The organism is Eremococcus coleocola ACS-139-V-Col8, assembly GCF_000183205.1.
Classification (GTDB): Bacteria; Bacillota; Bacilli; order Lactobacillales; family Aerococcaceae; genus Eremococcus; species Eremococcus coleocola.
Map to the genome: position 1 here is coordinate 1 of NZ_AENN01000001.1, position 230,686 is coordinate 230,686.

Here is a 230,686-nt window from a genome sequence, read left to right on the forward strand (position 1 = left end):
TACTGTAAAGAAGGGTGAATATTTATATTTGATTGCTAGAAAATATGGTTTAACTGTAAGCAAATTAAAAGCATTAAATAATTTATCCTCAAATGTACTCTTGACAGGTCAAGTGCTAAAAGTCACAGAAGGTGAAATTGATTCAACCATTACTAATCCGGAAACAAGTCCAATTAAGAGAAGTACTGATAACTTTCCTGATTTATCTCGTGCTAATGCTATTGAAGTTGATTATGATGTTAAATTAAATTCAAAAACTGAACCATTCAGAACTAGCATAAACCTAGCTTCTAAACCAATTAATGCAGTCAATAAATTTGGTCAACGCTTTACTGTAACTCGCGAATTCTATGAAAATGGTCAAAAATACTTGGAACTTAGTCAAAATGGAATGGTTAAAGGTTATGTTCCAGCAAGTGCCGCTGTAAAAGTACCAAAAAATTCAAAAGTTATTTATCTAGATGCAGGACATGGCGGAAGTGAAACAGGAGCCTATTCATTTGGTACGGCTGAAAAAAATCTTAACTTAAATATTACCCGTCGTTTGTCTAGTGACTTACGTAAACAAGGTTATACTGTTTATGAATCCAGAACAACAGATAAAGCTATCCCATTAAATCAAAGAACTATCGAACCTAATCGGATTATGCCAGATTTATATTTAAGTGTTCACCATAATGCTATGCCTAATCCAGGTTCTGCTAGAGGAATTGAAACCCTTTATCACAATTCAAGTATTGATGAAGAGGGTTATATGACCATGGCACACCATAAGTACACTAACTTACAAGCAGAAAGCAAACGGTTAGCTGACACAGTTCAAAGCTATCTTATTGCCGAAACCGGAGCAGTAAATCGGGGTGCTCGCCCACAAAACCTTCATGTCACAAGAACAAACGATGCACCAGCTATTTTAGTTGAACTTGGCTTCCAAGATAATTATAGTGAGTATAAGAATCTCACCTCACCAAGTTACCAAAATAAACTGATCAAAGGTTTATTAAAAGGTATCAATGCTTTCTTGAATTAAAGAAATAATTAGACTAGAAACTAGGCAACTAGTTTCTAGTTTTTTTAATTTCAACCATTGACAATTTTTGATTTATCTTAAGTTGCTATGCTATAATAAAAAAGAAACATAGAAAAAAGGAGTTTTAATATGGGATTTTTTGATTTTTTAAAAGGAAATAAGGAAAACACACAAAATCAAGTTCTAGAATTTAAAGTTTATAGTCCTTTAAAAGGTAAACATGTTGCATTGAGTGATGTGTCTGATGCTGCTTTTTCATCAGGAGCCTTAGGAAACGGACTGGCAATTATACCCGAAGAAGGTAAATTATTTGCACCAGTTGATGGTACTATCATGACTTTATTTCCAACCGGACATGCTGTGGGCATTAAATCCGCCGAAGGAGCAGAGATCCTAATCCATATTGGAATGGATACTGTAACCTTAGACGGTGACGGATTCAATATCTTGGCTGCTGCAGATCAAACTGTCAAAAAAGGCGATTTACTGATTGAATTTGATATTCAAAAGATTCAGGCAGCTGGTTTAGAAATTATTACTCCTGTAGTGATTACCAATTCTGGAGATTATGCAAGTGTCACGGATGTAGCCAGTGAGATAGTAACTCCTGGAGATGAGATTATCCAAGTCAATAAATAATTTCTATTTGCTAAATTGAAAGGAGCTTTCCATGACTAAAGTCTATACTAATTTTTGGCATAGTCGACGTGATAATGTTATCAAGCAGCATGGGAGTTATAAAACCGAAGATGAAGCATTAGAAGGAATCAAAGCTTGGTGGGAAATTCATAAAGAGAAGTTTGAAGATATGCAAACCCGCCGTACAAATTCTGGTGCTTTAGAAATAACATATCTACCTGATGATAATTATTATTATCGGATTGAAGCTAAAGAAATTGAGGGTGCTTTACCAAGTGCAAAACCCAAAAAACGCTCTAAAGGTGAAATTGAAAAACTAAGAAGTACCCATCAACTAAATGAAGAAGCATTTCTCTTTGAAGAATTACCTGAACCATACCAAGATCGTTTAATTATTTGTATGAATGATGGTAAAGCTTTACTGAACTTTACTTATGATCAACACGGACGGCCAATTAAGAGATTCGCTTAATATGCAAAATGAAGATTTCCTAGATTAGATTAATTATGGCTAGTCTAGGAATTTTTATTTAAAAATTATAATACATATTATGTAAACTCAAACTAGTTTGTTCCAATTGGTTAGTCCACGATTCGCTTCTTCTCTTCTACATCTTACGAGGTGGAACTTCCGAATTGGTATCTGGCTTCATTGGTAACTTTGTTCTAACTGTATCATCTTGAATAATGATTTGTTTAAAAGCAGCATTTTCATCACTGGTCTGATAAGTCCCTGTGGGAATGTCTTGAGCAGAAATAGCTGTCGCTAAGCAACTTGTAGCAAATAATATGGTCAATAAACGCCCTAATTTCTTCAATATGCACTCATTATAATATTTTACTATTGGACCCATCCCAACTTCTACATAAATATAAATAATTCTATGTTTATTTAATTTATACCAATTTTAAAACAATTTGATTTGATGAAACGACACTAAAAGTATACCTAGAAAAATAATTACATATTGTAATTTACTTAAATTATTAAGAAAGCGTTTTTATCTGTCAAGGCTACTAATCATTATGAATTAATTATAAGGAATCACCCTTTAACTAGGATTGTTTGAAGTTTCTCCTGACTTTGATATCAAAACATTTCGATAAGAGCTTACAATCAGCTTTTATCGAGGTTTATTTAATCTAGTATTTATCTATTCACTTATAATCTTAATAATAATATCGGGCTGAAAATATGTAAATCGACTCATTCTCAACTTGATAAATTAAACGGTGCTCATCAGTAATCCGAGGGGACTATTTACCAGATAATTCGTGTTTTGAAAGTTCAGTCCTGTCGATGCTGGTATATTCTTCCAGAATATCAATATTTAAATGAGCTAGATATTGGTCAGCTAAGGATGCGTAGTCTGACATATCAGCACGATCAGCACAATTTGGACACTGGGTACGGATTTTTTTCAAGATAGTCCCATATTTCTTACAAAGCTTAGATTATTTGGCGCAAACAAAACATAACCCACTGCTATTCCCTGGTCATACAAGAGTAAGAGCCTTTTTCCATGATCTAGATATTCCCGGCAATACATCAGTAGCGTAAAGCGGCACCGTTCTAGGTTGCTTTAATTTTTGGATTACCCGTTTGAATACAGCTTTGGTGAACCTGGGCTTAATAAGCAGCTTGATATGGGATAATTTGCATAAGCTCCCTCCTTCTTGGTTATAATTACAAATAAATAAGACCGACTCTCATGCTATTGTTGCACAGGAGTCGGTCTTTGTATTTATTGCTTAGAATGAATACCTAAGCTTATTTAATATTCCGTGATTCTAAGCCTTCACCTTCAAGATATTCTCTAAAAGGTACTAAATCTTGCGCTTCATATTTTTCTTTAAAGGCATTGATTTGATCGGTAGAGAAAAGTTTAGGATCGAGTTCTAAGACTTCAACTGGTAATGGACGATGGTGGGTAATTTTGGCATCAATAACCACCGTTTTACCGGCTTTATTGGCAGCTACGGCTTCGGCCATAACCTTGTCCATGTCTTCAATTCGTTCGACATGGAAGCCTACCGCACCTTGGGCATCCGCAATCTTTGCATAGTCAACATCCATAAAGTCTACCCCAAATAAGTGTTCATTGGTATCCTCATATTTATTTTTAATGAAGGCATACTCAGTATTTGAGAAGACAACATTGATAACTGGTAAATTATATTGAACGTTAGTAGCAACATCAGGATAAGACATATTAAAGGCGCCATCCCCCATAATATTCCATACTTGACGGTCTGGATTATCTTTTTTAGCTGCAATCCCACCAGGTAATGCAATCCCCATGGTTGCAAATAATGGCGAGGTCCGCCACATATTCTTAGAATTCATATGTAAGTGACGAATTGAAGTTTGGGTTGAATTGCCCACATCAATGGAAAAAATAGCATCTTGGTCAGCATATTTATTGATGGCGTTGTATACTTGATACAATTGTAATTCGCCTTCAGTCTTCCCTTCAAGCATCTTCATATAGTCGCGCCAGTTTTGGTTATTTTTGATATTAGCTCGCCACCAAGCTGAATCTTCGACAGGGTTTACCTTATCTAAGATAGCTTGAGCAGCTTGACCAGCATCACCTAGAATAGCTGCATCTAAAGCATGACGTTTACCTAATTTATGTGGGTCAATATCTACTTGAATAAATTTATCAACATTTTTAAAGGCTTCGTAGATTTCTGCAAATGGGAAGTTTGAACCCAAGAAAAGCACAGTATCGGCTTCAAAAACCACTTCGTTGGCAGGTTTCCAACCGACGCGATAAGCAGAACCAGTTAAACCTTCATAATCCCAATCAAAGGCATCAAAGTTCTTACCAGTAGTAATAATTGGAGCCTTGATTTTTTTAGATAATTCAGTAATAACGTCCCCTGCTTGATTACCACCAAAACCAGCATAAATCACTGGACGTTTAGCTTCATTTAAGATAGCTACAGCTTGATCAATATCTGCTTGATTTAATTCAGGTAACAAGAATTCTCTTTGATAAGATCCTGAACCATAATATGAATCTTCATCGATTTCTTCCCAACCATAATTGACTGGGATTTCAACGACCGCAGGACCTTTATAAGCAATGGCTGCACGAGCTGCTTCGTCAATAACCTTAGGTAATTGTTCTGCATAAGCCACCCGTTTATTGTAAACAGCGACCCCAGAATACATTGGGTTTTGGTTTAATTCTTGGAAAGCATCTAAATTTAATTCCTTTTCAGGACGTGAACCTAGGATAGCTAAGAAAGGAATATTGTCCATTTTAGCATCATAAATCCCATTTATTAAATGCGTGGCACCAGGACCGCCAGAACCCACCGCAACTCCCAAAGGTCCGCCAAATTTCTTTTGCATAACGGCTGCTAAAGCACCAGTTTCCTCATGACGAACTTGTAAAAATTGGATATCCTTATCTTCTGCTAAAGCATCCATCAATGACCCTAAAGTACCTGATGGAATACCATAGATAGTATCTACACCCCAGGTTTTTAAGACATTTAACATTGCTTTACTTGCGCTGATTTTTCCTTGAGTCAAGATGACTCCCCCTTTAGATTAATAGTTTATATTAATTAACAACATGTACTAAATTATCATATTACTAATAGGGTTTCCAAACAAATGCTCATAAGAAAACGTTTTATTAAAAATAAACTTCAGCCAGCTAATTTAACTTGATCAATCCTTATTAAATAGTATTCGATCTAAATACAATAATTATCAAAATATAGGCTGATAAGACTAAAAGAAACATCAGGATTATGCCCCATCCTGCCCCTAAAACAGCACCGAACTCTGGGTTTTGGCTTATACCTAAGCTTAGTAATTTTGAAACTAAGGCAGTTGAGATTGCCCCCATGTATTGCTGCCCTAAATTCATCAAGGTGTTTGCATCAGCTTCCAAATTATCTTCAATTTGTCCATAGCTGTGAGTCATAATATTCGATAAAGATAAGGCAATTCCTAACATCATCATGACATGAACGACTAATAAGCTCCAAATTGGTAGCTGATGATAATAAATAACAAAGATAAGTAAAGCAAATAAACTAAGCGTCAGTCCTGCTAATATCGGTTTTTTGGGGCCTAGAGAATCATAAAGACGACCAGCAAGGGGTAGAACTAAGGATAGGACAATAGGCCCTAAAAACATGAAATTTCCAGCTTGCGTCGTCGATAGTCCGCGACCAAGTTGTAAATAATTAGGAATAATAAAAGACATACCTAACAATAAGGCCTGATAAGTCAAGGCTCCCCATAAGAAAACCAAATAATGCCCTTTAGAAAATAAATTTAAATTAATCAATGGATTGTTTCTATTGGATTGATAAAAAGCAAAAGCGGCCAGAAAAGCAAGCATCCATTGATACCATAAATTTTGTTCGATAGCTAATAAACTTGTGACCAAGAAAGCTGCCAAACCTATAAAAGCGGGCCCATTAAATACTTCTCCACGCCCTACTGGTTCTTGTGGGATTGCCCAAAGACCACCGGCCAAAGACAGGACTAATAAAGGCAATAATAGCCAAAAAATTGCGTGCCAATCCAACATTTCAGTTAAGATTCCACCATAAGTTGGACCAATGGCTGGCGCAAATGAGGTAGTCATCGATCCAACCCCCATCATCAAGCCGCGTTTATCCTGATGAACTTTTGTAAGAATGATATGAAACATTAATGGTAATGCTAAACCGGTCGCAAATCCTTGTAAAATTCGACCCAATAGCAGGATTATAAAGGATTGAGCGAAACTATCAATCACTAGCCCACTCAGGAAAAGTAAATTAGCCGTGATAAAAAGATTTCTAATAGAAAAATTTCTGACTAAGTAAGCAAATGAAGGTACGACAATTGAAACTGCTAATAGATAGGCAGTAGTCACCCATTGGACCTGACTTGCTAATAAATTGAATTGAGACATTAGTAAAGGAAAGGTAACATTCATTGAGGTTTCAACTAGAATACCTCCAAAGCTCATTACAGCTGTCATTATAACCGCTGGAATGACCCGCCATTGTTTAGTTTCAGACATTAATATTTTACTCCTTGCATGATAAATTACATTAGCTCTTATTTTACCTAAATATTACTATCCTATCAAATTAAAGAGTATAAATGTAAAAAAATAAAAACAACCGAGCTCTTAGGCCCGGCCGTTTTTTAGAAGGCTAAATATTAGATTTTTTTACTTTGTAAGCTATCAATAACTTCGTTAGCTTCAGCAAACATTTCTTCAATAATTTGTTTAACTGGTTTTACTTCTTTAATAATACTTGCGATTTGACCATAAGTAACAATTTCGTTTTCAACATCACCAGTTGATGCAGCTTTAACTAATGAAGGGATAGTATAAGCTTCTAATTTTTGGAAAGTCATACCTTCTTCTTTATCCATAGCGATATGTTTTGGAGCAGCCGCATTCTTTTCAATACGCATTGGCGCACCAGAATTGCTACCTGATAATACAGTTGCTGTATCATTTGCTTTAACTACGGCTTGTTTGTAGTTATCATGAATTGGAGCTTCAACAGACGCTACGAAGGCAGTACCAACTTGAACCCCGTCAGCACCTAAAGCATAGGCTGCAGCCACACCATGACCATCTGCAATACCACCTGCACAAACAACTGGAATATGATCAACCGCTGCAACAGCTTGTTGGCAAAGTGTAAATGTAGTAGCCGTACCTACGTGTCCACCTGCTTCAGTACCTTCTACAACAACCCCATCAGCACCATTGTCTTCCATTTTCTTAGCCACACGGCCAGAAGGAACAACTGGGAAGATAATACCACCAGCATCATGAATTGGTTTGATATAAGGAACTGGGTTACCAGCGCCAGTGGTAAAGAATTTAACGCCTTCTTCTAAGAAAATAGGAATAATATCATCAGCGTTACCAGTAATAATTGCAACGTTGGCACCAAAAGGTTTATCAGTTAATTCTTTGATTTTACGGATATCTTCACGTACTGCTTCAGGTTTAGCACCAGCAGTTGCTAAAATACCCATACCACCTGCATTAGAAACTGCAGCAACTAATTCTGGACGAGAAACCCCACCCATAGCTCCACAAAAGATTGGATATTGAATACCTAACATTTCAGTTAAACGACCCATTATAACATCCTCCTAAAAATTTATTTAAATCCTAGAGTGACAACAACATTGAAACCTGAGGAGTAAATATATATGTTATTCACTTCACAATAAAATCATACCACCATTATGAAAGCGTGTCAATTTATTTTGTGAATTTTTCACTTATCTTTATTAATAGCATTTTAAGAAATTTTAATAGATAATTATTTTGTGTAATGATTTACAATTTGTTAACAATTCGGCTGGTTGGATAAGCCAAATCTACTTGATCATGACTGGCTATATATTCCAATACCTCTTCCTAAATATTATTTTCAATTTCTCGTCGAGTTCGAGGATCACAAAGAAAACGCATGGTTAAGTTTACACCAGACGGTTCTACTGTGGTATACACGATTGGTGTAAAATTATTATAATAGATCATATACTTTCGGGCAGCATTCTTAACTTCTTGTTCTGCATCCGCTGAAAAACGTAAAGCGTGATGATCAACAATTGCAGAAAAATCTGTCTTAGCTTGGCGCCAGTCTGATTCGAAAGTTAGCACTATCGATAATTCATTCCAAATATAAGCAAAGCCCTTGATATCATTAATTAAGGGGTATTGAAAGATAAAGCGGTTAGGGATATCAATGATAGAACCTGTACTCTGTCCCCCTTTATTTGAATCATACAACTGAACTAATGAAAACTGAAACAGTCGAATATCAATGACATCTCCTTTTTGACCATTGATTTCAATCCGGTCCCCCATCCAAAAAGGACGCCGAATAATAATAAAAAGCCACCCGACCATGTTAACAATAATGTCACGTAAGGCAACAGCTAGACCCGCAGAGAATAAACCTAAGAAGGTTGAAATAGAGCCTACCCTACGAAACCAGATAAAAATTAAGGCAAAAACAAAAATAATAGACCCAATATAATTGACCGTCTTACGGCTACGGTATAGTTGATTATTATCCAAATTAAAACTAGCCAGTTTGCGATTAATTAACCGAGTGATTAATAGAATAATGCCTAAAATGATAAAAGAAAGCAGGACCTGGCTTATCCAAAAGCGGTCCTGCAATAAATCATTGATAAAAGCCATATAAGCCCCCTATTCTTTACTGTCAACGCTTAAAGAAGAGAATTCAGAGAGTGGCCAAATAATGTGGGTCGCCTGCCCATGTAAAGCATCCATATCAACAAAACCGATAACCCGACTATCCGTTGAGTTTTGTCGGTTATCTCCCATAACAAAGACTTTACCCTCAGGCACGGTACTTTCACCTGTTAATTCCTCTAAGCTAAAATCTTCTGTAAACTTGCCGCCAGTATATTCAGATTTTTTGCTATCTAGGTAAGGTTCAGCTACCACTTGACCATTTAAAAATAATTGATCATCTTTAAATTCAATCGAATCTCCTGGCATACCAATCACGCGTTTAACAAATAATTTAGTCTTGTCAGGTGAATCAAGGACAACGACATCAAAACGGTTAATTTTAGCTAATTTCCATAGGAAAAGACGTTCGCCATCTTGAAGGGTGTTATCCATCGAGTGACCATCCACTTGAACTTGTTGAAAAACAAAGGTGGTTAAAAGAATTGCAACTGCAATCCCAATGACAATCGATACGATAAATTCAAAAGCTTCAGATAAAAAGTGTTTCATAAATTTCCTCAATTTCTATTTTTTGAAAAATCCAGTGATGCCGCGGGTAATCATTTTCCCTAATTCCCGTCCAACTGAAGACATCATATTCTTAGTAAACCGGTCCATTTCTGAATCAGTCCGACGACTAGATGTCTTATTCTTTTTAATTTGTTTAGCTAATTCAGCTTCTAGTTCTTTGATTCGGGCATTACTTTCAGAAGTATTTGCTTGGTCGAGCTTACTTTCAGCTTGAGTTTGAACATCTTTTAAATTATCCTCGGAAGCTGCGACAACTTTAGCCAATTGTTCATGGGCTGATTCACGGTTGACTGCTTCTTGATATTTCGCTAATAAAGAAGATTGGTTCATGATAGATAACTTAACTTGAGGGTCAATTAAGCCTACTTTACTCTTTGGCGGATAAATCATCACTGCTTGAGCATAAGACGGTGTGCCATCTTCTTGAAGCGTAGACACCACCGCTTGGCCTGTTTGTAATTCTTGGATGACTTTTTCTAAATCCATATCAGCAGCTTGTCGGAATCCCTGAGCCGCTGCCGCAACATTCTTTAACTCTTTAGGCGTATAGGCTCTTAAGCCATGTTGAATCCGATTACCAAGTTGATTAGCTACTTGGTCAGGAATATCAGTGGGATTTTGGGTAATAAAGAATACCCCTACCCCTTTAGAACGAATTAAACGAACCGTTAATTCGATTTGATCTAACAGGACCTTAGGTGTCCCATCAAACAAGACATGGGCTTCATCGAAGAAGAAGACTAACTTAGGTTTTTCTAGGTCCCCTACTTCTGGTAAATTTTCAAATAGATCAGAGAGAATAGCTAAAAGCACCGTAGCGTACATCAAAGGATACCGGTAAAGTTGCTCAGCCATTAAGACATTAATCATACCTCTACCATCTTGATCAAATCGCATAAAGTCTTCAATTTCTAGGCTAGGCTCACCAAAAAAATTACCTGCACCTTGTTCCTCTAATACTAATAAAGACCGGAGAATTACTCCAATTGAAGCAGAAGAGATATTGCCATAATGACCAGATAGATCTTTAGCGTGTTGACCTACGTAATTAATCATGGCTCGTAAATCAAGTAAATCAATCAGTAATAGACCTTCAGCATCCGCAACCGAAAATACAACATTTAAAATACCCGTTTGGGTATCATTTAAACCTAAGAGGCGGGCTAATAGAATTGGACCCATAGCAGAAACTGTCATTCTTAACGGAATACCTGTTTGACCGAGGATATCCCAAAGTTCAAGTGTAAATTTACTCGGATCATAATCTTCATAATGAGTTGCTTCTAATCGTTCTTGTAAATTATCTGAATTATTTGCTTCAGCAAGCGAAGCTAGGTCCCCTTTTATATCTGATAAAAAAACGGGTACCCCGGCTTGACTTAATTGTTCAGCAATTACCTTAAGCGTCACAGTTTTACCGGTTCCAGTAGCTCCAGCAATTAAACCATGACGATTTAACTTATCTAAACATAGATTAGCAGGCGTGGATCCATAACCAAAGGTAATTTCTTGGCTCATTCCTTCTCCTCCATTCACTGTCTACTGCCTTTATTTTATCACTTGTTTGGCTAATATTCTATTTTTAAAAGATGAAAAATATAAGAATAAAGCGATTAAATTCTATGATACAAAAAAAGAACTGAGTCAACACTCAGTTCTAGAAACAATCAATCAGTCAAATACCGGGTATAATCAGCTGTACGAAGCAGACGATTGGCATTTTCAACCCGTTCTGCTGTAGGGGGTTCCACCCCTTTTAAGCGATAAGGATAACCCAAGGCTTCATACTTGTAAACCCCCATCTTATGATAAGGTAATACTTCAAATTTATGAACATTTCCCAAAGTAGCCACATAATCGCCTAGGCGTTGTAAATACTCATCGTAATCAGTTCGTGTCGGTACAAGAACATGTCTCACCCAAATGGCTTTATCGATTGAGGCTAAATATTCAGCCATTTCCAAGATATTTTGATTACGAACTCCTGTTAATTTACGGTGTCCCACTGGATCAATATGTTTTATATCAAATAAAACTAAATCAGTGTACTTCATCAATTCATGGAACTTAGAAAAGAAAGGATCTTCTTTTGTAAATGGCCCACCACAGGTATCTAAAGTAGTATTTACACCATGCTCTTTGCAAATCTTGAAATATTCAATTAGAAAATCAATTTGGAGCATTGGTTCTCCACCTGACACGGTGACACCACCTTTTTCACCCCAAAAAGCCCGATATTTTATGGCTTCATCGAATAACTGTTGAGCAGTATATTCATGTCCGCCAAAGGTATTCCAAGTATCAGGATTGTGGCAAAATTCGCAGCGTAAACGACAACCTTGCATAAAGGTCACAAAACGAATGCCTGGGCCATCAACTGAGCCAAAACTTTCTGTTGAGTGAATATTACCAATGACAGGTGTTTTTACTTCGGTCATTGCCACAACCTCTTTCTACTTGGATTAAATATTACATTGAAGAATGCATTGTACGATTAATTACATCCATTTGTTGTTCACGGGTCAACTTAATAAAGTTAACAGCGTAACCAGATACCCGAATCGTTAATTGAGGGTAGTTTTCTGGGTGATCCATGGCATCTAATAAGGTGTCACGGTTGAAGACGTTGACGTTTAAATGGTGACCACCTTCAACAGAGTAACCATCTAGCATAGAAACTAAGTTAGTCTTTTGAACTTCTTCTTCTTTACCTAAAGCCTTAGGAATGATTGAGAAGGTATTAGAAATTCCATCAAGTGAGTAATCATAAGGTACTTTAGCCACAGATAATAGTGAAGCTAGCGCACCATGGGTATCACGGCCATGCATTGGGTTAGCGCCTGGTGCAAATGGAGCACCGGCACGACGACCATCAGGAGTATTACCTGTTTTTTTACCGTAAACCACATTAGAAGTAATCGTAAGGATTGAAGTGGTATGAATTGCGTTACGATAAGTTTTATGTTTCTTAACCATTGACATGAATTTCTTCAATAAGTCAACCCCAATTTGGTCAGCCCGATCATCGTTATTACCGTATTTAGGGAATTCGCCTTCAATTTCAAAGTCAACAACTAAACCATTTTCATCACGGATCGTTTTAACCTTAGCATACTTGATGGCTGATAATGAGTCGATAGCTACTGAGAAACCAGCAATACCAGTTGCCATAGTCCGTTTGATATTAGTATCCTGTAAAGCCATTTCAATAGATTCATATGAGTATTTATCATGTGAATAGTGGATAACATTTAAAGTATTGATGTATAGTCCAGCTAACCATTCTAGCATTTGATCGTATTTAGCTACGACTTCGTCATAATCTAAGTATTCTGAGTCAATACCTTGATATTGAGGTCCTACTTGAGTTTTAAGACGTTCGTCAACTCCACCATTGATAGCGTAAAGCAAAGCTTTGGCTAAGTTAGCACGGGCACCGAAGAATTGCATTTGTTTACCAATTTCCATGGCAGAAACACAACAAGCAATACCATAATCATCGCCCCAATGTGGACGCATAACTTCATCATTTTCATATTGGATAGCTGAAGTTTCGATTGAAATTTTAGCAGTATAACGTTTGAAGTTTTCAGTTAAACGTGGTGACCAAAGCACTGTTAAGTTTGGTTCTGGTGCAGGTCCTAAGTTAGTTAAAGTATGTAAGAAACGGAATGAATTCTTAGTAACTAACGGACGACCATCTAAGCCAACCCCAGCAATTGATTCAGTTACCCAAGTTGGGTCGCCAGAGAATAATTCATTATATTCTTGAGTACGAGCAAATTTAACTAAACGTAATTTCATTACGAAATGGTCAACAATTTCTTGAGCTTCTTGTTCAGTCAAAGTACCTTCTTCTAGGTCACGTTGAATATAAATATCCAAGAAAGTAGAAGTACGTCCAAGTGACATAGCCGCACCATTTTGTTGTTTAATAGCTGCTAAATAACCTAAGTATAACCATTGGAAGGCTTCTTTAGCATTATTAGCTGGTCTTGATAAATCGAAACCATAGATGTTACCTAATTCTTTTAATTCATCTAAAGCACGATATTGTTCAGAGACTTCTTCACGAAGACGCATCACATCTTCTGCCATATTTCCATCACCAATATTTGCGAAGTCTTTTGATTTTTCTTCTTTTAGACGGTCAACACCATATAAAGCCACCCGACGGTAGTCTCCGATAATACGACCACGGCCATAAGCATCTGGTAGACCAGTAATGATGGCAGCGTGACGTGCTTTACGCATTTCAGGGGTATAAATATCAAATACTGCTTGGTTATGAGTTTTACGGTAATCAGTAAAGATATGTTTTACTTCTTCATCAATTTCATAACCATAAGATTTAGCAGCATCTACAGACATCCGGATACCACCAAATGGTTGTAATGAACGTTTGAACGGTTTGTCAGTTTGTACCCCAACAATTTTTTCTTTATCTTTATCAAGATAACCTGCTTCATGAGAAGTAATTGTTGAAACAATCTTTGTATCTAAGTCTAAAACACCACCTGCATCACGTTCTTGTTTGGTCAAGTCCATCACTTGATCCCATAACTCAACTGTTTCTTGGGTTGGTGTTTCTAAGAAACTTTCGTCACCTTCATATAAAGTGTAGTTTTTTTGAATAAAGTCACGTACATTAATTTCTTCTCTCCAAGTTTTACCTTGGAATCCTCTCCATTGCTCCATACAATGCACCTCCAAAATTTTTCATAACTTGTGAACTACTTATCATGATTCTATTTTAAATGATACAGAATTAAATTTCAAGTGTTACAGTTAAAAAAGTTGCATATTTCATAAAAGGCTTAAAATTAATAATGAAAACGAAGTCACAATTTTCATAATAAAACTGTTATAGTATATTCTAGGCTTGTGAATTAAATAAATAATTATAAAATGTAAATAAAAAAGAAGCAAACAAGAAGCCGAAAATTTATAATTTCGGCTTTGTCTGCTCTTTCTAGTCACTAATTATTAAACAGTTTTGCTTTAAGCGTATACTTCATCCACATTATGTTTTTCATCAACCACAATAAATAACCGTTTATCTGCACTTACTTTAGCAGACATGAAGATATTTTCAGTACCGCCCTCTTCGTTGGTTGCGAATGGGAAATAAACTAATTCAGGATCACGATTATCCCAATCAAGGGTAATCCATTCAATATCACGATTCTTGACCACTGTTTCAAAAATTCCAACTTCTAACGAACCTTTATTGATATCATTTGTTTCGATGGTATCAGCTTCTGGTAAAATTTCAATTTTTAGTCCTTGAGCTGGGTGAATTTCGATAATATTTCCACCGTTAATGCGGCCAACACTGGTAGAAATACGACGGATCCATAAGTCGCCAATGTGTTTAACATCTACTTTCCAATCGCCACCATTATGAAAATGAAATTTTAAAGATTTTAAGTTTGCAGTCATGAAAATTCCTCTTTTCTATTTATTCGATATAATTAGTTTACCATGAATTTTATAATTTGTTAATGGCATCACATAATTTTCTGAAAATGTTTTCAATAAACTTAATCTGCTACACCTAAAGCAATTTTACCAAAACGACTAATTCGGTCCATCGTCCACATAGGTTGGAAAGTCAACTGAAAGTCTAAGGCTTCAATTTCATCAATTTCTGAAAGTACATAACGAATATCATTTTCTAGATAATCAACAAGTGGACAACCCGGTGTGGTTAAAGTCATAAGCATAGTGCATAAGCCTTTGTCGTCTAAACCAATTTCATAGACTAAACCTAGATTAACAATATCAATTCCCAATTCCGGGTCAATGACCCGATACAATTGATTAACAAAATCTTCCCGCAGGCTTACGGCACGGTCTTTCCAAACAATACCATATTCTTTTTCTTCCATTATGTCACCTCTTTTATCAAATATTATTTTAGCAAATTAAAATAAGACTCGCAAAATTTCTGAGAGTCTTGTTAACTTATCTAGATTCTTGACTATCTTCTAGTGGCCACCTCCGGGCATCATCCTCATCGAGGTCATATTTGATTCTAAGCTTGCGGTCAGTTCAAGACTTTCTTGTCCATTTGAACATGAATAAAGCCAAGCACTTGCCCACTAGCTTCATTCTGGTAAACATAAATAAAATGGTGGCCCCTATCCTGGCTTAATTTTTCAATTTGTCTACTAACTAAATCAAGACTAGCATCATAACCAAGGGCTATATCACAGATATGACGGATTGATGCGGCATCGCTTGTTCTTATCTCTCTAATCAATTTATATCACTCCAGCCTACTTCAATCTTTAATTATTGACTGATAATAATTTACTTTTCAAAATTAATATTTGCTGTATAAACACCAATTAGTATAATGATGGCCCCAAGAATCTGCAATATAGAAATGCTTTCACCTAAAATTAAGTTGCCAGCAAGAATTGAAACCACCGTCGAAATTCCAACAAAAGATGAGGTACGATTGACACCTATTTTGGAAATTGCATAATTTGACAAGAAAAAGGCGCCGATGGAACAAGCAAGCCCTTGATAAATAACCGCCAGTGAAAAAGTCTGATCCTTAAATGGAATCATTAGAAGACTGCTTAACTGACCTTGCCATAAAGCCTCGCCCAGGGCTAAAGAACTGAAACAAAGGGCTCCCATTAATAGCATGATATAAGTTATTTCTACATCTGAGTAGTCTACAGCTTTTTCAACAAAAACACTATACAAGGCATAGGCTAGGACTCCCATTAATAAAAAACTATATCCTATAATTGATAAACTAGAGGAAAGTCCCAAAGCTGCTATGATTAACAGCACCCCAAATAAAGTGGTTAAAATACCTATTATTTGAAATTTACTTGGTATCTCTTTCAAGATGAGCGAGGAACAAATTAGAGAAGCAATTGGGATACACGCTAATAAAATACCACTTTCAGAAGCAATGGTATGATTAATCCCCACCGTTTCCCCCAAAAAATAGAGACAAGGACTAAAGATTGAAACTGAAAGTAAGGGCTTTAACTTTTTACCTTTCAAATTTACTTTGATGAAGCCGAACATAACCATTAAGGTCATTATGAAGAAAGCTAACACAAAGCGCCAACCTAATAGTGCCAAGGCGGTGGCTGATCCTGTAGCGGATTTGGTAAACAGATAGGACAAGCCAAACAGACTTTCACAGCAAATAGCCGCCAAAGAACCGCGCCATAAATTTTTACTTGCTTCTAGTTCCATTAATATCCCCACCTATTTAGATTGATAACATTTTTATTATCCAAAAGAATGTTCTTGTATAACAGCATCTCCGCTTAAAATTATCTTTGTAAATATAATTTTATATAAAAAACACCTACTAAAGTAGGTGCTCAACTTCAAATCTCAATTACATTTGTTTGATATCCAATTGCTTCAATAAATTTGAATAAATCTGGTGTTGCTACAAAAATAGTTTTTTCATTGGTGTTAGGATGGAAACTCATCCGTTCCTCATCTACGATTTCTTTATCAAAAAAGACTTGGATATCATGGTCTTCATTATTTAATAAGCCAAATGGTGAAACGACTCCGGCTGGCAAAGCCATCTTTTCAAATAAACTATCTTCGGAAGCCATCTTCATTTTCTTCTCTTCAACGATTTCAGCAAAGCGATTCATATCGAGACGTTTACCATCATCCATAATTAAAAGATAGAAATTCTTCTTCTTTTTATTGGTTAAAAACATGGTCTTAGTTCTAACCCCTTCGATACCTTCAATAAATAAATCAGCCTGTTCAGTCGTCAGAGCAGGTTCATGTTCTACCAATTGGTATTGAATACCCAATTCTTTTAGTTTGTCGATAACTTTATCAAAAAGTTCCATAAGCTTTCCTCCTCTTTAGTCTATATTTGTATTATACCATAAAGCTAACAAACCATTCCTAAATACAGAGTAAAACTCATGTAGACATTTTTAACTATAGTTTTCCCCCATAAACTGGGAAGAAGCCAAACTCACCGTAATTTTCAATTAATCACTCCTTACGCATATTTTACGAAAGAAGACTACAGCTTCCCAATCTTCTGTTTTAACTTTTAACCTGTTGATGCGTCCAACTTTCTTTAGCAGCAAAAATCTTAGCTGTGATAAAAGCTATAATGCATCCTAAAACTATTCCTCCAAGGATATCCGTAGGATAGTGCACATAAAGATAAAGCCTAGAGTATGAAATCAGAATAGCTAATAGCATAGCTGGATACCTTAAAGGGGTCCTTAGCCGCCAGAGTGTAATAGCAACGGCCCATGAAGAAGCCGTGTGTCCTGAAGGAAAGGAATGGCCAATTGGCGGATAGATTAATAAGTCAACATCCACAATTTCAAAGGGACGGGGCCTTTGAATTATGAATTTTAAAACATTACTCAGAACAGCATAAATAGCTAAACTGGTAAAAACTTGTTTACTATGGTTACGAGTACTAGGAATCAGCCACAAGATTCCGCCTAAAATCAACCAAATCAATGTAAAATTTCCTATTTTTGATAAGAATATCATGTAGGAATCAAAATTAGGGTGAGCCAGATGGGCCTGGATATAATCTAAAATGGCTAAATCATACGTTCTTATAGACATGGTTAGTCCTTTCTAGGGATTAATACATTTAAAGCGTGTGGTACTATTTCTAGCCTTAGAGGAAGTCGTGGACCAGCATCCCCATCAATACGGACACGGTGGCGATGACCATGATCAGTTTGCCTAATTACTATGCTTTTACTATGAAAGTAATGATAATTAGGATTTTGACTTGCTTTCTCTTGCCTTAAGCTAGCAAATATACGGCTAATCTTGCTTTTAGAAGGTTCCGGAAGACACAAGACATGAAAGTAACCCGGATATATCTGTGCTTCTGGTACAAAGTCACGGATGCCCCCTAAAGAATCTGTTAAAGCAATTAATACAATTCGCATCCGCCCTTGAATCCGACCATGGTCATGAAGCAATTCCAATTTTGACGAACGAAAGGTCTTACATATACGAATCAAACTAAATACAAAGGCTAAAAAACCCCATTTACGTTTAGCTTGGCTGGTCACCCGGTTGGCACTTTGGGCTAGATAACCTAAGGTTAAACTTGATATCATATAATGATCGTTTACCCGTCCTAGATCAATTGCTCTCTTTTCTCCTGTCCCGATTAACCGCATGGCTTGGTCAGGATTAATAGGAATTTCTAACGACCGAGCTAAGTTATTTACCGTGCCTAAAGGGATAATGGCTAAGCTTGCTTCGTTGGAACTAGCGAGGATACCGGTGATGATTTGACCTAGGGTGCCATCACCACCCATAGCCACAATTAAATCACACCCTTGGGCACAGGCTGATTTAGCCGCATTGCGGCTATCTGCTCCTTTTTTTGTTTGACATAAGATTATATCTTTAGCTAGGTTTTCTTGTTCTAAATACGTTGCAATTTTCTGGGCATAGATTGGAGCCAACCCCTTGCCAGAATTAATATTATAAATGATTCCAATCTTTTGATAAGTCATCAGCCTATACCCCTTTCTATTCTATGAATAGTTTGTATTGTAACATAATTTAGGTTTGTCTAATATCAAAAGGTACTTATTATAAAAGCCCATGTTGATGATGCTTCAACAAGAGCTTATGATTACCTTCAATAATTATTAGACTATTAACTCAGTTATTAGATTAAGATCGAATCCGGTGTTTCATCCGGAAGGTCGCCCAAATTAAAGCAAATAGGCCTATAATGCAAGAAACCAATAAGACCCAAACTGGATCAAAGACTTCCCCAGTAATCGGTAATGATTTAGTGGCATAGACTGTTTGAATCATATCCATGACTTCCCTTGGAATTTTCTGACCAATAAGGTCAAAACTTGGCTTTAAGAGTAATTGTTTTAAATAAATGGTCATATGTGTAAACGGTAACCAGGCTGATATTTTTTGAATATAGTCAGGGAATTGAGATAAAGGCATATAAATACCACTAGTAAACCCGATTAAGGTACCAAACACACCTGATACGGCCCCAAAAGCATTCACTGATTTGATGAAAGTGGTCAATAAAATCATAAAGGCAGTCGAAATGAAAGTATATAGAATTACCAAACCTGTTGCTTTTATCGAAATATCACTAGGATACATAATCCCTGTAGTTAGATAAATTAGAGCCAAGGCTCCCACCCACATTAACAATGAAAAAGTTAAAGTAATCATAAAGGAAGAAGCGAAATAGGCTAAAATTAACTTATAGCGTTTTACTGGGGTTACGATAAAAGCATTGATGCGGTGACTTTCAAGGTCTTGAATCATGGATCCAAGATTTCCTAAAGACAAGGTAATGGTATTGATCACCATAATGCCACTCAAAATTAGTGAATCCACCATAAAGTCAATTTCTTTGGCATTCATTACCTGTTCAAGTACCTCATGTTTATAAGCATTCTTTAGGAATAACAAATAAAGACTAATCAAGATAATCACAGAGAGGAAGGAGAAAAAGACAGCAGATTTATCCCGCAAATATAACTTTATATTCCGTAAGGTTAATTTTCTAATGGATAACATGATGATCACCTACAATCGCTAAAAAGGCATCGTCTAAGGTCCCGTGTGTAACTTCTAACCAAGCAATATTATCCTTTAAATCTTGAATTAAATTAAGGGTCATCGCAATCGATTGGGTGGTAATATGAAATTGGTCGGCAAAGACTTGATAAGTGAGTTTAGCTTGTAGCAAATAATTTTCTAATTTATTTCTGTCTTTTGCGACTAATTTGACTAAATCACGGCTATATTTTTCCTTTAGTTCTGCTGGAGTGCCTTCTGCAACAATCTTCCCCTGGCTAATGATAACAACCTGGTCAGCATTTGCTGCTTCCTCCATATAATGGGTGGTCAGGAAAATTGTTACATCTTCATGCTCATGAATTTCTTTAATAATCTGCCAAACCATCCGACGAGTTTCTGGGTCTAAACCAGTTGTGGGTTCATCCATAATTAATAGCTGAGGTTGGGAGAAAAGGGCTCTCGCTAATTCTACCCTTCTTTTTTGCCCCCCTGAAAGTGTTCGGAATTTTTGATCTTCGATCTCTCGTATATGAAATTTGTCGATTAATAATTGATAACGTTCTTTGAGTAAAGCTTTATCTGTTATATATAAGCTCCCTCGCGTTAATAAATTTTCTTTGACAGTTAATAAATCATCTAATACATTTTCCTGGAAAACTAGACCAATGGATTTACGGATACTCTCAGGGTCCTGACTACCATTCACAAAAATAGTCCCACTATCTTTATCCAACAGAGTAGCAATACATTCAATGGTAGTAGACTTTCCCGCCCCATTTTGACCTAGAAAGGCGAAAAAAGAACCCCGTTTAACCTTAAAAGAAATATCATCCACTGCCTTTAAAGCGCCATACGAAACCATTAACTTATCTACTTCTAAAATATTCTCTGTCTGCATGATTTTCCCCTCATCCATTAAAAACTTCTTTTTTTATTGTCAGCAGTGATTTAAGTGACAAACAAATAAGACCAATACTCATAAAAAGAAATCCATCTTGCAAATCTAGTTGATTTAAGATTGAGAGAACCAAAACAGCCACACCTAAAGCAAGAGGCACCACAGTTAAAATTAAAGTAATAATTGGTTTTTCAGCTACTTTTTGTGGTTTTCCAGTTTTTTCTTTAACTTGCATCAGATCCACCAAAGAATAATCTAAGGTTTCAGCTAAGTTAGGTATTGATGATAAGTCTGGAAAGGACAAATCACGTTCCCATTTAGAAACCGCCTTGTCTGTCACCCCCATACGTCTAGCTAAGTCCAACTGAGTCATGCCTAATTCTTTTCGCCGGTTAGCAATTAACCGACCCAAACTATCATCTTTCATTCCATTCCCTCCTCTTCTTTTCAGGAAAAGCATACTCTCTTTCTCTGATAAACTCAAGCATCCCTTGGTTGACCCCACTCTACCGTTAGTCGAGTCCAAGTAGAGCTTGATATTATCATTTTTTTGATTAATGCGTGTTCTGAAAAAATAGTAAACTTATTGCTTACTTTACAAGTAGGTATACTGACTCATTAACCTTTTTCAAAAATTATACACCCGCCTTCGGTTGGATGATCTAAAATCAATTGCTTTGTCCTCGAACTTTTATAGCCAAGAATTTTAGCGACAATCATTAAATCTCCAACCGCTCCTGCTGTCATAACCGTTCCCAAAAGAGATATTAAGATAGAACCATGCATAAGGCCGATAATGATTGGAATGAGTCCTACAATAAATAAAGGCATTACCCCCCAATGATATAGGCCCGCTTAGTTAAGGGTGCTTTACAGCTACAGTATGGCGTCAAATACTTCCAGATAAACCCAAATTCAATATCAGACCAACCACGAGGGCTAAAAAGTGCCCAAGTGGACCCATGCACCAGTTCATGAAAAATGGTGAGAGCTAGGACCAGAATGATAAAGATTAAACTATCAAGAAAATTAAAAGTAATATCAAGTTCTCTAATGGGATATAACCACAGATAAAGACTAGCGACCACCACAATTAGAAGGATTGAAAACAAAGCGGCTAAAATGTTGGCCATTTTAACATCAATCAGTATGACTTTATCCTGATAGCCTTGACTTTGTAACTCTTTAGTTAATTTCTCATAGTGATGCCAACGCTTAGCTTCGGCTTGGCTTAACTTACGATTTGGTTTTTCAATCAATTATATCGCCTTCTTTCCTTTTCTTGTATTTTACAATCAGCGAACTATCTGACTAGTTTAAAGCTAATTTTAAAACCAAGCAAAAAAGCAAACTCAAGCTTAAAACTTGAGTCTGCTTAGAAATTCTTAAGAGTATGCCATTTTAATTAGCCTAACTTTTACTAGCTTTCAACAAGCCTTTATAAGTCAAATCCATCAAGATAGCCCCTAATGGTGCGGTAAATAGAATAGCTACCACTGCCACCGATAAAACGATAATGCCGGCATTAATAATAGCTGGGTTATTTAATTGATTCCCTAAGTCTAATAGCCCGCCACCAATAGCCGCTTGCACCGTTGCCTTAGGTAAATAAGCAATTGACATAAAGGTTCGCTCCTTTTGGTCTAATTGGGTCCCCATAATCGCCAATTGGACCCCGATATTTCTAAAAATCAAACCAATAATAATTGTAACTAGAGCAAGACCTAGTACTTCTAAAGCATAATTAATTTGAATTGACGCCCCCACCAAAGTAAAAAGGAAGATTTCACTGACTACCCATAGCCGATCACACTTGGCTTTCAAGCGGGTGGCGCGAACTTGGGTTTTAAAGAATAAGGTCATCCCCATGGCAATCACGGATAAAAGACTTGAATAAGCAATGAAATCTTGTAAATAGTTTTCTAAATAGACTAAGAAAAAGCTAGTTCCTAATAAAATAATTAATTTCATAGAATCTCTTAGATGAACATGGTCAAATAGATAGGCAAAAATTAATCCAACCACAATGCCTCCCAGGATTCCCGTGATAATTGAAACCGGAATCGTCATAAAACTAGATAATTTCATAGCACCCCCGCCCTCAATTGTGAGGAAGGATGTATAAAAGACAATCATAACAATATCATCCATCGAAGAAGCAGCCGTTATCATTTGGGGAATCCCTTGGTCAGTACCAATACCTTCATCCATTAAACGAGAGGTCCGTGGCACAACGACTGCTGGGGATACAGCCCCCAGTACTGCCCCTAACAAGAACCCTTCAACAAACGAAAGGCCCAGTAGAAAATGGCTAACAATCCCAATGGTGATCATTTCGATACAACAAGGCAGAAAAGACATTAATAAGGCAGGCCGCCCTACTTTCTTCAGGTCCTCCAAATCCAATGATAAACCTGCCTTTAGTAAAATGATAATCAAGGCGATCTTACGAAGCTCACCTGAAACTGCTAAGATTTGCGGATTCATCAAGCCCAAAGAGCCTAAGACAATACCCAACAACATATAAGCGAGCAATGCTGGTAAACGTAACTTGGTAAAAAGATAACCCGCGCCCCCACCAACGACTAAAACGATGGCTAAACATAAAAAGAAATCCATTTATTTTTTCCTTTCTAGCGCAGAAAAAGCTGATGTCTCTGCACACTAAATAAGTTGCAGAAGTCATCAGCTTAACAAGCGGTTTGGCTAATGCCAGGGAGAACTTCATTCCCTTTTTCTATGTTTCTTAGGTTAACAAATATAAGCAATGCTGTCAATGTGAAGTAGACAATTACCAAACCATCTGTGTCAACCAATCACTGACTAGTTTTTCTCGATTGCTTTAGTTAGCTTCTTGCCATTTGCCTAGAACTAATTGACCATGTAATTTTCCATCTAAAAGATATAAGATGCGGTCACAGCGTTGGGCGACCTTGCTATCATGAGTTACCGTGAGGATACTAGTTCCTTGAAAATTCTAGGACTGGTCTTTTTACTGTACTTGAGTTAGAGGCGGTCAATGGCCCGCACATAGATTTGTTGGTCTAAATCGTCAATGACTTGAAAGTAACGATCTGCATAGTCTAAGATTTCTGGAACAATGGTAGCATCTTCAAAGAAAGTGATATAACCTTCTAAGGATTTTGCTTTCATCCGTAAGGGTGCTGACCGTCGATTAATAAAAGTCCGACTCTTATAACGGGCATTCTTGGCTTCCTGAATTAAGTTCATAGCTGAGGCATTGCCATCAAAAGCCAAGATAATCGATTGACGTCGTTTGAAAATATCATAGGCAAAACTCTTATAAACACCCATCGGAGTTGGATCCAAAGCTATCCGAATCGGTAAATTCAAGCTTTCAATGGCAGTTTTTTCCTTAACTGTGACCGCAGCCGGAATCATGGCATAAATTTCAAAACGTCCTTGATTGGCTTCGAGTAGATAATGTTCATAAGCTTTATCTGCATGGCCAATGACGAAAAAAACACGACTAGGATCTGCTTGAGCTAATAAGCCATCTATTGTATCTTTCCCAGCTTGAGTCATTCGAGTTTGGTGACGTAAATTATTAAAACTACCTCCAAGTAAGACTAAAGGAATTTTATCTTGCGGCAAACCACTGATGTGGTCTGCAAAAATCTGATGACTATCATATTTTTCTTCCCCAGCCAAAATCTTACGATAAAGATGGCTGTTTCCCTCTATTCTATCTTGCAAAAATGTGGCTACACTGATTTTGCCTTTTTCCTGTTTAAATTTAATCGATTTCTCTGTGAAATCTTTGACTGCTGCTGCAATCAATCGATTTTCAACCTGACACATCGCATGCATTTGGTCATAATTTAAATCTAAAAGATATTGAAGAGCTAATTGTTCATCAAGAGAATCTGTACCATAGATTGCACCTCCATCCGTTCCTTGGACGCAGGCGATCCCATTTTCTAGGTAGGTTTTCAAAGGATGGTGTTTTAAATTATTTAAATTATTCAATCGTACATTGGAGGATAGTTGAAATTCTAAAACCACACCATTATCACGAATTTTATTCATTAAGTTTTGGCCTTTTTTGGAACTTAATTTAGCAGTATGTAAGCCATGACCAATCCGAACAGGAGGAAAATTCTCATCAAGTTCTAAACCTGCCTGCACCGCATCAATACTATGGCCCACATTATCCGGCAGGCTATCATTTTCACCAGCATGGATCCGAATAACAAAATTTGGATAGGTTTTACTAATCTTAACCAGTTCTTTAATGACAGGTTTTAATTCACGAATATCATTAATTTCTTCCCCGACAATATCACAGCCCGCTATATAGGGATCGTCTGCCACTGCCTTCAATACTTGGAGGTTTTCCGTGAAATAGTTTTCCTTAGGAATTTGGTCTTTAACAATGGTGAGCGCAATCCGCCGTAAAGCTGCTAAAAAACGTAGGCGGACACCTGTTTCAGCTAGAATAGCTGGCAGGCAATCATGGATTTCTTGGAGTCGTTGGGCTGCTTCAGCCTTCTTTACTAAAGTAGTATCAGCCATTTCGACATAAGTAATACCCTTTTCTTGGTAAGTCCGGCAAATCCATAATAAGCAGTCTTGAAAGAGAGTAAAGGATTGATAAGCCGGATTCGCCAAATCTGCTAACATCTGGGCTAAGGCTTCCACCATATCCGGGTCGGGAATTTCTTGCCAGTGATCTAAGGCAATCGGATTTTGGCTGGCTTGGCCTTTTGCAAAGACATAGCGGTATAAATAGACTTTTTCAAGATTGGTAAAGACCGCTTGCCCATCCTTTAATACAGCTAAGGATGCTCGGATTCTAGGAATATTATATTCGGCTTGATCTAAGTTATTTAAAATTAAATCAGCAAAATTAATAAAGGTGTTATCGTCAATTTTACGGGTCAGCTGTTTACTTTCCAGTGTAGAGTCTTTAAATTGTTGGGCGACTTGTGTCCGGGCTTCTTCAATTGCTTGAGCTTGGTGCGGGCTCAGCTTTAACTTTAATTTTTTCACATAATATAAAGGGTAACGTAATTGGTGCTTAATTCCCAGAGCCATTAAGACATCGGCGGAAAGATTCGCATTCATATGAGTATGCAAATCAGTCTTGAACTTAGTATCCTGTAAAACATAGGATTTTATGATGGTCTCATTAGCTGATAACTTATAGTCCTTGGTCTGAGACATCAAAGTCTTGGCAATCGCCAAAATACTGGCCTTTTGGTCAATACGCCCATCAGGGTATATATTTGCTATCTTGATATTTGCTAACCGTAAAATATAAACAAGTTCATTATGAGCATTGACATACGCTGGCACTTGACCTTCAATAATCTTCAAACCCTTGGCATCAAAGGATAATGGCAAGTGACAGAGTTCAGCCAGATTAGTAATTAAGTTACCTGTTTTATGATTAGGGGTCCGCAGCACATAGGTCATTTGATCATGGTCACGGTACAAGTCAATGATAATGTCCTTTTCAGAATCTAGATAAAAACGATTAAAAAATTCCATGGGCTGCCTCTTTTCATTATTAATAGTTTAATCTTTTTTTGCTTGTTCTTAGAATATCTAATACTTAAATTAAACTCAACTCTAAACGCTATTTTTTTAAAAGTCTGGTCTAACTATTAAGACCAGACTTTTGCAAAAACGAAATTATTATTTTTATACTACATAAATACTTTCACTATAATTTACCACTTAAAAATAAGGCCAACTGAGCAACTAATGCACTCCCAACATAAGTGCCTGTAAATACAAATATTGAGATGATAATAATTTTCCAAGTAGACTTTGATAAATCAACTAGCTGATTTGCTACTGATACTCCAGCAAAAGCCAAGATAGGTGTCGTAATTGACAGAAAATTTACAGCTAAAATAGATTCAACAACAAAAGGACTCAGTAAACAACAAATGATAGAAACTATCGATACCCATCCTAATACTGGAAAATTTCTTACAAAATTTATGTTTATTTTATTAGTCAAATCCTTAATTATCACTCCCAAAATACTAAATAATCCTAAAAACCCTAAACCTAGAAATGTAGAGCTGGTAATCGGTTGAGAACTTGGATCCTTCCACAACTTTACTTGTTGTGTAAATAAGATAAAAGCCAAGCTAAGTAAAATAACTAAAACAATTTGTAAATACGGGTGTAAACCTTTATTCGTTTTATTTTCCATGGTCATAATTATCCCCTTTTGTTAGTAAATTATACATAAAGCGTTGTAACGGAATAGCTAAGAAAACCATTGTATATGTACCTAAGAAACTGGTTAATAGTTGACTAGCCGATGCATATGCCAAAATTGTTTCTGCTGATTCTGGTTTCAAAGCAGCCACAGCCGATGAAGCAGCAGTCATCATTGAAGCTGACCCCATTCCAGAAGCCATCCCCAATGCACGCACATCAAAACCAAAATTTAATATAATTGGGGCAAAGATTGAAAAGAAAATTGAGCCAAATAAGGTGCCAATCAAATAAACGGAAAGAACTCCACGCCCTTCTGCTGATTCTAATGTATATTTTTCAGTGATATAAGCTAATTCACCTTCACGGCCCAGCCCCAAAGTTGCACCGATTGCTTCCCGTCGCAAACCAAGAAGGATTGCAACGGGTAAACCTATAAGAACAGTACCTAAATTACCTAATTCTTGAAATAAGAAAACCCAACCAACCGAAAGAATCTCACCAATCTTTGGTGCCACACTTGCACCATAGTATGCCATTAAAGGTAACATAATATACAATAGATTTTTGGCAGCAAATTCAACATTATTATCGGAATAAATTACTTTTAGTAATCCTTTACGCCATACTGGAATAGCAAAAACCATGGCGAAGAGTACGGAAAACACCAAGGGTAACACGGATACGTTAATGCTACCTAAGCTAATTTGTTGAAAACCAATTATTTCAGCGGCAAAAACAATAATCAAGGCGAATATAATTAATAATAATAGTTGGTAAAATTTATTCTTCATTTATGGTCTCCTTTTTAATTATCTCATCAATATATTTCGCGTAGTCAATGAAAGGTCGATGGTAGAGTTGATTTTTTTCAACTTTTTCATCCAATCTTTCAATCACTTTACTTAAAAATTCAGGAAAATCCTTTAAAACAAACTCAGGATTAACCATACGGAAGTTATCACCGTGAATATCACCTTGAAAACCACCATAGGATATCTGAATACAAGGCATAATATAGGACAAATCACCAATATCACCTGCAGCAGCAATTGCACCACGATCATTAATCATTTTTTTAATTGAAGTCTGTTCGTCAAACACTTGCTGAACAAACTGATTTAAATATCGATCTTGCACAAAAGGAAGATAACCCATCTGGGTTTTAGTTTTAAGTTGTCCACCCAAAGCTTGTGAACTACCTTCAGCAGCATCGTCTAATCGCGCTGCGATTTCTTTCATATAACCTACTTCAATCGTACGAACATCAGTTGATACAGTTACTTGATTAGGAATCACATTAATAGAAAAATTACCATTAGCAATCACGGGATTAATCCGCACAAATAAATCCTCCCGAATTTGCTGACGCATCATACCTAAAGCAACATTAAATAAAGATGACATACTATAAGCGTTGATACCTGAAAAAGGATCAAAGCCAGCATGAGCAGCTTTACCAATAAAGGTATAATATTTATGTAAAAAACCTGCTAAATCACAGTTAATTTCAACCGTATCACCTGGCTCATTACCGATTGAATGTGTCGCCATCATAAAGTCAATACCATCAAAGGCACCCAATTTCATCATCTCGGCTTTACCACCCGAATAAGTCACTTTGCCCGCATCAATTAAGCTTTGACGATAATCAAGGTCGATAAATTCCTCTGCTGGAACAAAAACAAAAGAAAAATTCATATTATAATTTTTAAAAGTATGTTCATTCGTTAAAAAACCGAACAAATCTAAAGCAATTGCTACTTGAGAGAAATGTCCACAAGCATGACAAGCTTTAGTCTCAGGATCTGCTTGAAAATGGGTTGGGTTAATTAATGCATCTAATTCAGCCAAAATTCCCATGGTACGGTCCGCTCCGTTGTCTAGGTCAACTCTTAATCCTGTGGTAGTATACTCTTGGATCTTTGCCTTTGGAAAAACTTGTCTAATATAATCAATTACTATTTGTTTAGTTCTAAATTCTTTATAGCCTAATTCAGGATGATTAAAAATATCATCCGCTATCGCTTTAATTGTGGCATAATTTTCATCAAAATAGGACATTGCTTCTCACCTTTCTACAGTAATTAAGATATTTATCTTAGCATCTGACCTTTAAAAAGCAAAGAAGTAATTAACATTAATTAGAATTTAAATTATTTTGTTCGTTTTTTTAGTTTTAGGAAAAACTCAGCAGATAGCATGTAGCTTTATTCCTTATTGTAATAAAGGTAAGACTAGGTTGGCTAAACTTAGAAAAACGAAAAATCCAAGGACATCGGTCGCAGTCGTAATAAAAATGGATGAAGCTAAAGCTGGGTCCAGCTTCATTTTTTTCAATACTAAAGGAACATAATAACCAAAGAAGGCCCCATTAAATAAATTAAAAATCATGGCTAAGACAACAATCAAGGATAAATATACATTGTGATAGGAAATATATAAAACCCCACCTGCCATAAGGCCAATAATCAAGCCATTAACAATTCCTATAGCCAACTCTTTTAAAATGTATTTTCGATCGGAGTGGATATCAATTTTATCTAAAGCAATTCCTTGAATCACTAGAGCTAAAGTTTGTGAGGCAGAATTACCACCCATCCCTGTGATAATCGTCATCGCAGCAGCTAGCGAAGCAACCTGGGAGATGGTTGACTCAAATAAGCCGACTACAAATGAAGCTAAAAAAGCTGTTAAGAGATTTATCGTTAACCAAGGCAGTCTTTTGCTTAATGAAGACCAAAATGAATCGTCTAAGTCTTCCTCCTCGTTAACCCCTGACATCCGTAACATATCTTCTTGATGTTCTTCATTCAAAACATCCAAGATATCATCCGCTGTCACAATACCTAAAAGGACATGCCGAGGATTTACCACTGGAATCACATTAATATCATACTTTAAAGATAACTTAGCAACTTCTTCCTGGTCGATCTGTGGTTCTACAGTAATGACTTGTCGATTCATAATATCCGCAAGGATTGTCTGGAGGTCGGCTCGAAATAAATCACGCATAGGTAAATATCCAACTAAGCGATTGTGATTTGAGGTGATAAATAGGGTATCAATGACTTCACTATTGGGAGAAATTTCTCGAATTTTATTGAAGGCTTTATCTACCGTCCAATAATCTTTAAGAGAAATAAAATCCGTCGTCATAATTCCACCGGCTGACTCAGGATCATAAGAAAGCAACTGCCGAATATCTGCTTGGTCACTCTGGGTCATTAATTTTACATAGTGTTTTCGGGTTCCCACAGGTAGATTACCTAGGATATCTACAATAATATCTGGCGACATTTCCATAAAAAGATGGGAGACGCGCTCGACAGAAAGTAACTTAATTAAGCGGGACTGACTATCTTCCTCGGCCAATTCGATCATTTCAATTAAATAATCGTCTGGTAAGATTGCCATCTTTTCAATCAATTGATTATCTTCCAAGTTTTCGAAGATATCTAGCACATCCGCTGGATGATAAACTTGACAGAAATGCTTGACCCGCGACACCGTTAATTCATTTAGTATAGTTTCACCTTGTAAGTCCATAGCTACGCCTCCTCTTCATTTAGTATTCTATGATACTAGTCTATCTTATCTAACCTTCAGAACCAAGATTAAAATAATTAATTACATATCTTTCAGAGAAACAAAATCCATAAATGCCTTGGCCGCATGAGAGAGGGGCATATTCTTCGTAATATAGAATCCTACCTGTCTTTGCGGCAACTTAATATCAGTCTCTAGGATAACTAAGTCTTCCACTAGTTCTCGTGCCAAAATGGCCATGCCCAAGCCCTGACGGGCAAATTCAGCTAATAATTCATAATTAGCTAATTCAATGTCCGGCTGTACCCGAATGCCTCGTTTCAATAAATGTGCATCAATTGCTTGACGCGTTTGACTCTTTCGATCAAGCATCATTAGCTTAGCTTGACTTATATTTTGGGCAGTAATCTTTTCTGGAAGAACTTGAGCATAGACTTTAGCCGCCACGAAAGACTCATGAAGTGTCATTAATGGATAAAAATCAACCATTGTTTGATTTTTTGGTTCAAAACCTAGCACCACATCCACCTGCCCCCAACTTAACATATCCTGTAATTGACCACTTGTGCCATTTTTAATTTGCATGCGAATGCCTGGATAAATTTTTGAAAAATTTTTCAATCGTTTGGGCAAGATATACCGCGAAATGGTATCCGAGCCTGCAATTCTTAAAGTACCGTGATTTAGATCCTTGAGTTCCTCCATATGATGTCGCGCTTGATATAAATTTTCAAGCCCAATCTTTACTAATTGATAAAAATCTCGACCTTCTTGAGTTAATTCGACCCCTCGATTTTGTCTAACAAACAAATGACAATCTAATTCACTTTCTAACTGGGAAATAATTTGAGAAACCGCTGGCTGACTCATGAATAATTTATGGGCTGCTTTAGAAAAATTTCCATACTCTGCTACCGTTACAAATACCTGATAATGATTTAAATTCAATTTGGTATCACCTCCACTTATACCTGACTTATTATAATCTTATTTCACTTATACCACAAGATAAGTTAAGATATTAGAGTATCATTCTTAAAAACAAAGGAGATTGTTATGGAAAAAATTGTAGGTACTGTTGTTAGAGGTTTACGCGCCCCAATTTTCAAAGAGGGCGATGACCTAGTTCAAATGATTCCTGACTTATTAGAAGACTTTTACCAAGAAGAAGATATTACCATCGGTAGTAAAGATGTTTTAGCGATAACTGAAAGTGTTGTGGCTCGTACCCAAGGTAATTATGTGACGATTGATCAAGTTGCTAAAGATTTAGACCGTGACTTTGCTGGTAAAGATTTAGGTGTCCTCTTCCCTATCTTGAGCCGTAATCGCTTTGCCATTATTCTCCGTGCCATTGCTTCGAGTCAAGCCAAGAAAATTATCTTACAATTATCCTTCCCTTCAGATGAAGTCGGCAACCATTTAATCTCACTTGATCAAATGGACCAAGCTGGTTTAGACCCTTGGAAAGATACTTTAACTGAAGCTGAATACCGTCATCATTTTGGTTATCAAACCCATGAATTTACTGGAGTCGACTATGTGGCTTACTTCAAAGAACTCGTGGAAGATTTAGGCAAAGAATGTGAAATTATTTTCTCTAATTCACCACTTACAATCCTAGACCATACCGAATATGTCATCAACTGTGATATCCATACTCGCCAACGGACTAAGAAAATCCTTCAAAAGCGCGGGGCTAAATGTGTTCGTTCACTTGACGATATTATGAATCAGCCGGTTGATGAATCCGGATATAACGAAACATACGGTATCCTAGGTTCAAACAAATCGACCGAAGATATGTTAAAACTCTTCCCTCGCGACTCTAAGACGCTAGTCGAAGCCATTCAAGCTGAATTGAAAAAACGGACCGGTAAGACCATTGAAGTCATGGTTTACGGCGATGGTGCTTTTAAAGATCCAGTCGGTAAAATTTGGGAATTGGCTGATCCAGTCGTCTCGCCTGGTTATACTTCTGGCTTAGAAGGCACTCCGAATGAATTGAAACTTAAATATTTAGCAGATAATGAATTCAAAGATTTAAAAGGTCAAGAACTAAAAGACGCTATTAAAGCTGCTATCAATGCCAAAGCTGATAACTTGGTTGGTCAAATGGCTACCCAAGGAACGACCCCACGTCAATTAACTGACTTACTAGGTTCACTTTGTGACCTAACCTCAGGTTCCGGTGATAAAGGTACCCCAATCATCTATATCCAAGGTTATTTCAATAACTACACCAATTAATTATTACTTAAAATATTAACTCAAAAAGTGTGTCTAGAATTATCCAGACACACTTTTTTAATACAATCTTAAAATGAAGAACATTTATCGCGTCAATCCTATAGCTGGTAAAAAAAGAAATTATGGTAAATACTTTCCTTCTAATTTCCTTTTATTTTTCATATGCTTTCATTTCATTTTTTAAAGTCAGGACCAAAAAAATTTCAAGCACACAAAGAACAGATGCCACAACAAAACCGTTAAAAATCATACCAAGTATTAGAGATATAATTGGAATAATTATTGCAAATATTTTGTAAGCATTTGACTTATACAACCAAGAGTATGGCAATAGATGTGCCCCAAAAACCATCGCATACACCATAATCATCTTTTCTGGGACGGCATTAAGGACCCACATTACAATGAGGAGATAAATTACCGATTTAAAGTAAATAAAAATCCCAACTGTCCTAATTCATTATCTTCTGCAAAAATATTAACCCCAAGCTTCTTACCAATTATCCAAGCTAATGGCATCAACGGGCATGAACAGATAAATACCATAATATTTTTAATATTAAAACTAATATTTAAACTTGCAACACAAGCAATTAAAAACCAAATAACTACAGAAGTCATAATAAAAGGTAAGCCTTTCTTTTGGCTCTGAATTATATCATCACGCAATTGATCTAAATCCATATCTTTCCTCCTCTTACAGGTCAAATTTATACTTTTATACCCATACTCTACCTTTTATTTCCAGTTTAATCATAATAAATATGTAAATTATTGATTAATTTACAATTAAAATTTCGAAATAGCTTAACATATATAGATACGCAAATTGTTAGCATACTTAATTATAAATATTATAAGTAATTAAGATATGCTTCCTATACTTTTTGACCTTGAGTATTAATCATATTTTTTTAAATTTCCGACATATTCTGGAGGTTTAAGTTCACAAAACAATATAAATCATGCTATACTCTAGCTAGAAATATCGAAAAAATTGCCTGTCATTTTTAGACCTTATTCTGTTTTGATTACGAAAGGAGTCCATCTATGAAACGTAAGTTAATCCTGCTTATTCCTCTCTTATTAATATTATCAGCGTGTACCTCCACCCCTATTGATGATTTAATCAATAGTTCGACTGGTAGAAATTCAACTCAAGTCTCTACAAGCGAATATGACAGTGCCTATCAAGATTCACAATCAGTTGCTTATGATGGTTCAGCTAGTCTAGAAAGTAAAAATTTCCATAAAGACGCCGAAGATATTATAAAATTAGTCACCGATCAAGATGGTATTATAGTGTCGCAAGATTATTCAGACTACCATAACTATAATGGTGACTATGTTGGAAATCTATTAACTTTAAATGCACAAATTCCTAAAGACAAGTTCCAAGATCTCTTCAATCAAATCAAAGAAAAGTATCAACTGGCTAATTTCAATTTAAATAGTCAAGATGTGAGTAATGAAATGATCAGCCAAGAAGAACAACTTGAAGAGCTTAACAATCGCTTAAAAGAAGTTGAAGAAGACCTCAAAGACGAGGATATTACTTTAGAGCAAAAACAGGCATTACGTGCCGAGAAAAATAGCCTAGAAGATCAAATAAAAGCTTTGGAGAACCAACAAGATTCTACTAACGAATCAGTTGCTTACTCAAACTTGTCAATAAGCCTTAAAGAAGTCAAATATTATTCGAGTGAAGGCTTACCGTTCTGGTTACCATTTGTCAATATCTTTAAAGGATTCTTCCAGTACGCAGCGATTGCCCTCTTTACTAGTTTAATGGGTGTTATCTTTGTTATTCCATTCCTCTTTATCCTAAGTTTAACTTATCTGCTTATTCGTCGTTCTCAGTTTATCATGTTTAGAAAACTTGAAAATAAAATTTCCCCAAATAGAGATAAGAAAAATTTGACTAAATCAGACAAAAAATCATTCTTAAAACCAAAGATAGAACCAAATAAAGACGACCAATAAAATATAACCACCTATCTCCTAGCTCCTCTGATTATAATTTATAAATCAGTAGAAATTTAGGATAGGTGGGTATTTATTTAATAAAGAATATTAGGTTTATTATGCCTATTTTTCTTTGTAGGAGCCTTTCAAGTTTATATCTCAATCATTCCCATTAATTGCAGTATGGGTATTAATAAGGAAGGTATTGTCATAATAAAATTTATCAGAAAATGACAAACAATGACTGGAAAAAGACGGTTAAATTTTAATACGAGAAGTGCAGAACCAAGACCCCAGACAAAAAACCAAAAAAATATACTAACATAGCATCCAAGCTAGGTGCAAAAAATAAATGTTGCACTGCAAATAAAAAAGATAAACTAACTAAGGCAATCCACTTACCTTTGGCTTGAATAAATAATCTTTGCACTGGTCCCCGGTAAACAAATTCTCAATTGGGGCATTTAGAGGAACGAAACTTACATTTACAATAAAGCCTAAAATAAGACTTAGTATGGGTTCAAATAAAAGACCATCATTGGGATTATAAAAAACTGTTTCAAAGGCGATAAACATATCTACACCATGGAGTAACCACATAGCAGCCATGATGGCTAAAACAAAAGGTAGATAAAGGACTAATAAGCACAAGAGACCATATAGGAATTCTTTGTAGAGTGGTTTTGTCGCTTGCTAAAAGATAAGATCTTTCAAAGATTGGGTGGCTACAAATCCATTCACTTTTAATTGATGAAAATTCAGTAAATTAACCACCAAAAGAACCAAACATGAAATTAAAGCAGTTGGTGGATGTGATACGGCTAAATTCAGACGTGACAATAAAAATACCGCAATTAACTGTAAAAAAACCATCATTAAAATACGGGTCATAATAATCAATAAAGTAGATTGAAGATCTTTATTAGTTTCCATAAATTTCCCCTATTAATAATCATAATGTACTCGCAACATCCGATAAATTTTAACATATCAAACTTTGCTTTGATTATATTATAAAGGTAGAATTATATCACTTCTTAATTAGACAGTAAAAAGCTAATTTTACAAAACAGTGGCTCATTACAAGAATAGTCTGGATTCCTTTAGCCAAATCGTCTTCGTCTTCTGCTAATAGTAAGCGCATAGGTTTCCTCCTTTTTAAATATTTATCAGATTAGTCGGTACATCACCGTTAGTCAACTCATATTAAATTTTACTTAATATGATCCTTAAATTAAAGATTCCGGGCTCAAATCAGCAAGCCAAATTACTGTAAAACCCCGGAATCTATTTGATATGATTAACTTAGTATTTATAAAGCTGTTTGGTAGATTAATCGACTGGTTGCTAAGTCTTGGACACCATTTTCGCCAATTTTTTGACCCTTATGTTTTTCTAATTGGGTAATTAAGAAATCGATGTCACTTTCATTAACCCCAACTTGGCTCAATTTGGTTGGCATATTAATGGATTCAAAAAATTCAGCAGTTTTTTGAATTGCTTTATCAATGACAAGTTCTTCATTTTCATCTTGAATATTCCAGATCCGACGACCATATTGAACTAATTTGTCATGTTTGCCATCCCGTCGCACATGCATGGTCGCTAATAAAATAGGAGTAAGCGTCCGGCCATGGTCAGTATTATTTAATACTGTTACTTCATGACCCAAAGCATGAGTAGCCCAATCGCCTACATTTCCCCGAGAGGCTACCCCATTTAGGGCCATGGTACAAGCCCACATAATATTCGCGGCAGCTTCATAATCAGCTTGATCTGGATCACAGTAGACAGGTGCATTATCAATAAAGGTTTTTAGGATTGCTTCAGAGAAACGATCCTGGACATCAGCATGTAAAGCTAGGGTTAGATAGTTTTCCATAGTATGGACAAAACCATCTGCTACCCCATTGGCTAATTGTCTAGCAGGTAAAGTGAAGGTCATTTCAGGTTCTAAAATAGAAAAAACAGGGAAAGTTAAGGAAGAACCAAATGAAATTTTGGCTTTCTTTTCATGGAAAGTCACAACTGAGCCAGAATTCATTTCAGAAGCTGTTGCAGGTAAGGTTAATACTGTTCCAAATGGAAGTGCTTGCTTTATTGGAAGTCCTTGACCTACCCCTTGACCAAAGATATCGATCGGATCCCCCTCAAATACAGAGGCTGCTGCGACAAACTTAGTTCCATCGATGACAGAGCCGCCACCCACAGCGAGAAGATAGTTGTATGACTCTGCTTTAACTTGGTCAACGGCTTTGAGTAACGTTTCAAAGACAGGGTTAGCTTCAATACCACCAAATTCTCCCCATTGGCGATTACCTAAAGCTTCAACCACGCGATCAAACGTGCCAAATTTCTTAACAGAACCGCCCCCATAAAGAATTAAAACTTTTGCATTTTTAGGGATAGACCGGTCAATTTGTTTAATTTGATCTTTACCGAAATAAATCCGAGTCGGGTTATAAAACATGAAATCTTTCATTGCCATATAAATTCCTCCTTAATCTTGCATAAATCTTCTTTTATTTTATTATAAATCTAACTAAATTAGCAAAGTTTAGCTATTAACTTAGTCCTATATCTGATCTAGAATTTCAACCAATTTATTAAACATAGCTGGTTCATAAGGAGAATGGGCTCCTTTTTCGATAATATGTAATTTAGCCTTAGGACAAGCCTGAGCCAATTGATAAGCTCCAACTAATCGACAGTCAACATCATACCGGCCATGAACGATATCTATGGGAATCTCGGCCAAAGCCTGGGCATGATTTAAAATATAATTATCATCCTCAGTAAACATGTGATTAGCAAAATAATGCGCTTCAAGCAGGGCAATTGATAAATCCCCACTGCTTACGTCCTGGCTTTGATTAAATTGGGGGACTAAAGTCACCAAACCAGACTCCCAGTCAGACCAAGCTTTAGCTAGGTTACGAAAACTTTCAATATTTGAATCAGTTTGTATCATTTGATGATAGTAATCATTCACTAGCTTATCGGCTTTATCTGCCCCTACTGCTGCCTGGAAAACCTCAAACTCTTGAGGATAAAATTGCCCCGCGCCACCATGATAAAGCCAATCAATGTCTTCTTGCCTTCCCAAGAAAATTCCTCTTAAAATTAGGTGTTTAACCCGCTTAGGATGAGCAATTGCATACCATAAGGCCAAGGTCGACCCATATGACCCACCAAAGACCATCCAAGATTCTAAATTAAAATGTTGGCGGATTAGTTCCATATCGGCCACACTGGCTTGCGGGGTATTATTTTTTAAAGATAAAAAGGGGGTACTTTGCCCACAGCCCCGTTGGTCAAACAATATAATAAAGTACTTTTCCGGATTAAAAAAATGCCGACTTTTGGCCGAAATTGAACCACCTGGTCCCCCATGTAAAAAAACAATTGCTTGTCCTTTTGGGTTGCCACAAGTTTCAATGTAAAGTTGGTGTCCCTCAGAACTTTCTAAATGAAAGTAATCAATGACTGGGGTTTCTGTATATGCCTTAACCATAATAAACACTCCCTCGTTTTAATAGCTTAATTATAACAACTTTTTCTTTTTTTCACATAAAAATCTAAGCAATCTCGTTGACTTTTATTCAAATTAAGCTTAGAATTTGGCTGTCATAAAAGGAGGGTCACATGAAAAAATTTCTTTTAATTATTACTCTATTTACCTTATTCCCCAGTACTTGGCTACCTGTTCAAGCACAAGAAAATAATCAAACAAATTCCAGTAACTTAGATTTAACCCCCCAGTCTTACGAACTTTATGCCTTAGACCCCGAGACTTTATCACAATTTTATCAAGACATGTTAGGGATGACCTTAGTGTCTAATGCTAAAAATAATCAGGGCATTAAACTGGGAACGGCTGATCAAACCGTACTCTTAACGATTTACCCAGCTAACCAAGAAAAAACACAAGCTACCACTGGCCTTTATCACACTGCTTACCTCTTTAAAGACCGCAAAGCCTTAGGTTCTATTTTAAAACACCTCTATGAAAGTAAGGCTACGCTTCAAGGCTATGCCGACCACAATGTGTCTGAAGCAATTTATTTAGCCGACCCTGAGGGAAATGGGATCGAACTTTATGCTGACCGTCCAAGAGACCAATGGAAATACGATGATCAAGGAAATGTCATTATGGGAAATGATATTCTTGACCTAAGAACACTCATCAAAGATGTTCCTGCATTTGAGGGGATGACTGCTGATACCAAAATTGGCCATGAACATTTAACCGTTAATAATATTGAAGATACTCAATACTTCTATTCCCAGTTACTGGGCTTTGATGTAACCAGTCAGGATGAAGGCGCCCTCTTTATGTCTTCCCAAGGCTATCACCACCATTTAGGTGCTAATATATGGCTAGGTCAAGACTTACCTAGCCCTCAAGTCGGCGACCAAGGACTTAAACAAGTTAATTGGCAAATCAAGAACGCCGATAGCTTTAAAGCAATTCAAGATCGCTTAACCCAGGCTGGTTGGACTTATGACTTAATCGATGACCAAACTCTAGCAGTGACCGATAACTCTGGTATTCCAATTACAATTAGCTTAGTCAGCTCAAATTAAAATATTATGTATAAGAGGGAGCCCCATCAACTTAGGGTCTCCCTTTTAGCTTATTCTCAATTGATTTGTGGCATATGGTTAATCTAGTCTAATTCACCTAATTTTGCTTGAACCATCGCAATTACTTGCGCTGCATCCTCTGGATTATGTACGACATCAAATTGATCTATATTAATTTTTAAGACTTGAGAAGCATGATAGGATTGGTCAATCCATTCATCATACCCAGACCATAACTTGTGATAATAATCAACCAAGGCAGGATCTTGTTCAAAATCACGTCCACGTGAAGCAATCCGTTCCATAATTTTCTCAAAAGAACCATGCAAGTATACCATCAGATCTGGTGCTTTTTGAGGTAATTCAGCGAGTTCTTCCATCATATTATCTAATAATTTTTCATAAATCTTAAACTCTGTTTCTGAAATATTCCCTATATCCCGGTTTACTTTACAGAAATACCAATCTTCATAAATTGATCGATCTAAAATATTTCGACGATTTCGAAAGGCTTTTTTTGATATCCTTATAACGACTGGATAAAAATTCTAATTGTAGGAGAAAAGGATAACGACGTGCTGCCTGCTCAGCTGGACTAGCGGTATAGAATAAAGGTAAGATTTCATTATCATCCACATTTTCATAAAATACCTCTGTTCCATATGCCTCACCTAATAAATTAGCAATGCTCGTTTTTCCAGCACCAATCATTCCACCAATAACAATAATTGCCATCTTCCCCTCTCCTATATTTCTATTATTTATTTATAAAAAATCTTTTACTCTACTTTTATTTGTTCTTGCCTTAGAAATTGACGTAATTTCATTTCAAATTGGTCCAAATTATAATTAACTTTAGTGTATATCCTCTTGCCTTTAGGCAACCGGCGCAGGACCTGGTGATGATGACGTTGATTTAATAGTATTTCTATGTTTTCAGGACTATAAAGCTGCCCTGTTTGGTGCATTACGTAACATATAGCCAATAAAAGAGACGCTAGACCGTAATCTTGCGTCACAACTAAATCTTCAGCTGATGAAGCTTTAAATATCGCAAAGTCAACTACGTCCGGACCAGGTGATAGATACTGGTAGCGGACATGTTTAGGCAGTGGTCGACTACTATAATGGTCAAAACTAGCGAAAACAATACAGGGTAACTTAAACTCATCAGTTAGTTTAATAATCTGGACTAAAACTGGGCAAGCATCACCATCAACGAGAATCCGCTTAATCATCAGTCTGTCCTACATGGTCTAAATAATTATTATTTAGATTCATTCTTGTTCCATGCTTATAGCCATCATAATAAGACTTATTTTTATAGGAATCTGGTTGATTAAAAGATAAAGAACCGGTGATTTCTTCTTTAAATTTATCTTTAATTTCTTGTGGTGTTTGAATCACCAGGGCAAATTTTTCGTTTTCTTTTATTAAATCAGCTTTTTGTTTTTCAAACTTATCCTTTAGCCCATCTAAAAAAACCTTGGTAATAGGTCTTTCTCAGGCGAGACTTTTGACTGGCTGTCTTAGGGCGTACTTGACCATTAATATACTGGCTGGCATAAAATTTCATGGCATCTTCAGCTAAATAGAACATTTCATAGGCCAAATCAACATCTTCAGGATAACCCATTAAGACTAATTTACGGCCCACATTTTTCTGATAGGGTAGCCGATGACTTTGAATATAAAACATCACTCTAAAGTTATCGGCAATAATCTTCACTAAGACCTTTTCCCACCAAAAAATGCGTTTGTACACTGATAAGGACCGGATAACAATCTCCTGTTTGCCCCTGCTTGATAAATCATTTTGTGAGATCTTATATTTCAGCATTAGCTTTTGGGCCATGAGTAAGGCGGTTTGACTTTCCTCATCATTATTCCCATCCTCAGCTAAAGTCAGTAAGTTCTTTATTTTATCAAGAATTTTATCATTTACTGACATAAGATCCTCCCCTTTCGTGTTCTTCTTATTTTACCACAAATTTAAGTCAAGACCTATGCAGGTGTTTGACTTTTCAAATGATTTTGTAAGTTAATGAAGGATGCGGGTAAAGGGGCGTGAAATTCAATTAACTCATGACTCCTAGGATGGATAAAATGAATGTGACCCGCATGGAGAAATTGTCCTTGGTCAGTTGGCCATAGATTTAAAGAATCTCTATTATAGACAGGATCACCAATGATTGGATGACCAATGTGTTCAAAATGGGCTCGAATTTGATGAGTCCGTCCAGTTTTCAATTCGGCCTGAATTAGACTAGCACTGGGATAGCTTTCTAAAACTTCAAAATCAGTCCAAGCTGGTTTACCTTGGGCATCCGCGTGATATTTCAAACGATTTTTAGGATCACGAGCTAGTGGGATTTCAATACTGCCTTGTTTTACTTCCATCTGGCCTTCTACCAGACAATAATAGATACGTCCTAGGGTATGATCCATAAGTTGTTGACTTAAATAACGGTGACTCTCATTATTCTTAGCCACAACGAGCAAACCCGAGGTATCCTTATCAATCCGATGAACTAAACCAGGACGGTAAGAATCAGACCCAGCTGCCAAGTGATTACCAAAATGATAAACCAAGGCATTTACAAGAGTGTCACGAGGGTGTCCTTTTGAGGGATGGACTACCATGCCTGCCTCTTTATTAATAACTAACAAGTCATCATCTTCATAGATTATATCCAGCGGGATTGCTTGAGCTTCAATTTCAAGTACTTCTTCTTCAGGAACTTGCATTTCAATTAGTTCTTGACCACTTAACTTGTAATTAGCTTTTTCTACTTGACCGTTAACAGTGACCAAGCCCTGCTTGATCAAGCTTTGAATTTGTGTACGACTAAGCTCAGATTCTTCAACCAATACCTTATCTAAGCGACCTGACTGGTCTTCAAGCTGAAAATAAATAATTTCTTTTATTTTTTTTCTGTCATAAAACATCTAACTCCTCTTTTGAAAACAACTGGATTATCAGCAATGAAATCACTGCCAGTGTCAAAGCCGCATCTGCAATATTGAAAATTGGAAACTCAATAAATAGGGTCCGAAACATGTCAACTACATACCCTAAACGAAGCCGGTCAATTAAATTTCCTATGGCCCCACCTAAAAGTAAACCATAAGAAATCCTTAAATACCAAGGACCTTTTCGATGTTTGTAGGTTAAATAAATAAAATAGATACAGACTAATAGAGTGGCAAACATAAAAAAGGTCATTTGCCCTTGGAACAAGGACCAACCTGCCCCCTTGTTTTGAACATAATAAAAATCCATAATACCAGGCAGAAAACTCATGGACTGGCCTAAACTTAAATGAGCCACAATCCATGCCTTAAAAATTTGATCAATTATAATAATAATGAATAGTGTAAAAAACGATATAATCATTATGTAACCTCACTGTATTAACCTTTAAAAATGTCAGATTTGAATTAACAATAATAATATTATATACTAGTTGAAGCAATTGTACTATTAATAAAAGAAGACTGACGAGGAGACACAATGAAGTTTTTACGCAGATCATTAATGCTTGTCTTATGCTTAGCCTTAGTTGCTTGTAGCCAATCAGTAGAACGCGGCCTGCGGACCACAGAGCTAGTCCAAGATAACATCAACTCTATTACTAACAATCTTAATGAAATTCAACGTTTGGAAAATGCGATTCAGACTGATTTTGAGACGACCTTAAGACAAGGGGATCAAGACCTGTCAGTATTTAATAAATCAGATAATCCCATTATGATTAATGTGGCGAATCGCAATAAACTATTGGACCAACTTCAAAAGGCTTCAGATACAATTGAAGAATTAAATGAAGAAATGGTGTCCCAACTAGAAAAGTCTGATATACCAAAGGATCAAACCAAAGAAATTGTAGAACTCGTAGCAGCAATGAAACAAGATTTAAATGTTTATACGAGCGATTATAAGAAAAATCTTGAATTAGAAAAACAGACTTATCAATCGATAGCAAATCCTGATACTAATTATGATAACTTTTTTGGTGTTTTCAATAATATTGATGTCATCATGACCAATAATCAAATGAATCTTGAAAAAGTTTTAGGTTACTTTGAAAAAATCAACGCTCATTTGATTGACTTCAAAGTCTACTTAACAAATCTCAAAGAAAGTCATTCATAAGCGAAATGAGGTGTGGTCATGTTAAATAAAAATAAATATAATTCTTACTTCAAAATTTTATTCTTACTACTAGTTTGTATATTTAGCTTAACAGCTTGTAAGTCTAAAACCCAAGAAGTAAGCAATCAAACTGTAAATTTACCTCAGGTTTCATATAAATACGACCAAGATCAAGTGGTTGACTTTAAGAATCGTTTAATCACCGAAGATACCGCACGTTACGAAGGTCTCATTCTTTCTGGCAAACCTTTTTTGGTTAAACCGGACACCTTACCAAGTAGTCTCTTTTATGATTCTGGCATCCATATTGACTATCCTGAAGATGGTGTCAGAGGTCTATATATTTCTGGTGAATTAATTGGGGATCCAAACTATGTTAATTACATTATTAATTATATTGACAATACGGATTTAAATACTGTCGTAGTTGATTTTAAAGATGACTACGGACAAATTATCCCAGCCAATGATTCTACTGACCCTCTTGTGCAAGCCTCTACTATTAGCAGTGTCGACTACAAATCCATTTTAAAACAATTTGAAGCTCATAAAATTTATCCAATTGCTCGGATTACCTCATTTAAAGATAATATGCTAGCCGAAAATCATCCAGAATTTTCGTTTGTTGATCCAAACACCAATGCGGTTTGGCAAGATGCCAACGGGGCTAGTTTTATTAATCCATTTATGCCTGAAGTACAAAACTATGTCATAAATGTGGCAAAAGAAGCAGCCAAAATGGGCTTCAAAGATATTCAGTTTGACTATGTTCGTTTCCCAGAAGGTTTCTTTGAAATCGCTGATACTCTTCAATACGAATTGGGCGATTATGCCAGTTTTGTATCGGATGATCCGGACAAATCTGGCAACGAACGGACTCGGGCCATTAATAACTTTCTTAACCTGGCATCTGAAAGCTTAGCCCCTTACGGGGTAAATATCTCTGCCGACGTCTTCGGGTATACAACGGTAGCAGGTGATACCTATGATGTCCGTGGGATTGGACAAAATATTGGTCAAATTGCTGAAAATGTCGATGTTGTTTCCGCAATGATTTACCCGTCGCACTGGGGCAATGGCTTCTTCGGCTTAGACTATCCGGACCTTTACCCTTATGAAGTAGTCGACAATTACATGTATTCTGAAAAAATGGTATTCCAAAATGTTCAAAATAAAGTCACCTCAAGACCTTGGCTCCAAGATTTTACTGATTACAGTAAACCAGAAGGTAGCTTCCAAGTATATGGTAGTGAGCAAGTCCAAGCTCAGATTAATGCTTTAGCCATGAACGATATTCGAGAATATTTATTATGGAATGCTTCCGGTGAATATTCAACCGGGGTAGATTATAAGGTTGAAAAAAATAAATTCGGCGAAGTCCATGTTGACCAAGTGCCAATACTTGATGCTTATGATGAGACTGTGACATACAGTGATAATAATTAAAAGAAAATACAAAAGCTGAGATACATCATATATCTCAGCTTTTTTTATGTATTTTATTTACAGCCTTCTTGTCTACCTTTTTTAAGCAAATTTATAACTAGATAATGCTTTTCATCTTATGCAAAAGAATAAAAATCATCCATTTTTACAATTTCTTTAAAGTCTAGCAGAACCATATAAGCCGCGGTCACCGGCTTATGCTTAGCAAGTTGCAAAGCATGTCTATAAATTGAAAATTGAAATTTATATCCATCCTTAAGCCGGTCAATTTGTTCTTGACGACTATAAGCAGCCAAGTCACGGAACCGGTTCGTTTTATAATCAATCAGAATAATTTGATCCGCTAATTCGATATATAAATCGACCACCCCATGGATCAATAATTGTTCTTGGTCCAAACTTTGAATATCTAACTGATCAAATTGGCCAGCAAACATTTTTTTAGCCGGTAGGAGTAAGGAGAAGGCTTGCTCTTTTTTTATCTGCTCTTGTCTCATCCGTAATTGCTGGGCTAAATCAGATTGGATAAACCACATGATGGATTCTATTTGTGAGTCAGGTAGTTTTCTTAGTTGGTAGTCCCCTTCCATTTGATCAATTACATACTTAAGTTGCATGGATGAGTCTGCAGACTCTACTTCAAGGGCTTGCCATGGTAGTAATTGTAAATACAGATGGGTCAAAGACCCTATTTCAGTCGCTGATATTGTGCTTTCACTCTCGATAAAACTAGGACTTTTAAAACTATCCTGGGTATAACGAATCCCTTGGATTTGGTCTTGGCCTGCTTTGGACGCTTGGGGCCGGCGGTCCCGGTAATAGGAGAGGCTCAAATTATCAGGTTCCTCATAGAGTCGTTTTAACTCAGAAACTGACTGATAAGATGAAGTACGACTAGCCAGCTGATGTGGATAATCAAAGTCTAGGGCTTGACTTTGATTTGTGGAAAGAATGCTTGGTTCTGACTCGATATTTGCTATTTGGCTATCTATCCAGCTTAAAGGATTAAAAGACTGATGGGCTGATTCTGCCATATTAAGTTCGTAACCAGTTTGAACTAGGTCTTCTTGATGTTTAAATTCAATCATTAACCGGTCTAAACTAAAATCATCACTATAATTCTCGTGCTGACTGTCAGCTACCGCCAAAGCAATCTGGATCCAGTCCAACCACGATTTTGCCCCCCTACGGTATGCAGAGGCAGCGACTAATTGGTCTGAAGGCGTCATCGTCCTAATCTCAGCTATTTTTTGCTGCCACTTACGTTCATTAGCAATCGAACCGACAATCACCAATTTTTGTTCGCACCGAGTTAAAGCCACGTATAGCTTCCGCATCTCTTCTGCTTTTAACCGCTCAATGGTTTCTAATTGAAAGGCTTTTTTTATCAAGGATGGAAATTGTTGCATTGAATTTAAATCATAATAATCACTTGCAATACCATACTGCTTAGATAATAGGACCCGACTTTTACCATCACTTAAATTAAATTGTTTGCCGGTATTTAGTAAGTACACGATTGGATATTCCAAACCTTTGGAGGCATGAACTGTCATAATCCGAACAAAATTTTCGTCTTGATCTAAGACTAAGGGTTCGGCTAAATCTTTCTCTTCTTTAATAATTTGTTGAATATAATACACGAAATTTGCTAAACCACTATAGCCAAGTTTATAAAAATCTTGAGCGCGGCTGGTTAGAGCACGTAAATTTGCCATTCTCTGTTTGCCATTAGTTAATAAGGCAACATAGTTTAGATATTGACTATCAAGATAAATGGTCCAAATCAAGTCCTCTAAGGGCAGTGTTTTTGATAAATGGACCCAATTTTTATAGTTTACTAAGAAAGATAAACCTTTATTTTTAATATGCTTAAGTGGCTCATCGTTAACCTGGTCATCATGCACTAATTGCAAAAAAGCTGCATAAAAAGAACCCTGCGGTTGATATATTCGTATTTGGGCTAAGTCTTCATCCGTTAGACCAACAAAATAGGATTTTAAAATTGCAGCAAAGGGTATATCTTGATATGGATTATCGATAACTTGTAGCAGAGCCAAGACTAATTGAATCTCAAACCGTTGGAAATAGTGTTCTACCTTTTGTGCCTTCAATGGGATTTCAGCTTCTTGAAATTGATTCACAGCCGCGGCAAATGGTCCCCGGGTAGCTGATAAAATCACAAAATCCTTGTAGGTCACTGGCCGCTTAGCATAAGTTATTTGACCGTTTGCTTTCTTAATTTCTTTACTTTTATCATATATTAACTCCCCTACTTGAACGCGCGCTTTGATATCGGCAATCACCAATGCAATTTCAGCCTCTACTGCTGCATCAAAAACTGGACCATCCATAACGCCTAATTCAAGGGTTTCATCCGCTTGGTCTACCTCTTCAGCTTCTTCTTCCTCGCTGTCTGTTTTTACATTTAGGAGTAGTTTCAATTGAATTTCTCCCTCATCTGCCTCAATAAAGGATGGGTTAGCTGTCACCAACCGTTCAGCCGTTTGATAATTCATTTGTCCAAAATTAAGGTCCATGATGCGTTCAAAGATAAAGTTGGTAAACTGGAGCAAATCATGACGGGATCGATAGTTTTTATTTAAAATAACGAGTTGTTCTGGGTTAGTGACCTCTTGATAACTTAAGTATTTATTTAAAAATAGTTGGGGTTCAGCCATCCGAAAGCCATAGATTGATTGCTTAACATCGCCAACCATAAACTGATTATGGGTTAAATCTGGGCGATAGTCATGCGCCAGCCAAGCTAAAATTTCAGCTTGAATTTCATTTATATCTTGGTACTCATCGACTAAAATTTCTTTAAAAGTAGCTTGATAAGTTAATGCGGCTAAGGAAGGCTTTCTTTCCTTAGTCTCAGGATCTATTGGAGCTAGAATATCCAAAGTTAAATGTTCTAAGTCATTATAGTCAATCAGATTCTGACTTTGTTTCAATTCGTTTAACTCTGTTATAAAATTCTGACATAAAATCATTAACTTGGAAAGTGGAGGTCGATTCATAACTTCCACTTTCATTTGGTCAGCCACTGGATAAGGGAAAAGCGTTTGAACCTGCTTTTTGATTAGATTCTTGGCTTGTTCTCTTAAGCTCTTAGCTTCATCAACCAAGTCTTTTTCTTCACTAACAGCCTTGACCACCCGAGGCCAAGTATCATACGTTAAAGTTTGAATTTGATTAATGAGACCCACAGCCGCTGTGTCGGCCAGTAACGCTTCTAAAAGCTGATTAACCTGATTTAATTCATTTTCTAACAATGGCTGATAACGTTCAATGAGTGGATGGCTCCCCCCTGCAATCAAATGAAGGGCTTCTTCTAAATACATTCGCCCTGCTTGTAAATTTTCTCTTAGTACAGGTAAAAAGTTCTGCTTAAATAAATCAGATTCCAGAAAATTATCTGACTGAGCTTGAGTTTGGTCAGCTTGGTCTAACCAACTTTGCGGATCCTTCTGCGCCATGGCAAAACGATAAATAGTCAAGACGCGGTCAAATAAGTTTTGGTCAGACCGGCTGTTGCCATGAATTTTAACTAACTTCAAATAGTCTTCTTGACTTAAATTAGGTAAGACAGATCCGTTTGGAACCATAATCTTCTCAATTAAATTTTGCCAAGCTTCTTGATAAAGTAACAAAAGCCGGGTTTCATCGGTCACCAATTGAAAATTAGCTTCAAAATCTGTCAAATAATAAAATGTTTCGACAACTCTTAAACAAAATGAATGCAAGGTACGAATATTAGCTTGGCTCAAGAGTTGATTTTGTTTGGTTAAGCCTTGTTGTTCAACCGGATCCAAGGTTTCATTTACCGCTGTTTTTAAACGGGCCGACATTCTTTCTTTCATTTCTCTAGCCGCTGCTTCCGTAAAAGTTACCACTAAAAAATCTTCGATCGAGTAGCCCTGGTAGATTAATTTCGTCATAATTCGTTCGATCAAAACCGCAGTTTTACCCGACCCGGCTGAAGCAGCAACCAGGATATTAGACCCATCTTGGTGAATCGCCTCCCATTGCTCATCATTAAAACGAGAATTTTCTGGTTTAATTGGAATCTTTGTCATGCTTTTCCTCCTTTAACATCGCCTCTAAATCAAGCTGGATTGCCCCTAAAGCTTCCTTATTTGATACATTCATATGTCGATACCTCGCATAATGCTCTGTTGCATCAAAGGCAGACAATAAGCGATAAGGATAGGTTAGAGAGGGAGTATGACTTAATTCTTTAAAAGGGCTTAGATGAATATTCCCTGCTAGAATCTTACGCCCTGCTTCCTGAATTAAAGCCTGGTTATAGGTTAAGACCAACTTCATAGTCTCCTCGTCAAAATATGACGAATTGGCGCTATAATTGCCATCTTTTTTCACCTGAACGGGATAGACTTGACTTGCCTGTCCCGGTTCTAGGCTAACTTCAATCTCCCTGAGCTTTTCGCTGTCTTGGCTGATAAAGCCTGAAAAACGATGTGATTCCAAGGGATTTTGTGCTTGGTTTGGATTATCAAGTAAGGAAAGATCTATTTTCTTGGATTCAAATTTTCTACCTAAACTTTGGTAAAAAGCCCCCAAGGCTTGAGAGTTTGGATAATTTGCTAAAGCAACTGAAAGATAGGTGACAATCTGAAGGTCCAAACCATAGTAAAGATTTTGTAATTTAAACTCTTTATTACCTGATTTGTAGTCAATCACGCTTAAATAATCCTGCCCTTTGCGTGAAAGTGTATCGATGCGATCAATTTTTCCGGTTAACCGAATTTCCTGATTGTGACCTAAAGGATAAGCTAAACCTTTAAAATCTTGACGACGGCCTGGCCCAAATATCAATTCCGTATGTAAAGGTTGATTGCCAGTTAAATGGGCCACGGCTAAGTGGTTTAGTAAGACCTGGCTAATGTCCGCTTGCATTAATTGTTGTAAAGCCCGGTTTACGGCAGAAGCTTGGAAAATTTGGTTAGCTTCTATTTCATTAAAGGCTTGAAGCTGATGGTCAAGTAAAATTTGAAGCTGGTCAGGACTCAGATCTTTCAAATGAATTTCTTCTTCAATTAATTGCGACAGAGTCCTATCTAAGATCTCATGATAGTAGTTTCCAGCAACCATAGGATCCATTAAGAACTGGTCGCGTTCTTTTAAGCGTAGTCCATATTGGAGAAAATGAGAATAAGGGTCTTGGAAATAACTTTCTAGACGGGATACCGAAGCAACAAGGGGATTGCCATAAAGTGCAACTGCAGTCTCCGCTTTAATCTGATCCGGTAAGGACTGATTTGTCTTAGCTCTAAGGACTAAATCTTTGATCGCACCCCAAATCAAACCATTCTGCCTATCCCAATTTAGTAATCTCCCTAAGCTTAGCCGTAAATCTTGAGCATGGGCCTGACCTTGCTGACTCTCTGTATCTAAGCGGGTTACGCCCTCTAAAAAATTCATTTTTTGAATAGCAGGACTTGAGTAGACTAATGCCCGACCAGAGTTAGAATCAAGTGGTGGCCACCCTTCTTTAAATTGATGTGTCTTCATTAATTGACTAATAAAAGGTGACCAAGTTTGATTCTCTTCATTGACGTCTTGATGGTAAGCAAAATAAAACCGATCACTTGCCCGAAAAAAGAGTTGATAAGCCAAGAAGAACTCCCGATGGTAAGCATCATCTTCTAATAAGCTCAAATGCTGATAGACCAACATTTTGTCATTCATCGCCTGACGTTGTTGGCGGTTTAAAAATGATTCCTGGACTTGTATTAAAGGAAGTTGGTCCTGATTTAAATCTAAGACAAAACAAATCTTGGCTTGGCGAATTTGAGGACTCTCAATATTAGTAAACCGCACCTGGTCTAAAGTTGGTGGAATTATGTTGAAACTTGACTTTTTTAAGCCTTGAATCAATAAATCTTTAAATAAATCAAAAGATATTTTTTTATTTTTAAAAATAGTGTAAAATTCTTCCAATAATGCCATCAAGGAATCCCAGACTTGCTCATAATGGCGGGAGGCTGCGAGTTGCCCCTCTTCTATGGCTTCATCTCGTAATTCTATAAGACTTTCTTTTATCTTTAATATCTCTAAAAACTGGTAAAACCAAGTGACTGCATCGCCACCTGTTAAAGTTTCTTGGGACCATCTTTTTAGTGGCTCAACCAATTGCCTGTTTATACTTTGCCGTCCAAGCTCAGCCAATTCACCTAAGCTTATGTCAGTGGCTACCCCATAAGGATCTACCATCTTTTGATCTTGATTGGTAAAATGCCATTGAAAAGATTCTTGACTCATGCGGTAAGAGAAGTAACCATTTGCAATCAAAATATTTTCTAGTTGATTCACCCCATTCTCATATTCCGCATCTGTCTTAATGCCTAGTGAGGTTAGATCAAGCTTAAAGTATTGTGATTTCAGTAAGTATAGTAAATCACGGTCTTTAAAATGATATGCCTTTAAGTTTAACAGGGATTCAAAAAAATCAACCAGTGAATGTTTAGCCATAGTCTCAGCATGGTCAAAAAACAAGGGAATCTCATTTAAACTAAAGTACAAAGGCGCTAAAGTCCTGTACTTATCTAAATTTCGCGCTAAAACTAAGATGTCCGAATAACGATATCCTTGTTTCATTACTAATTTACGAATTTCATTGGTCACCGCCATTAATTCAGCTTCCTGACTCGCAAATGCTTGAAAGAAATGATGGTCTTGAGACAGTTTCGGCTGATACCCATTTGTTTGCATTAATTGTATGTCTTTAAATGAAGCCCCTACCTGCATAATTGATGGCAAGGTATCAAGGTTAGTTTCATTGATATCCCAATCAGGTAAAACCTCAATGTTTAAGCTAAGGATTAAATCTTTGATTGAGCGATAGCTTGCTCGCGGTAAATTAATGACTGGATTGTATTGTTGTGATAAGGCTTCTTGATGACTTAAAGGCAGGGTTAACCAGACTTTCTGACAATAGCGGGCGAATTGGGCTAATAAATGACTCTCACGAGCGTTTAAATGATAATGTTGGTCCATAATCAGATAGGTATCTTTAAAGCCTTCAGCCCCCTTTTTTGTAAGGATTTCTTCCAATTGTTGATAAATGACATAGTCATCCAATTGTAAGCGGGAAATTTCTTCTAAAAAGGATTGATATAAATCACTTAATTCCTGAATTTCTCTTTCTTCCTGATTTTGAATTAAAGAATTATCATGGTCTAACCTGGCTAATAGCAAGTCAGTGGCAGTGACCTGAGCTTCATATAATTCTTTAAACTGTTGCAGCAGTTTATCCAGAAAACCCTGGCGATCAATTTGACGACGGAAAACCTGCAAATGGTCTGCTTGCTGTCTGACAACTTGTCGCAAAATCATCGTCAACCCTGTATCTGTAATTGATTTTTGTTGGTACTTTTTATCTTGGTCAAGATACCACAGTAAGCGTTTAAAACTTAAGACTTGGATATCAAGCATGGCAGCCTGCTCACTCTGATGATAGTCTTGCAGATAACTTAATACATATTCCTCGGCATCAAATTTAATATGCTCAGGTACAATATAATATAATTTTGCCTGTGCATCTTTTTGCTTGATTGACATAAAATTATCTAATAGACGTTTGGCTTTTTGACTAGCTAACTGACCGGTTACAATTTGAAAAGCCATAATTTCACCTCACCTTTTCCTAAGTTTAAGTATATCAAGACCAGTAATTTTCGTCTATTCAAGGTGTCTCTTATTTCTCTATACCCAACAATTTTGTCATCAATAATAAAAAATCCCAAAAATAAAGGAGCAGGCTTTTTTGGCCACCCCCAAATTTTTGGGATTGATTCATTGATACTGGACCACTTACTATTTAGCGTTTAATTCAATAATTTTAACAATAGTTTCGGTAGCTTTAATCATTGATTCAACTGCCACAAATTCAAAACGTCCATGCATATTTTCACCACCAGCAAAAATATTTGGCGTAGGGATTCCCATAAAGGAAATCTTAGACCCATCAGTACCACCACGAATACCATGTATTTGTGGTTCAATACCTAGTTCCTTCATAGCTTGTTCAGCAATGTCAACCGGAGTCATGTCTTTTTCAATCACTTCAGCCATATTATAGTATTGGTCAAATAAATTTAGACTAATTGGATCAGTTGGATAATCAGCATTGACCGTTGCAACAGCTTTTTCCACTAAAGCTTTCCGTTCTTCAAATTTTTCACGGTCAAAGTCCCGAATAATCATAGATAATTGGCCTTCTTCTTCCGTCGCATTCATATATTGAATATGGAAGAAGCCTTCTTTACCTTCGGTCATTTCAGGAACTTCATTTTCAGGGAATTGATTAATAAATTTATTCAAGACCTTAAGGGCATTGATCATTTTCCCTTTTGCGGTACCTGGGTGAACATTTTTACCTTTAACGGTTACTTTAGCCGCCGCTGCATTAAAGGATTCATATTCCAATTCCCCAACTGGACCACCATCCATGGTATAAGCATAATCAACCGCAAAACCTGGTGCATCAAAGTGATCAGCTCCGCGACCAATTTCTTCATCTGGCCCAAAGGCCACTCTGACTTTACCATGTTTAATCTCAGGGTTTTGAATTAAATATTCCATGGCTGATATTATTTCAGCAATACCTGACTTATCGTCAGCCCCTAGTAATGTCGTACCATCGGTCGTAATTAAGGTTTGTCCGACATAGCCATTCAAATTAGGGAAATCAGCTGGGTCTAATACAATATTCTCAGCTTCATTTAAAACAATGGCACCACCTTGGTAGTTTTCATGAACTTGAGGTTGAACATTGACAGAGTTAAAATCGGCTGTATCCACATGGGCAATAAAACCAATGGCAGGCACATCTTTATCCGTATTCGCAGGTAAAGTTGCAGTGACAAAGGCGTTTTCCGGATTTAATTCAACTTCTTCCATGCCAATTTCTTTTAATTCATCGACTAATAAATTCAATAAATCAAATTGAATGGCCGTTGAAGGGATTGTTTCACTACTTTCATCAGACCGTGTATTAATTTTGGCGTAGCGAATTAAACGTTCTTGGGTTGCTTTAAATAAATCCATAATATAACCTCTCTCTATTAATTAAAGTATTGGAATGGGTTGGTGTTGGCCTTTGAAGCTTGGATGGTCACAGCCCACTGCTTCTTTATTTTAGCCTTTTCTAAGATATCTGTCATCTTTTCTATGAAAATAGCTTCAATATAATGACTAGCATCCACGACTAGCATGCCTGTATCAAGCGCTTGGTGACCCACATGGTGACTAATATCACCTGTGACAAAGACATCCACTCCACTGGCTTTAATGTCTTCTAATTCAGAGCCACCTGCTCCACCGATAACGGCTAGGCTTTGATAAGCAGGTTTTTCTTGGCTTTCCATATAAGTCAGAGAATCCACTTTAAAAGCGGACTTAATTTTGGCCAAAACCTGGGTCCGGGTTAATGGTTGAGAAAAGTGGCCCATCCGAGCTAGGCCTGGATTGCCGCTGACTTCATCTGGAGTCACCGCTTGGATATCCTCTAAATCTAAGGCTTGGGCCAACCAATCATTCATTCCATTCGGGGCCACATCTAAGTTGGTATGCAAAGCAAAAACTTTAATATCATGCTTGATTAATTCAGCATACATTGCCACCTCTGGATCAGCATAGTCAAACCGATTAATACCATGAAAAATGGGTGGATGGTGCATGACAATTGTATCTATGCCTAAATCAATGGCTTCCTGAATAACTTGTGGTCTTAATTCCAAGGCCACTAATATCTTTTTAACAGAGTCACTGGCTTGACCAAAGTGGTTGCCCACCTTATCCCAAGATTCCGCCAAAGATTGGGGATACAATTCATTTAAGAAAGCTTGTAAATTACCATAAGAAATCTTATTGCGTGTCATTGGCTAACTCCTTTTCTATTAATGCTAGATGTGCTTCTAATTGAGCAATCCGAGTTTGATTTTGACTTACCCCTTGCTTCATTGAATCAATAATATAAGCAGTTTTCTGAGCTTGTCCTTGCCAATACCTTTTAAAGACTGGACTCGCCTCTTGTCTTAAATAGGGACCAAAATTAATGGCTTCTTCGCTTAAAGAACCGACTTGATAATTAGGATTATCATGAGCCACCATCACTTCGTAAATGTGTCCTGCTTCTTCGATGATAGCCTCAGCCAAAATCTCATATTGGTGGCGATCTAACCATCGTCTTAGTGTTGCTTGACCGACATTGGCCTGTAAAAATAAATAATGATTGGGCCTTAAACCTTGATAACCCCGTTCTAAAATCTTAGCGATTAAAGCTCCGCCCATGCCACAAATCGATACGGCATTAATCTTATCCTCGAGGGTTAACACCTCGAATCCATCCCCTAATCTAACATCAATCAATGAATTTAAGCCTTGCTTGGCTACTTCCTGTTGAGCTGAATGAAAGGGTCCTGGCACCACTTCTCCGGCTAAACCATAGTCTATATGACCGGCTAAGCCAAGATAAGTTAATAAATAGGCATGGTCACTCCCAATATCTAATAATCGTCTGGGCTTGGGACTATATTGAACAATATAGTCAGCTACTTGTTGCAGGCGCTTAGAAAGATGTTGCGAATTCATGGTCTCATCCTCTCAAAGTCTTTTTAAAATCAGAATCATTCATAATTTAATAATTTAACAAAGGCTGGGGCGAATTTGCCTCAGCCTAATTTCAGATTATTCTAAGAAATCTTTTAATTGTTTAGAACGACTTGGATGGCGAAGTTTCCGTAAAGCTTTGGCTTCAATTTGACGAATCCGTTCACGTGTTACCCCAAAGACTTTGCCTACTTGTTCAAGGGTTCGAATATTACCATCATCTAATCCAAACCGTAAGCGAAGAACATTTTCTTCTCGGTCAGTTAAGGTATCTAAGACATCTTCTAATTGCTCTCTTAAAAGCGAAGATGAAGTAAAGGATTCAGGACTCATGGCGCCTTCATCTTCAATAAAATCACCTAGATGAGAATCATCCTCTTCACCAATTGGGGTTTCTAAGGATACAGGTTCTTGGGAAATTTTAAGGATTTCACGAACTTTTTCAGTTGGTAAATCCATTTCCGCCCCAATTTCTTCTGGTGTCGGTTCCCGGCCTAAATCTTGTAATAGATTCCGTTGGACCCGGACTAATTTATTAATAGTTTCAACCATATGGACAGGGATCCGAATCGTCCGTGCTTGGTCAGCAATGGCCCGGGTAATGGCTTGACGAATCCACCAAGTAGCATAGGTAGAAAACTTAAATCCTTTAGTGTAGTCAAATTTTTCAACAGCTTTCATCAAGCCCATGTTACCTTCTTGAATTAAATCAAGGAATGACATACCCCGACCGACATAACGCTTGGCAATCGATACCACCAAACGTAAGTTAGCCTCAGCTAATTCTTGTTTGGCTAGTTCGTCCCCGTCTTCAATTCGTTTAGCTAAAGATATTTCTGCATCAGCTGATAGTAGATCAACCCGACCGATTTCTTTAAGATACATCCGCACGGGATCAGACACTTTTATTTTAGAAGCAGTCGCAGAATTACCTGTGGTTGAAGTATCAACTTTAACTTCTTGAGCTCGCACCATTTGTTGCTTGGTTGGCCCACCGTCATCGCCAACGACTGCGATACCAGCATCTTCGACTTTTTGAATTAACTTATCCATGGCTTCAGCATCTAATTTATAAGGACCAGCAATCTTGTCAGTTAGTTCATCATAATGAATTTGACCAATAAGCTTCTTCTCAGCAATCAATTGTTGGCGGGCTTGATCATAAGACAATGTTAATTCATTTTTTGTATTTTTATTTTCTTCAGCCATCTGGGTCCTCCTAATTTTTAAGTTGGCGCAGCAAATGATTCATCTGAATCATTAACTGATTGGCTTTATTTTTATCCATCTTTTTTTGTGCATCTAATAATTTTTCTTGTAATTCTTTTACTTCCAAGTATTTAAATTCTCGGTCAATCACTTTCAAGCAATCATCCATCAAGGCCAGCGAGAAGGGAATTATTTCACGGTCCCACAAAACTTGAGTGAAGAAGTGATTTAAATCACGGTCCTCAATTTGATCTATAATCCCAGTTAAAGGAAAAGATTGACCACCTTCATAATAATACGCTTCTAAGGCCATTAAAGCTCTTCTAGCAAAGTCATGAAAAAGCATCGGTGGACTAGCTAAGCGTTCAATATAGGGCCAAGCTTCTTCATAGTAAATCAATAGCATGCATAAAATTTTTTCACTTTCAAAAGCTGCCTGTGACCGAATTTTTAATGGCGAAGCATCAAAGATAAGTTCTTGTGTTAAAGATCCTGTATTACCAGCATCCGCTTGTTCTATCTGCTTCAAGTCTTGCTTAGTAGTTTCTTTTTTTCTTTGATAATCTAAGCGTTCAAATTGTTCTTTTAAAAGATTTTCCGATAAATCAAATTCCTGAGCTAACTCACGAAGTCGAAGTTCTTGTTCAATCTTCATGGGGATTTTTTGAATTTCTTTTAATAAAGCTTGAATATAAAGGGAAAGGTCGCCTTGCTGACTCAGGTCAAAACTTTTGGCTAAATACCTTTTTACAAAGTCATAAGCAGTTTGTGCCTGGTTTAATAAGTCTTGGAAAGCACCTTGACCCCGAGCTTGAATGAATTCATCTGGGTCTTGGCCACCTGGTAAAATAAGTGCTTTGACTTGAATCTCTGATAAATTCTGACTTAAATCGAAGGCGCGTTGGGTAGCTTTTTGCCCGGCTTCATCCCCATCAAAGATAAAGTAAATATGATTGGTCATTTTACCTAATTGAGTCAAATGGTCCTGGGTTAAGGATGTCCCCATGGATGCAACCACTTCATGAAAGCCAGCTTGATGAAGGGCAATGACATCCATATAACCTTCACACACTAAGACTTGGTTTTTTTGCCGAATCGAAGCCCTCGCCCCATCATGGTTAAAGAGTAATTTTGATTTGTTAAAAATAGCCGTCTCGGGTGAATTTAAATATTTTGCATTGGAATGATCGCCACTTTGATAAACTCGCCCAGAAAAGGCTACGACTTGTCCCCGCATATCTTTTAGGGGAATAATTAACCGACCGCGAAACCGGTCTAAAATCTGGCCAGAATCAGTCTGGTAAAAGATACCTGAAGCTAATAAGTCTTGTTCACTAAAGCCTTCTTTTTCTAGGTAGGCCCATAACAATTCTGATTTATCTGGCGCGGCACCTAATTGAAAGTAATCAATGGTCTCTTGTTTTACTTTCCGCTCCGTTAGGTAGTTAAATGCATCCTGACCTTTTTGACTTTGGGTTAAATAATAATGATAAAAACTAGCCGTTTTTTCATGAATTTGATATAAGCTTTGATACTTTGATTGTTTACTTTGATGGTGAGTAAAAAGGCTTTGATCTAATATGACCCCACCCATGTCCGCTACTTTTTGAACAGCTGCAACAAAATCTAAGCCTTCAATTTCTTGGATAAAACCAAAGACATTGCCCCCCCTACCACAGGAAAAGCATTTATAAATCTGCTTGCTTTCTGACACCGAAAAAGACGGATTTCGATCCTCATGAAAGGGACAAGAAGCCGTGTAATTCGACCCTTGTTTCTTTAGTTGGACATATTGATTTACTACATCAACAATATTAACTTCTTGTCGGACCCTAGTTATCAGCTCTTCTGGTAAATAAGCCAAGCAATCATCCCTATTCTTTACTCATTTTTTAACTGTAAGACGGATGAAATGACATCCCAAATTTCTTCCTTACCATAGCCTTTAGTCGCTGAATATGGAAATAAAGCATCAACTGAAGGTAGTTCTAAGGCTTTTTTATACATTGACAAATGTTTATTCCAGGAAGCAGGTTTAATTTTATCTGCCTTGGTTAAGACAATCGCATAGGGTAAGTCTAAGTTTTCTGCAAAGTCCTTCATTTCTCGATCTAAGCGAGTGGGTTCGTGACGCATATCCATTAATAAAAATAATAATTCCATATTTTCACGTTGACTTAGATATTTCTCAATCATTTTTGACCAAGCTAACCTGAAATCTTTTGAAACACGCGCATAACCATAACCCGGCACATCGACAAAACGAAAGGCTTGATTAATCGCATAAAAATTTAAAGTCTGGGTTTTCCCCGGTTGACTCGAAGTACGGGCTAAATTTTTTCGAGCAATTAAACTATTAATAAAAGAAGATTTGCCTACATTTGACCGACCTGCAAGGGCTACCTCAGGCAGCTGATCTTGAGGATATTGACTAGGATTGACTGCTGAAATGACTAATTCAGCATCATGTACATGCATAAGCCTATCTCCTTTTCAACTATGATATCTTTTTGTTTTCTTGATTATAATATGCTGGCTGGCTATTGGAAACCACATTATCTTTAGTAATGACAATTTTAGCAACATCATCGCGACTTGGGACATCAAACATGACATCAAGCATTACTGATTCAATAATTGACCTTAACCCACGGGCTCCTGTTCCTCGTTCAATAGCCAAGTGTGCAATGGCACGAAGGGCATCTTCTTTAAATTCCAATTTAACATGGTCAATATCGAAAAGTTTTTGGTATTGCTTAACCAAGGCATTTTTGGGCTTAGTTAAGATTTCTACCAAGTCATCTTCGGTCAACTTATCTAGGACTGCCATAATTGGAATCCGACCAATAAACTCTGGAATTAAACCAAATTTTAATAAGTCTTCTGGTGTTGCATGTTGAATTAAGGATTTTGACTCATCGAATTTGCCATTTGAAACGCCAAATCCAATGACTTTAGAACCAAGACGTTCTTTAATGATGGTTTCAATCCCATCAAAAGCTCCCCCAACAATAAACAAAATCTGAGAGGTATCCATTTGAATAAAGTCTTGGTTAGGGTGCTTGCGCCCACCTTTTGGCGGAATATTAGCTGTAGTTCCTTCTAAGATTTTTAGCAGGGCCTGTTGCACACCTTCACCTGACACGTCCCGGGTAATCGATACATTTTCACTTTTACGTGAAATTTTGTCAATCTCATCAATGTAAATAATTCCTTTTTCTGCTTTAGCCACATCATAATCCGCTGCTTGAACTAGTTTTAAAAGGACATTCTCTACATCCTCCCCAACGTAACCCGCTTCAGTTAGTGTGGTAGCATCAGCAATAGCAAACGGTACATTCAGAATACGGGCCAAGGTTTGCGCCAAATATGTTTTTCCTGAACCGGTTGGACCAATTAGAGCGATATTTGATTTTTGTAAATCAACCTCATCCTCTTCTTGTTTATCTTGGTTATGCATAATTCGTTTGTAATGATTATAAACTGCAACTGATAAATTTTTCTTAGCTTGTTTTTGTCCCACAACATATTGGTCTAAAATAGTCATAATTTCATTAGGCTTCAAAACTTGAATGTCACCTAAATCTAATTCCATGGCCATTTCTTCGTCAATAATTGATTGACATAGGGCCACACACTCATCACAGATATAAACATCTGGCCCAGCAATGATCTTATTGACCTCATCTTGAGACTTACCACAAAAAGAACAGTGGTAGGACTCCATATTATTAAATTGAACCATAGTAACTCCTTCTTTATTCTATATGCAAAAAAGGGAGCAAGGTCACCTACTGTTCATAGTTGTCCATGCTATCCCTCATTTAATATTGTTTACTATTCTAGTATCTTATTTTTCTTCTAAGGAGTCAACAATTAAGCTCATAGCTTTCTTCATTGTGATATCTGAAGCGAGCATTTGATCATTAACTAATGAGCGAACTTGATCAATTTCCATATTATATGAAGCAGCCAAATTCTTAACTTCTTCTTCTAATTCTTCTGGACTTGCTTCTAAACCTTCAGCTTTAACAATTGCTTCTAAAACTAAATTAGTTTTGGTTCTTAATTCAGCTTCTTCTTCAAATTGTTCATGTAGGTCATGTTCAGTCGTACCAGTAATATTGAAGTACATTTCAGGTGAAATACCCTGACGACTCAAATTGTTTAGGTAGAAGTCCATTTGACGGTGCACTTCTTCATGTACCATTTCCTGTGGAATACCATCAACAATTTCTGCATTTTCAACGGCTTGACGTAAAGCTAAATCTTCTACGACTTCCTTAGCATGAGCTTCTTTTTCTTCAGTCATTTGCACACGGACTTTGTTCTTGTATTCTTCGAACGTTTCAACTTCTTCATCCGCATCTTTAGCAAATTCATCATCTAATTCTGGAAGTTCTTTAGTTTTTACTTCGTGAACTTTCACTTTAAAGATAGCATCTTTACCTGCTAATTCTTCAGCGTGGTATTCTTCTGGGAAGGTTACTTTAACTTCAACATCGTCACCAGGTTTAGCACCAATTAGTTGATCTTCAAAGCCTGGAATGAATTGGTTAGAGCCTAATTCTAGTGAATGATTAGAAGCCGTTCCGCCTTCAAAAACTTCACCATCAACAGAGCCTTCATAATCGATTACGACAGTATCGCCGTTTTCAGCAGCTGATTCTTTAAGAACTAATTCAGCTAGGGATTGACGCGTTTCTTCAATCCGTTGATCAACATCTTCATCGGATACTTCACGGTCTTGTTTTTCAACCGTTAAATTCTTGTAATCACCTAACTTAACTTCTGGTTTTAAAGTAACATTTGCTTTCATCACCCATGGTTGACCTTTTTCAATTGACTCAATATCAAATTTAGGTTGTCCCACGATATCTAAACCAGATTCTTCAACGGCTTTACCATAAGCTTCTGGTAAAACTGCATTCAAAGCTTCATCGTATAAGGCGGTTTCACCATATACATTATTAAAGATTTTACGAGGTACTTTTCCTTTACGGAAACCAGGAACTGTTACGGTTTTTTTAACTTTGTTAAAGGCAAGATCTAAACCTTTTTTTACTTCTTCAGCTGGAATTTCAAATGTTAAAACACCTTCATTTGAATTCGTTTTTTCAAAATTTACTGTCATCTATTCATAACCTCCAAAAACAACTTTTATATCATACCCAATCATTTTATCGGATATCTAAGCATTTGTAAATATAATATACTTAACTTTCAAAGAATAATCAATTGAAACCCGTCAATTTAACGCTTATAATGGATAATGCTAAATAATTTCTAATTTATTCATAAATTCTTCGTAGAGATAGATTATGATTAAGGATGGAAATACTTAAAGGAGGTTAAGCATGATTCAATATCCTGCTGGTCAAGGCCCCCAATCTCATCAAAAACATGTAAAAACCAAAGCAAGCGCTATGAAACAATCAAAAACTATTTATGGTAGTCGCGGCATGACCTTAGAAGAGCGTCTAAATCAGAGCAATGAGTATTATTTAAGTCGAAATATAGCAGTTATCCATAAAAAGCCTACCCCAATTCAAGTTGTAAAAGTTGATTATCCTAAACGAGCAGCAGCTAGGATTACTGAGGCTTATTATCGTCATGCCTCAACCACTGATTATAATGGTATTTATCAAGGATATTACGTTGACTTTGAAGCAAAAGAAACCAAAAATAAGTCAGGGTTCCCCCTTTCCAACTTGCCCCAACATCAACAAGAGCATATGGCTGCATGTCTGGAAGCTGGCGGCTTAGTTTTTGTGATTATTTCTTTTACTGCTTATAATGAAATTTATTTGCTCCCCTATCAAATGATTAAAGCTTTCCAAGAAGATTCAAACAAACAGAGTGTTCCCTATAAATATATCAAAGAGCATGGTTATGTTTGTCCTTCCGCTTACCAACCAACTATTAATTATTTAAGTGCCTTGGACGAATTCATCAAGGACAACCATATTGAATTGAAAGGAGTCTGACAATGGCTACTGGTTCAAGAATTGAACGTAAAAAATATCAAAAAAAATCTTCTCGTAAATCTTCTAATAAAGGTAGACATATATTAAGAAACATTCTAATTGGAATTTTCGCCATATTCTTCATAATCTTACTAGGTGGCGGTGCTTTATTTGGTTATTATGTTATGCAAGCGCCTGATATTAACCAAGAGGATCTAGTAGGACAAGTTTCTTCAAAAATATATGACCGCGAAGGAAACCTCATTAAAGAATTAGGCGGCCAAAACCGTGACCTCATGACCGCTGACGATATTCCCGAAAATTTAAAGAATGCTGTTTTAGCTATTGAAGATGCTCGTTTCTATTCCCACAGTGGCGTTGATCCCATTCGGATTGTAGGGGCTGTCTTTGCAAATATCCGTGCTGGCGGAATTGCTCAGGGGGGATCTACCATTACCCAACAATTAGTCAAACTATCTGTCTTCTCAACAGACTTTCATGATCAAACTCTAGAACGGAAGGCACAAGAAGCTTGGCTAGCATTAGATGTTGAACGAAAATACAGTAAGGATGAAATTCTTTCACTTTATTTAAACAAACTTTTCTATTCTAATAATGTTTATGGAGCAAAAACTGCCGCTAAACAATTCTTTGGAAAAGATTTAGACCAGCTAAGCATAGCTGAAGCTGCCCTACTGGCGGGTATCCCCCAAGCGCCTTCTGATTATGATCCCTATAGTCATCCAAAAGAGGCAACTGAAAGACGCGATTTAGTATTAGATGTCATGTTAGACCGCAAGTTAATTAATCAAGCACAACACGATGAAGCAATTAATACGTCAGTTTTTGATTCTCTTGTAGCCTTGGATCATTCCAGCAGTCAGGAAAAAGACCTTATTATTGATGCATACTTGGCTATGGTGGCGGACGAAGTCAAAGAGAAAATGAACTTAGACATTTATACGGATGGTTTACAAGTCTATACCAACATGGATTATGGTGCCCAAGAACACCTTTACCAAACAGTTAATAATAATGAGGAAATCGGTTTTCCAAATGATTCCATGCAAACCGCCGCTTCGATTATTAACACTTCAAACGGAGAACTTGTAGCTGTCATTGGAGGCCGAAAACAAGAAAATACCATGGCCTTAAACCGTGCTACTGACTTAAAACGATCCATTGGTTCAACGATGAAACCTCTCGCTGATTATGGTCCTGCCTTTGAATACTTAAACTTTTCAACTGGAACTCTAGTTGTAGACGAACCTTATAAATACTCTTCTGGTGCAGAAATATACAATTATGACATGGATTATAAAGGTAAACAAACCCTAAGAGAGGCCTTAGCTGGCTCTAGAAATATTCCAGCCCTTAAGACATTACAAGCCGTTGGCTTAGATAACTCCTACGCCTTCTTACAGAAACTCGATATCAATATTGTAAATGATGATAAAAAAGAGCTCGTTGAAGCGAACGCTATTGGAGGCGAAGTGAGCCCGGTTAAATTATCCGCTGCCTATGCTGCTATTTCTAATTATGGTAAATACCATAAACCCATTACAGTAAACCGCGTTGTGACCGCAGCTGGTACAGAAGAGCGCTTTGAATCCAAAGAAATTCAAGCAATGAAAGACACTACAGCTTATATGTTAGTCGATATTCTAAAAGGAGTGCCAGGTAACTTTGCTTCACGCTCTGCAATTGAGGGCCTACATCAGGCAGGTAAAACTGGGACCACTAACTATACTAATGACCAACTAAACCAATTAGGCATTGACAGCTCAACCTATGCTGCACCCGACGGCTGGTATGCAGGCATAACCCCCCAATATGCGTTTGCAGGATGGGTTGGTTATGATAATCCTTTAGAGGCAGGAAATTATTTAAGTCTATCCGACACAAGTATCCCACAAGCTATCTATAAAGAAATGATTACCTACCTTATGAATGATGTTCCTAATACCGATTGGTTAAAACCAGATAATATCGTTGAGACTGAAATTGAAAAATACACAGATCCAATTCTTTTACCAGGGCCATTCACACCTGCCGAAGCTCGTTCAAAGGAACTTTTTATTAAAGGACAAGAACCTAAGAAACAATCACTCGCCTATGGTCGTTATATTGATGCACCAACTAATTTTAATGCACAATATAATCAAGATGATAAGACCATTACAGCAACTTGGGATCCGCTAACCACTTCAAGCGGTCAGTTTGTCTTAAATGTAAATGGGGTTGATGTTTATTCTGGTAGCGATACTAGTGTAACTATTCCGGCAGAAAGCGATGGTGAATATACTCTTCGCTTAACCATTGTCGACGGAAACTCTAGCTCGGACACATTAGTTATTACACTCAATATCTCTGGCAGTGAAGACTCTTCCCAAGAATCTGAATCAATTCCTGATGAGTCTTCAAGCGAGTCAACTAGCATTCCACCATTAGATTCATCTTATCCGCAGGATCCACCAATACCTGATGAGTTTTTTGAAAATGATGAAAATTAATTTTAATGAAGCAAAAAAGACTAAGACCAATAATAAGGTCCTAGTCTTTTTTACATATAATTTTGTTGATTAACTTATTGGTAAATAATCATACTATTCCTTTTACAGTAGAAAAAAATACAAATACCTTAAGCACTTATCTTTTTTTATCTATATCAATCTGACTCATATCCACGAATTGGGTCCAATCTTTTACATTTGCTTTAGCATAATACCGGCCAAATAATAATAATAAATGATGGGCTTCAACCCATTGATTTTCTGGTATTAAAGCCATTAAAGCTTTTTCTACTTGGAGCGGACTGGCTGCTTGATCTACCACACCCATTGCCTTAGCCACACGCTCGACATGGGTATCCACCGCAATCGCTGGTTGGCCAAAAGCCTGACCTAAGACCACATTAGCCGTCTTTCGACCAACACCTGGTAAAGACTCTAGATCTTTTCGATTATCAGGTACCTGACCCCCAAAATCTTCAACTAATCTTTTTCCCGTAGCAACTAAATATTTAGCCTTATTATGAAATAATCCTATGGATTTAATATATGGTTCCACTTGGCTGGGACTAGCTTGAGCTAGACTCTGGGCATCAGGAAAACGTTCAAATAAGGAAGGGGTTAATTTATTCACCTGTTTATCAGTCGTCTGGGCCGACAGTATAACTGCTACTAATAGCTGAAAGGGATTTTCAAAATTTAATTCAGACACCGGATCCTCGATCAATAACCGTAATTGATCTAATATTCTAGCCATCCGTTCTTGGGTCATTGTTCCTGCCACTATTATTCAACCTCTTTTTCGTCTATGAATTTAATTCATCCCAATCGTAGAGTGGAATTTCGTAAACTGATAAGTCCTTTTGATCCTGTTTTCGACTTAGATAATTATTATTAAACACTTGAATTTGAGCTTCTGCTTGGGCAACAGTATGAATATTCTGCTTTTCCCAATTTAGTAAAATTTTATCAATATAGGCAATATTTAAGGCTTGATGAATAGCTGCCTCCCTTAATGCAACTAGCACTAAAGCAGGGGAATACTTATCTTTACTTAGCCAAGCATTAATAGTTTCTAATTCATTTGAATTGACAGGTCGCCCGAATTCTTTTTGAATTTTTTGCACTAGATCCCTACTCTGTTTAACAATAGGCTGAGGCCCCTCATTTTTATTCTTATCATTAAAGTAAGTCTCATCCAAATGTTCAAATAAGGGACGTAAAGTATAATGGTCCGTTTGCTTACCTTGCTTATTCGTTCTTAATTCAATTGATAGGTATTGCTTGGTCAAAAGAGCATCTAATAATTGAAAGACTTTTTGGCTCTCCATACCTAAATGGTTCGAAATGACTTCAATCTCGTCAACTGCCTGGCTTTGAGCAATCTGTGACATTAAATACATAATAAGAATTAATTCATCACCTGATAAATTTAAATCTGCATAAGCTCGGATTAAACGATTCGGCACCAGGGTGAAGCCATCTTTCATCCAATCATAAATTGATGAATTCATTCAAATACTCCTTCATTCGCTTAAAAAAAGGAAATGGTAAAAATCTCATTTTGAGACTTAAAACCATTCCTTTTGAGCATCATTTTCCTATTTTATGGATAAATCCGATTTAAAAGACGTGGGAATGGGGCTGTTTCACGAATATGTTCTATACCAGATAACCATGCCACGGTCCGTTCTAGACCAATACCAAAGCCGGAATGAGGGACAGTACCATATTTACGTAAATCTAGGTACCAAGCATAAGTATCCAAGTCTAACCCAAATTTTTCAATGTTTTCTGCTAATGTCTCATAATCGACTTCCCGTTCAGAACCCCCAATTATTTCACCATACCCTTCTGGTGCGATTAAATCAGCACAGAGGACAGTTCTAGGGTCTTCTGGATTAATTTTCATATAGAATGGCTTGATACCTTTTGGATAGTTCAAAATAAAAACAGGCTTTTCATATTGGTTGGCAATAAAGGTTTCATGTGGTGAACCAAAATCATCGCCCCACTCAATATCTTCGAAACCATTCTTTTTCAAAAGACTAATCGCATCCGTGTAAGAAATTCGTGGATATGGTAATTGGGTGTATTTTTCTAATTGTTCAATATCACGTTCTAATGTCTTTAAGGCTAACTGACAATGTTCAATCACATTTCTCACTAAATAAGCCACATATTTTTCTTGTACTTGTAAACTTTCTTCATGTTCAACAAAAGCCATTTCGGGTTCCATCATCCAAAATTCAATCAAATGACGACGAGTTTTAGATTTTTCTGCACGGAAAGTTGGACCAAAGGAGAAAACTTTACCAAAGGCCATAGCTGCTGCTTCCATATATAACTGGCCACTCTGTGACAGGTAAGCATCTTCTTCAAAATATTTGGTGTGGAATAATTCTGTAGTGCCTTCAGGAGCTGAACCCGTTAAAATGGGTGGATCTACTTTAATAAACTCATTCTCCGCCATAAATTGATATGTTGCTCGAATAATTTCATTCCGGATTTGCATAATCGCATGTTGTCTTGAAGACCGTAACCATAAGTGACGATGGTCCATCAAGAAATCCGTTCCATGTTCTTTGGGCGTAATTGGATAATCTTCAGAATGACCAATAATTTCAAAATCAGAAACCAGTAACTCATACCCTAAAGCTGACCGATCTGAAGCTTGTACGGTTCCACGAAGTTTAAGTGAACTTTCTTGTCCAATATGTTTGACTTGTTCAAATAATTCAGGCGCGACTTGGTTTTTTAAAATAACTGCTTGAAAATAAGCAGAGCCATCACGTAATTGTAGAAAGGCTATTTTACCTGAGCTCCGTTTATTAGTTACCCAAGCATTTACTACCACTTCTTGGTCTAAAAATCTTGCCGCATGAATCATTGTAATTGTTTCCATTAATAACTTCCTTTCTTTGATAAAGTCCCTGCAAGGAACTAAAGATTTGAAATAACTTGAATGTTTTGACCATTCTTGGCATTTATATAGTAATAGGTCATCGTTGCTTCTTTAGTTTTAAAGGTGATTTCCCATACAGGTTGACCATCCAATAAACCTAAACGTGCAGCTACGATATCTTTTAAATTGTCTTCATTATTGGCCACTGTAATTGCCTTAGCATCTGCTTCAGAAATAATATCTTGTGGACTAAAATAATGAACATCGCCCCCATCCCGAGCGACGATGGCATAACTTTGCTTATTCTCTTCATTTTGATAGTCTAATGAAAAGTAAGTAGCTTCTGTTGTCGTTAACCAGTAAAATTTATTTACTTTTTTAACATCATGATCTACCTCAACCAACCGAACGGTTTCTTGTTTAGCTTGATTGATTGAGCGTTCACTTGCCATAAATATTCCTATAAAGGCTAGTAAAATCAAAACAATTATTAAGGTTAAGACATTAACGGTCCGACGACTCAAAGGCACTGCCTCCTCTATTTTTCAATGGTCTAATCATACCATACTTACTGAATCCAATCTATCTCTTTTCTTTTCTCATTCGACTCAAATCTAAGCTAAAAAACTTAATGACAAAATTTAATTTACTTGGAATTTACCTGCACTTATATGGGTCTAGGTTGACCCAGCATAAAGAATTAGGCAAAAGAATCAAAGTATTCAAAACTAAATTCAGGCCCTAAACTTTCATGAATGATACTTGAATAAGCTTGCGTGAACAGACGGTCATCATAGATAAACATTTCATTGTCATGCAAATTATTGGCCACAGCAACCAAAATTTCTTTTAAGGTTTGAATCATTTGAGGTAATAATTGATCTTTGAAAATATCAGTTTCTTGACCATAATAATCCTGAATTGCTCGCATACCTGCACTTTCTAGTGAAAGAAATGGTAATTTTAATAGGTGAACCTGAACACTGGGACTTATTTCTTGCCAATCATTCGCCATAAAATCACGCCAAGTAATTAATAAAATTGCCTTTTGGGCTTGCTTGAAGTGCCGACATACTTTACGTAAACTCCCTTTATATCCTTGGGCAAGAACTACATAATTATGACTAATTAAATCTTGATTTAGGACTTGAGGATAAGTAGCCTGAATTTGTTCTTGCGAACTAGCAATCACAATCATTTTATTAGCCAAGCTAGTCTGTGAATCTAGTAAAAAATTAACAAAATTCTGGACATATTTATCTCTTGGCCGCTGCTTCTCAAGCTCATCAGTATAAAGAACAGGTACCTGAATAGTATTTTGGATCGGTAGTTTTAATTCATAATTTTCATAGACAAAATTAGCTTGGTTTAACCAACTATCATTTCCAACTTTTTGATGGTAACGATAATTCCCTTTAGAAAATGCTAGACAAGCTTGATTAGATAAATAGTTTGAAAAGTCTAGAATCTGTAAGGAACGTTTTCGTAATACTAAGTGGTAGGCCTGGCTTTGAATAATATCGCCCTGCAGAACTAAAAATTCTTTGCCCCCTGTCTTCTGTATGTATAATTGAACAGTTTGACTACATCTTTCAAGTAAATTACTTAAATCAAAGGCCAATTTAGGGGCTAGGTCAGTCAAACTGGGTACAAGCTGCTTTTTTGCTTGTTGACTTTGTAAATAAAGCTGTTGCAATAAAATTTGAATATTCTTAGCTATTTTATCCTGGTTTGCAAAATAATAAGTACGCGGTAGGCTTCCTAGGGTATCCTGGTCTGCTTCTTTCAAAATGTAAGGCTCCAATAAATCAATTAACTGAAATACAGTCTTTTTTAAGCCAAGCAATAATATCTGTTCGGCATGCCCCACCTGATTTAAACTTTTTATTCTGTCCGAAAGATTTACAATTTGAGTAAAATAAGAAGACAATGGAATACTCGCTTGTTCCTGATGTCTAGCTACTTGAATCCAACTTTCAATATTCGAAATATAAAGTTGGCACTTATCTAGCCCCAAGTCCTGATAGATAGACTGAGTCACTAACTTCATCCAATCATAGTATCGCATGATAATCAAAGGATACCGACTAACCGTTTTAATCATATTCATAGCAAGCGATTTATTTTCCTGATAACTTGATTCTTCTCGTATTTGTCTTACAACGGGACTGGATGCAATCTCTGAATGTAAATCGGATAAGTCGCCACTTTCTTGATTCGATAACCAATAAATTAAAGCGGCCATCACGATTAATTCTTGTTGATTTAAGCGCTCAAGGTCTTGCCTGTTGACTAACCGATATAAATTAACTGCATAGAGAAAATTTTCTTGATTTTTATAAATTGCCCCGAAATCGCCCTCATTTATTGTTTTTAAAGCATGATAGAAATAATCTGCTTGCTCCAAATTTTCAACTAACAGGATAATTTGTTTTCTCTGATTTAAACCAGCCTTGACACTTGCTACAATTGCTTCATCCGGTATCGGAAGATGTTTATTTTCCATAATTAGGTAAGGCTCATTATGAAAACAAGCTTGTGCATATTCACCAAATGACATCATTACTCTTGATAAACTTTGACCTACTTCTTCGTTAGCTTGAAGACTTGTAGCTAGGGTGAGCCCTAACTTTTCTTTATTAAAAATTAAAAATTGTTTGGTTTGGTCTAAAATCATGACCTCATCATTCGGCAAATGTTCTAGGTAGGGGCGCAAGTAATCCAAGCTTTTAGCTTCGGCTTGAATTATTAACTGGGCTATCCAATCCAAGAGATAGGCGGTGATTTTGGCATCAGCTAAAGCTTGGTGGGCCTGATCAAAAAAAAGGTTCATTTCCTGACTTAAATCAGTTAAATTAAATCCAATCGCTTGAGGCATAAATATTTTAGCTAGCTTAACTGTATCTAAGGCAGGAGGATTAAAGTCTAAACCAAAATGATGAAAACATTGTTTCAAAAACCGTAAATCAAAATTTATATTGTGGGCAACAAAAATACAGTCTTTTAAGCGATAATGCCATAAATCAATCACTTGACTCAGATGGGGAGCTTTTTGAACCTGTTCGTTACTAATTCCTGTTAATTTGGAAATGTGACTGGGAATAGGCATATTGGGATTAATCAACATATCATATTCTTTTGTCACTTGCCCTTCTTCAATAATTAAGGCTGCAATTTGAATAATACGATCCCCTTGGTCCAAATTAGGTCCGGTCGTTTCAATGTCCACAATTGCTATCGGTGTGGTCATTATTCACCACCCCCTTGCCAATTTTCTTTAACAAAAGAGATAATAGCCTCTTGTTCATTACTTAATTCGCCATGCAGAATCTTTGCCTCGATTATTGCCAAGATTTGACCAATAAGTGGCCCCCCTTGTTTGAGCTCCAGAGCTGCCATAACATCCTTTCCATCCACCAGCATATCTTGTCGATCTTGCATAGGTAAGCTGGCTTTGATTTCTACAATATCTTTACTCGTCTTTTCCCCCCGAAATAATCGGTAAGCTTGTACTGGTTCTAATAAATTCAAATTATAGGCATAAGCCGTTTGACTAGACCAAAAAAGCTCCGTCTCAAAATGCATCAGAGTATCAAAAGCCAGGACTTGGTCTATAAATTTATTTGAAAAAGTCCATTTTCTCAGCAATTTTTTCATCTTTGCTTGATCTAAGCCTAGCTTTTGCAAAAAAAGCATCCAGACAAAGCTCTCTTCATTAGCAAAAAATTGATTTCTAGTTTCTTCTAACAAGTCACTTAATTCTGCTATTGCTGAATCTACCTTTCCTTGAGGAAGTAGCAAATACTCACTTAGGTTAGAATCTAGGAAATATGGTAAGGCAGTGTGAAGGTATGATCCTAATAAAAATTTAGAAAATTCAATCCGAATCCTTTCCATAGAAATATATTTCAAGGTTGGAGCTAACTTCTGAATCGCCCGTAAAGTCGTTTCCTCAATCGAGAAACCTAATTGACTGGCAAATCGGAGCGCACGCATCATCCTTAAACCATCCTCTTGGAAGCGGGCTTCAGCGTTCCCCACGGCCCGAATACGTTCAGCTTTTAAATCCTTTAAACCGTCATGGAAATCATAAACTTGACCTTGTCGATCAAGTGCCAGGGCATTTACCGTAAAATCACGCCGTAAGGTATCTTCTTGTAGATTCCGTACAAAAGCCACGGAGTCTGGCCGCCGATGGTCACTGTACTTCCCTTCAATCCGAAAAGTCGTCACTTCATATGGCACTTGGTCCCACATAACAATAATAGTTCCATGTTCTTTACCCACATCAATGGTATGCTTGAAAATTGCTTCAATCTCTTGTGGTTGAGCTGAAGAGGTAATATCAATATCGTGGATAGGTAAACCAAGTAGCGAATCCCGAACACAACCGCCAACAAAATAAGCCTCATATCCATGAGACTCAATTTGAGCCATGACAGGCATGGCCGCTTTAAATAATTGATTATCTAAACTAATCTTCATGAGACCATCCTTGATTTTCTCTATCTTTGCTTAAGTCTTCTATCTGTTTTAATAAATAGTCAACTTCTTCAAAATTGTTCGCTTCTAAGGCCCGATTAATGCCTGCTTGAAGCTCAGTCATTTTAGCTTGGAAACTCATCTCAAATAGATATTCATCTAAGCCAGCTTGATTATTTTCCTGAGGAGTAAAGGGATTCTCTTCAAAAACATCGAATTTCATTAACTCTTGATATAAATTAGGAATATTTAATTCAATATAATAAACAGGTTCGTCTAATCGGCCTGACATCCGCAAATCATGAAAGGCTTGTTCTGACAAGGTATATGATAATTGATCTTTGTAATATACAAAAGGTTGATCACTATTGCGATAATAAGAAATATAAAGACCCCGAGGTGCATATTTACAATTTTCAGAAAACTCAATTCGATTAAGCAAATTAGGTTGGGATGCGATATATTTTAATAGATAATTTACAGAAGGATTAGCATGTCGATAATGTTGCATTAACCATTCAATAAAAGCCCGTTTATTTTCATTCTGACTCATCTTCTTCACCTTGCTTTATATTCTCAATTTGTTTTTGTAAAAAATTCCGATAAGCTTTTACTTGCTCAGTGTAATAAAAACTCCGCTGATTCTTCTTAATCAAATCAAGTGCTGCTTGACCTTGTCCCCTATTATACATGAATTTAGCATAATCATACACTAATTTGGGTTGATTTTCATAGCTTGCCAAGGCTAATTCATACTGCTCAACCGCTTGAGTATCCATTCCTAAAGCTTGGAAGGTCTTGGCATAGTAATAATAATTATCTAAATTAAAGATGGGACTAATCATGTTAGTTTTCAAAAAGTGTAAGGCATACTTAGGGTCTTCTTCTAGATAATAATCCATGACCAAGCCTAAACTTTGATAAGCTTCTTCTGCTTCTTCAAGATAGGGTAAGTATTCAAGTAAATGCAAAATTAATTTTTTAGGTAAATATTTTATATCTTTGCCAATCTCAACCAATTGCATTATCTCTGGGTCATCATAAGCCATTTGATCTAATAACCAATCTATTTCAGCCTTTAATCCACTTTGACCATTCCCTAACTGATAATTAATTTGTAAAAGTAAATGCCGATTGGGCAAATAATCAGGATTAAAAGAATAAGCTAATTGGGCATAGTCAAGGGCCATTTGATAATCATGAATAGCAAAGTAAAAACGAGCAAACAGATAAGCTTCTTCTATACTCTTTATGGGTAAATTAGGATCAGTAATCATCTTGGTCACTTTTTCAGCCTGAATCAATTCTTGTTCTAGTTCTAAAGCAACCAAAGTCATTCGACTTGTCCTTTGCAAACTTTCACTGCGTTTAAAATAGGTCCAAAGACTTTCAAGGTAAGGTTTTGCTTCTGCAAACATATGAGCATCTATATAATAATCGGCTAAGTCTAAATAAGCAGCTGCATAAGTTGGAAAGTCTTTAATTAATTGACGATAAAGACTAATGCCTGCTTTTTCATGTCCCATGGCTAAGTATACTTGACCCAGAATACGTTTTGCTTTGCGTGATCGTTTCGAGTTATGAATACGATTTAACCAAGCATAGGCTCGTTCAAAATCTTGTAAGGAAAAATAAATTTCTCCTACAAGGAGGCATAAACGATAGTTAGGTTTAATTTGATAAAGGTGATTTAAAATCATTAAAGCATAATCATAATTAAAATGTGTTTGATAAAAAATAGCTAATTCAAGGAGACGTTTATAAACTGAAGAAGGATGATCTTCTTCACTATAATACTGGCTTAACCATTCTTGGGCTTGGCCTTGTTGAACTTGTAATTCAAATAAATCTGCTAAATTTGGCATGGTATCCTCCTAAAATCTACTTTTTATCAGGCAGACTATTATATTATTATACTACCATAATACTGTTACTGACTCTAGAGTAAGATTCTTCCGAAAGTTATTTTTCATTAAATACTATCAACTTATAACATTTTAAAATTTTTATAATAAAAATTTAAACAAAAAAATAAGGCCAGTATAATCCGGCCTTATTTTTTATTTAAGAAAATTATTTAACAGCGTCTTTTAAAGCTTTACCAGCTTTGAAGCCAGGAACTTTAGTTGCTGCGATTTCAATTTCTTCACCAGTTTGAGGGTTACGGCCCTTACGAGCAGCTCTTTCGCGTACTTCAAAAGTACCAAATCCGATGACTTGAACTTTTTCACCATTTGCTAAGGTTTCTTGAATTGTTTCGAATAACGCTTCTACAGTAGCTGTAACGTCTTTTTTAGTCAAGTTAGTTTTAGCTGCAACTTGTTCTACTAATTCTGCTTTATTTGCCATAAATAAAGTCCTCCTTTAATCTTTGCGTGTTATTCAACACATATAATTTCTGAGTGGCATTTCACTCGATATTACCTATATAGAATATCATACACATTCTTTATCTTCAATCATAAAGTCCCGATTTAAAGCACTTTCAGAAATTATTTTATAAAATTATTGGCGTTCTCTCGTAATTAAGTGGATTGGCGTTCCTTCAAAATAAAATACTTCACGTAATTGATTTTCTAAGAAACGTTTGTAAGAGAAATGCATCAATTCTGCATCATTTACAAAGACGACAAAAGTAGGCGGCCCAACGGCAACTTGCGTCATATAATAAATCTTCAAACGACGCCCTTTATCCGTCGGCGTAGGGTTGGTCGCCACTGCATCCATCACAACATCATTTAATAGGGACGATTGAACACGACGATTACGATTTTCATAAATTTGTTCAATCAAAGGACTTAACTGGTCTAAACGTTGACCGGTTTTGGCTGAGACAAATAAAATTGGTGCGAAATTGAGGTAACGAAATTCTGACCGAACTTTATCAGTAAAGTCCTTAAAACTATCATTATCTTTTTTTAGGGCATCCCATTTATTAACTACAATAATAATTCCTTTCCCCGCTTCATAGGCATAGCCTGCGACATGTTTATCCTGGTCGCGAATTCCTGTTTCAGCATCAAGTACAATACAGACTACATCTGAACGGTCAATAGCAGCTAAGGAACGCATCACTGAATATTTTTCAGTGTTTTCATAAACTTTTCCCTTTTTCCGAATTCCGGCAGTATCAATCACTGTCATTTCTTTACCAGTTTCTGAAATGAATTTACTATCAACTGCTTCGCGGGTTGTTCCCTCAATATTAGAAACAATTACACGTTCTTCTTTCAAAACAGCATTCACCAGTGAGGATTTTCCTACATTGGGGCGACCAATAAAAGAAAACTTAATAGATGTATCTTCATAGTGAGTCGCCAAATCTTTAGGAAAAGAAGCAACGATTTGGTCTAATAAATCCCCTAACCCTGTGCCATGAGCTCCTGATACCGGGTGGGGTTCGCCCAGTCCCAAAGCATAAAAATCAAAGATATCCATCCGTTGCTCAGGATTATCCGTCTTATTCACTGCCAGAATAATAGGTTTATCTGTTTTAAGTAACATGGAAGCAATGACTTCATCCTCACGCGTCAAGCCTTCTTGACCATTTGCCAACATAACAATCACATCTGCTTCATCTATCGCAATCTCAGCTTGGTAACGAATTTGTTTCATTAGGGGTTGATCATCAAGTTCAATACCACCTGTATCAATCAAGCGATAATCATTGCCTAACCATTTTCCTGTAGCATAAACCCGGTCACGAGTAACACCTGGGAAGTCCTCAACGATTGATACTCTATCTCCGACTAAACGGTTAAAAATAGTTGATTTTCCTACATTTGGACGGCCAACTAAGGCCACTACTGGAATTTCGACCATTAATCTGCTCCTTTCTTGCATTTAAAAAGAGTAGGTATGGACCTAGGCTGAACATTCTAGGCTTAGAGACAACAGGCTCTACCATACCCACTCATAAACTTCCATAAGATACTAAAAGCTGGGAACAAGCCCCAGCTTCTTTGTATTCTTGAATTAAATTAGTCTTGATCTGATAAATCAAGGCCACTCAATTGAGAACCTAATAAATCACCCATAGTAAATGAATTTTCAACATCATCTGAGCTAGCAGCTTGTTTATTGGAAGCTGGTTTAGCTGGACGATTGTTAGATTTATTTGCCTTTGGAGCGCGTGGCGCACGTGGGGCAGAATAATCTTCGTTTTCTTCAGCTTCTGAACGAGCTGGAGCTTCTTCTAAAGCTTTAATAGATAATGATAAACGATGTTCTTCTGGATCAACACTTAAAACTTTAACATCAATTTCTTGACCTTCTTCAAGCTTATCAGCTGGGGTAGCAATATGTTCATGAGAAATTTGAGAAATATGAACAAGTCCTTCTACTCCAGGGAATACTTCTACGAAGGCACCAAAATCTGTAAGGCGTTTAACGGTACCCTTAAGTACAGCACCTTGTCCAGCTTTTTCTTCAATATCATCCCATGGTCCAGGCAAAGTATCTTTAATAGATAATGAAACTCGACCTTCTTCTAAATCAACTGATAATACTTTAACTTTAACTGTTTCACCAGGAGTTAAGTAATCACTTGGTTTAGCCACATGTTCATGGGCAATACGTGAAATGTGAACAAGCCCATCCACGCCATCTAAATCAATAAAGGCACCAAAGTTAACTATACGAGCAACTGTTCCTTCAATGATTGATCCTTCTTCAAGGGTTTGTAAACGTTCTGCACGTTTAGCTTCTCGTTCAGCACGAGCAATATCTTTATGTGATAAAATTAAACGATTGTCATTTGGTTCGATTTCAACAATCTTGAATTTTAGTTCTTTACCAACATAAGTTGAGAAATCATCCACAAAATAATCTTCAACCATTGATGCAGGCACGAAACCACGAACGCCTAAATCAACCACAAGACCACCTTTAACTACGTTTTTAACTGGGGCTTCAATGACTTCATCATTTTTAGCTTTTTCTTCTAATTCAGCCCATACTTTCTTAGCATCAACGCGTTTTTTAGATAATAAGTAATTTCCATTTTCTTTATCTTTAATTGGTTTTACTACCACTAATTCAACTTCATCACCAATATTAACCACATCAGTTAATTCTTCAATTGGTATAGCTGATAATTCATTGCGAGGAATAACCCCTTCAAGTCCGCCACTCTCTTGGATAGAAACACGCACTTGATTATCATCAAAAGCTAATACGTCACCTACGACAGTATCACCTACTTTGATTTCTTTTACGCTATCTAAAGCATCTTCCATTGTTTCCATTGTAGTATTTTCTACTACTTCTTCATTTCCGTTTTCTACAAACTCTGACATCTACCAGTTCCTCCTAAGCCTTCGCTCATTTTCGTGATCCCTATATCCATAGAAAGTATGCATATAGCAGACCTCATAATATAAATAATAACAAAAGATTACAAAATAGTCTAGTATAAATAGGGACTTCGCCACTTTAATTCTATTATTTTGTAATAATTTTTTTTACGTAAGTCAGCATTTCTTCGATTGTTAAGTCGGATGCATCAATTTCAATTGCATCCTCTGCTTTTTTCAAGGGACTATGTTTTCTACTTGAGTCATATTTATCACGTGCAATGATACTCGCTAGAATTTCTTCATAAGATTCAGTAGCTAAGCCTCTTTCAACATTTTCTTTATACCGCCTTTGAGCGCGCACCTCAGGCCGAGCCGTAAAGAAAAATTTATAATCAGCTTGGGGTAAGACGACCGTACCAATATCTCTCCCCTCCATTACAACTGATTTTTCTTCTGCGATTTCTCGCTGACGAGCCACTAATACTTGCCGAACTATGGGTATGGCTGATACTTCCGAAACATTTTCAGTGACTTTTGAACTTCTAACCCGCCTTTCAACATCCTGTCCATTTAAAAATATATGCTGAATTTTTTGTCCCTCAACTGCTACGAATTTAAAATCTAATTGACACCGGTTCAAGGTTTCAATCACTTGGTTTAAATTAGTGAAATCAACCTTAGCATCCAAAAGAGCCAAGGTCACTGCACGATACATAGCTCCTGTATCCACAAAAATATAATTGAAATCTTGAGCTAATAACTTAGCTACTGTTGATTTTCCTGAAGAAGCGGGTCCATCAATAGCAATTTGCATAATCTATTCCTCCAAAATTGGTTATCATAAAAACAAGGTGGACTTTAAGTGAATATTAAACTTCACCTTCAGTCCACCCTCACTATTAAAATATTTACAAACTTTTATCAGTAAAATTAAGGAACAACTATCGTCATACCAGGATGAATTGGGGTAGAAGTTGTTGCACCATTCATTTCTAATAAGGTATACACATCAATACCATAATTACGCGCAACTCCATACCAAGTATCACCCTGTTGAATAGTATAAGAGCCTGACCCACTTGGAGTTGGTTCTGGTGTTTCTGGTTCAACTGCTGGTGTTTCTGGTTGAGTTACTTCTTCAGTCACTCCAGTACTCTCACTAGATGATTCATCATCATTTTCAACCGTGATAGCACGTGAAGAAATCGATTGACTTGCACTTGACTGACTTGAAGACGACTGGCTTGAAGCGGATGAAGACTCTTGACTTGTGGAGGTTCTAGAAATCATAACTTGCTCCGCTTTACGTCCAGGAATATCATCGTTATTTCTTTGGGCATCAACAATCATAAAGATTGCAAGCGGAATAATCAATAAGACCACAAAGACAGCTAATAAGACTTTTGATAAGGTAGTAGCTTCTTTATCAGGTTGATTACGTGCAGTCCGTGAAAATTGACGATTTTTTAAGTTTTCATCAGCCGAAAAACGTTGGCTCCAAGGACGACCTTTTTTAGAATCTTTTGCTTGACGATTATTGGGTGCTTGATAGCTTGCCCGTTTAGGTTCTTCAAATAAATCAGACTCGAAAGAATCTTGGTGAGATTCCCTAGTTTGATATTCATCTTCAAATTCATGATCTTTTGGCATAAAAAACCTCCTAAGTATCTAAATATTTGGTTAAATACCCTATTCATTGTTATAATTTTACCCTATTTTAGCATATTTTACAAATTTAACTATAATTTATGCTTTAAAGTTGTGCGAATAACATCATATTGAAATTATTTTGTAATATTTTGCTTATTTTTCTAAAAAGTAAGTTAAAAGTGGGGCAAGAACTTCTACTTAGAAAAATTCCTGTCCCACTTTTAAACAGTATTAATTTTACCTTATATAAGGAATATTTTGCTAATACTTTTGTAAAATGTAGTATAAACCTTGTGACTGGATGGTAAATTAAGGTTGTACCGCTAGTTTCTTGGCACTTCTTTTTTGAATATGTCCTTGGTAATCTCCGAAAAGTAAGTCACGTTTTTGAATAAAAGGCATCACAGTTCTAAAAGTAATAATTTGTAGGCCTGCTAAAATTAAACCTTTGATTAGATTAAAAGGCACAATTAGAGTCATGACATAAGCCAAGATATTATCAATTGGGAAATTCAATACTTTTATATAAAGGGGTAAAGCCACATAATAATTAATTAAAGCCATTGAGACAGTCAATAAAAGAATTAAACCAATAGACATAAAAGCATATTTAAACCACTTATGGCCTTGTTTCATATATTTTAGGGCAATATGAGCTGGTAAAAACATGGCTACAGTAGCAACAAAACTCATAATTGCGCCGATAGGAATCCCTACTTCGCCCCCTTTTAACACATAATTTAAACTATCACGAATCAGAGCCACAATCACTAAACCAACCGGTCCATGAACAATGAGTGCAATCAGTGCAGTTAAATCAGATAGATCTACCTTTAAAAATGGTGCTGCCGGTAGAATCGGAAAATCGAATTGTCGAAGCACAATGCCCCATGCTGCCAAAATTGCCAAAAATACCAATGAACGAATGTCTAACTTTTTCATTATCTTTTCCTCCTATTTGGATCTTTGGGAGCAAAAAAGGAATCCCTGAGGGGATTCCTTGATAAATGGTTGTTTTATAAGCAATGCTCATAAATAATCTCCTTTATCCAGACTTTACTGTCGGTACTGGAATTACACCAGTTCTACAAACTAAGCTAGTTTGTTCGTGGACTTTACCACCGGTCGGGAATTTCACCCTGCCCCTGAAGACGTTTTATTCTATATGTTTATAATATCACAAAGATATAAATCTGTCAAAGCTAGTTTATAGGTTTTTTAACTCTGTTACTTCGTTAGGTAAAAGTTCCCGGTATTCCCCAGGTTGCATTTTTCCTAAATTTAGCGGACCAAATTTTTCCCGCTTTAACTTGACTACATGTGCACCCACTGCTTCGAACATTTTTTTAACCTGATGGTTCCAACCTTCATGAATGGTTAACTGCACAACAGACATTTTCTTTTCTAAGTTAGTATCTAATACTTTTGCTCTTGCTTTTGACGTTTTCTTACCATCAATAATAATTCCGCGTTCTAGCTTACGTAAAGCTTCCTTATCCAAAATTTTATCCAATTTAGCTACATAAACCTTATCCACTTGGTAACGTGGATGCATCAATTGATTGGCGAACTCACCATCATTAGTTAAAAGTAATAAACCGGTCGTATCAAAATCTAGACGACCAATTGGATAAATTCTTTGGTCAATGTGCTTAAAATAGTCCAGTACAACAGGACGTCCCTTGTCATCTGATACCGCCGAAATAACATTTCGGGGTTTATAAAACAGAAAGTAACGTGGTTCCTCTAGGTAAATTGGGACCTGGTCGACTTCAATCTTATCACTTTGCTTCACCTTAAAGCCCAATTCTGTCACAGTCTGACCATTAACAGTAACCCGACCTTGGCTAATAATTTCTTCACATTTACGGCGACTAGCAATTCCAGCATGAGCCATTACTTTTTGGAGTCGTTCCATGTTTCTGTCTCCTCTTTTTCTTTATCCTGATCAAACAATTCTATTTGCCATTCCTTTGTTCTAAACAGTTCTTCTGAAGCTAATTCAGCGTTTAATGCCAAGGGCTCTATGCTTGGAAGTTCTGCCATACTTTCCAAACCAAAATAATCTAAAAAATAATCCGAAACTCCGTATAAGATAGGTCTTCCTGGCCCTTTTACCCGCCCCACTTCTTTAACTAAATCACGTAATAATAGCTTTTGAATCATATTCTGAGAGGCCACCCCCCGTATTTCTTCAATAGCCAGTCGTGTAATTGGTTGGCGATAAGCAATAATTGCTAAGGTTTCAATCGCAGCTTGGGAGAGTTCTTGATTATAGGGATCTTGTGCAAAATCTTTTACATCCTCAAAAAGTTCCTTTTTTGTCACTAACTTATAAACTTGATTATACTTAGCCAACTCAACAGGAGAATTTTCGCTTTGGGCGAGTAAAAGCTGAATTGAATGAATGACCTCTTTTAGGGTATGATCATCAAGATTTAATTTGTTTTTCAAGTAAGAAGGCGCAAGACCATCATTTCCGGCAATAAATAAAAGTCCTAAAATTCGTTTAATCATTGACATTGACTTGCATACCCTCTTTTCGACTAATTTTTATGGGACCTTTTAAAAAATCTTGACTTAGAATGAGTTCTTGCTTACGTACCATTTCCAACATGGCCATGAAAGTAGCAATTAGCTCAGAGGGATTTGCCTGAGTGACACAGTCAATAAAATCTATCTCTTGCCCAACCTTAAGCTGTTTAAAAAGCTGGCGTATATAAGAGACCTTTTCTTCCACCGTCACACTTTCGGTATGAATCTGTCTTAATTTAGGCTGACGGTCTTCAAACTTAGCCAAGGCTAACTGCATTGCTTCAGCGAGTCCTTCTATACTAATTTGACCTAATTCAAGTGGAACTTTTGTCTGATATTGGCTTAAATCATGAGCCTCTTTGGTTAAAAGAAGCTGTCTTTGCTCTTGATACTCATTTAGTTGACCCGCAACAGTTTGAAATTGTTGATATAAGAGCAGTTGTTGGACTAAGTCCTGCCGTGGGTCTTGTCCTTCATAATCATCTTCTAAGTTAGGATTGGGTTCTATCGGCAATAGTAGGCGACTCTTTATTTCTAATAAGCTAGCCGCCATTACCAAATAATCGCCTACGATATCAAGTTGCAGTTCTTGCATTTGGTGAATATAAGCTAAATACTGAGAGGTTATTTCTCGCATCGGTATATCATTGATATCAACTTCTAGCTCTTTAATAAGATGTAAAAGTAAGTCAAAAGGGCCCTGAAAAGCCTCAAGTTCTAAATTTAAGCCTATTTCTGACACCTCGCCACTTCTTTCTTTTTATACTGCTTAAAAAGCCCCAGATTGTTCTAAACGATATTTATGTGTCCAAGCCGTTACGGTTTCCATTGTTTGATTAGATCCCATTACGGCTGCATTAGGATAAAGGGTCCTGATTTCTTTATACATTTGATAACCCCAGCCTTCATTACGATAGGATGGGCTGATAGCTACCCTATCAATAATAATGGTTGTAGAAGACTGACTTTCATTTCCATCTTGAATTTGTTGATCCAGAAGTAAGATAGCTAGTCCAAGAAAATTATCAGAGCTTTCATTTTTATAAAGGTAAATTTGACATGCTTCATCTTGACGATAAGCTTCTAAAACTTTTTCTTGTTCCTCTAAGCTAGGTGTTTCCTCATCATAAGTATAGGACAGAAAGCCTAATACAATTTTCTCATGACGTTTTTTTGAACTAACTAACATAATTGGTCCTTTCTGGTGCACTCAAGTCAATATTAAACTTACATCCGCGCAACTAATTCTTTAACTAAATGATTAAAACGTGGTTTTTGATGTTTAGTAACTTCAATCACTTCTTTATGGTCCAGGGAAGCTTGCATACCAGCAGCTAAGTTAGTAATACAAGAAATCCCAGTTACTTCCATGCCGCAGTGTTTAGCCACAATCACTTCAGGAACAGTGGACATGCCAACGGCATCTCCACCAATAGTACGTGCATAACGAATTTCAGCTGGGGTTTCATAAGTAGGACCAGCAAACCAAGTATAGACACCACTTTGAAGTTGGTAACCTTCTTCTGCTGCAATCTGATTTAAAATTCCGTGTGTTCTTGAACTATATGCATGTGACATATCCACAAAACGAGGTCCATGTTGATCTAAATTAGGTCCAATTAAAGGGTTGACACCAGCTAAATTGATATGGTCACTGATGACCATTAAATCGCCAATATTAAAGCTTTCATTAACGCCCCCACATGCATTAGTTACCACTAATTGTTTAATCCCTAACTCATGAAAAACACGGATAGGGTAGGTAACTGTTTGAATATCATAGCCTTCATAATAATGGAAACGACCTTGGAGCGCAACTACTTTACGACCTGAAAGTTTACCATAGACAAAGGCCCCTTCATGACCTTTTACTGTTGAAACAGGAAAATTTGGGATATTTTCATATGGTATTTTGATTGAATCCTCAAATTCATCCACCATATCTCCCAGACCAGAACCTAATACTAGAGCTATTTCTGGCGAGTCAACCCCTTGAGATATTAAATAATCAATTGTCTTTGCGAACATTTTTAGATCCTCCTAAATCAATTGGTCTAAGAAAGATTTACCATTTTCCGTTGCTTTTACTTTAAAATTATCAGAAATAGTGGCTGCAATATCTGCATAATTTTTTGCTTTTAGTTTTTTAGGCTCTTTTAAGGATGGTCCCCAAACTAAAATAGGAACATATTCACGGGTATGATCTGTTCCCTTATAGGTAGGATCATTACCATGGTCGGCCGTAATCATCAGTAAATCATCTTCTTGCATGGCTGCTTGTAATTCAGGAATCCGAGCATCGAAATCTTCCAAGGCTTGAGCATAGCCCTCAGGGTCACGACGGTGACCATAAAGAGCATCGAAGTCTACCAAATTAGTAAAGGATAAGCCTTTAAAATCCTTTTTCATCACTTCTAATAGGGTATCCACCCCATGCATGTTGGATTTTGTCCGATTACTTTCGGTAATTCCTTGATTATTAAAGATATCTGCAATTTTACCTACAGAAATGACATCTAACCCAGCATCTTTTAAGAAATCTAAGGTCGTTTGGCCGAAAGGACTTAAAGCGTAGTCATGCCGGTTGGCTGTACGAGTAAAGTTCCCAGGCTCTCCAATATATGGACGGGCAATAATCCGACCCAACATATAAGGTTCATCTAAGCTAATTTCGCGTGCATATTGACAAATCTTATATAATTCTTCCACTGGAATCACATCTTCATGGGCTGCGATTTGTAGAACAGAGTCAGCAGAGGTATAGACAATCAAATCGCCTGTATCTAATTGATGTTGGCCATATTCTTCGATAATTTCAGTCCCTGAAGCAGGTTTGTTGGCCACTACCTTTCGTCCGGAGAAATCTTCTAATTTCTTAATTAACTCATCAGGAAAACCATCGGGGAAAACCCGGAAAGGTTTTTCAATTTTGAGTCCCATTATTTCCCAATGACCGGTCATAGTATCTTTTCCAGCTGAGACTTCTTCTAGCTTGGTCCAATAGGCTTGACTTTTGTCCACAGGGCTAAGACCTGGAATGGGTGCTATATTAGCCAAACCCATATCTACTAGGTGAGGAACTTTTAAGCCTGCTGTACTGGCAATGTGACCTAGAGTATTTACATCAAAATCATCAAATTCAGCTGCATCTGGCGCTTGACCAATCCCGACTGAGTCCATTACTAATAAATGTATGCGTTTGAAAGTCATACTATCCTCTTCTTTCTATTGCTTAAGCCCCTGGAAAGGACTTACGATATACTTCTTGTAAACGATAATGTGAAATATGTGTATATATTTGAGTCGTTGAAATATTTTCATGACCCAATAACTCTTGAACAAGACGGAGATCTGCGCCATTTTCTAGAATATGGGTAGCAAAGGAATGACGCAAGACATGGGGGGAAACTTTTTTTTGAATACCAGCCAAGCTGACATATTTATTTAGCGTTTTCCAAATTCCCTGACGAGTAAAAGCTTTACCTCTTTGGGTTAAAAACAAATAATCACTACCAGCTTTGGGTAACCAACCATCACGCACTTGGTCTAAATACTTCTCAATCCAAAAAACTGCTTCTTCTCCTAACGGAACCATACGTTCTTTGTTTCCTTTACCTAAAGTCTGGATAAATCTTAAATCTAAATGTAGATCACCTAAACTTAGATTTGCTAGTTCTGACACCCTCAATCCAGTGGCGTATAGGGTCTCAAACATAGCACGGTCACGAATTCCAAACTTAGTATCAGTATTTGGTGCTGCTAGAATTGCTTCAACTTCAGCCATAGACAAGGAATGAGGTAAGGTCCTAGCCTTTTTTGGACTTTCAATTAAGGCCATAGGATTTTTACTTACAACCCCCTCTACCATTAAAAAGTGAAAAAAAGCTCTTAAAGAAGATAAGATTCTTGCTGCCGTGGAAGCGGCATAGCCTGCTTTATTTAAGCTAGCAATAAATAGTCGCACCAAATCTGTATCAATTTGACTTAATAAATCCATATTTTGTATCTGACAAAATCTAAAGAATTTCTTTAAATCAAGTTCATAATTAGCAATTGTATTTTGACTAAGACCTTTATCTATGGCTAGAAATCGCAAGAAATCAGACAAATAATCATCAATGCGACTGGCTTGATTCATCATTAAGATAAATACCTTCTCCTTTAACTTGCTTAACGAGTCTTTCTTTAAGCAGGCCGCCTAAAGCACGTTTAAATTGTTTTTTACTAATTCCCAATTGATTAACAATATCTGTTGGGTGTGATTTATCGTGTAAGGCTAAAAAGTGTGATGGAATCCGTTTTAGCATGTTTAGAATCATTTGACCATCTTGATCAATCATTTCGTAGGCTCGCGGTTTACTGGACCCATTGAGACGACCATCGGCATGGACATCGACGATTCTTACTTGTAAAACTTGACCTAAATGCACATCATCTGCTAACTCACTTTCATGGATAAAAACCTTATAACCTTCTGTAGATATTGTTTGAACCCCCATGGATAATAGCTGATAAACAGTCACTTGTAAATCTTGATTTTTTAAACGCTCACTAGCACGACGGAAATTACCACTAAGCTTTCTTTCATCTCCTAGTTTTGCCCATAAACGATTTTTTTTATCACGGGTCAGCGTCACAAATAAACGACTGTCACGTTTTGGCCAAAAAGCATGGTCATCCGGTAAATCATCTAAAGAGACCGCAATATCTTTATTAGCTAATCCAATATTAACAAAAACCCCCAATTCATGGTGTACGTCTACAACTGACGCCCAATCATAACTATCAAATCGGACCATCGGTAAATCCTCTTGAAAACACCAATCTCCATACTTATCTTGGTAAACTATTCCTTCGAGGACTTGACCTAGTTTATATTCTTGCTTGGCTTGATCCATTACTTTTAAAGTTTGACCCTGATTCTGTACAAAAATTTGGTCATCATTTATTTGACTAACTTTAGCTTCAATAATATTCCCATTTTCAAGCATCTTCTTCCACCTCCCTTACTAACTTAAGTGAAGAAAATCTAGTTTAACAAAGTAACTTCGCCAAACTAGATTCTATCTTATATTTAGATTAATAGCCTAAATACTTACAGTTGCACCATTAAAAACCCGGCCCCGGCGTGCATCTAAAGTAATCAATTGATTATCTATCACCTTATCAAAAACACCATCAGCACCAACAATGACTGGAATACCCAGCTCAACCCCCATGATTGCCGCATGAGAAGTCATACCAGCTTTAGCCACAATAATCCCCGCAGCTTGTTGCATGGCTGGCAGATAGTCTTTATCGGTATTTTCAACAACTAGAATTGCTCCATTATGCATTTTTTCATTGGCTTCTGCAGCAGACCGAGCTAAAACGGCTTTCCCAATCGCATTAGAACGGCCAACTCCGACTGCTTTAAGTATTTCTTCGCCGATCAGCTGAACCTTCATAATATTTGTGGTACCTGATTCTCCAACTGGTACACCTGCGGTAATGATAATTAAATCCCCTTCATGGGCAAAATCTTTAGCAACTGCTAATTTAGTGGCAGAATCTAACATATCATCCGTTGATTCTGGCACATCAATTACAAAAGCTTGGACACCCCAAGTTAATGCTAACTTATACTTAGTAATTTCAGAGAAAGTAGCGGCCAAGATATTAGCTTGTGGTCGATATTTGGCAATCATTTGAGCAGTATGACCAGATGATGTAGCAGCTACAATCGTTTCAATCCCCAAATTGCGTGCTGTGTGTCCTACTGCCTGACCAATTGATTCAGTTAAATCGGAGTTATCAAATTGTTTCAAGGCTGCGGTGTCTTGCCCTTCGAAAGCTTGTTCCGTTCTAAGGCAAATATCCGCCATCGTCTTAACCGCTTCAAGTGGATAATCTCCAGCAGCTGTTTCTCCAGATAACATTACTGCATCCGTACCATCAAAAATTGCATTAGCTACATCGTTAGCTTCAGCCCGAGTTGGACGCGGATTGTGTTGCATGGAGTCCAACATTTGTGTGGCAGTAATAACCACCTTACCCGCTTGATTACACTTTTTAATAATCGATTTTTGCAAAATTGGCACTTCATAAGTTGGGATTTCTACCCCCAAGTCACCTCGGGCTACCATGATTCCATCAGAAACTTCGATGATTTCATCAATATTATCGACACCTTCTTGATTTTCAATCTTAGACAGAATTTGCACATGGTTCATGCCTGTTTCTTCTAAGATTTCACGAATCTCAAGAACGTCAGCCGCACGGCGAACAAAAGAGGCAGCAATAAAGTTAATATCATTTTCTAGACCAAAACGAATATCAGCCGCATCCTTTTCAGTGATACCCGGTAATTTTAAAGATACATTGGGAACATTGACCCCTTTTTTAGATTTTAAAACACCTGTGTTTTGAATCTCAGTATGAATTTCACCGGCCTGGTGGTCAATATCAGTGATTAATAAATCAATTAAACCATCGTCAAGTAAAATATGGCCTCCCACATGAACATCATTAATTAACTCACTGTAGGTCACAGAAAATTTTTCAGATGTTCCTTGAACTTCATTCATAGAAATAATTACTTTATTTCCTTTAATCAAGTCTACGGTTTTTTCCTTCATATTATGAGTTCTAATTTCAGGTCCTTTAGTATCCAAAAGAATCCCAATATTTAAACCTGTTTTTTCCCGTAAGCTTTTTAGTGATTGAATCCGCGCTAAATGTTCTTCATGGTCACCGTGTGAAAAATTTAAACGAGCAACATTCATCCCAGCATATGCCAAAGATTCAAGCATTTCAGGCTTTTCGGAAGCAGGTCCAATAGTACATACAATTTTTGTGCGTTTCATAAAAACTCCTTTTCTTTAAAACAAGCTTAACGTTGGGTCAAATCACGGTTTAAAATAAATAAGTCTTGACGAAGTTTGTGTTTGGCTTTGGATAAGGTATCAATAATATCAAATTCAGCCAGTTGTTCTCCTTGGATTCCCAAGTAAATACCAGCTTTGCCTTCTCTTAAACAGTCAACCGCACGCGCACCCATTAAGGTTGCATAAACACGGTCACGTGATGTTGGCATACCGCCCCGTTGAATATGTGAAAGACTTACCCCACGAACTTCTTGTTCTGCGGCTAAGGCTTGATATTTTTCGACAAAATCATCTACATTACTAACACCTTCTGCTAAAACGATTAAAGAATAATCTTTTCCACGTTCACGTCCTTGACGAACACGATGAACAATATCTTCCATCTCATAGGCATTTTCAGGAATTACGATAGCATCAGCACCTGCTGCAACACCTGCCCATACGGCAATATCTCCTGCATGGCGTCCCATCACCTCAATAACAAAAGTCCGATTATGAGAGGCAGCAGTATCAGAAATACGGTCAATTGCTTCTAAAGCTGAAGAAACAGCTGTATCAAAGCCAATCGTATACTCAGTTCCTGGAATATCATTATCAATGGTACCAGGGATTCCAATGGCTGGAAAACCTAATTTAGTTAAAGCGAGTGCTCCTTGGAAGGAGCCATCACCACCAATTACAACTAGGGCATCAATGTCAGCTTTTTTAAGTTGATCAAAAGCTTGTTTTTGAATATCTGCTTGAGCAAACTCAGGAAAGCGTGCTGAATATAGCATGGTGCCCCCTAATTTTAAGGCATGTTGGGTATCCTTACTTTCTAATTTACGGAAATCTCCTTCAACTAGCCCTTTATAACCATAATAAACTCCATAGACTTCGATACCATGATGAGCACCTTGTTCTACAACAGCGCGCACGGCTGCATTCATCCCTGGTGCATCGCCACCAGAAGTTAAGACTGCAATACGTTTCATCTCTACACCTACTTTTAATTTTTTTCATATCTATCTTAACATTCTTAGACCACCCTGTCATTTAATTTCTATGAAAATTCCTAAGATTACACTTCCAAATAGAGAATTAACGATATACAACATTGGCCGCTCCAAATCGATTCCGTAAATATGTTTGAACACGTTGGCTATAAGAAATATTATAGGTGTCGTTTAAAGCAAATGGTTTATCTTGGCCGACCACAAGGATAACTTGACAAGGACCAGGATTTGAAATTGATAACTTTTTTAACCATTCAATATTATTATTGATTAAATTATTCTTAGCTAATTTGATGAAACAAATTTTATAATTATTCTGACTACCCTTATCCGAGATTAATTTATCCGGCAGCTCTAAGCGGTTAATAATAATCTGGGCTTGGCCTCGTTTGGATTGACCGTAACTACCAGTCACTAGTAGGATACCCTCTTCTTTTAATAATGAATGGTAGCGCTCAAAGACTTTAGGAAAAAGTACCTGATCAAGTTTGCCACTCTCATCCTCTATTTGGGCGAAAGCCATAGTCTGTCCTTGACGGGTTTGAGTTAATTTGATTCTTGAAATAATTCCCAAAAGGCGAAATGGACTCTTGGGCTCCTCCTTTTTTATCTGACTAATATTCATCAAATTTATTTCAGCATTTAAATTATCTCGATAAAAGTCCAAGGGATGACCCGATAAATAAAAGCCTAAATGCTCTTTCTCTTGGTGGATCAACTGTAGCGGATTTAATTCGGCCACCGTTTCAATCTTAGGAGCCATCTCTTCAAAAAGATCCATATTTAAACCTGAGAAACGAACACTTTCAATCACTTTCTCAAGATTAGTTAATAAGGTTGCGCGATTATAGCCTAAGCTATCAAAAGCTCCGACTTTAATCAGAATTTCTAAAGGAGTCACTTGTAAATATTTATCTGGCAAACGACGTAAAAAATCAAAGAAATCTTGATAGGGTCCCATCAATTGACGATTGTCAATAATTTCTCGCATCAAATCTGGTCGGATTCCCTTGACCATTTGAAATCCCAGACGTAGATCATTGCCATTTGCACTGACGCCCATTTGACTTTTATTAACATCTAAAGTGAGGATTTTTATTCCGGCCGCTTTAATTTCCTCTAAATACGCTTGCATTTGCGTCGGATCAAATTTAAGTTGTCCCAAGAAGAAAGCTTGGGAGTAATGAACTTTTAAATAAGCCAATTGGAAGGCGAGTTTGGAATAGACGACTGCGTGAGACCGGTTAAAGCCATAATTCGCAAATTCTGCAATCGCATCATAGACCTGACTGGCTGTTTTCTCTTCGTAGCCTTTTTCGAGCGCCCCGGTCAAAAAATTTACTTTTTGTGCTTGCATGACCTCATGGTCTTTTTTTGACATAGCCCTTCTGAGCAAATCTGCTTGTCCCATGGTGAAGCCAGCCATAGATACCAAAATCTGCATCACTTGTTCTTGATAAATAATAATTCCATAAGTATCCTTAAGGATGCCTTCTAATTCAGGTACGGGGTAAGTAGCTTGGTATTGACCATGTTTCCGTTTAATATAGGTCTGAATTTGCCCCATTGGACCTGGACGAAAGAGGGCATTCACAGCAACAATATCCTCAAAGCTAGTCGGTTGTAACTGACTTAAAACATTGCGGATACCAGGGGACTCAAACTGAAAGACCCCTCTAGTTTGTGCCCTGCGAAAAAGCTGCAAGGTCTCGTGATCATTCAAATCAATATCTTCAATTTCAAAAGCTTGGTCCTTTACTTTAACTTCTTGCAAAATTTGATCTAAGAGGGTTAAATTCTTGAGTGCTAAAAGATCAATTTTTAACAGACCTAGGTTTTCAACCCCATCCTTATCAAACTGTGTAATTAGGCTTTGTCCTTCTTCTAAGACGGGAATCATCGAATCAATCGGAAAGTCGGTAATGACCAGACCTCCCGCATGAATAGAATGTTCTGAAATTAATCCTTCCAAGGCTTGTCCCGCTTGGAAAATTGCTTGATTAGTTGGTGACGCGTCGACTAAATGACGAAATGATTTATTTTCTTGATAAGCTTGACCCAGATCAATCTTTCGATTTGGATCGGTGGGAATTAGCTTTGACCAAGTTTTTAATTGACTATCTTGTCCAACTTGTCGCAAGACTTCTTGAATGGCTGACTTGGCTCCAAATCGATTAAAAGTTGCTATCTGTGCAACTTGCTCATAACCATATTTTTGCCGCACATAAGCAATGACTTGGTCACGATGACTATTGGGTATGTCCAAATCAATATCCGGCATGGTTTGCCGTTCAGGATTTAAGAAACGTTCAAAAATTAAATCATATTTCAAGGGGTCAATGGTTGAAACACCTAATAAATAAGTAACTAAAGACCCAGGAGCTGAGCCCCGCCCAGCTCCTAATTGAATATGATGTTGACGGCAGTAGCTGACAATATCAGCAACTATTAAAAAATAATCGTCATAACCCATTTGATGAATTACAGAAAGTTCATAGGCTAATCTTTCTTGATAAGTATTCTTAGCCGCTAACCCGAACTGATTCAAGGCCTGGGTCACTAATTGTTTTAAATATTCTTGACTAGTTAGGAGACTACCAGAATCAAAGACTGGCAATAAATCCTTTCCTTCCTGAAGTTTAAACTCCAGCCGGGTCATTAATTGATCACTGTTTGAAATAATTTCCACTAAACCGTAATGCTGATAAAGATCTTCTAAGTCTTTTCTACTTAAGAGCACTTTTTCCGAACGCTGACCAAAGTTTGTTAAATCTAAGGGTTCATAAGCGGCCCGATCCACTCGCCGCTTTAAAATGGTTAGCGCCATCACATCCTCTTGCTGCAATAGCCTGACAGGTTGGGTACTGACCTGTTTCAAATCCATACTTTTAGCAAAGTCACTTAGATGACGGGTCACAATTTGGTTAAAGGGGAGAATTTGATGACCTAAATATACTTTATCTTCCCCGAAAATTTCTCTGAGTTGTTTAAGTAAGTCTTGTGCTTCTTTTATTTGATCGTGCAAAACCAAACTATCAAGTTCAGAATCATGACCACGACTGATATACACCAAATGGCCTTTGTAATCAGATAAACAGTTTAGATAGAGTTGATTAGAATATTCTTTTTGATGACTCATCAATCTTGACAATTTAATAAGCCCTTGATAACCCTTTTGATCTATTGCATAGATTAAGGCAGGCCATGCTTTTTGGTCATCAATTAATCCTGGCAAGCTTACCGTTAAGCCAAGTACAGCCTTGATACCGAACACCTGACTAGCTTGATAGAATTCATATGCCGCAAAAAGATTCCCTTGATCAGCCAATCCCACAGCCTGATACCCCATAGCCTTAGCTTGCTGGACATAATCCTTTACTAAGATAGTCGCTTGATTAAATGAATAGGTTGATTTGACATTAAACAAAGCGGTACCCTCCTCTTTCTCTACCTATAAGTATACCTTATTTTAGCAGTTATTTTTTTAATTGTAATGATTCTCTTAGCAATAACTCTAAAGAAATAAAAAACTACCAGCTTCAAATAAATCAAAGAAGCTGATAGGTTAGAAAAAGCAAAATTATAAGAGTAACATGGCATCGCCAAATGAGAAAAAGCGATATTTTTCTTTCACAGCATGGTCATAGGCCGCTAAGATTTTTTCACGGTCATAGAAGGCTGATACTAACATGACTAATGTCGATTGAGGCAAATGGAAATTAGTAATCAAATGATCAACCACTTGATAGTCAAAACCAGGGGTTATGAAAATAGAGGTCCAACCAGAATCCGCCACAAGCTTCCCCTCAAATTTATGTGAGATGGTTTCCAGAGTCCGGACCGATGTGGTTCCGACCGCCGTAATCTTGCCACCCGCCGCCTTAATCCGGTTAATGGCTTGGGCTGATTGGTCAGATAATTGATAAAATTCTGCATGCATGTCATGGTCTTCAATATTATCCACGGATACGGGTCTAAAAGTACCTAAACCTACATGAAGCACTAGCGGAATGATTTCAATTCCTTTAGCTTTGGCCGCCTCAAGTAATTCCGGGGTAAAGTGCAAGCCAGCAGTAGGCGCCGCAGCTGAACCATTTTCTTTAGCATAAACAGTTTGATAACGATCGGGATCATTCAATTTTTCTTTGATATAAGGTGGCAGCGGCATTTGCCCTAATTCCTCTAAAATTTCCAAGAAAACTCCTTGATAGTCAAATTCGATAATCCGCCCCCCATGATCCAATTCTTCTTTCACGATGGCCGTTAATTGTCCCTGACCAAAGGATATTTTGGTTCCGACTTTAGCCCGACGGGCAGGCTTAACTAAAGTTTCCCATTCATTGCCTTCCCGGTTATGGAGAAGGAGTACTTCTAAATGGCCACCTGTTTCCGGTTTAGTTCCAATAATCCGTGCAGGAATGACCCGAGTCTCATTCACCACGAGTCCATCCCCGGCTTGTAAATAGTCCAAAATATGCTTAAAATCAGTATCCATTAATTGGTCTGTATGACGGTCAATAACTAATAAACGCGATGAAGACCGGTCTTTCAAGGGGGTTTGTGCAATTAATTCTTCAGGTAATTCATAGTCAAAATCTTTAGTAGACAGGGTCAATTCAGTCATCCTCTTCTTTCTCAAATTCTATCTTTAAATGGTCATAAGCTTGTCGAGTCACAACCCGACCACGGGGCGTTCTTTGTAAAAAACCTATTTGCAATAAATAAGGTTCATACATATCTTCGACGGTTCCGATATCTTCTGATATATTCACCGCAATCGTATTCAGCCCCACCGGTCCGCCTTGGTAAAGATCAATCATAGCTTTTAATAATTTACGGTCTGTTTGGTCTAGGCCCTTGTCATCAATTTCAAGTAATTTGAGGGCTTCTTGGGTCACAGCTTGAGTAATCACCCCATCATGCTTGACTTGGGCAAAATCACGGACCCGCCGCAAAATTCGGTTGGCCACCCGGGGAGTTCCCCGCGACCGCCGGGAAATTTCTAAAGCCCCTTGGCTTTCAATCCCAACATCAAAAATATTTGCCGACCGTTCCACAATCAACTGCAAATCAGCCTGACTATAATATTCCATATGCATTACAATGCCAAACCGCTCCCGTAAGGGCTGGGTTAACATTCCGGCCCGCGTAGTTGCCCCAATCAATGTAAAAGGAGGTAATTGAAAATGGATGGGTTGACTGGTGGACCCTTGCCCCACCACAATATCCACAAAGTAATCTTCCATGGCCGAATAGAGGACTTCTTCCACCACCCTCGGTAAGCGGTGGATTTCATCAATAAAGAGAATATCACCAGGATTTAACTCATTTAAGAGGGCAATTAAATCACCGGGCCGCTCGATAGCAGGGCCAGAAGTCGTTTGGATTCCTACCTCTAATTCGTTAGCAATGACCATCGCCAAGGTCGTTTTCCCAAGTCCTGGCGGTCCATATAAAAGGACATGGTCTAAGGCTTCCTGACGTTGCCGGGCTGCTTGAATGTAAATGGCCAAAGCTTCCTTGACCTTATTTTGGCCAATATACTCTCTCAAGAATTTGGGCCGCAAACTAAAATGCTGACTGGAATTATCAGCTTCTAAGTCAATATCTTCGGGTAAAGATTGACCAGAAATAATACGTTCATCCATTCGAACCCTCCTTTCATTCTTAAACTCAGTCCAAGTTGAATATCTTAACAAAATTAATTTTTTCACATAACTCAATGGGGTTAAGCAAATGTTTAAGACACTAATAATTTAAAGGCAAAAGACAAGGCTTCTTGGGTTGAAGCAAAACTTTGTAAAGCCATCGGCTTAGCAATGGCTTTGATTTCTCGTTGCGAATAACCCAAACCTGCCAAAGCTTCGGCCACCTCATCAAATTGGGCTTGGTTACTTGAGGATGCTTGTTGACTAGGCGCTAGCTCTGCCCCATCATTGGCCACAAAATCACCTAATTTACCTTGCAAGTCTAAAATCATCTGCTGAGCTGTTTTCTTACCCACACCAGGGAATTTGGTTAAATAAGTGACATTCTGACTTTCAATCGCTTGAACTAAGCCAGTATGGTCATTTAAAGCCAGGATAGACAAGGCTGATTTGGGTCCAATATTAGAGACCCGGTTCAAAAGATTAAATAACTCCTTCTCTTGCATATCTTTAAAACCATAAAGGGTTAGGGAATCTTCACGGACCACTAATTCTAGATAAACTTGAACTTCTTCATTTAAATGACGATTCCATGCATAAGCATTGGGGGAATAGATTTTATAGGCCAAACCACTCGCCGTAACAACAAGATAAGTTGGGTGGATTTGGCTTAAAATTCCTTGAATATATTCGTACATAATTAGTCCACAAATTCCTTATATTGACCATACCCTGCTTGGTCCATTTCTTCTAGCGGAATAAAACGTAAAGCCGCAGAATTAATACAATACCGTAAACCGCCCAATTGGCTAGGTCCGTCATCAAAAACATGACCCAAGTGGGAATCAGCTTGCGGACTACGAACTTCGGTCCGTTCCCGTAGTAAGGTCTTATCAGATTTTTCAACTAAGGACGAACCAGGAATTGGCTTAGAAAATGAAGGCCAACCACAACCAGCGTCATACTTATCGGCAGATGAAAACAGGGCTTCTCCTGAAACGACGTCCACATATATTCCTTTTTGATAAAAGTCATCATACTGACCACTAAATGGGCGTTCAGTTCCCGCATTTTGTGTCACCTCATACTGTAGGGCATCTAACTGGTCAATCTGGGCTTGATATTTTTCTTTACTCATCGAACTAGTCCTCCTTCGTGTGAATCTTGAATACGTTTAAATATTTTTTCTAATGATTTCTGATCAAATTCTACAAAAACTGGGCGTCCATGCGGGCAATGGTAAGGGTCTTCTAAGTGAGCCATATCTTTAATTAGGGCTTCTGCTTCCTTAGGAGCCAAATAATGGTTAGCTTTAATGGCCCCCCGGCAAGAAGACATAATAATCGAAGCTTCTTTTAATTGAGCCACGGTTAAATCAGGCTCTTTAAGAAGGCGGTCTACCAAACCATAAATTAAATCGTCCAAATCCTCGTCTAGAATCCAGTTAGGATAGGACGGCAACTGGTAGGAATTGGGTCCAAGATTTTCCAGGAAAATCCCCAATTTTTCTAAAGATGGTTTTATTATTTCAATCGTCGTCATTTGCTCTAAAGAAAACTCAAAGACATGAGGCAGGAGCAAATCTTGTTGCAAGGTCACATCCGGATCATAGGTCATAAAATGTTCATAACGTAGGCGTTCCTGGGCAGCATGCTGGTCAATCAGATAAAAACCTGATTCTGACTCAGCAATTAAATAAGTACCATGAATTTGTCCCACATAACGCAAGGCTGCAAAATCTATGCCCTGCTTTTCAGTCTCTCTCTCGTAAACTTCTGAAGACTGTTGAATTTCCGAATCTAAGACAGCTTTGAAATTTGAGTCAGGTAACGCTCTAGTTGGGTGCCTTTGGTCGTTACCCTGAGAACATGAGTTTTCTCTATCTATGCCTAAAGCTTGCTCTAAGGCTTGGTAATGAGACATCGGTGGCTTAGAACAATTTTCTTGTCTTACTAGCTTATTCTCAACTTCTTGGTCTACTTGGTCTGGGTCTTGTTGATGTTGGAAATTACTATCTACCTTCCCAATCGAGCCATTTAGATCTAAAGGGATTGTACGTTCGGACAGACGGTAATTATCTTGCGCAACCAAGGTCTGGCCTAAATTAGGGACAGGATTCACTTCGCCTAAACAGGCTTTAACCCCGTCTTGAATTAGTTTAGCTAATTCAGACTCTTTACTCAAGCGAACTGTTTGCTTGGTTGGATGAACATTCGCATCGACTAGACGGGGGTCTAAGTCAATGACCAAAATTGAAATGGGATAACGGCCAATCATTAGTTGGCGCCCGTAAGCCTTAATCAGGACTTGATTCAATTGGTTAGAATAAACGGCCCGACCATTCACAAACCAATGAATATAGTTGCGAGAGGTCCGGGTCAAGGTTGGCGGTGAAATAAAACCAGATACCTTGAAGTCATCATCGGCTACATTTAATGCGATGAGCTGACGGGCTAAATTGGCTTGATAAATTTGGGCGATACTTTCTTGCAACCGTCCCCGTCCTGAGGTTTGAAAAAGTTTTTGCTGATTATTAAAGAGGGAAAATTGGATTTGAGGATAAGCCAAGGCCATATTCTGCACAAAACGAATAATATGTTTTAATTCAGTTTGCAGTGTTTTTAGGTGCTTAAGCCGAGCGGGTGTATTATAAAATAATGATTTAACCTCGATCTTGGTTCCTTGGTTCCCGGCACATTGGCCTTGGTTCATTAATTTTGAGCCTGCGATTTCGACAAAATTTGCCTGGTCTTGGCCAGCTTGACAGGACTCGACCCGGACCTTAGCTACAGATCCAATTGAAGCTAGCGCCTCTCCCCGAAAGCCTAACGAATGAACATTAAACAAATCATTTAACCGATAAATTTTACTGGTTGCATGGGGTAAAAAGGCGAGCTGCAGGTCCTCTGCATCCATTCCTTCCCCATTATCTTGAACCATAATTTGACTGATACCAGCCTCTTCTAAATAAACACTTATGATTGATGCTCCCGCATCAATTGAATTTTCAACTAATTCTTTGACGACTGAGGCTGGTCTTTCAACGACTTCCCCTGCTGCTATTTGATTAGACAAGGCAGCTGGCATTTGTTTAATTTTACTCACGACAGGGCCTCTTTTCTAAGTTAATCTAATAATTCTTGGGCTTGGTTTTGGAGTTTGGCTAAGTAAACCATGGTGTCCAATGGCGTCATTTGATTTAAATTAGCTTTAGCTAAATCTTCTAACAAAGGACTGACAGGATTTTTTTGTTTAACATCAAATCCATTTGAATCGAGACTTTCTTGGTCAAATAAGGATAGTTGTTGGTCCTCATTTTGATCCATCTTCTTAGCCTTTGCCTCTAATCTAAATAGAATTGCTTGACTATTTTGAATCAAACTTTCAGGTAAGCCTGCTAGACGCGCAACATGAATCCCATAAGACTTATCAGCGGGCCCATCAAAAATTTTATGAAGAAAGATAAGCTCCCCATTTTTCTCACTCGCGCCCACATGGATATTACGAATATTGGATGATTCAGTGGCTAAGTTGGTTAATTCATGATAATGCGTTGAAAAAATAGTCAAAGCACGGACTTTATCGGCAATATATTCGATAATACCTTGGGCTAGGGCCATCCCATCATAGGTTGCGGTCCCCCGGCCAATCTCATCAAAGAGTAATAAAGACCTACTGCTTGCCTCTTGTAAGGCTTCATTCGTTTCCATCATTTCAACCATAAAAGTGGATTGTCCCCGGGAAATATCATCCGCTGAACCAATCCGGGTGAAAATTTTATCCACAATCGGCAGTTTGGCTAACTTAGCAGGCACAAAGGAACCAATTTGATTCAAAATAACTGCATAAGCAACCTGACGCATAAAGGTAGACTTACCTGACATATTCGGTCCAGTTAAAAGTAAAAGATATTTATCTGGACTTACTTTTAGATTATTAGCCACAAAATTGGCCGGTCCTATCATTTGTTCGATCACTGGATGACGACTCTCTTCCAGTTCAAGTTGCCCTGGTTGATCAATGATTTGGGGTCGACAAAAATTCTCTTCTTCAGCCAAACTCGCAAAAGCACATAGAATATCTAATTCAGCGACTTGTTTAGCTAAACTTTGTAAAGTTGGGATATGCCGACTTAAATCTTGACGAATCGCAACAAAAAGCTCGTATTCCAATAGTTTTGCCTTATCTTGAGCTTCTAGAATAGTGGTTTCAATGTCTTTTAATTCCTCAGTGATAAATCGTTCATTGTTGGCTAGGGTTTGTTTCCGCTGATAACGCGGATCCTCTAATTGGGCCGCTTGTAACCGAGAAATCTCAATATAATAGCCAAAGACCTTGTTATAACCTACTTTTAAGGTTTTTAGACCGGTTTTTTCGCGTTCACGTTGTTGTAACTCTACTAGCCATTGTTGTCCATGATTCAAGGCATCCCGGTACTTGTCTAATTGTTGATGATACCCATCTCTGATAATATTACCTTCAGTGACGGATAAGGGTGGGTCTGGTTCTAAACTCTCTTCTAAAAGCTTAACTAAAGTATCGAAGGAAGCCAAAGGATTAAAAGAGTCTTGACCATCTGCTCTTAGGGCTGCGATCACCTTATTTAAATAAGGAATTTGTTGGAGTGATTGTTTTAATTGAATCATATCCCGGGCATTGGCATGACCTAAAGAAATCTTAGTTACCAGACGTTCTAAGTCATAAATCTTATCCAAGGCTGATTCTAAATCTAAGCGATGGAAATAGTTCTCGATTAAAGATTGTACTTTATCATGTCTTTGCAATAAAGGCTCTTTTACTTGCAGGGGTTTATCTAACCATTGATGGAGGAGTCGACCACCCATAGCAGTTTTAGTGCGGTCTAAATACCATAATAACGACCCCTTCTTGCGTTGTGACCGCAAGGACCGGCTTAATTCAAGTTGACTCTTGGTATAAGGCGTCATTTGTAAATAATCAATGATTTGATAGAAATTAACTGCTTGGAAATGATCTAAATCCTGCATTTGGACTGATTCTACATAAGCAAGTAATAGGTTTAAGCAAGCCAAACCCGCTTCAGCTTGGTCACTTGTCAGGGATTTACTTAATTTAGTCATCAGACTAGGACTGGCTTGGGCTTGGTCATCAATCACAGAGAAATGCGTCTTAAGATTAGCTTTTAGAAATTCTAAGAGACTAGGATTAATCGAATCTGGATAGACAAGTTCACTGACTTGTATGCCTTCTAATTCATTGATTAATTGATTCATCTCTTGACCTTGAGTCAAAAAGACTTCACCCGTAGAAACATCACAATAAGACAAGTAGAAGAACTCACCTATTTCTTTCAGGCAAGCGATATAATTATTTTCTTTTTGATTTAATGCCTTTTCTTGCATAATGGTTCCTGGGGTAATAACCTTTATTACGCCCCGTTTAACCATTCCCTTAGTTAGTTTAGGGTCTTCCAACTGTTCACAGATGGCTACCTTATGGCCCGCTTGAACTAAGGTTTTAATATAATCATCAGCAGAATGATAAGGCACACCGCACATTGGAATAGGATTATCGACATTTTTGTTACGCGAAGTTAGGGTAATCTCTAGAATCTTACTAGCTTGGAGGGCGTCTTCATTAAACATTTCATAGAAGTCGCCTAAGCGAAAAAATATAAAACAATCGGGATAGCGTTCTTTGACGGCATCATACTGTTCCATCATGGGGGTTTTTTTAACTTTTCCCATATTATCCCTCACTTTCTTAACTTTTATAATCTTTTTAATTTTACCATAAATTTAGCCAAACTGCTTCTCGAATACATAACTACTAAACTAGCAATGGATAAAGGGTAAATAGGATAATTTGTTAAAAATTCAGGTAAGAAAAAAGGTTGGGCAAGCCCAACCTTTAGAAACTATTTGGCATAATCAACTGCTCTTGTTTCACGAATTACAGTTACTTTAATATTACCAGGATAAGTCATTTCATTTTCAATGCGTTGTTTAATATCATGTGCAACTTTAACGGCGCGAACATCATCAATTTTATCAGGTTTAACCATAACTCGGATTTCTCGTCCCGCTTGAATAGCATAAGAATGTGAAACCCCATCAAAACTATTAGAAATTTCTTCCAATTGTTGTAAGCGTCGAATATAATTTTCCAAGGACTCACTCCGAGCACCTGGTCTTGCCGCAGAAAAGGCATCCGCTGCAGCCACAATGACCGCAATCGCAGAACTTGGTTGTACATCACCATGATGGGCGGCAATAGCATTAACCACCACTTCTGGTTCACGGTAACGTTTAGCAATTTCAGTCCCGATTTCCACATGGGTCCCTTCAACTTCATGGTCTAAGGCTTTCCCTAAATCATGAAGGAGACCAGCACGTTTCGCCATATTTACATCTTCGCCTAATTCATTAGCCATAAATCCAGCTAATTTGGCTACTTCGATCGAATGCTTCAAAACATTTTGGCCGTATGACGTACGGTAAGCTAACCGTCCTACCATCTTAATGACATCTGGATGCAAATTATGTAAGCCTAATTCAAAGACAGCTTCTTCACCCACTTCACGGATTTTTTCATCCATTTCCTTACGAGCTCGTTCAACAATATCTTCGATCCGAGCCGGATGAATCCGTCCATCTTGAATAAGTTTTTCAAGGGCAATCTTAGCAATCTGACGACGAATTGGATCAAAACCAGATAAGACCACTGTTTCAGGGGTATCATCAATAATCAAATCCATCCCAGTCAAACTCTCAAACGTGCGAATATTTCGACCTTCACGACCAATAATGCGACCTTTCATCTCATCATTTGGTAACTGCACGACTGAAACGGTATTATCCGTCACCAAATCGGTTGAAGTTCTTTGAATGGCCGACATAATAATATTCTTAGCATTACGATCTGCTTGATTTTTAGCTTCTTGTTCAGCATCTCTGACCATAATCGCCATTTCTTGCTGTAGACCTTGTTCTGTCTGAGCCAATATTTGTTGCCGGGCATCATCACGGGATAGTGCTGCAATCCGTTCTAATTCAGCCTCTTGTTGCCCCACTAATTTTTCAACTGCTTTTTCACGAGTTTCTAATTGTTCCACCCGTGTTTGATAAGCCTCTTCACGTTTTTCTAAATGAAGTTCTCTTTGATCAAGATTATTTGATTTTTGATCCAAGCTTTCTTCTTTTTGAATTAAACGATTCTCAGAGCGACTCACTTCAAAACGACGTTCTTTTAATTCCGTTTCGATATCATTACGGTACTTTAAATTTTCTTCCTTCGCTTCGAATAAAGCTTCACGCTTTAGAATCTGAGCTTGTTTAATGGCATCATCAACGATATTTTCAGCATTTTCTTTAGCATTTTCAATATTTTTTTTGTGTCTTGCTGCTGCAAGTCCAAAACCAATGACTAATCCAATTACTAAAGCAAGTATCGCGAAGGCGATTGACATAAAGTCCATAGTGTCACCTCCGTATCTAATTTTAATAATGGAAATTAAAAATATGTTCAGCATGTATTTCTACACAAGTATAATAATAAGTTTTTTTGACTAATTAGTCAATCATACTTTAATTATGGACTCATAAAAATAATAAAGATAAATCTTCTACTATTTATAACAATATTTTAGCTGGATAAATCCCTCTATTTTTATTGGAGGGTCTACGAATACTTAAGTAAACAAAAAAGCCTAGTATATCTTTAAGTGTAAATCCTCCAAAGTTAGCTTATCAGCAAAATTTTAAAGGAAATAAAAGTAACATACTAGGCTTTTTTGTTTTATTATCATCAGGTGATTCTTCTTATACTTTTACTAAATTAGTCTTAATTATAAGTCTAATTCAGTCGATTCACTTTCAGCAGCTTCTGAATTTTTAGGTCCAATATTATAATGAGCCCTAACTTTACTATTTATTTCCTCACGAACTGCTGGATTATCAATTAAAAACTGTTTTGCATTCTCACGACCTTGGCCGATCCGTTCGTCACCATATGAATACCAAGACCCTGCTTTATTGATAATATCTAAATCAGCAGCCATATCAACAAGCTCTCCCTCTTGAGAGATACCTTGACCATACATAATATCAACCATGGCCTCTTTAAAAGGAGGAGCAACTTTATTTTTTACTACTTTAATCCGGGTCCGGTTACCTATCATCTCCCCACTATTTTTGATGGTTTCAGCACGTCTAACTTCTAACCGAATGGTGGAGTAGAATTTAAGGGCACGACCACCTGGGGTCGTTTCAGGATTACCAAACATAATCCCTACTTTTTCACGGATTTGGTTAATAAAGAAACAAATTGTTTTGGTTTTATTCACAGAGCCGGATAATTTACGTAAGGCTTGTGACATTAGCCGAGCTTGTAAGCCAACATGGGCATCCCCCATATCTCCTTCAATTTCAGCTCGAGGTACTAAAGCGGCCACTGAATCAACCACAATAATATCAACCGCACCAGAAGCTACTAAGGCATCCGCAATTTCTAAACCTTGTTCTCCTGTATCTGGTTGTGATAGCAATAACTCATCCACATCAACACCTAAGTTGGCAGCATAATCAGGATCTAAAGCATGCTCAGCATCAATAAAGGCAGCGGTACCCCCTTGTTTTTGTACTTCTGCAATAGCATGTAAGGCCACAGTTGTCTTACCAGATGATTCTGGTCCATAACATTCGATAATCCGGCCCCGCGGATATCCGCCGACACCTAAAGCCACGTCAAGGGCTAAGGAGCCAGTTGGAATCGTTGAAATCTTTGTATCAGTTTTTTCGCCTAATTTCATAATAGCCCCTTTACCGAAGTTTTTCTCGATATTTTTAAGGGCTAAGTCTAAAGCTTTTTGTCGTTCTGTATTAACCATTTAAGTCCTCCATTCACTCTTACATTAATATAATATACAATCATTGAAAGAATAGCAAGGGAAAAGCGAACGTTTGTTCTATTTAGTGTAATATTCCCTGACTAAATTTAAGGCCTCCAAACATGTGATTTCTCTAACTGTTTGACGAGGCTTATGATCAATATGAATACACTTAGATTCTAAATAGCCTTTGCCATCAGCAATTGCTAAATATACGGTCCCCGCTTCAACTCCTTGATCTGGTCCCGGGCCAGCCACTCCTGATACGGCAATTGCTAGGTCACTTACACATTTTTGCAAAGATTTAAGTGCCATATCTTTGACTAATTCATGGCTGTAAACTGTATATTGAGTAATGGTTTCGGCGTCAATACCTAGAATATTTTCTTTGGCTTCGACTTGATAAACCACAAAGGCTCCTTTAATGACTTGGCTCGCTCCAGGAATTTGAGTTAAAGTTTCAGCAATTAAACCACCCGTCAATGATTCTGCTACTGCTAGGCTTTGCTTATGTTTTTTTAATTGATCCACCACATTTTGAGCTAAACTGTAGTCTTGTCCTTGGCCAATAAAATAAGGGTTTAAGCGATCTAAAATCTGGTCTTGAACTTTTTGATTCAAAGCTTGAGCCTCTTCAAGCGTTTCTGCCGCAGCCGTTAGTCTAACAGTGACCAATTTAGGTTTTGAATACATGGCAATGGTTGGATTACTTTGATCCATGACGATATCATCTATTGCATCAGCTAAGGATGCTTCGCCGATCCCAAAAAAATTCAAATAATCTGAATCAAAGACCTGCCCGTGATTTTCAGCGTGCTTAGCTTGAAGTAATGGAATTAAGTATTGTGTCACCATGGCTTTCATTTCAAAGGGAGGTCCTGGTAATAAAACAAAAATTTGATTATTCTCCGTTTCATAGAATGAACCTAAGGCTAACCCAACATCATTAGGTAAAGCTTGACCTCCTTCAATATACCAAGCTTGTTGGTAATCATGTTTTGAAACTTTTCGATGTCCCCGTTCAAAATAATCTTCAATTCGACTTAATTGATTTGCATCAACTTTTAGCTCTGTTTGTAAGAAATCAGCCATAACTTCTTTACTAATATCATCACGGGTAGGTCCTAGGCCTCCCATCATGATAATTAAGTCGGACCGACTTGAAGCTAAACTTAAAGTATCCTTCATCCTTTGTGCATTATCACCCACTGTCTCTTGATAATACGTAGCAATCCCAATATCCATCAGGACTTGCGCCAACCAAGCTCCATTAGTATTGACAACATAACCCGTTAATAATTCTGTTCCTACTGCAATAATCTCAGCCTTCATGGCTTTGGACCTCCCTATACAAATACACCATTTAAGGTAATTTCCTTGAAAAATAAAAAAAGTTGGTCTTTGTCTCGCAGACTCCAACCAACAAGAAAAATGACTACATGGCAGCTCCAAAAATATGGCGAGCATGATAAAAATAATCAATACCTGAATAAACAGTAAAAAATAAACAAATATACAGCAAGAGGGTCGCGATAGGGATAGATACCAAGACAAACCCAGCATCTTCTAACAAGAAGAACAAGATCGCAAACATCTGAGAAAAAGTTTTTATTTTGCCAGGTAAGGCAGCAGCCATCACTGACCCTTGATATTTAGCTAAGAGTACCCGTAAGCCGGTGACCAAAAGCTCCCGCGAGATAATAATAATAGCTACCCAAGCTGGTACTTTGCCCATAGCCACTAATAAAATGAAAGCAGATAAAACTAATAATTTATCCGCCATCGGATCAAAGAATTCACCGAATACCGTCACCAAATTGTGTTTGCGTGCTAGAAACCCATCTAAAAAAATCTGTAAATGAAGCTACCGCAAAAACAATTGCAGCGAGTAATTGGTTAGTCGGTATCGAAGCACCTAACACTTCAACTGAATGCATACTAGTAGGCCAATATAATAATCCTATAAACACAGGTATCATACATATCCGAAATAAGGTTAATTTATTAGCAATGTTCATTTTATTCCTCCGTTTGAGTATCAGGAGTTAGTGATTCATCTTGACCCTCACTTGCTAAAGGACTCTCACTGGTTTGTTCTGGGCTAGCACTGGCATCTTTAGTCACGAAAGTAATTGTATCATTGTAAGAATCTTCTGGTAGATCTATTTGAGTACCATTAACCTCAATCGTAGCTCCTTCAGGATAGCCTAAGTTAATCACTGCCTGTTTAACATTCTCTGGCATTGAGTAATCTAAGCTTTCGTCTGTACTTAAAGTTTGGTCAACCACAATTCCACCGTCTTCAAAAACGCCAACCCATACAAAATTAAGGGCTTTTACTGTGATTTTATAATCCTTACTTGACCCATCAAACTCATAAACTGGATTTGATCCCGGTTCAGATACCAAGCTTAAGACTTGATTTCCAACTTTAATTTGATTCTCTGCAAGTTCAATGTTGGCTTCTTCCGACTCCTGACTTGATTGCTCTGAAACTTGAGCGGCTGATTCGGGTTCAACCGGACTAACAATTTCAGATTGTGAAACTGAAGCCAATGATTCATCAACAGAATCAGGTTTAGTTACCTTATTTATTGCGATAAGCAAGGTCACCATAATAAAAAGAATTAATAGAACTAAAATTGCTAAGGGTAAATACGACAAGGCTTTTTCAAAACTTGATTTCTCTTCATGGTGGTGCAAGCTACTCCTACTAGGAATAGTTTCTTCTTTCCGACTACGAAAAGCTAAATCAAGCTCATCCTCATCGAACTCATGACCTTGCGCTTCAAATTCTTCAATTAAATCATCCCCATTTAGTCCGATTACATCAGCATATTGCTTGATGAAGGCTCGAACATAAAATGCACCCGGCAGTTGATCATAATTTTCTTCTTCAATTGCTTGCAAATACTTTTTTTGGATTTTGGTTAATTGTTGCAAGGTATTAAGGGTATAACCCTTTTCAATACGGGCATCTCTAAGCTTTGACCCTAAGTTATTCATGTATAGTCATCCTCTTCTACAGACATATTCAGCCACTATTATAACACAAGTGCCAAGACCATAGCATCATTGAGCTTGAAATTTATTTTAAAATCCTATGAAATATGGAACTTAATAACTTAAACGATAACTTACCTAAAAAAACTAATGGGACTGAGCAAAGTGCTCAATTCCATTAGTCTTTCGATTACATATATTATATATTGATTATTTAGTTTTAATATACGTTGTTCCGTTGGCAGCAGGTCCCGCAGACTGACGAACAAAACTCACTAGCACAATAATTGTTACAACATAAGGAGCAATTTGAAGATAAACTGAAGGAATCCCCGCTATCAATGGAATCTGAGAACCAATAACAGATAAGGACTGTGCAAAACCAAAGAACAAGGCTGCTCCCATGGCTCCGATTGGATTCCATTTACCAAATATCATGGCAGCCATCGCCATAAACCCTTGTCCAGCAATGGTTGAGGCAGAGAAGTTTAAAGAAATAGATTGGGCTAAAACGCCGCCTCCAATTCCACCTAAGAAACCGGATATAAGGATACCAATAAAGCGTAGCCGGTAAACGTTAATTCCTAACGTATCTGCTGCCTGAGGGTGTTCGCCGACTGAACGAAGCCGTAAACCAAACCGAGTTTTAAACAGAATAAAATAACAAATAATCGCTAAGACAATTGCTAAATAAGCTGGTACAGAAGTCGAAGTAAAGAAAATTTCACCAATCACAGGAATCTTAGATAGAACTGGGAAATTATAGTAACCAAAACTATGTGAAACAAAATCTGTTTGTCCCTTCCCTTCGAAAAGTTCCCGAGTTATAAAGACAGCTAAAGATGGGGCGATTAAGTTCAAGACTGTCCCAGAAATAACATGATCGGCCCGAAGATAAACAGTAGCTAAGGCATGGATAGATGCAAAAGCGACCCCAACTAAACCTGCTATGATAAGGCCCAACCAGTGGCCATAAGGATGACCAGCAGCTGAATAAAAAAGATTGAAAACAATGGATGAGAAGGCTCCCATGACCATGATTCCTTCCAGACCCACATTAACCGTACCAGATCGTTCAGAGAAAACCCCGCCGAGGGCAGTGAAAATCAAAGGAGCGGAATAAACTAAGGTCGATGAAACTAATAAAGAAATAGTTGAAATCATTTATTTTCCCCTCCTTGTTCGACGATGGTTTGATTACCCACAACTGGAGCTTTTTTACGTTTATCCAAGAAATAAGTAATGACATAAGATGAACCAACAAAGAAGATAATACTTGCAATAACAATATCTACAACCTCTGATGGCACTCCGCTTTGTAATGGCATGGACGTTCCACCTGTCTTTAAAGCCCCAAATAAGAAGGCCGCAAAAATTGTTCCTAGTGGGTTTAAAGCCCCTAATAAGGCTACCGCCATTCCATCAAAACCAATTGAAGGTGATACCCCATTGGTTAGGAAAATATAACCATATTCGCCAAGTCCATTCATTACTCCACCTAATCCAGCTAGGCCACCTGATAAGACCATAGCCATAATAATATTCCGTTTAGCATTCATCCCCGCATAGTTAGAAGCATGTTTATTAAGACCAACAGCTTTTAATTCAAAACCAAGCGTGGTTTTATTCATAACAATATAAACAATGATACCGAAAATTAAAGCGAGGAATATTCCTGTATGGATGGTTGAAAACTGAGTTAAGTCCGTCATCCATTGTGCTTTTAAGCTGGCATTTTCAGCCAAGGCTGGCGTCCGGTCAGCTCGATCAGTTAATACATTACGAATAATATAATCAACTGAATAGACAGAAATGTAGTTTAACATAATGGTTACAATAACCTCTGAAGTATTGAAGAAAGCCTTTAAAACTCCAGCAATGGCAGCCCATAAAGCCCCTGCTAAGGCCCCACCGATAATTGCAAGTGGTAAAACAATCAATTTAGGTGCTTCTGGCATCAATAAACCAATCCAAACTGAAATCATCCAACCCCATAAAGCTTGTCCAGAAAGACCAATATTAAAGAAACCAGCAGTATAGGCTACCGCAAATCCTAAACCAGTAAAAATTAAAGGTGTCGCGGCCCGAATGGTTTGTCCAATATAAAACGGTGTCCCTAAAGCTCCTTTCACTAGGGCAGTATAACCCTCAAGAGGATTATATTTAAAAATTATCATAATCAGGGCTCCAAAAAGTAACCCAATTACAACCGAAAGAATCGGAACTAAAAATGATACTTTTTTATTTTCCATTTTCTACTCCGCTCCCTTCACGTTGGGCTAGCACTTGTTCATAAGAGGTTCCAGCCATCATTAAGCCTAATTCTTGTTCATTGGTTTCACCCGCAGGAATATCTGCTACTATTTTACCATCATACATTACTAAGATTCGATCCGATAAATTGAGAATTTCATCTAATTCAAAACTCATCAATAAAATACCTTTATCTTTATCACGTTCATCAATTAAAGATTTATGAATATACTCTATTGCCCCCACATCAAGCCCCCGGGTCGGATTGGCTGCAAATATAAAGACTGGATTTGCTGCTACTTCCCGTGCAATAATTGCTTTTTGTTGGTTTCCCCCTGATAAAGACCGTGCTGAAGCTTGTGGTGAACTTGTCCGTACATCAAAACGATCAATTAATTGAACCGCATTATCATAAATCACCTTATCATTCATAAAACCAACCTTTGAATAAGGTGATTTATAATATTGTTTTAAGGAGAAATTTTGGTCCAAAGGAAAATCTAAAATAAGGCCATACTTATGCCGATCTTCCGGAATATGTGAAATACCTGCTTCGTAAAGCTTTCGTGGTGAAAAACCGGTAATATCTTCACCTTTATAAGTCACCGTACCCGAATCAGCCTGCATTAAACCGTTCAAGGTTAGAATTAACTCTGTCTGACCATTGCCATCTATCCCAGCAATCCCAACAATTTCACCTGTTCTTACTTCAAAAGAAAGGTGTTTCACTTTTTCAATACCACGCTCATCTTTTACAACCAAATCGTTAATACTTAGGATAGTATCTTTAGGTTGCGCCGGTGCTTTTTCTGTCTTGAAGGATACAGAACGACCGACCATCATATCCGCTAAATCACTCGCAGTCGTGGTTGCAACATCAACTGTATCAATTGATTCCCCCCGACGAATGACCGTACACCGATCTGCTACCGCCTTAATTTCATCTAATTTATGGGTAATAATGATAATGGACTTACCTTCTTTAGCCAGAGCCCTCAAGGTCACCACTAAATCTTCAATCTCTTGGGGTGTTAAGGATGCCGTCGGTTCATCAAAAATTAAAATATCAGCTTCCCGATATAATACTTTTAAGATTTCGACCCGTTGTTGCATCCCAACTGAGATAGATTCCACTCGGGATTTAGGTTCAATTCGCAAACCATATTGGTCTGATAACTCATTAATTTTTTCCAAAGCCTCATTTTGATTCAAAGTAAGACCAGAGATTGGTTCATCCCCTAAAATAATATTTTCTAAAACAGTAAAGGCATCAATTAACATAAAATGTTGATGAACCATCCCGATTCCTAATTTTTCTGCTTTACTAGGAGAGTCAATCGTCACAGCTTTCCCGTTAATCAGTATTTCACCTTCGCTCGGTTCTAATAAGCCGGATAATATATTCATTAAGGTCGATTTTCCTGCCCCATTTTCACCTAACAAGGCATGAATTTCACCCTTGCGCAATTCCAAGTTAATATTTTTGTTGGCGTAAAAATCTCCAAATCGCTTAGAGATATTGCGCATTTCAATAACTGGTGTTTGCGTTTCCATTTAGCTATCACATCCTGTTTCTTAATTTGTGTTCCGTTTTCATTATACCAATTTATCTCAAAAAAAATAGAGGGAATATTTAAAAATAGTTCCCTCTATATATTTTTAAGTGATAATATTACGGCTTAGTTGGGACTTCGATTTTACCATCAATAATTTGATTTTTTAAATCATTGACTTGTTTTAAAATATCTTCTGAAAGTTGACCATCTGTGATACCCACAGAGTCAGTATCTAAACCATATTCAACTAAACCAGATTTAAAATTGCCATTCATTACTTCATTGGTAAAAGTATGCATAGTTTCCCCAACCTTTTTCAAGGTTGAAGTTAAAGTTAAAGTACGTTCTTTTCCGTCTACTGTAACCGTTCCTTCTTCAGTTTGGTCGCGGTCAGCACCAATCACCCATAAATTACGGCTTGAGTCAGCAGCAACTAAATCTTTAGCTTCTGAGAAAACACCATTACCAGATTCACCTGCAGCTTGGTAAATCACATCAATATCATTGGCATACATAGCAGAAGCAATTTGTTTAGCCTTAGGTGCATCAGCAAATGACCCAACATATTCTACCGTTACTTCAATATCGTCTTTTACAGCTTTGGCACCGGCAACAAAACCCGCTTCGAAAGCATCAATCACTTCAGATTCTGCTCCACCGACAAAGCCAATATGGCCTGTTTCAGATGATAAAGCAGCAGCTGCACCAGCTAAGTAAGCTGCTTCATTGGCGCGGAAATTAATTGAGGCAACGTTTGGAGCATCAACAAAAGAATCCACTACAGCAAATTTTTGGTCTGGTTGTTGACCGGCAATTTGTTCAATGGCGGGTTGTAATTTGAAGCCTACTCCGTAAATAATATCAAAACCTGCTTGGACTGCCGTGTTAATATTGGTGACATATTGAGAGTCTTCATCAGATTCTAGATAATCAAAGCCTTTTGCGCCCTTTTCTTTACCATTTTCTTTACCCCAGGCTTGAAGCCCTTCCCAGGCAGATTGGTTAAAGGACTTATCATCAATTCCACCCTGGTCAGTAATCATAATGGCAGAGAAATCTTCTTGAGCTTGGACCATAGAAATCATTCCTGGACTAAGTAAAGATAGAGTTAATGCTGCAATTCCAAATTTTTTCATAAAAAACATCCTTTTCTTTTAGTATGATTTTTTAGCTAAGTGTTCAATTCCTTGGAAGAAAGTGTCATGGTCAACATCATAAACAAGGTTAACAGGGCGTCCCTGAGGATCAACTTGCGTTCGTCCTTGACTCGGTCCTTGATCATGGACCGTAGAATATACCACTTTCTTTTGAATCATTGAATCATTGACAAGAGTTAAGGTAGTCAAAACATCCCATAGATAATAGGTTGAATTCGTCGCAAAATGAACCAAAGGGGGCACCATGGCATAACATTGTCCTAAGAAATCCATACCAATATAAGAGCGTTGCTTTGCCCACCCTTCCCGAATATCAATAGTCAGAGGGACTTTATTGGTACTTTCCAAAGCAACAAGATCAATTTCAATACTTGAGTTCCAGACCCGTTTTGTGGCTTGAGGATCCCAGTAAGCATTCCATTCAGCACTACCATCATGGTCTGATTCATGAACATTCCCATCTGCTAGGAAAGTTCCTCCCATCCAGATTAATTTGTTAATCTTCGTTTCAATCTCAGGTGCTTGATCTAAAGCCCGAGCTAAATCGGTTAAAGGACCTACAAAAACCAAATCAACCTTTTGGTCACTCTCCTTTAATGCACGAATTAAGTCTTGGTGAGCTGGTAAATTAGATAGGCCAACTTTTAGAGGTAAATCTTCATTCAAAACTGGTAAGGCATCGACATAATAAGCATGCATCCGCCACTCAGTTGGAAATGGATTGAGACCTCTCGAATTTGAAGCTGCTACCTTTAAATCTAACCTCTTAGAGAACCGTTGAATAATTTTTTGACTAGCAGATACTGCAGGTAATAAATAACAATCGGCTGGTATTACCCCTACCCCGATTAATTCTACCTGGTCCATCTGCAATAATAAGTAGAGCGAAACTAAATCATCCACTCCACCATCATGGTTTAAATATACTTTTCGCATAAAACCACCTTTCACACAGAATTGAAAAACAAGAACTAGTTTAGTGTTTTTCACCTATTAATTCAATGAAATACAATGTTTTATCATTTTTTTAAATATAATGTTCGTGTTTTTATTTTTTCATAAAAAAAAAGCATTTACAGAATTAATAATAACTCCGTAAATGCCCCATAATTGCCCCTTAGGGTTGAAAATAATTATTGAAAACTTAACCTAATAGTCTTTTTAATAGTCTATTCTGGTTTTTCAGGAACTTCAATGTCGCCATTGATAATTTGGTCTTTATATTCAGCAACTTTTTCTTTAATTTCATCGCTTAATTGACCATCAGTCAAGCCAACGCCGTCTTCTTTCAAACCAAGCACGTTGTTACCAGCTTTGAACTCACCTTTAGCAGCTTGTTCAGTTGCTAATTTAACTGCTTCACCAACACCCTTTAGGGTAGAGGTTAAGGTTAAGTGACGTTCTTCACCATCAATTTCAATAACACCTTCTGCATCTTGGTCACGATCAACCCCAATTACCCAAATTTCTTGAGAAGGATCATTTTTAACTAAGTCTTTTGCTTCTGAGAAGACACCGTTACCAGTATCACCTGAAGCATGGAAGATTACATCCGCACCATTTTTGAACATTGCTGCTGCAATTTGTTTACCTTTTGGTGCATCTGCAAATGAACCAGCATATTCTACTGAGACTTCAATATCAGGATTAACTGCTTTAACCCCTGCTACGAAACCAGCTTCAAAGCGGTCAATAATAACCCCTTCAACCCCTCCAACAAAACCAACTTTGTTAGTCTTAGTTGTCATGGCTGCCGCAACCCCTGCTAAGAAGGAAGCTTCATGGTCTTTGAAGTTATATGACGCTACGTTTGGTTGATCTACGAAAGAATCCACAATAGCAAAATGAGAATCAGGATTTTGTTGCGCGATTTGGTTAATAGCTTCCTCTAATTTGAAACCAATCCCAAAGGTTAAATCAAAACCAGATTGAATGGCTGTATTTAAGTTAGTAATATAATCAGAGTCGCTATCAGATTGAATATAATCATATCCTTTAGCGCCTTTTTCTTTACCTGCTTCTTCACCCCACGCTTGAAGGCCTTCCCAAGCTGATTGGTTGAAGGATTTATCATCTACCCCACCGACGTCAGTAACAATTACTGCAGAGAAATCATCGCTTTCTTGCGCTACTACCATAGCTGCTGGTGCTAAAACAGAACCTAAAGTTAAGGCCACAGAGGCCGCTTTAAAAAATTTTGACACTTACATCACTCCTTCTAATTGTATGCAAGTATTATATCTTGAAAACGCCACCATTTCAAGTTGGTTTTGATTAAATTTATTTATAACTATTGTTAAAATCACTTATAATTACTGATTTATCAAGACCTGTCTTGGTTTAGATCCATCCGCTGCTGAAATATATCCCATGGCTTCTAGATCATCAATCAACCTTGCGGCTCGATTATAACCAATCCGAAAACGACGTTGTAATTGAGAAATAGAGATTGTTTCTTGTTCTTGAATCAGTTCCACTGCATCTTCAAAATATTCATCTTCAGACGCTTGTTCCATGGCCATATTTTCATCCGTTACGACCATATTTTCATCATAATCAGGCTCAGTTTGATCTTTAATCATATCTGTAATTCGTTCTACCTCTTCATCCGAAATAAAGGCTCCTTGAACCCGGACTGGTTTGTTTTTGCCCATAGGTTGGAAGAGCATATCCCCCTTACCTAGGAGTTTTTCTGCCCCATTTGAGTCAAGGATGGTTCGTGAATCTGTCCCTGAAGACACCGCGAAGGCTAGGCGTGATGGTACGTTGGCTTTAATAATCCCGGTAATAACATCCACTGACGGTCTTTGGGTCGCTATAATCATATGAATACCTGCAGCTCGAGCCATTTGAGCCAAACGAATAATCGCAGCTTCAACTTCATTAGAAGCCACCATCATTAAATCAGCTAACTCATCAATGAAGACCACGATTTTCGGTAATATTTCATAGCCGGTCCCCTCACTTTTATTAAGGTTATCTACATGTTCATTATAAGAATCTAAATTGCGGACCCCCGTTTCAGCAAAAAGCTCATACCGACGTTCCATTTCTTGAACGACATTATTCAAAGCTTTGGCTGCCTTACGAGGATTAGTCACCACTGGCGCTAACAAATGGGGTAAATCGTTATACATGGTTAACTCCACTTTTTTAGGGTCAACCATCAAGAACTTAACTTGATCAGGTCTAGCTTTCATTAATAAGGACACAATTATTACATTCATCCCTACAGATTTACCGGATCCGGTTGCCCCTGCCATTAACAAATGGGGCATCTTGGTTAAATCAGCTAGGCACACTTGACCGGATACATCCCGACCTAAAGGAACTTCTAACAAATTAGGGCTCTTCAAGGCCGCATCAATGATTTCCCAGAAGGATACTGGACTCACCTGGGTATTAGGAACTTCTATTCCAATCAAAGATTTGCCAGGAATAGGTGCTTCCATCCGAACATCTCGAGCCGCAAGCGCTAGAGCAATATCATCAGATAGGGAAACAATTTTAGAAACCTTCACCCCTACCGCTGGTTCAATTTCATATTTAGTAACTGCTGGACCTAGGTTAGCCTTAACCACACGGGCATCCACGCCAAAACTTTCAAAGGTGCGTTCTAATTTCTCAATGTTATGTTTGATGCGGTCATATTCCTCTGACTGGTCAACTGGAGGAATTTTATTTAATAAACTCTTCCCAGGCAATTTATAGGTTTGGTGTTTTGCCTTCTTCTTAGCTGGCTTAGGGCTTGGAGTCGGTTTTTGTCCCGCTTGTAAGGAAGCTTCCAAGTCATCTGCGGTTAAATTTTGGGCTTGGTGAGCTTGATCTTGCCAACGTTGAGCCGCTAATTGAGTTGTAGAACTTGATTCAGAATTGGAAACCTTCTCTTCTAGTGAGCTTGCTTGAACCGGGTCAGCCTGACTAGCTATCTTAGCTTGGTCATTAATTGACTCTGCTGAAGTAAGTTCCGTTTCTTCGTTTGAATCAACCATATTGTTAGCACGATTTACCTCGGTCTCCTCAAGCAATTCTGCTTGATTAGGTTCAGTTGGAAATTCATAGTTTTCTGGGGTAAAAGAACCACCCCGTTCAATCGGCACTTCCTGCTTAACCGATTTAGTTTGGTCTTGACCTGTAGCGAATTGATCTGGGTGATCATGGTCTAAGGCGTCAAAATAATCCATATCCAAAACAGGCGCTTGAACTTGACGACTTCTTTGCGCTTGACTAGCTTGCGGGATTCCTGCTTGATAAGGTTCAAAGTCTCGATGGCGGTCAACTTTTGCCGGAAGATCATAATCTACTGTCCGATCAAAGACCTCGCGTTGACTACTAGACCCATCGCTAAAAATACCAGAGACTAAATGACCGAAACGACCCTTCAGCGAGTTGGTTTTATGTGGATTTACTTCATGATTATCGCTGTGACTTTGATATTCATTCAAGTCCATATCCTCTAGCTCAGCTTCATCCTGATTAGAATTAAAGACTGCTTGGTCTTTTACCTGCCTTTTTTGCGCTTGGACGGCCCTTTGTTCTTCTAAGAGGTCTCTTGCTTGATCGATGGACTCATAGACAGATTCATTTACACCAGCAAATAGGCCAAAGAAAGCTTGACTCGCTGCTTTTAAATCAGAGAGTCGAATATCAACTAACATAAATAAGCCACAAAAAAAGAGCACTAATATCAATAAATAAGATCCCCAGGAGCCTAAGAGATAAGCAAAAGATTGATACAAGCTTACTCCTAGTAAACCTCCCCCCATATCTTGGGATACTTGATTTAAGGCCAGTTCATTTTTAAACAGACTATATACTTGGCTAGTTAATGAATCCGCCCCCGCGGCCTGCGGGAAACAGGCTTTAAAATGCAAAGCCAAACTAATCGCTACTAATACTAGGATCGCACCTAAGAATTTTTTCCACGAAATGGTCATTAATTTACCCTTCACCATCAAATATAGGGCAAAAAATAAGATAAGGATAAAAATTAAATCATAAGCTTGCCCTACCAAGAGCCGCATACAATTCACCATGAAATTACCCAAAAAACCCCATTGGCACAGGGCTAATAATGAAAGGAATGAGAGAACCAAGCCTAAAATCAAATAATACACTTGATAAGTGCCTTTTGCTTTACTTGGTCTGCTTTTTGCTTTTTTACTTACTTTTTTTTCAGTCAAAATGAATCCTCCTGAATTAACATTTACATTTATAGCAGCTATCATTATAACATGTTAAAATACATTTATCGAATTTAGAAAGGATGATTCGAATGACCTTCCAGTTAATTGTTTCAGGTCGTGTTCAAGGGGTGGGTTATCGTTACTATGTTCAAAGCTTAGCTGATAAATATAAGATCAAAGGCACTGTTCGCAACCAAAGTAATGGAAATGTTATGATTATTGCCCAAACTGATTACGAGACCTTAGGTCAATTTATCAGTCATCTAAAAATCCCCCAACATCGCTGGATGAGAATTGATAATGTCAACATTGAAGAAATTAAACTAGATAAAAATTATTCAGACTTTCGCACGATTTATTAGGATTTACCCAAATTTAATTGAAATTCCTTTGTTAGTTTAATATAGTATTACTTATGACAGAGAATCGGAGTGATACACTAAATGCAAAAAAAATATGATAAATATTACAAAATTGCCTTTTTATTAATGTTAGGCTTAGTCTTAACTGGTTGTGTGCGTACTGATGCACAAGGAAATCCTAGTGGTTTTTTCTATGAATACATTGGGATACCTACCTCACATTTCTTAGACTGGCTAGCTCACATTTTTGGCGGTTCATACGGGATTGCTATTATTATTGTCACCCTAATTACCCGAATTTTTATGATTCCATCTACGCTTAAGATGACTAAGGGATCGATGACTTCTGCCGCTAAGATGAAGGTGGCTCAACCTGAAATTAATGAAATCCAAGCAGAAATTGAAGCTGCTACCAGTGACCAGGAAAAAATGCAGTTGCAACAAGAATTAATGACAGTTTATAAGAAATATGATATCAATATGTTAGGTGGCGTCTCAGGCTGTCTTCCTCTACTGATTCAAATGCCAATCATCTCTGCCGTCTATGCGGCAATTCGTTCATCTGAGGCCATTAAGAATTCTCATTTCTTAGGTATTAACTTGGGAGAACGCAGCCTTGGCATTGTAATTGCTGTTGTAATCATTGGTTTTATCCAAGGATGGTTATCTACCAAGGCTATGCCTGCTTCCGACAATCCTCAAGCCCAACAAACCTCCAAATCAATGATGTTAATCAACCCATTGATGATAGGTTATATTACTTATATTTCAGCAGCTGGTTTAGGAATTTACTTCTTAGTTGGATCAATCTTTTCTATTTTCCAACAACTTTATATGAATCATGTAGTTAAACCTAAAGTCCAAGCGGAAATTGATGCCCATGCGGAACGCTTCAAGAATGCTCCCCGACGCAAACGTAAACCAGTAATCCAAACAGTCAATCCAGAAGATCAAAAGGAACGGTTGGTGCCAATCAAAGGAAACCAAGCTAAACGTCGCAACGAAGGCAAACAAAAACGGAAATAAGTAAGCTAGTAATAAGTAAAAAGAATCCATGTTCTTATCCTGGCTGGGATAAGAACATGGATTCTTTTATTTTTACTATTTTTTTAGCTTTAGTCCACTCAGGTATTATCCTGTTTCTGCATTTTATTCACTAGTAAAGGTGAATCAGCCTCTAGTAGCGGTAAGCTAATATAGAAAATTGAACCATTACCTAAAACAGAATCAACCCTGATTTGACCACGATAGGACTTAATTAATTGATAGGCAATCGATAGGCCTAGACCAGTTCCACCCTTTTCACGTGACCGAGCTTTATCAACCCGGTAGAAACGACCAAAGACTTTTTCTTGGTCTTCCTGGTTCATGCCTTCACCAAAGTCCTGAACCGCGATTTCAACCGTATTCACAGAACGTGAAATAGATAAATGAATTTCCTTCCGGTCCAAACTATATTTCACTGCATTGTCCATCAAGATAATTAATATCTGCTCAAAATGATTTCTAAACATTTGCACATACTGACTTTCACCCTCACGGTCATCTGAGTCTAAGAAAAACTTAAAATCAGGATGAATTAACTTCATATTATTATAAACTTGCTTAGCCGTCGTATAGATTTCAGTTACTTCATTTTTGTAATCAACATCAACATGGTCTGCACGCGAAAGATCCAACATTTCTTGGACTAAGACTTTCATTCTCGTTATTTCCTGTAAAGAAGCAGAAATAGATTCAGCTAATATTTCAGGATCATCCTTACCCCAACGATTTAATAATTTTAAATGCCCTTCGACAATCGAAACGGGCGTTCTTAATTCATGGGAAACATCCTCAACAAATCGTTTTTGATTTGACACATAAGAGTCAATCTTATCTAAGAGACGATTGATATGGACTAACAAGTCAGACCACTCATCATCCGTTTCAGGTTTACGAACCCGAATATCCGACAAAGAATCTTCCTCAACACGGTCTAAGGAATTATTCAAATAAGTTAAAGGTCTTAAGAAATAAATCGCTAGAGCAATTGAAGCAAGTGCTGCCACTAGAACTGATAATAACAATAATAGCATAAACAATTTCCGTTGATGGTCAATAAAGGATTGGAACCGTGTAGGATTATAAATCACTTCTAAATTACCAATTATTTGACCAGAAGTCTTAGAAACTAAATCCGCCCGCTTGGCCATATAGGCTTTATTCTGATAGTTTAATAACTGGACTGACTTTGAAATTTCTGTTTGAGGAATTTCAACCGTTTCGGTTTGATAAACTAACTCATTATTCACAGAGTATAAACGAATCAAATAATTACCTTGGTCCAAGAAATTAATGTACTGAAACAATTCCTTTTGTTTATTGTATCGTTGAATTCCTTCCGGTGTAATCGTTAACTGCCGATCCATTTCATCAATTCCAGAAGATCTATCTTCTAAATTAGTTTTAATTTGCATAAAATCTGTCGCAACTTCGTCTTCAATCGTCTTATAAAAATAAGTATAAGAAGCATTTTGATAGAAAAATAAAACTACACTGGCAATCAGTGACATAACAATAAATAAGAAAACAGCCCACTTCCATTTTAATGAAAGGGGTTGTTTCATCCGGGTCAATAATTCATTCATGGCTAGGTTCTCATTACATAACCGGTACCACGCACTGTTTGAATGTATGATTCTTGTCCCGGCACATCAATCTTATTCCGTAAATAACGAATATAAACATCCACCACATTGGTTTCAACTTCAGATTTATAACCCCATACTTTATCTAATAAAGTATCGCGCGACATAACCATATTTATATTTTCCATCAAGAATAAGAGTAATTCATATTCTCGCTTGGTCAAATCAATAACTGTATCCCCGCGTTTAACAATACGATTAGCTTTTTCAACGACTAAATCACGGTATTCAACCGTTGGTTGATGGGTTACTCTCAATTCTTCCTCATGATCAATCCGTCGGAAAAGTGCCCGTAAACGAGCTAATAATTCTTCAATCGCAAACGGCTTAACAATATAATCGTCCGCCCCTTGGTCTAAACCAGACACTCGGTCAATGACAGAATCACGGGCCGTCATGATGATAATCGGTGTATCTTTAATAGGACGAATCCGCCGACAAACTTCTAATCCGTTTAGCTCTGGTAACATTAAATCTAAGAGAATGACATCCCATTCCTCGTCCAAAGCAGCTTCCAACCCACTGCGGCCATCGTGACGAATATCTGTCTCATACCCTTCATGTTGTAACTCTAAATCAACAAAACGGGCTAGGTTCTTTTCATCTTCAATAATTAATACTCTTTGTTTACGTTCACTCATAAGATGTCCTCCTTACTTTTTCCTATTTATTGTAACCTAAAAATGAGAAATTTGCCACAAATATTGCACAAGGACAGCTTTTAAGGCTCATAATTCTTTAATTAAATTAATAATATATTATCGTTTTTTCCTTGAAAGCTAGCTGTAAATTCGGTAAACTTACTCTAAGTTTTAGCAAAGGAGCGACGATAAATGGCTAAATCAAAGAAGAAACCATCTAAGATGGAACGAACTGTCAAAATTGTAGCAATCATTACTCTATTAGTAATGGTCGGTTCCGTATTATACAGCTTAATTCCAATGTTCAGTTTTATGAATAATTAAAAGTAAATTTTTATAATGAAATAAGCGCCTAGAACAAATTTTAGTTCTAGGCGCTTATTTTATCTGATAAAATCTATAAATCTGATTTAATTTTACCATCCCAGGCAGAAAAGCCACCTTTTAGAATATAAATCTGAGAATGACCATTCTTTTTTAACGCACGAGCAGCCCGTGAAACCTCAGCCATATTATCATCATAAAGATAGACTGCTTGGTCTTTACGAATTTCATTCAGTCTTAATTTCATCTCAGATGAAGGAATATTGCGAGCACCTAAAATATGTTTTGCCTTAAATTCAGCCGGCTGACGTACATCGACCACTTGACTATGACGCATATTTTCTCTCACAGTTAAACTATCCACCATTTCGGCCGACTGTTTACGCAAGAACCATAAATAGGCATAGTACAGTCCAAAAGCAATTAAGATGAGTAAGGCACCCACCGTAATAAACATTAATAAATCCACAATTTTTGCTCCATTCTAATTACTTAATTTCGGTATTAATTAAATTTACTGCTCCAATTACACCGGCATCATTACCCAATTGGGCTAAAACAATCTGAGTCGTCTCACGTATTTGTTGGTAAGTAAATTCACGGTAATAAGCATCGACTTTTTCTCGTAAAAATTCCCCTGCTCCAGCCATACCGCCACCTAAAACAATGGCTGATGGATTTAAAATATTGGCAATATGAGAAACTCCTAGACCAATATAATAAGCAACCTTGTCGACCACTTGACTCGCAAATCCATCGATCGCCTTGGCTGCTTCAAAAATATCAAAAGAGGTAAAGGTCTGATCTTGAACTACTTTTTCATAAAATTCAGAATGGTCAATATTCCCCTCATCTTGGTCTACCATTTCTTTGGCGAGTCGGACAATACCATTTGCAGAAGCTAAGGCTTCAAAACAGCCTTTTTTACCACAAGTACAATGTATATCGGTATGGTCTTCAATAGTCATATGACCAATTTCGCCTGCAGCTCCACTACCTCGGTATAGTTGACCATTAATTACAACACCGCCGCCAATCCCAGTTCCCAGGGTCACCATCACAACATTTTCAGCACCATTCCCCGCGCCTAACCATTGTTCACCGAGGGCCGCCACGTTGGCATCATTATCTACAAAAAACGGAATATCGAAGGCCTGACCAAATTGTTGGCCTAAATCTTGTGTTGTCTTCCAATTTAAATTATAAGCACCTATAACGGTTTTGGCTTTAACATCTACCGCACCAGGAGTTCCCATACCAATCCCGATAATATCTTGGTCGGTCAAATCATGTTCTGCTAAACTCCGTTTAATTGATTGAATAATTGCAGGCACAATTAATTGTCCCTCTTGATGAATTTCGGTACCAATGGTCCATTTATATTTTAATTGACCATCCGGACTCGCGATTGCCATTTTGGCACTGGTCCCCCCTAAATCGATACCCACTATATACTTACCCATGTTCGTCACCTCTCAAAATAATGTAAAAATTCCTGATACGCATAGTATACCAAAAACACCGCAATAATACCGCTTAAAACAGCAACCAATCCTCGTTGCCAAAGCTTGGCTTTTGATTTACCTTTAGAGCCAATCACATAGGTTGCCAAAGCCCCAAATAAGAGTCCCCCTAAATGGCCCCAATTATCGATTCCTGGTGAAAGAAAGCCATTCACCAAATTTAAACCCACTAAAATAATGAATGAACGAGATCTTTGCCATAAATAATGAGAATCTGGATGGATTATTGCTAAGACTATAAAGGCGGCAAACATACCGAATAGAGCAGTCGATGCTCCCGCTGATACCCCTGTATTAAAGGCAAGTGAGGTTAAATTCCCCCCAATCCCTGCAATTAAGTAAATCAATAAAAATTTGATATGACCCAGAATTTCTTCCAATTCGGGCCCCATAAAATATAGGGTCATCATATTAAAAAGTAAATGGCTCATGCCAATGTGAACAAAGGTAGCGGATAGTATCCGCCAATATTCATGATTTTGGAAAACATATGGCATGAAGTTTGCTCCAGTATCTAGCAAAACTCTACTGTCTGTCGTTGTTCCATATACTAGATAGGTAAAGGCGAACCAGCCAATATTAATGACTAGAAAAGCATAGGTTAACCAAGGTTTAAAATCTCTCTTTGATCCCACGCTTAGTATTCTCCCTTCTTTTTCTTAAGTATCTCTGCAACTATAATTCGATCAATTTTTTGGTCATAATTTTCCATGACTGGACTTAAGTCAGGAAGAACTTGTTCAGGATACACTATGGACAAGGTCTTACCCGGAAAATTAAGGAGATAACGGTCATAATAGCCACCGCCATACCCTATCCGATAGCCTGAAAGATCAAATGCAAGACCAGGAACAATCATCAAATCTATTTGGTTGGCTTGCCATTGAGGGCTATCAGCTAAGGGTTGTTTCAGCCCTTTGTAGGCTGTTTCCAAAACATCTCCGCGATGATAAGGATGAAAGCTTAATTGATAATTCGCTTGGATCCGTGGTAATAAGATTTGAAACTGGTCCATAAGCCGTTCTATCATTAAAGGGGTCCGTAATTCTCCCCCAAAACCATAGAAAAAGGCAATACTCTTGATGGGATTTGCAGACAGATAAGCTTGTAGATCTTGCCAGAGACTCGCTTCATATGCCTGACGATCCTCAAGGCTAATGGCCAACATAGCTTGGCGTACTTCTTCCCGAATTTCTTTTTTGGTCATAGGACACCTCCTAAGTAATTGGAAAATTAAAAAAAGAGGGAGCGGGCAAGAAGTAGAAAATCTGTGATTTTCGCTTCATTTGCCCGCCCCCGCCCGGTTGGCTAGGATGGAACAAGTCGCATTACGACGTCGTTTCTATCCAGTCAACTACTGCGCTAAAACATCTTGTATTTAGTTAAATAAAGAAGACTGAGCTTTTTTTGCCCAGCCCCCTACAATTTTTACTATTTTTTAACTTCACGATGAAGTGTTACTTTGCGTAATCTTGGGCAATATTTTTTCACTTCAATTCGATCTGGATTATTACGTTTGTTTTTGCTTGTTAAATAATTGCGATCGCCACATTCGGTACATTCTAAGGTAATGTTTACACGCATGAGAATCCCTCCAGACTTTTTAAAATTCAGTTCATTTGAACAGTACCGAATTATTATATCATGATGCACTCAAGAATGCTAGGTCTATTTTTAAGAATTTTTACTTTAAGCGTCTGTTAACACAAAATCACTAATCTGTAATGTGGAATTGATTGATATTTAGCCAATATTTGATAAAATTAAAATTAATCAAACCATAATGAAAGAGGTGTCCTAGATGAATCTATGGATATTAATAATCGTACTTCTAGTGATTTCAATTATTTTATTTGCCATCTCACTATTTAGTGGCAATGACGCTGATGCACTAGAAGATAAAGTTGACGATTATACAGAACAGTTTTCTAAAGAATTATTTGCTATCAAGTCTCGATTAACCGAACTTGAAAAACAAGAAGTGGTCCGTGATGATAGCCCTGCTTTCTATCAATCAGAAGATGTCACTTATCTTTCTGACACTCCAGAAAACGGGGTACCTACTGATGTACCAGTAAATGATCTTGCTGAAGCAGATCAAACGGTTGATGCCATTGATATTTCCACTTTAAGTGAAGATGAAATGGATTCAATTATTAAACTATATTCGCAAGGTTATACGATGCAAGAAATATCAGATGCTGTAAATATTGGCATTCCAATTGTCCAAGCGGTCGTTGATGATTACATCGAAAACCGCTAAGAAAGGAGCCATCCATGAAAAAAAACACCCTACGTTCTCTCAGCTCTGGTTTTCTCCTCTCAACTTTAATTCTGGCTTCCTATGCAGTCTTTGTTCAAGGACAAGTTCCTGGACGTGACCTCAATTTATCAGATTTATTATCACCCACGGTTCAAGAAACCAGTGAAGAGACCAAAAAAGAGGTTTCGTCCCTTATAGAGGTTAATGAATCCCTCCAGGATGAAAACAAAAAGATGCAGGAAAGTCTAACTAAACTAGCATCAAGCCAAAAGAAAAATTCTGAAAGCAAAAGCTCAGATGAATCCAACCAAAATGAATCTCAAGATGAAAGTGAAAATGATTCGAGTCAAAGCACTTCAGAATCTAGTGTGTCTACCTCAAATCAAGGAGACCAAACAAACGAACCTGCAGTTGAAGGTACTTTTACAATTTCTGAAGGAGAAAGTGCCTCTGAAATTACTCAACGCCTTGAAAGTGAAGGTTATATCGAATCTGCCGCTGACCTAGAAGCTTTAATTGATCAATGGGATTTAAGCTCAGTCATTGTCGCTGATTCTTACCAATTAAATTCAGATATGTCCATCCATGATATTGCTTCCCTTATTACTGGCGGAGCCTATTATTACTACTAAGCTAATTAAAAGAAACTTTCAAAGTTAGCATTGAAGCATAAATATAGATTTAATTCATTAGAAGGCATACTTATGGTGTGCCTTTTTTATTTAGATAATTTTAGCCTTGACTTTTCTTTATAAAAACTATAGATAAGTATTTTCAAAAACAAAAAATCTGGGAGTTCCTCCCAGATTTTTTGTTAAATCAACCTAATTTACGCCATTCGCCTCATAATCAAGAATCGTTTTACGCGTTTCTGACTGCATTTCAAAGTATGCATTCATCACCTCATGGGCAATAATTGTAGATTCCCGTGCTCTAGATTCTTCTTGTAAATAAGGTACCACAACGGTAATCGCAATTTCAGGATTATCCCATGGGGCGTATCCAATATAAGTAGCATTGGTCACAGGATCATTTTGAGCATATTTAATCGGTCCTGCATAAAAAGCTTCGGTTGTCCCTGTCTTAGAACCAACTGTAATTGGATAGTTCAAGAATAGGTAACGAGCTGTCCCTTGATCTGTATGAGATACTTGCCGCATCCCTTCATGGATCCGATCAAACACAGCTTGGTCTAAATGGACTACATTCATAATTTTAGGCGCAATCGACGTTTTAACCCCTCCGAGATTGCCATCCGTGTCGGTACCGCGAATTTCTTTTACTAGACGTGGTGAATAACGGATCCCATTATTAGCAATCGTAGAGACATATTGTGCCATCTGTAACGGTGTGTACAAGTCGAACTGACCATAGGCCAAGTCTAACGCATTTACTAATTGGGTAGACTCAGGTGCATATCCTTTTGACTCATTTGGTAGGTCAATGCCTGTATAGGCGCCCAAACCAAACTCAGCCATATGTCCCCGAATATTATTGATAGTATTTGGTGAAATCGTTAAATTCCCATCGTTTTCAAACTCGAATTGTCCCCCAATTGCCATGGCCAACTTAACCATATAAATATTGGATGAAACTTGCAAGGCTTGAATATCTGTGACAGGCACTTTACCAGTTCGGTTAAATACCGAAGATTTTTCTTGAGAAGCCGCAAATTTCATAGGCTCATCCACAATGGTATTATCATCCACGGATATAATTTTTTCTAGATAACCCGTTGCGACCATGGCCGGTTTTACTGAAGACCCCATACCATAGGAGGTATTAATTGCACCCAAAGCATCATCAACAATTTTATCTTTATTGTATGAATCCGTCTTTTCATCATATTCATACCGCTTGCCCGTAATTCCAAGAATATCCCCATTTTTAGGATTCATCGCTACGATATACACCCGGTCATTTAAGCCTTGAAATTCGCCCATATTTTGTAAGGCTTTGGTAGCAATATCATCTAATTTCTTTTGGAACTCTTGGTTAATGGTAAGAATAAGATTGTCCCCTTTTTTTCCCGGATAGATTTGCTTAGTTTCAGAGGTATTGGAAGCCGTATCTGTCACTACTTGATACTTAGACTTAGTACCTCGCAGGACATCCTCATATTCTTGCTCAAGGTAAGAAATTCCTACCCGATCATTCATAGCATAACCACGTCCCAATAATTCAGCTACCCGGTCTGAAGGAATCCCGTGTTGTTCCGTCGAAACATTACCTAAAAGTGATCGGAGCATGCCTTCTTGTGGATAAGTTCTTTGCCAATCCGTTCCAATTGAAATTCCTGGCAGACTACCTAGTTGCTCAGAAACCCGAGCAATCTCCCGTTCAGTCACATTAGTATTCTTCACCGTTACTGTAGACAATGCATAGGCAGCATTCATCTTAGTAAAGAGGGCAATAATTTTTAGTTCAGGCTCAGAGAAATTAATATCCTCTTTCGTAACCTTAGAAAGCTGTACTTCATAAAGCTCAGATGAAGCTAGTTGCTTTTCTTCCTTACTTAACCGTGAATTGACTAAATCCGTATTTTTAACGATAAAATAATCTTTACGGTCACGTTCTGTCACGTTATTAGTTGGTACATCAATTAATGAAGCTAATTGCGTCGCTACTTGAATAATGTCAGAAGGCCCTACGTTGGAATCTTTATCTCGGGTATAAAGAATGGCTTGTTCTGGATTATTTCCAACCAAGATATTTCCTTGGCTATCATAAATCATTCCTCGAGGAACTGAACCCGTTGAAACAGTAGACTCAGTCCGATGAACCATATCAACAAATGATTGGCCTTTATACAACTGTAAATAGCCCAACCGCACAAATAAGGCAATAAACACCATAAAAGTCACTATGAAAATTAAATTTAGCCGTTTGGGAATAAAATCCTTTTTATTATTCTCTTTTATTTTATACTTAACCATTTACTCACTCGTTTCTTTGCTTGTAATCACACGCACTTTCAATTATAGCAAATTTATGTCTTAAAAAATAGCGCTCTGGTAATTTTCAAAGAATCTTCAATTTTATTAAAATAATTCATTCTTTATCAGGTGAAGGTCAGGCCACTTTTTGTTATCATAGACCTAATGAAATAAAGGAGCAAACTATGAAAAAACATATATTTTCCTACCTAATATATTCACTTCTGTTCAGTCTTATTGCTATCATTGTAGCAATTTTAATGGGCTTTGCCCCTTTCGGCAAGGAAACCATGCTGACTGTGGATTTGGGACAACAATATATTGACTTCTTTTCTCTCTTTAAAGAAGCTTTAACTAAAGATCCAGGTTTAATAATTTATTCTTTCCAGAAATCAATTGGTGGTGAGATGATTGGATTATGGGCTTATTACCTCCTATCCCCTTTTAATCTTATCCTACTCTTCTTTAATGAATCTAACTTTGACAGTGCTGTTACCTTAATTTCCTACCTTAAACTATTAAGTGCCGGTTTAACCATGATGTATTTTATCGATCATAAATACAAGTTAAATCAACCGATGCTCATCGTTTTCAGTTTGTCATATAGTCTCATGTCCTATTCAATTGTCTTCCTATTAAACATTATGTGGTTAGATGCTTTAATTATGTTACCCTTAATTGCCCTAGGATTAGACTATTTACTGCGCGGACGGAGCCCCTTAATTTATACAATCAGTTTAGGTTTAATGTTAATCTTTAACTATTATGTGGCTTATATGATTTGTATTTTCTTGAGCTTTTATAGCTTTTTTAATTATTTAGAAATTCATCAAAAATTTGATTTGAAATCACTGCTCAAGAGTTATGGTCGTTTTTTGATTTACTCCATCTTAGGCGTTCTCTTAGCTGGCATAACCCTATTTCCTACTTTTGCCTCCCTTTTATCCTCTAAAGCGACTCATACCTTATCTGAGTTAGATTGGGACCTAGTATATACCTTAGGACAATCTACATCAAAATTATTTATCGGCTCCTTTAATTTTGATGAGTTATCCTCAGGCTCACCTAACTTTTATGTTGGCTTAGTCGCCTTAATATTAATTATATTTTATTTCTTTAATCGCCGTATTCACTGGCAAGAGAAAATCGTAGCTGGCTTGATTTTCGGTGTATACTTAATCAGCTTCCGCTATGATTTGTTAAATATTATTTGGCACGGTGGCCAATTCCCAATTTGGTATGAGTATCGCTTCTCATTTACCTTGAGTTTTTTTATTCTAATTCTAGCCATTCGAGCCATTCAATATCGGCCTAAGACATATCCAACTAGCTTTTATTTTGCAACTTTCTTATTAATTTTAGCTGCATTTATATACTATTATGGCCAATTGGATAATTACCCTTTCTTATCTATGACAAAACTATTGGTTTCACTTGCTTTTATCCTAGCTTACTTAATCATCTTCAAATTATTCGATTTAAATATTAAATACAGTCAATGGTTATTGCTAGCAATCGTAGCAGTCGAATTATTAACCAATACAAGCTTGATACTTAATGAATTCTCATATGTTGACCAAAGTAAGTTCCGAGACTATACCAGCTTATTAAGCCAGGCAACCCAGCCCCTCCAAAGTTCCAACCAAGACTTCTACCGTATCCATAAAAACTATATGCGGACTAAAAATGAAGCCATGTATAGTCATTACACAGGTTTGGATCATTTCGGATCAACCATTGATGCTAATTTGCCGGAATTATTTGGCTACTTAGGCCAACCTGATGGCAATGGTTTTGTTGCTTATACTAATGGGACCCTTTTTACAGATGACTTCTTTGCAATCCGTTATCTGCTTGGTGTTCAAGACGATCCAAGTCCTAAGCTAAAAGAGAGTCAATATAATTTATATCCTGAAGCCCTCGATTTAGACCAAACTTATTATCCAATGGTTCAAAGTAATGAACGGTATACTGTCCGTGAAAACAAAACTGCTTTTGGTTTGGGCATGGAAGTTACTAATCAAGTCTTAGAGGCTGAATTTCTAAAAAATAATCCAATTTATAACCAAAATCTACTACTCAATCTCCTTGACTTAAATCAAAGCTATCCTGATTTCTTTGTTGAGAAAGAATTTACTGATATCTCTTATCATAACGTCACTGTAAGTGACCGTGGCGATGGCGATTACTTTACTTATCAAAATGATAATAAAAAAGATAATTATATCCAATATGACTTCCAACCTGATTCAGATAACCCTTATTATTTTACCCTACCTTCACAGTACACCCATGATAAGGTTGACTTAGAGCTAAATGGTGACCGGTACCGTTTCTATACCCCATATCGTCGGCGACAAATTACCAATGCCGCCTACCTAGCTCAAAATCAGCCCCAATCATTTACAATTTCTTTAAAAGAAAATTCAATGAAGGCCAACCTACCAGCCCTCTACGAATTTAATTTAGATGACTATCAAGACCTTAAAGAAAATCACCAAACTAATAATTTAGTGGTCACACACCATAGTTCAACCACAATCGCGGGTAGAATCAAGATAGAATCTGATAGTAATTATATGTTAGTTAGCCTACCTTACGACAAAAATTGGCAGGCTACTGTTGACGGTCAAACCAGTGAGGTTATACCTGTCTTAAACCATACCCTGATGGCCATTAAGGTCCCACAAGGTGACCATCAAATTGAACTCAAGTATCGACCTAAATCTATTTTAATTGGTCTAGGACTTAGCCTGACTGGTTTAATAGGTGTATTATTAGGTCAATTCATAACAAATAAACATAGCAAGAAACTTGTCAATTAAGTTGATAATCGGTAAGATAAGACAATAAATAAGTTAAACAGGTGAAACGATTGAAAAAAATTTTTAAACTAGTTCGAAAAGGCTTGGTGAACCCGCGCAATATTATTGCCGCCTATGCCTATCCTTTACAACGCATTATCCCCCTTATACTCTTATCCATTCTATTCTTAGCCGCTGGGGAAGTTTCTGTTAGCCAAGAATTAATTGGGGGCTTGTCCAATAACATGTCCACTGCGAGTAAACACCTACCTGAATTTAATTATATACTCGGCAACTTAAAGCTGGCTGACCAAGCTAAACCGCTTTATTACCAGTCTAAAAGCTTTCAACTAGTCATTGATGACACCATCCAAGCGACAAAGGATCAAAATGATGTTGGTCTAACCCCAGACCAAAAAGCTCAAATTGATGATGATACTTTCTTAAGTTTGTTTTTCTTTAAAGATAAATCTTATGCTCAACTAGGTCGTAACCTCTATGCGATACCTCAAGCTTTGACCATGTTCCGCAGTCCTAACAACCTCACTATGACCTTAAATTATATGAAAAACCATCAGTTCCAAGTTTTGCTCTACTTTTTATTGGCTTTTTCAATGGTTCATGGTCTAATGTATGTTATTTATATGGCTATTACCGCCATGCTGCTAGGTTTTTATAATATGCGTTTATCAGTACCCCTGTCATTTTTGGCCCGCTTTAAACTAGCTAGTGTGGCTGGTTTTTACCCTAGCTTTGTTTTGGGGATTACCAATTTAATTTTACCGCTTTTTCCCTACCCTTATCCTTATATATTAGGCTTTGTCTTAATTTATATTTATATCATGTTACGGGAACATACCAAACATGTTCATAAGATTTATCATAAGTTAACTGGACAAGAAATGACTCCTGAGGATGTTGAAAAAATGCTAAAAGAGAGTCAAAATAATGAAACGCAAGTAGATACAGACTCCCCCTCAAGATCTCAGAAAAATTTAAACGATTCTGAGACGAATCCTTCTCCAATTAACACACAAATAGATCAGCCCGAACAAAAATCAACTGACTCAAAGCAAGACGAAGATAAGAATTAAACAAAAATACAAAAAATACCCGCATTTCAACAAGTTACTTACAGAGAAATTCTCTAGTTCTTGACTGAAGCGGGTATTTTATATGCTATTGATTATTTTTTCTTCGGGCGGCTTTTTGCGACCGCTTTTCGGCTTGGCGGTCCTGTTTAGCCTTAGCTTGCCGATGTTCTTTGATTTTCCAATTTAATTTTCGTTTATAACCAGGTTTGACCTTCTTTTTCTTATTTTGGTTAATCATTGCCCGGACTTTAGGGTCTTCTTTGACATTGGCCGTGTCTTGTCTCCGTTTCCGGGAGTCACGGTGTTTAACTTCAACTAGTTGTCCTTGACGCAATTCAACCGGCTCAAACTCAACTCCCATGGCTTCTAAATCTGATACAGCTTGATCATCATCTGGAGTGACAAAAGTAAAGGCCCTGCCTTCTAAGCCATTCCGACCTGTCCGCCCCACCCGGTGGACAAAATACTCCAATTCCATCGGCAGTTCTGTATTAATCACTAAAGAAGTACCGGGAATATCTATTCCACGCGCGGCCAAGTCAGTTGCAACGACATATTGAAAATCTAAATTTTGGATTTGCTTCATGACCCGTTTACGTTCACGCGAAGAAATGTCGCCATGAATCGTTGCAACCTTAAGCCCCTTTTCTTTTAGGAAAAGACTCATTTGGTCGGCATAAGCCTTGGTATTACAAAAGACAAGTGCCAAATAAGGTTGACCCATAGTTAATAATTGATAGGTCAATTCTTCGCGACTCTTACCCTTGGTATTAATCAAATAATTTTCAATCGTTTCCGAAATAACTTGCTTGGGTTTAATGGTTACCACTTTGGGAGCCACCATGTACTTATTTAGGAAGACCCGTAATTCTTGTGGCACTGTGGCAGAAAAAGCCATCATCTGTAAGTCTTGCGGCATACGGGATGCAATCTCGTCCACGATTTTTAAGAAACCTAAATCTAAGGTCATGTCAGCTTCATCAACGACCAAGATTTTTGCGGTTTGAACCCAGAGTGCATTGTCGGACATCAGGTCAAAAATCCGTCCAGGTGTCCCAATCACAAGCTGGGGTTGTTTGTCCGGCCCTAATTGGTCTAATTGTCTCTGTTTGTCAGTGCCCCCAATATAATTTTCTAGTCGGATAGGCTTATCTGCGGCTTGGATTAGAGAGCTAGCTACCTGGTATAGCTGGGTGGCTAATTCCCGACTAGGGGCTGTGATCACAGCTTGAACTTCTTGCACATCTTCATTAATATTCTGCAAAATAGGTAATAAAAAAGCATGAGTCTTACCTGAACCCGTCTGCGACTGAACAATTAAATCCTCACCCTTCAAGGCTTGAGGGATAACTTCTGTTTGAACTGGTGTCATTGTAGTAAAATTAGCCTCATTTAAGGCTATTTGGATATATTCTTTTAAATGTAAATCTTTAAATAACATAGGGACCTCCTCTGGTCTTTCCTTTCTTCTTATCCTACCTTATTCCTATGAGTCTTGTCTATGAAAAGATCGGAAGGATGGTGCTATCATTGTAAAAATAATAAAATTCGCCTATAATCTATATTGTTAGAACTAGGAGGCTATTTATGAAACCACATTCACTTTTAATGATATTATTTGGCGCAACGGGTGACCTAGCGGCACGAAAACTCTATCCTGCTATTTATCGTTTATATAAGAACAATCACATTTCTGAACATTTTGCCCTGATTGGTACCGCGCGGCGCCCTTGGTCGGATAATCATTTCCGCCAAGTTGTCCTAGACAGCATTGCTGATCAAGTGGATGATCCTGACCATGCCCAGGAATTTGCCAGTCATTTCTACTATCAATCCAATGACGTAACAGATTCTGACCACTATATCCATCTCCAAGAACTAGCCCAAAAATTGGATCAACAATACCAAACCCAAGGTAATCGAATCTTCTATATCTCTTTATCTCCTAAACTCTTCCCCGTTATTACTAGTCAACTCAAGGCCCAAGGCCTCCTCACTAACCAAGGCTATAATCGTTTAATTATTGAGAAACCCTTTGGCTATGACTATCAAACGGCTGCCGAATTACAGGCCCAGTTAACCCAAACCTTTAAAGAAAACCAAATTTATCGAATTGATCATTATCTAGGCAAAGAAGCCATCGCATCAATTAAAAATATCCGTTTTAATAATACCCTCTTTGCCCCTCTTTGGAATAAGAAATATATTGATAATATTCAAATTTCACTAGCAGAAGATATCGGGGTTGAAGATCGTGGCGCCTACTATGAAAGCTCAGGTGTGGTTAAAGATATGATACAAAACCATGCTTTACAAATCCTAGCGCTACTTACCATGGATGAGCCAGTTAGCCAGACATCAGAAGATTTTCGGAAAGCAAAAATCAACATTCTTCAGCACTTACGTCCGTTCCAAAGTCCAGACCAAGTGAATTCAAATGTTGTACGTGGCCAATATGGACCAAGTCTAGATGGACATTTAAAAGGCTACCGGCAAGAAGAAAATGTTGCATCCGACTCCACCACCGAAACCTTTGTGGCCGCTAAAATTTCCATTAACCTACCTCAATGGGAAGGCGTTCCAATTTTTATCCGCTCAGGTAAGCGAATGGATCAAAAATCAACCACCATTAACGTTATCTTTAAAGGACTTAATGAAAGTGAGATGACCAACCGCCTCTCCATTGAGATTGCACCTAAACTTGGCTACCAACTCTTCTTAAATATTAAAGAACCAGGTTATAGCAATGCCAACAAGGTCATTCCATTTTCTTATGAACTGAATTCAGACCAAGCTTCGTATATGCCTCAAGACTACGAACGCCTAATTTATGATTGTATTGAAGGGAATCTCAGCAATTTTACCCACTTTGAAGAAGTAGCCAATGCCTGGAAGTTTGTCGATTCGATTTATGAAAATTGGGAGAAAATGGAAACCTCAGACTTCCCTAATTATCCAGCTGGCTGCCCTGGCCCTAAAAAAGCCCAAGAGTTACTAGCCAAGCACCAAACTTATTGGTATTAATTAAACAACGCACACCAGAGTATCTAAAAATACTTTGGTGTGCATTTTGTTATTCTCATTAAATTATATACTAAGTTATAAAAACTTGAATTCTATTTCCTTAAGCTATTTGTGAAGGGTCAGCCCCCAATAGGATAACTATCTAAAAATAAAAATTTACTTAATTTAATTGGTGCCTTAACAATTCAACATTACATTATTATTTACTTTGCTCTTTACGATATTCTGCTACCGCTGCTTGAATTTTCTCAATAATCGTTTGAATTTCTTCCTGACTATAGGCATCGGCCCCCGCTGCCATAGGATGCCCCCCACCGCCATGCTCTTCAGCAATTTTGTTAATTACAGGTCCCTTAGACCGGAGCCGGACTCGCCATTTTGGCTTGTCTCCTTCTTGTTCTACGAAGTTCAACCAAGCATACATGCCTTCGATTTGACTCGGTATATTAACCACCGAATTTGTTTGGTCTTCAGTAATCCCATGTGCTTTAATGTCAGCTTGGGAGATGTGTAAGACTGCGATACCTGGTTCTAACAAATCTAAGTTTTCCATAGCAAAGGAATGAAATTTAAATTCAGCTAGGGGCATGACTTGGAAGTGGTCGGTTAACTCGCGCAAAGGCAAGTCAAATTCAGTTAAATAGGCAGCTGCTGTAAAAGTATCTGAAGAAGTTGAGAATAAGAAACGGCCAGTATCGCCTAAAATCCCCGCATACAAAAGAATAGCAGCTTCCTGCGTCATGGGGAGGTCTGCTCCTAAGCTTTTGGAGATATAGGTAACCATTTCTGATGTTGACGAGGACTGGGTGTAGACTAATTCAGGATCCCCATAGGAATCCACCAGAACATGATGGTCGATCTTGACTAGGGCTTGCCCTTGGTCAAAATGTTGCCCGTCCACCCGTGGGCGATTAGCTGTGTCACAGACAATAACTAGGGCCTCTTGATAATCTTCTTTAGTAACCTTATCCATCATGCCCAGCCATTCCAAACTTTTTAAATTGGAACCAGCAGCCAGGATTCGTTTATTCGGAAACTTGTTGACTAATAATGCTTTAAGGCCTAATTGTGACCCTAAGGCATCAGGATCAGGGCGTTGGTGACGGTGGATGATAATGGTATCAAAAGCCTTAATTTTTGCATAGAGAGCTTGGATTTTCTGAGTGTCAATATACATGGGTTACTCCTTTATCTTATGAATCAATGAGTTGACAGGAAATAAGTGATTTAGCGGTCAGACTATTTTCATGGAAAACATCTACTTGGATTAGCATCTGCCGCCGGGTTTGGTTATAAATTGTCGTTTGGAATTGTAATTCATTGCCAATTTGAATGGTATTAAAGTAGTGGAGATCAATCGCTTCGATAATGTGTTTGGCCGTAGTTGTTTTCTCAATCCGATGGTGGACTACCTGCGAAATTAATTCCACTAAAACCCCATAAGAGATAGTACCCATATGGTTAATCATTTGCGGTTGGATCACGGTATAAGAATCATACTTATCTGAAGGTTGATAGTCATTTAAAGTAAGGGCAATCGTATCTTCATATGTTTGTAATTCTTCTCGAGGTGTCCGCCCTTGTAAGGATTTGATAACTTCACGCCGTGACACAATCCCAAGGAGTTCCATATTATTATCCACAACGGGGAGGACATCAATATCTTCCCAGGTCATTTTTTGTGATACAGAAGCCACCGACATATGCATCTGAACCGAAACAACTCGCTTGGTCATCACCCGTTCAATCGGCGTGGTGGCCGCTTTATTGATTAAGTCTTTCGCTGTCACAATCCCAATTAAGCGTTTATTGTTAACCACAGGAAACCGTGACACTTTAGTTTTATCCACTAACTTATCAAAGGTCGCCACCGTATCCGTAGCTTGTAAAGTAATGATTTCATCCAAGGGACGGTAAATATCTGCTACCGTTAAAATTTCTTGTTGGATTTCTTGATTAATCATAGAGCGGTTGATAATTGAAGCCACCGTAAAAGTATCATGAGGAGTTGACATTACGGGTATATTAGCTTGGTTAGCCAAGTCAGCCACCTTTTGACTCACATCAAACCCCCCGGTAACTAAAACCGCTAAGCCATTTTCCAAGGCTAATAATTGAACATTTTCTCGGTTACCCACTATCATTAAAGTGCGCGATTGAAAATAATCACGAATCGCCTCCTCTGTCATAGCGCCGATGATAAAATGATCTAACTCCTTACTTAAACCAGCTGCGCCTGCTAATACTTTACCTTGAATGGCTTCAAGCACATGGTCAAAGGTGAGTTTTTCATTATCAGACCGTTTTTCAACCCGAATGGTTCCAACCCGTTCAATGGTAGCTACCAACCCCTGATCTTCGGCATCTTTAATAGCTCGATAGATGGTTCCCTGACTCATGTCCAATGATTTGGCTAAGCCCCGGACTGATATCTTGCTACCTACTGCTAGACCCTTGATATAATCAATGATTTGCTGATGCTTACTTGCCATAATTTCCTCCATAGAAAAACTGTTATACTTTCTAAAGTATAACAGTTTTTTGCATATTTTACATTAAAATTATAACAGTTTGCCCCAGGATATTTCGTTCTAACCTAAAGCCACATCAAGAATCATCATCAGAATAAAACCGAACATCAGTGCCATGGTTGCAATATCGGTATGGTTAGAACTTTGAGCTTCTGGGATTAATTCCTCCACAAGAACAAAAATCATTGCTCCAGCTGCAAAGGACAAGGCATAAGGCAAAATTGAGGTGACGATTAAAACTGCCACCGCCCCGATTACGGCAGAAATTGGTTCCACAATCGCAGATCCATGACCTAGATTAAAGGCCCGACCTTTGGACCGGCCTTCAGCAAATAAGGGAAGGGATAGTGCTGAGCCTTCGGGAATATTTTGCAAGCCAATCCCTATTGTCAGAGCTAAGGCACCCGTCAAAGTAGCTTGTCCGCCCAAACTTGCAGCGGCAAAAGCTACCCCCAAAGCTAACCCTTCTGGGATATTATGAATGGTCACTGCCAAGAATAGCATGGTAGTTCTAGAGAATTTCTTGCGGTTGACTCCCGCATCATTATGGTCCTCAGCCAAGTGGATATGAGGGACTAAAACATCCAATAAGCGTAAGAAGAGACCACCTACAAGAAAACCAATGGCAACGGGTAACCAACTTGGTATGGGGCCAGCTTGGGCATAATCTAAGGCAGGTTCTAAGAGTGACCAAAAGGATGCTGCAATCATTACCCCAGCAGCAAAACCTTGCATAATCGCTAAGAAGCGGTCGTTCACTTCGCGAACAAATAGGACGGTGGCCGCTCCTCCCACCATGGTACAAAACCAGGTAAAAACACCTGCAATTAAGGCCTGTATGGCTGGCTGTATACTAGCGTAGAAATCCATTTATTGCTCCTTTTCTATTGGTAAGGGAATCGTTTCAAAAAGATTTTCTTCAAAACTTGATAGAGTCACACCCAAAAGACGGACAGAACGAGTCAAATCGCCATAGGTCTGCCATAAATCCAAAATATTCGCTTGTACTTGGTCAGCAGATTGAAGACTTTGGTCTAATTTAATTTGTCGGGTTACTGTATCAAAGTTCTCATATCGTATTTTAAGCGTTACCGTATGGGCTTTCAAGCCTTTTGCCTCAACCTGCTCATAGACCCTTTGACTTAATTGATCTAATTGACGAATGATTTCATCTTCGTCCGTAAGAAAATGCCCATAAGTATTCTCACGGCCAATTGACTTCCTTTGCCGTTGGGCCTTGACCGGAGCGTTATGAATCCCTCTCACCTTAAAGTAAAGTGAATAACCCATCTTACCGAAATGACCAATTAACTGGTCTAGGGAGCAATCATAAAGGTCTTGCCCCGTAAATATCCCCAGATCATGAAAAACTGGTAATGATTTACGCCCCACTCCATAAAATTTATCAATGGATAATTGTTTTAAAAATGTCGGCGCATCATCTGGGGTAACTAAGGTAATTCCAAAGGGTTTATGATAATCTGAGGCAATCTTAGCAATAAATTTATTATAAGAGACTCCCACAGAGCAAGTTAAATTTAATTGGGCCAAGATTTCTTTTTGAATCATTTTTCCGACTACTAAGGCGGACTTGATATCCTTCTTATTATGGGTCACATCTAAGAAAGCTTCATCTAAAGATAAGGGTTCAATTAAGTCAGTATAATGACGGAAAATTTCACGGATTTGCTGGGAGACCTTTTGGTAATAAGCATGGCGACCAGAAATAAAGACGGCTTTAGGACATAGGCGGTATGCTTCAGCAGCTGCCATAGCTGAATGAATGCCATAGGACCGCGCAATATAATTACAAGTAGAAACAATGCCCCGGCCACCGGTTAAGTCAGGATGCTTGGCAATCACGACCGGTTTATCAGCCAAAGCTGGATTATCACGAATTTCCACAGAAGCATAAAAAGCATCCATGTCAACATGAAGAATTTTACGTGAATAATCTGGTTGGGGTTCATCAAATTCCAACAAACCATACTTCACTAGGGCCACCTCATTTCTAAGAACAAATGTTCTTATTAAGTGCGAAAGAAAAAGGCTCAATCGCCTTCTTCTAAAATATTTTTATCTAGGTTCGTCTGCCAATTCATTATTATCTTCATCTTTTAAATAAAGATCATCGGCAGAAATATCTTCATCTTCATCCATTTCTTGAGCAGGAGTTGGTTCAACTGCTTGGCTGTTGTCAGCCGGAATACTTTCATTACTTGCTGGTGATAGGGGGGCTGAAGAAACAACTTCACGAATAGCTTGTAACATGAAAGTCAGATAAACACCTTCACAGTCAATTTCAACCTTACCGTTGGCCACATCAATTTGGGAGACTACCCCATATAAGCCACCAATGGTTACCACTTGGTCACCTGGTTTCATGGCATTAATCATTTCTTGTTTTTGTTTGGCTTGCTTTTGTTGGGGACGAATCATCATCATATACAACAAACCAAAAATTAATATCATGGGTAATAAACTAGCTAAAAATTCCATAATCTACCTACTTTCTATTTGCTTTTTATTATAACAAAATTTGACCTATCTTTCACCATAAATATCTAGAAAGCCCGGGCATTTGGTTTATTATAACCATAACGCTCGAAGAAATCTTGTCGGAAATCTAATAAATTATCGTCCATAATGGCTTGACGCACTTGTTTCATTAGGTTTAATAAGAAATGGGTATTATGAATTGAAGCTAAACGCAGACCAAAGCTTTCATTGGCATGGAAAAGATGACGTACATAGGCCCGTGAATAGTTACGACAGGTATAGCAATCACAGTGGTCATCAATTGGTGTATAATCTCTGGCATATTTGGCATTTTTGACGACCAAACGTCCGTGGGAAGTCATACAAGAGCCATTGCGGGCAATCCGGGTAGCTAAGACACAGTCAAACATATCAATACCGCGAATAGCACCGTCAATTAAGGCATCTGGCGATCCAACCCCCATTAAATAACGCGGTTTATTGGCTGGCATATACGGTGTCAGATAGTCTAAGACTTCATTCATTTCTTCTTTAGATTCGCCGACAGAAAGTCCTCCGACCGAATAACCAGGGAAATCCAAGGCCGCCATGTCTTTAGCATGTTGAATCCGTAAATCTTTATAACCAGCCCCTTGCATAATCCCAAAAATAACTTGGTCTTTGGTATTTTCTTGAGCTTTTAAGCCACGCTCAGCCCATCGCGTCGTCCGGTTAATTGAATTTTTAACATAGTCATACGATTCATAAAAAGGGGGACATTCATCCAAGGACATCATAATGTCAGAACCCAAGGCCGTTTGAATTTGGATGGCTTTTTCTGGGGAAAGAAAGAGTTTTGATCCATCGAGATGGCTGCGGAAGTGGACACCCTCCTCGGTTAACTTACGGTTATCCGACAAGGAGAATACTTGGAAACCACCGGAGTCCGTCAGAATCCCTTGGTCCCAATTCATAAATTTATGGAGCCCCCCCGCGTCTTGAACAATATCTTCCCCCGGCCGCAACCAGAGATGGTAGGTGTTCGACAAGATAACGCCTGCTCCCATCTCTTTTAATTCTTCCGGTGATAAGGATTTAACCGTTGCTAAAGTGCCAACAGGCATATACATGGGTGTTGGAAAAGACCCATGAGGAGTATGTAAAATGCCTAAGCGAGCCCCCGTATGTTTTTCTTCTTTGATTAATTCGTAAGTTACCGGTACTTGTGTCATATAGATTCCTTTCTCTAGCCTAATCCAGGCTGACTTTTAATAGTTTAGGATAATTTTTGCCAGTGATATAGAAGATATTCCCCTCAATATGGGCAATTCCATTCAATACATCCATATTAGCTTGTTCTGTTTCCGTGAAATTCTGCTGAATAATCTTGGTGAAATCATAGTCATTCACTACTTGCCCCGTGCTTATATCAATCACGACAATTCGGTTGGTCTGCCAAACATTGGCATAGAGATATCCATTGGCAAACTCAAGTTCATTTAACATTTCTAAGGGAAAGCCTTGATCAGTTACTTGGAATTGATCAATTAGATTGAAATCACCATCTCGTACCTGAATTTGATCCGACCCATTTGACATATAAATGATCGTTTGAGCCGGGTCAAAGGCTAGGCTCCAGCCTTGCCCTTCATAAGATATTTCTTTCAAAACAGCTAATGATTCTTTATCACGTTGATAGGCGATTCCTTTCTTCCAAGTTAATTGATAGATATAATCATCGGTCACCGTCACACCTTCGCCAAAATAATCCTCGTCAAGTAGCTGACGTTGTTGACCTTGACCGGTTTTTATATCATAAAATTCAATTCTAGATTGACCATAGCGGCCAGTTCCTAATAATAAGGTGTCTGGGTCAACTAGTTCTAGACCCTGGGTGAAAGCAGTCTTGTCAAATGGCAGACTTTCCAAAACTTTAATTTTACTCGCTTGAACTTGACTCGTCCGAACCAAAGATACTAAAAAAGTGGTGACTCCAAACAAGATAAGATTACGTAGTGTTTTACCCATAACACGGCCCCTTTCTTGGAATTTGACGGATTTGCTCTAATTATTGTAACCTAAACGTTGCCTAATTCAAAGTCTTAACTGTTGTCTGGCTATTAGCTATGGTATACTAAGCAAGACTTTAAGAGAAAGGAATTTAGCTATGTTCTACAAAATCATTGTACCAATCTTAAAAGGCATATTCTGGCTAATTCATGGCTCTGCCCAAGTTGAAGGTCTCGAACATGTGCCTAGCGACCGTCCGGTAATTATTGCCGCCACCCACCGGTCTCTTTTTGATCCCTTCTACATTGCTTATGCCCTCTACCCTGCTCAAATTCACTTTATGGGCAAAGATAGCTTATTTAAAAACCCAATCTTAGCCTTCCTATTAAAAAAAGCCGGTATGTTCCCCGTCAATCGTGAAAAACCAGGTACTGCCGCCATACGGATGGCTATTCAAGTTTTAAATGAAGACCAAGACCATTTGGGTATCTTCCCTTCTGGTTCTCGGTATACCACGAAAATCAAAGGAGGGACTGCTTTTATTCAACGCCGATCTAAGGCCGATATTATCCCAGTCGCTATCCAACCTCCCCTAACTTTTGACCAATTTTTTAAACGCAAAAAAGCCAAGTTAGCCTTTGGCCCAGCCATTCCTTACCAAGACGATATTAAATATACCAAAGAAGTCCTTGCTCAAGTCGATGAACAAATTAGGCAGGCCTTTGATAATCTAGACCAACAATTAGACCCAACCTACCAATATATTCCCTCGGTTAAAGCTAAAAAATAAGTTTCAAGCTTGCAAGCCAAGAAAAATGTAGTATATTAAAAAGGCGTCTAATGACGATTAGAATTTACCACTCCCACTAGATATTGAAATTATCCCGGAGTTGAGCAAAATCTTGCTTAGCTCTTTTTATTATTAAAGAAATAAGGAGTATTACCATGCCTTCACATAACTTCTGGGCCGACTTGCCCAAACCGTTTTTTATCTTAGCACCTATGGAGGATGTCACCGATGTGGCCTTCCGCCATGTCATTGCCCGGGCTGGACGGCCCGATGTATTCTTTACTGAATTTACCAATTCTGCTTCTTATTGCCATCCTGATGGTATCGAATCCGTTAAAGGACGCTTAACCTTCACAGAAGATGAACAACCCTTAGTCGCCCACATTTGGGGTGATGTGCCTGAATATTTCAGTCAAATGGCTAAGGGCATGCAAGAAATGGGTTTTGCAGGGGTGGATATTAACATGGGCTGTCCTGCCCCGAATGTCTTCAAACATGGTCGTGGTTCCGGTTTGATTTTGAGATCCCAAGTTGCCGCAGAATTAATTCAAGCAACCAAAGAAGGCGGCCTCCCAGTCTCCGTCAAAACCCGGCTGGGCCATGCCAAACCTGAAGAATATAAAGAATGGCTCAAGCATTTATTTGACCAAGATATTGTCAATTTATCCATTCATCTGCGGACTAAAACGGAGATGTCCAAAGTGGATGCCCACTGGGATATGATTGGTGACATCAAAGCTTTACGAGATCAAATTGCCCCTCAAACCCTGCTAACCATTAATGGTGACATTCCTAACCGTCAAGTTGGCCTTGATCTAGTTGATCAATACGGGGTCGATGGGGTTATGATTGGTCGCGGGGTCTTCACCAACCCATATGCATTTGCCAAAGAAGAAGTTGATCATAGTCCACTTGACTTGATTAACCTCTTCCGTTATCACTTAGACCTCTTCGACAAATATCGCTTGCGGCCCTTCCCTTCCTTGAAACGGTCTTTCAAGATTTATATCCGGGGCTTTGCTGGTGCTAATGAATTGCGGATCCAATTGATGGAAGCTAAATCTACCCAAGAAGTACGCCACTTATTAGACAAATTTGAAGCAGCGTATTTAAAATAATTGCTTTTATGCGAAAACAAACCCGCCAAGAAATCTTGGCGGGTTTTTATCTTGGTTACTGGTCCTATTTTGTAGACATAGACTGTCGTGACGCAGGTTATCTTACTGCTGGAAAAGTAAAGAATAATTTCTCCACTTAGGGCTTGACTATGTAAGATATGAGTAATTTTTCTTAACTTATTCTGAACTCAGAAAAAAATTTACTCTTTTTCTTTACTTTGGTTAAACTATGGAAAATATTTTTTATTGGTGTTTAAGTCAATAATTGATGGGTCTTTATTCCGGACTTGAAGACAAAGCAAGGAAAAAATTACCATTTAAAAATAAGGCTTGAATTAATAATACTACAACCATACCAAAAATTACATAACTTAACAAAGCTTTACATATCAACATTTGCGACAACATAACCATACATAACATTACTGATTTTTCCCCTTTTTTGCCCCATAAAAAATAAGCCTACCCCATATGTACTGACCCCCTAAAGTTGGACCAAAAAATCCAACTTTAGGGGGTCAGTACAAGATGAGTGAGGTTAACCAAAATCACCCTGTTTAAAGGGCTCTTTATGTTGCTTGTTTTATCAAATTAAGGAGGAATAGACAATGTGGGTGGAGAAAATCCCCAGTGGAAAATACAGATACTGCGAACGGTACTTCATTGAAGAAACGGGAAAAACAGTGAAATTATCTGTGGTCATTGATTCAAAATCAAACCAAGCTAAGAAGACGGCTAAAGAATTGCTTGATGAGAAGTACCAAGATAAATTAAATACTATCCACAGTCCCACGGCTGGGTTGAAATTTGAAGATATATCCAAACAATGGTTAGAAATTAAACAAGGGGAATGGAAAGACAGTACCTATACCAATACCAAATACAAGATTACTGCTATCAATCGGAGCATTGGAGATATATTGATTGATGAATTGAAAACATACCACATCAATAGCTACCTAGCTGATGAAGTTAAAGATAAAACGTACAGAACTGTAGTGAATTATAAATCACTGATTACCCAAGTTCTTGAATTCGCAAGCGATAATCAGTTGACAGAAATGCTACCGTATCAGCAAATGATTAAAGTGCCAAAAGTGAATATGAAGAAACAGAAACAAGAATGGAAATATTTGGAGCGTGAAGAATTAGAACAAATCTATCAATTTCTTAGCAATCATAAACGCTTTGAGTATTTGAACATGGCTAAGATTCAAGTCGCTACGGGTATGCGGTTTAATGAGATGATAGCTCTAGACTATGTGGAAGATATTGATTACAAGAAACAAACTATCACGATTTCAAAGAATTATGACGTTTTAAATAATATAATCACGACCACAAAGACAGACACCACTAGAGCCATTGCAGTACCGAGCGAAGTCTTGGAAGTTATTCGAGAGCAGATTGCTATCACTCAACGTAAAATCATTAAACACAACTTCGATAGAAGCAATCGTTTCTTGTTCATCAATCGAACAGGCAAGCCAGTAAATATCCGAGATGCTAATAGAGTGTATAACAATATTCCTATTGAAGACAAAAAAATATCCACACATATATTCAGACATACTTTTATTACTCTAATGGCTGAATCTGGTGTGGATAAGAATTTAATTGCCAAGCATGTGGGACATTCAAGTACCAAGATGATAGACCAAGTCTAATCACATTTTACCGATACAATGGACGAAAAATTAAGAAATTTTATTTTACAGAACAAAATCATCTGATTATTTTTGCCCCATATTTGCCCCATAAGCTTAAATATTACATTTATGTTATATTGAAAACATCGTTTTGTTTTCAAACAAACCCTTATTTAGCTTGCTTCATAGACTGCATAATTTGTTGTACTTTTTTCTTAGATGGCTTTTGCCCCATTTGGGCCATCATTTGGGTAATCATGCGTTCATCAATTGGTGGATTTTCTTTGAAATAATCCATCATATACTTCCGTGACATGAAGAAGCCACCCACAAAACCAGCAATCATCGCGATTGCAACAATTAATAACCAAATCCAAGTTTGCATTTATACGTCTCCTTTAATCTTTATTCTTAAATAAACCCTTACGGGCTTGAATCTCTTTAACCTTTTTAGGGGTTAATTCATTGCCCTCTGAATCAACTACTTTAATGGCTTCAACTTGTTGACTGAAGCCCTTGCGGAAGTCTGCCAAGTATTCTTGGCGTAATTTAGCTTGTTCAGCCAATTCTGCTTCATTCAGACCTTCTGCTTTTTTCTTACGTGCTAAGGTATTGATCCGGTCGATTTTTTCTTGACTAATCAAAACAATCCCTCCAATAAACGAACATTTGTTTGCTTTATACTCTAATCTTTGCTACAATGACGGTAACATAAGAGAAAGAGTGAAGCCAATGAAAAGCTTATCTTCCAAACAAGAAAACATCTTAATATGTATTTACCAAGCCATTGAAAGCAATGGCTATCCTCCAACCGTGCGCGAAATCTGTAATCAAGTAGGACTCGCTTCGACTTCTACCGTCCATGGTCATTTAACCCGACTTGAAAAAGCCGGTTATATTAGTCGAGACTCCTCCAAGACACGGGCCATCGAACTAACCGACTTAGCTTTACAAGCCTTGGATATTCAACCCCAACAGATTCCCCTCTTAGGAAAAGTGGCTGCCGGTGCTCCAATTCTAGCGGTTGAAGAAGCGACAGACTATTATCCTATTCCGCCCCACTTACAACATTATGATGCCGCTGACCTGTTTATGTTACAGATCAAAGGTGAATCCATGATTAATGTTGGTATTATGGATGGCGATTTAATTACGGTCCGTAAACAATCTACCGCCAATAATGGTGACATTGTGGTTGCCATGACTGAAGACGACGAAGCCACCTGTAAAACCTTCTTCAAGAAATCTGACCATTATGTCTTACGACCTGAAAATGATAGCATGGACGATATTATCTTGACCAAGGCCACGATTCTCGGAAAAGTAGTGAGTCTTTACCGTGAGTACTAAGACTAATAACTAATAAACTAGAGCATTTTAAAAAATATAAAAAATAATATATCCCCACATTAGGAGCACGGCAAATCCAGTGTAAATCATAGATTTCCTGAATTTGTCCCGCTCTTTTTTTATTTTTCTAAGCGATTACTCTTAGTAAGTCATCAAGGTTTTATAAGGATAACCTTCTAATTTTGCCTTGCCATCTAAATCAGCTAATTCAATCAAGAAAGCACAACCAACTACGACACCACCTAATTTTTCAACGAGGTCGATAGTTGCTTTAACCGTTCCACCCGTGGCCAAAAGATCATCAATAATCAAAACACGTTGGCCTGGTTTAATATCATCTTTATGAACTGTTAGAGTATCGGTCCCATATTCTAAATCATATTCAACGGTGGCAACTTCACGTGGTAATTTACCTGGCTTACGAATTGGTACAAAACCAATACCTAATTCATAGGCCACCGGACAACCCACAATAAAACCACGGGCTTCAGGGCCAACGATAACATCCACATCTAACTCGTCCGCATAATCCACAATTTGTTGAGTGGCATAGCGAAAGGCTTCGCCATCTGCCATTAGAGGTGTAATATCTCTAAATAAAATACCCTCTTTTGGATAATTTTCAATGGTAGTTACATAATTCTTTAAGTCCATTTTATTAATTCCCTTCAAAATATTTCTTAACCGCTTCCAACGGCTGATAATTGAGTAAGGCTTCTACCTTCATTGCTTGTTCATAAGTCCGATAAGCCTTTAATTGCCATAAGTCTACCTTATCCGGACGCGTCTGATTAAACATTAAAGAGCCATCTTTAATTGTAACAAATTTTGCTTCTAAAAACATGTGAATTAATAAATTAATTTTTAAGGGGTGAATTTTTAATTGATTCTGCATGTTTTGTTTTTGTTCAGCCCCTGAAACATGTCCCACTTGATTTAGATAGCGGAAAAGTTGGGCCGCTTCTTGCCGATTGGGCAAACCCACAAGGTATTTTGAATATTGGTTATAAGCCCCTAAATAGACTTGATCAAAACGGTTTGTTTGATAAAAGTCTTTTATCAAAGTTAAATCTTCTGGAACTTCCATAATAACCAAATTATCGTACGCATCACATTCTGTCTGACTAGGTAAATCTTGAAACAAAAGTGCCGCAGAAGAATCAGCTAAGTCTGCTAGATAAAGGTCAAGAATGGTTTGATGGTTATATAAATAAAGACTTTTTTCAAGTTTCATTAAATCAGAGGCAATATGCTTCCCCCTCACATCTAACCAGACCGAGCCCTTAACGCCAATATCTTTCATATGGATTTGAACCTGTCGTCTACCTTGCCATTCATTAATAACAAGTTGTCCTACCAGTGATACCTGCATGCCTGGACTTAAGCCTTGACACTGGTCTGCCATCGAAAAACCTAACACTTCAAGTGATGATCCCTGGTCTGACCCACGAACCCTTAATTTGATATGAGTCTGGTCACCAATGGCTTGAATCCGCTCGATTTGGACATCTTCAAGAAGCCAAAGTGGCTGTGGATTGTCCATCCCAAAGGGCCCTAAATGATCGATTTCTTGAACGAGGTCCAGGTTGATTTCATCAATGGCTAGTCTGCCATCTAACTTTAATTGGGAAGGCGCCAGGATCGCTGCTTGGTAAGCTTGACTAGAAGAAAGCATGGCCTCCTTAAATGCGGGAAACTGGCTAGACTCAATGGTCATGCCGGCTGCTTGACTATGGCCACCAAATTGCATTAAAAATCCCTTATTCTGTGACAACCAGTCAAATAAATTAACTCTTGGTAACGACCGACCGGACCCCTTGTAGACTCCTTGGTCTCTTTGTTCTTGGAAGACTAAAGCAGGACGATGATATTTTTCGAGTAAACGACCCGCCACAATCCCTACTACGCCCGCAGGCCAATCAGGGTCTGCTTCAATAATAATATCTGGCAGACTAGGATAGCTTTCGATTCTAGTCTGAATTTGGGTCATAATTTTTTTAACGATGGCTTGCCGCTCTTGGTTTTTACTTTCTATCAGTTCATAAAGTGCCTGCGCCTCGCTAGAGTCAAAACTTGCCAGTAATTCAAAGGCTGGACTAGGGTCCCCCAGACGGCCAATCGCATTCAAGCGTGGGCCGATAATAAAACCAATGGTATCACTGGTTAACTTATTACGATCCACCTGATTATTAGTCAGAATCAAATCCAAACCTAAGCGGGAGCTTTGTCTCATTAATTGCAATCCTTGCTTAACAATGGTTCGGTTCTCGTCCGTCAATGACACCAAATCGGCCACCGTCCCGATAGCCGCCAATTCAACTGATTCTAAAGGAATCTCTTCTAATAGAGCCGACACCACTTTTAAGGCAACCCCTGCCCCTGACAAGTCACCAAAAGGATAGGATCCTTGGGGGTGGCGGGGGTGGACGATGGCATAGGCATTGGGCAAGTGGTCTTGAATTTCATGGTGGTCGGTTACAATCACATCGACCCCACGATGATTGGCATAGTCAATCGCTTCAAAACCAGCCACCCCATTATCACAGGTCAAAATTAATTGACAGCCTTGATCAATCAATCTTTGGTAGCGGTCCTTATTGGGGCCATACCCATCAATCAAGCGGTTGGGTATATAATAGGTCACATTTGCCCCCACTGCTTGCAAACTTTCATATAAAATTAAAGTTGAGGTAATCCCATCGGCATCATAGTCACCATAAATCAGAATTGCTTCTTGACTAGCAATCGCTGCTTGTAAACGGTCAATCGCTTTAGCCATATCAAATAATTCGAAGGGATCATGGAAAATAGCCTGACTTGATTCTTCCAAAGCAGTCAAAGTCTCAAGACTATCAATTCCCCTTTGGTAACATAAACGCAAAAAAGCGGAAGAGTATTTCTTTTCCGCTTCTTTAAATACCGATAAATCACTTGAGTTGGAATCTAATGTTGGTAAGACCCACTCATAATGAGCTTTATTTAGAAACATGGCCCAAAGGCCTCCTTTTAAAACTTATTTATTCAGTGAAATCAGCGTCAACTTCTTCTGGCAACTCTACTTGAGCTGGAAGACTTACTTCCTCACTTACTGGTAAATCTTTTGGTGTCATTGAAGCAGGGTCTAAGTGACTTTCAGGCATATCCATCTCTTGTTTTACAAAGCTATCTTCTTGATAGACTTGGGTATTTTTATTTTTATCTTTCAAATCAGATACTTTAGCTTTAAGGTCTGAAATCTGATCATCTTTCTTGATAATATCCTGAGTATGTCGGTCTTTTAAGCTCTTAATTTCATTGTTAAGTCGCTTAACCTCTTTACGTTGTCGACTATTGGATGAAATAGTAACTAAAAGTCCTACAATCATCCCCAACAAGGCTGACAGTAAGATTAGTAGAATAAGGGGAACTTGATATTTAGCGACAAATAAATCCACTGACACAGGATTCACATTTTGTAAGGCGACAATCACAAATAAAATGAGGAAAAGCACCCCTAGAATTACCTTAAACTGTTGTTTCATCTGAATTCTCCTTTAAATTAAATAAGTTTAATTTTAATATATCACTTATTGTCGGAAAAATCGAATTTAATCGAGCCAGCAGCTCAAGAACTAGCGGCGCATTCACTTCCCGTTTAAATTTACAATGGCTCAATAAGTTAGCCATAATTCGCTTTGTTAAAACATCAACATCTAAGGCAAAGCCTTCAATGGTTTTAAAGTAGGCTTTTGAGTTAGCATCGCGGTCGAAGAACTCGGTAACAACTGGACCTGGATTCACCACAATGACTTCGATTCCAGCCGGACGTAATTCGAGTCGAAGCGTATCTGCATAAGCTATTACTGCGGCTTTAGTCGCTGAGTATACAGATGAAGCAATCGTCGATAGTTTACCTGCAGAAGAGGCTACCATAACAATCTGACCTGAACCTTGGTCTAGCATTTCTAAAGCCACTAATTGGGACAAATACATGATAGCAAAAGTATTTACTTCAAACATGGCCACAATTTCGGCATAAGAAAATTGGGTGGCTCGTTTAAATACTCCATAACCCGCAGCTTGGAACAGTAAATCAATCCGACCAAACCGTGATTTACATAAAGGAACAATACTTTCGATAAAACTGGTTTGGGTCACATCCCCCGCCAAGACAAAAGTATCCACACCATGAATACGGTTAATTTCTGCTGCTAAAGCTTCCAACCGGTCTTGGCGACGGGCAATTAAAACTAAATCATAGTGGTGAGCGGCTAATTGTTTTGCCATTGCTTGACCAATCCCAGAGGATGCGCCCGTCACCACTGCAACTTTTCTACTTTGAGACATCTTTCTAGCCCCCTACTGAGTCTAAGTTGATTTCTTCTAAATCTCGGACAATATGTAACTTTGGAAAAATTTTTTGCGCTGCTTGTTCCATCACTTGCACATCTCGACTTAAATAGCGGGAGGAAATATGATTCAAATAAACTTGCTTAACCCCAGCTTCTTTGGCTAAGGTCGCTCCTTGGTCCGAAGTCGAGTGATAATATTGATTAGCCATTTGGCTTAAAGACCCATCATGGGTTCCCTCATAAATTAAGACATCCGCATCTTTGGCTAAAATTAAATTATTAGCATTGGGCCGAGTGTCGCCAATATACGTAAGTACATGCCCTGCTTGCGCTGGGGCGATAAAGTCCTTCCCATCTAGGAGACGACCGTCTTCCAATTGGACTGTTTCTCCAGCTTTTAAGCGGCCATAGATAGGTCCAGCCGGTATGCCCTGGGCTTTTAAGTCATCCACTAATAATTGACCTGGGGTATCAGGTTCTTTAATGCGAAAACCAAAGGACAATATACCATGATTCAAGGGCAAATATTCCGCTTGCCAGCCATGGCCTAGATCAAGCTTACCGCCTTGGTCAGACAATTCTTCGAATATTAAGGGATAACCCAAATTTGACTTTGATAACTTCAAGCACATCAAAACATAGTCCTTGATACCTTGAGGACCATAGATGGTAACTGGCTCTTCGCCTCCTTGAAAGGACCGTGAGCTTAAAAAACCTGGTAAGCCAAAGATATGGTCCCCATGCATATGGGTAATAAAAATTTTGGAGACTTTTCTTGGCTTTAAACTGGTATGTAGGATTTGATGCTGGGTCCCTTCCCCACAATCAAATAGCCATACTTGGTTTAACTGGTTTAATAACTTGAGTGCCATCGAAGAAACATTCCGATTTTTGGACGGGATGCCTGCCCCAGTTCCTAAAAACAGTAATTCCATTTTAGATATCCTTTCCTAAATCATAGATTAACGGGTTCTAAAGAGTTCTTTTGCAACATAAACTGATAATTGACGAGCCCCTTCATCGGTTGGATGGGCTTCATCTTCCCGAATCCATTCAGGGTGATCATTCGAATAAGTATTCCAATCAATGACTTGGACATTACCATATTTTTGTGAAGCACGAAGAATAGCCGCATTGGCATCAGTCACCCAGGAACGGTTGGCGTTGGAATTTACAAAATAAATGGACTTATCCGTCCCGACTGCTTCAATAAAGTCATCAATTTGACCATCCGTAAAGGTCCCATTTGAACCTAGCATGACCACCACTGTATTCATAATTAAACCTTCTGATTGAAGATAATTAACTTCACCATAGGTATTAAATAACTGGCGGCCAACTTCACCATCGATAATCGCTTTAGGAAAGACTGCTTTAAAATGGTCTGCGGAAGCAAGCAAAGTGGAATCACCAATAAAAGTAATATCTAAACCATTGGCAAAGAGTAATTCATCTTGTTCTAGACCTTCAATGTTATTAATGACTTTGGTGGTGTCTTGACTTGGAGCCTGGCTATCATCAGAAGTATTTTCTTGCTTTGTTTCATTTGATTGATTTTTTGTTTCTGCTGCTTGTTTAGTCTGAACTAAGGCTTCATTCTTTTCAATCAGGGTTTGTAAATCATCCTCGTTACTTGAGCGTTTTTCCGGTGCAATAGCCAAAGCCACAGTACCAAAAAGCAGGAAGAAAACATAAATTCCCGTGATGACTTTAACATTCATGAGAACATTACCTGACCGTTTAAGAATAGAAAATTGGTACTTCATTTTAGACCAATTAAAATGCTGACCAATTGGCAACTTAATCCGGTCTTGCTCAAATAATTGGTAAGAAATTTCAGCTAAGATTGCCAAGAGGACAAATTGGAAAATATTCGTTAAGGTAAAGTTCCAAGACCGTAAATAATTAGGCAAGATTAAGTAAATAGGATAGTACCACAAATAGTAAGAATATGACCGTTTACCAAGAAAAGTAAATAAAGGCCAAGATAAGACTTTATTGATTAAAGTTTGTTTATGGATGGTAAACACAACCATGCCTGCAGCAACTAAAGTATAAAGGAACATGCCAAATCGATAGGCGAAGGCTTGGGTTCCATACATAAACTTAGACATCAAAAAAAGTAAGACAAAGGCTAAGATACCTAAAGTATTGACCAGAATTTTCTGAGGTCGATTTAAAGGATGGGATTCTAATTTAACCGGTAGTAAAAAGGCTAAAACATTTCCCATGGTATAGGCAAAGGCCCGGGTCAATAGATTATAGTAGACATTAGTAGGATCCTGACCGTCCTTGAACAGATAAGCCATGGTTGCGGCCGAAACCAAGGTGAGGATTCCCATCATATTAATGGCAATGGCTGGGTTCCGATGCCAAGTATAAAATAATTTAAAGAAAATCGGGGTTAGAAGTAATAATTGTCCTAAGAGCGCCACATACCATAAGTGAGTAAAGGCAGATGGATTTGAGGCATGGACGAAATAAGATTGTTCATTAAATATTTGATAGAAATTATTCACAAACAATAATGAAGCGACCCCCATATTCCGAATATTAAACAGATAATCACGAGCAAAAATTAAAATAATTGCTGCCGTAGAAATAATCATAGCTAACATCGGGAAAAATAGGCGTTTAAACCGTTTCTTATAATATTTCCAAGTATTAATTTTCAAACCACGGGTATCCGCCAAGTAAAAATGACGCATATTGAAAAAACCAGCTACTAATAAGAAAAAGTTAACGGCTAAATAGCCCCCTGGTAAAATATGTTGGTAAAAATAGTAGCCTAAAATTGAAATAATCGCGATGCCCTTATAGCCATCGAAGACAGCTAAACGTTGGCTTGCTTGTTTTGTTTTTCCTTTCATTCTCTCACACCTAATCCACAAATTCGAAAGTGAATCCCATCAAGTCAACTGTGTCCCCTGACTTAGCACCCTTTTCGCGTAAGGCTTGATCAATCCCCATCGCCCGCATTTGTCTAACAAAGCGGTTGACAGACTCATCGTGGGCCATATTGGTCATTTGGAAGAGTTTCTCAATTTTTTCACCCGTAATTTCATAATAATCCCCGTTTAAACGGTGGATTTCAAATTCTGGTTTTTCTTCATCTAGTTGATAATGAACATATTGCTCTACTGTTGCTGTTTCATTATAAAGCGGCACAAAGTCAGCTTCTTGAACTATATTAAAGGTAGCCTTTAATAACTCATCCAGTCCTTTGGTTTGCCAAGCGGAAATTTGGAAAATCTCCGGCTGACTATATTCCTTATCGGCATAATAATTAGCCAATTGAGCTTTAAATTCAAGTAAATTATCTTCAGCAGCAGCTTGATCCATTTTATTGGCCACAATCACCATAGGTCTTAGCAGTAAACGTTCATTATATTGTTCGAGCTCACCCATTAATTTTACGAAATCATCAAATGGGTCCCGACCATGGACTCCGGCCATATCAATCACATGAAGGAGCACATTGGTCCGTTCAATATGTTTTAAAAAGTCGGTGCCTAAACCAACACCTTGTGAGGCTCCTTCAATCAAACCAGGAATATCCGCCACCACAAATTCTTGATCATACCCTAATTTTACGACTCCTAAGTTAGGACTCAGCGTAGTAAACTGGTAATCCGCAATCTTGGGTTTAGAATTAGAAATCACCGATAATAAGGTTGACTTACCCACTGAAGGATATCCAATTAAAGCAACATCCGCTAAAACCTTCAATTCTAAGATTAAATCAACTTCCTGACCCGGCTCACCATTTTCAGCGATTGCAGGCGCTGGATTCTTATGGGTCGCAAAGCGAATATTGCCACGGCCGCCACGGCCCCCTTGAGCTACCACAACTTCTTGGCCATGTTCTAACATGTCCGCAATAAATTGACCCGTATTGGCATCTTTAATAATTGTTCCAGGTGGAACTGCCACAACTAAATCTTCCGCAGCTGCTCCATATTTACTCTTAGACATGCCGTTTTCACCAGGTTTTGCTTTAAAGTGACGGTTATATTTAAAGTCCATCAAGGTTCTTAGGCCTTCATCTACCTTAAAAATCACCGAACCACCGCGACCGCCGTCTCCTCCTGCTGGTCCCCCATCAGGCACATATTTCTCCCTGCGAAAAGCAACCATTCCGTCGCCACCCTTACCGGCTTTGACATTTACCTTGGCGTAATCTAAAAATGTTGACATTGGTTCGCCTCCTTCTCGTTCCTAAACTAACTAAAAGCTTGTTCTTGCTCCAGTCAGTCTACAATTCACTGTATTTTATTATTATAAAATTTAAAACTTAGAAATTAATTTTTGTGGGTTCATCATTTGCATCACATAACGACTTAAATAAGCCATAAGGGCATAACGATTATCCTTGATATCAGCTTGGTCTGCGTTAACCATATTATTCTCAAAGAAATCACCAATCGGTGTTACTAGGGCTTTGAACTCATCCAACAATTCAGCCATAGAATCAGCTTCATAGTTTAAATCTTTAACCGCATCAAAAAGGACTTGTTCACTCTCGGATTGGGCAAGATTTAAATCTAAATCCTTTGCTTCTTTTACGGTTAGACCTAAGTTTAGTACCCGACTTAAAGACTCAACTAAATTCCGATAGGCTTGAGGCTCTTGATTTTTAAAAGCTTGTAATACAGGTCCGGCTTCCAAAATATGCACAACATTTAAGAAATCACCTGCTAAAACTGCTTCGATAATATCGAAATTAAGATTTAACTTAGCTAACTGTTGTTCCATCCGGGCCGCCATAAATTCTTTCAGATTATTTAAAAGTTCAGAATCACTTAAATTAAAGTGGGCCAGAATATCTTGGAATAGATCAACTAAGTCAAGTGACCAAGCTTGGTCCGCCATAATTTCCACGACACCCATGGCTTGACGTCTTAAGGCATAAGGGTCATTCGAACCAGTAGGAATCAAATCGACAGCAAAATATTGCACCAGACTATCTAATTTATCAGCCATGGCTAAAAGCGCTCCAGCTTTAGTTATTGGTAGTTGCCCTCCCGCGGTGGTTGGCAAGTATTGACTGGCAATCGCTTGAGCCACTTGGTCAGACTGACCAAATTGACGAGCATACCAAGCTCCCATTTGTCCTTGTAGCTCATCAAACTCACCGACCATACCAGTCATTAGGTCAAACTTGTACATTTTAGCGGCCATCTTGGCTGTTTCAAGATCATTTTTATCAATTTGGTTAACTTTAACTGCTAAAAGGTCAAGTATTTTACCTACTCGGGCTTGTTTATCCGCCAAGGAACCCAGTTTATAATGCTCATTGACATGGTCTAGCTTAGCTACATAGGTTTCAATTGACCCCTTAAGATCTTCCTTATAGAAGAATAAAGCATCTTCCAAACGGGCTTTCAAGACTTTCTGATTCCCCCGGACCACATTTTCTAAATGGTTGGCGTCCCCATTACGGACTGAAATGAAGATAGCTTGTAGTTTTTCTCCCGCTTGATCTAAAGCATAGAAATACCGTTGATGGTCTTTCATGGCTGTAATCAAGACCATATCGGGAATTTCCAAGTATTTTTCTTCGAAGTCACCGTAGAAAGCAGTGGGCCATTCTACAATCGCCGTCACCTCTTCAAGTAGGTCTTGATCAATTGGAACTTGCCAATGATTTTGGTCGGCAATCTCTTTAATTTGGGCTTCAATCACGGCTTGGCGTTTATGGAAGTCTGCTAAGACAAACTCTTTTTCTAAGCTGGCTTCATATTGGTCAGCTTGAGCAATCACTAAGTCATGCCCCAAGAAGCGGTGACCCCGAGAACCATTGCTGGCAGTCACACCGGCAAAGTCAAATGGAATCACTTCTTGATCTAACAGAGAAACTAACCAGTGAACCGGACGAATATAATTAATTTGATAATCATGCCAGTGCATCGTAACCGGGAAGGTCATACCTGACACCACTGACTCTACCCCATTTAATACGTCGCGACTGCTTTCACCCGCTTGAAATTTATTAATAAAGACATAGTCTTCACCATTGAGGTCTTGCACAAACAAATCATCGGTGGTCCCCCCCTGGCCATGGGCAAAGCCTTGAGCCGCTTTGGTCCATTGACCTTGGTCATCCTTGGCAATTTTTAAGGCGGGTCCCTTGGCTTGTTCTGACAAGTCTGCTTGTTTATCGGCTAAACCCGTCACTAAAACTGCTAAACGACGTGGCGTCGCATATTCTTGAATTGCGTCAAATTCTAATCGATTGTCATTTAAAAAATTAGCCATTCTTTCTTTTAATTGTTGGCTCAAACTCAATAAATAGCGGGCAGGAATCTCTTCCATCCCAATTTCTAATAAATAATTGTGTACCATGGTTGATTCCTCCTAATCCTTTTGGTTTAGAAATACTTGCGCTTGCGCCCGGTCTTTAATCAGTGGGAAACCAAGGGCTTTCCGTTCAGCCACAAAGGCTTTAGCAATGGCCCGTGCCATTTTACGGATCCGGCCAAGATAGCCAGCCCGGTCTGAGACAGAGATGACTCCTCGCGCATCTAATAAGTTAAAGGTATGCGAACATTTTAGAATGTAGTCATAAGCTGGATGGACAAGACCTGCTTCAATCAAAAGATTCGCTTCGGTTTCATAGGCATCAAATTGATGGAAAAGCATATCTTGATTGGATTTTTCAAAAGAATAAGTTGAATGTTCCCGTTCAGGTTGTTTAAAGATATCTCCATATTTTACCCCAGGTACCCATTGTAAGTCATAGACATCATTCACATCTAAGATATACATGGCTAACCGTTCAATCCCATAGGTAATTTCTGAAGTGGTTGGATAACATTTAAGTCCACCAACTTGTTGGAAATAGGTAAATTGAGTGATTTCCATACCATCAATCCAAACTTCCCAGCCTAGACCGGCACAACCTAAAGAAGGATTTTCCCAGTTATCTTCTACGAAGCGGATATCATGAGCTAAAGGATCAATTCCCAAAGCTTGTAGGCTTTCAAGGTATAATTCTTGCACATTTAATGGCGCAGGTTTCATGACCACTTGGAATTGGTGGTGTTGATAGAGACGGTTAGGGTTTTCACCGTAACGCCCATCGGCTGGACGACGAGAGGGTTCCACGTAAGCTGCCTTCCAAGGTTCTGGTCCAATTGCCCGTAAAAAAGTATAAGGGCTCATGGTCCCAGCACCCTTTTCCGTATCATAGGATTGAAGAATTAAACAGCCTTGTTTGGCCCAAAAGTTTTGAAGCGTTAAAATCATATCTTGTAATGTTTCAACTGCCATGTGTACACTTCCTTTTCTTATCTGTTTTCATAAAGAATTTACAAAAAAATCCCCTATGGTTGTTCAACCATAGGGACGAGTTATCGCGGTTCCACCCTAATTCTAACACGGGGTTAGCTCTTAATTGTAGCCTTCATTTGTCTGTTAGACTACCATCGACTCGTCCTAGCTCACACCCGCCTAGAATCGCTTAACCATCTTATTTACTTGCCTAACAATTAAACTAAGTTTAACTAAATGCTTCATTAAAGTCAATAGTAAGTCAGCTTTTCTAAGGGACTTCTCAGACTGAGACCCAAAACCTAATCTACCTATTTTAACCTCAAAAACTATCCTTTATTGCCCGCTAAATTTTGAAATGAAACTTAATCAGATGACCTTAAGCTAGCTAATCGATTTAAACTAGCCAAGTCCTGTCAAAACGATAAACTAGCCTTATTCACTATTAGTTTTATCTTTTGATTTTCGCGCTTGACGTTTTACTTTTAATTGGTCAGTCTTTTGTGCAATCTGGTCCATTTGGTCCAGATAATGCTTACTTCTAAGACGAATCCCCACAAACTCTTGGTAAATTGCATCCATTAACCGTCGCAATTCCTGGTAGGTTTGTTTAGAAAGATTGATCTGCCCCAACTGGTCAAGGGATAGACCGGCCAATAAGGCTGCTATATGCAGGGCCCGGGGATTTAGGTGCATCCGGTAAGGGTCATGGTTTAAATGATGGGGGCACAGACGACCCTGCAATTTAATTGAGAAATCCGCCGGCTCTTGCTGCGAGTCACAAACCTGACAGGTCTGCCAATTTAGTTGGGTTCCAAATAAGGGGAGAAGATGAATTTCAACAAAATGAGTGATTAATTCAGGCACTTGTCCCTGATTAATTTGTTCTAGGCTCCCACGCAATAATTGATATAAGGCCAAATTTGGCACATTGTCATCAATGGCCGCATCAACCAATTGAGAAATATAGGCCGTATACACCTGTTTTTTATAGTCCACTTGGTTAGACCGATACATATCCAAACTCGTGCCCTCACGTAAAAAAGAAAAACCCTGGTCATGAATCATACCAACAAATTCATGACGGGTTAAGGGAATCATTTGGCTAGCCAAGGGATGGTTGGGCTTTTTGACATGCTTGAGATAAAACATCTTAGTCCCAAAGCGATCGGTAAAGACCTTGATTAAAGCATCATCTTCCTTGTAAGGACGATTAAAGAGGACGATGCCTTCAAACCGTTCATTCAAGTCTTCCTCCCCTTTTTTTAAATTATTAATAATTATCTAATTCATAACCTAAGTCTTGTAGGTTGGTCATCCGGTCCCGCCAAGATTTTTGAACTTGGACAAATAAATCTAAATAAACCTTATCCGCTAACAATTTTTCGATATCACGGCGGGCCATTTTACCAATTTTCTTAATCATTTGACCTTGCTTGCCAATGATAATGCCCTTTTGCGAGGCTCGTTCCACGATAATTACTGCGTGAATTTCGATTTTATCATCTTCATTCCGCACCATGGATTCGACCTTGACCGCAACAGAATGCGGCACTTCTTCCCGGGTTAAAATCAAGACCTTCTCTCGGATAAATTCCGCCACTACAAAATATTCTGGATGGTCCATCACTTGGTCTGCAGGATAATACTGAGGACCTTGCGGTAACACTTCCTTCAGTCCTTCTACTAACTCTGGCACGTTATTGCCTTCTAAAGCAGAAATTGGAAAGACCTGGGCAAAATCTGCCAAATCTTTATAAGATTCTATGGCTTGTAGAACTTGTTCAGGACTTACCAGGTCAATTTTATTAATTAATAAAAATAAAGGTACTTGAACATTCTTGGCTCGCTCAATCACCAGACGGTCACCCGGACCAATTTTCTCGGCTGCATTGACTACTACACACACTGCATCAGCACCCTGGAGGGCTGAATAAGCAGTTTTTAACATAAAATTACCCAAGGCATGTTTGGGTTTATGGATGCCGGGGGTATCAATGAAGACCACTTGACTATCGGCATCAGTGTAAACCCCTTGGATCCGGTTTCGGGTCGTTTGCGCTTTGTCAGACATAATCGCTATCTTCTGACCCACCACCTTGTTTAAAAGGGTCGATTTCCCCACATTAGGGCGACCAATCAAGGCGACGAACCCCGATTTAAAATTTTTCTTATTCATATATACTCCTCAACATCTAAGGCCTAACCTAGAAAATATTGCCAGATATATGGCACAAAAATAATCAAACCAATCCCCGCAACAATAATAGCACCCACTAAGACAGCTCCAGCTGCCACATCCTTGGTAATCTTAGCCAAAGGGTGCCACTGTTTATCAGCTATCCAGTTTACGAGAGTTTCTAAGGCGGTATTGATTAACTCTAAGGTCAAAATAAAGGCAAAACAAATTAAAAGAGTCACCCATTCCCAGCGGGCAATCCCAAAGAAAAACCCAGCAATCGTTACAAGAATCAAAATGGAAATATGAATCTTAAAATTGGGCTCACCTTTCCAAGTAAAGCGTAATCCCTCTAGGGCAAAGCCACAGGAAAGTAGCCACCGTTTAAAGGGATTTAAATCTTTTCTATCTTTCAAGTCCATAGGCAGATAAAACCTCTTCTTGAAGTCCAAACATTTCTTTTTCTTGGTCGGGACTTTGGTGATCATAGCCATTCAAATGTAAGAAACCGTGAACCGCTAAAAAGGCTAATTCGCGTTCAAAAGAATGGCCATACTCTGTGGCTTGTTCTTGAATTTTAGGGAAAGAGATAATAATATCGCCTAGAAAAATCCCTAATTCTTCCGACATATCGATTTGACCAAAGGGATCATCCTCAGCGGTTTCTTCTAAGGCAAAAGAGAGCACATCGGTCGGCCGATCAATATTACGGTAGTCACGGTTCAGTTCATGAATGGCTTCATTCGTCACAATTGAAATATCCACCTCAAAATTATCCGGTAAAATTAATTTCTGCCCGGCTAACTTGATGACATCCTGCACTAATTCAACTTGGGCTTGACTTAAAAAATTATTATCGTCGATTACATCGATGACCATATCGATTCCCTCTTTCTATTCATTTTCTAAATCACGACTAGACAAGGAAGATAAAGGTTTTACATCCTCGGTTGCGTTTGTATCTATGGATGCAGGTTCAGCTTTATCTAGCTTATTGCTTTCATTATCTACAGGTGAACCAAGGCTAGGTTCTAAACTTTCATCCGGCAGTTTACCCAGACTTTGAGGTGTTTTGACATTTAGATTATTGTTTAAAGGACCAGAATATGCGCGGATGATATCAGCCACCACCGGATGGCGGACCACATCATATTCATCAAAAGCCACAAATTTAATCCGGTTCAAGCCTTTTAATTTGTGTTCAGCATCAACTAAGCCAGATTTTACCCCACCCGGTAAGTCAATCTGGGTCTTATCCCCATTAACAATCATCTTAGAGCCAAAACCTAACCGGGTAAGGAACATTTTCATTTGGGCCACGGTCGTATTTTGAGCTTCATCCAAGATAACAAAGGCATCATCTAAGGTCCGCCCCCGCATATAAGCTAATGGCGCGATTTCAATAACGCCTCGTTCCATTAAGCGGTTGGTTTGTTCGGTTCCATAAATGGCATACAAAGCGTCATAAATTGGCCGTAAATAAGGGTCTACCTTTTCCTTAAGGTCCCCTGGTAAGAAACCTAAGTTTTCACCTGCTTCAACAGCTGGCCGAGTTAAGATAATTTTCTTGATTTGATTGTCACGTAGAGCTTGGACAGCCATCACGACGGCTAGAAAAGTTTTCCCCGTCCCAGCTGGTCCAATCCCAAAAACCACATCTTGCTTGCGGATGGCTTCTACATATTGGAGCTGACCGTAATTCTTAGGCCGGATGGGTTTACCATCATAAGCTCGACCTACCACTTTATCATACAGGGCTAGAAAATAATCTAGGGTCTGTTTTTTGGCCATTTTTATAGCGGTCATGACATCCATAGATCTAGGCGTAATCCCCCGTTCTAGTAAATGTACAAGTTGGTGGATCAAGGCAGCAACCTGGTCTACTTCGTCTGAATCTTGACCTGAAATGGTTAAATTCTCACCGCGATTTGAAAACTCAACATTAAAGTTTTCCTCAATGAGATGGATATATTTATCGTGGTTACCCAGAATAGCTAACAGCCAGTCTGGATTGCTAATGACAACTTTGGTTGAATAAGCATTTTTTTGACTCAAATAGCAAGCTCCTTCTTTTGACTTTTGTTAGCTTAATCCTATCATATTTGGGCTAAAATTGATAGAAATTGTCTAGGATTGGTTGTCATTGAAGACTTGGCTGAGCGGAAAAATTATGGAGTAGGAGAGTTCGGGTGGGGTATAGCATGGGTCTGGGGTGTTTTAGCTTGATGGACTTGCCAAGATTTTTGCTCTTCGCAACTAATTCCAATTAAGATTTGCAAAGACATGATTTTTTGCACCAGATCCTGCCAAAAGAGTGACAAGACAGAATTCTTCAGAGTGACAAGACAGAATTCTTCAGAGTGACAAGACAGAATTCTTCGCACTTTCCCACCTCTGCTAAGAAAAAATGAAAGGACACCCCAAAGGGTGTCCTCTACAAGTCACTTCATCCGTATATATTTAATTAAAATTTACGTTTACGAGCGGCTTCTGATTTCTTTTTACGTTTAACACTTGGTTTTTCGTAAAATTCACGTTTACGAGCCTCTCTTAAAGTACCGGTTTTAGAAACATTACGTTTAAAGCGACGAAGAGCGTCATCTAATGATTCGTTGTCACGAACAACTGTCTTAGACATATGATCCCCTCCTCCCGAGCTTATGTAACCTTTCTTAGACCTTAAATCTAATAAAGTTCAAAAAATATTATATCAAAAGTGAGACCCTTTTCCAAGACTTTTTAAAAAAATATTAAAATTATTAAGCGAGTAAAATTTAAGCTTCTTGCTTAGCCTTGCAGTCTGCACACAAACCAAAAACCTCAAAGCGGTGCATTTGTACTTCAACTTGTGACAAGTCAGTTTGAATATGATCCATCGGACAAATTTCCAATGGAATGGTCTTACCACAATTAGTACAAATAAAATGATGGTGGTGATGGTCTTCACCCTCACAAGAAATACGGAATAATTGTTCGTTCTGATATTCAGTTGATTCTAAAAGTCCAATTTTAACAAAATCATACAAATTACGATAAGTCGTATTATAAGACATGGTAGGATATTTTTCAGCTAAAGATTGATATACCTGCTTAGCGGTTAAATATCGATCAGAATCAATAAAAATTTCCAGGATTTCCCGTCGTTTATTGGTTAACTTAAATCCTTTTTCCTTCAAGGTCTCCAAAGATTGGTCTAAACGTTCTTCCGGACACAATGTTGTAGAATGGTTATGATGATGTGTTTTGCTTTCCATAATACACAACTCCTTATTATCTCAACTGGTTAAAATATGGTATCATATTTATAATAAAAAAAGAAGGAAGATACCATGACAGCTAAGCCTATATTACATTATTATATCATATCTGACTCTATTGGTGAAACTGCAATTAAGGTAGCCCGGTCTGTGCTCTCACAATTTCCTAATGTTAAAACACAGATTCACCGCTATACCTTTATTTCCACTCCTGAACAATTACAAGAAGCTTTAGATGAAGCTGCCAGCCAAGATGGGTTAATTTTTATGACAGTAATAGATTACCAGTTGGCCCTCCAAGCCGAACATTTTTGTGTTAAAACTGGATTGATATGCTATGACCTTATGCACCCATATATTTTAGAAGTCCAACGCCGAACCGGGATTGAACCTGTAGCTCGTTCAGGCATTCAACATGAACTTACAGACGCCTATTTCCGCCGTGTGGAAGCTATGGAATTCTGTATGCGTTATGATGATGGCCGTGATCCTGAAAGCTTAGCCCAAGCAGATCTTATTCTACTTGGTATATCTCGAACAGGTAAAACTCCCCTTTCCATGTACCTAGCAACCATGGGCTATAAGGTGATGAATATCCCCTTGGTACCTGAAAGTGATATTCCCCAAGACCTCTACAAATATGGTGAAAGCAAAATTATTGGTTTAACTAATAATCCCAAGGTCTTGGAAAAACACCGCCGTAATCGCATGATAGAGTTTGGTATGCCCGAACATAGTAAATACACCTCGCCAGAAAGGATTCAAGCTGAATTAGCCTTTAGCAATCAAATTTATAAAGAGTTAGACTGCCCTGTATTAAACGTTTCTGACCGTTCGATTGAAGAATCTGCTTCCATAATTGTAGATTTGTTGGATTTACCAGTGGTTTAATAAAGTGAAGATTAAAAAAGGAGTTGAGCAAATTTGCTCAACTCCTTTTAACATACTAAACCAAGTCTAATTCTTAATTCCATCATAGTAAGCTTTATTACCTTCATAAGTTGCTAATTCTTCAATTAGACCTTCCTCTTGAAGGGCTTGGTCAAATTTAGCTTTTTCAGCTTGACCCGCTTTAATATCGTTATTTTTTAGCAAAATCAGCTTCATTTAATATTTTAAATTGCTATATATAACTTCATGTTTTTATACAAAAACAATAATTGTTATTAAGATTAATTTTGAATAATAAAAAAGAAGATAAGGCTTTAATCTTATCTTCTTTAAATTTATATTATTTAATCTTCTTACTTTCCTTCACTGCTAAGTTCAATTCTCTTAATTGATCATTAGCAACGGCAGCTGGTGAGTTAGACATTAAGTCCATACCAGAACCAGATTTAGGGAAAGCAATGACTTGACGGATGTTCTTTTCTTGGGCCAAGATCATGACTAAACGATCTAGACCGATAGCCAAACCACCATGTGGTGGGAAACCATAATCAAACGCATGGAGTAAGAAACCAAATTGGTTTTCAGCTTCTTCAGGCGTAAAGCCTAATAACTCAAACATTTGGTCTTGCATTTCTCGAGTATGAATCCGAATAGAACCCCCACCGATTTCATAGCCATTTAAGACGATATCATAAGCATTGGCTAAGGCTTTTTCTGGGTGGGCCTTTAATTCGGCAATATCTGAATTTTGTGGTGAAGTAAACGGATGGTGCATTGCCACATACCGGCCTGCTTCAGGGTCAAATTCTAATAATGGCCAGTCAACTACCCATAGGAAGGCTAATTCGGCTTCATCATATAAGCCATGCTTAGCCGCCAAATGCGTCCGTAAGGCACCTAAAGAATTGTTAACTACATCAGCTGAGTCAGCCATAAAGAAGAGAATGTCCCCAACTTCACCATCGACTGCTGAAGTAATGGCTTGATAATCTTCGTCAGAACCTAAGAATTTAGCAATTGGACCGTTGAATCCATCTTCAGTAATCTTAGTCCAAGCCAAGCCTTTTGCCCCAAATGGTTTAACAACGTTATATAATTCATCTGCGGTTTTACGAGTATATTCATCAGCCAAACCTTTCAAGTTAATCGCTTTAACTTTACCGCCATTTTCAACTGCAGCCCGGAAAACTTTGAAATCAGCAGTCGCAGCGAAATCACTTAAATCTTTTAAAGTCATATCAAAACGGATATCCGGTTTATCAGAACCGTATGAATTCATGGCTTCATCATAAGTCATGACTGGGAAAGCTTCCTTGATTTCTAAGCCACGGGTTTCTTTAACCACATCTTTCAACATGTTTTCCACAATCTCTTGAATTTCAGCTTGTGTCATAAATGAAGTTTCCAGGTCTACTTGGGTAAACTCAGGTTGACGGTCACCCCGTAAGTCTTCATCCCGGAAACAACGCACAATTTGATAATAGCGGTCAATACCAGACCCCATTAATAATTGTTTATATATTTGAGGAGATTGTGGTAAGGCATAGAAAGAATTTGGTTCGCGGCGCGTTGGCACGAGAAAGTCACGGGCGCCTTCTGGAGTTGACCGGGTCAAATATGGGGTTTCCACATCGATAAAGTCTTTATTATCTAAATAATGACGGATGGTTTTAGTCACTTGGTGACGGAGTTTCAAATTCTTAACCATATTTGGCCGCCGTAAGTCTAAATAACGATATTTCAACCGTACTTCCTCATCAGAGGTCCGATCATCTTCAATATAAATGGCTGGCGTTTTTGATTTAGCCAAAACGGTTAATTCATGGGCCACTAATTCAAAATGTCCAGTAGGAATCTTTGGATTAATAGATTCTTCCGCCCGGTGACGTAACTTACCGGTTACTTCAACCACATATTCTGACCGTAAGTGATCGGCTTCATCCATTTGGTCAGGAATATATTGACGGTCAAATACCACTTGGCAGAAACCTTCCCGGTCACGTAAGTCAATAAAAATCACTCCACCAAGATCCCGACGTTTTTGGACCCAACCTTTAAGGGTAATTTCTTGGCCTACATATTCTTCTGAAACTAATCCATTATAAACTGTTCTTTGTGTCATTTTCTATACTCCTTTAAAAAAATCATCAATTGCTGAGGTATCCATGGTCATTTGACGGTAAATTCCAGCAAAATCTTCAATTAATTCATCTAAGGAAAACTCAGCTTCCTTACCGGTTTCCTGATTTTTCAAGCGGATCATTTTACTTGCCACTTCATCGCCACCTAAGGTAGTCACTAAACTAGCATTGTTTTTAGCCGCTGTTTTAAATTGTGACTTAAGGCTCCGATTCATAAAATCACGGTCCGCAATCAAGCCATCTTGCCGGGCTGCTTGTAAAACTTGTAACGCCAGCGAATTAGCTTCAGGGTCAGCCAATAATACAAAGAGGTCTAACCCATCTTCAGCTGGAATTTCCACTGCTTGATGTTCCATAACTAAAATCAGACGTTCAACCCCAAGTGCAAAACCAAAGCCGGGCACTTCAGGACCACCCAGTTCCTGTACGAGGCCATCATAACGACCGCCACCGGCGACAGTTGACTGTGCTCCAATGGATTCATCTTCTACCATAATTTCAAAAATAGTATCTTGATAATAATCTAAACCACGAACCACATAAGGATTGATTTGGAAAGGAATCTCTAAATCAGTCAAGTAGTTTTGAACCGCTTGGAAATGAGCCTTACTTTCTTCAGACAAATAATCAAGGATGGTCGGTGCATCTTTGACAAAAACTTTATCTTTAGGATCTTTAGAATCAAGCACCCGTAAAGGATTATCATGGAGCCGACGTTGGGAATCTTCAGATAATTCTGCTAAATGAGGGGTGAAATAGTCGATTAAGGCTTGACGGTAGGCCATCCGTTCTGGCGTTTTACCCAAGGAATTCAAGTGGATGGTCAAGTTTTCCAAACCTAATTCGGAAAGTAAATCCCAGGCCATCGCAATTCCTTCAGCGTCTGTGGCTGGATTAGAAGACCCAAACACTTCCATCCCAATTTGGTGGAATTGACGTTGGCGGCCCGCTTGCGGCCGTTCATAACGGAACATAGGTCCTATATAGTAAGCTTTATAAGGTTGTGGATACTCCGGACCAAATAACTTATGTTCTACAAAGGCTCGGACAACGGGTGCAGTACCTTCGGGTCTTAAGGCAATCCGACGCCCCCCCTTATCTTCAAAGTCATACATTTCTTTAGAGACAATATCGGTACTTTCCCCTACTGAACGTGAAAACAATTCAAAGTTTTCAATCATCGGAGTCCGCATTTCTTTAAAATTATAGGCTTCAAATATTGTACGTGCCGTATCTTCAACATAGTGCCAAGTCGGCATTTTGTCAGCTAATAAGTCTTCGGTCCCTTTAATTTTCTGTACCATTTTTTCCTCCTTATTAAACATTCACATGAATTCAAACAATAAAAAAAGCCTGTGACCGAAGTCACAGGACGTTGTATGATTACGTGGTACCACCTGAATTTGTGCTTACCTAAAACAACAAGCACCTCAAACTTTAACGCAGTTAACGGAATAACTTTGCATTATCCTTCTCCATAGTGTCAGCCGTTAATCGTATTACCTTTCAGCATTTGGTAACTCTCTAATTATGATTGCGACCCTGTCTACTTCATTGAATTTATAATTCTTGTATCTAATCTAATCGTTCTAAATAGCTTTGTCAAGCCTTATCAATTATTTTGCTTAGGAAAACGTTTTTAAGTCCAATGGCTTAATTATTTTCAAAATAAGCATTTAACCCATTAACAATTGCATTGGCAACTTGCTCATGATAAGCATCTGACCGAATAAACTTCAAGTCAGTCTTTTCTGAAACATAACCCAACTCTAATAGTAAAGCAGGTTGATGATTTTCTCTAAGAACTTGGTAATTTCCAAAGTGAACCCCATTATTATTAATCTCTAGGGTGGCCAATTGATTATTTACAGAATTAGCCATAGTTTGATCTGCATCATGGTAATAATAGGTTGTCACCCCATGCAAACCAGCTCCTGGAGAAGAATCATAATGAAGCGATAAGAATACATCGACGTCTTGGTCGTTGGCCAACTTAGCCCGATCACTCAATTCAACCCACCGATCGTTTTCTCGAGTTAAGGTCACCGTCGCACCAGCAGCTTCTAATTTTTCTTTGACTTTTAAGGCGGTGGCTAAAGTGTGTTCTTTTTCATATGACCCATTATCATAAGCGGTAGCCCCTGGATCTTCGCCCCCATGACCAGGGTCAATCAAGACCTTAGCCTCCTTAAGCGAGCTTACCTTTGGACTATTCAGATGGTCTGTTGAATAGTCTGATTTTGAAACATAGGTTGTATCTAAGTAACCTTGGCGCCCTTCCCCATCTTGGACGAAATAAAATTCCTGGCCAGCATCATTAGTCACAGTTTCTAAATAAACTAAAGTTGTTTCAACCGGAACTGTATAGATAGTTTCAGCACTGGTAGAAGGTTCGGCATAAAGTGGTGAATCAAAGCTCTTAACTTTCACGGTTGCACCAACAGTAACACTTGGACCATCCGTGTTTTCTTGCTCTTGAGACTCTAGCCGTTCATAGGTTTCTTGAGGCATATCGCTCTCATTAATAATTTCTCCTACATCAGCTTTTAAATAACCCACTTTACCTTCATAAGTAACCTGTACCCAGCCATTAGATTCATAATTTATCAGTAGGTAAGTTCCTAACGGAACTTCGATTAAATGATTACTTCGGTCAGTGGCTTCAGCTAATAAATCTGAAGACATCAAAGTTTTAATAGCAATTTCTTGGTCATTATTTAATTTGTTATTTTCTAATAACCATTGAGGAATCCAACCCTCACTTAGGTCTTCTTTTCTAACATGGAGCCAACCATTCTTTTGTCCGATGATATTAATGGTGTCTCCTTCAACTAAATCGGCTACTTTTTCTTGATTGGTGGCAGCGTTCCGTCGCATGACAAGGCCAGGTCGTTCGATGATCATCGAATTATTAGAGAGGAGACCCCATACGGCTAAACTTGAGCAAGCCATTAGACAGAGTGTGATAAATAAAGGGAAATATTTGCGTGTCATAATTGCACGCATCAAATAATTGACCTTATCCATTGCTTTCCTCCCTCAATTTGCTATCCTTAATTATATAAATGCATCATAAAAAATTCAAACTTATCTAATATTTGTTACATAAGCGTTACAACTTTGTCATACGATTAAAATACTCTCATAAGTTGTCCTATCTTTTAAGAATTAAATAACAAATTTAACTCGAATTTTCTATATAACAGTATTAGTTAAAAAATGAATAAAGGAGTCAAACATGAAAAATCTTCAAACCATGATCAAAGAGCAAGGTCAGGTATTTCCTGGCAATGTCTTAAAAGTCGACAGTTTTCTCAATCACCAAATCGACCCTGAATTAATCAAAGCCATTGCTTTGGATTTCGCTGCATATTTTAACCGCTCTTCCATCACCAAAATTGTCACCATTGAAGCCTCTGGCATTGCACCTGCCCTTATGCTGGCTAGCCACTGGGGCATACCCATGCTTTTTGCCAAAAAATCACAACCCTCTACCTTAAAAAATGACCATGTCTACCATAGTCCAGTTTATTCTTATACCAAACAGACAGAAACCAGAATTAGCATTGATAAGGCTTATTTAACCAGCCAAGACCGAATTCTCATTATTGATGATTTTCTTGCCCAGGGCCAAGCTGTTCTAGGCTTAGTCGATATCGCTAAGCAGGCGGGCGCCCAAGTGGCAGGCGTGGGGATTTGTATTGAAAAATCCTTCCAAGCAGGTCGCAACCGATTAGAAGCAGCCGGCTTAGATGTATACTCAATCTGCCGCATTGCGGCCTTAGACCAGGGTAAAATTAGCTTTCTTGAAGAGGACAAATTTTGTGGACAATAAAAAACTGGGCAACAAGCCCAGTCCCGCTCATTTATATTAAAATCAGAATAATACATCGCAATAGTTTACTAGGGTTCTTGGAGTGAAACGACTTAGAACCCTAGTAGTTAAGCGAAGTCGTGAGCTTAACTTCAGCGTCGCATAGCGACTGGTTCCATCCTAGTCAATCGTGCGGGGGCGGCCAATCAAGGCATGAAAATCTCTAATTTTCACTTTGGCTGTCCGCTACTTTTAGTCTCATTTATCTCTTGAATCTAAAATAATCGTCATGGGTCCTTCATTTTGAATGTTTAAGGTCATATCGGCCCCAAACCGGCCTGTTTGAACTTCAAAGCCTAACTTAACCAACTCTTGGTTGAACTTATCATAATAAGCTTCCGCCATTTCAGGTGGAGCTGCATGGACAAAAGAAGGACGATTGCCTTTGCGAGTATCCGCTAAAAGAGTGAATTGACTAATTGAAAGAATGGCTCCCCCAACCGCATCTAAATTTAAATTGGTCTTACCTGCTTCATCTTCAAAAATCCGCATTTTACTCACTTTACGGACACAATAATCAAGGTCTTCAGCTTGATCTTGGTCACTGACACCAACCAAAATAACAAACCCTTTCTTAATGGCTCCAATCACTTGGCCGTCAACCGACACAGAGGAAGGACCACATTTTTGAATGACTAACCGCATGCTATCCCCTTTCTAGTCTTAGACCGTAACCCGCTTCACTTCGTAAACATCTGGAATATTTTTTAGTTTACTCATGAGGTCTTTTAACTCATTGGTATCATTAATCGAAATTTTAATCGTAAAATTAACATTCGAATCTTTATCAGTTTTTCCATTTATGGCGGTTAACCCCTTAACCGTATGGTTAATCACATGAAGGACATCATTTAAGAGACCAGACCGGCCAAAACCAAAAATTTTAATTTCAGCTGTATATGACTGTTGGATGTCGGCTCCCGCTTGACTTTCCCATTCGACATGAATCAACCGGTTATCAAGATCTGATTTGGACTTGAGGTTTTTACAGTCTTTGCGGTGGACTGAAATTCCGCGACCTCGGGTAATATAACCCACGATTTCATCACCTGGCACCGGATTGCAGCAATGGCTTAAGCGAATCATTAAGTTGTCCGCCCCTTCAACTACAACACCTGATTCATGGACCGTACGACTAGCCTTCGCTTGATTCGAATTTTCTTTGTTTATAATTTGATCATTGGACCGTTCGGGCTCGGATTCCTCTTCTTTCCAACCAAGGAAATTTAATACGGTCTGGGCTGAAATTTCTCCCAGGGCAATGGCGGCATAGAGGTCTTCATATTCGTTAAAATTAAACCGGTCTAAGACTGCTTCTTCAACTTTACGAGTATTAAATTCCTTCATGGTATGATGGTTGGCTCGGATTTCTTTTTCAATAATTCCTTTACCCGTTTCAGCATTTTGTTGTCGGTCAGCCATCTTGAAATAGCGTTTAATCCGATTCCGCGCCTTAGAGGTGGCGGTGATGTTGACCCAATCACGACTTGGCTTGGCATTCGGATTGGTCATAATTTCTACGATATCCCCGTTTTTTAACTTATAATCTAAGGGAACAATGTTACCATTCACCTTGGCACCTGTGACCTTATTGCCAATTTCAGTATGAATATGGTAAGCAAAGTCTACCGGACTTGAACCCATCGGTAACTCCATTACTTCACCTTTGGGCGTAAAAATATATACGAGATCCTTGAAAATATCTTCTTTAACAAAGTCCATAAATTCAGAGGCGTCTGTGGCTTCATCTTGTAATTCAGCCAAGTCTTTGAACCAGTTCAATTGTTTTTGAATGGCATCATTGGACTCGACTTTATCAGTCTTGCCTTCTTTATAGGCCCAGTGAGCAGCTACCCCATACTCAGCCACTTCATGCATTTGATAAGTCCGAATTTGGATTTCTACCGGTTTACCTTGAGGGCCAATCACCGTGGTATGGATTGACTGATAAAGGTTAGCCTTTGGCATAGCAATATAATCCTTAAATCGGCCAGGCATGGGTTTCCATTGAGTGTGGACCGCCCCTAAAACAGCATAACAATCTTTAATAGAATCTACTAAAACACGAATAGCCAGTAAGTCGAAAATATCTTCAAAATCTTTCTTTTGGTCGACCATTTTTCGGTAAATTGAGTAAATATGTTTAGGTCGTCCATAAATAGTCCCCTCAATATCAATAGCCATAATGGCATCCTGCAATTCAGAAATAGTGGCATTAATATAATGTTCCCGCTCTTCCCGCTTAGAATCCATCAAGTGAACAATATTATAGTAAGCTTCTGGATTAATATACCTTAGTGCAATATCTTCTAGCTCCCACTTAATAGAGTTCATCCCAATTCGGTCAGCTAAAGGAGCATAGACATCAATCGCTTCTTGCGACTTTTCCACTTGCTTTTCTGGTTTTTGGTATTTCATGGTCCGCATATTATGCAAGCGGTCGGCTAATTTCACAATAATAACCCGAATGTCTTTTGCCATAGCTAGGAGCATCTTGCGGTGGTTTTCAGCAAGCGCTTCTTTTTTTGACTGGAACTTTAACCTCCCTAACTTAGTGACCCCATCAATAAGAAAAGCAACGGCGGGTGAGAATTCTTCTGAAATCTCTTCTAAACTATGGGGTGTATCTTCCACTACATCATGTAAGAAGCCGGTAGCAATCGTATCGGCATCCATATGCAACTTAGCTAAAATACCCGCTACCTGAATGGGATGGATGATATAAGGCTCGCCGGACAAACGAAACTGTTCTTGGTGGGCCAATCTTGCAAAATCATAGGATTTCCTAACTAGTTTTAGATTTTTTTCATTCATATATTCAGCGCAAAGACTTAGCACGTCTTCTGCGGTTAAATCTTGATTTCGCGTCATAATGTCACCACCTTTTAAATTTTTATAGTCAACACTTTATCCTTGCTAACCTAATCTGTCAAGCCAAGCTTAGAATAAAATTCATGAGAAAAAATAGGACAAAAAACACCTACAAGTTTCAATTTCTTGTTTGGTCATTCTTGTCCTTGGTAAAGATCCTACTCTATCCTTGCTTAAGCCTTAGCTGCTTCCATAATTTGGATACCCTTGGAAGCACCAATCCGAGATGCACCTGCTTCAATCATAGCCATGGCGTCTTGGTAATTTCCCACGCCACCAGAAGCCTTTACCCCCATATCAGGACCCACAGTTTCCCGCATTAGGCGCACATCTTCAACGGTGGCACCACCTGTTGAGAAACCAGTAGAAGTTTTAACATAGTCTGCCCCAGCTGCTTTGGCTGCTTGACAGGCTTTCACTTTTTCTTCATCTGTTAATAAGCACGTTTCAATAATCACTTTAACTACTACAGAATGATCTGCCACATCGACGACTGCTTTAATATCTGCTTGGACTTTATCCCAGTCGCCTGCTTTGGCAGCACCAATATTAATCACCATATCCACTTCATTGGCCCCATCATCAATGGCAGAAGAAGCTTCAAACGCCTTTAGAGCTGAGGTATTGGCCCCCAAAGGAAAACCGATGACGGTACATACCTTGACATCAGTGTCGGCAAGACGTTCTGCCGCATGACTGACCCAAGTTGGATTGATACAAACTGACATAAAATTATATTCCTTGGCTTCATCAATCAAATGATCAACTTGAGCCAAAGTTGCTTCCGGTTTTAGTAAGGTGTGGTCGATATACTTATTTAAAGCTCTTTCCATGATCATACTCCTTTAATCGCGATATTTTCCTTATTATAACAGATTTTCTCCATTTTTGCTTAGTTCAAGTGCGTATGAAATCGCACCTAAGGCAAAAATCGGAGCCGTTTCGGCCCGCAAAATACGCGGCCCCAAGCTACAAGCTTTGAACCCAGCTGCTTGAAGTTGCTCAACCTCTCCTATGTCCAAGCCTCCTTCTGAACCGAAGACCATAACTAGGGGCGGCAAAACTTCCTGATTTAAGTCTAACTGAGACAAGGTTTTGGCCAAAACTTGGTGGTGGCCAACCTTAGCTGTTTCTTCAAAAGCAATCAGTTTAATGGCCTGATTAGGAACTTGACGGATAAAGTCGATCAAGTTAAGGCAGTCATTCACTTGGGGAATTTGACGCCGGTGACTTTGTTGGGCAGCTTCTTTGACAATTTTTTCCAAGCGTTCAATGCGCTTGGCTGCTTTATTTGCCTGCCACTTGGCCACATCCCGCTTTAAGTTCAGTGGTTGGAGACAAGCCATGCCGCCTTCGGTGCCTTTTTGGGCAATCCAATCCAGTTTGTCGTTTTTGGATATACCACAAGCAAGCGTCACATCCAAGGGCAATTCGATGAGGCAGTTATCTTGAAGAATCTGGTCGACTTGTAATTGACAAGTGGCCTTATCAATGGTTTGAATACTGGCCGCATAAGCCACTTGATTCGCCGCAACTACTTGGATAACTTGACCCGGTTTGGCCCGCATCACCTTAACCAGGTGATGAAAGTCATCCCCCTCAATCGTGAAAACTTGTCCCAGTGTCAATGTCGCTTGGTCTACAAAATACTGTTGCATCAAGCTTCCTCCTTCTTTTGGGCGACTAGACCAACCCACCCTTTAAGGTCAGTTCGTTGGACCAGTTTAAACCCATGTTGGTCCATGGCTTGGATAACAAAGTCTGCTTTTTCTTCTAAGATACCACCCAGGATTAGATAACCTTGGTCAGTTAATAAAGGATAGGCTTGGTCAAATAGATTCACTAAGATATGAGGTAGGATATTAGCCACAATAATATCTGTCCTTTGATCAACCCCTGCTAATAAGTCATTGACAGCAAAACGAATTTTACCTTGTGCCTCAAGGTCTTGAATGAGCGAATTGTGGTTTTGGAGTGTTAAGTTAGCTTGGGCTGAAGCTACTGCTTGGGGATCCAGGTCAAAGCCGGCAACTTGACTGGCACCTAAGGAAGCCGCTATAAATGCCAAGATACCTGAACCTGTACCCACATCAAGGACGCGTTCCCCCCCTCGCATAAAAATTTCTAAAGCTTGGCCCCCTAGTTGGGTGGTCGGATGGTTTCCCGTTCCAAAGGCTACGCCGGGATCTAAGAAAATCGGGATTTGATCAGCTTTTAAATCAAGCGAGTAGCGCATCCAATCAGGCACTATGACCAGGTAGCGGGAAATAAATTCTGGCTGATAAAAGGCCATCCATTTTTCTTGCCAATTTTCTTCCTGGACTTGTGTCCAAGTAAAATGTAATTGAGTCTGGTCAACTTGGCTTTGTACTTGTTTTTCTACTTGGGCTTGGTCTGGGTCTTCAAAATAAGCCAGTAATTCGACCGAATGTTGCTGGTCTGTATCTTTGACTTCGAGCGGGATTTCTCCGAATAAATTATCATGCCCCTCCAAGTAATCATAAGCGTAATTCAAATCAACCCCTTGGGCCCCAGCTTCAAATAGTTGATAAGACACCCACTCAGTTAAATTTGGATCTTTCAGGTCAAGACTAACTTTTAATTGTATCCATTGAGTCATGATTTACCTCCTAGTTAGGCTGATCAACATTACTTTTGGGGAAATAGATATCTCGGTCACTGTACCGATAAGTATCTTGAAGCGATTGGACCACTTGCAGATAATCTTCATCGTTCCAGATAATCTCAAACGGACCAGCCTGCATCGTTTGATAGTAATCTTGCCAACGACTACGCACCGCTGTGGCCAGGCGTTTTAGATATTTTACCACCGCTATCACATCCCCATATTTTATCCCATGGATCGGGTCAACTGGGATGGCTTTGAGGACATTTTTATTTTGCACTTTTACCCGATTTTTTAAATAAAAAATCACTTGGTATTGAAGCGGAACTAATTCCTGATTCCAACTTGCATTAAAGCGATCTGAAATGGATCGCTTTTCAGGATTGGCTAACATAAATTGGAGCTCAAGATTGATAAAATGATTATTTTCTAACCATTCCACCTTCCATTCACAAGGAAAATACGCTTCTTGCATAATTTCCTCTAAAACTAAAGTAAGTAATTGACTTTCCATTGGGAAACTCCTCTGCTGATTTATTTATTTGTTCTTTTATCTTTGAAAAAAACCTAGTTTTGCTTATAATAGATATATACGGAACTAGAAAGAGAGACCATAGTATTTTCATAGTCTTTTCATTCAAAAGTCTTTGTGTTTTTCTAGATAAAATAGTAAACTATGTGTTAGCTCTATTATACAATAGCATTATTAAATGTGAATCAATAACTTAAAGAAGGTGACCATTATGGCAGAAAAGAACTTAACCGCCAAAGATATTTTACAAAAGGAATTCTCTAAAGCTGTTAGAGGTTATAACTCCGCCGAAGTGGATGAGTATTTAGATAGTATTATCCGGGACTACGATTCTTATCAAAAAGACGTAGCCTATCTTAAAAATGAAAATGAACGCTTAATTGCTAAAGTTGATGAACTTTCAAAACAATTAGCTATTGCTAAAAAGACGGTTCCGACAACTCCTGGTAATGGCGTTACCAATTTTGATATTCTAAAACGTTTATCTAATCTAGAAAAACATGTTTTCGGTTCAAAGATTGAAAATACTGACAATACCATCGACTATAGTAAGAAAACTAAATTCTAATTTTAGTTAGTCTTTTGTGTTTTAGCTGATTTTTAATAAATCAGTAAGAGTAAATTTTAGGTAATCGCGGCTAGGCAACTAGCTGAGGAAAGTCCATGCTCGCACAGGCTGAGATGCTTGTAGTGTTCGTGCTTAGCGAAGTCATAAGCTATGGGAGTAGCAATACTTACGGCGGGAGAAAACGTCTAAGGTTAGTTTCGGCTAACTATGACCCACTATCCCCTAAGGTGCCACAGAAACGATTCTGCCAGAAATGGTCAGACTGGAACGCGGTAAACCCCTCGAGCGAGCAACCCAAACATTGGTAGGGGCGTCTTTTCAAAGGAATTCAACGAGTGAAAAGGACAAGCAATTGTAGATAGATGATTACCCCTCTAAGTTAAGGCCTATCTTAACTTAGGGACAGAACATGGCTTATCGAAATTTACTCTATAGGTAATTGAGGCTGGGACAAATCATGTTCCAGCCTCATTTTTATGAGTACAAGGTGGAAATATCATCCACAGACAAGATTTCCCTTGTCTTTTCCCTAGTATAGAAAAAAGTGGTGGTCTACATTTCTGAGCCAACCATTCTATTCTAAATCAGTGAATGCGTCGGCTTAAGTACACCACTACCAGTCAATTCGGTGAACTCGTCAAAATAAGTCCGTTATCCCTAACAAAACTGGGAATATTTTTCTCGGTTCCGTTATAATAAATTTAAAGAAGGTGTTCGTATCAAAAAGTATATTATTTTATTTTTAGTTTCTATGGTACCACTCGTCGAATTACGGGGTTCCATGATCATGGCTTCTGGCTGGCATCTACCCTTTTTCACATCCCTATTAATTTGTGTTATTGGTAATATGGTGCCGATTCCTTTTATCTATTTATTTGCCCATCGGGTCCTCTTATGGGGACAAGATAAACCCTTAATTGGGCCTTTCTTCCGTTTTTGTATTGAAAAAGGTCATTCTGGAGGTCGGAAATTAGAGGCTAAGGCAGGTAAAGGAATTTTTTGGGCCCTCTTCTTATTTGTTGCCATCCCGCTACCTGGGACGGGCGCTTGGACAGGAACCTTAGCTGCCTCAATTCTTGATTTAGGTTTTAAAAAGAGCATCATCGCCTGCTTATGCGGTGTGATTTTTGCAGGTATCCTTATTGGTGTTCTCAGTCATTTCGGTTTTTCAGTTATTGGGATTTAAACTATATTAGTTAGTTCTATGACAGGTTATCCCCTTTAAACTATATAAAGACGATTGGGTAAATACTCTTTCCTCCACATGAAGTTATATTGTAATGCGACTTGCGAAAAATCTTTTTTTCGCAAGTCTACACCGTTAATAGTTGCAAAGGACCAAATCTTCGTAAGTCAATATATAGTTACCAAAAAAATATTCTTTGCAAGTCCAAGCCGATAATAGTTGCCAAAAATTTTTTCTTCGCAACTCTAAGCTGTTAAGAGTTGTAAAGAAACAAATCTTCGCACCTCCAGCACAAAAAAGAATGACCAAAATACCACTCTAACCCTACCTCCAAAAGACAAACCTTCCAACCACAAAGAAAGGAATCCTATGACAAGCTATCAACTCATTGCAACCGCAGCTGCTGGCATTGAAAGCCTCGTTGCCAACGAATTAAAAGACCTGGGCTACCAAGTTCAAACTGAAAATGGTCGTGTTCGCTTCCAAGGAAGCTATGCTGATATCGTAAAAACCAATCTTTGGCTTAGAACCGCGGACCGGATCAAAATCATTGTCGGTGAATTTCATGCCAAGAGTTTTGAAAGTCTTTTTGACCAAACTTATGCACTTGATTGGGCTGCCCTCATCCCCATGGATGGGGAATTTCCAGTAGCTGGAAAATCTATTAAGTCTCAATTATCCTCAGTTCCAGCCGTCCAACGAATTATTAAGAAAGCCATTTCCAAAAAGTTAATGGACACCTATTCCCGCCGCGGTAAACTCCCAGAAACTGGGGCGCTCTACCCCTTAGAAGTTGCCATCCGCAAGGACCACGTTATGCTGACCCTTGACACATCTGGAACTTCTCTTTTTAAACGGGGTTACCGGGCAGAAAAAGGGACAGCCCCACTCAAAGAGAATTTTGCAGCAGCCTTGATTCAACTGACGACTTGGCATCCTGACCGCCCGCTCTATGACCCAACCTGTGGCTCCGGTACGATCTTAATCGAAGCAGCCTTGATGGGCCATAATATTGCACCCGGTCTCTTCCGGTCCTTTTCCTGTGAAGATTGGATTTTCTTCGACCAAACCGAATGGCAAAAAGCCCGCAGTCAAGCACGCGCTGCTATCAAGCAAGACGCCGAGCTAAACATTTATGGGACTGACGTCGATCAAAACATGATCGCCATTGCTAAAGAAAATGCAGATAAAGCTGGCGTTTTAGAGTCTATCCGCTTCAAACAAATCAACTGTCTTGATTTTCAAGTACCTGATGACTATGGTATTCTGATATCCAACCCACCATATGGGGACCGGATGTCCAGCACCGAAGCTGTCCACAAACTCTATCGCCAAATGGGCGACAAGTTCCGCCCACTTACTACTTGGTCCAAATACTTCCTCACTTCTGACGAAGAATTTGAAAACTATTACGGTCAAAAAGCAACCAAAAAACGTAAGCTTTATAATGGTGCCCTTAGAACTGATTACTACCAATATTGGGGCAAGAAAAATTAATCCAAAAACCGGTAAAAAACTTGGATCTTGGCAAAAAAGCCCAGTCCCGCTCTTTTGCCGGATTTTTTTATAATTTATCCTTCAAATTTTTCAACCTGCCCCTGATGATGCAAGGCTTGACGTGCCACTTGGTCTGCCCCTTGATTATCCTTTTCAGCCACCCATTTAGCAAATAGGTCAACTTGCCATGGAATTAAGGCTAGGGCTTTATCTAAATACAATTTATACTTATCTTTTTTAACATAGCCCTTATTCACCGCATCAATCACGACCTGTGAGTCACTCCGATAAAACCAAACCGGATCCTGGTCCAATCCCAGCTTAAGTGCCTGGTAGATACCACAATAAAGCGCCATAAATTCCGCTTGATGGTTATCAAAAGCCTCCGCCACGAAAAAATTTGAATTGCTCACTTTTACCCTCAGCCTGAATCAAAACCGCTAGTCCCGCTTGACCCGTATCGGCTTGAAAAGAAGCATCTGTTCTAATTTGAATCATGTAACCACCTCCGTTATAATAATTTAAAAGAAAGGACTAGCCCTATGACTGATATCTTAGAAATGCCCAATAATGCAGAAAATGCCTACCGGAAGGCACGCAATTTCCTCATCAAAAATCAATTTAAAGATGCCCTTCCCCTATTAGAGCAATCCTATCAGCTTAACCCAAACCCAGATGTTCTGGTGGATTGGACTTTTGCCCTGATTCGTACCAAAGATTTGACTGAACTTAAGCGAATCTGGCAAGAAAGTCATTTTTCTCTGCAAGAAATTGCTTTGCAACCCCGTTTGGCCCAAGTCTATATCCAATCTCTTTTTCACATGGAAAAACTAAATGACATCGCGCTCAAACTCTACCAACTTCAGGAACAAACACCTGCTGGCCCGCTTAAAGAATTCATCGAGGCCGAATTAAGTAAGGTAAACCAAGCTTTAGCCCTCCAAGACCAATTTAAGCTAGGTCAAGGCCAAGAAATTCTAGATAATTTATTATCTCTCCCCTTAATAGAACAATTAAGTCAGCTGAAACAAATTTATGTCATTCAAAGTAAAGCGAGCCATCACTTTCTCTTTCAATGTCTAAGCCATGAGCAAGTTTCAAATTATGCCAAGGCTGATATTCTCCACTACCTTCTTTACCACCTTAGCGAGACCGAATTAAATCAGACAATTAAATTCAGCTGGTTTGACCATGACAAGGAAGTCAACCTAGCCAATTTAACCCCCTATCAAGAAGATCCCCTATATTTAGAAACCCGACAGAAACTATATGATTATTGTCAGTCTAATGATCCCCATCTGACGGATGCTGTGCTCGAGCAATTTGTCCTCCAAGCCCTCTTTTTCTACCCTTATTTTCAAGCCACTTTTGAGAATGAAGATACTTGGCTGGCGATTTTTCTCCACAAAAACCAGGTTCAATCAGTTTCATATTTAGACATTTCACCTGAGTTAGACCACTATTATGATCAAATCATTCTTGAATTACAGAGTATTTTCTTAAACGCTTAACTTGTTCTTCCTAGATAATATCCCAAAATATAAGCCCAAAATCCAAAGTCAAAAAAGACTGGGTTTTGGGCTATTTTTATTCTTCATCGACTTGGAAAACAAAATCAACAATATCTTTAAAATTGACAATCGTCCGATCTTCACAAATATCTTTCATGGCAGAGTCTGATTTATCCCAATCAATTTCTACAACAGCGGAATTGGTTAATAATTTAACGATGGTTCCAACCATTTTCGAACCACGAAAGGTAAATCGAATAATATCTCCAACTGTAGGGCGTATCTTAGTTTTCACCCGATCAATCAATGCAATACACTCATCATAGTCTACTCCTAATAGGGTAGCAATGCGAGACTTGCTCGTGCCTCGACGCAACTCTGTTTCAATTAAGGTCTGTTGCTTCTTAGTTACTTGAACCATGTGATCCCTACTTTCTTCAATCCCTGGCCACAGTTGTTTATATAATTATATCATACCTTGCTTTTATTAGCTAAGAATAGGCTTTCAAAGCTGATAATACCAGGAATATGTGAATATATTATGTAAACTTCTTCAAGTCTAGGGAAGAAAGAATGGTTTAGATTTACTTTGGTCAGGAATTAGGACAGTTAAGGCAGAGGCTAAAAGCTCTAATTTGAGAGGCAAGCCAGGCCCAGCATCACCATCAATATTAGCTGCTAACTCACTACTTGCTTTAGATTCAATCAAAAAGAACTTGGAATTGAGCTGTAATAAATTCTCCTTAGGTAATTTGAATAGGTTTTGGTTTTTCTGAATGGCAGCCCGAATCGTATCAAGTGGTGTCTTACCTTTGACCGCAATTAAATGAAAAAGGCCATCATCATAACTAGCTTCTGGTAAAGCTGCTTCAAAGCCACCAATTGAATTTGTCAAACCGATTAGAACTAAATTCGACATCAAGCTGTGGACCTGGTCTTGGTCATCTGTAATTTTTAACTCATAGCCCTTTTCCGAGAAGAAAGCGTTAAAACCATCTAAAAAATAAGCTAAAGGGCCTAAACGATTCTTATCGTCAGATGAAGTTGACATGACTGACTCTGGAATCACCCCTAAGGCTACCACATTAATAAAAGCCAAGGAATTATTGACTAAACCAATATCTAAGTTGCCAGTTTTCACTTTCGCCATCTCTTTAATGGCTGTGGCAGGATTCAAAGAATAACCCAAGGCCCGCGCTAAATCATTGACGGTACCCATGGGAATAAAAGCAAAATACGGACGGTCTGGATTTTGAATCAGACCTTGAACAGTTTCCCGGACGGTCCCATCTCCTCCTAAACAAATTACGGTGTCAAAACCATCTCCAAACGCATTCTTAGCCCATTCGGTGGCATCGCCTTCAGCTTGAGTAATACGAACTTGAATCTTGGATTGATGGTTGTCTTCTAAGACCCGCTTCAAATCTTGACTATAGCTAACCGCCAAGCCTCGTCCCGCGGTTGGATTAACAATTAATAAGACCCTGCTTAACATTGGATCCCTCCTTACCTTTGGTTTTTGTCTATTATAACAGACTTTAATCCAGAGTGGTATCCTAGTGATTTAAACAAATCCCAGACTCAATCAGGATAAGTCATGGCTATAAAAGTAAGTCGGGTGGAAACTTTAATAGACTATTAAAATTTAACTCTTTCTAATCTTTTTAGCTTTTGAATTTTTCTTAAAACTTCATCCAAAATTTCTACTATTTTTTTAAGACAGGTTTCATTTCCATTACAGGACAACCCTTGGCTTGTGACAAATGCTAAGTTTAGGTATAATCTATAGTTAGATTAATGCAGTTTGCAGCTGCAAGGAGGAAATATTAAAATGTCTAAAGATTATCGTGTACTTTTATATTATAAATATCAAACTATCGAGGACCCAGAAAGCTTTGCTAAAGAAATGTTAGCCTTCTGTAAATCTATTGGCCTAAAGGGGCGTGTTCTCGTGGGTAAAGAAGGTATCAACGGTACCGTTTCAGGTACAGTTGAACAAACTCAACAATACAAAGATTATGTCCACTCTTTACCAGGCTTTGAAGACCTTTGGTTCAAGGAAGATGAAGCAGACGGCTATGCCCATAAGAAAATGTTTGTCCGACCGCGGGAAGAAATCGTATCGCTTAACTTAGAAGATGATATCGACCCTCATACTACCACAGGTCAATACCTATCCCCTAAAGAATTCCGTGATGCTATTTTGGATGAAGATACCATCGTCCTAGATACTCGGAATGATTATGAATATGACCTAGGACACTTTAAAGGAGCTGTCCGCCCTGATATCCGTAACTTCCGCGAACTTCCACAATGGGTCCGTGATAATAAAGAAAAATTCATGGAAAAACGGGTCGTTGTATATTGTACTGGTGGTATCCGCTGTGAAAAATTCTCAGGCTGGATGGTTCGTGAAGGCTTTAAAGATGTTGGCCAATTACACGGTGGAATTGATACCTATGGTAAAGATCCTGAAGTTCAAGGTGACCTCTGGGAAGGAAAAATGTATGTCTTTGATGAACGGATTGCAGTGCCAATCAATCACGTCGAACCAACCGTCATCGGCAAAGACTATTTTGATGGCAGTCCATGTGAACGCTATGTAAACTGTGCAAATCCTTTCTGTAATGAACAAATCCTTTGTTCTGAAGAAAATGAACATAAATATGTACGGGGTTGTAGTCCTGAATGTCGCCGCCACCCACGTAATCGTTATGTGGCTGAACACGGTCTATCAACTGAAGAATGGGAAACTCGTTTAAATGCCCTTGGTGAATCATTGAAAGACAGTCAAGAAACTGCTTAAGCTGATTACAAATTTATCAAAAAGAGGTGATTGAATGTCTGAAAAAAATGACGGTCAAAACTCAAATAAAGGCTATCATGAAGGGCCCTCAGACTCTCTTGAAAAGCAACTAAATACCCAGCAAGGTAAGAAAAATAAGCAGGATGAGACGGTTCAAAACCAAAGACACTCAACTTTTTCTCAAATTAAACAATTTATTACCGGAGATTCAATTTTTAATACTGAAACAAACCATACATCAGCTGATAATCATGCCTCCGATATTGACCAATCACTCAAAAAGGACCCTGCTTTCTCCTTAACTGGTAAACGTCAACGCAAAGACGCAAGTAAACTAAAGTCTGCAAAAAGACCCAGCCCCGAACAAATAGCTCAAGAAAAAGAAAGACGCTTACGTTTGGAAGAAGCGGACTTAGCTGCAGTAAATAAAAAAGTGGAGTCACCCCAAGAAAATCTGGGGGGGGAAGCTAGCGACCTAGCTATTCATCCTGAAGAAGACAAACCCAGACTCAGTGAACCGTCGCAAAAATCAAGCCAAGATATAGAAATAACTAAAAATACAGTTAATACTAGCACCAAGCACGGTCCCCTTGCAGATGAGTCTTTACTAGATAATGAAGCTAGCCAACCAGGACAGACATCCACCTCTAGTGACAATACACTAGAAACTGATGAAACTATGGAAAATAATGACAAATTATCCAGTCCACCAATAATAGTTGATGATGAAGTAAAGCAAAAGAATGCTACAGACACTGAAGAAGCAGCTAATCAGCCTACCCCTAAACCAGGGCTTAGGCACAACTCAGACGAAGAATTAAATCATAGTTCTGATTCAAATGCTGACTTAGTGGTGGTTCCTCCTATGACCAGTCAGCGGTCACGGACCCGCCATCGTAAAGGCCGAAACCATAATAACAAAAAAGCTTCTATGCAAGAAACAAGGCAAGAGCCTAGAACTTTAAAAGAGAAACTGATTTTTGCCTTTAATATTGCCTTTAATGTGGTTTCTAAATTATTTTTATGGTTGATTTTAGCCTTAATCCTTGCAGGTATCTTTGCTGGTGGAGCTGGTATCGGCTATTTTGCCCACTTAGTGAAAGATACAGAACCACCAAGCAAAGAAGAAATGGCGACCAAACTAAACCAATATGACCAACAATCCGTCTTATTCTACGGTGATGGCAATCCGATTGCCAAAATTCAAACGGATGTGGTGCGAAATGTCACCACTCTAGATCAAGTATCACCCTACATTATTGACGGTTTCATCGCAACTGAGGATGAATATTTCTATGAACATCCTGGTATTGTACCTAAAGCAATCCTCCGAGCGGGGTTAGAAACCCTCTTTACAGGTTCTGGTACTGGTGGGTCAACTATTACCCAACAATTAGTCAAACAACAGTTACTGACGGACGACGTGACCTTCTTCCGTAAAGCAAATGAAATTCTTTTAGCACTGCGTGTAGATAAGTATTTCTCAAAAGATGAAATTTTGACCTCTTATCTAAATATTTCACCATTTGGTCGGAATAATTCAGGTGAAAATATTGCCGGAATTAATGCGGCCGCTGAAGGAATTTTCGGAGTAAGTGCCAAAGATGTCAATCTTAACCAGGCCGCCTTCTTGGCAGGTCTACCACAGGATCCTTATTCCTACACCCCTTATGAACAAACGGGACAAGTCCGTCCTGACCTTGAAGCTGGGGTTAACCGGATGAAGGAAGTTCTTTACCGGATGTATCGAGCCAAAAAAATTGATAAAACCGAATATGAAGACGCCCTTACTTACGACATTACAAAGGATTTTACCCCGGGTAAACCGACCACAGTTGCCCGCCAATCCTATCTATACCAGGCAGTTATGAATGCCGCCATAGAACGATTGATGTTAATTAATATCGAAAAAGATGGCGCCTCCTGGAAACAAGTTTGGGCTGATGTTGATTGGTATAATGAATATTATTTTGCCGCTGAACAGGAACTTAAAACTTCGGGTTACAAGGTCTATTCAACGATCGACAAAGAAATTTATGACCAACTTCAAGTTTCTGCCAAAGAATACGAAGACCAACTCGGTGCCACCTATGATGGGGTCTATACAGATCCTGAAACGGGTGAAAACACCTATTATGTTGAAAAAGTTCAAACTGGAATGGTTGTCATTGATAATGCAAGTGGCAAAGTTCTAGGATTTGTGGCCGGAACTGACTATGATAATAATCAGATTGACCACGCCTTCAAAATGCGCCGGTCACCTGGTTCAACCATCAAACCTCTAGCTGTTTACGGTCCAGCCATTGAAAATAATATCATTACCCCTTCATCAATCATTCCTGATACAGCTTTTGTCCAAACCTTTGAAGATGGCTCAACATGGGCACCAACCAATTACGGAAATACTATTTCCAATAATTATCTAACTGCTCGTGTCGCCCTCTACCGTTCTGATAACCTACCTGCGGTTAAAATTTATAAGACCATGCAGGATAAAGGCATCAACATCATTGATTATCTTGAAAAAATGGGCTTTAATACTGTCGATTCTTATACCGAAGAAGATACGGGTAATTTAGCTTTTGCTATTGGTGGGGTTACAACAGGACCGACCGTATTTGAAGAAACACGTGCCTTTACTACCTTTGCTAACGGTGGTTATTACCGGAATGGCCATCTAATTGAAAAAATCGAAGACGGTGCGGGGAACGTTCTTTTCGAAGAAAATGCTGAGCCTGTAAAAGTCTTTAATGAAGATTCTAATTATTTAATGATTGATATGTTGCGCGACACCTTTACCGAAGGAACCGGTCGGACCGCAAATGCCAATAAAACGGTTCCCGGGGATTGGATTGCTAAATCAGGAATTTCTGAAAACTCTAAAGATGTTTGGTTCCTAGCTTCCACCCCATCGATTACAATTGGCTCATGGATTGGTTATGATAGTCGTTACGCACAATACACTATTGATATTAACGATGGCTTTGACCGTGAATCAGTTCGGTCTCAAATTTATTGGGCTAAAATTGTAAATGACCTCTATGCCATCCGGCCAGAAATCTTTGGCACAGACCGTACTTTCGACCAACCTTCCTCTGTTGTGAAAGCCAAAATTCTTGAACAAACTGGGACTCAACCGGGAATTGCTCAAGTGAGTGGCTATCAAATCCAAATGACAGGCCCATTAAGAGAAGACCTCTTTAAGGCTTCTAAAGGAGCACCTAAGCTCGATATGAACTTCATGATTGGTGCAACCGATGACGAAGTGGCCCATTTCTGGAACTCAATTATTTCAGCCCAACAAGCTGCCCAACGTCAAAGAGAAAGCCAGGATACTGAACAGACGGAATCTACTTCAGAAACCGAAAGCACCGGTGACGAAAGTCAAACTAGTGAAGAAACTGATTCTAGCGAGACGGATACCACCGATACTGATACACCCTAATTAACTATTTATATAGTAAAAACACAGGGATAAGCTGCAAAAAGTCATACTTTCACAGCATGGACCTGCCATCCTCAGCTGAGACTCATTAGGTCTCAGCTGTTTTTGTATTACTATTAAAATATCAAGAGAGAAAATTTGAACTTGGTCACTGAGTAAAGATCATCAAAGTTAAAATACAAATAAAAAAGTCCAGCAGTTTCACACTGCTGGACTTATCCTTAACTTTTAAAAGCGAGTCGTACCCCGTTCTTTAATTTTATGTGGTAAAATCACTTTCTTTTCATCGACTTCTTCAGAATTCATAATCTTGGTTAGAAGCCGCATAGCCACTGCACCAATATCATAAAGCGGTAACTCAATAGAAGTTAATTGAGGTCGAACCAATTCAGTCATCACTGAGTTGTGACTGGCAATTACTTGAAATTCTTCAGGCACTTTTAATCCTCGAATAATTACCTCATTCAAAACAGCTGCTGCCATATCATCATGCGTAACAATGACTGAGTCTGCTTTTTCAGCTAACAATTCATCCACTAAGGCAGGCGCTGACTTATAATTATGGCTGGTTGGCATAATTAAGCTCTCATTGACTTCTTTACCAGCTTCTTTATAAGCAGCTTTGTATCCCTTAATACGTTCTGCGTTACTCAATAGATGGTCTGGACCAGTTAAAATAGCTGGTTTAGCACCCATATCTAATAATTTAAGGGCCACATCTTTAACCGCTGATTCATCATCAATATTGACTGAGTAGAAGTCACCCTTATTGCCTGTCGCTGTTCCTGCAAAAACCACCGGTGTATAGGACCGTTCAATTTCAGCCCGAATTTGATCATTCACATCATAACCCATGAAAATAATTCCATCAACTTGTTTTGCCAAGAGTGTTTGGAACACGGCGATTTCTTTTTCAGGATTTTCATCTGAGTTAGCAAGAATAATATTATATTTATACATAGTAGCAATATCGTCAATTCCTCGAGCTAATGATGAGAAGAAGAGATTGGTTACACTTGGAATAATAACTCCAACTGTAGTGGTCTTCTTAGATGCTAACCCCCGCGCCACTGCATTAGGACGGTAATTAAGACGATCAATTACATCAGACACCTTTTTACGTGTTGATGGTTTAACATTTGGATTGCCATTCACAACCCGAGATACAGTTGCCATAGAAACGCCAGCTTCACGAGCAACATCATATATTGTAATTGTTGTTTTATTATCCATGGTATCCCCCTACCTTTTGTCTACTAATTTAGATTTATAATAGCACAGTTATCAGGCTAGTGCAAGCGCTTTATTTTCATTATATTGCCTTAAGGATAGGCTTAATATGAAAGAATTTAATCATGATAGTATCATATTTCAGTCTAATTTTCTGTGATAAATCTTACACTCTAAATGATAATTTTCAGGTTTTTATCTAATTTTTATAGCAAAATAATGAAAACTAAATTTCCACTTGAAACCAATAAAAATAAGGTTTCGTTATATAAAAGTCTTACTTGTCAATCTTATTTTGAGCCTAAAAAACCCTAAGTTTCTATGGGCATCAAAAACCAAGGGTTTGGCTTGAAACCACAATTACTTAGGGCTCAAAATATAAGATATTAACTTCTTATTTTTCTAAGGATTCTTCAACAGCATCCTTAGTATCTTGAACAACTTCTTTTGCTTTATCTTTGGCATCTGCTACGTCATCGCTAGCTTTGTCAAATTGTTCTGCAGCAGTTTCTAACACAATATCCTTAGCTGCATTCAAGTCGCCTGCAACACGTTGACCTTCTTCTTTAAGCAGTTCTGCGCCAGCTTGAGCATCTTGACTCACTTGATTAAATTTATCTTTGGCAGTATCTTTAAAGTTTTGGAAATTTTGACCATATTCTTTTGTTGATTCATCTAAACGTGATTTTAATTGATCGGCATTATATTTTAAATTAACTTTAATATCCTGGGTTGCTTCAGCAGCGGCATCATACAAGTCTACGCCACGTTCAACTGCACGATCAGTATATTCGCTGGCACGGTCTAACCAGTCATCTAATTCACGATTTAAGTCTTCTCTTAATTCTTCACCAGATTTAGGGGCAAATAGTAAAGCACTTGCACCTGCAATTGCTGCACCAAATAACGCACCTAAGAAAAATCCACCATCTTTTTTAGCCATAATAATTTCCTCCTATTTTTTAAGCATTTTGATTAGGACAAGTTCTGTCCTTCCTTATTGATTATTATTGTTTAATTCGAATCTCGCCCGCTGTTTTTGAAGGAGCTGTTTTGATAAAAGCTTTCAATTGGTCTTCAGCCGCCTTGGCTTCAACTTGAGCTTGACTCGCTTGATCAGCCATTTGACTTAATGATTCAATGCCTTGATTGGCATTCTTAACTACGACATTTTGAGCTTTCTTATTGGACCGACCCCGAATATTTGAAAATGCTTGGGTTGCAGTCACAAATTTACTGATTTTTGATTTATTGCGTTTTGCCACTGAATCGAATAAATTAGACGTCATATTCTTAGTAGAATCATTCAAATCAGATACGGTCACACCTAAATCACCAATGGCGGTAAATAAAGGATCAGTTTTACCTAGTTTACCATTGACATCATCCACTAAGCTGTTGGCTTTATTTAATAGGCCTTCAACCTCAATGGACAAGTTGTCCACATCTTTGGTCACCACATCAAGAGTTGTGTTGACCCGCTTCACGGTTTCCTTCAAATCTGACATTACCTTAGCTAGTTTTGATAAATTGATACATAAGAAAACTACCAAAACTGCAAAGGCAAGGGCTGCAATCATGCCAGCCAATTGTCCTATTGTCATTATTAGCCTCACTCCTTCTTTTTACTTTAGTGATATCTTTATCTTGTACTAAATATACCATGATTTCCCCTCTAAAACAAATAAAAGTGATTGGACTAGGCTTCTAAGCCTTTTCATTTGGAGATGAGCTTTACTCTTGCTATACTAAATTAGATTGGAGTGTGAATTTATGGTGGCTCAAATTCCAGAACAAGTCATACACATATGTCTAATATTTTTGCAGATTCTTCTATTCTCAATTATATTTTACTTTATAAAAAAATTAGCTTTACATTTTCTAGAAAGTCACTTACCTAAATTAAAAGGACGACACCAGTCAACGAATCGCGCCCGTACTTTAAATACAGTGATTCTCAATGCAGCGACCTACTTTCTTTATTTTGTCTATATTTACGTCGTCTTATCCTTGATGGGAGTACCTGTCGGTACTTTAATCGCAGGAGCTGGCGTGGTCGGGGTTGCGATTGGTCTTGGTGCCAAAGAATTAATTACCGATGTCATCAATGGCTTTTTTATCCTTTTTGAAAATCAATTTGAAGTCAATGATTGGGTGAGTCTACCTAACCATTCGTTAGCGGGCTCCATTGTAAAAGTAGGTATCCGAACAACCACCATTAAGGCGGCCAATGGTGACCTCTACTATATTCCTAATTCCAAAATTTCAATTGTAAATAATCAAAGTCGGCAAGTTCGAACTGTCAATATTGATTTGCCTATGAATCACCAACTTCCTCTACAGGAATTCGAAACTGTTCTCAAAAATAAAGTCCGCGTCCTCGAAGAAAAATATGCAAGTTTACTTGCTGGTCCGAGCGAATTAATTGGGCCAATAAGGTCTAACGGTGGATTAGACCAGGCTTTCGCCTACCGGATTGCCTTTCAAGTAGTCAACGGTGAGCACTACCGGCTCGAAGCCAAGTTGTATCGGGAGTTCTTTTTGGACTTGCAACAAAATGATTTGCTCCTGCCCAATTCAATTTACAATAAGTAAAAAAGGAGCTCAGCCGCATAGAGTCATATGCGACTGAGCTTCATTTTGTATTTAGAATGATGAGGAGTGTGACGTTATCGCCAACGTCACACTCTTCTTTTATAGTTGATAGTGGTGAGGTTTTAGGAAAGTTGCAAAGATTGATTTCTTGGCAACTGTTTCCAACTTGAACTTGCGAAGAATTAATTTTTGGCAATGGCAGTCAACATTGACAAATATTATGGCTGCTTCGATTTTAAGCTTCAATTGACTATTAGTCAGTTCATCGCGAAGCCGATTTTTGTCACGGAGAAGTTTAGTGAAAATATCTGGAAAAATATGGCCATCCTCCACCCGCTTAATTTGCTGTTCCATATAAGTAAAGGAGTCTCTATAATTTTTGATGTCAAAAAGATAGAGGGTGTCTCCAGCAAACATCACCGCATCGATTTCAAAATTGCCTGCCATGGCAAACCAAGTGTTACGATAAATCAGCCATTCGGGGTGGACCCACCCGTCCAAGAGCTCACTAAAACTCATCTCAACCCAGATGCCCTCCTGCAAGGCATGAAGATCTTTTTCATTCTGGTCAGTTAGTTTGCCTCGACTCAATAAACAAGTTAAATAATTTAAATCGTGTTGATAGATCGTGCGCAATCCCTCCTATCAGTAAATACCCAGTATTAGGCCAGTTCCTTTAATAAAGTTCGCAAAAATCAAAAAATCCGCGACTGCCACATAGGGCAATCCCGGATCAAATTTATCGATTCAAAATTATAAGTCAAACTGCTGACTTAAGCGGTCTAGCTTTTGTTGATCATCATCATAAAAATCAACCTTGATTTGATTTTCATTCACCTCGACAACCGCAAAAGTTCGTTCGGGTTCCGGGCCGCGGGAATGATTTAAAGAGCCTGGATTAACAAACAAAATCCCCTCTTCCATACGGGCATATAATTTATGGGTATGTCCGTGGAACATAAATTTAGCGCCGTTTGTCTGGGCCAGGTCCTTCACCCCACCTAAGCCATGATTCACCCCATAATAATGACCATGAGACAAAGCGACTTTACCAGCAGGGGTATTAATGAAGGTCTCAATTTCATAACCTGGATCAAAATCCATGTTTCCTTTGACCACCCCATCAACCAAACCCCAAATAACATCTCCAGAAGAAAATTCAGAATCACCCGTGTGGAAAATATAGTCGACTTTATCGCGCCATTGCGACAATAGATTCATCACCAAATCATAACGGCCATGGTTATCACTAAGAACAAGCATTTTCATATTTTTTTACCTCCTCTAACCAAGCCGGTAAAACCTTTACTAAATTTTGAAAGGCATGGGCTCGGTGAGAAATCTGATTTTTGCGTTCGATTGGAAGTTGCGCAAAAGTCGCTCCTTCTTCCGGTACGTAGAAAATTGGGTCATAGCCAAAGGCTTCAGGATCGGCCACATAATCTTCTAGAATTTGTCCTTGGGCTTGACCTTGAACCACTAAACTTTCTACACCCGGATAAGCTAAGACCAAGCAAGAAACAAAGTGGGCGGACCGGTCGTTGCCGTGGACATCCTTAAGAGCATCCAAGAGTTTCAAATTATTAGCATGATCGTCATGGCTCTCACCAGCATACCGGGCCGAGTATACACCCGGCGCCCCATCCAAGGCGTCTACTACTAAACCAGAATCATCCGCCAAGACAATGGTTCCAAAATGAGCGGCCATGGGTTCGGCCTTAAGTCGGGCATTGGCTTCAAAAGTCGTCCCGGTCTCTTCGATATCCCCAATTTCTGGGTAATCAGCCAGGGAGGTCACTTCAAGGCCAAAATTTTTCAGAAGATTTTTTATTTCAACCACTTTGTGCTGGTTATGACTAGCGATGACTAGCTTCATGGATTATCTCTCCTTTGATTTTGCATTCTTGAACGTACAAATCAGGCTGGCCCAACCACATTTGGGCAAAGCGAGCAAATTTGGCACCTGATCCAGTCGTGTAGTATGTATGAGTGGGTGGCATTTTTTGCGCGTCTTCAGCGGACCGGCTTAAATTGAAATAATCCAATAAGGCGGACACTTCATTAATGGTTTCAACCCCAGAATCAATCAGTTCCACTTCCGGTCCCATAAATTCTTGGATTTGAGGCCGCAAATGAGGATAGTGGGTACAGCCTAAAACCAGGGTGTCAACGCCAGCATTTTTCAGTGGCGCCAAGTAGTTAGCCACAGTATTCATGGTTTCTGGCTGGACCATTTGATTCTCTTCCACGATAGGCACAAAGTCAGGACAAGCCTTAGAGAAGACTTGTAATTGAGCGTTTTTCTCATGGATAATCCGGGCATAAGAGTCTGAATTAATAGTCGCCGGAGTCCCGATAATACCAACCTTATTATTTTCAGTGGTTAAAATGGCCGCGCGTGAGCCCGCATGAATAACGCCTACCACTGGAATAGCCAAACTAGCCCGAATTTCATCAAGGGCCGCAGCGGCACCGGTATTACAGGCAATAACCAGCATCTTAATCCCTTTTTCTCGGAGAAAATTAGTCATCTGCCAGATAAAACGACGGATCTCGTCGACAGAACGGACCCCATAAGGGGCGCGGGCTGAATCGCCTAAGTATATACTGGATTCATTAGGAAGTTGCTTGAGACTTTGCTTCAAAACCGTCAAGCCACCAAAGCCAGAATCAATAAAACCGATTGGTAATTCCTTCATAAGGTCACTCCTTATCTTTACTGTGTTCTATTTTAGCATAAGTTGCTTGTTTCAACATAATAAATAACTATGATCTGCGATTTGACTCTCTGATCAACGTATGAGTTACGAAAAACTTCTCTTTGCAGATCTAAGCAAAAATTAGTTGCGAAGAATCTTATCTTTGCAAGTCTAGGTCGGGAAAAGTTGCCGAGATTTATTTTTTCGCAAGTCTGACCGCAAAAGAGTTGCAAAGATTCTTTTATTCGCAACTTTAACTACAAGTTAGTTACCAAAAACTAAATTTTTGCAAGTTTCCAGCCTCTCAAACCTCATAAAAAAATTGCCAAGGTACCTGATCCTTGGCAAATTCTCCTATCACATAATAACAAAAGAACAGGCACGCCCGCAAGCGTGCCTGTTTTTACTAAATAACTTTACATTACTATTTATCCGTCTTCTTCTCAGATTGAGACAGTGCGTAAGACCGCTTCAAGGAATTCCAGATTCCCTTGTCAGAATAGATTAAAACGTTATTCTTGTAGAATAAAACTGAGATATAAGCGATCACGATTACTGTTACTACTGAAATAGTCACTGATAACCAAACTTCCCCCATACCAACAGTATCCGCTGCAATCCGGAATGGCATCACAAATGGGGTGAATAATGGAAACATTGAACCAATCCGCACAATTGGGTTAGTCGTGTTTGATAAGGCAAACATCCCAATATAAAAACCAGCAACGGCTAATAAAGTAATTGGAGTGATTAGTTTAGTAACATCTTCTGTCTTAGATACTAAGGATCCTAAGAAGCCAGCTAGGAAGGTATAAGTAAATACACCGGTAATCGCAAAGACTGCTGCTAAGCCTAAAAGACCTTTATTCTGACTCAATAAGTCAACGACATTAAACGGAAGTTGGTCTAAGAAGGATAACCAATTTTGACTTTTGGCCACAAACCAAATAACCACACCTAAAACAATATAAGCTGCAATTTGAGTCAAAATAATCATTACAATCCCTAATAGTTTACCCATAAAATGATGGGTCGCTGTGATTGAAGACAAGATAATTTCCATAATCCGTGAGCCCTTTTCGGCTGCAATTTCTTGCGAAATAATCCCCACATAATTCATGATAAAGAGGAAGACCACAAAAGACACGACATAGGCAATCCCAGTTTTGGCAAAATTCATCGCCATATCTTGGCTTTCTTCCTTCACTGTGCCATTATCCCCTTGTTTCAAATTCACATCTTCAATCGTAAAGACTTGCCCTTCTAACTGAGCGACTTTGTTAGGGTCCAAACCTAACTTCTGAGCACTCTCAATTTTATAATAAGAAGTTAGAGAATCTTGAATGGCTTTAATATTTAAAGAATCGACATCAGCTTTTTTATAATAACGGGCAGAAGATTGGTCATCTAATAAAAGATAGCCATCAATATCGCCAGCTTTTATCGCTTGATTGGCTTGGTCTTGACTTTCAAGATATTCAAGCATCAAAGGAGTATCGGACTGATTTATAACTTCTTGAATTTGGCTCGAAGCATTAACTATACCTAAGTTCCCTTCATTAGCTCCATTTTCCATATTACCCATAAAATAACCAATAGCAAAAATGACTCCCATCATTACTAACGGTCCAAAAACCATCCATAAGAAAGACCATGATTTAACATTTTTACGGTAAGTTTCCTTAGCAACAATCCATAATTTATCCATGATGACCACCTGCTTCCATCTTGAAAATCTCCTCTAAGGTTGGCGGTTGTTGATTAAAGACTGGTAAATACCGACCTTGGGTTAAAGTCTCATACAAATTAGCCCCAACTTCTGGGTTGGCTAAGTGCAATAAATAGCCACCTTGGCTTAAAGGTTTAACTTCAGTTACACCGTCTAAGTTAGCTAACTGGTCTTGCGTCCAAGTGCCACCCTCAATGTAGAGCTTAATTCGACCATAGGACTCTCTCACTTCTTTGAGCGTACCATAAAGCCGTTGCTCACCATTATGAATCATTAATAATTTGTCACAAATTTCTTCCACATTTGACATATTATGAGAAGAGAAAATAATGCTAGAGCCCTTTTGGGATAAATAACGAATACCATCTTTCAATAGATCAGCATTAACTGGGTCCAAACCAGAGAATGGTTCATCCAAGATAATTAATTCCGGTTCATGAATTAAGGTCGCAATCAATTGAACCTTTTGTTGGTTCCCTTTTGACAAAGTTTTAACCTTATCCTTACGAGATCCTTTGACTTGAAATCGTTGCATCCAATCATCAATTCGGTCAATAATCTCACTACGTTTCATGCCCCGTAACAAAGCAAAATAAATAATCTGATCTTCAATGGTCATCTTATCATAAAGACCGCGCTCTTCAGGCAGATAACCTACGACATTATAAACCTGCTTATTCATAGACTGGCCTTTCCAAAGAACCTGACCATTGCCTTCAGGCGTCAAGAAATCAAGAATCATTCGAAAAATTGTTGTTTTACCTGAACCGTTTTGCCCAATCAGACCCATTATTTGACCTGGTTCGATGGTAAAAGAAACATCATCAACCGCAACTAAATCGCCAAAGCTTTTATGCAAATTTTTTACTTCTAGCATGTTACACTCCCACCTTTCGGAACAATATTATCACATTAATTTACTCCATCCAACATATAATATCGTTAATATATATAATATTGTGGACTCAATTTGCTATTAAATTCACTTGATTATTCCAATGGTTACGTAAAATAGTTGTAAATAAACGATTTTCATTTATTTAAACACAAACAATTCTACTTAAATATAAGTTATTCAATTTCAATATCTAAGGGTTCATCAATGGCCTCTGAAACATACTTACCATCCTTTTTGCGTTGCTTCACACATTCAGTCAATAAATATTCAATTTGACCATTAATGGACCGAAAATCATCCGCGGCCCAAGCCGCAATCTGCTCATAGAGTTTTGCAGAGACTCTAAGAGGAATTTGTTTTCTATCTGCCACTATTAATACAAACTTCCAGAATTAACCACTGGACTCACATCATTGTTCCCACAAAGGACAACTAATAGATTTGAGACCATAGCGGCTTTCCGTTCTTCATCTAAATCAACCACGTCTTGTTCTTGAAGTTTATCTAAAGCCATTTGTACCATACCAACTGCACCATCAACAATCATGGCCCGCGCATCAACTAAGGCTGAGGCTTGTTGCCGTTGCAGCATGGCCGCCGCAATTTCAGGTGCATAAGATAAATATGTTATTCGTGCTTCAATAATTTCAAGACCTGCAAATTCAACCCGTGCTTGAATTTCTTCTTTTATCCGTTGAGCTACAATCTCACTCGAACCCCGTAAAGACCCATCATCAGGTTCTCCATCACCCGTTGTGTCAATCTCAAAAGATGGATTCACATCATAAGGATATTGACGAATAATATTCCGTAAGGCGGTATCTGTTTGCAGTGATAAGTATTCCTTGTAATTATCTACGTTAAACACCGCTTTGGCGGTATCGGTCACCCGCCAAATGACTGCAATCCCGATTTCGACAGGATTTCCAAGAATATCATTGATCTTTTGTTTGGAATTATTGAGGGTCATAACTTTCAATGAAATGCGCTTGGAAGGTCGATTGTAATTGGACCCTTCCTTATCCTGCGAATTTGTCACATGATGAATATTTTCGCTAACATCCCCACTTTGACTTAAACGGGTGTTCGCTGCCGGATTAAAGGCCGTCACGAACGGATTAACAAAGTAGAAACCTTCACCCTTCAGTGTCCCAATATACTTACCAAAAAGTGTCAAGACTAAGGATTCTTGCGGGCGTAAAACCTTTAGACCACAAAGTAGAATCCAAGCAAACACCACGTATAGTACACAGACAATGAGAATAATCCGACTCAGACCGGTATCGGTATCGGTATGATTATCGAACTGGTTCATCACTTTAATAAAGTAAAAAGCTGCGATCGCTAAGCCAATGAAATAACCTAACAAGACCACCATCCCAAATTTGCGACCTTTCAAGACCTTTTCTTGCACTATATCACTTTGATCTAATTTATGATTGACATTTTCCATTTCCAGTGCCTCATTTCTATTTGATATCATAATCATATCACATTGATAGAAAGAATCAAGTCTCTGCAACAAATATTTATTAATTCATGATAGAAAGTGTTAACCAGACTGAATTGGTGAAAGTTGCTCACTAAGCTAGCACTGCTGGACCGGTTGGGGACCACTTGCACCTCCACTCGTCAGTGTTTAACCGATTTAGGACGGCTTACACACCAACTCGTCAGAACCACCCCCCAATTAGAATGCCTAATCCAAAACTCAATCTCTAATTATCAAAAAGGAGGGCTTGCCTCCAAGTCGTCCTTTTCCGAATACTATAGCACCAACTACAATACTACACGCCCCCATCCCCTCTAGCTACCGACTAGAAAGCCATAAAAAATTAGGCTTGGCCAACGCCAAGCCTAATTCATTTAAAACATCTACTCTTCACTGCTGGCATCAGATTCAACCGCATCCAAGTTCTCCGTTAGTGGATCGGCAGCCTCGTCAGAATTACGACCTTCAGTAGAATCTACAGATTCACCTCGGGAATTGGCAAAGTCACCCATAATCTCAACTACACGACCATCTTGGCCGGCCTTAAATTCCAAGTCATCCCCTTCCTCAACAAATGGTAAGCGGTCACTCAAGGAAATATCGGCTCGATAGACTTGTCCATCCACCATGAAGTAGTAGATAGAATTGCCATCCACAACCGTGGCTTGTATATTTTCAACCTGACCAGTGATGGTTTCGAGGCTTGACTCATCAACGACTTTGGCATCTTCAATTTGGTTGGTGGCCGCGTAATCTGCCAATAATTTTTTGACGGATGGTGCCGTATAGACTTCTTGATAATCTTGGGCATCCACTAAGGCATATTGTTTAATTAAGCCTGAATTATCTTTAAGGGTCAGAATATATAAAGGATCCCCGCCCACATTAATTAGGAGTGGGAAGGTAGCTGTATAAGATTTTTCTTGGAGTGATCCTTCAGCTGACGCCATGGCTGAGAATTCTTCGGCAGCTGTTAAAGGATACATGGAGGCTTCTTTGGTCCGCATATTGACCAAGACAAAACCGATATTGGATTCGTCAGCCACTACAGAAGTAATCCCGGTATACATATATAAGTCATCACCAATGGCTAAGTAATTATAGCCCTTGGTTGGTTCAGTCACCCCATTTTTGGCAAAGAGTGAGTTAAAGAAGCCATTACTGTAATGACCGTGCATTTCTAATTGATGCATCAATAAATCTGATGAGTAAACCCGGTCCACCCAAGATGGAATCTCATTCAATGGATAGTATTGGGTTGCCCCAGTCATAGCATTCAAGGTCACCAAACCCGTGACCTTTGGTTCTTTTAAGAAGAAATGACGACCATAGGTCGTGGCAATATAAAAGGGATTACCTTCGTCATCTACTTCAAAGGACGGATGACTGAACATTTTAAAGGGATAAGCAAAGCGTAACTTCCGTAAGACATTGCGGTTAAACATATCTGAATAAGAATACTTAATCGGTTGAGCGGGCTTTTCTAGGGTAACTTTCCCAGTAACATTATCCACTTGGATGTAATTAGGAATCCCCTTGGAAAAATTATTCAACCATTTGAAAAAGCCAGCATACTCTAAAGGACTTACCCGGAAAGGTTGGCCAGCCTTAGAAATTTGCGTATAATCATCCGCTGCTTCAAATTGTGAGACGAGTTCAGTTAAAGCTCCTAATTGGCGGTCCCCTAAGCGTTCGGCCGTATCCCGGTCCACCAAGGTAATATGATCCATGTCTGTTTCTGGAAAGTCTTTAGAAAAATCTTTGGTCTCGATTTTAATCATATTGGCAAAACTATCTGCCATAAAAATTGGCGAAAAAATAAGATTTGAGACAAAAGCCACTAGTAAAAGGATTGGCCATGGATAAATCAAGAGCTTATATTTAAGCGGTAATTTCCATTTAAAGCCTTTTCCCCCATCTGTCCCTGCCTTAACCTGGTCATAAAGCCCCATGCCATCGGCTAAGCTTTCGATAATAATTACAATTAAGGTAATAACAAATAGCATCATCCAAAATTCTGGAGCAGCATAGTGAATCGCAGGTAAGGCGACATAATAATATATTGTCACTCCAATCGCTAAGACTAAATACAACCAGCGAATTTTAGTCCCATATTTGTCACTTTTCTGGAAGATATCCTTAAAAGAAAAATTCTCATGGTTCATTTTAAAACGTTTCGTACGACTTGAATTGGTTACGTCTTTCATACGGTCCTCCTTTTGACTAATTCTTTAATAATCTTTAGTCAAATTGTAACAAATTTTTCCCCAAAAATATATACATCCTAGGGAGTATCTTTGCGCTTACAAAACCGTGGCCACAAAAAACTAGCCCATCTAAACCAGAAGTCTTTAGGAAAAATTATTTACTCGTCAGAGCAATAAATTGGTCAATCAGAGCAGCCACTTGGTCTAGGGCCTGGGTCCAAAAGGCAGGAGTGGTAACATCCAAGCCCATAATGGCAGCCGTATCTTCAACTGATTGTGTCGTGGTGGCTTTTAACATGTTCTTATATTTAGCAACAAAACCATCCGGTTGGGCTTGGTATAAGGCATAAAGTCCCCGTGAGAATAAGCCGCCAAAAGCATAAGGGAAGTTATAGTAGGACAAACCGGTTGAATAGTAGTGGGACTTGCAGACCCACATATAAGGATGAAGATAGTCTGGATCTAAGCCTTCGCCGTAGGATTGTTTTTGGGCATCTAACATGATAGCTTCTAAATCCTTAGAGAAAAGGAATTGGTCTTGGCGTTCACGGAAGACCGCATCTTCAAATAAGAACCGGGAATAAATATCCACGATAATTTGAGCTGTATCAGAAATTTGTGATTCTAACAAGGAGATTTTCTCTTGGTCATCCGCTTCAGAAAGCAGAGATTCCATAATCAAGGCTTCATTAAAGGTGGACGCTGTTTCTGCTACTGGCATGGTGTAAGACCAGTTCAATGGCTTCAAGTCAGCAATCTGAACTCCATGATAAGCATGACCGAGTTCGTGGGCAAAAGTCACAATATCTGATAAAGATCCTTCAAAATTCAACATAATCCGCGATGAATCAATAAAAGGCAGGTTAGAACAGAAAGCTCCACCCCGTTTACCCTTGCGAGGGAAGTAGTCAATGGCTTGGGCTTGGTACATGGTTTCCACCATGTCTGCTAAATCAGGACTGAATTTGCTGAAGTGTTTGACCAGATAATTTTTGGCTTCTTCTGGGGTATAAGTCTTAGAATTTTCCTGCGAGCCCATAGGTGCAAACAAATCATAGAAAGGTAAGCCTTGGTCATGGCCTAAAAGTTTCCCCTTATGCTTAAAGTATTTGCGGAAGGCAGGTAAAGACTCTTTAATGGCTTCCAATAAGGCATCCAAGGTGGCTTGCGACATGCGGGAATCTTCCAAGGTTTTGGCTAGGGGTGATTCATAACCCCGGAGGTCAGCTAGGTCAATGACTTGGGACTTGATATTATTCAAGGCAAAGGCCACCGGTTCTTTGATGGTATCGTACATAACCAATTCTGTTTCATAGGCCGCTTTCCGGATTTCAGGGTCTGGATCGTAGGCGAGGTTCCGGATTTCGGATAAATTGACTGACCGGCCTTTGAAGTCATGTTCGACGGTGGAAGTGAGCAGGCTTTGGAGTTGGGACCAAGCTGCCCCAGCCGACATATTCATACGGGCAATGACTGCTTCGACTTCATCTGACAAGCGATGTTGGTTTTCTTGTTTAGCTTCTTGGAAGTAAAAATCATAATCCGCTAAGTCAGGATCTGAGGCTGGGTCAATTTGAGTGGCGCCAATAAATTGACTCACCTTGGTCAAAATTGCGGTACCAGCTGCATTAATTTTGCGGAGCTTGGCTTGGGCTTTCAAAGAAACCTGGTCAGAGGTATCAGTCGAAAGCTGCAAGGAAGAATAAGCAAATAAACGGCGGACTAAAACCGTATATTCCTCCAATAATTTAATCGCTGCTTTAATATTTTCAATTGAATCCGTTATATCGAGTGCTTCAAAGTCTGCAAAAATTGCCTCAAACCGAGCTAAATCAGCTTGGTATTCGGCTGACTCATAGCTAGGATACAAAGCATCCAAGGACCATTTACCCTCTTGCATTCTCATCATCCTTTCATTTTATAATTTAATTATTATAACATGCTGGCACAGTTCGAGCAAAGCGAGTTACTGTGCCAGTACTCATACGACGGACGATAGGAGTATGAGTTTCTTTTTATTACAGTTCGAGCAAAGCGAGTTACTGTGCCAGTACTCATACGACGATAGGAGTATGAGTTCCTTTTTATTGCAGTTTGAACAAAGTGAATTACTGCCTCAATGTCCATACGACCAAAGGGAGTATGGAATCCTTGACGCTCGGATAGGAGCACCCTATTTATTTCGCTACAAACAATTTATTATTAGTATTACCTTCATGGAAATGCGAGTAGTACTCATACCCTCCCCCTCTTCACACTTCTTTACCATTTTATTCATATCTTTCTCCTTGTTTATATTTTACAAACAAGTTACAATTAAGATAAATAAAGCATTATCATCGATAAAGGAGGAAAAACTATGAAAAAATGGCTTAAACAATTAGCTGTCCTAGCAGCTTCATTCAGTCTATTTGCTCAAGGTCCGTCTCTTATTACCTATGCTCAAACGAACCAATCAGGTTTAGAAGAACATCGTGGTGAAGCTTTACCTGAAGAACTAATTGGTACTTGGGAAGATGACCAAGGCCATCAAATGATTTTAAGTGAATATGCTTACGAAGATGAGACCCAATCACTCACTTTAACTGGCTATGATTTGGAAGTAAAATCTCAAGATTTACGCACCTATATTCTCTATTGGGACACCACTGATATTGATCCTAATGTAAATCCACAACCGATTATGCTCGACTACAATGGTCACAATTACACCATCACAGCCGGTTATACCTACCATCGGCAAGGCGAAAGTGAAGAAACTCAAGCACGTGATTTACCAGTTGAAATGCAGGGTAAATGGCAATCGACTACGGATGGTTCAACCCTAACAATTGGTCCAAGATCCTACCAAATCGATGACCAGTATACCTATATCATTACCTCATATACTAGCCAAGAGCTCAATGACGGCACGGTTCAATATACCCTACAATGGGACTTGGATGACTACATTCAAGAAACCGGTCAAACCCCACCTGGACCACAAGCGATTACTTTAGTTTTTGATCCAAACCAGGCTAGTCCTGAAGGCTATGTCGCATTTGAGGCTGAAGATCCAAATACCGATAATTCTAATAGCCAAGCAGATTCAACAGCTGAGAACACGCAAGAAGAAACTGAGGAAACTGAAACCCAGACCGACCAAAGCTCAGACCAAGCAAGTACAACGGTGGCTTCCATTTCTAGCCTTGAGAAGAAAGAAGCACCTAAATCTGCCACTGCATCGATTGACCCCGTCACTCCAAAAAATCAAAAAGGATTCCTACCAAACACCGGTGAAAGTGGGTCACTGATCATGATTATTGGTGGAGTAGTTGTTCTAGGACTTGGTATCTTCCTACTCCTATCTAAGAAAAAATCAAAACACTAATGATTTAAATTGACAATAAATAACACGCACAGGAATTTTCTTGTGCGTGTTATTTGTATTTATAAAATTTATTTATGAGTTCCAGCTAAATAATCAATCACCCCATAACCTACTTCAGGAGCCTGATAACCTTGAGTACCAGCTGCAAATTCTGCTTGAATTCGTGCTAGGAGGTCAGAGTTCAAAATCACTTCTGCACCGGTATATGCCATAGCCTTAGCAGCTCGTTCGAGAGCCAAATCAGCATCCTGAGTAAGTGTGTGATTGGCAAATTCTTTGGTATGTAAATTAAAGTCCGGTGCATTCAAGCCAATCCATGGATGAATGGTTGGCCGTACCCATGAAACATTCCCGATATCTGACCCAGCGCCCCCTTCTAATTCAGGCATGGCTCCACCATCTAAGCTTTCATAGAAGCAATTAAAAGTTTGGGATAAAGGCTGGTTATTCAAAAGACTAAGATTAACTGGTTCATTCCGCCAAAGCTTCCACTGACAATCTGGTGCAACTTGACTGGCACATTCTTTAGCCAAATCTTCAAACACTTGATGAATCGGTAATATTTGTTCATAAGTATCAGCCCGGATTAAATATTTGATGGCTGCATAATCAGGAATAATACCCGCTTGGTCACCACTAGCCACAAAGACCCCATGAATATTTAAATCGGGATAGGTTTGTTTAACTTGGTTGAGTTTCACATAGAAGTTTGTCGCCGCATCCAAGGCATTAATTCCCTTTTCCGGTGCCATGCCCGCATGCGAAGACCGTCCGTAGAAATCCACTTGCAGAGCATCAATCGCCCGGACAAAACCTGAGGCTGCATTATAGCCTAAAGGATGAGCTTGAATTACTAAATCAGCTTCATCAAAATAACCATGGTCACTTAATTGTACCTTGCAGCAAATATTTTCTTCACCGGGTGTGCCTAGGACCATCACCTTACCACCTATCTCATCAAGGACTGACTTCAAGGCCGTAGCCGCACCAAGGCTTGTGGTACAAATCCAATTATGGCCACACCCGTGCCCCACTCCAACTAAAGCATCAAATTCAGCTGTATAAGTTACTGTTGGCCCTGGCTTACCAGAATCGTAGACTGCTTTAAAGGATGTTTCTAATTGATCTAGATTAGGTTGAACTTGAAAACCTTCCTGGCTTAAGAAATCTTGGAGAAGTTTCGATGATCGAAATTCCTGACCCCCAATTTCAGGATGGTGGTATAAATCTTCTTTCAGTGCCAATAATTGAGGCAGAACCTTTTCCAATGCTTCATCCATTTTATCTTGAAGATTTTGATTTAATTTAACTTCCATGAGTCATCCCCCTATTAGACTAAACTAGCTTATTTTCATTGTAAACTTATTAAGTATTTTTATCTAGTCTAATCTAATTTTAATTTGGTTGGGAATTTGAATAAGCAAAAAAAGCCCGATTAAGGCTTTTTAATCGTATCTTTTATTATCCTGGGGATTCAAAAATATTTGGACTAACTTTTTATATCTTCCTTATTATACTTATTCTATTCATAGAATTCATCAACGTGAGTCATCCAAAAAGGTTGAATCAGCGGACCATTTTGCGGAATATGGTGGATTCATTAGAACGGCATCAAAGGTATAAGGTTCATCACTTGGCCAGTCCTTATTTAAAGTATCAGCATTGCTTAAGCGCATATATTCTGTTGGAACACTGTGAAGAATGAGATTCATTTTGGCTAAATTATAAGTCGTTGTATTCAGTTCTTGACCATGGTAATGTACAGAATTTGGATACTTCAAATTAGGTCGAACATTCAGAATTAAAGAACCTGCCCCCCAAAAAGCATCTATGAAACATCAAATCGAAAAATATTGATGCCATTTATCACACCTAACCAAAAAAACACAATCATATATGATTTAGGTAATCCATTCTAATAATATTTAAATCTATTATTTTCTTCAAAGTATTTACCAATGGCAAGCAGCCTATCTTCTCTTCCTTTATTTGTTGTAAACATTACTCCTAAAGGAAGTCCATTTTCTGTTGTGTGTAGTGGTAAGCTTAAAGCTGGTTGTCCTGTTAAGTTGTGAATAAAAGCAAATGGTGAGTATTCTGTCCCTGGATAGTATGTCTCCAAAATTAATGATAGTAGTTCATCTTTTGTCATACTGTCGAATTCTTCATAATCAGAAAGTTTATCTATTTTTAATGTATACTCATCTATACCAGGAGCTGGTCTAGCAGTGGAAGGTTGAATTAAAACAGGATATTCTTTATATAGGTTTGAAAACACATCTGTCAATTTATCCCAACTATCAAATATAGATGAATATTCCCAAGCAAGTACTTTTTCACCAAGCTTGCCAAGTGCAAATGCATCATCCCCAACTTCCCCTCTTTTTATAGGTCTTCCTAAAGCTTCTTCTATTGCAATGAAACTCTTTCTTTGTTCTGCAGCATTCATAGTAAAATATCCTGCTAGATATGACATACCATCCACTTCAGGATTAACTTCCTCAACAGTAAAACCTTGTTTCCTTAAAAATTTAACAGTATCTAATACAGCTTTTATGGCTTCATCTGAAACTTCACTTCCCACAAAAGACTTTGTTGTATATGCGAATTTTATATATTTTAATTCAGTATATTCTCTTTCTAAATCTTCATCATTAAGATTTTGTAACAAAAAAGGAATTGCCTCTATTTTATCTGTTTGTAATATTTTAAGCATGTTCCAAGTATCTCTAATAGTTGAAGTAATCGCGAAGTTAATAGAAGCTCCTCCCCATGATCTCCATGATCCAGGACCAGAAGCTGTACGACCTCTAGTTGGCTTTAATCCTACTAAACCTGAAAATGATGCAGGAATTCTAATTGAACCACCACCATCTGATGCAGCTGCAATTGGAACCATACCGGATTGTACTGCTGCAGCAGCTCCACCAGAAGAACCACCTGCATTGTAATTAACATTTACAGGATTTGCTGTTGGCCCATATATACCACCATCTGTTATATATAAAAGAGCAAATTCAGGAACATTAGTATGCCCCACAATTATAAAACCTGCATCCAAAATCTTTTGAACATAATTATCTGTTATGTTAGCAATATTATTTTTCAATAATGGTGAAGCAGCAGTTGAAGGTTTCCCCTCATAGTCTTGACCTGCATCTTTTAATAAAATAGGAACCCCTGCAAAAGGAGCTGAGAAATCTTTAAGATTTTTAGCTTTTTCCAATGCTTCTTCTTCATATAGATGTACTACCGCATTTAATTTTTCGTTATTATTTTTAATAGCATCTATTGTGGCTTGAACAGCTTCTAGAGGTGTAATTTTACCAGCCTTAATTGCTTCAGCTATTGCTGTAGCATCAAAAATATGATTGTATTTTATTTCCATTTATCTAATCCTCCATCTTTCAGTTTAAAGTTTACTGGTGCATATTTCATACTTGTCCCTCAATTAATTTTTAATAGTTAGTATGCCCGAGCAAAAAGAATATTTCTCAAATTTCAAATTTGGTAAAAGCCCTTTCAGATTTTCATAGACAAAATAGAATTCTTCGTCATCCCAATATTTTCCTGCATCTAATCGACATGATTCCAAATCATCTCTTGTTTGAAAAGCAAGATCGCCAATATAAATGATTCCCTCTGTGTTTAGTAAGTTTAGTAGTGATTTTATAAAGATAACTTTCTGTTCATCATCTAAATGATGAAGTGAATAAGTTGCTATAATTGCATCATATTTCTGTTCTTTCAAAGGCTTTACTAGCCCATTTGTAAAATCACCTGAATAGAGAGTTGCTTCTGGCATTTTTTCTTGAGCAATCTTAATCATTTCTTCAGAGAAATCTTGGCCATAAATTTTGCAACCTTGTTCATATAATCGAGTAGTTAAAGTGGCAGTTCCAAATCCAATGTCCAACACTTTGTTTGCTGATGAAGTCAAAACGCGATTATTAATTTCATTTAATATCTTCTTGTATCCTGCGAATGGATAAGTATTATCATCATCTGATAAACCAACACTTTTATCATATCCTTCTGCCCATAGGTCAAAACCTCTTTTATCTAACAATAATTTTTCCTCCATTACTGACAATTCTTTAACAATTTCAAATTTTGTTTCTTTGCAGAGTGCCTGAAACCCAGTATCTTGTCTCTATCACTATTATGACATGAGACCTACCTCTTAAATCGTATAGTGAAATCAACACTTACAGACACCATATTTTCCACTAATTCAAGTGGATTCTTGATTAAAATCTCATATTCCAACAACTTATCTAATATTCATTGTACATTCTTTGAGTACTACTTTGTCCGGTTGCTTCAGGATCCTAACCATAGTGATCTATATTAGTTAATATTACTGCAATTTTCATAAATTATCCCCCTTTCCTGGCAACTTCTTTGAATAACAATAAACGGTCCAAATAATCATCGACTTGTTTCTGATTTTTTAGGACTAGGACTTTGTCAGCATACTGAGAACAAGTTACCTGGCAGCGATCTCTTTGTTTGCGTTGGCGCCCCTCCCATAAAATCCAACGAATAAATTCTAAATCCAATTTCTCTGGACAACCCGAGGCCATATCAGACCGGCTACTTCCATTGTAAGTAAGATAACGCTTGAAGGCACGCCATAGGCATCTCAGACGACCGAAATTCATAAAGATAATCTGGTCGGCTTGGACCATTCGATCTGAATATAAGACACCGCTGTAATTGCCATCAATAATCCAACCAGCTTGGTCCATAATAATTTGGACTTGAGGGATCATTTCCTCATTGCTTACTTCTTGCCAACCAGGTCTAAAATGAACTTGGTCTAAATAGAGAACGGGAATCCCATAATGACGCCCTAATTGACTGGCCAAGCTTGATTTACCTGACCCACTATAGCCGATAATCGCAATTTTCATATTAGACCTCCTTTAAAGTAGTAAAGCTGAGACATAAATCTGCCTCAGCTTTTTTTATTAACTTATTTATATGGACGCTATTTTAAGCTTGAAAGTCTACCGGCCATTTACTACCGCATCAATTTCTGCCACCATCTGGCCAATTTCACCATCTGATAGGTAGTCAGACATGATCGTTAACTGATAGCGGGCATAGCCATTCACAATTCCTACTGTATGGTTAAAATTGGGATACCAAGCCCCAATCTTTTGATGGGTATCTGTATCCACTACATCCAACTTAGTGCCATCATAATCAGTATGTGATAGGGCTTTAAAGGCAAAGCCTTGGTTTTGCTTAGCTAGGTAAAGCATGACTTGACTGAGCTCTTTAGGCGATACCTTAAGAGCGAAATGATCCACGCCATAGACTTCTTGGGTAAACCGATCAAAATCTTCTAAGTCGGCGTAGCCCATATAATTTAAAAGCATGTTAGACCCGATATTATCGGAATGAACCATGGTCCGGTAAACAACATCCTGAAGGGTATAAGCCTTATTTTCCGGATCTTCATTTTGGATCGTTCCTGAGCCAGAAATATCAAAAGATTCAGGCCGTTCATTTATCGAAGCCTTATAAACTAACTCATCAGACCAATGAGCCAGGCCCCGATCGATCCGGTCCTGGGTATAGGCCGCTAAGATAATTTTGACAGTCGAAGCACCATAGATTGCTTGGTCCCCCCGAAGTTGGGCATACCGTTGGTCCCCTGGCATATCCATTTGAAAATAAATATAGACTGGCAAGTCTTGATAAGAATCTAGCAAGCTTTGCACTGCTTGATGGATGCCTTGAGGATCCTGGCTGCTTGCTGCCATGGCTTGTAAATTCCGCAAAGCAAAATCAAACTGTGGATCAGCCACAGCGGCTAATAAGTTAAAGTTCTTTAAATAATAGACTCTTTGGGCCCAGGATTGACCAGGTAAATCAAGGATTGACCGATTATCCAGGAGAATATAAGACCCATTAGCAGGTTTGATTTCCCCCGTCTCAGGGACTTCTTCACCTTGGCCAGCCGGGAAACCTCGTTCGATAATTTGAGGTGAGTAATCATGCAGACCAGAATCTTCAATCACCTGGGTCGAGGTCTCTGGATAATATGGACGGGCTGGTCTCGATTCACTGTTTCTTTCTGAAGGCTTCCTATTCGAATCTGAAGCTTGTTGACCCTCATTATTGTTGGCAGGAGCATCACCCTCTTTAGATTCTACATCCCCTGGATTACTCGGTGTGACAGGGGTGGGATTGACCTCAGTTTCCGTCTCTGGTTCAGTCGGTGGGGTTACCGGTTCTTCAATGACAGGAGGTTCTATATCTGGCTGACTCGGTTGGACTGGTTCAGTCACTTGAGTCTCCCCTTGGCCACCTTCTTCCTGAGCCCAAACCAAGCTAGCTGGAAAATTTCCCAGGCTAGTCGTCAGAAAGAAACTGGTCACTAACAGCCAAAGTTTCGCCTGTTTGGCTCTCTCCATTTTTTTACCATAGCTTACTCCTTTACTCATACCAAGAATAATCAATATGACCAAAAGGGTCTGGATCGTCACTGCTGGCATCTTGCCATAAAATAGCAAAGCGGTATTGGTCGCGGTAATCCACATCAAATGCAATAAAAACTGGAAAAGCTAAATCTTCTATTGAAATAGGCCAGAATTCATTATCTTCAAAATCCACACCTGGTTCACAGGCTAAGACAGCAAATTGAATTCCTTGGTAAAGCCATTGGCTGACCGCTTGCGTGGCATTATCATCAAGATAGTCAGCCTGGCTGAGCTTTAGATTGGTCTTGATTTCTAAATGACTAAAGTCTTCCACCGCTTGTAAATCAGGAATTAACTCTAGGCCTTGGTAGGATCCACTTAAATCATCAAAATCCTGAACTTGAAAATCTAGAGAGTGACCATCTAATTCGAGCCAAAACTTGGCAAAATCTAAATCGAGAGGCTGGGCTTGATTATAAATCATGACTGACTTTTCCTTTCTTGAGGTAAATATTTACCATTAACATACTTATCGACCCAATCCCGGACAATTTGGTCAGGCACTTGGCCAGGTGGGTAGGATTCTTGGAAATGTTGGACCAAAGATTGGAAATTTGAATTAAGCTGAGCTTGGACTTGATTATCTAAGTGGTGGGCGCCCCAATAAGCTCGAACCACATCATCTTCACCAAATTGACAACCATAATACAGGTCATCTGCCACTTCTTCAATAATTGGACTTAATTCAACTTGGTCCAACCATTCTTGAGCTAAGACTGGCATACCAAATTTAGCACCTAGAATTTGCCCAGTCAAAGCAGCTGTGGCTGACTTAGCAGCAGTAAAATTTGCAGCTGTAACTAGGGCTTGTTTGAAATCTGTTTGGTATTTCAAGGCACAGTAGATAGCACTGGCTAAGGCTATGTCTCCAGTCTTTGCTTGACCGATTTGGTCAAGGGCTTCCTGATCATTCATATGATAATCAGACAAGTCCATGGCCTGGTCTATTTTTTGGAATAATAAGTCAAGTTGGGACTCATCACCATACAAATCAGCAATGACAACTTTGGCTTGAAGCACGGCTTCTTCTAGATAAAGGTCTAGACTAGCTACCGTATTAATCAGGTAAGCATGAAAGGCTGCAGGAAGGTAAGCTAGAGGATGGCCGTGGGTCAAGGCTGCAGCTTGACCGGCCAAGTCTGCCACTTCTTTAGGACTTAGTTCTCGGTCAATAAAGAAGAGGCCAATTGGTGCCACCCGTATAACTCCGCCCTCAGCTTGGGAGTCATTAAGGGGTTGGTCTATTGAACCAGCTTGTGCTTGTTCTAAAGCCTGCACACATGTGGCCTCTGGTGACCGGACTTGGAAAAGGTCGACTAGGTTCAACATCCAAGAATTATTGTGGTCACCGGGCACTGGAAATTGACCAACTTGTGAGTAGAGCCATTCCTTATAAGCTTGCCATAAATAATATGTATAGGGCGACCGAGCCCCCCGGGTGGCTAATCGCGTTTGCCCTTGGAGCAAGGCAGTCGCTGTAAAGAGGGTCAGCTGGGTAGTCGCCGAAATCGGTGCTTTCTGCATGGTTGGGTCTACCAATAGCTTGCTTAAGCCTTCTGGTCCAAACTGGTGGTTTATTTCTTCCCCAGTCATATCAGCAATCGGATACCCTAAGGCATCTCCCAAGGCGCCCCCTAAGAGACAGGCCCTAAATTTATCTTGTTGGCGCATACCGCTCCACCTGCTTTCTATATTCTAAGCATTATTTTATCATCATTTTGACCATAAAAAAAGAGAGTAGCTAGAAGCCAGAAAATCTAAGATTTTCTAACATCTGCCCACTCTCAAGAAATAGCTTATTTATATTGGCCTAAGATTTCGTTCAAACGAGCCTTGTCGTGTAAACCAATCAATTTTTCAACGACTTCGCCGTCTTTTTTGATTATAAGGGTTGGAATAGACATGATTCCAAATTCTTGTGCAGTCTTAGGTTCTTCATCCACGTTCATTTTAAAGAATTCAACTTGGCCAGCTAATTCATCAGCAAGTTCATCAACGATTGGTGATTGCATCCGACAAGGACCACACCAAGGAGCCCAGAAATCAACTAAAGTAAGACCTTCAGAAGTTTTTTCAACGAATTGTGTATCAGTAATAGATTCTACCATTTTATACATCCTTTCTAATCAAGTTAGCCTTGTAACCTTTCTTACGAGATTATCATAGCACACCCGCCCTTTTTTACAAAAGGTATTGCTCATAGACCGAACTATTTGAAAAAGACTTGGGTTGATCCATTACCACCCGCATTGGGTGGTGAATAGTCAAAGTGGTCGACTTGAGGATGGACCGCCAATAATTGTTGGATGCCCTGGCGCAAGGCTCCCGTCCCCTTACCATGAATAATGGTAACCATGGGATGGTTGGATAAGAGCGCCTTGTCTAAATAAAGTTTAGTTTCATTCATGGCGTCTTCATAGCGCCGGCCCCGTAAATCCAAACTGGTCGTCACCTTGGCCCCAGCCTTGCGTTGGACATTGACCCGGGACTTTTTGGCCTCAATCGATTCAATCACTTCAAGATCCTTGGCTGGCAAGTTCATCTTAAGAATTCCCATTTGAACGGTGAAGGTTTTGTCATCGACTTTATCAACAATCGAACCTCGTTGACCATAGGAATGGACCAGAACGTCTTGTCCCACCCGGAGTTCTTGCTTGGCTTTTTGCCGCTTAAGCACCTTGTTCTTGCGGAGGTTTTCAGGTTGTTTCAACTGATCAAACTTACCTTTTTTATCAATCAGGACATGTTCTTTGATGGTGGTGTTTTGCCCTTGTTCCAACTGTAAATCACGGATTTCTTGGATCAATTTATCCGCTTCTTTTTGGGCTTGGTCCACCTTCATATTGGCCTCATGCTTAGCCTTTTCAACTAAGGCATCTTTATAAGTCACCCACCGATCATATTCAGTGCGGAGGTCTTTTAGGAGTTGGTCTGCCTGGGCTAATCTGTGCTCAGTTTCTTGGTGGTCCGCTTCAAGTCGCCGCCGTTCGGTTTCAAGATTGGCCACCATCTCATTAATAGATTGGGAATCTTGGCTCACTCCTTGCCGGGCTTTTTCCAAGATATAGTCGGGTAAACCTAAGCGTTGCGAAATTTCCAAGGCGTTGGACCGACCAGGAATCCCTATCAAAAGCCGATAAGTTGGCGCCAGGGTCTCAGCATTAAATTCCATGGAAGCATTAATCGTATGAGGCGCTTCATGGGCATACACCTTCAATTCAGGATAATGAGTGGTGGCCATGGTGGTCATTCCTGCCCCGGTTAAATAATCTAAAATAGCTGTCGCCAGAGCTGCTCCCTCTTGGGGGTCGGTCCCTGAACCCAACTCATCAAAGAGAAGGAGCGACTGGTAAGTCGCATGCTTGAGGATATCAATCGTATTGGTCATATGACCCGAGAAAGTAGACAAGCTTTGTTCTATCGATTGTTCATCCCCAATATCCGCAAAGACTTGGTCAAAGAGTCCAATTTGTGACCCCTTTTGGGCGGGAATATGAAGGCCAGCTTGGCCCATTAAATGCAGTATCCCTAGGGTCTTAAGTAAGATTGTTTTCCCCCCAGTATTAGGTCCAGTGATAATCAAGGTCCGGTAATCTTGACCAATAATAATATTATTGGCCACAACTTGTTTAGGATCTAATAAGGGGTGGCGGGCTTGGATTAAAGAAACATGACGGTCAGGTGATACCTTGGGCCGAACAGCCTGAAGTTGGCGGCCATAACTAGCCCGGGACTGAATATAATCTAATTGGCCAATAATATATTGGTTCTGACGAATATCTTCATAATAAGGCATGAGTTGCCCCGATAAATCCATTAGAATCTGCGCAATTTCATTATTTTCTTCAGATTGTAAATGAGACCGCCGGTTATTGAGGGTTTCAACCGACCGAGGTTCAATATAGAGGGTTTGCCCCGTGGAAGATTGGTCATGGACCGTCCCCTTAATTTGACTCTTGTGGTCTGCTTTGACGGGCAAGACATAACGGTTATTCCGGATAGTAATGAGGGTGTCTGATAAGGCCGAGGCATTGTTTTTAAGGATTTGGTTAAGTTGGTTCCGCACCGCTTCTTCCGTTTGTTGTTGAGCCCGACGGATTCGGGCTAATTCGGTAGAAGCAGAAGACAGAACGTCGCCTTCCTCTGAGATAGCCTCTCCTATCATCGCAATACAATCTTTTAAAACAATCGACCGTTCAATCCAGGCATAGAGGGCAGGATAGGTCCGGTTATCCGCTTCTTGCTTGGCATAGAAATCATGGACTTGTTTCACTGAACTTAAGAGCTTACCCACATCGGCTAATTCCTTACCATTCAAACTAGCACCTACTTGGAGCCGCTTGATAGCCCCACTCAAATCATTCAGGCGAGGAATGGGTATAATCTGATTCTGGCTCAGCAAACTTAGGGCCTGTTCCGTTTCTGCCTGCCAAGTTTCAACGGTGGCTAAGTCATCGGAAGGCAGCATGGACTGGATGGCTACTTTGCCCGTTTCAGTCTGGGCATAATTTAAGACAGCCGCCCGAATTTTTCCAAATTCTAGGGTCTCGAATATTTTCTGATTCATGATCTATCTCCTTCTTGCCGTTAAGGCAATGACTAATGATTGGCTAAGGGTTTTGCTTAAAATAATTGAGGTAAAAAAAGAGTCTGGGACGGGGTCCTAAACTCTGTGGTAATTGGTCTTAGAAAGGATTAATATTCAGCCATAAGTTAGAAACAAAGCTGGATAAGAAAGGTGTTTGGGACACAATCCAATAAGCAATTGGATTATTAACAAATTGTTGTTGGATAAATTCGATGGGAATCAAAGACAAAGCAAAGAGGATAAAATAGATGACCACATAGGTGACAAGGGTATTAATAATGGCACCCGATATTCCGTTAGCCAAGTTCCATAAGTTATAATATTGCAACGGGCGGAATAAGGAGGCTAGGAAGTTGGTCACCAGCCAGCCCACTAAAGCGATTAATAAGAAGGTAACCACGCCATAGAAGGCCTTGGCCAAATCCATATTAAGACTGGCTTCTTGGGAATAGATGGCAAAAGTTGAGTCGGGTTTAAGCGCGGGAAAAGGTACAATCATTTCGACAAACCCTGCTAATTTATCATAATATTGGGTGGATAGGATAAAGGTTATGATATAACCGATTAAACGAATCCCTTGGATAACTAGACCACGGCGGTAGCCCGTATAAGCTGAAATCGCTATGGCAAGGATAATTATTAAGGTTAACATGACAAAACTCCTCTTCTGGCACTTAATTTACTAGGTATACCTGATTAATCAATGGTTGGATTCGGCCGGATTGTTTTTGCGGTTTGACCCGAATTTTCTCCAGCTTGGTTGGCAGGATGACTATCTAAAGGTAAGCGTTCTTGATAGTGTGGTCGCTTGGCCGGACTTGGCTGACCTTGCTTGTTAGACGACTGATTTGGAAAATTGTTAGGCATCCGCCGGTCTGGATAAGCGGGGTCGTTCCCCTGTCTTTGGTCTCGGCTTGAAGCTGCCTTTAACTGGTCTAGTTCAGCTTGTAAGGTTTCAATTTGATGTTCCTTACTTAACTGGTCGGAAATTGCATTGACCGCCATTAAGATCGCTAAATCACCCTTGGATAGGGAACCATCTAAGCGAATTAATTGGTCCAATTGATGGTTCAAAATGGTCACAACGGCATCCATATGTTGGTCAGACTTTTTGCCCACAATGGTATATTCTTTTCCAGCAATCACTGCTTTATAACGGCGTTTTTCTTCCATTCCTAGCCTACTTTCTTAAAAGGATCATTTAACAAATCAAATTATTCTTTATTTTAACAGATTTCTTCCTAGTTTGCACGATGGGGCCTTGCTTATCTACAAGCTGAGAAATAAGGGGAAATTTCTTCTCACGCTTAAGCTTGCCATCGCATATCAATATGAGGAATATCATCTTCCAAATAAACATCCGAAATAGCTTGAAAGCCTAAACTTTCATAGAAGGCTTTTAAATAATTTTGGGCACCAATTTCAATGGTGTTAGCTTGCCATTGGTCTTTGGCATAAGCAATGGCTGCTTCCATCATAGTCCGAGAATAACCCTTGCCACGTTGATCTTCCCGGCACAAAACCCGTCCAATGGATACAGCTGGATAGCTTAACCCAGCCGGGATGAGGCGACAGTATGCCAAAACTTGGCCTTGGTCTTCTAGAAAGAGATGGCGACACTTTGGATCTAAGTTATCAATATCTGGATAAGGACAGGTTTGTTCCACAATAAAGATATCACAACGGACTTTAAGAAGTTGGTACAGTTGGTCTGTCGTTAATTCATTAAAGGCAATATTTTTCCATTCCATAGGGCCCTCCTAGTCTTCTACTTGATCTGAGACCATGAATCGTTCGTTTTGGTATAAGTCCAGAATTTTGTCCAAATCTTGGGTCTTGATTACCATGGTTTGGTCAGGTCGCCCTGGAGCAAACACTAGTTTTTCTGCTTTTAAAATATCTTCATGGATGAGTTGGCCGACTTCAGCCGGATATCCAATTGGGCATACGGCTCCGGACTCTTGGCCGGTTTCAGTTTCTAATTCTTCCGGACTAACCACGGATAATTTTTGACCGACTAATTTTTTTAAATATTTAAAGTCATTGCGTTTATCAGGTAAGGTAAACAGGATATAATAACGGCCATCCTTCTTTCCCTTCATAAAGAGGGCCTTTGTTTCCGTACCGGTAAACCCCTTCTCCGCCTTCATAGCTAAACTTTCTTCATACGTATACATGGGGCTGTGATGGTATAGTTCAAAATCAATCCGTGCTGCTTGTAAATCGGCTTCAATAGTTATTTTCATGATGCTTCCTCCTTGATAATTGCTTCGTTCCCTATTTTATAAGAGACATCCGGGAATTGCTAGTCTGAGGGGAGATTTATCGGTCAGATGGTCGTCTTTTAATTTGCCATGTGACGAGTTGGAGGTTAAGTCACCGTTCATTTGTTGATTTTATGACAACTTTGGGGGCGACTCGTCCTCTCTTACCGATTTAATGACGACTTAAGTGTCAACTCGTCATTCTATTGCCAATTTTGTGACGACTTTGGGGGCGACTCGTCACTCTGTTGCCGATTTTGTGACGACTTATACGCCAACTCGTCTTCTGCCACAAAATTATAAGAAAAACCGGGTCAAGACCCGGTTTCCTTTATGCTTAAAAGATACTATTGTCAAAGGGCTTTGCCATCCGGGCAATCATGCTTTGATGCGGAGTTAGATAATGACGGTAATAGAAGATTTGGTCAGAGGTTAAAGTCACCGAATTATACCCCGTACGGTTGGTGAAAATTGACTCATGGTCATACTCATCTACACCAAAAGAAATTGCTTCAGACATATATTGGTTGATGCCTTGATAAGTCACGACGGAAGCCGTATGCACATGGCCTACAAAAATGGCCCGGATATCACTGCTAGCAATTAATTCTGCAAACCCCTGAGGTACCCGTGTACAAATGTCTGGCTCTTCCCATGCCAAGGGATGGTGTTGGATTAAAATACTCCCCTTTTCTGCCGGTTTACTCAACCAAGTTTTCAATTGTTGAAATTGAGCTTCTGAGATTGCGCCTTCATGGTCACCTTCTTGATAAGAATCTAAGATAATAATCCGTAAACCCTTGAACTCATGGCAAGCAATGTAAGACCCCTCAAGATTCATTTCCACTTGCATTCCTTCTGCAAAAGCAGCCCCAGGGTCATGGTTACCGCGGCAAAAGAAATAAGGTAAATCACCCAGATGTTCTTGCCATAAGCTTCGGAATAAACCATAATCACTAGCCTCACCTTCATGACACAAGTCACCAGTTACTATTGCAAAATCATAATCAACTGGATTAATACTGGCTAAAAGGTGGCGAAAACGAATCGTAGGATTATCATAATCAGTAAAAATCCGGTGGGTAAACCAATCTGAAGCGTAATCTTGCCTTAAATGGGTATCGGATAAGTGTAAAAATTTCATGTCATCTAGTCCTTTCCAAATAATAAGATCAAGCCATTTGAATCATTCATGTATTAGAAACTGGAAGTTTTCCGGATAACCTAAATTCACTTGACTCTCATTATCAAAGAAGTGAAGATTTTTGTCATCAAAATCAAGGATGACTGAATCTCCCGCTTGATATTTATCCTCTTCTTCCAAAACAATGAACTCTTGTTGACCTATATTAACAGTTAAAGCAAAGCTTTGACCTAAAAGTTCCCGGTATTTAACCTGGCCTTTAATCCGACCCCGTTCTTGTTTATCAACAATCCGTAAATGTTCTGGCCGAATGCCCATCAGACATGCTCCGGCTTGACTCAAATAGTCAGCCCAACCCGGATCGAGGTCAAAAGCTTGGGTATCAATCCCTACATGGCCTTGCCCTTGGTCTACCTTCAGGATATTCATCCCTGGTGACCCAATAAATTTGGCTGTAAAGACATTGGCCGGTTGATTGTAAACATTATGGGGTGTATCTACCATTTGAATGTCCCCATTATGTAAGACTACAATCCGATGGGCCAAGGTCATGGCTTCCATCTGATCATGAGTCACATAGATAAAGGTTTGTTGATACTTTTCATGAATTTTAACCAATTCCTTACGGGCATCCAAGCGTAAGACCACGTCTAGATTAGATAAAGGTTCATCTAATAAAAAGAAATCAGATTTCTTTACAATGGCTCGAGCTAAGGCCGTTCTCTGTCTCTGACCCCCAGATAACTCCCGCGGATAACGATTTTTTAATTCTGATAAACCTAAGATTGATAAAGCTTCGTCCAAACGGTTTTTGACTTCATCTGCTGGTACACCATTGGCCTTCAAGGCAAAGGTCACGTTTTCTTCAATGGTCATATGGGGATAAAGTGCATAATTTTGAAATACCATGGCAATATCCCTTTGACCTGAAACCAGATCATTTGCCAGCAAGTCTCCTAAATACAAGTCACCCTCCGTAATCGTTTCTAGGCCAGCAATCATCCGTAATAAAGTTGACTTACCTGATCCTGATGGTCCTAATAAAACAATCCGCTCACCCGCTTCAATATCTATATTAATATTTTTTAGCACCGTAACGGGGCCATAGCTTTTTTTGATGTTTTTTAGTTGAATCGATTTACCCATAGTGTCCTCCTACTTGATACCTGATGAGATAAAGGTTGAAATGATATACTTTTGGAAAATGGCATATAAACCTAAAGGTACTGCCATAGTAATTAAAGAGATGGCCATCGCGGTAGTAAAGTTAGTCCCACCTTCAGATGAAATATACATCTGCATGGCTAATGGCAAGGTATAGTTATCAATACTCTTCAAAATAAGGACTGGCCAAATAAATTCGTTCCATGAGGTGATAAAGAACCATATTCCAGTTGATGTGACTGAATGTTTAATCAGCGGAAAAATAATTTTGCGCATAATCAATGGTTGCTTAATATTATCTAAGGTAGCCGCTTCAATTAAAGGGATAGGAATCCCCCGCATGGTTTGGGTTAAGAGAAAGACCCCCATCGCATCTGCAAATTGTGGCAAAATTACCCCTATAATATTATCAATCAGGCCAAATTTAGACATAATAATATAGTTAGGAATCATAGTCACGGTAAAGGGAATAAACATGGTTGAAATAATTAATAGATAGAGCCAACGTTGTCCTTTAATTTTATAGTAGACAAAGGCATAGGACGCGAAAAATGATAATGTAAGCTTCACTAAAGTTACCGTTGTCGCAATAATAAAGGTATTTAACGTAATTTTGACAATGGGAATATTTTCAAAGAGATAGGTAAAGTTCTCAAAAGTAAAGGGCTGGGGAATCAGAGAAAGAACTGTATGGTAAGCCTCTTTCAAAGGCTTAAAAGCATTAGCTATAATAAAGAAAATGGGATAAAGAATAATTAATATCGTCAAGATAAATAAGATATGATAGAGGGTCTGTTTTTTAATTTTCATAATAGACCTTCCTTTCAATAAACTTGAACGTTAATAACAAGAGGATAACGAACATGATTAAGGTCATGACTGAAATTGCAGAGGCTTCCCCTACCTTGAACATTTCAAATGATTTTTGATAGGCATGGTATATCAAGTTGGATGAAGCATAGTTAGGGCCACCCTTGGTAATTATTTTAATTGGGGTAAAGACATATTGGAGCCCTTGAACAATCGCCATGACAAAGACGTAAATCCCTGTAGAAGAAGACATAGGCAAAACAATTTTCCTGAAGATTTTCCAATTAGAAATATTGTCAATTTTGGCCGCATCAATCAATTCCCGATCAATCCCCATAATGGCGGCATACAAAACAATAAAGTTATAACCAAAAACCTTCCATGAAGTAATCAGAGAAATTACGACAACAACTAACCCTTCCTTATTAGTCCACATAGGCATGGTTAGTCCAAAATGACGTAAGACAATGGCTAAAGGACCAGATACCGGATTGAGAATCCAGGTATAGACCATGGCAACCACTACCAAGGAAATCACGGCAGGAATGAAGAAAATTCCGGTATATAACTTTTTAAAACGGACAATAACTACATCCATAATAAAGGCAAAAACATAGGGTAAAATACAAGAGCAGATAACAAAAATGAGAATATAAATAAAGGTATTGACTAAGATTTTTTGGAAATTATTATCGGTTAAGACTTTGATGTAATTATCAAAACCCACAAATTTCTTATTGGGTGATACCATATTCCACTTAAAAAAACTTAGATAAATGGTATAAAGTAAAGGATAAAAAACAAAACAAGTCTGAACCAACAATAACGGAACTAATAATAGATAGCCAACCCCTGAGTGAGTTTTTTTCATAGTTTCTTCTCCTAAAATAAGGGCAATCTCGGTACCAGATATAAAATATAAAAACAATCCACATGGTGAAATGGCTGACAGGCATTAATCGACTGAAAGTAACTTTCGGTAGTCGCTAGCACTGAAATATCAGCCAAAACAAGAAATGTGGATTGTTAACCTGAATAAATTTAACTAGAATAAATCATTAATGGCGTCTTGGGTAGACTTAAGAGTTTCTGCCACGTCAGAACCACCTAAGATACTGTCACGCATATCTAATAACATTTGCTCAGCTTCTAGGCCAGCATCGCCTGGGAATGAAGTCCAAGAAACCATGGCATCCATTTGTTCAATCGCTGGTGTCATCATTTGGTTTTCTTCTAAGAATTTTTTCAAGCCATTTTCAGCTTCAGCCACGTCTTTACGCGGTGGGACATAACCAGTTCCTTCGGTCCATTTAGCCATGGATTCAACGCTATATAAATATTTTAAGAAATCCCAAGTCGCTTTTTTCTTTTCTTCATCTTGTGAAGTAACAGCTAACATAGCCCCACCTGCAGGTAATTTATTTTCCTTTCCTTCCCAAGTTGGTGATTTAATGGCAGTGACAGCAAAGTTGGCATTGCTTTGTACATTATTTCTTTGTGCAATGGTTGTATATAACATGGCTACATTTCCATCGATAAAGCTTTGAATCCCTTGTTCCCAAGTGGTATGTAAGGCTGATTCATCTTTAACAACCATATCTTGGTATACTTGGTAAGCATGGATACCTTCTTCAGAAGCAAAGCTAGCCTTGCCATCAGTCATAATTGCAGCACCGTTTGATTCAAGGAGTGCTTGTTGAGCCCAAGAATCAGCAGGTTCTTGAACATATAAACCAAATTTTCCTGTTTTTTCTTTAATCGTTTTAGAGAATTCTTGAACTTGTTCCCAGGTTTGTGGACCATTTTCATCGAGGCCTGCTTCTTTTAGTAAATCTTTGTTAATGTATAGGACTGGGTTGGAAACAGAATAAGGGATTCCCACATAGCTATCGTCTTTCTTAGCTAAGTTTAATACATTTTCTAAGAAGTTTTTTTCAAAAAAATCTTTGTTATCAGGATCAACTTCTTGCACCAATTGAATTGGATCGGTATATTCAAAGTTTTCTGAGAAATAGTCTTTAAAGGCCCAACCTACTTGAACCACATCTGGGGTTTCACCAGAAGTTACGGCAGCTTGTAAGTTTTGCATTAAACCCTTGTACATATCTGGATTGAAAGTTGCTACGACTTCAACTTCATCCTGCGAAGCATTATAGGCTTCAACTAATTCATTAACGGTTTTTCCACCTTGGGTATCAGCATTAACATGCCAGTAGTTAATTTTAATTTTATCAGCAGCCTCAACTTGATTAACTAATAGAGGACTGGCAGAAGCTAAGATAAGTCCAGCCGATAAAGCTGTGAAAGATTTCAAAACTGTTTGTTTCGACAACATGAAAGATTTCCTCCTAAATATTTATTTACTTACATGTCAAAATTATAAAGCGCCACAGTTTAAATTACTATAATATTTTTGTAAAGTTTATGTAAACAGTAGTGAAACTTTGATGTATAAACAAATTCTTCTTTTTGTAAAAATTATGTAAAGAATAGGATTATATTTGGGTATTATTTCTATCGTTTGTCCAATTAATATTTACAAATAATTTACAATTTGTGATTTTTTAAAACTATATAAATAAATTATACTCAATAATTAATGATACTAACTGATATTCACTTTGATTTTCTATTATATAAGCTTTCATCTCTTTTATCTTTTCTTCAAAATTGATCAAATTAAAGAAGTGGATTCTTTTCTCCTTCCCTTTTTAACGCTTATTTAAGATAACTTTGCACCCGCTCATCACTTTCCAGATTAATTAAGGACCATTTTCTCATAGATTATTCCCCAACATAAAAAATCACCCTCGCTGAATTAGTGAGGGTGATTTACCTTATTCTTATCGATTAATTTTAGTACATACCAGAACGGCCATCATTCAAGTTAATATAAATATTCTTAGATTGGGTATAAGCATCAAGAATCATCTTATGGGTTTCACGGCCGATACCGGAATTCTTATAACCACCAAATGGCGCACCTGCTTCAAAGGCATTATAGGTATTCACCCACATCCGACCTGTCCGAACTCCACGAGCCACCTTGAAGGCAGTATTTAAGTTAGTGGTCCAGATACCACCACCTAGTCCATATTCATTTTCATTGGCCATCCGGATGACATCATCAGCATCTTTAAATTTAATTACGACCCCCACTGGGCCAAAGATTTCTTCTTGAGCAACTACCATATCATTAGTAGATTCCATCAAGGTTGGTTTATAGAAAGCACCCTTAGCTAGGTCACCTTCAGAATAACGTTCACCACCGGTTAAGATTTTAGCGCCTTCTTCTTTACCAATTTTAATATATTTTTCAATGGTTTCAATTTGGTGTTCATTGACTTGGGCACCCATTTGTACCCCATCTTCCCAAGGAAGTCCCACTTTAACTTTTTCGAATTCTGCCACTAATTTTTCCATGAATTCATCATAAATAGATTCTTGGACAAAAATCCGTGAACCAGCTGAACATACTTGACCTTGGTTAAATAAGATACCTAATTGAACGCCTTCAAGGGCTTGATCCATATCCATATCTTCAAAGAAGATATTGGCGGACTTACCACCCAATTCTAGGGTAGCTGGGATTAAGTTTTCTGCAGCAGATAAAGCGATTGACCGACCCACAGCAGTTGAACCAGTAAAGGCTAATTTATCTAAACCTTTATGATGTTGTAAATATTCACCACATTTAGAACCAGAACCTGTCACTATATTAATGACCCCTGCAGGTAAAATATCATTCAAAATTTTACCAAATTCTAAAACCGATAAAGATGTGGATGAAGATGGTTTGAAGACTACAGTATCCCCTGCAGCAATAACTGGAGCTAATTTCCAAGCTGCCATTAAGAATGGAAAGTTCCAAGGTACGATCTGACCTACCACACCAATTGGTTCGCGTAGGACAATTGACATAGTTTGATCGTCTAACATTTTTACAGTATCTTCTTCACCCCGAATGACACCTGCAAAATAACGGAAATGATCAACCGCTAAAGCGATATCTGCATTGGTTGTTTCCCGTAAAGGTTTACCATTATCTAAAGTTTCTAATAAGGCAAAAAACTCTAATTTCTCTTCAAGGCGGTCAGCGATTTCTAATAGATTAGCAGAACGTTCTTTAACTGAAGTCCGGCCCCAAGTCTTAAATGCTTCTTGGGCAGCTTCGACAGCGGCATCTACATCGGCATCTTGTGCGTCAACAATTGTTGCTAAGGCTTCTCCATTAGCTGGATTGTAGGAAGTAATCCGGTCATCGCCGGCTCCATTGGTCCATTCACCGTTAATCAACAACTGATAATCTTTTTCTAGCTTTAAATCTTTAATGTCCATAATCTAATCTCCTTTAATATTTGTTTGAACAAATTTTGTTCGATAGTGTTACTTTACTCTACTATGGAAACAATGTCAATTATTTAACTCACAGTAATGGAGGTTTCTTGCAAATTAATTTGCACCAACTATTCTGGTAAAAAATCTTGTTTTCACTTTCAAATCTAGGGGTGAATTCAAAGAAATCAGATCAGCAATTTATTCTCAGTTAGTAGCATCACACCCTGCAATCCAGCAATTCAGCATGATCTCCCTAAATTATCCATCTACCCTATTTAACCAAGCACCAGAAGAAAAAGCGGGCCAAAAGGGGCTGTAAACTAGGGATTTAATTCCTAAAAAAAATATCAGCATGATTAAGTGTTTTTGTGCTAAAAATAGCATAAAAATCTAGTTATCCGCATAAAAACTGGACTTATCACACTTTATCAAGGTCAAAACCACTCAATTTACTACTAATTTACTACTTATGAATGAGCTTTGATACGACGATTTATCCTTGAAAAGTGAAGATATAAAGATACTTCCAATAAAATTTGAATATTTAATAGGTAGACACTTCAAAAAATGAGGTGTCTATTTTTTTACCCGATTTTGAAAGGAAGTGAACTTATGAAAACAAAAAATCAAGAATCAAAAGGTCGTTCCCCACTCTTTAAGACCATCAAACATTCATTCAGCCAATAAAAAAGAAAGGATAGGTAAAAATATGGAACTTAAATTTGTGATTCCCAACATGGAAAAAACATTCGGCAATTTAGAATTTGCTGGCGAGGATAAAGTCGTTCAGCGAAGAATCAACGGACGGCTAACTGTCTTATCAAGAAGCTATAATCTCTATTCTGATGTTCAAAGAGCAGATGATATTGTGGTGGTGCTTCCTGCTGAAGCTGGCGAAAAACATTTCGGCTTTGAGGAACGTGTGAAGTTAGTCAATCCACGTATTACCGCAGAGGGCTACAAAATCGGCACTCGTGGTTTTACAAATTACCTTTTACATGCTGACGACATGATAAAAGAATAAAGAAAGAGAGGAAAAATGATGAGATTAGCAAATGGCATTGTATTAGATAAAGACACGACTTTTGGAGAATTGAAATTCTCTGCTCTACGTCGTGAAGTGAGAATCCAAAATGAAGACGGGTCGGTTTCAGATGAAATCAAGGAACGTACCTATGACTTAAAATCCAAAGGACAAGGACGCATGATTCAAGTAAGTATTCCTGCCAGCGTGCCTTTGAAAGAGTTTGATTATAACGCACGGGTGGAACTTATCAATCCCATTGCGGACACCGTTGCTACTGCCACCTATCAAGGAGCAGATGTTGACTGGTATATCAAGGCAGACGATATTGTGCTGACAAAGGATTCTAGTTCATTCAAAGCTCAACCACAAGCAAAGAAAGAACCGACACAAGACAAATAGTCGCTAGGTAGAAAGGAGACTTTTTCGCATGAAACAGCGTGGTAAAAGGATTCGCCCATCTGGTAAAGATTTAGTCTTTCATTTTACGATAGCGTCACTCCTGCCTGTTTTCCTGCTGGTTGTCGGACTGTTTCATGTGAAGACAATCCAGCAGATCAACTGGCAGGATTTTAACCTATCACAAGCAGATAAGATTGACATTCCCTATTTAATTATCAGTTTCAGTGTCGCAATTCTTATCTGCTTGCTGGTAGCGTTTGTATTCAAACGGGTTCGCTATGATACGGTTAAACAACTTTACCACCGTCAAAAACTGGCAAAGATGATACTTGAAAACAAGTGGTATGAATCTGAACAGGTCAAAACAGAGGGTTTCTTTAAAGATAGTGCTGGTCGTACAAAGGAAAAGATAACCTACTTCCCTAAAATGTATTATCGACTTAAAAATGGCTTGATACAGATACGGGTGGAAATCACGCTGGGAAAATATCAAGACCAACTCTTACACTTGGAAAAGAAATTAGAGAGTGGCTTGTACTGTGAGCTGACGGATAAAGAGTTAAAGGATTCCTATGTGGAATATACTTTGCTCTATGACACCATAGCCAGTCGTATTTCTATTGATGAAGTAGAAGCTAAAGATGGTAAACTTCGCTTAATGAAAAACGTATGGTGGGAATATGATAAGCTCCCTCATATGTTGATTGCTGGTGGTACAGGTGGCGGTAAAACTTACTTTATACTGACACTGATTGAAGCCTTGCTTCATACAGATTCAAAACTGTATATTCTTGACCCGAAAAATGCTGATCTTGCGGACTTAGGTTCTGTGATGGCAAATGTCTACTATAGAAAAGAAGACTTGCTTTCTTGCATTGAAACATTCTATGAAGAAATGATGAAACGTAGTGAGGAAATGAAGCAGATGAAGAACTATAAGACTGGCAAAAATTATGCTTACTTAGGTCTCCCGGCACACTTCTTAATCTTTGATGAATACGTCGCTTTCATGGAAATGCTGGGAACAAAAGAAAACACCGCAGTTATGAATAAGCTGAAACAGATTGTCATGTTAGGTCGTCAAGCTGGCTTCTTTCTAATACTGGCTTGTCAACGTCCAGACGCAAAATATTTAGGCGACGGAATCCGTGATCAGTTTAATTTCAGAGTGGCTTTAGGTCGTATGTCTGAAATGGGCTATGGCATGATGTTTGGCAGTGACGTACAAAAGGATTTCTTCTTAAAGCGAATCAAAGGTCGTGGCTATGTTGATGTAGGAACAAGTGTCATATCAGAGTTTTATACTCCCCTTGTACCAAAAGGATATGATTTCTTGGAGGAAATTAAAAAGTTATCCAACAGCAGACAGTCCACGCAGGCGACGTGCGAAGCGGAAGTCGCAGGTGTGGACTGATCTTGCTGGCTGGTGTGGCAATAGCCACGCCAGCACTTAACCCCCCGTATCTAACAGGGGGGTACAAATCGACAGGAAACAGTCAAAAAAACATTAGAAAATCATTTGGTTACAAGGGATTTACAAAATTTCAGCGTATGTCAAATGGGCTTTAAAAGTTGACATACGCCTTTTTGATTGGAGGGATTTTTACTGAATGAACAAACTTGGTTACAGCATTTAAAAGAAAAACGCTTGGCTTATGGACTATCTCAAAACCGTTTAGCTGTTGCGACTGGTATTACAAGGCAGTATCTAAGCGATATTGAAACAGGAAAAGTCAAGCCATCAGAGGATTTACAGCAGTCCCTTTGGGAAGCTCTGGAACGCTTCAATCCCGACGCTCCCCTTGAAATGCTGTTTGATTATGTAAGAATTCGCTTTCCGACAACAGACGTACAGCAGGTGGTCGAAAACATCTTACAACTGAAACTGTCCTATTTTCTTCATGAGGACTATGGTTTCTATTCTTATTCAGAGCATTATGCTTTAGGCGACATATTCGTCCTTTGCTCCCATGAACTGGACAAAGGAGTTCTGGTGGAATTGAAAGGTCGTGGGTGCAGACAATTTGAAAGCTATCTTCTGGCACAACAAAGAAGCTGGTATGAGTTCTTTATGGACGTTTTGGTGGCTGGCGGTGTGATGAAACGCCTTGACCTTGCCATTAACGATAAGACAGGGATTTTAAATATCCCTGTACTCACTGAAAAGTGCCAACAGGAAGAATGTATCTCCGTCTTCCGCAGTTTTAAAAGCTATCGCAGTGGCGAACTGGTACGCAAAGAGGAAAAGGAATGTATGGGAAACACCCTCTATATCGGTTCATTACAAAGTGAAGTTTATTTCTGTATCTATGAAAAGGACTACGAGCAGTACAAGAAAAATGATATTCCCATTGAAGACGCAGAAGTAAAAAACCGTTTTGAGATTCGATTGAAAAATGAGCGTGCCTATTATGCAGTCCGTGATTTACTCGTCTATGACAATCCAGAGCATACCGCCTTTAAAATTATCAATCGGTATATCCGTTTTGTAGATAAAGACGATTCCAAACCTCGTTCTGATTGGAAACTGAATGAAGAATGGGCTTGGTTTATTGGGAACAATCGTGAACGATTAAAACTAACCACAAAACCAGAGCCTTACTCCTTCCAAAGGACGCTGAACTGGCTATCTCATCAAGTTGCCCCGACCTTAAAGGTTGCGATTAAACTTGATGAAATCAACCAGACGCAGGTTGTAAAAGACATTCTCGACCATGCGAAACTGACAGACCGACACAAGCAGATTTTGAAGCAACAGTCAGTAAAAGAACAGGACGTGATAACAACAAAAAAATAACTCAAATACAAATTCATTGAATATAGAGAGGAGAACATTTTTATGAATTTTGGACAAAACCTTTATAACTGGTTTCTATCAAACGCTCAATCACTGGTGCTTTTAGCAATCGTTGTGATTGGCTTGTATCTTGGCTTCAAGCGTGAGTTTAGCAAACTGATTGGCTTTTTAATTATTGCGATTATTGCGGTTGGCTTAGTCTTCAACGCTGCTGGAGTAAAAGACATTTTACTAGAGCTATTCAATCGCATTATTGGTGCTTAAATAAAACCGTTCTTTTGTGGAATATAAGTGGTTTTCTTATGTTCCGCAAAGGAATGGTACACCAAACGAAGTGCGGTAGGGATTTTTGAATCTCTACAAAGAAAGGACGTGAATATATGGACGATATGCAAGTCTATATTGCGAATTTAGGCAAATACAATGAGGGCGAATTGGTCGGTGCGTGGTTTACCTTTCCCATTGACTTTGAGGAAGTCAAAGAGAAAATCGGCTTGAATGATGAATATGAGGAATACGCCATTCATGACTACGAGTTACCCTTTACGGTTGACGAATACACTTCCATTGGCGAACTCAATCGACTATGGGAAATGGTATCGGAATTACCCGAAGAATTACAATCGGAGCTATCTGCTCTGCTCACTCATTTTTCAAGCATTGAAGAACTAAGCGAACATCAAGAGGATATTATCATTCATTCCGATTGTGATGATATGTATGACGTGGCACGCTACTACATTGAAGAAACGGGTGCTTTAGGCGAAGTACCAGCTAGTCTTCAAAACTATATTGATTATCAAGCCTATGGTCGGGATTTAGACCTTTCAGGAACGTTTATCTCAACCAATCATGGGATTTTTGAAATCGTCTATTAAATCTGTCGGTACATTACTACTGGCAGATTTTCTATTTTACGGGGTGGCTCAATCAGCTACCCCTATTTTTTATGAAAGGATTGATTACATGAAGAAAATACGAAGCTATACCAGTATCTGGTCTGTGGAAAAGGTACTGTATTCTATCAATGATTTTAGACTTCCGTTTCCCATAACCTTTACGCAAATGACA

Annotated in this window: 209 protein-coding genes, 1 other RNA gene, 5 pseudogenes and 2 riboswitches (1 of these 217 cut by a window edge); of the genes and pseudogenes, 40 read left to right on the forward strand and 175 right to left on the reverse strand. The window is 38.5% G+C overall.

Features of this window, described 5'->3' with window-relative positions:
- From HMPREF9257_RS00005 to HMPREF9257_RS00015, 3 genes are all read left to right on the forward strand, one after another.
- The coding region (locus HMPREF9257_RS00005; RefSeq protein WP_040466590.1) for an N-acetylmuramoyl-L-alanine amidase at window positions 1-1,030 on the forward strand (1,030 nt) is incomplete at its 5' end.
- A 129-nt stretch (window positions 1,031-1,159) separates the two neighbouring features.
- Window positions 1,160-1,669, forward strand: a complete 510-nt coding sequence (locus HMPREF9257_RS00010; RefSeq protein WP_006417585.1) for a PTS sugar transporter subunit IIA — start codon at window positions 1,160-1,162, stop codon at window positions 1,667-1,669.
- A gap of 31 nt (window positions 1,670-1,700) precedes the next feature.
- On the forward strand, window positions 1,701-2,141 hold the full coding sequence (locus tag HMPREF9257_RS00015) for a hypothetical protein (RefSeq protein WP_006417613.1): 441 nt from the start codon (window positions 1,701-1,703) through the stop codon (window positions 2,139-2,141).
- 136 nt (window positions 2,142-2,277) lie between these two features.
- Here the strand turns inward: HMPREF9257_RS00015 and HMPREF9257_RS00020 are convergent, their stop codons facing one another.
- The 29 genes and pseudogenes from HMPREF9257_RS00020 to HMPREF9257_RS00155 form a co-directional block, all read right to left on the reverse strand.
- A complete protein-coding gene (locus HMPREF9257_RS00020) occupies window positions 2,278-2,487 on the reverse strand; it encodes a hypothetical protein (protein ID WP_006417599.1) in 210 nt (69 codons plus the stop codon).
- A 352-nt stretch (window positions 2,488-2,839) separates the two neighbouring features.
- Window positions 2,840-2,959, reverse strand: a pseudogene (locus HMPREF9257_RS09360) (type II toxin-antitoxin system YoeB family toxin); the annotation flags it as partial.
- A 481-nt stretch (window positions 2,960-3,440) separates the two neighbouring features.
- Window positions 3,441-5,216, reverse strand: coding sequence for a pyruvate oxidase (gene spxB, locus HMPREF9257_RS00025; protein WP_006417616.1), 1,776 nt, complete (start codon window positions 5,214-5,216; stop codon window positions 3,441-3,443).
- A gap of 151 nt (window positions 5,217-5,367) precedes the next feature.
- The gene (locus HMPREF9257_RS00030; protein ID WP_006417502.1) at window positions 5,368-6,711 is read right to left on the reverse strand and encodes an MFS transporter; all 1,344 of its coding nucleotides are present in this window, start codon (window positions 6,709-6,711) and stop codon (window positions 5,368-5,370) included.
- A gap of 143 nt (window positions 6,712-6,854) precedes the next feature.
- The gene (locus HMPREF9257_RS00035) at window positions 6,855-7,799 is read right to left on the reverse strand and encodes an NAD(P)H-dependent flavin oxidoreductase (protein WP_006417410.1); all 945 of its coding nucleotides are present in this window, start codon (window positions 7,797-7,799) and stop codon (window positions 6,855-6,857) included.
- Between the two features lie 283 nt (window positions 7,800-8,082).
- Complete coding sequence (locus HMPREF9257_RS00040; protein ID WP_006417482.1) at window positions 8,083-8,874, reverse strand: mechanosensitive ion channel domain-containing protein; 792 nt, start codon at window positions 8,872-8,874, stop codon at window positions 8,083-8,085.
- A 9-nt stretch (window positions 8,875-8,883) separates the two neighbouring features.
- The gene (gene lepB, locus HMPREF9257_RS00045; protein WP_006417432.1) at window positions 8,884-9,441 is read right to left on the reverse strand and encodes a signal peptidase I; all 558 of its coding nucleotides are present in this window, start codon (window positions 9,439-9,441) and stop codon (window positions 8,884-8,886) included.
- 15 nt (window positions 9,442-9,456) lie between these two features.
- Entirely contained in the window at window positions 9,457-10,980 is a 1,524-nt protein-coding gene (locus HMPREF9257_RS00050; protein ID WP_006417472.1) for a helicase HerA-like domain-containing protein, read from the reverse strand.
- A gap of 149 nt (window positions 10,981-11,129) precedes the next feature.
- Window positions 11,130-11,900 carry a pyruvate formate-lyase-activating protein gene (gene pflA, locus HMPREF9257_RS00055; protein WP_006417609.1) on the reverse strand — a complete coding sequence of 257 codons (771 nt, stop codon included), beginning with the start codon at window positions 11,898-11,900 and terminating at the stop codon, window positions 11,130-11,132.
- Between the two features lie 31 nt (window positions 11,901-11,931).
- Entirely contained in the window at window positions 11,932-14,160 is a 2,229-nt protein-coding gene (gene pflB, locus HMPREF9257_RS00060; RefSeq protein WP_006417590.1) for a formate C-acetyltransferase, read from the reverse strand.
- Window positions 14,161-14,463: 303 nt separating this feature from the next.
- Window positions 14,464-14,904, reverse strand: coding sequence for a hypothetical protein (locus HMPREF9257_RS00065; protein WP_006417510.1), 441 nt, complete (start codon window positions 14,902-14,904; stop codon window positions 14,464-14,466).
- A gap of 101 nt (window positions 14,905-15,005) precedes the next feature.
- Complete coding sequence (locus tag HMPREF9257_RS00070; protein ID WP_006417485.1) at window positions 15,006-15,353, reverse strand: metal-sulfur cluster assembly factor; 348 nt, start codon at window positions 15,351-15,353, stop codon at window positions 15,006-15,008.
- Between the two features lie 158 nt (window positions 15,354-15,511).
- Window positions 15,512-15,727, reverse strand: a complete 216-nt coding sequence (locus HMPREF9257_RS00075) for a hypothetical protein (protein ID WP_006417594.1) — start codon at window positions 15,725-15,727, stop codon at window positions 15,512-15,514.
- Window positions 15,728-15,777: 50 nt separating this feature from the next.
- Window positions 15,778-16,689 (reverse strand): DMT family transporter, encoded by a 912-nt coding sequence (locus HMPREF9257_RS00080; protein WP_006417466.1) that lies wholly within the window; start codon window positions 16,687-16,689, stop codon window positions 15,778-15,780.
- Window positions 16,690-16,826: 137 nt separating this feature from the next.
- Window positions 16,827-17,315 (reverse strand): prolyl-tRNA synthetase associated domain-containing protein, encoded by a 489-nt coding sequence (locus HMPREF9257_RS00085; protein ID WP_006417580.1) that lies wholly within the window; start codon window positions 17,313-17,315, stop codon window positions 16,827-16,829.
- 205 nt (window positions 17,316-17,520) lie between these two features.
- Window positions 17,521-18,063 (reverse strand): phosphatase PAP2 family protein, encoded by a 543-nt coding sequence (locus HMPREF9257_RS00090; RefSeq protein ID WP_006417452.1) that lies wholly within the window; start codon window positions 18,061-18,063, stop codon window positions 17,521-17,523.
- A gap of 2 nt (window positions 18,064-18,065) precedes the next feature.
- Window positions 18,066-18,977, reverse strand: a complete 912-nt coding sequence (locus tag HMPREF9257_RS00095) for a diacylglycerol/lipid kinase family protein (RefSeq protein WP_006417572.1) — start codon at window positions 18,975-18,977, stop codon at window positions 18,066-18,068.
- Between the two features lie 163 nt (window positions 18,978-19,140).
- Entirely contained in the window at window positions 19,141-20,022 is an 882-nt protein-coding gene (locus tag HMPREF9257_RS00100; RefSeq protein ID WP_006417445.1) for an ABC transporter permease, read from the reverse strand.
- On the reverse strand, window positions 20,009-20,923 hold the full coding sequence (locus HMPREF9257_RS00105; protein ID WP_040466599.1) for an ABC transporter ATP-binding protein: 915 nt from the start codon (window positions 20,921-20,923) through the stop codon (window positions 20,009-20,011). Before HMPREF9257_RS00105 ends, HMPREF9257_RS00100 begins: the two co-directional genes overlap by 14 nt.
- A gap of 10 nt (window positions 20,924-20,933) precedes the next feature.
- Window positions 20,934-21,350 (reverse strand): helix-turn-helix domain-containing protein, encoded by a 417-nt coding sequence (locus HMPREF9257_RS00110; protein WP_006417477.1) that lies wholly within the window; start codon window positions 21,348-21,350, stop codon window positions 20,934-20,936.
- A gap of 191 nt (window positions 21,351-21,541) precedes the next feature.
- Window positions 21,542-21,754 carry a metalloprotease family protein gene (locus HMPREF9257_RS09680; RefSeq protein WP_006417564.1) on the reverse strand — a complete coding sequence of 71 codons (213 nt, stop codon included), beginning with the start codon at window positions 21,752-21,754 and terminating at the stop codon, window positions 21,542-21,544.
- Window positions 21,754-22,182, reverse strand: coding sequence for a DUF3267 domain-containing protein (locus tag HMPREF9257_RS09685; protein ID WP_006417440.1), 429 nt, complete (start codon window positions 22,180-22,182; stop codon window positions 21,754-21,756). Before HMPREF9257_RS09685 ends, HMPREF9257_RS09680 begins: the two co-directional genes overlap by 1 nt.
- Window positions 22,183-22,333: 151 nt before the next feature.
- A complete protein-coding gene (locus HMPREF9257_RS00125; protein WP_006417542.1) occupies window positions 22,334-23,542 on the reverse strand; it encodes a cation:proton antiporter in 1,209 nt (402 codons plus the stop codon).
- Between the two features lie 50 nt (window positions 23,543-23,592).
- Window positions 23,593-23,664: riboswitch (Fluoride riboswitch) on the reverse strand.
- A 265-nt stretch (window positions 23,665-23,929) separates the two neighbouring features.
- Window positions 23,930-26,437: an amidohydrolase family protein gene (locus HMPREF9257_RS00130; protein WP_006417563.1), complete on the reverse strand. Its 2,508-nt coding sequence runs from the start codon at window positions 26,435-26,437 to the stop codon at window positions 23,930-23,932.
- A 175-nt stretch (window positions 26,438-26,612) separates the two neighbouring features.
- Complete coding sequence (locus HMPREF9257_RS00135; protein ID WP_006417464.1) at window positions 26,613-27,113, reverse strand: hypothetical protein; 501 nt, start codon at window positions 27,111-27,113, stop codon at window positions 26,613-26,615.
- A complete protein-coding gene (locus HMPREF9257_RS00140; protein ID WP_006417498.1) occupies window positions 27,103-27,915 on the reverse strand; it encodes a DUF3100 domain-containing protein in 813 nt (270 codons plus the stop codon). Before HMPREF9257_RS00140 ends, HMPREF9257_RS00135 begins: the two co-directional genes overlap by 11 nt.
- Window positions 27,905-29,185, reverse strand: a complete 1,281-nt coding sequence (locus HMPREF9257_RS00145) for a M20/M25/M40 family metallo-hydrolase (RefSeq protein WP_006417614.1) — start codon at window positions 29,183-29,185, stop codon at window positions 27,905-27,907. The genes HMPREF9257_RS00140 and HMPREF9257_RS00145 overlap by 11 nt, the downstream gene beginning before the upstream one ends.
- A gap of 153 nt (window positions 29,186-29,338) precedes the next feature.
- The gene (gene mgtE / locus HMPREF9257_RS00150; protein WP_006417457.1) at window positions 29,339-30,670 is read right to left on the reverse strand and encodes a magnesium transporter; all 1,332 of its coding nucleotides are present in this window, start codon (window positions 30,668-30,670) and stop codon (window positions 29,339-29,341) included.
- Window positions 30,671-30,751: 81 nt separating this feature from the next.
- Window positions 30,752-31,618, reverse strand: a complete 867-nt coding sequence (locus HMPREF9257_RS00155; RefSeq protein ID WP_006417458.1) for a LysR family transcriptional regulator — start codon at window positions 31,616-31,618, stop codon at window positions 30,752-30,754.
- A gap of 108 nt (window positions 31,619-31,726) precedes the next feature.
- Between HMPREF9257_RS00155 and HMPREF9257_RS00160 the strand changes: the two genes are divergently transcribed.
- Window positions 31,727-32,920 (forward strand): coenzyme F420-0:L-glutamate ligase, encoded by a 1,194-nt coding sequence (locus HMPREF9257_RS00160; protein WP_006417411.1) that lies wholly within the window; start codon window positions 31,727-31,729, stop codon window positions 32,918-32,920.
- Window positions 32,921-33,071: 151 nt separating this feature from the next.
- Here HMPREF9257_RS00160 and HMPREF9257_RS00165 read toward each other — a convergent pair.
- Window positions 33,072-33,604 (reverse strand): annotated as a pseudogene (locus HMPREF9257_RS00165) (DUF7010 family protein).
- Between the two features lie 366 nt (window positions 33,605-33,970).
- Between HMPREF9257_RS00165 and HMPREF9257_RS00170 the strand changes: the two are divergent.
- Window positions 33,971-34,903 (forward strand): DUF4349 domain-containing protein, encoded by a 933-nt coding sequence (locus HMPREF9257_RS00170; RefSeq protein ID WP_006417412.1) that lies wholly within the window; start codon window positions 33,971-33,973, stop codon window positions 34,901-34,903.
- 247 nt (window positions 34,904-35,150) lie between these two features.
- Here HMPREF9257_RS00170 and HMPREF9257_RS09600 read toward each other — a convergent pair.
- The 4 genes and pseudogenes from HMPREF9257_RS09600 to pip all read right to left on the reverse strand — a co-directional run.
- Window positions 35,151-35,324 (reverse strand): annotated as a pseudogene (locus HMPREF9257_RS09600) (hypothetical protein); the annotation flags it as partial.
- A 254-nt stretch (window positions 35,325-35,578) separates the two neighbouring features.
- The gene (locus HMPREF9257_RS00180) at window positions 35,579-35,818 is read right to left on the reverse strand and encodes a hypothetical protein (protein WP_006417474.1); all 240 of its coding nucleotides are present in this window, start codon (window positions 35,816-35,818) and stop codon (window positions 35,579-35,581) included.
- A gap of 379 nt (window positions 35,819-36,197) precedes the next feature.
- A complete protein-coding gene (locus HMPREF9257_RS00185) occupies window positions 36,198-37,373 on the reverse strand; it encodes an iron-containing alcohol dehydrogenase (protein ID WP_006417547.1) in 1,176 nt (391 codons plus the stop codon).
- An 87-nt stretch (window positions 37,374-37,460) separates the two neighbouring features.
- The gene (gene pip, locus HMPREF9257_RS00190) at window positions 37,461-38,399 is read right to left on the reverse strand and encodes a prolyl aminopeptidase (RefSeq protein WP_006417454.1); all 939 of its coding nucleotides are present in this window, start codon (window positions 38,397-38,399) and stop codon (window positions 37,461-37,463) included.
- Between the two features lie 131 nt (window positions 38,400-38,530).
- Here pip and HMPREF9257_RS00195 point away from each other — a divergent pair, with 131 nt between their 5' ends.
- Window positions 38,531-39,472 carry a VOC family protein gene (locus HMPREF9257_RS00195; protein WP_006417592.1) on the forward strand — a complete coding sequence of 314 codons (942 nt, stop codon included), beginning with the start codon at window positions 38,531-38,533 and terminating at the stop codon, window positions 39,470-39,472.
- Between the two features lie 83 nt (window positions 39,473-39,555).
- On the opposite strand, the gene HMPREF9257_RS09375 is transcribed toward HMPREF9257_RS00195, so the two are convergent.
- From HMPREF9257_RS09375 to lspA, 7 genes are read right to left on the reverse strand one after another with little or no spacing between them, the layout of a single operon-like run.
- Entirely contained in the window at window positions 39,556-40,002 is a 447-nt protein-coding gene (locus HMPREF9257_RS09375; protein WP_342610059.1) for a deoxynucleoside kinase, read from the reverse strand.
- Window positions 39,941-40,207, reverse strand: a complete 267-nt coding sequence (locus HMPREF9257_RS09380) for a deoxynucleoside kinase (RefSeq protein ID WP_006417598.1) — start codon at window positions 40,205-40,207, stop codon at window positions 39,941-39,943. Before HMPREF9257_RS09380 ends, HMPREF9257_RS09375 begins: the two co-directional genes overlap by 62 nt.
- 44 nt (window positions 40,208-40,251) lie before the next feature.
- Window positions 40,252-40,710: a DUF188 domain-containing protein gene (locus HMPREF9257_RS00205; protein ID WP_006417479.1), complete on the reverse strand. Its 459-nt coding sequence runs from the start codon at window positions 40,708-40,710 to the stop codon at window positions 40,252-40,254.
- The gene (locus tag HMPREF9257_RS09385) at window positions 40,703-40,879 is read right to left on the reverse strand and encodes a hypothetical protein (protein ID WP_006417523.1); all 177 of its coding nucleotides are present in this window, start codon (window positions 40,877-40,879) and stop codon (window positions 40,703-40,705) included. The genes HMPREF9257_RS00205 and HMPREF9257_RS09385 overlap by 8 nt, the downstream gene beginning before the upstream one ends.
- A gap of 52 nt (window positions 40,880-40,931) precedes the next feature.
- Window positions 40,932-41,423, reverse strand: coding sequence for a DUF2786 domain-containing protein (locus HMPREF9257_RS00210; protein WP_006417612.1), 492 nt, complete (start codon window positions 41,421-41,423; stop codon window positions 40,932-40,934).
- Window positions 41,424-41,476: 53 nt separating this feature from the next.
- Window positions 41,477-42,421 (reverse strand): RluA family pseudouridine synthase, encoded by a 945-nt coding sequence (locus HMPREF9257_RS00215; RefSeq protein WP_006417470.1) that lies wholly within the window; start codon window positions 42,419-42,421, stop codon window positions 41,477-41,479.
- On the reverse strand, window positions 42,411-42,869 hold the full coding sequence (gene lspA, locus HMPREF9257_RS00220; protein ID WP_006417610.1) for a signal peptidase II: 459 nt from the start codon (window positions 42,867-42,869) through the stop codon (window positions 42,411-42,413). Before lspA ends, HMPREF9257_RS00215 begins: the two co-directional genes overlap by 11 nt.
- Window positions 42,870-42,986: 117 nt before the next feature.
- On the opposite strand from lspA, the gene HMPREF9257_RS00225 reads away from it, so the two are divergent.
- Window positions 42,987-43,628 carry a YkyA family protein gene (locus HMPREF9257_RS00225; RefSeq protein ID WP_006417436.1) on the forward strand — a complete coding sequence of 214 codons (642 nt, stop codon included), beginning with the start codon at window positions 42,987-42,989 and terminating at the stop codon, window positions 43,626-43,628.
- An 18-nt stretch (window positions 43,629-43,646) separates the two neighbouring features.
- Window positions 43,647-45,074 (forward strand): putative glycoside hydrolase, encoded by a 1,428-nt coding sequence (locus tag HMPREF9257_RS00230; protein ID WP_006417511.1) that lies wholly within the window; start codon window positions 43,647-43,649, stop codon window positions 45,072-45,074.
- Window positions 45,075-45,190: 116 nt separating this feature from the next.
- On the opposite strand, the gene addA is transcribed toward HMPREF9257_RS00230, so the two are convergent.
- The 10 genes from addA to tig all read right to left on the reverse strand — a co-directional run bounded on the left by addA (window position 45,191) and on the right by tig (window position 62,055).
- A complete protein-coding gene (gene addA / locus HMPREF9257_RS00235; RefSeq protein WP_006417462.1) occupies window positions 45,191-49,156 on the reverse strand; it encodes a helicase-exonuclease AddAB subunit AddA in 3,966 nt (1,321 codons plus the stop codon).
- Window positions 49,137-52,727 carry a PD-(D/E)XK nuclease family protein gene (locus tag HMPREF9257_RS00240; RefSeq protein ID WP_006417536.1) on the reverse strand — a complete coding sequence of 1,197 codons (3,591 nt, stop codon included), beginning with the start codon at window positions 52,725-52,727 and terminating at the stop codon, window positions 49,137-49,139. Before HMPREF9257_RS00240 ends, addA begins: the two co-directional genes overlap by 20 nt.
- A 189-nt stretch (window positions 52,728-52,916) precedes the next feature.
- Entirely contained in the window at window positions 52,917-54,149 is a 1,233-nt protein-coding gene (gene pepT, locus HMPREF9257_RS00245) for a peptidase T (protein WP_006417602.1), read from the reverse strand.
- 17 nt (window positions 54,150-54,166) lie between these two features.
- Window positions 54,167-54,982 (reverse strand): Nif3-like dinuclear metal center hexameric protein, encoded by an 816-nt coding sequence (locus HMPREF9257_RS00250; protein ID WP_006417433.1) that lies wholly within the window; start codon window positions 54,980-54,982, stop codon window positions 54,167-54,169.
- On the reverse strand, window positions 54,969-55,694 hold the full coding sequence (locus HMPREF9257_RS00255; RefSeq protein ID WP_006417531.1) for a tRNA (adenine(22)-N(1))-methyltransferase: 726 nt from the start codon (window positions 55,692-55,694) through the stop codon (window positions 54,969-54,971). Before HMPREF9257_RS00255 ends, HMPREF9257_RS00250 begins: the two co-directional genes overlap by 14 nt.
- 96 nt (window positions 55,695-55,790) lie before the next feature.
- Window positions 55,791-56,921: an RNA polymerase sigma factor RpoD gene (gene rpoD / locus HMPREF9257_RS00260; RefSeq protein ID WP_006417608.1), complete on the reverse strand. Its 1,131-nt coding sequence runs from the start codon at window positions 56,919-56,921 to the stop codon at window positions 55,791-55,793.
- A 10-nt stretch (window positions 56,922-56,931) separates the two neighbouring features.
- Entirely contained in the window at window positions 56,932-58,785 is a 1,854-nt protein-coding gene (dnaG, locus tag HMPREF9257_RS00265) for a DNA primase (protein ID WP_006417545.1), read from the reverse strand.
- Window positions 58,786-58,802: 17 nt separating this feature from the next.
- Entirely contained in the window at window positions 58,803-59,399 is a 597-nt protein-coding gene (yihA, locus tag HMPREF9257_RS00270) for a ribosome biogenesis GTP-binding protein YihA/YsxC (protein WP_006417499.1), read from the reverse strand.
- A gap of 19 nt (window positions 59,400-59,418) precedes the next feature.
- Window positions 59,419-60,666 carry an ATP-dependent Clp protease ATP-binding subunit ClpX gene (gene clpX, locus HMPREF9257_RS00275; RefSeq protein WP_006417597.1) on the reverse strand — a complete coding sequence of 416 codons (1,248 nt, stop codon included), beginning with the start codon at window positions 60,664-60,666 and terminating at the stop codon, window positions 59,419-59,421.
- Between the two features lie 105 nt (window positions 60,667-60,771).
- The gene (gene tig, locus HMPREF9257_RS00280) at window positions 60,772-62,055 is read right to left on the reverse strand and encodes a trigger factor (RefSeq protein ID WP_006417439.1); all 1,284 of its coding nucleotides are present in this window, start codon (window positions 62,053-62,055) and stop codon (window positions 60,772-60,774) included.
- Window positions 62,056-62,278: 223 nt separating this feature from the next.
- Between tig and recU the strand changes: the two genes are divergently transcribed.
- Both recU and HMPREF9257_RS00290 read left to right on the forward strand, forming a co-directional pair.
- A complete protein-coding gene (gene recU / locus HMPREF9257_RS00285) occupies window positions 62,279-62,908 on the forward strand; it encodes a Holliday junction resolvase RecU (RefSeq protein ID WP_006417603.1) in 630 nt (209 codons plus the stop codon).
- Between the two features lie 2 nt (window positions 62,909-62,910).
- A complete protein-coding gene (locus tag HMPREF9257_RS00290; protein WP_006417465.1) occupies window positions 62,911-65,400 on the forward strand; it encodes a transglycosylase domain-containing protein in 2,490 nt (829 codons plus the stop codon).
- 136 nt (window positions 65,401-65,536) lie between these two features.
- Here HMPREF9257_RS00290 and nth read toward each other — a convergent pair whose 3' ends face one another.
- The 43 genes and pseudogenes from nth to HMPREF9257_RS00505 form a co-directional block, all read right to left on the reverse strand.
- Window positions 65,537-66,181 (reverse strand): endonuclease III, encoded by a 645-nt coding sequence (gene nth / locus HMPREF9257_RS00295; RefSeq protein WP_006417605.1) that lies wholly within the window; start codon window positions 66,179-66,181, stop codon window positions 65,537-65,539.
- Between the two features lie 22 nt (window positions 66,182-66,203).
- Complete coding sequence (locus tag HMPREF9257_RS00300; RefSeq protein ID WP_006417567.1) at window positions 66,204-66,911, reverse strand: DnaD domain-containing protein; 708 nt, start codon at window positions 66,909-66,911, stop codon at window positions 66,204-66,206.
- Window positions 66,912-67,003: 92 nt separating this feature from the next.
- The gene (gene asnS, locus HMPREF9257_RS00305) at window positions 67,004-68,302 is read right to left on the reverse strand and encodes an asparagine--tRNA ligase (protein WP_006417493.1); all 1,299 of its coding nucleotides are present in this window, start codon (window positions 68,300-68,302) and stop codon (window positions 67,004-67,006) included.
- Between the two features lie 38 nt (window positions 68,303-68,340).
- Entirely contained in the window at window positions 68,341-68,826 is a 486-nt protein-coding gene (locus tag HMPREF9257_RS00310; RefSeq protein WP_006417419.1) for a PepSY domain-containing protein, read from the reverse strand.
- 176 nt (window positions 68,827-69,002) lie between these two features.
- Window positions 69,003-71,552, reverse strand: coding sequence for an exonuclease domain-containing protein (locus HMPREF9257_RS00315; RefSeq protein ID WP_006417524.1), 2,550 nt, complete (start codon window positions 71,550-71,552; stop codon window positions 69,003-69,005).
- Window positions 71,552-72,787 (reverse strand): CCA tRNA nucleotidyltransferase, encoded by a 1,236-nt coding sequence (locus tag HMPREF9257_RS00320; RefSeq protein ID WP_006417481.1) that lies wholly within the window; start codon window positions 72,785-72,787, stop codon window positions 71,552-71,554. Before HMPREF9257_RS00320 ends, HMPREF9257_RS00315 begins: the two co-directional genes overlap by 1 nt.
- Entirely contained in the window at window positions 72,777-73,337 is a 561-nt protein-coding gene (locus tag HMPREF9257_RS00325; protein ID WP_006417535.1) for a YpiB family protein, read from the reverse strand. Before HMPREF9257_RS00325 ends, HMPREF9257_RS00320 begins: the two co-directional genes overlap by 11 nt.
- Window positions 73,324-74,649 (reverse strand): tetratricopeptide repeat protein, encoded by a 1,326-nt coding sequence (locus HMPREF9257_RS00330; RefSeq protein WP_006417469.1) that lies wholly within the window; start codon window positions 74,647-74,649, stop codon window positions 73,324-73,326. The genes HMPREF9257_RS00325 and HMPREF9257_RS00330 overlap by 14 nt, the downstream gene beginning before the upstream one ends.
- 208 nt (window positions 74,650-74,857) lie before the next feature.
- Window positions 74,858-75,133: an HU family DNA-binding protein gene (locus tag HMPREF9257_RS00335; protein WP_006417450.1), complete on the reverse strand. Its 276-nt coding sequence runs from the start codon at window positions 75,131-75,133 to the stop codon at window positions 74,858-74,860.
- 156 nt (window positions 75,134-75,289) lie between these two features.
- Window positions 75,290-76,606 carry a ribosome biogenesis GTPase Der gene (der, locus tag HMPREF9257_RS00340; protein ID WP_006417507.1) on the reverse strand — a complete coding sequence of 439 codons (1,317 nt, stop codon included), beginning with the start codon at window positions 76,604-76,606 and terminating at the stop codon, window positions 75,290-75,292.
- Window positions 76,607-76,764: 158 nt separating this feature from the next.
- Window positions 76,765-78,081, reverse strand: coding sequence for a 30S ribosomal protein S1 (gene rpsA, locus HMPREF9257_RS00345; RefSeq protein ID WP_006417441.1), 1,317 nt, complete (start codon window positions 78,079-78,081; stop codon window positions 76,765-76,767).
- Between the two features lie 145 nt (window positions 78,082-78,226).
- Complete coding sequence (cmk, locus tag HMPREF9257_RS00350; protein ID WP_006417568.1) at window positions 78,227-78,895, reverse strand: (d)CMP kinase; 669 nt, start codon at window positions 78,893-78,895, stop codon at window positions 78,227-78,229.
- Between the two features lie 116 nt (window positions 78,896-79,011).
- Entirely contained in the window at window positions 79,012-79,731 is a 720-nt protein-coding gene (locus HMPREF9257_RS00355) for a LysM peptidoglycan-binding domain-containing protein (protein ID WP_006417537.1), read from the reverse strand.
- 309 nt (window positions 79,732-80,040) lie between these two features.
- The gene (locus HMPREF9257_RS00360; RefSeq protein ID WP_006417578.1) at window positions 80,041-80,673 is read right to left on the reverse strand and encodes an ECF transporter S component; all 633 of its coding nucleotides are present in this window, start codon (window positions 80,671-80,673) and stop codon (window positions 80,041-80,043) included.
- Between the two features lie 92 nt (window positions 80,674-80,765).
- Window positions 80,766-80,888: riboswitch (FMN riboswitch) on the reverse strand.
- Between the two features lie 50 nt (window positions 80,889-80,938).
- The gene (locus HMPREF9257_RS00365) at window positions 80,939-81,649 is read right to left on the reverse strand and encodes a pseudouridine synthase (protein ID WP_006417476.1); all 711 of its coding nucleotides are present in this window, start codon (window positions 81,647-81,649) and stop codon (window positions 80,939-80,941) included.
- The gene (gene scpB / locus HMPREF9257_RS00370) at window positions 81,628-82,254 is read right to left on the reverse strand and encodes an SMC-Scp complex subunit ScpB (RefSeq protein WP_006417473.1); all 627 of its coding nucleotides are present in this window, start codon (window positions 82,252-82,254) and stop codon (window positions 81,628-81,630) included. The genes HMPREF9257_RS00365 and scpB overlap by 22 nt, the downstream gene beginning before the upstream one ends.
- Complete coding sequence (locus tag HMPREF9257_RS00375) at window positions 82,241-83,008, reverse strand: segregation and condensation protein A (RefSeq protein ID WP_006417516.1); 768 nt, start codon at window positions 83,006-83,008, stop codon at window positions 82,241-82,243. The genes scpB and HMPREF9257_RS00375 overlap by 14 nt, the downstream gene beginning before the upstream one ends.
- A 27-nt stretch (window positions 83,009-83,035) precedes the next feature.
- Window positions 83,036-83,455: a GNAT family N-acetyltransferase gene (locus HMPREF9257_RS00380; protein ID WP_006417438.1), complete on the reverse strand. Its 420-nt coding sequence runs from the start codon at window positions 83,453-83,455 to the stop codon at window positions 83,036-83,038.
- 38 nt (window positions 83,456-83,493) lie between these two features.
- Window positions 83,494-84,294: a purine-nucleoside phosphorylase gene (locus HMPREF9257_RS09195; RefSeq protein WP_006417538.1), complete on the reverse strand. Its 801-nt coding sequence runs from the start codon at window positions 84,292-84,294 to the stop codon at window positions 83,494-83,496.
- A gap of 12 nt (window positions 84,295-84,306) precedes the next feature.
- Window positions 84,307-85,476, reverse strand: a complete 1,170-nt coding sequence (gene deoB / locus HMPREF9257_RS09200; RefSeq protein WP_006417565.1) for a phosphopentomutase — start codon at window positions 85,474-85,476, stop codon at window positions 84,307-84,309.
- Between the two features lie 22 nt (window positions 85,477-85,498).
- On the reverse strand, window positions 85,499-86,404 hold the full coding sequence (gene xerD, locus HMPREF9257_RS00395; protein WP_006417569.1) for a site-specific tyrosine recombinase XerD: 906 nt from the start codon (window positions 86,402-86,404) through the stop codon (window positions 85,499-85,501).
- Window positions 86,382-87,257, reverse strand: coding sequence for a S1 RNA-binding domain-containing protein (locus HMPREF9257_RS00400; RefSeq protein WP_006417475.1), 876 nt, complete (start codon window positions 87,255-87,257; stop codon window positions 86,382-86,384). Before HMPREF9257_RS00400 ends, xerD begins: the two co-directional genes overlap by 23 nt.
- A 96-nt stretch (window positions 87,258-87,353) precedes the next feature.
- Window positions 87,354-89,111, reverse strand: coding sequence for a pyruvate kinase (pyk, locus tag HMPREF9257_RS00405; protein WP_006417418.1), 1,758 nt, complete (start codon window positions 89,109-89,111; stop codon window positions 87,354-87,356).
- Window positions 89,112-89,137: 26 nt separating this feature from the next.
- Window positions 89,138-90,106 (reverse strand): 6-phosphofructokinase, encoded by a 969-nt coding sequence (pfkA, locus tag HMPREF9257_RS00410; protein ID WP_006417517.1) that lies wholly within the window; start codon window positions 90,104-90,106, stop codon window positions 89,138-89,140.
- Window positions 90,107-90,212: 106 nt separating this feature from the next.
- Complete coding sequence (locus HMPREF9257_RS00415) at window positions 90,213-93,554, reverse strand: DNA polymerase III subunit alpha (protein ID WP_006417446.1); 3,342 nt, start codon at window positions 93,552-93,554, stop codon at window positions 90,213-90,215.
- A 153-nt stretch (window positions 93,555-93,707) separates the two neighbouring features.
- Window positions 93,708-94,751, reverse strand: a complete 1,044-nt coding sequence (gene queA / locus HMPREF9257_RS00420; protein WP_034907667.1) for a tRNA preQ1(34) S-adenosylmethionine ribosyltransferase-isomerase QueA — start codon at window positions 94,749-94,751, stop codon at window positions 93,708-93,710.
- Window positions 94,744-95,775: a Holliday junction branch migration DNA helicase RuvB gene (ruvB, locus tag HMPREF9257_RS00425; RefSeq protein ID WP_006417422.1), complete on the reverse strand. Its 1,032-nt coding sequence runs from the start codon at window positions 95,773-95,775 to the stop codon at window positions 94,744-94,746. The genes queA and ruvB overlap by 8 nt, the downstream gene beginning before the upstream one ends.
- 92 nt (window positions 95,776-95,867) lie before the next feature.
- Complete coding sequence (ruvA, locus tag HMPREF9257_RS00430; RefSeq protein WP_006417553.1) at window positions 95,868-96,473, reverse strand: Holliday junction branch migration protein RuvA; 606 nt, start codon at window positions 96,471-96,473, stop codon at window positions 95,868-95,870.
- Between the two features lie 2 nt (window positions 96,474-96,475).
- A complete protein-coding gene (msrB, locus tag HMPREF9257_RS00435; RefSeq protein ID WP_006417573.1) occupies window positions 96,476-96,913 on the reverse strand; it encodes a peptide-methionine (R)-S-oxide reductase MsrB in 438 nt (145 codons plus the stop codon).
- Complete coding sequence (mutL, locus tag HMPREF9257_RS00440; RefSeq protein WP_006417579.1) at window positions 96,910-98,880, reverse strand: DNA mismatch repair endonuclease MutL; 1,971 nt, start codon at window positions 98,878-98,880, stop codon at window positions 96,910-96,912. The genes msrB and mutL overlap by 4 nt, the downstream gene beginning before the upstream one ends.
- Before the next feature lie 20 nt (window positions 98,881-98,900).
- Window positions 98,901-101,501: a DNA mismatch repair protein MutS gene (gene mutS / locus HMPREF9257_RS00445; protein ID WP_006417559.1), complete on the reverse strand. Its 2,601-nt coding sequence runs from the start codon at window positions 101,499-101,501 to the stop codon at window positions 98,901-98,903.
- 170 nt (window positions 101,502-101,671) lie between these two features.
- Window positions 101,672-103,231 (reverse strand): ribonuclease Y, encoded by a 1,560-nt coding sequence (rny, locus tag HMPREF9257_RS00450; protein ID WP_006417596.1) that lies wholly within the window; start codon window positions 103,229-103,231, stop codon window positions 101,672-101,674.
- A 369-nt stretch (window positions 103,232-103,600) separates the two neighbouring features.
- Window positions 103,601-104,641 (reverse strand): recombinase RecA, encoded by a 1,041-nt coding sequence (gene recA, locus HMPREF9257_RS00455; protein ID WP_006417528.1) that lies wholly within the window; start codon window positions 104,639-104,641, stop codon window positions 103,601-103,603.
- 78 nt (window positions 104,642-104,719) lie between these two features.
- Complete coding sequence (locus HMPREF9257_RS00460) at window positions 104,720-105,973, reverse strand: competence/damage-inducible protein A (protein WP_006417435.1); 1,254 nt, start codon at window positions 105,971-105,973, stop codon at window positions 104,720-104,722.
- A 103-nt stretch (window positions 105,974-106,076) separates the two neighbouring features.
- Window positions 106,077-106,659: pseudogene (gene pgsA / locus HMPREF9257_RS00465) on the reverse strand (CDP-diacylglycerol--glycerol-3-phosphate 3-phosphatidyltransferase).
- A 1-nt stretch (window position 106,660) separates the two neighbouring features.
- Window positions 106,661-107,647, reverse strand: a complete 987-nt coding sequence (locus tag HMPREF9257_RS08650; protein ID WP_006417607.1) for a helix-turn-helix domain-containing protein — start codon at window positions 107,645-107,647, stop codon at window positions 106,661-106,663.
- 207 nt (window positions 107,648-107,854) lie between these two features.
- On the reverse strand, window positions 107,855-108,808 hold the full coding sequence (locus tag HMPREF9257_RS00475) for an ABC transporter permease (protein ID WP_006417434.1): 954 nt from the start codon (window positions 108,806-108,808) through the stop codon (window positions 107,855-107,857).
- On the reverse strand, window positions 108,805-109,896 hold the full coding sequence (locus tag HMPREF9257_RS00480; RefSeq protein ID WP_006417512.1) for an ABC transporter permease: 1,092 nt from the start codon (window positions 109,894-109,896) through the stop codon (window positions 108,805-108,807). The genes HMPREF9257_RS00475 and HMPREF9257_RS00480 overlap by 4 nt, the downstream gene beginning before the upstream one ends.
- Window positions 109,886-111,451: an ABC transporter ATP-binding protein gene (locus HMPREF9257_RS00485; RefSeq protein WP_006417570.1), complete on the reverse strand. Its 1,566-nt coding sequence runs from the start codon at window positions 111,449-111,451 to the stop codon at window positions 109,886-109,888. Before HMPREF9257_RS00485 ends, HMPREF9257_RS00480 begins: the two co-directional genes overlap by 11 nt.
- 118 nt (window positions 111,452-111,569) lie before the next feature.
- The gene (locus tag HMPREF9257_RS00490; RefSeq protein ID WP_006417556.1) at window positions 111,570-112,589 is read right to left on the reverse strand and encodes a BMP family lipoprotein; all 1,020 of its coding nucleotides are present in this window, start codon (window positions 112,587-112,589) and stop codon (window positions 111,570-111,572) included.
- Window positions 112,590-112,607: 18 nt separating this feature from the next.
- Window positions 112,608-113,546: a nucleoside hydrolase gene (locus tag HMPREF9257_RS00495; RefSeq protein WP_006417484.1), complete on the reverse strand. Its 939-nt coding sequence runs from the start codon at window positions 113,544-113,546 to the stop codon at window positions 112,608-112,610.
- 233 nt (window positions 113,547-113,779) lie between these two features.
- Window positions 113,780-114,814: a BMP family lipoprotein gene (locus HMPREF9257_RS00500; protein ID WP_006417551.1), complete on the reverse strand. Its 1,035-nt coding sequence runs from the start codon at window positions 114,812-114,814 to the stop codon at window positions 113,780-113,782.
- 108 nt (window positions 114,815-114,922) lie between these two features.
- Window positions 114,923-117,793 carry an FtsK/SpoIIIE family DNA translocase gene (locus HMPREF9257_RS00505; RefSeq protein WP_006417417.1) on the reverse strand — a complete coding sequence of 957 codons (2,871 nt, stop codon included), beginning with the start codon at window positions 117,791-117,793 and terminating at the stop codon, window positions 114,923-114,925.
- A gap of 92 nt (window positions 117,794-117,885) precedes the next feature.
- Here HMPREF9257_RS00505 and HMPREF9257_RS00510 point away from each other — a divergent pair, with 92 nt between their 5' ends.
- Both HMPREF9257_RS00510 and yidC read left to right on the forward strand, forming a co-directional pair.
- On the forward strand, window positions 117,886-118,158 hold the full coding sequence (locus HMPREF9257_RS00510; protein ID WP_006417503.1) for an acylphosphatase: 273 nt from the start codon (window positions 117,886-117,888) through the stop codon (window positions 118,156-118,158).
- Window positions 118,159-118,239: 81 nt separating this feature from the next.
- On the forward strand, window positions 118,240-119,184 hold the full coding sequence (gene yidC, locus HMPREF9257_RS00515) for a membrane protein insertase YidC (protein WP_006417497.1): 945 nt from the start codon (window positions 118,240-118,242) through the stop codon (window positions 119,182-119,184).
- A gap of 98 nt (window positions 119,185-119,282) precedes the next feature.
- Here the strand turns inward: yidC and HMPREF9257_RS00520 are convergent, their stop codons facing one another.
- Together HMPREF9257_RS00520 and HMPREF9257_RS00525 are read right to left on the reverse strand one after the other, a co-directional pair.
- Window positions 119,283-120,788, reverse strand: a complete 1,506-nt coding sequence (locus tag HMPREF9257_RS00520) for a sensor histidine kinase (protein ID WP_006417574.1) — start codon at window positions 120,786-120,788, stop codon at window positions 119,283-119,285.
- A 2-nt stretch (window positions 120,789-120,790) separates the two neighbouring features.
- Complete coding sequence (locus HMPREF9257_RS00525) at window positions 120,791-121,489, reverse strand: response regulator transcription factor (protein ID WP_006417449.1); 699 nt, start codon at window positions 121,487-121,489, stop codon at window positions 120,791-120,793.
- Between the two features lie 192 nt (window positions 121,490-121,681).
- Here HMPREF9257_RS00525 and HMPREF9257_RS09605 point away from each other — a divergent pair, with 192 nt between their 5' ends.
- Window positions 121,682-121,813, forward strand: a complete 132-nt coding sequence (locus HMPREF9257_RS09605; RefSeq protein ID WP_081453699.1) for a DUF4044 domain-containing protein — start codon at window positions 121,682-121,684, stop codon at window positions 121,811-121,813.
- A 73-nt stretch (window positions 121,814-121,886) separates the two neighbouring features.
- Here HMPREF9257_RS09605 and HMPREF9257_RS00530 read toward each other — a convergent pair whose 3' ends face one another.
- The 5 genes from HMPREF9257_RS00530 to rpmG form a co-directional block, all read right to left on the reverse strand.
- Window positions 121,887-122,282, reverse strand: a complete 396-nt coding sequence (locus HMPREF9257_RS00530; protein ID WP_006417554.1) for a rhodanese-like domain-containing protein — start codon at window positions 122,280-122,282, stop codon at window positions 121,887-121,889.
- A gap of 19 nt (window positions 122,283-122,301) precedes the next feature.
- Window positions 122,302-123,276: an ROK family glucokinase gene (locus HMPREF9257_RS00535; protein ID WP_006417463.1), complete on the reverse strand. Its 975-nt coding sequence runs from the start codon at window positions 123,274-123,276 to the stop codon at window positions 122,302-122,304.
- Window positions 123,277-123,281: 5 nt separating this feature from the next.
- A complete protein-coding gene (locus HMPREF9257_RS00540; protein ID WP_006417588.1) occupies window positions 123,282-123,971 on the reverse strand; it encodes a rhomboid family intramembrane serine protease in 690 nt (229 codons plus the stop codon).
- A gap of 2 nt (window positions 123,972-123,973) precedes the next feature.
- Window positions 123,974-124,543, reverse strand: coding sequence for a 5-formyltetrahydrofolate cyclo-ligase (locus tag HMPREF9257_RS00545; protein WP_006417487.1), 570 nt, complete (start codon window positions 124,541-124,543; stop codon window positions 123,974-123,976).
- 224 nt (window positions 124,544-124,767) lie between these two features.
- Window positions 124,768-124,920: a 50S ribosomal protein L33 gene (gene rpmG / locus HMPREF9257_RS08875; RefSeq protein WP_081453700.1), complete on the reverse strand. Its 153-nt coding sequence runs from the start codon at window positions 124,918-124,920 to the stop codon at window positions 124,768-124,770.
- Between the two features lie 217 nt (window positions 124,921-125,137).
- Here rpmG and HMPREF9257_RS00550 point away from each other — a divergent pair, with 217 nt between their 5' ends.
- Both HMPREF9257_RS00550 and HMPREF9257_RS00555 read left to right on the forward strand, forming a co-directional pair.
- Window positions 125,138-125,599, forward strand: coding sequence for a helix-turn-helix domain-containing protein (locus HMPREF9257_RS00550; RefSeq protein WP_006417508.1), 462 nt, complete (start codon window positions 125,138-125,140; stop codon window positions 125,597-125,599).
- A gap of 14 nt (window positions 125,600-125,613) precedes the next feature.
- Window positions 125,614-126,231, forward strand: coding sequence for a hypothetical protein (locus HMPREF9257_RS00555; protein WP_006417447.1), 618 nt, complete (start codon window positions 125,614-125,616; stop codon window positions 126,229-126,231).
- A gap of 192 nt (window positions 126,232-126,423) precedes the next feature.
- Here the strand turns inward: HMPREF9257_RS00555 and HMPREF9257_RS00560 are convergent, their stop codons facing one another.
- Entirely contained in the window at window positions 126,424-128,535 is a 2,112-nt protein-coding gene (locus tag HMPREF9257_RS00560; RefSeq protein ID WP_006417560.1) for a peptidoglycan D,D-transpeptidase FtsI family protein, read from the reverse strand.
- A 185-nt stretch (window positions 128,536-128,720) separates the two neighbouring features.
- On the opposite strand from HMPREF9257_RS00560, the gene HMPREF9257_RS00565 reads away from it, so the two are divergent.
- Together HMPREF9257_RS00565 and HMPREF9257_RS00570 are read left to right on the forward strand one after the other, a co-directional pair.
- Window positions 128,721-131,360: a YfhO family protein gene (locus HMPREF9257_RS00565; RefSeq protein ID WP_006417453.1), complete on the forward strand. Its 2,640-nt coding sequence runs from the start codon at window positions 128,721-128,723 to the stop codon at window positions 131,358-131,360.
- Between the two features lie 50 nt (window positions 131,361-131,410).
- Entirely contained in the window at window positions 131,411-132,433 is a 1,023-nt protein-coding gene (locus HMPREF9257_RS00570; protein WP_006417546.1) for a DUF1189 family protein, read from the forward strand.
- An 85-nt stretch (window positions 132,434-132,518) separates the two neighbouring features.
- Here the strand turns inward: HMPREF9257_RS00570 and HMPREF9257_RS00575 are convergent, their stop codons facing one another.
- Window positions 132,519-133,874: a DEAD/DEAH box helicase gene (locus HMPREF9257_RS00575; protein ID WP_006417427.1), complete on the reverse strand. Its 1,356-nt coding sequence runs from the start codon at window positions 133,872-133,874 to the stop codon at window positions 132,519-132,521.
- A 146-nt stretch (window positions 133,875-134,020) separates the two neighbouring features.
- On the opposite strand from HMPREF9257_RS00575, the gene zwf reads away from it, so the two are divergent.
- A complete protein-coding gene (gene zwf, locus HMPREF9257_RS00580; protein WP_006417539.1) occupies window positions 134,021-135,457 on the forward strand; it encodes a glucose-6-phosphate dehydrogenase in 1,437 nt (478 codons plus the stop codon).
- 199 nt (window positions 135,458-135,656) lie between these two features.
- Here zwf and HMPREF9257_RS00585 read toward each other — a convergent pair whose 3' ends face one another.
- The 7 genes from HMPREF9257_RS00585 to HMPREF9257_RS00615 all read right to left on the reverse strand — a co-directional run bounded on the left by HMPREF9257_RS00585 (window position 135,657) and on the right by HMPREF9257_RS00615 (window position 142,494).
- A complete protein-coding gene (locus HMPREF9257_RS00585) occupies window positions 135,657-136,634 on the reverse strand; it encodes a DHH family phosphoesterase (protein WP_006417494.1) in 978 nt (325 codons plus the stop codon).
- Between the two features lie 16 nt (window positions 136,635-136,650).
- Window positions 136,651-137,949: a DRTGG domain-containing protein gene (locus HMPREF9257_RS00590; RefSeq protein ID WP_006417615.1), complete on the reverse strand. Its 1,299-nt coding sequence runs from the start codon at window positions 137,947-137,949 to the stop codon at window positions 136,651-136,653.
- 99 nt (window positions 137,950-138,048) lie between these two features.
- A complete protein-coding gene (locus HMPREF9257_RS00595; protein WP_006417415.1) occupies window positions 138,049-138,858 on the reverse strand; it encodes a ZIP family metal transporter in 810 nt (269 codons plus the stop codon).
- Window positions 138,859-139,983, reverse strand: coding sequence for a DNA polymerase IV (dinB, locus tag HMPREF9257_RS00600; RefSeq protein WP_006417595.1), 1,125 nt, complete (start codon window positions 139,981-139,983; stop codon window positions 138,859-138,861). It abuts the gene before it with no gap.
- An 81-nt stretch (window positions 139,984-140,064) separates the two neighbouring features.
- On the reverse strand, window positions 140,065-140,487 hold the full coding sequence (gene yajC / locus HMPREF9257_RS08655; protein ID WP_006417532.1) for a preprotein translocase subunit YajC: 423 nt from the start codon (window positions 140,485-140,487) through the stop codon (window positions 140,065-140,067).
- A 65-nt stretch (window positions 140,488-140,552) separates the two neighbouring features.
- Entirely contained in the window at window positions 140,553-141,698 is a 1,146-nt protein-coding gene (gene tgt, locus HMPREF9257_RS00610; RefSeq protein WP_006417618.1) for a tRNA guanosine(34) transglycosylase Tgt, read from the reverse strand.
- 19 nt (window positions 141,699-141,717) lie between these two features.
- Window positions 141,718-142,494, reverse strand: coding sequence for a glutaminyl-peptide cyclotransferase (locus HMPREF9257_RS00615; protein WP_006417414.1), 777 nt, complete (start codon window positions 142,492-142,494; stop codon window positions 141,718-141,720).
- 139 nt (window positions 142,495-142,633) lie between these two features.
- On the opposite strand from HMPREF9257_RS00615, the gene HMPREF9257_RS00620 reads away from it, so the two are divergent.
- The 3 genes from HMPREF9257_RS00620 (at window position 142,634) to HMPREF9257_RS00630 (ending at window position 146,051) form a co-directional block, all read left to right on the forward strand.
- Window positions 142,634-143,266: a lysophospholipid acyltransferase family protein gene (locus HMPREF9257_RS00620; RefSeq protein WP_006417509.1), complete on the forward strand. Its 633-nt coding sequence runs from the start codon at window positions 142,634-142,636 to the stop codon at window positions 143,264-143,266.
- A 155-nt stretch (window positions 143,267-143,421) separates the two neighbouring features.
- On the forward strand, window positions 143,422-144,384 hold the full coding sequence (locus tag HMPREF9257_RS00625; protein WP_006417431.1) for a tRNA dihydrouridine synthase: 963 nt from the start codon (window positions 143,422-143,424) through the stop codon (window positions 144,382-144,384).
- Between the two features lie 608 nt (window positions 144,385-144,992).
- Entirely contained in the window at window positions 144,993-146,051 is a 1,059-nt protein-coding gene (locus HMPREF9257_RS00630; protein WP_006417501.1) for a tyrosine-type recombinase/integrase, read from the forward strand.
- A gap of 151 nt (window positions 146,052-146,202) precedes the next feature.
- Here HMPREF9257_RS00630 and HMPREF9257_RS00635 read toward each other — a convergent pair whose 3' ends face one another.
- Window positions 146,203-146,418: a YneF family protein gene (locus tag HMPREF9257_RS00635; RefSeq protein ID WP_006417442.1), complete on the reverse strand. Its 216-nt coding sequence runs from the start codon at window positions 146,416-146,418 to the stop codon at window positions 146,203-146,205.
- Window positions 146,419-146,431: 13 nt separating this feature from the next.
- The gene (locus tag HMPREF9257_RS00640; RefSeq protein ID WP_006417413.1) at window positions 146,432-146,677 is read right to left on the reverse strand and encodes a DUF896 domain-containing protein; all 246 of its coding nucleotides are present in this window, start codon (window positions 146,675-146,677) and stop codon (window positions 146,432-146,434) included.
- 88 nt (window positions 146,678-146,765) lie between these two features.
- Between HMPREF9257_RS00640 and lexA the strand changes: the two genes are divergently transcribed.
- A complete protein-coding gene (gene lexA / locus HMPREF9257_RS00645) occupies window positions 146,766-147,383 on the forward strand; it encodes a transcriptional repressor LexA (RefSeq protein WP_006417557.1) in 618 nt (205 codons plus the stop codon).
- A 141-nt stretch (window positions 147,384-147,524) separates the two neighbouring features.
- On the opposite strand, the gene HMPREF9257_RS00650 is transcribed toward lexA, so the two are convergent.
- The 16 genes from HMPREF9257_RS00650 to HMPREF9257_RS00725 form a co-directional block, all read right to left on the reverse strand.
- On the reverse strand, window positions 147,525-148,037 hold the full coding sequence (locus HMPREF9257_RS00650; protein ID WP_006417584.1) for an adenine phosphoribosyltransferase: 513 nt from the start codon (window positions 148,035-148,037) through the stop codon (window positions 147,525-147,527).
- 4 nt (window positions 148,038-148,041) lie between these two features.
- Window positions 148,042-150,372, reverse strand: a complete 2,331-nt coding sequence (gene recJ, locus HMPREF9257_RS00655) for a single-stranded-DNA-specific exonuclease RecJ (RefSeq protein ID WP_006417506.1) — start codon at window positions 150,370-150,372, stop codon at window positions 148,042-148,044.
- 28 nt (window positions 150,373-150,400) lie between these two features.
- Entirely contained in the window at window positions 150,401-150,904 is a 504-nt protein-coding gene (locus tag HMPREF9257_RS00660) for a LapA family protein (RefSeq protein WP_006417424.1), read from the reverse strand.
- Complete coding sequence (locus HMPREF9257_RS00665) at window positions 150,888-151,709, reverse strand: SDR family NAD(P)-dependent oxidoreductase (RefSeq protein WP_006417601.1); 822 nt, start codon at window positions 151,707-151,709, stop codon at window positions 150,888-150,890. Before HMPREF9257_RS00665 ends, HMPREF9257_RS00660 begins: the two co-directional genes overlap by 17 nt.
- A 4-nt stretch (window positions 151,710-151,713) precedes the next feature.
- Window positions 151,714-152,649, reverse strand: coding sequence for a ribonuclease Z (gene rnz, locus HMPREF9257_RS00670; protein ID WP_006417555.1), 936 nt, complete (start codon window positions 152,647-152,649; stop codon window positions 151,714-151,716).
- 27 nt (window positions 152,650-152,676) lie between these two features.
- Window positions 152,677-154,584 carry an acyltransferase family protein gene (locus HMPREF9257_RS00675; protein ID WP_006417587.1) on the reverse strand — a complete coding sequence of 636 codons (1,908 nt, stop codon included), beginning with the start codon at window positions 154,582-154,584 and terminating at the stop codon, window positions 152,677-152,679.
- A gap of 10 nt (window positions 154,585-154,594) precedes the next feature.
- Window positions 154,595-155,911, reverse strand: a complete 1,317-nt coding sequence (gene obgE, locus HMPREF9257_RS00680; RefSeq protein ID WP_006417478.1) for a GTPase ObgE — start codon at window positions 155,909-155,911, stop codon at window positions 154,595-154,597.
- A 90-nt stretch (window positions 155,912-156,001) separates the two neighbouring features.
- A complete protein-coding gene (glyS, locus tag HMPREF9257_RS00685) occupies window positions 156,002-158,059 on the reverse strand; it encodes a glycine--tRNA ligase subunit beta (RefSeq protein ID WP_006417582.1) in 2,058 nt (685 codons plus the stop codon).
- 12 nt (window positions 158,060-158,071) lie between these two features.
- Window positions 158,072-158,986 (reverse strand): glycine--tRNA ligase subunit alpha, encoded by a 915-nt coding sequence (gene glyQ, locus HMPREF9257_RS00690; RefSeq protein WP_006417526.1) that lies wholly within the window; start codon window positions 158,984-158,986, stop codon window positions 158,072-158,074.
- 435 nt (window positions 158,987-159,421) lie between these two features.
- Window positions 159,422-160,234 (reverse strand): DNA repair protein RecO, encoded by an 813-nt coding sequence (gene recO / locus HMPREF9257_RS00695; RefSeq protein WP_006417425.1) that lies wholly within the window; start codon window positions 160,232-160,234, stop codon window positions 159,422-159,424.
- Between the two features lie 25 nt (window positions 160,235-160,259).
- Complete coding sequence (gene era / locus HMPREF9257_RS00700) at window positions 160,260-161,165, reverse strand: GTPase Era (protein WP_006417492.1); 906 nt, start codon at window positions 161,163-161,165, stop codon at window positions 160,260-160,262.
- A 23-nt stretch (window positions 161,166-161,188) separates the two neighbouring features.
- The gene (locus HMPREF9257_RS00705; RefSeq protein ID WP_006417456.1) at window positions 161,189-161,587 is read right to left on the reverse strand and encodes a diacylglycerol kinase family protein; all 399 of its coding nucleotides are present in this window, start codon (window positions 161,585-161,587) and stop codon (window positions 161,189-161,191) included.
- Window positions 161,571-162,044 carry an rRNA maturation RNase YbeY gene (gene ybeY, locus HMPREF9257_RS00710; protein ID WP_006417544.1) on the reverse strand — a complete coding sequence of 158 codons (474 nt, stop codon included), beginning with the start codon at window positions 162,042-162,044 and terminating at the stop codon, window positions 161,571-161,573. Before ybeY ends, HMPREF9257_RS00705 begins: the two co-directional genes overlap by 17 nt.
- A 15-nt stretch (window positions 162,045-162,059) precedes the next feature.
- Window positions 162,060-163,220, reverse strand: coding sequence for a PhoH family protein (locus HMPREF9257_RS00715; protein ID WP_006417430.1), 1,161 nt, complete (start codon window positions 163,218-163,220; stop codon window positions 162,060-162,062).
- Window positions 163,221-163,629: 409 nt separating this feature from the next.
- Complete coding sequence (gene rpsU / locus HMPREF9257_RS00720; protein WP_006417488.1) at window positions 163,630-163,803, reverse strand: 30S ribosomal protein S21; 174 nt, start codon at window positions 163,801-163,803, stop codon at window positions 163,630-163,632.
- A gap of 136 nt (window positions 163,804-163,939) precedes the next feature.
- The gene (locus tag HMPREF9257_RS00725) at window positions 163,940-164,419 is read right to left on the reverse strand and encodes a Fur family transcriptional regulator (protein WP_006417490.1); all 480 of its coding nucleotides are present in this window, start codon (window positions 164,417-164,419) and stop codon (window positions 163,940-163,942) included.
- A 75-nt stretch (window positions 164,420-164,494) separates the two neighbouring features.
- On the opposite strand from HMPREF9257_RS00725, the gene HMPREF9257_RS00730 reads away from it, so the two are divergent.
- A complete protein-coding gene (locus HMPREF9257_RS00730; RefSeq protein WP_006417617.1) occupies window positions 164,495-165,313 on the forward strand; it encodes a pyruvate, water dikinase regulatory protein in 819 nt (272 codons plus the stop codon).
- 66 nt (window positions 165,314-165,379) lie between these two features.
- Here the strand turns inward: HMPREF9257_RS00730 and HMPREF9257_RS09205 are convergent, their stop codons facing one another.
- From HMPREF9257_RS09205 to HMPREF9257_RS08660, 4 genes are all read right to left on the reverse strand, one after another.
- On the reverse strand, window positions 165,380-165,517 hold the full coding sequence (locus HMPREF9257_RS09205) for a hypothetical protein (protein WP_176686268.1): 138 nt from the start codon (window positions 165,515-165,517) through the stop codon (window positions 165,380-165,382).
- Window positions 165,518-165,653: 136 nt separating this feature from the next.
- Window positions 165,654-167,435, reverse strand: a complete 1,782-nt coding sequence (gene aspS / locus HMPREF9257_RS00735) for an aspartate--tRNA ligase (protein WP_006417533.1) — start codon at window positions 167,433-167,435, stop codon at window positions 165,654-165,656.
- Window positions 167,436-167,438: 3 nt separating this feature from the next.
- A complete protein-coding gene (gene hisS, locus HMPREF9257_RS00740) occupies window positions 167,439-168,758 on the reverse strand; it encodes a histidine--tRNA ligase (protein ID WP_006417451.1) in 1,320 nt (439 codons plus the stop codon).
- A 349-nt stretch (window positions 168,759-169,107) separates the two neighbouring features.
- Window positions 169,108-170,481, reverse strand: coding sequence for an N-acetylmuramoyl-L-alanine amidase (locus HMPREF9257_RS08660; RefSeq protein WP_006417558.1), 1,374 nt, complete (start codon window positions 170,479-170,481; stop codon window positions 169,108-169,110).
- A gap of 211 nt (window positions 170,482-170,692) precedes the next feature.
- Between HMPREF9257_RS08660 and HMPREF9257_RS00750 the strand changes: the two genes are divergently transcribed.
- Window positions 170,693-171,289, forward strand: a complete 597-nt coding sequence (locus HMPREF9257_RS00750; protein WP_006417581.1) for a xanthine phosphoribosyltransferase — start codon at window positions 170,693-170,695, stop codon at window positions 171,287-171,289.
- A 237-nt stretch (window positions 171,290-171,526) separates the two neighbouring features.
- Here the strand turns inward: HMPREF9257_RS00750 and dtd are convergent, their stop codons facing one another.
- The 6 genes from dtd to HMPREF9257_RS00780 form a co-directional block, all read right to left on the reverse strand.
- Entirely contained in the window at window positions 171,527-171,973 is a 447-nt protein-coding gene (dtd, locus tag HMPREF9257_RS00755; protein WP_006417471.1) for a D-aminoacyl-tRNA deacylase, read from the reverse strand.
- A gap of 18 nt (window positions 171,974-171,991) precedes the next feature.
- Complete coding sequence (locus tag HMPREF9257_RS00760) at window positions 171,992-174,199, reverse strand: RelA/SpoT family protein (RefSeq protein WP_006417504.1); 2,208 nt, start codon at window positions 174,197-174,199, stop codon at window positions 171,992-171,994.
- 173 nt (window positions 174,200-174,372) lie between these two features.
- Window positions 174,373-175,032 (reverse strand): deoxyribose-phosphate aldolase, encoded by a 660-nt coding sequence (deoC, locus tag HMPREF9257_RS00765; protein WP_006417409.1) that lies wholly within the window; start codon window positions 175,030-175,032, stop codon window positions 174,373-174,375.
- A gap of 33 nt (window positions 175,033-175,065) precedes the next feature.
- On the reverse strand, window positions 175,066-175,857 hold the full coding sequence (locus HMPREF9257_RS00770) for an RsmE family RNA methyltransferase (RefSeq protein WP_006417468.1): 792 nt from the start codon (window positions 175,855-175,857) through the stop codon (window positions 175,066-175,068).
- The gene (prmA, locus tag HMPREF9257_RS00775; RefSeq protein WP_006417550.1) at window positions 175,857-176,819 is read right to left on the reverse strand and encodes a 50S ribosomal protein L11 methyltransferase; all 963 of its coding nucleotides are present in this window, start codon (window positions 176,817-176,819) and stop codon (window positions 175,857-175,859) included. The genes HMPREF9257_RS00770 and prmA overlap by 1 nt, the downstream gene beginning before the upstream one ends.
- A 10-nt stretch (window positions 176,820-176,829) precedes the next feature.
- Window positions 176,830-177,339, reverse strand: a complete 510-nt coding sequence (locus HMPREF9257_RS00780) for a DUF3013 family protein (RefSeq protein WP_006417486.1) — start codon at window positions 177,337-177,339, stop codon at window positions 176,830-176,832.
- A 229-nt stretch (window positions 177,340-177,568) separates the two neighbouring features.
- Here HMPREF9257_RS00780 and gpsB point away from each other — a divergent pair, with 229 nt between their 5' ends.
- From gpsB to HMPREF9257_RS00800, 4 genes are all read left to right on the forward strand, one after another.
- A complete protein-coding gene (gene gpsB, locus HMPREF9257_RS00785; protein WP_006417480.1) occupies window positions 177,569-177,925 on the forward strand; it encodes a cell division regulator GpsB in 357 nt (118 codons plus the stop codon).
- A gap of 52 nt (window positions 177,926-177,977) precedes the next feature.
- An RNA gene (rnpB, locus tag HMPREF9257_RS08880) (RNase P RNA component class B) lies at window positions 177,978-178,347 on the forward strand.
- A gap of 329 nt (window positions 178,348-178,676) precedes the next feature.
- Entirely contained in the window at window positions 178,677-179,111 is a 435-nt protein-coding gene (locus tag HMPREF9257_RS00795; RefSeq protein WP_006417606.1) for a COG2426 family protein, read from the forward strand.
- 369 nt (window positions 179,112-179,480) lie between these two features.
- Window positions 179,481-180,608 carry a THUMP domain-containing class I SAM-dependent RNA methyltransferase gene (locus HMPREF9257_RS00800; RefSeq protein ID WP_006417515.1) on the forward strand — a complete coding sequence of 376 codons (1,128 nt, stop codon included), beginning with the start codon at window positions 179,481-179,483 and terminating at the stop codon, window positions 180,606-180,608.
- Between the two features lie 74 nt (window positions 180,609-180,682).
- Here the strand turns inward: HMPREF9257_RS00800 and HMPREF9257_RS08665 are convergent, their stop codons facing one another.
- Window positions 180,683-181,021, reverse strand: coding sequence for a reverse transcriptase-like protein (locus HMPREF9257_RS08665; RefSeq protein WP_155857411.1), 339 nt, complete (start codon window positions 181,019-181,021; stop codon window positions 180,683-180,685).
- Window positions 180,984-181,106 (reverse strand): hypothetical protein, encoded by a 123-nt coding sequence (locus tag HMPREF9257_RS09500; RefSeq protein WP_006417500.1) that lies wholly within the window; start codon window positions 181,104-181,106, stop codon window positions 180,984-180,986. Before HMPREF9257_RS09500 ends, HMPREF9257_RS08665 begins: the two co-directional genes overlap by 38 nt.
- Before the next feature lie 44 nt (window positions 181,107-181,150).
- Between HMPREF9257_RS09500 and HMPREF9257_RS00810 the strand changes: the two genes are divergently transcribed.
- Window positions 181,151-182,119 carry a tetratricopeptide repeat protein gene (locus HMPREF9257_RS00810; protein ID WP_006417566.1) on the forward strand — a complete coding sequence of 323 codons (969 nt, stop codon included), beginning with the start codon at window positions 181,151-181,153 and terminating at the stop codon, window positions 182,117-182,119.
- Between the two features lie 76 nt (window positions 182,120-182,195).
- Here HMPREF9257_RS00810 and HMPREF9257_RS00815 read toward each other — a convergent pair whose 3' ends face one another.
- Entirely contained in the window at window positions 182,196-182,540 is a 345-nt protein-coding gene (locus HMPREF9257_RS00815) for a DUF2187 family protein (protein WP_006417495.1), read from the reverse strand.
- 138 nt (window positions 182,541-182,678) lie between these two features.
- The gene (locus tag HMPREF9257_RS00820) at window positions 182,679-183,614 is read right to left on the reverse strand and encodes a diacylglycerol/lipid kinase family protein (RefSeq protein ID WP_006417600.1); all 936 of its coding nucleotides are present in this window, start codon (window positions 183,612-183,614) and stop codon (window positions 182,679-182,681) included.
- A gap of 336 nt (window positions 183,615-183,950) precedes the next feature.
- Between HMPREF9257_RS00820 and trhO the strand changes: the two genes are divergently transcribed.
- Both trhO and HMPREF9257_RS00830 read left to right on the forward strand, forming a co-directional pair.
- Entirely contained in the window at window positions 183,951-184,925 is a 975-nt protein-coding gene (trhO, locus tag HMPREF9257_RS00825; protein ID WP_006417562.1) for an oxygen-dependent tRNA uridine(34) hydroxylase TrhO, read from the forward strand.
- Window positions 184,926-184,959: 34 nt separating this feature from the next.
- A complete protein-coding gene (locus HMPREF9257_RS00830; protein WP_006417549.1) occupies window positions 184,960-188,370 on the forward strand; it encodes a transglycosylase domain-containing protein in 3,411 nt (1,136 codons plus the stop codon).
- A gap of 228 nt (window positions 188,371-188,598) precedes the next feature.
- Here HMPREF9257_RS00830 and ccpA read toward each other — a convergent pair whose 3' ends face one another.
- The 3 genes from ccpA to HMPREF9257_RS08885 form a co-directional block, all read right to left on the reverse strand.
- Window positions 188,599-189,603, reverse strand: a complete 1,005-nt coding sequence (gene ccpA / locus HMPREF9257_RS00835) for a catabolite control protein A (protein WP_006417421.1) — start codon at window positions 189,601-189,603, stop codon at window positions 188,599-188,601.
- A gap of 391 nt (window positions 189,604-189,994) precedes the next feature.
- Window positions 189,995-190,543 carry a YtxH domain-containing protein gene (locus HMPREF9257_RS00840; protein ID WP_006417429.1) on the reverse strand — a complete coding sequence of 183 codons (549 nt, stop codon included), beginning with the start codon at window positions 190,541-190,543 and terminating at the stop codon, window positions 189,995-189,997.
- Between the two features lie 64 nt (window positions 190,544-190,607).
- The gene (locus tag HMPREF9257_RS08885; RefSeq protein ID WP_006417529.1) at window positions 190,608-191,204 is read right to left on the reverse strand and encodes a DUF948 domain-containing protein; all 597 of its coding nucleotides are present in this window, start codon (window positions 191,202-191,204) and stop codon (window positions 190,608-190,610) included.
- A gap of 169 nt (window positions 191,205-191,373) precedes the next feature.
- Here HMPREF9257_RS08885 and HMPREF9257_RS00850 point away from each other — a divergent pair, with 169 nt between their 5' ends.
- Window positions 191,374-192,195 (forward strand): mechanosensitive ion channel family protein, encoded by an 822-nt coding sequence (locus HMPREF9257_RS00850; protein WP_006417576.1) that lies wholly within the window; start codon window positions 191,374-191,376, stop codon window positions 192,193-192,195.
- 99 nt (window positions 192,196-192,294) lie between these two features.
- On the opposite strand, the gene HMPREF9257_RS00855 is transcribed toward HMPREF9257_RS00850, so the two are convergent.
- The 10 genes from HMPREF9257_RS00855 to HMPREF9257_RS00900 form a co-directional block, all read right to left on the reverse strand.
- Window positions 192,295-192,831 (reverse strand): nuclease-related domain-containing protein, encoded by a 537-nt coding sequence (locus tag HMPREF9257_RS00855; RefSeq protein ID WP_006417459.1) that lies wholly within the window; start codon window positions 192,829-192,831, stop codon window positions 192,295-192,297.
- A gap of 117 nt (window positions 192,832-192,948) precedes the next feature.
- On the reverse strand, window positions 192,949-193,464 hold the full coding sequence (locus tag HMPREF9257_RS00860; RefSeq protein ID WP_006417519.1) for a YfcE family phosphodiesterase: 516 nt from the start codon (window positions 193,462-193,464) through the stop codon (window positions 192,949-192,951).
- Entirely contained in the window at window positions 193,445-194,071 is a 627-nt protein-coding gene (locus HMPREF9257_RS00865; protein ID WP_006417420.1) for an XTP/dITP diphosphatase, read from the reverse strand. The genes HMPREF9257_RS00860 and HMPREF9257_RS00865 overlap by 20 nt, the downstream gene beginning before the upstream one ends.
- Window positions 194,052-194,894, reverse strand: coding sequence for a glutamate racemase (racE, locus tag HMPREF9257_RS00870; RefSeq protein WP_006417525.1), 843 nt, complete (start codon window positions 194,892-194,894; stop codon window positions 194,052-194,054). Before racE ends, HMPREF9257_RS00865 begins: the two co-directional genes overlap by 20 nt.
- Window positions 194,895-195,318: 424 nt before the next feature.
- Window positions 195,319-196,602, reverse strand: a complete 1,284-nt coding sequence (locus HMPREF9257_RS00875) for an ABC transporter permease (RefSeq protein ID WP_006417437.1) — start codon at window positions 196,600-196,602, stop codon at window positions 195,319-195,321.
- Complete coding sequence (locus HMPREF9257_RS00880; protein WP_006417593.1) at window positions 196,595-197,500, reverse strand: ABC transporter ATP-binding protein; 906 nt, start codon at window positions 197,498-197,500, stop codon at window positions 196,595-196,597. The genes HMPREF9257_RS00875 and HMPREF9257_RS00880 overlap by 8 nt, the downstream gene beginning before the upstream one ends.
- A gap of 194 nt (window positions 197,501-197,694) precedes the next feature.
- Window positions 197,695-197,892, reverse strand: coding sequence for a type II toxin-antitoxin system antitoxin (locus HMPREF9257_RS00885; RefSeq protein WP_006417589.1), 198 nt, complete (start codon window positions 197,890-197,892; stop codon window positions 197,695-197,697).
- Between the two features lie 2 nt (window positions 197,893-197,894).
- Window positions 197,895-198,974 carry an SPFH domain-containing protein gene (locus tag HMPREF9257_RS00890; RefSeq protein ID WP_006417428.1) on the reverse strand — a complete coding sequence of 360 codons (1,080 nt, stop codon included), beginning with the start codon at window positions 198,972-198,974 and terminating at the stop codon, window positions 197,895-197,897.
- 422 nt (window positions 198,975-199,396) lie between these two features.
- Window positions 199,397-201,220: a hypothetical protein gene (locus HMPREF9257_RS00895; protein WP_006417577.1), complete on the reverse strand. Its 1,824-nt coding sequence runs from the start codon at window positions 201,218-201,220 to the stop codon at window positions 199,397-199,399.
- Between the two features lie 154 nt (window positions 201,221-201,374).
- Window positions 201,375-203,120 (reverse strand): M3 family oligoendopeptidase, encoded by a 1,746-nt coding sequence (locus HMPREF9257_RS00900; RefSeq protein WP_006417460.1) that lies wholly within the window; start codon window positions 203,118-203,120, stop codon window positions 201,375-201,377.
- A gap of 459 nt (window positions 203,121-203,579) precedes the next feature.
- Here HMPREF9257_RS00900 and HMPREF9257_RS00910 point away from each other — a divergent pair, with 459 nt between their 5' ends.
- Window positions 203,580-204,590, forward strand: coding sequence for an LPXTG cell wall anchor domain-containing protein (locus HMPREF9257_RS00910; RefSeq protein WP_006417416.1), 1,011 nt, complete (start codon window positions 203,580-203,582; stop codon window positions 204,588-204,590).
- A 68-nt stretch (window positions 204,591-204,658) separates the two neighbouring features.
- Here the strand turns inward: HMPREF9257_RS00910 and HMPREF9257_RS00915 are convergent, their stop codons facing one another.
- From HMPREF9257_RS00915 to HMPREF9257_RS01010, 20 genes and pseudogenes are all read right to left on the reverse strand, one after another.
- Window positions 204,659-205,906, reverse strand: a complete 1,248-nt coding sequence (locus HMPREF9257_RS00915) for a M20 family metallopeptidase (RefSeq protein ID WP_006417540.1) — start codon at window positions 205,904-205,906, stop codon at window positions 204,659-204,661.
- Between the two features lie 225 nt (window positions 205,907-206,131).
- Window positions 206,132-206,419, reverse strand: a pseudogene (locus HMPREF9257_RS00920) (N-6 DNA methylase); the annotation flags it as partial.
- An 86-nt stretch (window positions 206,420-206,505) separates the two neighbouring features.
- Window positions 206,506-207,978, reverse strand: coding sequence for an amidase family protein (locus tag HMPREF9257_RS00925; protein ID WP_006417586.1), 1,473 nt, complete (start codon window positions 207,976-207,978; stop codon window positions 206,506-206,508).
- 63 nt (window positions 207,979-208,041) lie between these two features.
- Window positions 208,042-208,659, reverse strand: a complete 618-nt coding sequence (locus HMPREF9257_RS00930; RefSeq protein ID WP_006417518.1) for a class I SAM-dependent methyltransferase — start codon at window positions 208,657-208,659, stop codon at window positions 208,042-208,044.
- 310 nt (window positions 208,660-208,969) lie between these two features.
- The gene (locus HMPREF9257_RS00935; RefSeq protein ID WP_006417426.1) at window positions 208,970-209,506 is read right to left on the reverse strand and encodes a DNA topology modulation protein; all 537 of its coding nucleotides are present in this window, start codon (window positions 209,504-209,506) and stop codon (window positions 208,970-208,972) included.
- Window positions 209,507-209,602: 96 nt separating this feature from the next.
- Window positions 209,603-210,892, reverse strand: a complete 1,290-nt coding sequence (locus tag HMPREF9257_RS00940; RefSeq protein ID WP_176686269.1) for a serine hydrolase — start codon at window positions 210,890-210,892, stop codon at window positions 209,603-209,605.
- Between the two features lie 148 nt (window positions 210,893-211,040).
- The gene (locus HMPREF9257_RS00945) at window positions 211,041-211,508 is read right to left on the reverse strand and encodes a hypothetical protein (RefSeq protein WP_006417520.1); all 468 of its coding nucleotides are present in this window, start codon (window positions 211,506-211,508) and stop codon (window positions 211,041-211,043) included.
- Entirely contained in the window at window positions 211,505-212,755 is a 1,251-nt protein-coding gene (locus tag HMPREF9257_RS00950; protein ID WP_006417561.1) for an ADP-ribosylglycohydrolase family protein, read from the reverse strand. The genes HMPREF9257_RS00945 and HMPREF9257_RS00950 overlap by 4 nt, the downstream gene beginning before the upstream one ends.
- A 125-nt stretch (window positions 212,756-212,880) precedes the next feature.
- Window positions 212,881-213,192: a thioredoxin gene (gene trxA / locus HMPREF9257_RS00955; protein WP_006417534.1), complete on the reverse strand. Its 312-nt coding sequence runs from the start codon at window positions 213,190-213,192 to the stop codon at window positions 212,881-212,883.
- Window positions 213,193-213,293: 101 nt separating this feature from the next.
- Window positions 213,294-215,651, reverse strand: coding sequence for an endonuclease MutS2 (locus HMPREF9257_RS00960; RefSeq protein ID WP_006417591.1), 2,358 nt, complete (start codon window positions 215,649-215,651; stop codon window positions 213,294-213,296).
- Between the two features lie 118 nt (window positions 215,652-215,769).
- On the reverse strand, window positions 215,770-216,324 hold the full coding sequence (locus HMPREF9257_RS00965; RefSeq protein WP_006417505.1) for a CvpA family protein: 555 nt from the start codon (window positions 216,322-216,324) through the stop codon (window positions 215,770-215,772).
- Between the two features lie 44 nt (window positions 216,325-216,368).
- The gene (locus HMPREF9257_RS08890) at window positions 216,369-216,845 is read right to left on the reverse strand and encodes a cell division protein ZapA (RefSeq protein WP_006417611.1); all 477 of its coding nucleotides are present in this window, start codon (window positions 216,843-216,845) and stop codon (window positions 216,369-216,371) included.
- Window positions 216,846-216,979: 134 nt separating this feature from the next.
- Window positions 216,980-217,423, reverse strand: coding sequence for a GNAT family N-acetyltransferase (locus HMPREF9257_RS00975; protein WP_006417483.1), 444 nt, complete (start codon window positions 217,421-217,423; stop codon window positions 216,980-216,982).
- A gap of 9 nt (window positions 217,424-217,432) precedes the next feature.
- The gene (locus HMPREF9257_RS00980) at window positions 217,433-217,918 is read right to left on the reverse strand and encodes a YbaK/EbsC family protein (protein ID WP_006417489.1); all 486 of its coding nucleotides are present in this window, start codon (window positions 217,916-217,918) and stop codon (window positions 217,433-217,435) included.
- Between the two features lie 355 nt (window positions 217,919-218,273).
- Window positions 218,274-219,080 carry a metallophosphoesterase family protein gene (locus tag HMPREF9257_RS00985; protein WP_006417604.1) on the reverse strand — a complete coding sequence of 269 codons (807 nt, stop codon included), beginning with the start codon at window positions 219,078-219,080 and terminating at the stop codon, window positions 218,274-218,276.
- Window positions 219,081-219,122: 42 nt separating this feature from the next.
- Window positions 219,123-220,226: an ABC transporter ATP-binding protein gene (locus tag HMPREF9257_RS00990; RefSeq protein ID WP_006417548.1), complete on the reverse strand. Its 1,104-nt coding sequence runs from the start codon at window positions 220,224-220,226 to the stop codon at window positions 219,123-219,125.
- Between the two features lie 9 nt (window positions 220,227-220,235).
- The gene (locus HMPREF9257_RS00995) at window positions 220,236-221,054 is read right to left on the reverse strand and encodes a carbohydrate ABC transporter permease (protein WP_006417467.1); all 819 of its coding nucleotides are present in this window, start codon (window positions 221,052-221,054) and stop codon (window positions 220,236-220,238) included.
- Window positions 221,044-221,925, reverse strand: a complete 882-nt coding sequence (locus tag HMPREF9257_RS01000; RefSeq protein ID WP_006417423.1) for a carbohydrate ABC transporter permease — start codon at window positions 221,923-221,925, stop codon at window positions 221,044-221,046. The genes HMPREF9257_RS00995 and HMPREF9257_RS01000 overlap by 11 nt, the downstream gene beginning before the upstream one ends.
- A 174-nt stretch (window positions 221,926-222,099) precedes the next feature.
- Window positions 222,100-223,389: an ABC transporter substrate-binding protein gene (locus HMPREF9257_RS01005; RefSeq protein WP_006417496.1), complete on the reverse strand. Its 1,290-nt coding sequence runs from the start codon at window positions 223,387-223,389 to the stop codon at window positions 222,100-222,102.
- A gap of 521 nt (window positions 223,390-223,910) precedes the next feature.
- Complete coding sequence (locus HMPREF9257_RS01010) at window positions 223,911-225,392, reverse strand: aldehyde dehydrogenase family protein (protein ID WP_006417583.1); 1,482 nt, start codon at window positions 225,390-225,392, stop codon at window positions 223,911-223,913.
- Window positions 225,393-226,101: 709 nt separating this feature from the next.
- Between HMPREF9257_RS01010 and HMPREF9257_RS01015 the strand changes: the two genes are divergently transcribed.
- The 7 genes from HMPREF9257_RS01015 to HMPREF9257_RS01045 form a co-directional block, all read left to right on the forward strand.
- Window positions 226,102-226,416 (forward strand): YdcP family protein, encoded by a 315-nt coding sequence (locus tag HMPREF9257_RS01015; protein ID WP_000420682.1) that lies wholly within the window; start codon window positions 226,102-226,104, stop codon window positions 226,414-226,416.
- A gap of 15 nt (window positions 226,417-226,431) precedes the next feature.
- Window positions 226,432-226,818 (forward strand): YdcP family protein, encoded by a 387-nt coding sequence (locus tag HMPREF9257_RS01020; RefSeq protein ID WP_000985015.1) that lies wholly within the window; start codon window positions 226,432-226,434, stop codon window positions 226,816-226,818.
- Between the two features lie 28 nt (window positions 226,819-226,846).
- Window positions 226,847-228,232, forward strand: coding sequence for an FtsK/SpoIIIE domain-containing protein (locus HMPREF9257_RS01025; protein ID WP_000813488.1), 1,386 nt, complete (start codon window positions 226,847-226,849; stop codon window positions 228,230-228,232).
- A 177-nt stretch (window positions 228,233-228,409) separates the two neighbouring features.
- Entirely contained in the window at window positions 228,410-229,615 is a 1,206-nt protein-coding gene (gene mobT / locus HMPREF9257_RS01030; protein ID WP_000398284.1) for a MobT family relaxase, read from the forward strand.
- 42 nt (window positions 229,616-229,657) lie between these two features.
- The gene (locus tag HMPREF9257_RS01035) at window positions 229,658-229,879 is read left to right on the forward strand and encodes a hypothetical protein (protein WP_001009056.1); all 222 of its coding nucleotides are present in this window, start codon (window positions 229,658-229,660) and stop codon (window positions 229,877-229,879) included.
- A 116-nt stretch (window positions 229,880-229,995) separates the two neighbouring features.
- Window positions 229,996-230,493 carry an antirestriction protein ArdA gene (locus tag HMPREF9257_RS01040; RefSeq protein WP_000342539.1) on the forward strand — a complete coding sequence of 166 codons (498 nt, stop codon included), beginning with the start codon at window positions 229,996-229,998 and terminating at the stop codon, window positions 230,491-230,493.
- A gap of 88 nt (window positions 230,494-230,581) precedes the next feature.
- Window positions 230,582-230,686, forward strand: partial view of a conjugal transfer protein gene (locus HMPREF9257_RS01045; protein ID WP_000723888.1) — the start only. Its footprint extends 288 nt past the window's final position; the window shows 105 of its 393 coding nt (coding positions 1-105); the start codon lies at window positions 230,582-230,584; its stop codon lies off the right edge, out of view.

What these genes read in the sequence shown, in the direction of transcription:
- zwf (WP_006417539.1), top strand. Translation starts at nt 134,021, where the DNA reads ATGAAACCACATTCACTTTTAATGATATTATTTGGCGCAACGGGTGAC.
- lexA (WP_006417557.1), top strand. Translation starts at nt 146,766, where the DNA reads ATGAAAAGCTTATCTTCCAAACAAGAAAACATCTTAATATGTATTTAC.
- HMPREF9257_RS00360 (WP_006417578.1), bottom strand. Translation starts at nt 80,673, where the DNA reads ATGAAAAAGTTAGACATTCGTTCATTGGTATTTTTGGCAATTTTGGCA.
- HMPREF9257_RS00965 (WP_006417505.1), bottom strand. Translation starts at nt 216,324, where the DNA reads ATGTTAACCTTAATAATTATCCTTGCCATAGCGATTTCAGCTTATACG.
- dtd (WP_006417471.1), bottom strand. Translation starts at nt 171,973, where the DNA reads ATGCGGTTAGTCATTCAAAAATGTGGTCCTTCCTCTGTGTCGGTTGAC.
- HMPREF9257_RS00255 (WP_006417531.1), bottom strand. Translation starts at nt 55,694, where the DNA reads ATGAATTCGCAACATCTTTCTAAGCGCCTGCAACAAGTAGCTGACTAT.
- HMPREF9257_RS00750 (WP_006417581.1), top strand. Translation starts at nt 170,693, where the DNA reads ATGAAAAATCTTCAAACCATGATCAAAGAGCAAGGTCAGGTATTTCCT.
- gpsB (WP_006417480.1), top strand. Translation starts at nt 177,569, where the DNA reads ATGGCAGAAAAGAACTTAACCGCCAAAGATATTTTACAAAAGGAATTC.
- HMPREF9257_RS00980 (WP_006417489.1), bottom strand. Translation starts at nt 217,918, where the DNA reads ATGAAAATAACTATTGAAGCCGATTTACAAGCAGCACGGATTGATTTT.
- HMPREF9257_RS00555 (WP_006417447.1), top strand. Translation starts at nt 125,614, where the DNA reads ATGAAAAAAAACACCCTACGTTCTCTCAGCTCTGGTTTTCTCCTCTCA.
- HMPREF9257_RS00675 (WP_006417587.1), bottom strand. Translation starts at nt 154,584, where the DNA reads ATGAAAGGAAAAACAAAACAAGCAAGCCAACGTTTAGCTGTCTTCGAT.
- HMPREF9257_RS00850 (WP_006417576.1), top strand. Translation starts at nt 191,374, where the DNA reads ATGGTGGCTCAAATTCCAGAACAAGTCATACACATATGTCTAATATTT.
- HMPREF9257_RS00915 (WP_006417540.1), bottom strand. Translation starts at nt 205,906, where the DNA reads ATGGAAGTTAAATTAAATCAAAATCTTCAAGATAAAATGGATGAAGCA.
- HMPREF9257_RS00725 (WP_006417490.1), bottom strand. Translation starts at nt 164,419, where the DNA reads ATGGAAAGCAAAACACATCATCATAACCATTCTACAACATTGTGTCCG.
- HMPREF9257_RS00595 (WP_006417415.1), bottom strand. Translation starts at nt 138,858, where the DNA reads ATGGATTTCTACGCTAGTATACAGCCAGCCATACAGGCCTTAATTGCA.
- HMPREF9257_RS00945 (WP_006417520.1), bottom strand. Translation starts at nt 211,508, where the DNA reads ATGATTTATAATCAAGCCCAGCCTCTCGATTTAGATTTTGCCAAGTTT.
- HMPREF9257_RS09380 (WP_006417598.1), bottom strand. Translation starts at nt 40,207, where the DNA reads ATGGCAATTATTGTTATTGGTGGAATGATTGGTGCTGGAAAAACGAGC.
- clpX (WP_006417597.1), bottom strand. Translation starts at nt 60,666, where the DNA reads ATGGTTCAATTTAATAATATGGAGTCCTACCACTGTTCTTTTTGTGGT.
- pflB (WP_006417590.1), bottom strand. Translation starts at nt 14,160, where the DNA reads ATGGAGCAATGGAGAGGATTCCAAGGTAAAACTTGGAGAGAAGAAATT.
- HMPREF9257_RS00830 (WP_006417549.1), top strand. Translation starts at nt 184,960, where the DNA reads ATGTCTGAAAAAAATGACGGTCAAAACTCAAATAAAGGCTATCATGAA.
- rpoD (WP_006417608.1), bottom strand. Translation starts at nt 56,921, where the DNA reads ATGGCTGAAGAAAATAAAAATACAAAAAATGAATTAACATTGTCTTAT.
- recJ (WP_006417506.1), bottom strand. Translation starts at nt 150,372, where the DNA reads ATGTTTCTAAATAAAGCTCATTATGAGTGGGTCTTACCAACATTAGAT.
- HMPREF9257_RS00820 (WP_006417600.1), bottom strand. Translation starts at nt 183,614, where the DNA reads ATGTTAAGCAGGGTCTTATTAATTGTTAATCCAACCGCGGGACGAGGC.
- prmA (WP_006417550.1), bottom strand. Translation starts at nt 176,819, where the DNA reads ATGACTCAATGGATACAATTAAAAGTTAGTCTTGACCTGAAAGATCCA.
- rpsA (WP_006417441.1), bottom strand. Translation starts at nt 78,081, where the DNA reads ATGTCAGAGTTTGTAGAAAACGGAAATGAAGAAGTAGTAGAAAATACT.
- HMPREF9257_RS08890 (WP_006417611.1), bottom strand. Translation starts at nt 216,845, where the DNA reads ATGGAAGAAAAACGCCGTTATAAAGCAGTGATTGCTGGAAAAGAATAT.
- HMPREF9257_RS00335 (WP_006417450.1), bottom strand. Translation starts at nt 75,133, where the DNA reads ATGGCAAATAAAGCAGAATTAGTAGAACAAGTTGCAGCTAAAACTAAC.
- HMPREF9257_RS09605 (WP_081453699.1), top strand. Translation starts at nt 121,682, where the DNA reads ATGGCTAAATCAAAGAAGAAACCATCTAAGATGGAACGAACTGTCAAA.
- HMPREF9257_RS00145 (WP_006417614.1), bottom strand. Translation starts at nt 29,185, where the DNA reads ATGTCCTATTTTGATGAAAATTATGCCACAATTAAAGCGATAGCGGAT.
- HMPREF9257_RS00585 (WP_006417494.1), bottom strand. Translation starts at nt 136,634, where the DNA reads ATGTATATTGACACTCAGAAAATCCAAGCTCTCTATGCAAAAATTAAG.
- tgt (WP_006417618.1), bottom strand. Translation starts at nt 141,698, where the DNA reads ATGACACAAGTACCGGTAACTTACGAATTAATCAAAGAAGAAAAACAT.
- HMPREF9257_RS00300 (WP_006417567.1), bottom strand. Translation starts at nt 66,911, where the DNA reads ATGAATTCATCAATTTATGATTGGATGAAAGATGGCTTCACCCTGGTG.
- HMPREF9257_RS00180 (WP_006417474.1), bottom strand. Translation starts at nt 35,818, where the DNA reads ATGGAAACTAATAAAGATCTTCAATCTACTTTATTGATTATTATGACC.
- HMPREF9257_RS00090 (WP_006417452.1), bottom strand. Translation starts at nt 18,063, where the DNA reads ATGTCTATAAGAACGTATGATTTAGCCATTTTAGATTATATCCAGGCC.
- HMPREF9257_RS00950 (WP_006417561.1), bottom strand. Translation starts at nt 212,755, where the DNA reads ATGCGCCAACAAGATAAATTTAGGGCCTGTCTCTTAGGGGGCGCCTTG.
- HMPREF9257_RS00800 (WP_006417515.1), top strand. Translation starts at nt 179,481, where the DNA reads ATGACAAGCTATCAACTCATTGCAACCGCAGCTGCTGGCATTGAAAGC.
- HMPREF9257_RS00315 (WP_006417524.1), bottom strand. Translation starts at nt 71,552, where the DNA reads ATGACCACACCGATAGCAATTGTGGACATTGAAACGACCGGACCTAAT.
- pip (WP_006417454.1), bottom strand. Translation starts at nt 38,399, where the DNA reads ATGGTTAAGGCATATACAGAAACCCCAGTCATTGATTACTTTCATTTA.
- HMPREF9257_RS09680 (WP_006417564.1), bottom strand. Translation starts at nt 21,754, where the DNA reads ATGCCTTTATTTATTGTAGGACTCATTCCAATCATTATCGGCCTTATG.
- HMPREF9257_RS00125 (WP_006417542.1), bottom strand. Translation starts at nt 23,542, where the DNA reads ATGGATTTCTTTTTATGTTTAGCCATCGTTTTAGTCGTTGGTGGGGGC.
- HMPREF9257_RS00140 (WP_006417498.1), bottom strand. Translation starts at nt 27,915, where the DNA reads ATGAAGAATAAATTTTACCAACTATTATTATTAATTATATTCGCCTTG.
- HMPREF9257_RS00050 (WP_006417472.1), bottom strand. Translation starts at nt 10,980, where the DNA reads ATGAGCCAAGAAATTACCTTTGGTTATGGATCCACGCCTGCTAATCTA.
- HMPREF9257_RS00625 (WP_006417431.1), top strand. Translation starts at nt 143,422, where the DNA reads ATGCCTTCACATAACTTCTGGGCCGACTTGCCCAAACCGTTTTTTATC.
- HMPREF9257_RS09500 (WP_006417500.1), bottom strand. Translation starts at nt 181,106, where the DNA reads ATGATTCAAATTAGAACAGATGCTTCTTTTCAAGCCGATACGGGTCAA.
- HMPREF9257_RS00545 (WP_006417487.1), bottom strand. Translation starts at nt 124,543, where the DNA reads ATGACCAAAAAAGAAATTCGGGAAGAAGTACGCCAAGCTATGTTGGCC.
- deoC (WP_006417409.1), bottom strand. Translation starts at nt 175,032, where the DNA reads ATGGAAAGAGCTTTAAATAAGTATATCGACCACACCTTACTAAAACCG.
- ruvB (WP_006417422.1), bottom strand. Translation starts at nt 95,775, where the DNA reads ATGGATGAACGTATTATTTCTGGTCAATCTTTACCCGAAGATATTGAC.
- HMPREF9257_RS00615 (WP_006417414.1), bottom strand. Translation starts at nt 142,494, where the DNA reads ATGGGTAAAACACTACGTAATCTTATCTTGTTTGGAGTCACCACTTTT.
- HMPREF9257_RS00100 (WP_006417445.1), bottom strand. Translation starts at nt 20,022, where the DNA reads ATGTTATCCATTAGAAAATTAACCTTACGGAATATAAAGTTATATTTG.
- HMPREF9257_RS00620 (WP_006417509.1), top strand. Translation starts at nt 142,634, where the DNA reads ATGTTCTACAAAATCATTGTACCAATCTTAAAAGGCATATTCTGGCTA.
- HMPREF9257_RS00520 (WP_006417574.1), bottom strand. Translation starts at nt 120,788, where the DNA reads ATGAATGAATTATTGACCCGGATGAAACAACCCCTTTCATTAAAATGG.
- recA (WP_006417528.1), bottom strand. Translation starts at nt 104,641, where the DNA reads ATGGTTAATACAGAACGACAAAAAGCTTTAGACTTAGCCCTTAAAAAT.
- HMPREF9257_RS01040 (WP_000342539.1), top strand. Translation starts at nt 229,996, where the DNA reads ATGGACGATATGCAAGTCTATATTGCGAATTTAGGCAAATACAATGAG.
- HMPREF9257_RS01010 (WP_006417583.1), bottom strand. Translation starts at nt 225,392, where the DNA reads ATGGACATTAAAGATTTAAAGCTAGAAAAAGATTATCAGTTGTTGATT.
- queA (WP_034907667.1), bottom strand. Translation starts at nt 94,751, where the DNA reads ATGACTGAATTGACCCTGTCTACTAAAGATTTTGACTATGAATTACCT.
- HMPREF9257_RS00135 (WP_006417464.1), bottom strand. Translation starts at nt 27,113, where the DNA reads ATGGAAAATAAAACGAATAAAGGTTTACACCCGTATTTACAAATTGTT.
- trhO (WP_006417562.1), top strand. Translation starts at nt 183,951, where the DNA reads ATGTCTAAAGATTATCGTGTACTTTTATATTATAAATATCAAACTATC.
- HMPREF9257_RS00015 (WP_006417613.1), top strand. Translation starts at nt 1,701, where the DNA reads ATGACTAAAGTCTATACTAATTTTTGGCATAGTCGACGTGATAATGTT.
- deoB (WP_006417565.1), bottom strand. Translation starts at nt 85,476, where the DNA reads ATGACTTTCAAACGCATACATTTATTAGTAATGGACTCAGTCGGGATT.
- cmk (WP_006417568.1), bottom strand. Translation starts at nt 78,895, where the DNA reads ATGCAAATTGCTATTGATGGACCCGCTTCTTCAGGAAAATCAACAGTA.
- der (WP_006417507.1), bottom strand. Translation starts at nt 76,606, where the DNA reads ATGGTCGAAATTCCAGTAGTGGCCTTAGTTGGCCGTCCAAATGTAGGA.
- HMPREF9257_RS00230 (WP_006417511.1), top strand. Translation starts at nt 43,647, where the DNA reads ATGTTAAATAAAAATAAATATAATTCTTACTTCAAAATTTTATTCTTA.
- HMPREF9257_RS00925 (WP_006417586.1), bottom strand. Translation starts at nt 207,978, where the DNA reads ATGGAAATAAAATACAATCATATTTTTGATGCTACAGCAATAGCTGAA.
- HMPREF9257_RS00705 (WP_006417456.1), bottom strand. Translation starts at nt 161,587, where the DNA reads ATGGACTTGAAAGATAGAAAAGATTTAAATCCCTTTAAACGGTGGCTA.
- HMPREF9257_RS09195 (WP_006417538.1), bottom strand. Translation starts at nt 84,294, where the DNA reads ATGTTCGCAAAGACAATTGATTATTTAATATCTCAAGGGGTTGACTCG.
- rny (WP_006417596.1), bottom strand. Translation starts at nt 103,231, where the DNA reads ATGGACTTTATGTCAATCGCCTTCGCGATACTTGCTTTAGTAATTGGA.
- HMPREF9257_RS00380 (WP_006417438.1), bottom strand. Translation starts at nt 83,455, where the DNA reads ATGTTAGTTAGTTCAAAAAAACGTCATGAGAAAATTGTATTAGGCTTT.
- HMPREF9257_RS00215 (WP_006417470.1), bottom strand. Translation starts at nt 42,421, where the DNA reads ATGTTTTATGACAGAAAAAAAATAAAAGAAATTATTTATTTTCAGCTT.
- HMPREF9257_RS00400 (WP_006417475.1), bottom strand. Translation starts at nt 87,257, where the DNA reads ATGCTTGAAAATGGGAATATTATTGAAGCTAAAGTTAGTCAAATAAAT.
- HMPREF9257_RS00240 (WP_006417536.1), bottom strand. Translation starts at nt 52,727, where the DNA reads ATGGCTTTTCAAATTGTAACCGGTCAGTTAGCTAGTCAAAAAGCCAAA.
- HMPREF9257_RS00290 (WP_006417465.1), top strand. Translation starts at nt 62,911, where the DNA reads ATGGCTACTGGTTCAAGAATTGAACGTAAAAAATATCAAAAAAAATCT.
- tig (WP_006417439.1), bottom strand. Translation starts at nt 62,055, where the DNA reads ATGACAGTAAATTTTGAAAAAACGAATTCAAATGAAGGTGTTTTAACA.
- xerD (WP_006417569.1), bottom strand. Translation starts at nt 86,404, where the DNA reads ATGAATCAAGCCAGTCGCATTGATGATTATTTGTCTGATTTCTTGCGA.
- HMPREF9257_RS00105 (WP_040466599.1), bottom strand. Translation starts at nt 20,923, where the DNA reads ATGCAGACAGAGAATATTTTAGAAGTAGATAAGTTAATGGTTTCGTAT.
- HMPREF9257_RS00860 (WP_006417519.1), bottom strand. Translation starts at nt 193,464, where the DNA reads ATGAAAATGCTTGTTCTTAGTGATAACCATGGCCGTTATGATTTGGTG.
- HMPREF9257_RS01025 (WP_000813488.1), top strand. Translation starts at nt 226,847, where the DNA reads ATGAAACAGCGTGGTAAAAGGATTCGCCCATCTGGTAAAGATTTAGTC.
- racE (WP_006417525.1), bottom strand. Translation starts at nt 194,894, where the DNA reads ATGAAGGAATTACCAATCGGTTTTATTGATTCTGGCTTTGGTGGCTTG.
- HMPREF9257_RS00010 (WP_006417585.1), top strand. Translation starts at nt 1,160, where the DNA reads ATGGGATTTTTTGATTTTTTAAAAGGAAATAAGGAAAACACACAAAAT.
- yajC (WP_006417532.1), bottom strand. Translation starts at nt 140,487, where the DNA reads ATGGAATTTTTAGCTAGTTTATTACCCATGATATTAATTTTTGGTTTG.
- HMPREF9257_RS00865 (WP_006417420.1), bottom strand. Translation starts at nt 194,071, where the DNA reads ATGAAGCTAGTCATCGCTAGTCATAACCAGCACAAAGTGGTTGAAATA.
- HMPREF9257_RS00110 (WP_006417477.1), bottom strand. Translation starts at nt 21,350, where the DNA reads ATGAAAGATGATAGTTTGGGTCGGTTAATTGCTAACCGGCGAAAAGAA.
- HMPREF9257_RS00890 (WP_006417428.1), bottom strand. Translation starts at nt 198,974, where the DNA reads ATGGAAAATGTCAATCATAAATTAGATCAAAGTGATATAGTGCAAGAA.
- HMPREF9257_RS00170 (WP_006417412.1), top strand. Translation starts at nt 33,971, where the DNA reads ATGAAACGTAAGTTAATCCTGCTTATTCCTCTCTTATTAATATTATCA.
- HMPREF9257_RS00935 (WP_006417426.1), bottom strand. Translation starts at nt 209,506, where the DNA reads ATGAAAATTGCGATTATCGGCTATAGTGGGTCAGGTAAATCAAGCTTG.
- aspS (WP_006417533.1), bottom strand. Translation starts at nt 167,435, where the DNA reads ATGACACAAAGAACAGTTTATAATGGATTAGTTTCAGAAGAATATGTA.
- HMPREF9257_RS00635 (WP_006417442.1), bottom strand. Translation starts at nt 146,418, where the DNA reads ATGCAAACTTGGATTTGGTTATTAATTGTTGCAATCGCGATGATTGCT.
- HMPREF9257_RS00205 (WP_006417479.1), bottom strand. Translation starts at nt 40,710, where the DNA reads ATGATTAAGCGGATTCTCGTTGATGGTGATGCTTGCCCAGTTTTAGTC.
- HMPREF9257_RS00480 (WP_006417512.1), bottom strand. Translation starts at nt 109,896, where the DNA reads ATGGAAAATAAAAAAGTATCATTTTTAGTTCCGATTCTTTCGGTTGTA.
- trxA (WP_006417534.1), bottom strand. Translation starts at nt 213,192, where the DNA reads ATGGTAGAATCTATTACTGATACACAATTCGTTGAAAAAACTTCTGAA.
- lepB (WP_006417432.1), bottom strand. Translation starts at nt 9,441, where the DNA reads ATGAAACACTTTTTATCTGAAGCTTTTGAATTTATCGTATCGATTGTC.
- lspA (WP_006417610.1), bottom strand. Translation starts at nt 42,869, where the DNA reads ATGATTATATCGTTTTTTACACTATTCATTATTATTATAATTGATCAA.
- HMPREF9257_RS00330 (WP_006417469.1), bottom strand. Translation starts at nt 74,649, where the DNA reads ATGCCAAATTTAGCAGATTTATTTGAATTACAAGTTCAACAAGGCCAA.
- HMPREF9257_RS00485 (WP_006417570.1), bottom strand. Translation starts at nt 111,451, where the DNA reads ATGGAAACGCAAACACCAGTTATTGAAATGCGCAATATCTCTAAGCGA.
- era (WP_006417492.1), bottom strand. Translation starts at nt 161,165, where the DNA reads ATGAATAAGAAAAATTTTAAATCGGGGTTCGTCGCCTTGATTGGTCGC.
- HMPREF9257_RS00575 (WP_006417427.1), bottom strand. Translation starts at nt 133,874, where the DNA reads ATGTTATTTAAAGATTTACATTTAAAAGAATATATCCAAATAGCCTTA.
- HMPREF9257_RS00355 (WP_006417537.1), bottom strand. Translation starts at nt 79,731, where the DNA reads ATGCCAAAAGATCATGAATTTGAAGATGAATATCAAACTAGGGAATCT.
- HMPREF9257_RS00035 (WP_006417410.1), bottom strand. Translation starts at nt 7,799, where the DNA reads ATGGGTCGTTTAACTGAAATGTTAGGTATTCAATATCCAATCTTTTGT.
- HMPREF9257_RS00225 (WP_006417436.1), top strand. Translation starts at nt 42,987, where the DNA reads ATGAAGTTTTTACGCAGATCATTAATGCTTGTCTTATGCTTAGCCTTA.
- pyk (WP_006417418.1), bottom strand. Translation starts at nt 89,111, where the DNA reads ATGAAACGCACAAAAATTGTATGTACTATTGGACCTGCTTCCGAAAAG.
- HMPREF9257_RS00795 (WP_006417606.1), top strand. Translation starts at nt 178,677, where the DNA reads ATGGTACCACTCGTCGAATTACGGGGTTCCATGATCATGGCTTCTGGC.
- HMPREF9257_RS00990 (WP_006417548.1), bottom strand. Translation starts at nt 220,226, where the DNA reads ATGGGTAAATCGATTCAACTAAAAAACATCAAAAAAAGCTATGGCCCC.
- HMPREF9257_RS00975 (WP_006417483.1), bottom strand. Translation starts at nt 217,423, where the DNA reads ATGGAATGGAAAAATATTGCCTTTAATGAATTAACGACAGACCAACTG.
- HMPREF9257_RS00565 (WP_006417453.1), top strand. Translation starts at nt 128,721, where the DNA reads ATGAAAAAACATATATTTTCCTACCTAATATATTCACTTCTGTTCAGT.
- HMPREF9257_RS00650 (WP_006417584.1), bottom strand. Translation starts at nt 148,037, where the DNA reads ATGGACTTAAAGAATTATGTAACTACCATTGAAAATTATCCAAAAGAG.
- HMPREF9257_RS00040 (WP_006417482.1), bottom strand. Translation starts at nt 8,874, where the DNA reads ATGGCTTTTATCAATGATTTATTGCAGGACCGCTTTTGGATAAGCCAG.
- HMPREF9257_RS00030 (WP_006417502.1), bottom strand. Translation starts at nt 6,711, where the DNA reads ATGTCTGAAACTAAACAATGGCGGGTCATTCCAGCGGTTATAATGACA.
- HMPREF9257_RS01020 (WP_000985015.1), top strand. Translation starts at nt 226,432, where the DNA reads ATGATGAGATTAGCAAATGGCATTGTATTAGATAAAGACACGACTTTT.
- HMPREF9257_RS08660 (WP_006417558.1), bottom strand. Translation starts at nt 170,481, where the DNA reads ATGGATAAGGTCAATTATTTGATGCGTGCAATTATGACACGCAAATAT.
- pepT (WP_006417602.1), bottom strand. Translation starts at nt 54,149, where the DNA reads ATGGATTTATTTAAAGCAACCCAAGAACGTTTAATTCGCTACGCCAAA.
- glyS (WP_006417582.1), bottom strand. Translation starts at nt 158,059, where the DNA reads ATGGTACACAATTATTTATTAGAAATTGGGATGGAAGAGATTCCTGCC.
- HMPREF9257_RS00210 (WP_006417612.1), bottom strand. Translation starts at nt 41,423, where the DNA reads ATGTCAGTAAATGATAAAATTCTTGATAAAATAAAGAACTTACTGACT.
- mgtE (WP_006417457.1), bottom strand. Translation starts at nt 30,670, where the DNA reads ATGGACTTACAAGGTGAAACTATACTAAATGAATTAACGGTGTCGCGG.
- pflA (WP_006417609.1), bottom strand. Translation starts at nt 11,900, where the DNA reads ATGACCGAAGTAAAAACACCTGTCATTGGTAATATTCACTCAACAGAA.
- addA (WP_006417462.1), bottom strand. Translation starts at nt 49,156, where the DNA reads ATGACAAAGATTCCAATTAAACCAGAAAATTCTCGTTTTAATGATGAG.
- HMPREF9257_RS01035 (WP_001009056.1), top strand. Translation starts at nt 229,658, where the DNA reads ATGAATTTTGGACAAAACCTTTATAACTGGTTTCTATCAAACGCTCAA.
- HMPREF9257_RS00875 (WP_006417437.1), bottom strand. Translation starts at nt 196,602, where the DNA reads ATGGATAAATTATGGATTGTTGCTAAGGAAACTTACCGTAAAAATGTT.
- HMPREF9257_RS00495 (WP_006417484.1), bottom strand. Translation starts at nt 113,546, where the DNA reads ATGCGAAAAGTATATTTAAACCATGATGGTGGAGTGGATGATTTAGTT.
- rpsU (WP_006417488.1), bottom strand. Translation starts at nt 163,803, where the DNA reads ATGTCTAAGACAGTTGTTCGTGACAACGAATCATTAGATGACGCTCTT.
- HMPREF9257_RS00985 (WP_006417604.1), bottom strand. Translation starts at nt 219,080, where the DNA reads ATGAAATTTTTACACTTATCCGATACCCATTTAAGGCAAGATTACGCT.
- HMPREF9257_RS00960 (WP_006417591.1), bottom strand. Translation starts at nt 215,651, where the DNA reads ATGAATCAGAAAATATTCGAGACCCTAGAATTTGGAAAAATTCGGGCG.
- HMPREF9257_RS00325 (WP_006417535.1), bottom strand. Translation starts at nt 73,337, where the DNA reads ATGAGTCAGAATGAAAATAAACGGGCTTTTATTGAATGGTTAATGCAA.
- yihA (WP_006417499.1), bottom strand. Translation starts at nt 59,399, where the DNA reads ATGCATGTACATGATGCTGAATTAGTCATTTCAGCAGTCAATCCTAGT.
- HMPREF9257_RS00130 (WP_006417563.1), bottom strand. Translation starts at nt 26,437, where the DNA reads ATGGAATTTTTTAATCGTTTTTATCTAGATTCTGAAAAGGACATTATC.
- HMPREF9257_RS00475 (WP_006417434.1), bottom strand. Translation starts at nt 108,808, where the DNA reads ATGATTTCAACTATTTCTTTATTAGTTTCATCGACCTTAGTTTATTCC.
- HMPREF9257_RS00665 (WP_006417601.1), bottom strand. Translation starts at nt 151,709, where the DNA reads ATGTCTCAAAGTAGAAAAGTTGCAGTGGTGACGGGCGCATCCTCTGGG.
- HMPREF9257_RS00065 (WP_006417510.1), bottom strand. Translation starts at nt 14,904, where the DNA reads ATGACTGCAAACTTAAAATCTTTAAAATTTCATTTTCATAATGGTGGC.
- HMPREF9257_RS00780 (WP_006417486.1), bottom strand. Translation starts at nt 177,339, where the DNA reads ATGGAAAGTCAATTACTTACTTTAGTTTTAGAGGAAATTATGCAAGAA.
- obgE (WP_006417478.1), bottom strand. Translation starts at nt 155,911, where the DNA reads ATGTCAACATTTTTAGATTACGCCAAGGTAAATGTCAAAGCCGGTAAG.
- rpmG (WP_081453700.1), bottom strand. Translation starts at nt 124,920, where the DNA reads ATGCGTGTAAACATTACCTTAGAATGTACCGAATGTGGCGATCGCAAT.
- HMPREF9257_RS01005 (WP_006417496.1), bottom strand. Translation starts at nt 223,389, where the DNA reads ATGTTGTCGAAACAAACAGTTTTGAAATCTTTCACAGCTTTATCGGCT.
- HMPREF9257_RS00550 (WP_006417508.1), top strand. Translation starts at nt 125,138, where the DNA reads ATGAATCTATGGATATTAATAATCGTACTTCTAGTGATTTCAATTATT.
- HMPREF9257_RS00880 (WP_006417593.1), bottom strand. Translation starts at nt 197,500, where the DNA reads ATGCTAGAAGTAAAAAATTTGCATAAAAGCTTTGGCGATTTAGTTGCG.
- HMPREF9257_RS00900 (WP_006417460.1), bottom strand. Translation starts at nt 203,120, where the DNA reads ATGCAAGAGGGTAAATGGTCCTTGGATGCTTTGTATCCTAGCTATGAG.
- HMPREF9257_RS00995 (WP_006417467.1), bottom strand. Translation starts at nt 221,054, where the DNA reads ATGAAAATTAAAAAACAGACCCTCTATCATATCTTATTTATCTTGACG.
- HMPREF9257_RS08885 (WP_006417529.1), bottom strand. Translation starts at nt 191,204, where the DNA reads ATGACAATAGGACAATTGGCTGGCATGATTGCAGCCCTTGCCTTTGCA.
- HMPREF9257_RS00660 (WP_006417424.1), bottom strand. Translation starts at nt 150,904, where the DNA reads ATGAAACAACAGTTTAAGGTAATTCTAGGGGTGCTTTTCCTCATTTTA.
- pfkA (WP_006417517.1), bottom strand. Translation starts at nt 90,106, where the DNA reads ATGAAACGTATTGCAGTCTTAACTTCTGGTGGCGATGCACCAGGGATG.
- recU (WP_006417603.1), top strand. Translation starts at nt 62,279, where the DNA reads ATGATTCAATATCCTGCTGGTCAAGGCCCCCAATCTCATCAAAAACAT.
- HMPREF9257_RS00490 (WP_006417556.1), bottom strand. Translation starts at nt 112,589, where the DNA reads ATGAAAAAATTTGGAATTGCAGCATTAACTCTATCTTTACTTAGTCCA.
- HMPREF9257_RS00910 (WP_006417416.1), top strand. Translation starts at nt 203,580, where the DNA reads ATGAAAAAATGGCTTAAACAATTAGCTGTCCTAGCAGCTTCATTCAGT.
- hisS (WP_006417451.1), bottom strand. Translation starts at nt 168,758, where the DNA reads ATGGTACAGAAAATTAAAGGGACCGAAGACTTATTAGCTGACAAAATG.
- HMPREF9257_RS00510 (WP_006417503.1), top strand. Translation starts at nt 117,886, where the DNA reads ATGACCTTCCAGTTAATTGTTTCAGGTCGTGTTCAAGGGGTGGGTTAT.
- HMPREF9257_RS00895 (WP_006417577.1), bottom strand. Translation starts at nt 201,220, where the DNA reads ATGAAAGACGTAACCAATTCAAGTCGTACGAAACGTTTTAAAATGAAC.
- msrB (WP_006417573.1), bottom strand. Translation starts at nt 96,913, where the DNA reads ATGAGTAAAGAAAAATATCAAGCCCAGATTGACCAGTTAGATGCCCTA.
- HMPREF9257_RS00080 (WP_006417466.1), bottom strand. Translation starts at nt 16,689, where the DNA reads ATGGAACTAGAAGCAAGTAAAAATTTATGGCGCGGTTCTTTGGCGGCT.
- HMPREF9257_RS00250 (WP_006417433.1), bottom strand. Translation starts at nt 54,982, where the DNA reads ATGACACGCAATAAGATTTCTTATGGTAATTTACAAGCTTTCTTAAAT.
- glyQ (WP_006417526.1), bottom strand. Translation starts at nt 158,986, where the DNA reads ATGGCAGTTGAAACATTACAAGATATGATTTTAACGCTTCAAAACTTT.
- HMPREF9257_RS00085 (WP_006417580.1), bottom strand. Translation starts at nt 17,315, where the DNA reads ATGGAACTTTTTGATAAAGTTATCGACAAACTAAAAGAATTGGGTATT.
- HMPREF9257_RS01000 (WP_006417423.1), bottom strand. Translation starts at nt 221,925, where the DNA reads ATGAAAAAAACTCACTCAGGGGTTGGCTATCTATTATTAGTTCCGTTA.
- ybeY (WP_006417544.1), bottom strand. Translation starts at nt 162,044, where the DNA reads ATGGTCATCGATGTAATCGACGATAATAATTTTTTAAGTCAAGCCCAA.
- HMPREF9257_RS00095 (WP_006417572.1), bottom strand. Translation starts at nt 18,977, where the DNA reads ATGACTTATCAAAAGATTGGAATCATTTATAATATTAATTCTGGCAAG.
- ruvA (WP_006417553.1), bottom strand. Translation starts at nt 96,473, where the DNA reads ATGTACGAATATATTCAAGGAATTTTAAGCCAAATCCACCCAACTTAT.
- HMPREF9257_RS00160 (WP_006417411.1), top strand. Translation starts at nt 31,727, where the DNA reads ATGGAAAAAATTGTAGGTACTGTTGTTAGAGGTTTACGCGCCCCAATT.
- HMPREF9257_RS00460 (WP_006417435.1), bottom strand. Translation starts at nt 105,973, where the DNA reads ATGAAGGCTGAGATTATTGCAGTAGGAACAGAATTATTAACGGGTTAT.
- HMPREF9257_RS00365 (WP_006417476.1), bottom strand. Translation starts at nt 81,649, where the DNA reads ATGGAACGACTCCAAAAAGTAATGGCTCATGCTGGAATTGCTAGTCGC.
- mutS (WP_006417559.1), bottom strand. Translation starts at nt 101,501, where the DNA reads ATGGGAAAAGTTAAAAAAACCCCCATGATGGAACAGTATGATGCCGTC.
- HMPREF9257_RS00770 (WP_006417468.1), bottom strand. Translation starts at nt 175,857, where the DNA reads ATGCAACAGTATTTTGTAGACCAAGCGACATTGACACTGGGACAAGTT.
- HMPREF9257_RS00630 (WP_006417501.1), top strand. Translation starts at nt 144,993, where the DNA reads ATGTGGGTGGAGAAAATCCCCAGTGGAAAATACAGATACTGCGAACGG.
- HMPREF9257_RS00760 (WP_006417504.1), bottom strand. Translation starts at nt 174,199, where the DNA reads ATGACGCGAAATCAAGATTTAACCGCAGAAGACGTGCTAAGTCTTTGC.
- rnz (WP_006417555.1), bottom strand. Translation starts at nt 152,649, where the DNA reads ATGGAATTACTGTTTTTAGGAACTGGGGCAGGCATCCCGTCCAAAAAT.
- HMPREF9257_RS00590 (WP_006417615.1), bottom strand. Translation starts at nt 137,949, where the DNA reads ATGGCAAGTAAGCATCAGCAAATCATTGATTATATCAAGGGTCTAGCA.
- ccpA (WP_006417421.1), bottom strand. Translation starts at nt 189,603, where the DNA reads ATGGATAATAAAACAACAATTACAATATATGATGTTGCTCGTGAAGCT.
- asnS (WP_006417493.1), bottom strand. Translation starts at nt 68,302, where the DNA reads ATGGAAACAATTACAATGATTCATGCGGCAAGATTTTTAGACCAAGAA.
- scpB (WP_006417473.1), bottom strand. Translation starts at nt 82,254, where the DNA reads ATGTCAATGATTAAACGAATTTTAGGACTTTTATTTATTGCCGGAAAT.
- HMPREF9257_RS00320 (WP_006417481.1), bottom strand. Translation starts at nt 72,787, where the DNA reads ATGAAGATTAGTTTAGATAATCAATTATTTAAAGCGGCCATGCCTGTC.
- HMPREF9257_RS00070 (WP_006417485.1), bottom strand. Translation starts at nt 15,353, where the DNA reads ATGGAAGAAAAAGAATATGGTATTGTTTGGAAAGACCGTGCCGTAAGC.
- HMPREF9257_RS00535 (WP_006417463.1), bottom strand. Translation starts at nt 123,276, where the DNA reads ATGGGTAAGTATATAGTGGGTATCGATTTAGGGGGGACCAGTGCCAAA.
- HMPREF9257_RS00815 (WP_006417495.1), bottom strand. Translation starts at nt 182,540, where the DNA reads ATGGTTCAAGTAACTAAGAAGCAACAGACCTTAATTGAAACAGAGTTG.
- HMPREF9257_RS00840 (WP_006417429.1), bottom strand. Translation starts at nt 190,543, where the DNA reads ATGGCTAAAAAAGATGGTGGATTTTTCTTAGGTGCGTTATTTGGTGCA.
- yidC (WP_006417497.1), top strand. Translation starts at nt 118,240, where the DNA reads ATGCAAAAAAAATATGATAAATATTACAAAATTGCCTTTTTATTAATG.
- HMPREF9257_RS00560 (WP_006417560.1), bottom strand. Translation starts at nt 128,535, where the DNA reads ATGGTTAAGTATAAAATAAAAGAGAATAATAAAAAGGATTTTATTCCC.
- HMPREF9257_RS00195 (WP_006417592.1), top strand. Translation starts at nt 38,531, where the DNA reads ATGAAAAAATTTCTTTTAATTATTACTCTATTTACCTTATTCCCCAGT.
- HMPREF9257_RS00525 (WP_006417449.1), bottom strand. Translation starts at nt 121,489, where the DNA reads ATGAGTGAACGTAAACAAAGAGTATTAATTATTGAAGATGAAAAGAAC.
- HMPREF9257_RS00730 (WP_006417617.1), top strand. Translation starts at nt 164,495, where the DNA reads ATGACAGCTAAGCCTATATTACATTATTATATCATATCTGACTCTATT.
- HMPREF9257_RS00810 (WP_006417566.1), top strand. Translation starts at nt 181,151, where the DNA reads ATGACTGATATCTTAGAAATGCCCAATAATGCAGAAAATGCCTACCGG.
- HMPREF9257_RS01015 (WP_000420682.1), top strand. Translation starts at nt 226,102, where the DNA reads ATGGAACTTAAATTTGTGATTCCCAACATGGAAAAAACATTCGGCAAT.
- HMPREF9257_RS08650 (WP_006417607.1), bottom strand. Translation starts at nt 107,647, where the DNA reads ATGAATAACTTAGGGTCAAAGCTTAGAGATGCCCGTATTGAAAAGGGT.
- HMPREF9257_RS00185 (WP_006417547.1), bottom strand. Translation starts at nt 37,373, where the DNA reads ATGGCAATGAAAGATTTCATGTTTTATAACCCGACTCGGATTTATTTC.